The organism is Streptomyces sp. NBC_01294 (assembly GCF_035917235.1).
GTDB lineage: Bacteria > Actinomycetota > Actinomycetes > Streptomycetales > Streptomycetaceae > Streptomyces > Streptomyces caledonius.
This window is the reverse complement of sequence record NZ_CP108423.1, coordinates 1-225,522: the sequence shown is the minus strand read 5'-3', so window position 1 is coordinate 225,522 and position 225,522 is coordinate 1. Positions and strand designations below refer to the sequence as shown.

Here is a 225,522-nt window from a genome sequence, read left to right as displayed (position 1 = left end):
CGCCCTGCGTCCGCTGCGACGGCCGTGGGCGGCGGGGCGCAGACAGCAGCTGGACATCGGGGAGACGGTGTCCGGTTATGCCCGAAGCGGTGAACTTCTCCCCGCGTTCCGCCCGGCACCGGAGCGCTGGTTCGACCTGACCGTCGTCCTCGACCGGTCCCCGACCATGGCCGTGTGGGGGGATACCGTCGAGGAGTTGCTGAAGGTCCTCGCCACGACGGGAGCCTTCCGTACGCTCCGGGTTCGGGAGGTGAACGCCTGGGAGGCGGAGCCCCGCGCTGGGGGCGTCGGGTCCAGGACGGCGCAGCAGCGGCGGCTGGTGCTCGTCTTCTCGGACTACGTATCGGGGGCCGGAGGCGAGGACGGGCTGTGGGACCGGATTCACGGCTGGGCCGGCGCCACCCCCACCGTGCTCGTGAACCCGCTGCCGCCGAAGATCTGGCGACACACGGGGCTCGATCTGCCGGCGGTAAAGGTCACGACTCCCGGGGCGCCCGGTGTGCCCAACGCCCGCCTGCACTTCCTGGCGCCGCCACTGATGGAGGAGGTGTTCGACCTGCCGGGCGACCGCCGGACCACCTGGCTGCCGCTGCCGGTCGTCGGACTGACACCGCGCTCCCTCGCGCGCTGGGCCCGCACGCTCATGCGCGGGGATCCCGAGGGATGTGAGGCGGTCCTGGTCCCGGCGCCGGGCGCGGTGAGCCGGACGCCGACACCCCCGAACACGCCTCTGGATGCCGACCAGTTGGTTGACGCCTTCCTGCACCGGGCGTCGGCGCCCGCCGTCCGGCTGGCCGTGCTCTGCTCCACGTACCCGCAGACGAGTGCGGGGATGCTGCATCTGGTGCGGCAGGAACTGGTCCCGGAGGCGAGCCCGGCCGACATGGCCGAGGTGATCGTCGGCGGCCTGGTTTCGGTCGACGAAGGCGGGCTGGTGGCCGGCGGCCCGGTCCTGACCTTCCGGGACGGTGTCCGCGAACGGCTGGCTCCCCGCCTCGGCGCGCGCGACGCACTGCGCACGCGGGACACCGTGAGCCGGTTCATCGCGGAGCACGCCGACGCCGCGTCGCGCCTTCCGGCACTTGTCCCCGATCCGGACGGGGATGCGGAGGTCCCGTCCGGCGGCGCACCGTTCGCGGAGGTGTCCCCGCGGACCCTGCGGGCGCTGGATCCGGTGGCCAACCCGGTGGCGGATCACGGTGACGAGCGACCGTACTTCTTCCTCAGCTACGCGCACACCCCGCGCTTCAGCGAAACCGGCGCGGACCCGGACATGTGGGTCCAGATGCTCTTCCGCGACCTGTCCTCCCACGTCATGGCTCTGACGGACCTGCCGTCCGGATACCCGGTGGGGTTCATGGACCGGCAACTCCGCTCTGGGGAGGGCTGGTCGGACCGCCTCGGAGAGGTGCTGGCGACCTGCCGGACGTTCGTACCCCTCTTTTCCCCGCGCTACTTCGCCAGTGAGACGTGCGGCAAGGAGTGGTTCGCCTTCGCCCAGAGAACCGCCTACCACCAGGCACGGAGCGCCTCGGCGGTGAAGGCGATCGTTCCCGCCTCGTGGGTTCCCGTGCCACCGCACCACCTCCCGTATGTTGCCAGGCGGTTGGACTTCGACCACAGCGTGTTCGGCGAGCGGTACGCGACCGACGGACTCTACGGTCTGATCAAACTGCGCGGGTACGCAGAGCAGTACGAGCGTGCGGTGTACGAACTGGCCAGGCGGATCGTCCGCGTAGCGGACACCGCGAACATCGCCGTCGGCCGCCGCGTCGACTACCGGACGGCTCCGAGTGCCTTCGAAACGCTGACCTCGTCCCCGGATCAGAGCAACCTGCGGATCGCCGTGGTGGCACCCACCGTGCGCGACCTTCCTGAGGGTCGTGACGCCCACTACTATGGCGACAGCCCCGACGACTGGAATCCGTACTACTCCGATTCCAGGAGGCCACTGGCGCACATGGCCACCGAGCTGGCGTTCCACCTGAACAACCAGGTGAACATGTCCACATTCGACGAGGAGCTCTCCAGGGCCGACAACCGTATACCTCCGCGCGGGCCGTTGATCCTGCTCGTGGACCGGTGGGCACTATTGGTGCCGGCCTTGCGGGACGGACTGGCGGCACTGGAGGCGGTGAACCCGGCGGGAATGAGCCTGGTCATCGCCTGGAGCCGGTACGACCGGCAGAGTCACGCCTCGGATGTCGAGCTGGCCTCCAGGCTGAACCGCACGCTTCCGAATCTGATGAGCCGGACCTTGGGGAACTCCTCGGCCGCAGCACGGGGCGTGCTCGGCATGGAGGACTTCGGCGCGGTCATGCCGCAAGTCGTAGCCGCGACCTACCAGGACTACCTCAGGCACGCCGAGGCGTACCCACCCACCAAGGCCTACCCGCCCGAGGCGCCCAGGCCCCGGCTGCGCGGGCCCATGCGAGCCATGCCGCCCTCTCCCGAACCCCTTTTCCCGGACGAGCCCGAAGAAACCTGACCCACGGCAGTATGACCTCCGGGCGCGGACCGAGCCCACCGAGGCCAGGATCCGTAGCGTCTTTCCGCCTGATCACGCTTCAGCCAGGATTCGAACCCCACATGCCGCAGCATCGTGGCCGTCCAGTACAGCCCCGGAAAGTTCCCCTGCCCCGGTACGACGGGAACTCCCGCACCGAAGCGAACGGGAGGGCGGCGCACCCGTCGATGGTGGCCCTCGCACACAGCAGCGCCCCGCGCTCGATGCGTTCGCCCGGCTTTCTCCTACTCGGATAGATGATCACGAGCGCCGCCCAGAACGCCACGCCGTGATCTTCTGGGAACGCTGCTTCCCGAGTCCGAAACAGCCGACCCGTGGCCGGGTGCGCACACGGGAGACCCCTCACCGGCCGCCGGAGTACGGCGTTCGGGTCGCCGTCGTCTGGGTACTGCCGGTACTCACCGCCTGCGGCAGCGGCCGGCAGGAAGACCCGCCTCGTGCCGTCCCCCGTACACCCGCCGCCCCCTCGGCGCCGAGCGCACGGGACACCCGCCTTGCCGGCACGCTTCCCCTGGTGGCCGGAGAGTGGGGGGAGCAGGGCGGCTCGCACGCTCCGCCCACACGGCTCACATGGCAGCGTGATCGGCGCGCGGCCCGTGACGAGCCGCTGAGCGTCGAGGTCGCCGGGCCGGGTCGGCCCTGGTACGCCTCCTTCATGGTCCACAAGGCCCTGAACCAGGCCGGCGTCCCGAAGGAGGACACAGCGAACCAGAGGGTCCTGGCCTGCGGTACCGGCATCACCGAGCCCGGCTGCCGCATCACGCGTGGCGCAGGCGACGACTGGCACATCGAGACGTCGGCTCCCGCCCCGGAGAGCCACCCGTACCGTGTCCTGTACGTGCAGTGGCCGTCCGACGGACCGGGGCGGCCGCAGAAGTGGGCGTCATGGCAGCTCCCCACCCCCTGACCGGGATCACCCCGGACCCCCGTGCGGCGGCCCGCTGGGCCCTGGGCCGGATGGCCTCGGCCGCCGCCGAGGACACCCGCTTCGCCGCGGTGGCCGAAGCCATCCAGCACCGGGTCCCGCACGAGGTCTCCGGACGCTACGGAGCAACCGGCGCAGCCCGATTCGAGAGCGCTGAGCCGGAACCCGACGCGCGCGAAACCTTTGACGATGCCTCGACCGCGGACCTGCGCCGGGACGTCTCGGTCGGTACGGATCCGTGTCTCGCGCTCACCGATCCGGCCAGGCTCGTCGGCGCGGTGGCCACCGCCTCCGACGGACGGCTCACTTGGCACGAAGGCCGGCCCGCGGTCGACCTCGTCCTCACCCCCGACCCCGAATCGGCCGATCCGACCGACCCCTGGCTCCCGCCCGGGGCCTCCCGCCTGGCCGTCGCAGTCGACGTCCGTTCGGGCCTGCTACTGCGCGCCAAGGCCTTCGACACCCACGGCTGCCTCCGCAGTGGCACACTCCGTCTCGCCCGCACCTCCGCGGACACGGACACGGCAGCCCCCGCCCCGGACGGCACGGGGGCTGGCCCCGTACTCGCCCGGATGGCCACCAGCCTCCTCGACCCCGTACGGCTGCGCGCCGAGATCCACGCCGAACCCGGCCTCGACCCGCCACTGTCGGCGGCCGCGCTGCCCTCCTCGCGCCGATGGACCGTCACCGTGCACAGCCCCAGTGGCACGCTGACCGCCGAGATCAGCGGCGCCTACCGCGGCGACCTGGCGGCCCCTGCCGCCGCCAGGCTCGCCGAACTCCTCACGCCGGCCCGCATCGTGTCCCACCTCGCCGACGCCACCCCGACCGGCCCCCACTCCTCCGTGCCACCGTCCGCCCCCTGCGCAGCTTTCCCCTCAGCGCCTGGGCTCCCGAGGAAGACCTCGTCTGCGACTTCACGGTGGACCCGGCCACCGGCATCCTCCTCCACGCCCGGACCACCGACACCGCCTCCCGCCTCCTCTTCCGCTGCGAAGTCCGAACGTTCCACCCCGAGTGAGGGGACACCCTGGAGAGATCACTTTGACGACAGACCTAGGTGCCGCTGCATCCGGGTGCTGGGCTCGGACCATCCCGGCACCTTGGCCACCTGCAAAGTCCTCGCCCCTCGACAGAGCGAGGTGGGAAAGAAGGCGATCCCGATGTCAGGTGATGAGCGATACCGATCGCCATTGGCCGCATCCCCGCGTCCCCGCATCCCCCATCCCTCAGCCGCCAGGCGAGGTGGTGCCGGGTGGTGGGGGTTGTCGGGATGGTCGGGGCGGCCCTGTCGGCGCGGTCAACGCTCCGTAGTCACCACCAAACCAGCACGGGAGTCAGCACGGTGAGTGCTGGTTGTGAACGGCAGATCCCCGTACGCCACTGCACCGGAGGCGACGTTTCCACGACGGACGGTCGTGACGCGGAGTCATGCCCTGTATCGCCAGTAGCGCCCCCCAGCTGCAGATGGAGTCTGAGCCCCGCTCACTCCGGACGGGCGCACCTTGGCCGGCGGCAACAACGACGGCACGGTTCGGCTGTGGGACGTCGCCGATCCGGCACACCCCGCATCTCTCGGAGCGCCGTTGGGCGGGCAGGCGGGCTCGATGATCCGCCTTGCCATCAGCCGCGGCCGCGGCGGAGAACGGCACCCTCCACCTGTGGGACATCTCGAAACCTGAGCACCCCCGTGCCCTGGGCGGACCACTGCGCGCCAGTGGTGTGCCGGACGACCGGGAACCTGCTGACCCCCGAGCTCTGGCACCGATACATTCCGCAACGTCGTTTCGACCCACCGTGCCCCGAACGGCGCTGACCCCACGGCGGGCCATGCCTCACCTCCGCATCCAAGGCGCGGTCGTCCCTCGACCTCCGGCCCCGGGTCGGCATCTGCCGTCACGGCGCCATCGACACCACCTCCGGCCTGCCGGTTTCACCCCTGTGGAGGCACACGGCAGCAGCGGCTAGTGTGAGGTGGGAAGGCTGTGGGCGAGCCAGGAGCCGTTATGCGCGGACACCGTCCCGAGCCGTCCGAAAGTGTGCAGGATCTTCTGGTCGCCCTCGGGCAGCTCGTCGATCAGGCCCTGGAACGGGTCGAGTACCAGCGGGCCAGGGTCGAGCTGGCCGTCGCCCTGCAACGCCATATGCTCCCACCCGGGCTGCCGGAGTTGCCCGGCCTGCACCTGGCCGCCAGGTACGCGCCGTCACGAGGCGGTCTGGAAGTAGGCGGTGACTGGTACGACGCCTTCGTCATGTACGACGGGTCACTGGGGCTCACGGTCGGCGACGTACAGGGCCACGACGTGGAGGCCATCGCCTTCATGGGGCAGGTGCGGACCAGCCTGCGCGCCCTCGCACAGGCGACGAGCGACACCCGAGAGGTACTGGCCCGCGCCAACGATCTGCTGATCGCCATGGGGTGTGGTCTCTTCGCCACGTGCTGCTTCCTTCGCTTCGACCCGGTCAGCCGCGATCTGACGGCCTCCAGGGCCGGCCATGTCCCGATGGTCTGGGCGACAGCCGGAGGCCGTCATGGCATAGCACTCGACCGCGGCGGGCCGCCGCTCGGCATCGTGTCGGGTCAGCGGTATCCGGTGACCCACCGGCGACTGACCGAGGCAGGGGTGCTCGTGCTGCTCACCGACGGAGTGGTCGAGGGCCCGAACTTCCCGATGGAGTCCGGTCTGGCCGAGGTGGCCAAGCTGGTGCGCGCGGGGTTCGACGCCGATCCCGACGTGCTCGCCTCCGCCGTCGTGAAAGTGGCCGACCTGACGGGACACCGCGACGATGCCGCAGTCCTCGTCGTCCGCTACGACGGCCCGCAGGAGCCGGCCTGACCGAGGAGTGTTCGCTGGGGTCGCCGGTGGCGGGATCTGGGCGCACACTGCTGTCGTGCGCAGCGCAGCGATGGGTCCTCTCGGGTCCACCTCTCTGCGCATCCTCGCCGTCGCCGCCGTCTACTACGGGGCCGCACAGGTCGGCCTTCTCCATCAGCTGGTGCGCGACCAGGTCACCCCCCTGTGGCCGCCGACCGGCGTCGCGCTGGCCGCGCTGCTCATGATGGGGCTGCGCGTCTGGCCGGGCATCGCACTGGGCGCGTTCCTGGTCAATGTCGTCCTCGGGCCGTCGTTGATCGCCGTACTGGCCATCACCGCGGGCAACACCCTCGCCCCGGTCTGCGCCTGTCTGATGCTGCGCAGAGCCGGGTTCAGAAACGAACTGGACCGCCTGCGGGACGTACTGGCGCTGGTCTTCCTCGGCGCGCTCGCCGGGATGTTGATCAGTTCGACCATAGGCAGCGGCGTACTGGTCCTGTCCGGAGCACTGGATGCGGGCGACTTCTGGCCGACATGGTCGGTGTGGTGGACCGGCGACGCGATGGGAATCCTTGTCGTCACACCCTTCCTGCTCGTGCTGCGCAAGGCCCGGTGGCCGTTGCGCGCCGGGCCCGGCCGCTGGTTGGAGGCGGTGGCGCTGGCGCTCGGTACGGTCTTCGTCACGCTCTTGGCGACGCGCACACCCAACTCGAACCTGCTCTTCCTGGTCTCGCCGGTCCTGATCTGGGCGGCCTTCCGCTTCCGGCTGGCCGGAGCGGCGCCGTGCGCGCTCGTGGTGTCGTGGCTCGCGATCCTGGCTGCCGACGGCGGCAGAGGCCCGTTCGTCGGCGAGGGCGTCTTCGCCAACATGGTCACGCTCCAGGCCTTCAACGGCACGACCGCGCTGACGGCTCTCCTTCTCGCGGCAGTCATCACAGAACGCGACAGAACGCATGAGGAGATCCAACGGGTCTGCGCTCGGCTTGCGGAGATGGTGGCCCGGATGGAGCCGCGGCCCGAGTCGCGCGAGTACCCGCCCGAGAAACGTCCGCCGCCATAATTCCCCAGTGGGTGGATTTAACCTCTGCGAGCGCCCTTTCGAGCCTGTCGACAATCTGCCGGGTGCCACGTCGGCAACAACCGCCTCAAGGGATTCGATCCTGGAACGACCGGGGGCGATGTACTGAGCAGAAGCCAGAACGCGGCTCGTCTGCTCGCTTGCCGAGCACGAAGGAGAGTGTCCTGGCCACTGGCTGCGACACCGGCGACGCGGTCACCTCACCCGCCGAGGGCCACAGACCCGACCGCCATGTACCGCGCCGCCCCGCGGCCTCCAAGCTCCGCCCCCCGTACCACGCCGACCCGGCGTGCCCTGACGGAAGGAAGCCCCACATGTCCTCGCTCGCCCTGGCCGTCCTGCTGCTCCTGGTCCTCGTGACGCTGCTCCTGGCGGGCGGCGTCGGGTACGTCGCGCACCGCCACCCGGCGCTCGCCGCGCCGCTGGCGGCGGCCGGGACGGCCGTGGCCCTGGTCGTCGCCTGCGTGGGCACCATCGGTGCCCGCTGACCCGCCCAGCCGCCCAGCCGCCCCGCCGCGGAGCGCGACAGGCAGCGGGAGGCGACGCCGCAGCCCCTGCGCGCCGCGCCCGGCGGGGTCGGATCCGCATCCCCTTGCATGGGTCGGTGCCCTGCGCCGTCACCGACCCGGCAGCAGCGTCGGACCCCTGAACCGGACGCCGCCGCTTCGCCACGAGACATCACCGCGCCCCTCAAGGTTCGGCGGGTCTCGGCAGTAGCAGGCATGCAGGCGGCTGCGCCAGCACAGCGTCATCGAAGATCACCCCGGTGAAATCGAGGTCGCAGCCCTCCCAGGAGGCCGCAGACCCACTGATTCGGGGGCACAGATGATCGCGGACCACGCGGATCACCGTGTGGCGGACCTCGCGGGTGGCCTGCCAGGCCAACCGCTCCTCCAGCGGCGCGGACTCGGCCGGCTCGGCCGGCTCGGCCGGGTAGGGCATGCGCAGGTAGGCGCACAGCACGTCGATGCACGTCTGTCGGCGTTCGCTTCGGCCCAGTCATCGGCCAGGCCGGCCATTGCGTGGATGCCCGCCAGGCGGCAAGCGGGCTCCTCGTGCCCAAGCAACTCGGCAGCCGTGGCGAAGCGCTCGTTGAGCAGCCGCGCCTGCTCGTGCCTCAGTCCCTCCTGGGCACTTCGGCGCAGCCGTCTGGCCGAGAACCAGGCCGCGAACCACGCAATCACGCCACCCGATGAGGGTGGCTGCCGGAACGGCCCACCAGGGGGCACCCGAAGCCTCACCCTGCCCTTGATCCTGGGAATACGGGCTCGCGGAAAGCAGCCGTATCCGGACACTGCCTACCGCCCCGGTCAGCGTCGCCATGGCCGTCACCCTAGATCGAGCCACCTCTCAGCCCGGCAGGACAGACCCGTCCGGTGCTGTGTGAAGGGAGTGCCACCGGGTCGAGTCCGTCCCGGACAGCGGGACGCGGTGTGCGCACCACGACCCCCTCCCGGATGGTTCCGGGAGGGGGTCGTGGTGAATCCGCCGGGCGCGGCAGCCGCTACCGACCGCCGCCGTCGGCGAGCTGCTGCTCCAGCTTGCGGACTCGCTTGACCACACCTGGCTTGACCCGGCGGCTCTCCAGGGTCCGGGCAAGATCGCCCACCAGCTGAGTGGCGTCCCGGCCCTCGCCCTGTTGGTCGAGCGACCGGGCCATGTGCTCGATGTTGCGGGTCAGACGGATGTGGCCGAACGTCTCGGCGGCGGCGTTCAAGTCGCCGTACGCCTGCTCGGCGCGCTGCCAACCCGACTCGGTGTCGGACGTCGTGAGCTCCAGGCGCGGACCCGTACCGTCGCCACCACCCTGCATGATCTTGCCCGGGACGGTATCCGCCAGCGCCAGGCAGGCGGCGGCGTGTTTGGCGACGCCCTCGTCGGGAATCCGGTCCACGACCTCGCGCAGTACGTCGTTGGCTCCGTGCAGCACCCGGCTTCCGCCCAGCGCCAGCACGCGTCCCACGGAGTCCGTGCAGACGTCGTCCGCCAGCCGCTCCTGCTCACGGCTGGCCGGGCGCTCCACCCGGAGCATGAGCGGCGCGGCCATGACCTGCCCGGCGGAGGCACCGGCGCCGGAGGCCGCTGTACCGTCGGCGACCGTACGCAGCGCGGCGTACACACGGTACGTACCGGGCTCGGCGATCTGCCAGCCGCCCAGTCCGGAGCTGAGCACGACCTGCCCGTAGAGTGCCTCGCCGGGCTGCAGCACCACGGGTTCGGGGCGCATGCAGTACCGCAGGTAGGGCCGGTGCATCCGGGCCTCGGTCTCTCCCTCACGCTGGATGACGATGCCGAGGTCGTCGCCCTTCAGCTTGTTGCGGTCGACCATCACCGGGTCGGTGGAGGTGTTGGCCAGCTTCAGCTCACCGATCACCGGCTCGAGCATGCCGTAGCGGTACGCGCCCTCGTGGTCGGGGTTGCGGCTGACGCGGAGCGAGAGCGTCAGCGTGCCGGGGGCGGAGTACTGGCGGACCTGCTCGAAGGCGTGGTGGTCGAACCACGGGATGTTGCCCATCTGCACGAACCGCTCGGGTGCGTGCCGCAGGAACCGCAGCTCGTTCTCCGAGAAGAAGTACCCGAAGTCGGAGAAGAACGCGTGAGGCCCGCCGGGGTGGGGCTTCCGGAACGGGTAGTTCATGAAGCTCCGGGCAGTCGGCTCGTCGGCGAGCGGCATCCACGGAGTCTCCAGCGACTTCTGCCAGGAGTGCGCGAGGTTGAAACAGTGCCCGAGCTCGTGCACGGCCGTCCAGAAGCGCATCCGGCGGGCGAACGCCTCAGGCGCGGGGTCGTTCGGCGGCCGCTCGGAGATGAACGAGTCGGAGAAGATCGCGCAGCCCTGCCGCTGGCGGTGCCGATGTCGTCGAACATGATGCCGCCGAGGCTGAGGCCGTCGTCGTGCAGACCTGCGAACAGGGTCCACACCTGCCACTGGGCGACGCCCTGTCCGCCGGGCCCGGGCTTCCACTCGGACCAGTGCTGCTGCATCGCGTCGTGCATCTCGATGTCGGACCACTTGTCGTTGACGGAGGCCGAGCGTGGGATCATGTTGCTGCCGCGGGTGCGGGTGACCTTGATTCCCTGCCGGGTGAAGGCATCCTCCACCGTGAGGGTGATGTCGGGGAGGCCGGCGGGCCGCACCGGGTGGTCGTGCAGCGCGTACGCATCCGTCTGCTCGGCCCCCTCGACGCGGTCGAACTCGATCCCGACCTCACGGAATGCCGACCGCGCGAAGGCGTAGCCGAGGACCAGGTCGGCCGCGCCCGGGCGGCTGAAGGTCACCCGCGCGGAGAGCGGCTGCAGCGGCGGGCGGCCGGTGAGCTGCACGCGGATCGAGGTGGCGGGGCGCAGGGAGGTGTTGCCGTCGCGGTAGCTGATCGGGCCGGCGTACGAGCCGTCCGGCTGCTTGGTCACCTTGGCGATCCAGGTGAGACCGCCGGTGATGAGCCGCCAGATGCGGCCCGAGACGGTCATCGTGGGGGCGGGCCCGTCCACGTCCACGCGGAGTTCCTCGAACAGGCCGAGGGCGGCGCCGGGCTGGATCGTCTCGGCCGGCGGCTGACCGTTCTGGGGCTGCTCGGCCGCGATCGCGGTCCCGTCGGGAAGGGCGCCCGCCGCCATCGCCGCACCGGTCGGCCGCACCTCGGGCGCGACCATGCCGGGCATCGTCGTGATGTTCTCCACGACCTGCGCGCCGTCGTGGTCGGGGGCGGGGACGATGGGCAGGTCGGTGCGGACGTACACGCCGCTGCGCTGGACCAGGAGGGCCGCGGCCGACGCTGTCGGCTGAGCGCCGGCCGCCGTGTCCCAGCGGTCCTGGACGCCCTCGGCGTAGGGATCCGAGCCGTAGCCGGCTCGGGCCCGGCCGTCACCGGCAAGGCGGGAGATCTCTTCGACGACAGAGCGGACGAGCTCGTCCAGCCCACTCGGCGGGCGGTGCTTCTGCGTGGTCATGCCGGCCTCTCCTCAGCCCGGGCTCCGTCGCCCGGGCGTGGTGGTGCAGCGGAAGGGGTGGGTGTCCGGCCGCTTCGGGGCGCGTGGCGCGCGGGTGTGTGGCCCGCGGGTGTGTGGCCCGCGCGGGTGTGTATCCCGCGGGTGTCTGGCCTGTCGACATGCCCTGCCACATCCGCGGAGGGAGTTGCGACGGTTGGGATGCCTGAGCGCGATGCGGACGCCTGCCGAACAGGCCGGGAGTGTGCGCTCCGTCCGGTTGTGCCACCGAGCGCACACCCCCGCCCTTGGAAGGCCGGTCCCTTCAAGTGGAAGTGCAACCAACCTGGGTCGCAATCCGGCCGCGTCCGATCGAGCCCGTCCGCGGAGCGGCTCGCCCGGCAGACGTGCCGGTCACACGTAACGGGGGAGGTCTCCGCTCGCGCGGACGGTGAGGCCGCCGTCAGCGTCGAGATCGACCAGCACCGCCTTGGTGACGGTCGTGTCGATCTCCACACTCCGGTGCGGCCCTCCCTGGACCGAGACCTCCACCGTGACCCCGCCGTCCCGTACCGGAACCTCGAGGGAACGGGCCAGGCCGATCTGCCGTCTGGTGTGCACCGAGGGGTCGTCCAGGATGACGGTTCCGTCCACCGTGACCACGACGTGCTCGCCCTGGAAGTCCTCCTGCAGCGCGATCTGAAGCACGCTCATGGCTCCCGCCTCACTTCGTCGGCCTCGCGACAGGCTTCTGACGCCCCGACGATACGACGGCCGGCCCCCGACGGCCTTCCGACGCCGACCCGCCCGGCCCCTGTCGGAGTCGGCCGCGGCGCGACGGGCGCGGGCTGCGCCCGCCGCTGTCGTTGCGGCTTCCCGGACGTCGAACCCACGGGCGTCAGGTGAGCGCGGAGGTGTGGATCTTGCGAGCCCGTACCACTCCCGAAGACCTGCTCGCGCAGCATCCTGACGGTGCCGGCGTCCAGCCGACGTGAGCCCGATCGGGGCGCCCGCACCGTAGATCCTGAGTGCCCAGTCCGGCATCTTCCGCCGGTCGACCGGCGACGGACCGGTCGCGATTCCCTCGCCTTCGAACGCCGCTTGTCGCTTGCCGTTGCCCGGACGCGACCGGCTGCGCGCCGGAGAGTCCACCGGGGGAGTGCGGCTACGGCCGCCGCTACGCGTTGAACCGGGGCGATCGAGTGAAGGGGGCATTTAGACGTCGTTTCTTATGGCGTGATCGTTCGTTGAACCGTGCATGACGGATCTGGTTGAGCGGCTGGTGCCGGACGAGTTGTGGGTGCTGTTTCGGCGGGTGGTACCGCCGACGGAGGTCATACGTCCACAGGGTGGCGGCCGGCGTCGAGCGGGTGACCGCGAGGCATTGGCCGCAATCATCTTCGTGGCGACGTCGGGCTGCACCTGGCGGCAGCTGCCGCCGGTGTTCGGCCCGAGCTGGCAGACCGTCTACCGACGATTTGCCCAGTGGAGCCGGGCCCGGGTCTGGGCCCGGCTCCACCGCGTCATCCTCGACGAACTCGGGGCCCGCGGGGAACTGGACTGGTCGCGCTGCGCGATCGATTCGGTCAGCATGCGGGCTGCAAAAGGGGGCCTCTGACGGGACCGAATCCGACCGACCGTGGCAAGCCGGGATCGAAAATCCACCTGATCACCGACCGGAACGGGCTGCCGCTCTCGCTGGGCGTCTCCGGCGCGAACATGCACGACAGTCTCGGTCTTGAACCACTCGTGCGGGGCATCCCGCCGATCCGGTCCCGGCGAGGACCTCGTCGACGGCGCCCCGGCAAGCTCCACGCGGACAAGGGCTACGACTACGACCACCTGCGCCGATGGCTCCGCAAACGCGGCATCCGCCATCGCATCGCCCGCCGTGGTATCGAGTCCTCACAACGGCTCGGCCGCCACAGGTGGGTCGTCGAAAGAACCGTGTCCTGGCTCGCCGGCTGCCGTCGGCTCCACCGCCGATACGAGCGCAAGGCCGAACACTTCCTCGCCTTCGTCGGCATAGCTGCAGCACTCATCTGTCACCGCCGCCTCACCAAATGAAACGACCTCTTAGAGGGTCAGGCTGACGATCCAGTAGTCGTACTCCTCCGCGGTGATGCCGCAGATGTGGTCGCCGGAGGAGGACCGGGCGATGAATTCGATCCGTCCTTGGTCATCGATGAGGCGGGCGACGTCGGCACTGTCCGTGAGACGCACGCGGACCCAGCCGACCCCGGAACTCCCCGTCACGACCGCCGTGAGGAGGAACGTCCCGTCAACACCGATGACATCGGCTCGGCGGGCATGTTCGAGCCACATCTGGTGGACTCCTCCGAGGTCTCCCTTCAAGGGGAAGGAGGCACTGGGCTCCACGCCGAATCCCGCCATGGCACGCCAGGCCGTTTCGACCGAGGGTCCAGGTTCGTTGCCCTGGACCCTGTCCACTTCGAGGCCGCTGCCCCGGATGAGTTCGACGAGGTTGTCCTCGCTGGTGCGCATGTTGGCTTCTCCTCGTAGAAGAAGTGGCTGGTCTCCGCCGGGCTTGTCGATGGCTCCGGTAGCGTTCCATGGTCTTGTAGCCACTGGATGCCGCCGGCCTGGATGCCGCCGGCCTGGAGGTCGACGGACAGCGTCATCAGCTCGGCCGCGTTCCTGGCCAGACGCTTGAGCTCCTGCACTGTGAGGATGACGGGTGTCTCCGGGGCGGCTTCCTTGAACTGGTGGGCTGGCGAGAGCGCCTTCTCCAGTTCGGGCCGCAGCTTGATGCGGGTGCTGATCTGCGCCTTGAAGACCTTGTGGCATTCCGCACGGTGGCAGCGCTCGAGCCGGCCTCCGCCGGCTCTTGGCGGGCCGAGCCGAGGCGCGGGCGCACCCGATCCGGAGCGGCCGCTCGGTGCGGGGCGCGGGCACGACAGCGAGCGCCGGGCCCTGCTTCCACGCCGGGCCGGGGAGCCGGTCGGCGGGTACGGGGATCTCCAGTTCCTCGCGGAGCGCGGAGCGCGGGGACGAGGACGAAGCGGAGGGTGTGGTACTTCGCGGCGGTCTTTCCGCCCCGGGTGCGGCAGGCGCTGCCAGCGGGTGCTTCACAGTTCGGGCAGTCGTGACGTTCTACCGCCAATGCAGCACAACATGCAGGTTTTGAGAAGCTTTTCGCGAGTGGCGACCTTGCGGAAACGTGATCACTTCCGGGCTCTCGCGGAACTCTCACAGATGGTCATCTGTGAGGGTTCGCCAGTGACCCTGAATTCAGGATTGCGTGTACTGTCGTGGGGTGCTGACTCTCCGCCCGTGACATCGAGGTTCTGGCCCGGCCCGGCCCCGCGCGCTCGCCGATCCGATCCGCTGCCGCATCCTGCTCGCCCTGCGCGACGCCCCGCCTGGCTCCTGCCGACCTCGCCGACGCCCTCGGCATTTCCCGCACCCGGCTGCCGAACCATCTGGCGTGCCTGCGCGCACCAGCGGCCTGGTCGTCGCCATGCCCGACGGCCGGGCGGACCCGCTACGAGCTGGCCGACGAACGACTTGGCCACGCGCTGGACGACCTGCGTACGGCCGTGGTGGCCGTCGAGACCGACCGAACGTGCGTCGAAGCCGAGTCGAAGGGCTGCTGCTGATGGCCGCGATATCCGTCGGCCCCGCGCCTCGGCCCCGGCAGGAACGTGCTGGCTTGGGAGGCGAGGCCGCCGCGCAGCCCTCGCCGCCGCCGCCGTCCCGGACCGGGCAGACCGATGGCATGCAGCTGCCGCCCGGGATGCGCTGCTGCACCCCGTCAGAAGGAACCGGAAATGAATGCCTGGGCATGGACCGCACTGCTGCTCTACCTCGGCTGGACGGCCTTCGCCTTCGGCGTTCGCGCCGCCCAGCAACGCCACCGCACCGGTGACACGGGTTTTAGGGGCATCTCCGGCCGCCCCGGCCAGCCCTCATGGTGGGCCGGAGTGCTCTTCGTCGCCGCCCTGCTCGGCGGCGCTGCCGCTCCGGCAGCCGCCCTCGCCGGACTGGGCCCGCTGCCCGGCACCGCCGGCCCCGCCCTGCGCTGGACGGGCCTGGCGATCGCACTGGCCGGACTGGCGGCCACCGCCGCGGCCCAGACGAACATGGGCACCTTCCTGGCGCGTGGGCGTGGACACCGGTGAGCGCACCGCACTGGTCACCGACGGACTGTTCGCCCACGTACGCAACCCGGTCTTCACCGCCATGGTCACCGCGTCGCTCGGCCTGTCCCTGATCGTCCCCAACTGGGTCTCCCTCGTGGCGCTGGCCGCACTGGTCACCGCGATCCAGCTCCAGGTCCGCGTCGTGGAAGAGCCCTACCTCACGACAGCCCACGGCCCGGCCTACGCCCGCTACACCCACCGCACCCGGACGCTTCTTCCCGGCATCGCCGCAGCGCGCCCTCGCCGTGATTGCGACGCCGCACCTGGAGCCGGGGCACAGGTGGCTCACTCCTCCCGGTCGTCCTCGTCATCGAGGTCGGCGGCGCCCGGGTCGCGCAGCGGGCGCAGGCCGCCGCCGACCGGAACGGTGACGCAGAAGCTGTAGCGGCCCAGCACGTTGAGGTTCGCGTGCCGTAGGGGAGAGCCAGGCGACGTCCTCGCCCAGGACGTCGTGCTCCCGCTGATCCAAGAGCAATCTCGGCGCCAACCACGGTTCCATTGGTCCCCGGGGCCGGAGCAGCTTCTTCCGCCTGGACGCGCAGGCGCTCGCCCTGGCCGGTGCGAAGCTGGCCTTCGGACGAGGCCGGCTGGGACGGGCGGTGCAGTGGGGCTGCGCGCGGATGCTCGGGGTGTTCCCGACCGAGGACGTGTCCGTCCGTGCGGCCGCGGTGCGTGCGCTCCGCGAAGCCGAGCAGCTCGGGGATCGTCGGGCCGGACGAGTTCGCCGCGTACGGGGCGCGGCGACAGAACCGGCATGAGTACGCGCAGGGGAACCCACGGGATGTCGCACACCCACACAGTCGACGTCAGCGAACCGCTGACAGCCGCGGCAAGGAGGGTGCGCCCCCGAAATCGGGTCGCCGACCTACCTCGAACCCGGCGACCGGGCGGGCCCCGCCCCCGAAAATCGGCGCGCGCCGAGGTGAAGTCTGCGGCCAGCCTCGACCTCGGCTTTCACCCCGATTTTCGCTCCAGAACTCCTGAAAAACCGCGAGGCTGCGCCGGTGGCTGCGTTTTCGCCGCCACCGGCGGTCGCGCAATCGACACACCACCCGACCTCGCGCAATCGACACTCTCCTGACCGCGCCGGTTCGCCACCCCAAAGGCCATCATCCTGTTCGCGAGTGGACTTCTTCGAACGTACCCGCTCAGATCCAGTCAACGGACGCGCCCGATAGCGCAGGTGAAGCACCCGGTTGCCCTGAATCACCACGTCAGGATCCTCCAACAGGTGCTGCGCGTGGACCGACCCGGAAGTAGCGCCTTGCCGACCCGAGCGCGACGGGTACGACGTCCATGCGCACCTCGTCGACGCAGGCCCGCGTGCAAGCCACCCTGGCCACCGACGTCGCCAGCCGCGACCTCGACCATGCGGTCACCCTGCCAGTTCCTGCGCCTTGGCCACGGCCGCCTCGACGCCGTCGACGAAGTGAAACGGCGCCTCGAAGGGTCCCAGCCCCTCGGGCATCGGCCGGTGCGACACGACGACCACGTGGTCGATCCCGCCCGGAAGGCTTCCTCGTCCCAGCTGGCCGTCCGTCAGGTCCGAGGCAGCGGCGGCCGACGATCGTGACTCCGGATCTCGTCCCAGGTGACGGCCAGGGTGTAGTCGTAGGACGTCACCGTTGACACCTTCAGCTCCGGCCGCCTCTCGTCCAACGGGACGCCGCCTCGCTGGATACCCAGTCGAACAGCGGGTCCAGGCCGGTCATTCTCGTCCGCGACGAAGCCGTCCACCGACACCGAGCTGTACATGACCACCTTGCCCACGGGGCTCTCCTCTGCTTTGGGGTGCCCCAAATTAGCGTGTCGCGAGCTGTCCGCTCTTGCACCAGACCGAGGTGGCGGCAGCGGCCAGCCGTCCAGCGCGTGGCCGGGATGTCTCGCGCAGGAACCGCCGCCGGACTTTCGGCGTGTACCGGGTCGGCGTGGAGCCCGGTGAACGCCCGGAACTCGCGGCCGAAGGCGGGCTCTGGTCGAAGTAGCCTGCGCCACAGGCGAGGTCGCCCCCAGCCGGCGGAGCCAGGGGCATTCAAAAGACTGGCGGCGGCCGCCGCCACACAGGCAGCCTTCAGGTGCAGCCTCTCATCAATGCCGATAGCGTGAATGTGGAGGAATACCTGGAAAGGCTGGAATGACTTCAATGTCGCCATGATGGGATCGGCGGGGGCGCTCGCCGGTCTTGTGATCGTGGCGGCAAGCGTCAACATCGCCGAGGTCGTCAAAGCGCCGTCGCTCACATCGCGACTGGCTGGCGGCATCGCCGGCCTCGTACTGGCGCTCTCCGGCCTCTGCAGTGGGGCCGGTCCCCGAGGTCTCGCCGGTAGTCGTACGGGCTGGCTCAACGGTCGCACTCGCAGTCGGCGCAGGTCTTCTGCAGGTGCAGGCGGCCAAGACGGATCTACGAGAACCGCCACCCCGACAATCACCGTAGATGAAGTTCGGTAAGTCTGCCATCGGCTTTGCGGCGCCATTCGCATACCTCGTCGGTGCCGCGCTCCTTGCTCGCCGGCTCACCACAGGGCATCGTGCTATGGCCTCGCCGCCGGTTCGATCGCCTGCAACCATCACGGCGCTCGTCATCTTCCTGGATCGCGCTGGTCGAAGTCCTGCGCTGAGGAAAGGCGCACGCGTGCCGCACGCATGGGGTCCAGCCTTCGCGGCGGGGTCGACGGCATCATCCGGCCAGCCGCTCGAAGGACTGGTCGTAGCCCCCGCATGAAGTCCCAGCAGCGGTCCGGCTGTTTGCGGACCAGCGAGGCGGAAGATTGCGGGCGCAGGTGCGCCAGGTCGTGCGGGGCGTGCGCGGCAGCGGGAGCAGGGGAGAACGAAAGGCCGCCCGCAGGCAAAGAGTTGACCGAGGCGGCAGGGCCGGCCGCCGCTGAAGCGCGACGACGATGCCCAGGCGCGTTCTCTGCCCCAACGAAGCTGATCCTCTGCCCGAGATTGCCGGTACACCCCGACGAAGGCGAGCCTGCCGCGTAACGGTCACCTCTACGAGGACCCCGCGCCAGTGGTGCCCCGGCATCTGCCCGAAGTCCGGTGAAATGGTCGTGACCGGCAAAGAGCTGACGAACAGCTACGAGTGCGCCTGCGGCACCTGGGCCCGTATCACCCACAAGGACACTCTCGCCCAGCACCCCATGCCAGATTGGGAGCGCTGCCCGCTGTCCGGAGAGCCGAACAGGACGCCGGCCGCTCCCCGGCCTCGTCGTGGACGGGCTGCTGCGCATGGGTCCCACCCGCCCCGCCCGGCCGCAAGGGGACGTTGGCGGGCGGAGCCGGTGCCCAGCAGCGGCGGCTCCAGCGTGTACGCGATCCCGGCCGGCCCTGCCCGGGCCACGGGCGACGGCCACGCTGATCGGGCCGAGCGTTCGACGGCTATTGAGCTTCGGCGCCCGAGGGCGGGGGATCCTCGCCGCATGGGACGTCCAGCGCGGTGGGGGGCCGTCGTCGTGGCGACGCCCGGGCGGGCCGCCGCTCGCCGCCCTCGACGCGTCGGCCCCGGAGAGGTGATCAGGGTGCTGACGTGGGACTTCGTGGTCAGCACCGAACCAGCACGGGAGCCGTGCGCGGTGGCTCTCGAAGCGGGTCGAAATGCGTGTTTCCGGCAGGGAGTCCGTTGTGGGCCTCCGGAGGCCTTGTCGTGCCTGTGTCCGCTTGGTGTGGTGGGCGGGCACACGAGATCGGTTACTCGAATGTGAGGGACCGCCGGCGGTACGGCTGGCCGCCCCGCGAGCTTCACCACGGCGGTGCGGCGACACGGAACGTCCTACGGACCCCCGGAAGTGGTGCACATGGTCTCCCCGGCAACGGCTACGCCGGCCCCGTCCAGGCATCCGGAGAATCGTCGCCGCGAGCCTGATCGGCACCACCATCGAGTGGTACGACTTCTTCCTCTACGGCTCGGCCGCCGCACTGGTCTTCAACGAGCTGTTCTTCCCCGGCAGCGAACCCCTCGTCGGCACCCTCCTCGCCTTCCTCGACCTACGCGATCGGCTTCGCCGCCTGCCCGCTGGGCGGCCTGGTCTTCGTGCACTACGGAGGACAAGATCGGCCGCAGGCGGGCTGCTCGTCCTCGGCTCCGCTCCGCATGGGCGGCGCGGGCCTTCGCCATGGGCCTGCTCCCCACCCACGCGAGCATCGGCGCCGGAGCGCCCGTCCTCCTCACCCTGCTGCGCCTGATCCAGGGCTTCGCGCTCGGCGGCGAGTGGGGCGGCGCGGTCCTGCTCGTCTCCGAGCACGGGGACGACAAGAACCGAGGCTTCTGGGCCTCCTGGCCGCAGGCGGGTGCGCCCGGGGGCAACCTGCTGGCCACCGGCGTACTCGCGCTCCTGGCCGCCGTCCAGTCCGACGAGGCCTTCCTCGCCTGGGGCTGGCGGATCCCCTTCCTGCTCTCCGGCGTGCTGGTGATGACCGGCCTGTGGATCCGGGTGTCCGTCTCCGAGTCCCCGGTGTTCCTGGAGGCGCAGGCCAAGGCCGCGGAGCAGGCGGCCGCCGGGGCCCGGGCCGAAGCACCCATCGCCGAGGTGTTCCGCACGAACTGGCGCGGCGTCCTGACCGCGATCGGCACCCGCCTCGGCGAGAACATCTCGTACTACATCATCACCGCCTTCCTCCTCGTCTACGTCACCAGCCACCTCGGGCTGCCCAAGAGCGACGGCCTGAACGCCGTCCTCATCGGCTCCGCCGTCCACTTCGTGACCATCCCGGCCTGGGGAGCGCTGTCCGACCGCATCGGCCGCCGCAGCGTCACCCTCATCGGCTCCGTGGGCATGATCGGCTGGGCGTTCGTGTTCTTCGCGCTGCTGGACTTCCAAGTCCTTCCTCGTGATCGCCGCGGCCGGGCTACCAAGCCGGGCTGCTCCTGCACGGCGCGATAGCACGGACCGCAGGCGGCCCTTCATCTCCGAGATGTTCGACACCAAGGTCCGCCGGCCTCGGTGCCTCGATGGGATCCCAACTCGCCTCCATCATCGGCGGCGCGCTCGCCCCGATCATCGCCGTGGCCCTGCTCGACGGCTACGGCTCCTCCGTGCCCATCTCTCGATCTATCTCCGCCCGCGGCGGCGGCGGCCGCGACGCTGACCGTCCTGGTGGCCAAGGAGACCCGCGGGCGTAGCCTGGCCGGGAGCAGGTCAGGCCCGGCCGGCGCCGCGGTTCCCGCCCGCCGTCAGGCCGGGAAGGACCAGGTGCCGCCGAGCTGGCTGACCTCCGGCCGGGGCGGTCCGCACTGTCCCACCGCCGTCCGTCGCGTGCGCGGCGCGGCGGGCGGCGGGCCGCCTCGACCGGCGTTCCTCGACCCGTCCGCGTCCCCTCACGCACGGAGAGCGCCCGATGCCCACCACCCGGAAGAACGTGAGCACCGGCGCCAGTACGGGCAGCAGCGTGAGCACCGCCAGCAACACCAGCAACACCAGCACCGCCAGTACCCCCAGTACCGCCACTGATGTGTCCCTCGACCGCGCTGCCGAGTACCTGCGCGAACTCTCCTGGACCTGCTCGACCGGGGCGCGCCGCCCGAGCAGTTCGACGGCTTTGCCGGCCGGCCGCGGCCCAGGGCGGCGACCTCTCCGACGCCGACGCGGCGGCGGTCGCGGAAGCCACCCGGGTCGCGCTGCGCATCCGCCGCACCCTCAGCCAGCACCGCCGCCGCGAAGCCGAACTCGCCGCCCTCTTCGACACCGCCGGCGACCTCGCCTCGGCTCAGGGACCCGGACGCCGTGCTGAAGGCGATCGTCCACCGCGCCAAACTGCTCCTGGGCACGGACGTGACGTACCTGTCCCTCAACGACGACGAAGCGGGCGACACGTGCGTGCGTGGTGACCGACGGGCTCGGTCGTCCGCCGCGTTCCAACAGGTGCGCCCGGGCATGGGGGGAGGGCCTGGGCGGACCGGTCGCGGAGACGGCCTGCCGTCACTTCCACCAAGGCGACTACGCGTCATGGCGACCAGCGCTTCCGGCATGACCACGACCATCGACAGCGCCGTCACGGAGGAGGGGCCTCCGGCCATCCTCGGCGTACCGCTGCGCCTGGGCACCAGGGTGATCGGCGTCCTCTACGCCGCGGGCCGCACCGCTCAGCGCACCTTCACACCGGACGAAGTCGCCCTGCTGTCCTCCCTCGGCCGACCACGCCGCCATCGCCATCGACGGCGCCCGCCTGCTGGACGAGACGCGTACCGCGCTTCGTCGATCTCAACGCGGCCTCGCGGACCATCGAAGCGCACAGCGACGCTGCATGCGCGCTGGAGCCGAGGACGCCCACGACCGGCTGGCCGGCACCCTGGTCCTGCGCGGTGGCGACATCACCGACGTCGCCACCGCCATCGGCGCCGTCCTGCAGGGCGGCACCCTCATCCACGACGCGGAAGGCGCCGAACTCGCCGAGCTGAGCACCGACTTCCCGCCCGCCGTCCGCCCGGGCCGTCGCCGCCTCCACGGGCGGCAGGCGCGCCGTGTCCGTCCACGGAACCTGGGTGTGCGCCGTCCTCGCGGGGCACGAACTGCTCGGCAGCATCGCGCTGACCGGCCGCGCCGACCTCGACGACGCCGACCGCCGCCTCTTCGAACGGGCCAGCGTCGTCACCGCCCTGCTCCTGCTGCTGCGCCGCTCGGTCGCCGAGACCGAGGACCGGGTACGGGGCGAACTGCTGGGAGACCTCCTCACCGGGGCGGCGGACCCGGCCGGCCTGCCGGCCCGCGCCCGCCGACTGGGCGTGAACCTGGACGATCCGCACGCGGTGTTCGTCCTCCACGCCGGCACCGACACCGCGCCCCGGCCACGACTGCTGGCCGCCGCGGCCCGTATCGCCTGGTGCGGGCAGCGCAGGGCCTGGGCCGGGGTGCACCACGACGACGTGGTCCTCGTGTTCCCCGCCGAGGCTCCCGGCCCCGGCGCCGCGAGCCTCGCGAGCGAACTGGGCCAGATCCTCGCCGGTCCCGTCACCGTCGGAGCCGCGGGGGCCGGTCGCGCAGTCCCGCGGAATTCGCCGACGCCCACGCCGAGAAGCCCGCCGCTGCCGGACCGCACTGCGCGCGCTGGGCCGGGAAGGCACCGGGGCGGCCCTGCGCGACCTGGGCTTCCTCGGCGTGCTGCTCGGCGACCAGACGGACCTGGGCGGCTATGTGCGGCGAGACGCTGGGCTCCCGTGCTCGCGTACGACGCCAAGCGGCGGCACCGACCTTCACGCACACGCTCCGGGTGTACTTCGACGACGCGGGCGCGAGCCAGGCCTTGCAGGGCCGCCGAAGCCCTGCACGTCCACGTCAGCACCGTGGTGCAGCGCCTGGATCGCATAGGCCGGCGGCTCGGCCGGGACCGGCAGCGGCCGGAGCCGGGCACCGGAGCTTCAGCTCGCCCTGCGCATCGACCAGGTGGAGCCGCCACGACGATGCCGGGTCGGCCGACCACCTAGCCCCGGAAGCCGTCCCGTGTGGCCGTACGCGTCCCGGTCGTACGGCTACTGCCGCCGGACGCCTGGCGCTCCTCCAGCACGTCCTGGGAGTAAGGCGAGGAGCGATTTCGCGGCGCAACCTCCGGGAACGGCGATCAAGGTGGCGGGGTGGACGGTAGGTGCGGCCGTTACGCTTCCACCCGCAGTCCCGAGGACCTGTCCGGTCTCTTCCAGGCCACGCCCCCGGATGCCGGCGCGCGGACTGCATCCGAGCTGGAACGTCGCCCCACCGGTGCGGTGTGGGCGGTGCTGGAGCGCGCCGACCGGGAGAGAGCGGCGTACTGGAGCGGCGACCGCGTCCCCTGCGGTGGGGAGCGTGGTGCCGCTTCGCGGCTCGAAGAGCGCGTCCAGTGGCGCGAAGATGATCCAACGCGCGGGTGGAGACGGTGCACGAGAAGCCCGCGTACCGGCGGGCCCTTCGCCAAGCGCCGGTGTCTGCAAGCCGGCCGGGCGGGTTCTCACGAATGATGGGAGGCCGTTCCCGCCTTCCGACGACCGCGAAGGCAGTACAGGCGGCCAGTGCCACATCCGCCCCGAGGACGGCGAGGTGATGGCGATGGCGGGGCCGTACGGAGGTTCTGGCGCGACCCCGCCGCTCGCCGGACGACTGCCGATCCGGCGGCGTGGCGGGCGACCTGCACCATCATCACCACCGAGGCCACCGACGCGGCCCGCCCGCGTCCACCCCTCGCACGCCGCTCGCCCTGGCCCCGGCCGACTACGAGGTCCTGGCTCGACCCGTCCCACCAGGACCCGCACGAGCTGCGCGCCCTGCTTCGCGGCTCCCTGCGGGCGGCCGGCTGGACGTCCGCGCGGTGTCGACCGCGGTCAACAGCGTGCGCAACAGCGGGCCCGGAGCTCCCCGGACGAGGTTCCTCGCCCCGGGCCGCTGACACGCCCCCCGCCTCCGCACCCCCTCTCCTTCCCGTAGTGCGCTCGGCGCGCCGCCGTGCGCACCACCCTCCACCGTCTGCACACCCCGCCCCTTCGCGCGCACCGACCTCGGCCGAGCGGCGGCAAAGACATTGACACCATGTCCTGCTTGCTTGACACTGCGGGCGTCGGGTTTCCTTTGCATGCGGGAGTGGCGGTGGCGGTCGAGGAGGAGAAACGCGCGTGGATCATGATCGTGGTCACGGTCGCCGCCGTACGCGGCGTACCTGATCGTCGTACCAGGGCGGTCCCGGGACGGGCCCCTCGGCCCAGGGAGCCGTACGTGTCCGCGCTGCTGGACGGTCGGCGCGGCGATCGTCGCCTCGATCGCGCTGCACATCACGGTGGCCCTCCTCTCGCCCGAGGAGGAGAAGACCAGGACCAGCGCGACCGGGAGATCCACCACTTCGGTGAGTACATCGGCCAGTCGTTCGTCGTGATCGGCGGCGTGGCCGGGCTCGTCCTGGCGATGGCCGAGGTGGACCAGTTCTGGATCGCCAACGCCATCTACCTGGCGTTCGTCCTGTCCGCGCTGCTCGGGTCCGCAGCGAAGATCGTCGCCTACCGGCTGGGCTTTCCAGCCGTGGTGAGGCCCGCGCGTCACCAGTCCTCGATCCGCCCCGCGCTTCAGCCAACGGCGAGATGACGCGAGGCCGAACTCGCCCGCCGCATCGGAGTGACCCGTCAGACCGTCATCGCCATCGAACAGGGCCGGTATTCGCCCTCCCTGGAGAAGGCGTTCCAGATCGCCCGTGTGTTCGCGGTACCGCTCGACGCAGTGTTCCAGTACTCCGTGACCGAGGCAGAGGGAGACGACGCATGATGAAGGCCATCGTCCAGGACACCTACGGACCGCCCGCGGTCCTGCGGCTCGAGGAGCCGGACCGGCCCGTGCCGGGCCGCGGAGGTGCTCGTTGCGGGTCCACGCGGGCCGGCAAGGCCGACCAGGGCGTCTGGCACCTGATGGCGGGCATGCCGTACGCACTGCGCGCCATGGGGTTCGGGCTGCGGGCGCCCAAGGTGCGCGTGCGCGGCATGGACGTCGCGGGGCAGGTGGAGGCCGTCGGCCCGGACGTCACGCGCTTCCAGCCGGGCGACGAGGTGTACGGCAGCTGCGACGGCTCGTTCGCCGAGTACGCGTGTGCCAAGGAGGACGCGCTCGCGCCGAAGCCGCGCAACATCGGCTTCGCGGAAGCCGCGGCCGTGCCCGTTTCCGCGTGCACCGCCCTGAAGGCCCTGCGCGACAGCGGACGGGTCGAGGCCAGCGCGTCCTCGGCCAGGGGCGCGGCCAGGTGTGGGCACCTTCGCCCTGCAGCTGGCCAAGGCGCTGCGGGGCGCGTCACCCGGGGTCTGCAGCGGCGCCAAGGCGGACCTGGTCCGCTCCATCGGTGCCGACGAGGTCCTCGACTACGCGCACACGGACCCCACCGACGGCAGCCGTCGCTACGACCTCATCCTCGACATCGCGGGCAACCGACCCGTCTCGCGGCTCCGCCGCGCGTGACCGCCCGCGGGACCCTCGTCATCGTCGGCGGGGAAGGCGGCGGCCGGTGGATCGGCGGCAACGAGCGGCAGTTGGGCGTGCTCCTGATGTCGCCGTTCGTCGGCCACCGCCTTCGCGCACTCGCCGCCATGGAGCACCACCACAGCGAGCTCCAGGTCCTCACGGAACTCATCGAGGCCGGCTCGGTGACCCCCGTCGTCGACCGGACCTACCCGCTGGCCGAGGTACCCGATGCCATCCGCTACCTGAGAGAGGGCCACGTACGCGGGAAGATCGTGATCCGGCTATGACGCGCCGAGCGTGATGCGGGCGGCGATCGGCAGGTGATCGCTGCCGGTGGCGGGCAGGGTCCAGACCTCGGCGGCGGTGGCCGAGCGGGTCAGGATCTGGTCGATCCGGACACCGGGACCGCCGCCGCCAGCTGAAGGCGAGTCCCCGCCGGGGCGCCTGCAGCTGCGAGGTGACCGGGGCGAGGCCCCGGTCGTCCACCGTGCTGTTGAGATCGCCCAGCAGCACCACCCGTTCCAGCTCCTCCGCGGCGATGGCCGCGCCCAGCAGCCGTGCGCTCTCGTCGCGCAGGCCGGAAGCGAAGCCGCTCGCCCGGATGCGGACCGAGGGCAGGTGGGCGACGTACACGGCGATCTCGCCCCGTGGCGTGCGCACGCCGGTCCGCAGGCCGCGGCTCCAGCCCTCCCCGATCCCCGCCGGTTTGATGTCCAGGCGCCGGACGCCCGTCAGCGGGTACTTCGACCAGAGCCCGACCGTGCCCTCGACCGCGTGATGGGGGTACTCCGCTGCCAGGGCCGCCCGGTAGGCCGGCAGGGCCGCGGGCGTCAGCTCCTCCAGGGCGATCAGATCCGGTGCGGACGCGATCAGGGCGTTCGCGGTGCCGCGGGATCGGGGTTCTCGTCGCCGACGTTGTGCTGGAGCGCCGTGATGTCGTGTGCGCCGCGGTCCGCGGGGAGGAGGAGCCCGCCGAAGAGGTGGGCCCACGCGGCCGCGGGCAGCAGCAGGGCCACCAGCGCGGTGGCCGAGCGGTGTACGAGTGCCCAGACGAGCAGGACCGGAACCGCCAGGCCGAGCCAGGGCAGGAAGGCCTCCAGCAGACTGCCCAGCCGGCCCACGGCATTGGGCACGGCGGAGTGGAACGCCAGCAGGCCGGCGGTCAGGGCGGCGAGCGACGCGGGAACGCGCCCGCGCGCCCAGCGAGACCGGCTTCGTGCGTCCCCGCCTCGTGCGTTCCTGCTTCGCGCGTCCCTGCCCCGTTGCGACAGGCCGGTGCGACGCCCGCCGCTGCTCGCCCGCTCCGCCAATGCCCCGCCCGTCCGCCGTCCGCCGTCCGCCGTCCGCCTCGGACCGGTTTCCCGTCCCGCAGCCATGAGCACGACGTTGCCCGGTACGACGCATGATCCGGTGCTCGGGGTTCCCACCCGCCGGAGGCCCGTCACCGCAGGCCATCACCGCATGCCGTCAGCGCAGTCCGCCACCGCGGGCACCACCGCGGGGCGCCGCGCGGGGCGTGTGGAAGAGTGCGCCGGGGGTCCGGCCGCACGGAGCGGCCCTGGACGTGACGACGACGGGAGAGTCGGATGGGTGCGGCAAGGATCGCGGTCGTGACGAGCGACACCGGTGCCGACGAGGACGCGGACCTCCCGCTGATCCTCGGGGCTGCGCGCGGCGGGCCTGTCCGCGGAGGCGGTGGCCTGGGGCGCGGGCCCGCAGGCGTGCGAGCGGTTCGATCTGGCGGTCATCCGGTCGACCTGGGACTACGCGGGACGCCTGGGCGAGTTCCTGGCATGGGCCGACGCGACGGCCCGGGTCACGCGGCTGTGGAACCCGGCCCCGCTCGTGCGCTGGAACAGCGACAAGCGCTATCTGCTGGAACTCGCCGAACGCGGAGTCCCCGTCGTGCCGACGCGGTTCGTCGAACCGGGCGGACACTGCGACGAAGAGGACTTCGACGCGGCGCACGGAGTGGTGGTCAAGCCCGCGGTCTCCTCGGGCGCGCGTGACACCGCTCGCTACGAGCCCGGCCACGGGGCGGACGCCCTGCGCCATGCCCGGATGCTGCTGGACCAGGGCCGCACCGCGATGGTCCAGCCGTATCTGCCCCTCGTGGAAGAGGGGGAGCGCGCCCTGGTGTTCTTCGCCGGGGAGTTCAGCCACGCGATCCGCAAGCAGCCCCTGCTGACCGAGGCGGGGCTGATCGACAACTTCCGGGTGCCGCACCCCGGGGCAGCCCCCTACGAGCCCTCCGAGGCGGAACTCCGTACGGCGCGGGCGGCGCTGGCCGCGGTTCCGCCCCCGGGCGACCTGTTGTTCGCCCGGGTGGACCTGGCACTGGACGGGGCCAGGGAACCGGTGGTCATGGAACTGGAGCTCATCGAGCCGAACCTGTTCCTGCGGATCAACCCGCAGGGGCTGAAGCACTTCGTCGAGGCCGTGACGGCCGCGGGCCGGGACGCCACGGCGTAGCCGTCGGCCCCGGCCGCCCCATCGACCGTTACACCTGCCTTCTGCCTTCTGCCTTCTGCTTCCTGCTACCCGAGCCGTCCGAGGCGCGTCCGGCGGCGGCGCAACAGGAGCCCGACGGCTGCTCCGGCCAGGGCCGTCACCGCCACACCCGCCGTGGTCCACCAGACGGCCTGCCCCTCGGTCTCGGCGGCCGGTCCCTGCTTCGGCGACGAAGCCGTGGCGGACGCGGCGGAAGCCGAGGCGGAAGACGACGGCGGCGTGGCGGACGGCGCGACGGGAGCCGGGGCGGAAGCGGCCGGGGTGCCGGTACCGGTGCCCGGGGCCGGGTCCACCACGGGTACGCCGACTTCGAGTTCGCCGTGTCCCAGGGCCGGGAACCCGACGTCGACGCTGACCTTCCAGGTACCCGGCGGCAGGGCCTCGGCCGTGGTCCAGCCGGCCGGGGCCGCAGCGGGGTCGCGGATCAGGCGCCAGGGCCCCAGGGTGCGGGTGCCGTCCACGCTGACCGCGTTCACAGTGGCGGCGACGGTCTCGTCGATGGCGTCCCCGTCGTTCTCCCAGGTGATGTCGGCGGTGACACGGCCCTCCCGCTGCCCGGTCACCACCACCTTCAAGGTGTCGCCGTGGGCGTGGGCCGTGGCGGGGGTCAGGAACATGAGGCCGAGTGCGGTCAAGGCGGCCGAGAGAGCGATTCGTATGCGCATCGTCGGGGTGCTCCGGTCGAGATGAGGGGACCGGCGGACGGCCGCGTGGGGCGGCCGTCCGCCGGGGCGGGGCGGGTTCACGGCGTCACGACGCCGGGGCGTCAGCGAGTTGGTGAGCCGGTGATTCAGCGGAGTCGCGGCTGTGCTCAGCCGGTCTTCTGGAGGGACCAGGCCTGCGCCGCGCGGCCGTCCGCACGCTGGAGGTCGAGCAGCCAGTTCCCGTAGTAGGGGCGGTTGCTCACGGTGAGGGCGAAGCCGCCGCCCGGGTCCGTGACCGTCACCGTGCCACCGCGGGACGTCAGCCGCCAGGCCTGCGCCCCGTTGCCGTTGTTGCAGGGCTGCTGGGCGACCCACATGCCCGCGGCGGGCGTGCCGCCGGGCTGCAGGCACTTGCCGGAGACCGCGGACCGGATGCGGACCTGGCCGTTGCCGGCGTCGTCGAAGTACCACTGCTGCTGCGCGTACCCGTTGGTGCGGCCCCCGACGAGGACCGTGCCGTCGGCGGTGCGGCCGCCCCACAGCTCGGCGGCCATGCCGGTGCTGCCGTTGCCGAGCACGTACCGGGCGCCCGGCGTGGTCGCGCCGCCGCCCGCCCCCGTCGTACGGAAGGACGCGGCCTTGCCGGGTCCGCTGTCACGGCCGGAGCCGTCGCGGACGGAGACGGTGACCGTGTACGAGGTGTTGGGCTGGAGGTTGTAAATGCGCAGCACCTGGGACTGGACCCACGTCAGGTGCTTGCCGTTCAGCATGACCTGGTACCAGGCGGCGCCCTCGACCTTGGGCCAGCTCACCACGACGGAGTCCGGCCGGATGTCGCCGGCCGTCGCGGCCGGGCCGCCGGTGGGCTTCTTCGTCGGGGTCGGCGTGGGCTTCTTGGTCGGCGTGGGCGTCGGGTTGGGGTTCGGACCCGGGTCGGTTCCGCCACCGCCCTTCGTACGCATCAGGAACTGGTTGTCCGCGATGTTCCAGTGCGTGGCCAGGTAGCTTCCGGCCTTGGGACTGGTGTGGAAGTAGTCGTCGTGGTTGCAGTCCAGGATGTTCTCGGACGCCTGGTTGGTGCAGATGTTGCGCATCTGCGGGTAGTAGGGCGTGTCCGAGTAGCACATGACGTCCCACTCGTCCGTGCAGTGGGCGCCGCGGCTGGTGTTCGGGGCGCTGTTGTTGACCGCGCCCAGGTTGTGGCCGAGCTCGTGCGCGGCGGTGTGGCCGCCCCAGCAGCCGGAGTCCGTACGGCCGTAGGACGGGCCGAAGTTGCTCTGGTTGGCCTGGCCGGGACGCTCGTCGCCCGCGAAGGTGCCGATGCCGCAGTAGACCTGGGAGTCGGCGAAGATCATGTACTTGCGGTCGCGACGGTCGAGGCCCTTGGCGGCGAGCGCGTTGTTGGTCGCGCTGAACTCGCCCAGTGCCGAGGCCGGGAGCTCGATGTTGAGCACGGTGGGGGTGCAGTCGGCGGCCGTCACGTAGCGGATGTGGCGTACTCCGCCGGTCTCCTGGGCGCTCGCCGAGTAGATGAGGTCGGCGTCGGCCGCCCACTTGCGGAACGAGGCGACGTACTCGGAGTAGCGGTCCTTGCCGGGGGCGTGGACGTACACGACCTGCACGCGATTGCCGGTGCTGCCGTCGCCTTCGCACTGGACGGTCTGGCCCGCAGGACCCGCGGCGACGCTCTGGCCGGCGGACGAGGCCGCCGGCTCGGGTGCGGTGGCCTTGGTGGCGGCGGCGTCCGCGGCGGGCGCGTCCTGAGGACGCCCGCCGCCTTCCTTGGTGGCCGGGTCCTCGGCCGCGGGGCGGGCCGGATCGGCCGCCGGAGCCGTCTCCTTGACGGCGGGCGCGACCTCCTTCGTGATGTCCACGCCCTTGGGCGGGGCGTCGGGTCCGTGGGTGCACAGGCCGGTGTCGGTGCGGTACACGCCGACGCACCGGTCGCCCTTCGGTGCGGCTTCGAGACCGTCGTAAACCATGCCGCGCGCGCCCTCGTTGGCGGGTGCGGCCGCGATCGGTTCCGGCTCATGGTCCCGGGCGGGTGCGGAGGCCGGTGCGGCGGCCTCCGCGGCCTGGACGGGCGCCACCGCCTGGGCGCCGTCGCCGAGCCCGGAGTAGGCGATGCCTGCGGCGATCACCGCCGCCGTTGCCGTGGCGGCGGTGATGAGTATCAACCGCCGGGGTTTGCGGCGGTGGTCGGCGGCGGTAGGCCGTCTACGACGTCCTGTCATGGGCACCTCAAATCGTTGTCGGATGACTGGGTGCGCGGAAGCCTGCCAGACGAATGCCGCGGAGAATTCGGACAAAGGGGAGCGTGCTGCGAGAAATCATTCCGTTACCTGTCGGTCTGATTTGACGAACACTCAACTCTCAATAAATAAAGGCGAGTTACGCGCGTCGCGCCCCAATGGTCCAGGCCTTTCCGGGTGGGTTGTTATCAAATCGAGATATGGAGGGCGGGCTTATTGACGGGAATTCAGTCAGGAATTCACCTAATTACTACCTGCCGAATTCCCTCCGTCACGACCGGTGAGGGAACCCCTCGTGCGCACGGCCTCGCACCGCCGCGGATCCTCGCGGGGCGCACAGGAGTTCCTGCCGGACGGGCGGGTCCGGCCGTGGTGGTACGGGGGTTGAGGTCTGCTCATCCTCCGAGTGCGAACGACGCCCGTACGTGCCACTTGGAGCCGTCGTGCACCAGGAGCTCGACCGACGCCACGTGAGACGTGAGCGGGAGCTGGTTGATCAGTTCGGCCTCGATGTCCTGCAGGGCGGCGTCTTCCTGACCTTGAGCGATGGTCAGGTGCGGCACGACCTCGGTGAACCGGCCGCCGTACGGCGGAGCCTCGGGCCAACGAGCCGCGATCGCCTCGGTGAGCCGCCGCAAGGGCGTGTCCGGCTCGGGGGCGAGGTACAGCACTTCCGGGAATCGCCCGCACGTCTCGAACCGCAGGTCGAAGGCCTGGTGGCTGCTCAGTACGTCCGCGAGGGCTGCGTGGACGAGCGCATCTATTCGGCTCTCGTCGAGGAACGGGAAGAGCACGGTGACATGTGCCGGAATGCCGGCTCGGGCTGAGGGGGCGAGCCGTTCGCGCCACGCGCGGACGGCCGGTTCTGCTTCCGGGATCCGGACGATGAGTCCCGTCTGGCCCGCCAGGAAGGTGCTGGTGCTGTCATGCGTCATGACGCCGCATGGTGTCACCCTGCCGCAGGCGGCACGGCACCTTTTCCTGCACGGTCACGACCGTCGCCGCAGAGTCGATGTCCCGGTGCCGGTCCGGCCCTTCGGGGGGCGGGATCGCGACTCGCGCGCTCGGCGGTTGGTCGGCCCTACCGTGTGACGGGCCGCTGGACCCCGCTCGGGATTCGGTACACGACGTTCGCGCGCAGTGGTCCGTCGGGCACGCTGAGGTCGTCGAAGTCTGCGGCCGGGTCGTGCGTCATGCCGATGCGGCGCATCACCGCCTGCGAGCGGACGTTGGTGGCCGTCGTCACCGCAAGGATCTCCGGCAGGGCGAGGGTCTCGAACCCGAAGGCCACAGCGGCCAGGGCGGCTTCGGTGGCGAAGCCGTGCCCCCAGGCCGAGCGGGCCAGGCGCCAGCCGGCCTCCACTCCCGTGAACGGCATGTCCTCATCCACCGGGTCCAGCCCGGCGAACCCGATGAACTCACCGGTGGCCGCCACCTCGACTGCCCACCAACCCCAGCCCCGCTGGTCGATGTCGGCCTGGAAGCGAGCCGCGGACGCCTCGCTCTGCTCCCGCGTGAGCACGCCGGGAAAGTACTCGCGGACCTCGGGGTCGGCGTTCAGCGCGGCCCAGGGTTCGAGATCGGACTCGCGCCATCCGCGGAGCACAAGACGTTCGGTTCGCAACTCAGACATCGGGCCAATCTAGCAAGATCATCGGCGCGGAGCGATCGAGTAGGTCGAGGCGCGGGCGCGGTGGGCATGCCGGCCGCGGTCGCCGCGTTTGTCGCCCGGTCAGATGTCGACGGCGGGGTAGGCCTCGGTGTAGCCGGCGCCGTCGGCTCCGTAGTAGGAGCAGGTCCGTGCGTTCAGGTCGACGTCGTACCAGACGACACCGGCCTCCCAGCAGCCCTGGACGAACTCCGGGAACGTGGTCTCCCCGGCCTGGTCGCGCCGCAGCGCGGCCACGAGGGCTTCGCGGTCGAAGGGGGCGACGTTGACCATGCCGGTGCACAGCGGTTCGCCCTGGACGGCGACCGGCCCCGCGCCGGTGAGGTAGAGCATGGCGTTGGAGGGCACGGCCATCCGGCAGTGGCTGACGCCGGCCCGGCGCAGCGTCTCGGCGAGGCAGGGAGCCACCGACCTTCAGCCGGACGGCGGACGCCCGCTCCAGAGCGTCGCGGAGGAGCCGCTGACCGTCGCGCGGGCCGCCCGCCGCCTCGGGATCGCCCGTCAGGGGGACCAGCGCGTCGCCAACGACCTCGTCCGCGAGGCCTTGGCCGACTTCCAGCCCAACCCGGACCACCGCGGGTCACCGCTCCTGGCCCTCACGCCGCTGGGCCGTGCCACGCTCCAGCGGATCACGACCCGCGCCGACGCGATCCACCGAACGGTGACCGCGGACATCCCCGAGGCCGACATCGCCGCCGCACGCGGCCTGTTGCACCGCCTGATCGACCAGGTGCACCGCCACGAGGACGACGACGCGAGCGGGCCCGGCCGGCCGGGCGGTGCGAAAGCCTGGACGGAAGAACCACAGGTTCAGTCGTCGAGCACCATGCCCAGTTCGAGGTACGCGAGGCGCTCCGGGTCCGTGAGGATGTCGAGCGCGGTGATCCTGCCCTCCCGGACCGTGAACGCCATGACCGACAGCGCCCGGCCCTCCGCCATCGAGACCGCTCCCGGCGTCCCGTTGACCAGCACCGGACGCGCGGCCTCGGCGAACCGGGCGAAGGTGATCGCCTGGGAGGCGACATCCGCCGCGCCGCGGCGCACGAGGGTGGGGCGCAGCGTCCCGCCGTCGGAGCGGGCCACGACCTCGGGGTCGAGGACGGCGACGAGGGCGTCGAAGTCCCCGCCGCGCGAGGCGGCGAGGAAGGCGTCGACGACCTCGCGCAGGCGGGCCCGGTCGGGCTCCGGCGCGGAGCCGCACCCTGGACGCGGCGACGGGCGCGGCTGGCGAGCTCGCCGGGTCGTGGCGGCGGTGCGCCCGAGGACGGGGGCGATCTCGTCGAAAGGCACGGCGAACAGGTCGTGGAGTACGAAGGCCAGGCGCTCGGCGGGGGCGAGGGTCTCCAGGACGACCATCAGGGCGATGCCGACCGAGTCGGCCAGGAGCATTTCCTGTTCGGGGTCGAGCCCCTCCGCGCGGCTGACGATCGGATCGGGAACCCGGACCTGCCCGTCCTGGTCGTGCAGCGGATCCTCGCGCCGCGTGGTGCGCGAGCGCAGCATGTCCAGACACACCCGGCCGACCACGGTGGTCAGCCAGCCGCCCAGGTTCTCCACCGCGGACGCGTCGGAGCGGCTCAGCTTGAGCCAGGCCTCCTGTACGGCGTCCTCCGCCTCGCTTCAGGCGAGCCCAGCATCCAGCAGGCCGCACGCCCGCAGGTGGGGACGGTGCTCCTCGAAGTGCTGCGCCAGAACGCCTTTCCCGCTCACCCGTCACATCCCCGTGTTCTGATCCGTCGGTTCAGAGACGGACGATAACCGACCAGTGCAACGAGCCTGGAATCCAACGAGTTGGAGGATCGAATGGACATCGCCACTTCCCGCAGGCACCGCCTGGGCCTGGACCCGCTTCCTCTGAGGTGCCGGTAGAAGGCGGTTGCGGTCGGTGATGGGGCGCGCTCGGTTGCCCATCGGGACCCGCCACGCTGTTGACCTCCATGGTGGGCGTTCCCTCGACGGGCGCGCGGGTCAGCGCCTCCTCGGGAGGACCTCGACGAAGTCCCGGTGGGGTCGGCGGGCCCGATACGCACCGGGATTTTTCACCCCGGGCACGGCGGACGGTATTCAATGGTGGCCGCGCCGAACCGGCCCTTGTCGCACCATCGTTGAGCAGTCGACTGAACAGCGCTCCCCTTCGCCGACGTGTCACGGGTGGCGGCCCTGAGTACGACCGGCCCCGCCCGCGACGGAAACGAGGAGAACGATGTCCACCACGTGCACCACGCCCGTCCCGTCCGCCCTGTCCGTCCCGCCCGTCCCGCCCGTCCGTCCGTCCCGTCCACCCGTCCGTTCGTCCGCCCCACCCGCAACGACATGACGGCGGGCGAAACGATCCGGCTGCTGGCGGCGCTCGCCGTGATCTGCGCCGCCGCCCACGGATGCGGCTTCCTCTTCGGCGCCGTGCGCCAACCACCGGTCATCGGCGAGGTGGTCGGCGGCATCCTGCTGGGCCCCTCGCTCCTCGGTCTCGTCGCCCCCGAGGCCAGGGCGGCCCTGTTCCCCGCCTCCGGCGCGGTGACCAGCGCCCTGGACGCGATCTATCAACTGGGCCAGCTGCTGCTGATGTTCCTGGCCGGAGCGGAGCTGCGCATCCGGGCGGGCGGCCGGGAACGCCGTACCGGGGCGATCGTGGCCGCGGCGGGACTCGTGGTGCCCTTCGCGGCCGCGCGGGCATCGCGGTACTGGTCCCCGGCGCGTTCTCCGGTCCGGCGGGCTCCACGGTGACGACGGCCCTCGTCGTGGGACTCGCGATGGCGGTCGCGGCCATTCCGGTCATCTCCCGGATCATGATGGACCTGAAGATCATGGACACCGCCTTCGGCCGGATCGTCCTGATGGTCGCCGTGATCGAGGACGTCATCCTCTACGTCGTCCTCGCCGTGGTCGTCGGCCTCGCCCGCACCGGCACCAGCAGCCCGGCCGGCCTCTTGTGGACGTGATCGCGCACCCACCGCGGTCAGTCGCCGACGGCCGCCCACTTCACCGTCGTCAGCCTGCTGTTGCTTGCGCCGCGAGCCTGACCTGGGGCGCCCGGCTCTTCCACCGGCTGGCCGGCCACCGGGCCAACATCGTCGCCCGCCAGAGCCCGGTGGCCTTCCGGCTGATCTTCTTGTGCGCCATGGTGCTGCTGTGCCTGGGCCTCGGCATCAACGCGGTGTTCGGCGCGCTGATGGCGGGCGTCTGCGCCGCCCGCGGCGATCAGGCGGCCGAGAACGAGGCGTCCCGCGAGGCCGGACGGGAACCGGCGGTCTGGTCCGCCATCCGCCAGTTCTCGATGGCGTTCTTCATCCCCGTCTTCTTCGTCCTGGTCGGCATGCGCCTGGATCTGGTGCGCGCTTCGACCCGCTGTTCTTCCTGTGGTTCCTGGCGCTCGCCTGCGGCGTCAAGATGGTCAGCATCTGGGCGGCGGCCCGCCTGGCCGGGGAGGACCGGGTGTTCTCCTCGTCCCTCGCGGTCGCGCTCAACGCCCGGGGCACGATCGGCATCGTCCTGGCCGGCGTCACCCGTCAGGCAGAGCTGATCAACGACCAGTTCTTCGTGGTCCTGGTGCTCGTCTCCTCGCGACCTCACAGATCGCGGGGTTCCGGCTGTCGAAGGTGGCGGACCGACTCATGACGCCGACCGCGACCGGCCCGCCACGGCAGCGGCAGAGATCGGGGCAGGTCTGACCATCGAGGCCGCCCAGGCCTATCAGGCTTCCTCCGTGAGGAAGCCGCGCAGGTCGATGATCTCGTAGCCGTCGGCCTGCGCCGCGTCGATGATCAGCGGGAGGGCGTCGGCGTCGAGGACGACGCCGTCGCCGGAACTGCCGACGTGCATCTGGATGATCGCGCCGGGGGTGAAGGCGTCGACGGCCCGCTTGACCGCCTTCTCCACGCTCATGCCGCCCCGGGGGCCGAGGTAGCCGTTGGTGTCGGCGGTGAACTCGATCGCCGCGTAGCCCAGGTCGTTGACGTCGGCGACGGACTGCCGGGTGGTGGAGCTGTAGGGGAAACGGAAGAACGGCAGGGGCTCGGCCCCGGACGCCTTCCGGATCGCCGCGTCGGCGCGGCGCACTTCGTCCGCGCGCTCCGCGGTGCTGAGTTCGCCGCGAAGTGGGGATGGCTGTAGGAGTGGTTGCCGAGGCCGTGCGCCGCGCCGATGGCGCGCACCGCCGCCGGGTGGGCGTCGGCGAAGTCGCCGGTCGGGAAGAAGGTGGCGGGCAGCCTGCGCCGCCGCAGTTCGGTCAGCACGGTGTCGATCCCGGCCTCGTCCCAGGCGGCGTTGAAGGTGAGCGCCACGACCCTGCGGGACGTCGGCAGCCGGCGGATCTCGTTGCCGAGCAGCGAGGCCGGCGGGCGAGGCCCCGCGTGAGCGCCGCTGCCGGCGGACGCCCGTGCCGTGCGCCGCGGGGCGGCGGCCGCGCCGGAGCAGGGTACGAGCCCCGCGGCCAGCAGCGCCGCCAAGGCGGTACGTCGTCCCACCACCACAACCACCACTCCCTCCGCCGGCGCCGCCGTCGCGGGCCCGTCTCGACTATGCGATGACGGCGCCCCGGGCACCCGCAGCCCGTGCCGGGCACCTGGGTGATCCCGGCCGATGAGGACGCGTACGACGACCACCGCGGCCGGGGGAGCGCAGCCGAGGAGGGAAGCCACCGGGGCGGACGGGCGACGACGGTTCAGGGACGCAGACGCAGGTGCGTCGTGAGGTGGTGCTGCAGGGGCTGCCCCACCGCGGCCATGTCGTGAACGACCGTCATCTCCCGTCCCGGACGGTGTAGCGACGCCGCGTGCCGGTGACCTCCTTGGCCAGCGGGGTCAGCGCCACGTCCTTGGTCTCGATCTCGATCTCCGCACCGGACGCGTGACCGACGTACGTCTCGACGATGCCGGTGGGGTGGGCCAGCACGACCTCCAGGGAGGCCTCGGGCGTCACCCGCCACCACCCGGCCTCGCGCCCCGCCGGCCGCACCGGGGTCCCGGAGTCGTCGATCAGCCACGCGCGCGCCTCGTACCGCAGGAAGGGGCGCCCGTCGTGGCTGAAGGTGATCTCCTGCTCGTACCGGAAGTCCTTCTCCAACGTCGGGTACTCGCCTTGCCCCCGCCCGTGCCAGCGCCCCAGCAGCGGCAGCACGGGCCCCAGCAGGGGGTGCGGTTCGGGGCCCTCACCGAGGACGTGGCTGTCAGGGTAGGGATTCTCCTGCACCGACTCGAACATGTTCACCTTGCCTGTCTGCGGATACCCCGGGATCCGCAGCCTAGCGCGACCGGCTGCGGACCAGCGGCGGGGCGGGCCCGCCCCGCCCCCGAAGTCGGGGACGGGGCAGGCCCGGTACGGCGCGGCGCGCGCCGCGGGGTCACCGGGCCGGCAGGGCACCCGCGACCGAGGCCGGTACCGGCGCCAGACCGGCCGGCCGGGTGGTGAACGTGCCCCGGCCCTGGGTCCGGCCGCGCAGCCGGGACGCGTAGCCGAACAGCTCGGCCAGCGGCACGACCGCCGTGATCACCGCGGTCCCGCCCTCGGACGTGGACCCGGAGACCCGGCCGCGACGGGCCGCGAGATCACCCAGGACGCCCCCGACGCCGTCCTCCGGGACGGTCACGGTGACCTCCACGACCGGCTCCAGGAGCTCGACGGCGCACTTGGCGCAGGGCCTCGCGCAGCGCGAACCGGCCCGCCGCCCGGAACGCCATCTCCGAGGAGTCCTTGGAGTGGGTCGCCCCGTCGGTGAGCGTGACCCGCAGCCCCGTCACCGGGAACCCGCCGAGCGGTCCCTCGGCGAGGGCGTCCCGGCAGCCGGCCTCGACGGCGCGCGCGTACTCCTGCGGCACGCGGCCGCCGACGACCGTCGAGCGGAACGCGAAGGACGCCTCCTCCACCGGTTCGACGTCGAGGACGACGTGCGCGAACTGGCCCGCGCCACCGTCCTGTTTGACGTGCCGGTAGACCAGGCCGCTCACCCCGCGCACGACGGTCTCCCGGTAGGAGACCTGCGGCCGGCCGACGACGACCTCCACCCCGTGGCCGCTGCGGATCTTCTCCACCGCGACCTCCAGATGCAGTTCGCCCATCCCCGACAGCACGGTCTGGCCGGTTTCCGCGTCGGACCGCACCACCAGCGAGGGGTCCTCCTCCGCGAGCCGCGCCAGCGCCGACGAGAGCCGGCCGGTGTCGACGCTGCGACGGGCCTCGACCGACCGACACCACCGGTTCGGCCACCGAGGGCGGTTCGAGGACCAGCGGCGCCCCGGCGCGCACAGGGTCGTGCCCGCCCGGCCGCCTTCAGCCCGACCACGGCGACGATGTCACCGGCCACCGCCTCCTCCCGTTCTCGTGCCGGTCGGCCTGGACCCGGGATCCGGCCGACCCGCTCGCGGCCCGTGGCCGCGTCCAGTACCCGTCGCGCCCTGCGCGGGGTGCCCGCGTAGACCCGCAGGTAGGTGAGCCGCCCGGTCGCCGTCGCCGTCACCTTGAAGGCGAGGGCCGCGAACAGCCCCGCCGGATCGGGAGCGCGCTCCTGCTCCGCGCCGTCGGCCATGCCCTGCAGGGCGGCATGTCGGCGGCGACGGTAGCTCGCCGAGACCGCGTCCGGCAACGGCTCGATCCCGCGCGTTGCGGTACGCCGAGCCGCAGAGCACCACGACGCCGTCCCCGCGCAGGGTCAGCTCCCGCAGGGCGCGGGTCAGGCTCTCCTCGGCCAGCGCCGACGTCGCGCAGAACTCCTCCAGGGCGTCGGCGTGCAGCTCCGCCACCGTCTCCTCCAGGAGCCGGCGCCGACGCTGCGCCTCTTCGCGCAGCGGTTCGGGGACCGGCCCCTCCTCGTAGGTGCCGGTGTCGGCGTGCCAGTGCAGCGCGCGCATGCCCAGCAGGTCGACGACGCCGGTGAACGAGTCCTCCGCCCCGATGGGCAGCTGAACCACCGAGGACGGCGCCCAGCTGCTCGCGGATCGACGCGACCGCCGTGTCGAGGTCGGCGCCCGCCCGGTCCAGCTTGTTGACGAACGCGATCCGCGGCACACCGTGCCGGTCGGCCTGCCGCCACACCGTCTCGCTCTGCGGTTCGACGCCGGCGACGGCGTCGAACACCGCGACCGCCCCGTCCAGCACCCGCAGGGAGCGCTCGACCTCGTCGGAGAAGTCGACGTGACCCGGGGTGTCGATCAGATTGACGCGGTGACCGCCCCAGTGCAGCTCGGCCGCGGCGAGGAGGTGATGCCGCGGTCGCGTTCCTGGGCGTCGAAGTCGGTGACGGTCGTGCCGTTGTGCACCTCGCCCCGCTTGTGGATGGCGCCGGTCGCGAACAGGATGCGCTCGGTGATCGTGGTCTTGCCGGCGTCGACGTGGGCGAGGATGCCCAGATTGCGGACGGCGGAGGGGAAGTGGTCGTGAAGGGTCGCCGGTTGGCGCGCATGGCCCAGGCCTTTCGAGTGAGGAGAGAAAGGGCAGCGCGATTCCAGGACGGCAGCTTCGGTCCCGCGGCAGCCGCGGCGACATCGCCGCCCTGCCCGGAAGAGGTCCGGGCAGGGGCTACGGGGAGCAGCGGGAAGCGGACGGAACCTAAAGGTGCGTCGCGGCGCATCGGAGACGGCCGCGCAGCCGGCACCGCGCGCTGCGAGACACCGGGATCACGTCGTACCGGGACGGGGGAGCGAAGGCGGCGGTGCGGTACGTGCACATGGCGCGGCTCCCCTTCTCTTCACTCGGCATGAGGTGCGCGGTGCCCTGTCGGCAGCGCGCACGGCGAGTCCCTAGAGAAGCAGGTTGGCCGCCGTCACCGGATTTTCCGGGGCCGAGCCACGGGGCCGAGCCACGGGCTCGCGCCACCGCGAACCGTCGGCCGCCGCTCCCGTCACCGTCTGCGTCCAGCGTTCGCCCACGAACCCACCCCGACATGTACCCTGAGTGACGAACTGCTACGCAAAGTGATCGCCCTCGACGTTCGCGGGAGCCGCCATGTCCATGTTGCTGATCAGAGGGTCGTTCCGGGTGAACGGCGGTGCCAAGCCGGACGGCGACACCATCCCGTTCATCCCCGACGACGTGGAGGACTGGAAGCTCGTGCCGGGGCGCAGCCAGATCGTGCCCAAGGCGGACGGTCGTGCGAGCGTGCGCCTGGAGGGCATCGACGCGCTGGAGACCCACTACAGCAACGGCAGTTACGGACCGGTGCGGCACCAACCGCTGAAGTTCGCGCACAGGGCCGCCGACGCGATGCTGACCTGGCTCGGTTTCACCAGCATCGACCGGCACCCGGACGAGTGCGTCACCACCATGCCCGACAGCGTTCCCGGCTTCCTCCTCACCCGTGGCGCCGACGCCTACGGCCGCTGCGTGGCCCTGGTCGGCCGCCGCACCCCGCCCGCATACGGCGGCTACGAGATCGACGTCGACGAGGAGATGCTGAAGCGGACCGTCAACCACCACCTGGTCTCGATCGGGCTGGCCTACCCGGCCTTCTACACGGGTCTGCCCGCCCACCTGCGCGAAGTCCTCAAGGCCGCTGCCCTGGCGGCGCGGGGGGCCACACCTCCCAAGGGGCTGTGGTCCGACGACGTGACCGTCAAGGGTGCGAAGATCGAGGACATCTCCTCGATCACGGACGCGGACGGTGTGGTGATCCTACCCAAGCTGTTCCGCCGGCTGAAGGACTATCTGGACTCCGCCCCCGCGAACGCGTCACTGGACTGCTTCCCCGCCTTCCTGGCAGGGGCCGCGGACACGTTCCGCATCCTGCCGGACGGCGAGCTCATCACCGGCCTGCACAAGGTGGTCGAGATCACCAACAGCCGGACCCTGCGGATGACCCACCCAGCCGAGGACATCCTCTTCGACGAGAAGTGAAGATCGCCGCGGGGCCGAGCCGGCGCACGGCATGATGCCTGCCGATCACCATTCATCTGAAGTACGAGATCGACCCCGACAGGCTCGAGGACTTCGAGGAGTACGGTCGGCTCTGGGTCAAGCTCGTCAACGGCTTCGGCGGGACCCATCACGGCTACTTCCTGCCGAGCGAGGGCGACAGCGACATCGCCTACGCCCTCTTCTCCTTCCCCAGCTTCGCCGCCTACGAGCAGTACCGCACGGACAGCATGTCCGATCCGGAATGCCAGGCCGCGTTCGAACTCGCCCGCCGCACCCGCTGCATCAAGCGATACGAGCGCCGCTTCCTCCGGCCGCTCGACACCAACCCCTAGGCAGGGCCGCCCCACCGCGGTCAGGGCCGATGCGTCGTCGGCAGTCGGAGCACCAGCCGGGCGCCCCGCGCGGAGTCCTCGGCCGTCAGCGTGCCGCCGTGGTGGGCGCTCAGGTCACGCGCGATGGCGAGGCCCAGCCCGGCTCCGCCGTGGTCACGGCTGCGCGAGTCGTCGAGGCGGGTGAAGCGCTCGAAGATCCGCTCCCGGTCGGCCGCGGGGACGCCGGGACCGTCGTCGACGACCTCCAGCACGGCGACCTGCGCCCGTGGACCGCTACCGCTACCGCTCCTGGTGCGCAGCGTGACGTCCACGCGCCGATCGGCGTAGCGCTGGGCGTTGTCGACGAGGTTGGTGACGACGCGGCCGAGCCACAGCGCGTTCGCGGTCACCTCCACACCCGGTTCGAGCCTCACCTCCACGGGGACCCGGTCGCCGAGGCGGCTGTCCACCACTTCGCGCACCAGGACGGTCAGGTCCAGCGGCTCGGCCCTCGCCGGCTGGGCCGCGTCGATGCGGGCGAGCAGCAGCAGGTCGGCGGCGAGGTGCTGAAGCCGTTCGATGTCCTCGAGGGCCCCGCCGATCAGCTCGGGCCACAGTTCGGGGTCCCGGACGGCCAGGGCGACCTCCAGCTGCGTGCGCAGGACGGTGATGGGGCTGCGCAGCTCGTGGGAGGCGTCGGCGATGAACTGCCGCTGGCGGATGCCGGACGCCTCCAGCCGGTCCAGGGTGGCGTTCATGGTCTCGGCCAGGCGGGCGACCTCGTCGTGGGTGGCCGGCACCGGCACCCGGCGGTGCAGGTCGCGGTCGGAGATCGCGGCGACCTCGGCGCGGATCGCCTCCACCGGCCGCAGCGCGTGGCCGGTGACCCGCCAGGTCACCAGCGCGACGGTGGCCAGCAGCAGCGGCATGCCGATGACGAGGGCGGCGGTGGTGGTGTCGTCGGCCGCGTCCACCTCCCGCAGCGAGGCACCGGCATAGACGGTGGCCAGGCCGTCCGGGGTGTCCGTGATGACCTGGACGACCCGCTGACGGTGCTCGCCGTCGAGCGGGCGGACGTTCCAGGTGTGGAAGCGGGTCCCCGGCCCGCCGGGGCCGGCCGGCGGAAGGGCCGGCACTCCGGGCAGGTTCGGGCTGGCGAACAGGATGCGCCCGTCGGCGCTCACCACCTGGACGAACTCGACCCCGCGGGCCGGCAGACGGGCGCGTCCCAGCTTCCCGGTGGCGGCGAGCTGGGCCACGGTCTCGGCCTGCCGCCGGGCGTCGTTCTCCGCGTTGCGGAGCAGATTGGCCTCCAGCAGCCCGAGCAGGGCGAACGAGGCGACGGCGAGGGCCGCGGCCACCACCACGCTGGCGCCCACGGTGGCCCGCGCCCGCACGGTGGTGGGCCACATCCGGCGCAGCGCCGGCCACCGGTTCAGGGCCGCGCCGCCGAGCACGCCCAGGGCGGCGCCGACGCGGCGGTGGAGGCGGGTGCGCTCAGCCACCGTCGGCCGCCAGCCGGTACCCGGCGCCGCGTACGGTCTCCAGCGCGGCGCGGCCGAACGGTGCGTCGATCTTGCGGCGCACGGCGCTGACGTGGACCTCGACGACGTTGGGATCGCCGTCGAAGGCGCTGTCCCACACCTGCTCCAGGATGTCCCGCTTGGGCACCACCTCGCCGGAGCGCCGGGCCAGATACTCCAGGACCGCGAACTCCCGTGCCGTCAGCCGGATCTCCGTACCGCCCCGGGAGCAGGAGTGCCGGGCGGGGTCGAGCAGCAGGTCACCGAACTGCATCACCTGGGGGCGCCGACGGCCCGTACGCCGTCCGAGCGCGCGCAGCCGGGCGACCAGGACGAGGTAGGAGAACGGCTTGGACAGGAAGTCGTCGGCGCCGGTGTCCAGGGCCTCCGCCTCGTCGTACTCGCCGTCCTTCGCCGTGAGCATCAGGATCCCCGACTCGTTGCCGGCCGCGCGCAGCTTCGCGCAGACCCGGTAGCCGTTCAGGCCGGGCAGCATGATGTCGAGCACGATCAGGTCGTAGTCGTGCTCGGTGGCCATCCACAGGCCCTGGGGCCCGTCGAGGGCCACGTCCACCGAGAAGCCCTCCGACTGCAGCCCTCGCTGCAGGGCCACGGCCAGCCGCCGTTCGTCCTCCACCACCAGTACGCGCATGTCGAACAGGATCTCAGGACCGCTCCGCGGTCGGCTGAAGAGGTCTTCAGGTGGCTTCAGCGGGGCTTCAGGTTCCGGTCAGCATGCTCTGCAACGAGCCGGGTACAACGCCCGGTTGTCCTGAGGAGTGCCTGTATGTCTGATTCTGTCCCGGCCGGCCGAGCAGCCCGAGTACGCCCCCGAGGCCGGAGCCCGCAAGCGCGCGGTCCTGGGCCGCCTGGTACCCCGCGGCAAGCGCGCCCGCTGGGTGGCGGCCGGCGCGGCCGTGGTGGTCGTGGGCGGCGGAGCGGTGGTGGTGGCCGTGGCGGACCATCACCACGACCACCACCAGCGTGCGGACCGGGGCCCGCACATCGTCTGGTCCGAGCCCGGCGGCAAGGGCGGGCTCAAGCGCGGTCCGCAGGCTGCCGAGCCGCCCCACGACCGCGAGGTGGAAGGCCGTCCCGGTCAGGTGGGCCCCAAGCTGCGCGAAAAGCTCGGCGGGCCTGCCGGACCCGCCGGGCCCGGCGGCCTCGGGGAACTGCGCAAGGCGGCGCCCGCGCCCCTTCCGGTCCCTGGCCATCGGCGACGCCGCCGACAAGGCCGCCGCGGCGGTGACGGGCGGGAAGGTGGAGAGCCTGCGCGTGGTCGGGCAGGAAGGCGGCGGCAGCGCCTGGCTGGCCGTGGTCCTCGGACCGGACGGCGTCCGGCACGCGGTCACCGTGTCCGGCACGGACGGCACGGTCACCAGCAACACCACCGTCGACCGGTAGCCGCGCCGCACCGCGAGGTGGCGCGCGCGCCAGGGCCGGGCCTACGGAGTCATGGCACGGCCCCCGATGCCCGGCGCCCCGGCGAGCTGCCCCCGCCACCACGCCTCCATCTCGCTGCCGTTCATGCCCGCCCAGGCCGGAGTCCGCTCGACCTGGGCGCGGCCCAGCCGGCGGGCCAGCGCGACCAGTTCCCGTCCGGCGGCGCCGCGGGTCTCCTCGTAGCCGCGCAGCAGCTCCTCGAAGGACTCGGCGCGGCGCCACCCGTCGGCGAGGGCGGTGGCGTCCTGGAGGGCCTTCGCGGCGCCGCTCGTGTTGTGCGGGCGTACGACACTGGCCGCGTCTCCCGCCAGCAGCAGCCGGCCGGCGGCGGTGCGCGCGGCCTCCAGGTCGTAGATGGGCTGGACGAAGGTGTCCGCCGGGTCCGTCAGCGCGAGCGCCCGGCCCCAGTACGGCGGGAACTCCCGGTCGAGCAACGCGGCGAGGTGCCGCGCCAGCTCGGGCGTCAGACCGCCCGGCGGGAAGCTCGTGGGGTCGTCGAAGCGCAGCTGCCCGTCACGCGGCGGCGGGGCGTAGAGCACCCAGTTCACCCGGGGCCCGGTCGGCCCGGGGATCCGGTAGACGACGCAGGTGCCGCCCGGGAAGCAGACCGTGGTCACCGCCTCGGGCACCGAGTCCGCCGGGCCGCCGAGTTCCGCGAGGCGCGCCGCGTCGAGGTTCCCGCGCCAGCACACGTACCCCGCGTAGTGCGGCCGGGACTCCGGGCAGACCGCCGCGCGCACCACCGACCGGTACCCGTCGGCGCCGACGACCAGGTCGTACCGCTCGACGGAGCCGCCCGCGAGCCGCACCTCGGCGCCCGCGGTCCCGGTCCCTTCGACGCCGGTGACGGTCTCCCCCTGCCGGTAGACCACCGAGTCGGGCACGGACGCCCGGAGCCCGCGCCACAGCAGGCCCCAGTGGTAGGAGTGGAACGGGAACGGCTGCTCCCAGATCACCCGCCCGCCCGCGCTGCCGCCGGCACCACCGTTACCACCGGCTCCGCCGGCCCCGTCGGTGTCGTCCCGGACCACCCAGCGGCGCCGCCGGAGCGGGTGCGCGCGATCCCTCGGGCAGGCGCCCGCTCGCGCCGAGCTCCACGGCCCGTTCGTCGTGGATGCACAAGCCGACGCCCCGGTCCTCCAGCCGCCCGCGCGTGCGCTCCAGCACCACGACCTCACCGGCGCCCGCCCGCGCCGCCGCCGTGGCGATGGCGCAGCCCGCGATGCTCCCGCCGACCACCGCGACCGTTCCGCCCCGCATTGACCGCCTCCTGTCGAAACACCCTGCACGTGACCGACGTTCTGCGGCGGACAATGCTACTCATTCCGCCCCGGCGCCGGATCCGGACCCGGGGAAGCCGCCGGACCCGGCCGGGCCGGCGGGGTGGGCTGCGCGGAGCCCTGGAGGGCCAGCGCGGTGAGCACGACCAGCGAGTTCGTCCAGCCCAAGGGCGCCACCGCGGACGGATGACCGGCCCCGTTCACGGTTTCGGGGAGCTCGCCCAGGCCGTTGCGCTTGGACAGCACCCAGTCGAGCACCCTGCCCGCCTTCGCCTGCTCGCCCGTACCCGACCAGGCGAGGGCGAAGAAGGAGGTGCTGGCCGTCCAGGCGTACGACCCCCAGCTGAAATCGGGGTCGTTGCCGGGCGAGACGCCGCCGTTGGGCAGCAGCAGCGCCCGGTAGGTGGAGTCCAGCGCCTCGCCGAGACCGGGCGGCGCGGCGTTGAACGGAGGTGCCATGAACGCCACCGCGCTGTCCCGGCCGTGCTTGCCGTCGACGGTCCGCTGGTACCCCAGCGGCGCGAAGGCGGCGGCGATCCCGGCGGACAGCCGCCGCGCCGCGTCGGCCCAGCGCTCCGCGTCCCCGTCCATGCCCAGCCGGGCGGCCAGGTCGGCCGAGGCGTTGAGCCCGGCCAGCAGGGGAGCGGCGGTACCGATGTTCGTGGTCGTCGTGTCCAGCTCCCAGTAGTCCGGTGACGCCGGAGGCAGCCCGTCCGGCCCCAGGGAGCGCGCGGCGTGGTCGGCCGCCTTCCGCACCATCGGGTAGAGCTCGCGCAGCCGTTCGTCCCGCCCGTCGGGCGCTGCCGCCTGGTACCACTGCCAAGTGGCCCAGGGAACCCAGCCGTTGCCGTCCAGCTGCCACTTCCGCGCGTCGGGCGGTCCGCTGCCGTCCAGCTTCGTACGGGCCTCCCAGGTCCCGTCCGACCGCTGGGTACGGGCGTCGAAGCCCAGGATCCGGTACGCCTCCTCGTCGTGCCCGGTGGCGGCGAACGCGGCCGCGGCGAACGCGCCGTCCCGGGGCCAGGAGTACTCCCACGGCGGCGACCACCCCGCGGCGAACGCCCCGTTGGGCTTCAGCAGCGCACGCATCGACAGCAGGGAACGCTGCGCCGCGGCCCGCTGCGCGGCGGTGGCGCCCGGCACCCGGCCCGCGGCCAGCCAGGCGCGGCTCTCCTCGGCCTGCGCCAGGGCGCCCGGGTCGTCCGCCGCGACCACGACCGACGCCGAGGCCCCGTCGGGCAGGTACCGCCACCTGCCGGAGGGCAGGCGCAGCACGTTGCTCCCGTCGACGTAGGAGGCGCCCACGGCGAAGGAGGGCAGCACCGCCTCGGTACCGCCCACCCGGTTGGCCAGCAGGCCCGACGTACGGGCCGCGAGCGCGGAGGAGGGTACGTAGCAGGGTTCGGTCTCCCCGCAGCGCTCACTGCCGGTGGGATCGACGTGGAAGGCCAGCCGGGAGGCATCGGCGTGCCAGCCGCCCCAGTACGCCCGGTCGTAGTTCCAACTGGTCTGCGAACCGGGCACGGACCGGCGCGTGCCGTACCAGGCGACCGGCTTGTTCTCCGCGGTGGTCGCCTGGACGAACAGGTAGTACGTGGCGCCCGCGGTGACGGAGGCGCTGACCGGGAACTCGACCCAGCCGGCCCCGGCGCCGCCCAGGGCGGCGAGGTCCACGGTCTTCGAGGCGATCACCGAACCCGCGTCCGCGCGCACCCGGCGGATCTGGGCGGTCACGGTGCCCGTCGCCGCCCCGCTGCCCAGCCAGACGCTCACCCGGGAGAGCCGGGTGCCGTCCACCGTGAACGCCTGGGCCGCCGCGTTGTTGGTGGACTTCACGCTGAACAGCGCGGTCTCGTGGAGGACCTGACCCTCGTACAGCGCGGCGGCCGCGGCGTCCGGGAGCGCGGCGGGAACAGCGGCCAGAGTCAGGGAGATCAGGGCGGGCAGCAGGGTCCTCGCGAACGCCATTCGGATACAGGCCCTTCCATGAGACGGGCGCGCGGGGCGGGAGGTGCCGGGGCGCCGAAGCTGGACCCACCATGCAGGCATCCGGTCCTGAGGGCGGGGGAGTCGGGCCGTGTCCCACCGGATGGGGCCGCATCGACATCCGATCGTGTGAAAGAAGCAGCGGCGCCGACCGGGGGCGGGCGGGGGCGGCCGGGGGCGTGCGCGGGCGGACTGGGGCGCGCAGCGAAGCGGATGCGCTTGCTTTCGAAGATTTTCGGAGACCGGCCTGCACGATCGGGTTCGTTTTCCGATGGGGTGGTGATTGGGAGCGCCTGGAGCTCCGCGGCTGCTGGTCCGGGGGCAGGCATGCCGGTTACACCTAGTCCACTTGGAAGGTTTCGCGACGACGTGAATGTTGCCGAGATGGTCCCCCTCGCGCTGTTAGTCGCCACCGCGGTCCGTTTTCTCGAAATCCGTGTCCGTGACGTCCCCGCCGCCGCACCGGTGAGCGGCGGCGAACAGCTGTGGGGGAGCGTATGAGCGAGGGCGAATTCGATCCATCGGGGGACCAGGCGGTCTCCAGCGAGCTGGCCGGTGTGCTGCCGGTGGAGTTCACCGCTTTCCACTCCCAGCAGCACCGCGCCTACCTGCGCTATGCCCACCTGCAGCTCGGCAACCCCAAGGACGCCGAAGAGGTCGTCGACGACGTCTTCACCTTCCTGCTGAAGGTGTGGCGCCAGGCGCTCAAGGAGGCGAGCCTCCACGGCTTCGCGTGGGCGGTGCTGCGCGAGCACGTCGAGAGACGGCTGGCGGTCCTGGGCCGGCAGGTCGCGATGGTGGAGACCGCGTGGTTCGCCGCGCTGCGCCGTTCCTCCCGGGAACGGCTGGAGTTGCTGGAGTCGAAGCTCGGGCTGTACGCGGCCATCGCCGGCCTGACCGAGCGGCAGTACGACGTGGTGCTGCTCGCCTTCCTCCTGGGCAACGACTCCGACACGGTCGCCCGGATGATGGGGATCTCCCCCGCGACGGTCCGCTCGCACATCCGCGGCGCACGCCGAACCCTGTCCCGCAAGCTCGGGGTGGCCTGGATCCCCGGAGAGGAGAAGGACCAGTGAGCGACATGCCCTGCAACCGCGACATGCCGCTGTGTGAACTGGACGCGGCCCTGGAGGACGCGACGGTGCTCGCGGAGGAGTACGCCGGATACGACGAGGGCGCCGCCCGGCGCCGGATCGCCCGCCGGATCGTCGCCGACCGTGCCCGCTCGGCGCGGGGAACCACCTGCGGCCCAGGCGTACCGGCGCGGAGGCAGCCGGGCTGGTCCGCCGCCACCGCCACCGACGACCTGGTCCTGGACGCCGCCTGCCACGTACGGGCCGCCCGCGGCCTGGACGACCTCACCTGGTCCCTCGTGGAGAGCCGGTCCTTCGCCGAACTCGCCCTGGACGTCGACTCCTGGCCCCACGGCGTGGACTCGGCGCTGCTGTTCGGCTGCCTGCTCCACCTGGCCGACCGGATGGAGGGGGCGCAGTTCTGGTTCCAGTACGCGGCCGGCGCGGGCTCGCAGACCGCCGCGCGCTGCCTCTACCTCCAGCACCTCTCCCGTGCGGAGGTCGCGACCGCCCGCTACTGGATGCGCCAGGCCCAGACCCTGCCCCCCGACGATCACCTGCCGCCCCTGCCGCCGATCCCGGAACGCCTCGAAGAGGCCCTCGGGGCCTCGGTCATCTGGACGTCCCCGCCCATCACGACCCAGGACCTCACCGCCCTCACGGGCGGCCCGGGCGGGGCCGGGCGCCCACCGTTCCGACTCCCGACGCGACTGCGCCAAGCCCTGATGGCGCGGCCCCGCAAGGAACACCCCGACCTGGGGGAGGTCTTCACCCCCGGGCCGCAGGTCGCGGTCGCCGTCGCACAGAACGCACGGCTCAATCCCCTGCACCTGACGGACGAGGCGAAAGCGTGGGCCTTCGAAGCACTCAAGCAGCCCCACCTGACGCACGCCGCCCGCAAGTCCCCCGAAGGACGCCCGGCACCCGCCGCGCTGGAATCCGTCCACCAGGCACTGCGTGTCCTGGAGGTCATCAACCGCTACTCGGGCGGTGTGAACCTGACGCAGATCGCCCGCGAGACGGGGCTGCCGCAACTGGTCCTCGCCCGGGCCATGGAGCAGCTGATCCGTGCGAGCCTCGCCACCCCGATCGGACCGGACGCGTACGTCGCCGGCAACGCGCTCCTGCTGGCCGATTCGGCGAGCGGAGAGGGCCGCGGGCACCTGCGCGAGACCCTCGCCTGGGTGAGGGACGCGGTCGGCGCCGCCGTCTACGTCGCCCGCTACACCGACGGCGAGGTCTCCATCACCCAGTACGCCGATGGACCGGCCACGCCCGTCGTCGACGAATGGGTCGACTTCCGGGCCGCCGCCCACGCCTCCGCGGTGGGCAAGGCCCTGCTGACCCAGCTCGACTACGACGACCGGGAGGACCATCTGGCCCGCCACCGGCTCACCCGCTTCACCACCCACACCCTGACCAGCCAGCAGGCCCTCTTCCACCAGCTCGACACCCGCCCGCCCAACGCACCGCTGCTGGACCTGCAGGAGTACGCGCTCGGGACGGTGTGCGCGGCCGTGCCGATCACCGCGGGCCCGAACCCGGAGTGCGTGGCCCTGTCCATCCCGGTCCCCGACCCCGGCCGGCCGAAGCAGGCCGCCCGGATCCTGCAGAGCGAGGCGGCCGCGGTCTTACTCGCTCTGATCGTCGCCGGCAGCACCCGGCCCACGGCACGCACGCCGGAGAACACCATCCTGTCCACCACCGCCTAGACCGGCCGGCAGCCACTCGGCTGGTGCGGGCTCGGGGAATGTCGGTGAGGGGCGGCCGGATGTCACGGGACATCCGGCCCCTTCTCCGTGCTCTCACAGCTCCGGCAGCACGTCTTCGTCACCCGGATAACGGCCGTGCTCCAGCCGGAAGATGTACGCCCGCAGGTCGTCCGCCAACTCACCGGCCAGGTATGCCTCGTAGTCCCGCAAGCCCTCGGCCGCCTCGCGCTCGTCCTCCTGCTCGCTCCCCTCCCACTCCACGAGCATGGTCGCGATGTACTCCTCGACCTCTCTTCTGGCGTGCCACCACTCCCGCACGGCAGCGGGCGTCCATTGCAGGTCGCCGTCACAGGCCCACGCGGCCGGCAGGTCCTCGGCTGCGGCCAGCGCGCGAGCGCGTACCTCATCGGGGTCTTCGGCTGCCGGTACACGAACTCGCCGTATCCCTCGAGCCGGTCGCCGTAGAGCACGTGCCGGGGTGCGTACCCGCGCCCGGTCCAGCCGCTGTCCGCGCCGGCCGTGTAGAACGGCCCGGGCACGTTCAGCCGCGAACGGTACTGCCACTGCCCGTGGAAACTCCGCTCGGGCTCACCGTCCGGGAGCGCCGCCACTGGCTCCCATTCTTGCGTCCCAGTCATTTGGTCGTTGGAGGGGTGGCGCTCTGCCGAATCCATCTCCCGCCCTTCTCTGCTCCGTACACGCGGTTCCGCACCCTGCCGTGCGCAGTGGCCCGGCATCACCTGCGTCCGGCCCAGGGTAATCGCGCACCGCTGAGGGCAGGCGCTCGACCAGCTGGAGCTGGTCGCCGAGACCCTGCGGGCGCCCGTCCGCGTCCGCTGCGTTCCGGCGGGCCTGGTCGTTCGCGCGCCTGCTCGGGAGGGGGACGCGCAGGTGCGTGCCTCCGCCCGCCGTGGGATAACGGCCCCATGGGAGAGTCCCCCGCGGCCGAGGCCGCAGAGATCAAGATCAGCTTCGCGGGTGCGGAGGCCGGGGCGGCATTCGAGGCGCTGGCGCTCGACCGTGACGAGGCGCGCCATCGCGTCATCCACTTCTGGGACCGGCCGGAGAGGTCGGCCGGCGACGGCGTCGCACTGCCCCTGCTGGACCGGGGAATCATCCTGCGCCTGCGCCGGGACAACGAGGAGCTCGAAACCAAGCGTGATGCGGACATGACCGTGAAGCTGCGGCCGTGTCCCGCGCTGCCGACCCCTTGGCGGGAGAGCCGCGAGGGAGAGGACTGGGAGTTCAGGATCGAGGAGGACCGGACCGGCCCCGCGTTCGAGGCCATGCTGTCGGCCTCGCTGGAGGCGGAGGGGAAGTTCGGGTCGGCGCTGGAAGCCGAGGCCGGCTCACCCGACCGGATGCTCATCGAGCCGCAGCTGGAACTACTGGGCCTGCTGGAGCAACTGGAGCTGCTGGACCTGTCGGACGCCGGCGGGCCGGGCGAGGACCGCTTCGACGGCCTGACGGCGCTCGGTCCCGTGCACGCGGCCAAATGGAAGGAGGAGTGGGACGGGCTGCCCGGCACCGTGGCGATCGAGGAATGGACCACCGGCCAGGGCCTGCGTTTCCTGGAGGTCTCGGTGCGCACGGCCATCGCCGAGGCGGCCGAGGTCCAGGAGCGGCTCGGCCGTGCTCTCCGTGAGCGAGACATCAGCCCGCCGGCCTTCGGTGAGACCAAGACCCGGGCCGTGATGACCGCGCTCGCCCGCACCGTACGGCTCTGACGACCGGGGGCGGCGGAACGGCCTCCGCCCCTGGGTGATCCGTGTCGGGGGTACCTCCACGGCCGTCACCCTGACGGCCGTGGACGAGTGCACTGCCCGGGCGCCCCCAGGCGTCCCAGGCCTCGGGGATCAGGGGGCGATCGGCAGCTGTCGCTTGTGCTCGGTGAGCCGGTAGCGGCGGACGATGGCCGCGAGGGCGGCCTCTCGACCGGCTTCCCCTCCAGGAAGTCGTCGATGTCGTCGTAGGCGACGCCGAGCGCGTCCTCGTCGGGCAGGCCCGGCTTCAGGGTCTCCAGATCCGCGGTCGGGGTCTTGAGGACCAGCGTGGACGGCGCACCCAGAGCCTGCGACAAGGCCCGTACGCGCCGCTTGGTGAGGCCCGTGAGCGGCACCACGTCGGCCGCGCCGTCGCCGAACTTGGTGAAGAAGCCGGAGACCGCCTCGGCGGCGTGGTCGGTGCCCACCACCAGACCCTCGTGCGCGCCCGCCACCGCGTACTGGGCGATCATGCGCTGCCGGGCCTTGATGTTGCCGTGCACGAAGTCCTGGTGGTGCGCGTCGCGGAAGACCGTTCCGCCGGCCAGCGCCGCGTCCAGCGCGGCGTCACTCGCGGACTTCACGTCGACGGTCAGGATCCGGTCGGGCCGGATGAACTCCAGCGCCAGCTGCGCAGTCCTTCTCGTCGGCCTGGGCGCCGTACGGGAGCCGCATCGCGAAGAACGTCGCGTCCTGCCCGGCGGCCCGCACCCGCTCGACCGCGAGCTGGCACAGCCGCCCCGCCGTGGTGGAGTCCACGCCACCGCTGATGCCCAGGACCAGCGAGCGCAGGCCCGTGGAGGTCAGCTGGGCGGTGAGGAAGGCCACCCGGCGCTCGATCTCCTGCTCCACGTCGAAGGACGCGCTCACCTGGAGATCCCGGGCGATCTCCTGCTGCAGGGATATGGACGCCAGGTCGGTCACGGTTGCTCCTCGGTCGGCGCGGTGGGATCGGCACGTGCCGCGGGGCCGGGGCCACGGGCGCGTACGGGGACGGAAGCACTCTAGAGGAAGCCTCCGAAGCCCTGCTCAGGGCGTGTGCGCGAAGCGGTTCCCGCCGGCCCGCCAGCCCGTCCGTCCGCCTGCCCGCCCGACCTCCCTGGTGATCGGGCGGGGGAGCGGCTGGCCCGTGCCGTCCTGCCCGCTGTCACCCTCCGGCGATGAGACCGGGCAGGTCACGCATGTCCTGGAAGACGATGGTGTCGGCGCCTTCGAGCCGCTCGCCCGGGGTCAGCCCGCCCGCATAGCCGAACGCCCGCATGCCGGCGGCGCGGGCGGCCTGGACGCCCGGCCGGCTGTCCTCGACCACCACGCACGCCGCGGGGTCGACACCCATCTGCCGTGCGGCGTGCAGGAAGAGGTCCGGGGCCGGCTTGCCGTGGGTTACCTCGGAGGCGCTGTAGATGCGGCCCGCGAAGTGTGCGTAGAGACCGGTGCGGCCGAGCGTGTGCCGCATCTTCTCGTGGGAGCCGCTGGAGGCGACGCAGGTCGGCAGGGTGATCGCGTCGAGCGCCTCGGGCAGTCCGTCGACGGCGGACAACCCGGTGTCCACGGCCTCACGGTGGTGCTGCTCGAGCCGCTCCCACCAGAGGTCGGCCGTCCCCTCGCCGAGCCGGGCGGCGATCTGCTCGCGTATGGAGGATCTGGAGCGCCCGATGAACCGTTCGACGATCTCGTCCTCGGTGAGCGGCCACCCCAACTCCGCTCCCAGGGCGACCTGGATGCGGAGCGCGATGCGTTCGCTGTCGACCAGCACACCGTCGCAGTCGAATATCACGAGTTCAATAGGCTTGATCATTCCGGCAGCATAGACACCGGTCCGGGTCCCGGTCCCGGTCCCGGTCCGTCCCGGTCTTCCACCTCGCCCGGGCGGGGTCCTGCGGCATCATGGCCCGGTGGCGAAATGGAACACGGAGTCGACTCCCGCGTCGGTCAGCAGCACGACAGGGTTGTCCCCGTATCAGGAAGAGTTGCGGGACCGGCTGCTCGCCGCCCCCGTGGTCCCGGCCCCTGCTGCCTGGCGACCGGTGTTCGATCCCTGTGTCCCTGTCGGGGGCCTTCTCGGCATCGGTTTCGCCTCGCACGCCGACACCGGCCACGACCTGGTGATGGTCGTCTCGCGTGACGGCCACGGCCTCTTCGACACGGTCACGGGGGAGAAGATCGTGCGCGACCGGGACCCCGACCCCGAGTACAGCACCCCGGACGCGACGCCCGGCCTCGTCTGCCCCGGTCTGGGTCCGGTATCGGGCAGTTGGGTGCACATTGCGGGGCTCTACGGTGGCGGCCTGCACCATACGACCGCCGACGGCTGGACGTTGGAAGTCGTCAGCCCTGCCTGGCCGAATGACCGCGTACTGCTCTCCACCGATGGCGGACTGCCTCACTCCGGCCCGCACGGCGAGCGGTGGTGGCACATCTTCCACTCCTCCTACTGGAACTGCGGGCAGTCGGCTTCTCCCCGTCGGGGCGGACGCTCGCGGTCGCCACGAGCAGTGACCTCACCCTGTGGACGCGCACCGGCTGAAACATCGCGCGTGTTCTCGTCGGAGGCCGGCTCGGTCGCCGCACCCGTCACTCGGCGAAGGCGGCCAGACGACGCCGGAGTTCCTCGTTCGAGACGTCCTCCATGTGGGTCAGGAAGACCCAGATGTGGCCCGAAGGGTCCTTGAGGATGACGGTGCGGTCGCCGTGGAACATGTCCGTCGGCGGCTGGAGGATCTCGGCGCCGGCGGCCTCCGCGCGCTTCGCCAGGCCGTCGACGTCCGGCACGAAGACGTGCAGCGTCACCGACGTGCCGCCGAGGGCAGCCGGCGCGGCGAAGGAGGCGGCCTCCGCCTCGTCCACGCCGGCGTCTCCCAGCATCAGGGCCGACCGTCCGATGCTGATCTCGGCGTGCAGGACGCCGCCTCCCGGGGCGTCGAGCTGAACTCCTCACGGGCGCCGAAGGCCTGCTGGTAGAAGTCGATCGCCGCGGCTGCGTCGTCGACCATGATGTGAGGGACCACGGCGTAGCGGTAGCGGTCGGGGATCTCGACGGGGACGGTGTGCTCGGTCATGGCGAACCTCTTCGTAAAGTGCCGCCGGTGGGCTCCTGCGGCTCTGCAACGAAGCTAGGACCTCAGGTTTGGTTGAGGTCAAGGTGCAGACGTGGCCCGGCCGGTGCCGCGCCGGGGCCGATGTGCCGAGAAGCGGCGCGCGGTAGCTGTCGCGCCGCAGTTCGCAGAAGCGTGAGACCCCACACCCCTCTACTTATCGGTAATTTGAGGTGGATCCAGAAGGGCAGAGGGAAGGAGCAGGGCGCATGGCAGACCACGACTTGACCGGCTTCACGAAGAGCACGTTCACCCACGACGGAGCCACCCGCCGGCTACTGCGCCGGGGCACCGGCCCCGCAGTGATCATCATGGCGGAGATCCCCGGCATCACCCCCAAGGTCCTCGGATTCGCCGAACGCGTGGCGGCGTCCGGCTGCACGGCCGTGCTGCCCGTGCTCTTCGGCGAGCCCGGCCGTGACACGGATCCCGCCGCCGTCGGCTGGCCGAGCGTCGGCCGCTCCCTGGCCTCGTCGCTGTGGCAGGTCTGCGTGAGCAGGGAGTTCACGCTGCTGGCCACGGGACGGAGCTCACGCGTCGTACGGTGGCTGCGCGCCCTGGCCGCCGCCGAACACGAGCGCTGCGGCGGCCCCGGAGTCGGCGCCGTGGGCATGTGCCTGACCGGCGGATTCGCCCTGGCCATGGCCACGGACGAACGCCTCGTCGCCCCCGTGCTGTCCCAGCCGTCGCTTCCGCTGGCCTGTACCCGAAGCCGCGCGGGAGCCATCGACATCAGCCCCGGGGAACTCGCGGTCGTCCGCCGGCGCTGCGAGCGCGACGGGCTCCAGGTCCTGGGGCTGCGCTTCCGGGGCGACCGGCTCGTACCCGGCGACCGGTTCGCGTACCTGCGGCGCGAACTCGGCGATGCGTTCGTCGCTGTCGAGCTGGACGCCGAGGCCGCGAACCCGGCGAGCGCCCTCGCTCCGCACTCCGTCCTGACGGAGCACCTACTCATCGACGAACCCGGACAGCCCACGCGGCAGCCGACCTCGACCACGGTCCTCGACCTGTTCCGCATCCGGCTCCTCGAGGGAGCAGCCGTCCCGGACCGCGTGACGCGACCAGCGGCGCGGCAGCCCTCGGGCGATCCGGCAAGCGGACCGGTCCGGTCCGAAATCCGGATCCGAGCGGCTCCGCCAACGGCCCGATCTGGTCCCACCCCGCATCAGGGATCCCCGACCGGGCGGCTGGAGCCGGCAGGCCGTCCGGTCGTCCGGTCGTCCGGTCGTCATGGAGGGTTGCGTTGCGCCTGTTGCGTAGCGAAGTCGTCAGCTGCGTGCCACAACGGCAGCCACAGCCGCGAAGGTCAGGCGCTTCAAACGGACGACATCGGCGTGTGAAAGGCTGATCCGCATGACCAGCGAAGCCGATGAACCACGTCGAAACCTGTTCCTCCGAGACGGCCTGGAGGCAGCAGACGTGGTACGTGTTCACCGTGAGGCGGACGTCCGTGTCGCGAGCATCGAGACGGCTTACGTCGATGCCTACAGTGATATCGCCTGGCCACGGGAAGTGGCGCCCGCGTACGAGCAGGTGTTGTCAATGGCCTCCAACGAGGTGGCCGAGGGCGTCCGCTCTGCGAAAGGTGACCCTGGCATGGGGATCGACATCGATGTCCGCGACGACACGCAATTCGACGTGCTTCTGGCCATGGCTCCCTACACGATTCATGCCGAGGCGTGGCGACAGGGTCGAGAGATCTTCAGCGCCAGCGACACGGGCACAGCCCTGTGGATCGCTGTCACATCAGAGCAAGAGGTTCAGCTCATGTCACGGCTCGATGCGCTGGGTGTCCCGCAAGCGGCGTTCACGACTCAACCTCGCAGGCGGCGACGTCTGTTCGCTCTGTGGTCACGGCACCGGGTCGCGTAGCCGCGAGATGAGCGAACTCAGATGCAGTCCAGCCTGGTAGCGGGTGGCGAGCTTGTCGAACCGTGTGGCGACGGCCCGGAACTGTTTGAGGCGGTTTCGAAGCAGCGTTCCACGACGTTTCGGTGCTCGGCCCGTGTGCAACCGGCTTCCCAGGGGGCGGAGCGTTCGTAGGCGGTCTGCCACGGTCCGTACCGCTTGGGCGCAGTGAGGATCCTGCTGCTGCGGAGCACCGGTCCGCAGCCGCCACAGCACCCTGTTGATCAATCATCAGACACGGCCTAGCCGGTCGCGCTGGGCCGGGGACAGGCGGAGCTGCGCCGCGGCGAGGTTCTCTTCGAGGTGTTCCAGCCGCGCCGTGCCCGGGATCGGGAGGATGACCGGCGAGTGGTCGAGCAGCCACGCGAGCGAGACCTGCGCCGGGGTGGCGGACAGCTCGGCCGCCACGGCGGCGATCTCGGCCGTCGCGCCGGACACCGCTCCGGCGACGGGCCGCCACGGCAGGAACGCGATCCCCGCCGCCTCGCAGGCCTTGAGCACCGGCTCGTGTGCGCGGTCGACCAGGCTGTACCGGTTCTGCACGCTCGCCACCTCGATGATCTCGCGTGCCTGGCCGAGCTCGGCGACGGTCACCTCCGACAGGCCGATCCGGCCGACCTTGCCCTGGACCTGGAGCTCCCGCAACGCGCCGAGCTGGTCGGCGAGCGGTACCTCGGGATCGATGCGGTGCAGCTGGAGCAACTCGATCCGCTCCACGCGCAGCCGGCGGAGGCCCTGCTCGACCTGATCGCGCAGTTCGTCCGGCCGGCCGTCGAGATGCCCCTCGCCGGAGGCGGCCGATCGCGCGACGCCGACCTTGGTGGTGATGAGCAGCCCCTCCGCGTAGGGGTGCAGGGCCTCGGCGAGAAGCTCCTCGTTGGCTCCCCAGCCGTACAGGTGGGCCGTGTCGATCAGCGTGATGCCCAGCTCGACGACCCTCCGCGCCAGCGCGAGGGAGGCCTCACGGGCAGGGCCGGGCCCGGTCGGCAGGCGCATCGCTCCGAACCCGAGCCTGCCCACCTCCAGGTCCCCGCCGATCCGAAACGTGCTCCATGACATGTGACATCTCCCCTCGATCAAGAGGCAACGCCAACAGTGTGGTTGGCTGCCACCTCGGTGATTCCTCCTCCGGATCCGCGGCGCGGACGCGGCCCCTCAGCCCCCTCAGCCCCCTTCGGCTCCTCAGCGAATCAGCTCCGTTCCCGAGTGATCACCGCGTCGATCTCCACCTCGACGAGCCAGTCGGGGTCGATGAAACGGGAGACCTCCACGAACGTGCACGCGGGCCGGATGGAGCTGAACCGCTCGCCGTGCGCGCGTGCGGCCTCCTTCCACTGCGTCACGTCCGTGAGCATGATGCGGGTCCGTACGACGTCCTCGATCGATGCCCCGGCGTCCTGCAGTGCCTTCTCGGCGATGTCCAGGCACCGCACCGTCTGGGCGTGGACGTCGCCGGGGCCGACGGTCGAGCCGTCGTCCCCGATGGGAGCCGTCCCCGCAACGGCGACGTGGTCTCCTGCCCGCACCGCGCGTGAGAAGCCGATCTGCGGCTCCAGCGGTGACCCGGAACCGACGGTCTGACGCATGCTCTTCTTCATCTCTTCATAGTGTCAGAACGGCAACTGACGGTGAGTCGCGCCTTTGAGCCGCCGGCTCGCGCAGCACCGCGCCTGCCGGACCCCGGCCGGCGGGCGCGTTGCGTTGGCCCGCGGCGCACCGAGTGGCAATCTGGGACATATCGCCACACTCCACACATCCGCCGACTCTCTGCTGGGCCGTCCGGGTGAGTCGGCGGTCGGCCCGGCCCTGCACGAGAGCAAGGAAGCGCATGCCGCACACGGATCTCTCCGCAGTCGAAGCGGACGTCAGGACCTGGTTCGACCAGTACGTGGCCACCTTCATCGGCCTGGCTGCCGCCGGGCGTACCGACCCGGCGCCGCTGCTCGACTACTTCGATGCGCCGATCACCATGACCACGGACGCCGCCCATGTCCCGTGCTCGCCTCCGATGCCGCGCTCGCCGCGGGACTCGCCCACGAGCTGCAGACCCTGCGGGACGCCGGCTACGGAGGCAGCACGGCGCTCGATCCCGAAGTGCGCGCCCTGAACGAGCGGTCCGCGCTCATCGAGGTGACCTGGGCGCGACATGACAAGCGGCGGCAGCGAGTTCCAGCGCGTACGCGTGCTGTACCTCGCGGCCAGAACGGTCGCCGGGTGGCGGACCACCGCCTCGGCGATCCTCTCCCCCTGAGTGGGGGCCCGGGTGCGCCCCCTCGCGTATGTGGGTCCGCGCCGCAGCGGTGCCCTGCGGGCGCATCGTTGCGCACCCGAGGGGACCCCCGCCTGCGCAGTGTCACTCAGGTGGCCAGGGCGATGGCCGGTCTGGCGACGTATGGTGGAGACCTGAAGATCCTTCCCGGCTGCAGCCCGCACCTGCCTGCAGCCGGAGATTCGCCTTGCGACGGAGATGGAGTGCCCATGGCCACAAGGAAGAACCTCACCGCGAACCGGGAGTCCCTCGTCCACAAGGTCCGCTACGCCGCGAGCCGCCCGCACCGCATCGCCCCGTACCTGAAGCGGGCCGCCCGTGACCGGTGGACTGGCCGCCCGGCACCCCGACCACACGTGGAGCGGCCGGCCGGGCCGTGATGGCCTTCGGACACGCGCCGCAACCCCGAGGCGGCCGTCGGCAGCCAGACCCACGAGCGCTGGCTCGCGCTGGGGCGGATGCAGTTCGACTACCTCCTCGCGCACGGCCTGACGCCCGAGGCGCGCATGCTGGACATCGGCTGCGGAAACCTGCGCGCCGGCTGGCGCTTCATCGACTACCTCGAAGCCGGCCACTACTACGGCATCGACATCTCGCCCGACATCCTCATCGCCGCGAAGCAGACCCTGACCGACCGGGGGCTGCAGGCCAAGGTCCCGCACCTCACCATCACCAAAAACCTGAAGCTGGACTTCCTCCCCGACGACTACTTCGACGTCGTCCACGCGCACAGCGTGTTCTCGCACTCGCCGATCGACGTCATCGACGAGTGCTTCGCCCACGTGGGCCGCGTGCTGGCGCCCGGGGGCTACTTCGACTTCACCTTCGACCGCACCACCGGCGCCGAACACCAGGTGCTGCGCGAGGACTTCTACTACCGCACCCAGACCCTCGCTCGATCCTCGCCAGCGAAGCGTCGGGCTGGCCGCCCGCTTCATGGACGACTGGGAGGAACTCGGCGCACGGCCAGTCCAAGATCCGCGTCGGCGCCGGCGTGGAACACGCGCCCGACCGCCCCGGGCAGCGGGACCGCGCACCGGACCCGGCCCCGCGACGGCTGCGCGCGGTCCCGAGCAGTCGCGGGGTTCAGGCGACGACCGGCCGCAGTCGGAGCTCCTGCGGCGCCACAGGCGCATCGGCCAGGGCCGTGCACGCGAGCAGCGCGAGGCACGGGAGCGCGGTGTCCTCGCCCGCCGCCCCCGGCGAAGTAGCCGGTGACGAGGAACGGTGTGGCGGCCAGGGCGAATTGGCCTGCGGTGCGGACACCGGACAGGGCGGGCCGCCCCGCCAGGACCAGTGCGGCGGCCACCGCCACGGTGAAGCGCCACAGCACGATCATGCCGAGCCCGCCCGCATCGAGCAGGGCGAGGATCACCACGACAGCGGAGCCCAGAGCAGGAGCGCCACGAGACCCGCGGCGCTCCTGATCCGGCTCGGTGGGCGCAGGTCCGAGGGCAGACCAGCGGGATGGCGGCGACCAGCAGCGGCGGCGCGAGGTAGGCCGCGTGTTCCAGCGGCATGTCGAGGGCGCCCGGCAGCACCGCGACGAGCAGGCAGGCCGCGGTTCCGGCCGCTCCGGCGAAGGCGCACCGTGCGCCGACGGCGAAGCGTCCGCTCAGTGCCACGACCGCGCCGATGAGGGTGAGCAGGAAGCTCCCGTTGATCGCGTAGCCGAGGGGATCCGCGAAGTCGGGTTGTCCGCTCACGTACGCGAGGTTGACGGTCGAAGCGAGCCGGAAGGCGGCGTGCGCGCCCGTCGCGGCCAGCGCGAAGGGCGCCGCGGCCGCGAAGAGGCGTCCGCCGCGGTGCGCGGACCCCACCCCCAGGCGAAGGCGCAGCGCGTGCGCCACGATGTCTCCGGCTTCCCGCAGGCGGGTGACCGGGCCGGCATCCTCGGTCGCCTCCCGGTAGGCCTCGGCTATCTCGTCGCCGAAGGCGCGGCGGAAACCGGCGGGGTACAGGCGCAGCAGACGAGGGTTCACGCCGTGGCCGTCTTTCCGGAGACGCCCAGGCGGCGAGCGGCCTCGCGTGCGGTGGCGGCGATCCTCTCCGCCTCTGCGGCCAGGCTCTGGCGGCCGGTGGTGGTGAGGCTGTAGGTGCGCCGCAGCCGGCTGTCCACGATCTGCTCCTCGTGGACTTCGATCAGTCCCTGACCCAGGAGGCGTTCCAGGGCTCCGTACAGGGTGCCCGTACGCATCTTGACGCGTCCGCCCGAGATCAGTTCCACCTCGCGTGCGATCGCGTACCCGTGGCGGGGCTCGTCCGCCAAGGCGGTCAGGAGGAGGAGGGTCGGTTCCTGCATCGCACGATCACTCATGCCTGGATGGTAAGTCACTCACCGGCATATGTCGTCGCCGGTCCGTAGATCCCCGCCGGCCGGTTCTGTTACGCGGCCATGACATTCCCATCCTTTTGAACACGCTCAACAGTCGGTAGATTCTTGAACATGATCAAAACTGGGTACGAGGCGTGGGTGGGCGAGTTCGAGGCCGAGCGGGAGCGCCGGGCGGCTCTGGGCGACCCCGACTGGGGGAAGGGTGCGCAGCTGCCGGCCGAGATCGTCCGCAGCATCCAGAAGTTCCAGGTCGGCGAGGACGGCGACGGCTCCGCGCTCTCCGGCAAGGCCGACCTCGCGGGCGATCCGGTCTACTCCGAGGCCGTCCGGCTCTTCATCGCCGATGAGCAGAACCACGCGCGCATGCTGAAGCTGCTGTTGGCGGCCGGCGGAGCCGGCACCCTCGACGGGCACTGGAGCGACGCGGTATTCGTCCGCGTGCGGCGGCTGCTCGGACTGCGGGTGGAGCTGCTGGTGCTGATGATCGCCGAGGTGGTGGCTCTGGGGTACTACCGGGCCCTGCGCGACGGCGCCGCCGACCCGCTGACCTCCGAGGTCGCGGGCCGGATCCTGGCGGACGAGGGGCGGCACGTCCTGTTCCACTGCCTGCGCTTGCGGGAGGGCCTCGCCGGGCTGCCCCCGCCTGCCCGCCGGGCGGTGACGGCCGGGTGGCGCGGACTGCTGGGGCGCCGCCGCCCTGGTCGCGGTGGACCACGGCCCGGCCCTGCGGACCCTCGGGGTGGGCCGCGGCGCCTTCGTCGTGCAGACCCTGCGCTCCTCCGGGTGGATGGCCCGCGCGATGTCGGGCGGCCCGGTTGCCGTACTGGCGGGGGTGGGGGCGAGCGCGGGGACGGGTGCGAGTGCGGGCGCGGGCTCGGACTCGGGCGTGTGACCTCGGGTCGGCGTGCCGGGCCGCGTTGGTCACTCGGAGCCTGCCCGCGGCCCCGGCTGACCGGCAACACCTCACCCCGTGGAGCCCGGTGACCACCCGCCGCGACAGCCGACCCGCAGTCCGTCCGCCACCGGTCCGTCCGCCACCGGTCCGTCCGCCACCGGTCCGTCCACCACCGGTCCGTCCACCACCGGTCCGTCCACCACCGGTCCGTCCACCACCGGTCCGGTCGGCCGGATCAGGCCGCCGAAAGAACTCACGACCCGTCACGAAAGTCCCGCGAACTCCAGACCCCCGGGGTGCAGCCACGGGGTACAGCCACAGCGCACCTCGGGGCTTGTCCCGGGTGCATCGTGTACCCCATCGGTCTAACGTGGGATGTAGGTGGCACGGGGTGGTCACTGCAACGAGCTGCCCAAGGGCGGGCACTTCGCCGCCTGGGAGCAGCCGGAACCCCTCGTGGATGAGTTGCGCACGGTCTTCCGTTCCCTCCGGTAGGCCCGTGCCTGACCGACCGATCACACATGCCCTCTTGTGTGGCGGGGCCTCGATACCAAGCCGCTCGGCCGCCCAGAGCTGCGTGGCCACGTCCTCATGGATTTCTGGGCAATCGGGCGCAGGGAAAACGATTATGAGCACTCAAGAGCAGAGCGGTGCACAGGGCGGCGTCAAAGAGGCGACCGTGGACATGAAGCTCGAGGTCCACCTCATCCCGGTCGCCGACGTCGATCGTGCCCTGAGCTTCTACCAGGGCATGGGATGGCGGCTCGATGCGGACTTCGAGGCCGGCCCGGAATTCCGGATTGCCCAGCTGACGCCGCCCGGGTCGGAATGCTCGATCATCTTCGGCCGCGGGGTCGTCTCCGCGCCCCCTGGATCGGCCGATGGCTACCTCGTGGTCTACGACCTCGACAAAGCCCGCGCCGACCTCGTCAGTCACGGTGTCGAGGTAAGCGAAATCTTCCACAAGGTCTACGACACCGGCGCTGAAGTGCAGGTCGACGGCCGCGATCCGGACGGCCGAAGCTACGCCTCCTACGCCTCGTTCAGCGACCCGGACGGAAACGGGTGGTTGATGCAAGAGGTGCAGGAGCGACTGCCTGGACGATGACAAGTCAGGAGGCCATAGCCGTGGACGTAGCCGCGTTGGCAACACTTCTGCACGAAACCTCGGAGCGCCATGGCCCGTACGAGGCATCGGCCCCAGAGCACCACTGGTGGGACTGGTATGCCGCGTATATGGTCGCCTGTGAGAACAGCCGGACTCCCGATGAGGCGTCCGCCGACGCCGCGCACCACATGGAATCACTGCTGAAATAGCGGCCGACCACGAGGGCGCGAGGGTGTCTCTCAGCAAGGGCATCGGCCCGCGCATGGGCCTGGCGGTCACGACGTTTGGGACGTGAGGCTTTCATGAGCCACGCCGCGGGATCTGTTGATCGTCGCCATGGACATTGCGGGCAGCCGCCCCATCGGACCGGGTGACCTTTCGCTCGCGCTCGCCGGAGCCGAGCTGATCGACCTGCTGGAGAGCCCGACCATCCGATTGGACGGCGGCCGCATCGTGCCGGGCCACCTGCCGCTCCCGGCGGATCGCCTCCTGGTGGAGGCCGCCGCCTCGCTCATGATGGAAGAGCCGTACGAGTCGGTCGGCGATTGGCTGTGGCGCAGGGGTGACTCCCTGGCCGGGACCTATATGGCCGCCCTCGAGGCGGAAGGGGTGGTCGCGCGGCAAGGGGGTCGTACCTTCCGAGACGGGCAGAGAGTCCTCGTCGCCTCGCCCTCCCGCCATCAGGCAGTGGAGCGCTGGGAATCCGCCGAGCCGGTCCTTGTCGGCCTGGCGGAAGGCCTGGGGATCCGTGGCGGGACCGGAGAGCCACCAGAGGTTGCGGACTATGCGGTGGCGACGGTGCTTGCCGCCGTGAACGACGCACTGCTGGAACTGGAGGCCGAACGACAGAAGCGGGGCATCGAGCAGGCTGCCTTCGACAACATCTGGCGCGGCCTCTGACAACCCGTGCGCCGTCCGAGGGCCCGGGTCAGCGCACGGGTCGGGTCGGCGTCTGCTGTGTATCAGCCCTCCCTGCCTTGACGGTCGAGATGGGCCGATTTGCATAGAATGCGCAATGTGTGGAGGTCGAGGAGGTGTGGCGCTCATGTCAGTGCCTACTGGCATCGGCGTCAGCCATGACAGGGAATGGGTCATCCAGAACGCGAAGGGGAGAAAGCTCGTCTGTGACTCGGCGGCGGAGGCGTTCGAAGAGCTGCCTGAGTACGGCGAAGGAGCGGTCGTGCTCACCCGGCGCGTGGTACGGGGGATGTTCGTGACGAAGGTCGTCGAGGACTGGAAGCAGGTCACACCCCCCACCAGCTGATGCTGCCCCCCCGCCAGATCGTGCGGGTCATCTCCGGGACGGCTTCTCACCAAGCCGTACGGCACGGAAACTCGCCCCATGACCACTGACTTCACCGTGCGCCCGGCCCGACCCGCCGATGCGCGCCGCCTGGCAGAACTGCGCTGGACGTTCAAGCAAGAGGACCACGAAGGGCGGCCGCCGGCTCCGGCGCGGCCCCTCGAAGAGGCAGAACACTGGATCCGCGACCGGCTCAGGGATGGCCACTGGTTGGCCTGGGTCGCGGAGACCGAAGGCGAAGTCTGCGGTCACGCCTTCCTCTGCCTGGTGGAGCGGATGCCGGAGCCCTACCTGGACAACAACCCGTACGGCTACGTCACGAACTTCTTCGTCCTGCCGTCGCAACGGAACAAGGGAGCCGGCTCGGCGCTCCTCGAGGCGCTGAAGCAGCATGCGTGCAGCGCCGGCCTCGAGGGCTTGATCGTCTGGCCGTCAGAGCGCAGCACTCCGCTCTATCAGGGCTTCGGTTTCCAGCCCCCAGAGGGGCTGTTGGAACTTCCACTCGACACCTGATGAGATCCATTTCCGGCGCGGGACCCCGTTGGCGGCGCCAGGCCGGCGCGGGTGCCGTCACTTCCGCGACCGGTTCTCCTCATCCAGCGACCACCTGCGTGACGAGCGCCCGCCGTGCATGCCCGTGCGGCGGACCGGCGCCGGCGAGGTTGCTCCGTCCGCCGCGCCTGCCTGGGCCGACGGAAGGAGACGCGCCGGCAGCGGCCGTGGTCCGCGGCGTGGCGTGGGACATCCCCGGAGATGCCCCGCTCGCCGAAGGAGGAGACCCCGTGCCCCCATGCGCACATCACCGCCCACCAGGTCCCGAAGGAGATGGCGCGGGCGACTCGCCGTGGCCGGGGTCCTGGCCGTTGCCGCGCTCCTGTCCGCGACGCTCCCCGCGGCCGCCAACAACGGCACGATCTGGACCACGCTGCCGTCGATGCCCGCGGCGCGTTCGGACGTGGCCTCGGCCGCCGCGACCTGCCCGCCCGGTCAGGGCGGCACCTGCGTCTACGCACTCGGTGGCCTGGCGGCAGTCGGAACGTCGGGCCACGTCTACTCGTACAACCCTGCCTCCAACATCTGGACGGCCCTGCCCTCGATGCCCACGCCCCGGGCCGGCTTCGGCGCCGCGAGCATGCGCTGCCCGCCCGGGATCGACGGCACCTGCGTCTATGCCTCCGGCGGATACGCAGACACCGGCGTTTCAGCCACGCTCGAAGCCCTCGACCCTCCGATCCCCTCCCAGGGTTGACACGCGAGCGCCGCCGGAGTCCCCGTACGGCGGGCCCCGGCGGCGCAGTGGTGGACGGGCCGGCCCTTGCCGACCGCCGTCAGGAGTGCCGGATCACTTCTCCGTGCGGCTCATGGAGGTGACGGTCAACGGCCCCAGCGGGGTTTCGTGCAGCGTGGTGAAGCCGAAGTGGCGGTAGAGGGGGACGTTCGCCGGGTCCGCCGTGGTCAGGTAGAGGCCGTGCGGGGCGGGTGTGGTCGCCAGGACGTGGTTCAGGAGGAGGCGGCCGGCGCCGCGTCCGGTCAGGTCGGGACGGACGCCGACGAACTCCAGGGTCCAGGCCCCCGGGGGTGCGCCCCCGTCGGTGGCGTTCAGGTAGCGCAGGGTCCGGCCGAGGGCGCGCGGCCCGCAGCGCAGCCCGGTGCGGGCCGCCCAGAGGACGCGCGCGCCCGCGGCCGGGATCGCGCCCGGCGGGGTGAGGACCGCCGCCGCGAGGAGCCGGCCGTCCGCGCCCACGAGCGCGGTACGGCGGGCCCCGTCGAGGCGGGCGTGGGTGCGCAGGGTGGCCCGGAACCAGTGGGTCCGTGCGCGGGCCGAGCCGCCGCAGATCCAGGAGACGGCGGGCTCCCGGGCGAACGCGGCGGCCAGCAGGTCGGCGCAGGCGACCGGGTCGGGGTCGGTGTCGATCCGCCAGGAACGCTCCGCCCCGGCCTCAGACATCCCGCCTCCGCTCCAGCGGCGCCTCGGGCACGAGGTGGCAGACGAGCAGCTTGAGGAAGAACAGCGGCGCGAACCAGGCGAGCGCGGCGGGCACCGGCAGCCAGAACAGGTTGACCAGGACGGCCGGCCATCAACAGGGCCATCGCCACCGGCCGTTTGAGGTGCACGGGCGCGAATTCCACGACCACCGCCCCGCCGAGCAGCAGCGCGGCGTTGGCCAGCGTCCACTTGAGGTCACCGGACAGGACGACGAGCCCCATCGCGGCGAGGTGGATCAGGTGTGCGGAGACGAACAGCAGCCGGGCGCGCCTGGCCGCGGGGTCGGCCCGGTGGTACCAACGCTTCGCGGCATTGGTGGCGTTGGTCAACACCCCGCCGATGAGGTCGAGCCCGGCCAGGGCGACCACGACGAGTTGCGCGGTGGACAGGTCGCGCGCGACCCCCGAGGTCCACAGGCCGGCGGCCAGGAGCAGGGCGCAGCCGAGGAGGCCCAGGGTCTCCACCACGGACTCGGAACGGGACTTGCCGGGGCCCATGAACCGCTCCAGGCGTCCCGCGAGGCCGGGCGGGGTGGCCGGTATCTCCCAGGAGATCTGCACGTCACCGCGCATCGGTCCGGTCCTCTCCGGCAGTTGTGGCGGCCGCGGTGACTGCCCCGCCCCACAGGCCGTACAACAGGCACCACAGCTGTGCCGGGGCCTCGCCGTCCTCCGGGAAGTCCGCGGCTTCGGGGAGGACGCGCTCGGTCGTCATGCGGGCCAAGGCCCAGGCGTCGGCGGCCCGGATGACGGCCGCGGTCGCCGACACCAGCAGCCCGTGGTCCACATCGGTCCGGATCATCCCGAGCCGCTGTCCGTCCGGCTGACCAGGTCTCCGAACCATGCGAGGCCACGGGCCGGCGTGGGTGCGCCCGATGGCGGCGTCGGCGAGGGCCGGGTCCTCGGGGTGGTCCCGCAGGTGGGCGGCGAGGGCGGCGGAGCCGCCGGCGAACCAGGCCCGGAAGTCGGCCTCGTCGCGGGCCGGGACCCAGGGGCCGAGGGCGTCGAGCAGTCGCTCGAACACCCCGTCGAGGACCGCGGTGAGCAGGTCCTCGCGGCCGTCGAAATAGTGGTAGGCGGCGGTCTTGGAGACCCCCGCGGCTTCGATGATCTTGTTGTAGGAGGCGCCTTCGGTGCCGTGCTCGGCGAAGTGCCGGCGCGCCACGCCCAGGATGAGCTCCCGGCGCTCTGCGGGCAGGCGATCGAAACGGGGAAGAGGCATGACCGCACCGTACCACCGGGGTGTACTGGTGGTACACCCCGGTGGTCCACCCGACTGTGCCCAGTAGTGCCCTGCCGATTCCGGCCGTCCGGCGGGGCCGTGCGGCGGGGCCCTGCGGCTGGTTGTGGTGGGACACAGTCGCCGAGGGCTTGGCGGCAGCACGAGCGGTAGATTTCGTCCGGGAGTGCCACGGACGGCGGCCCGGCGGTAGGTCGACGTGGAGGGGCGTCATGGACTTCTTGCGCGAGGACGGCCACCGGCTGCTGCTCGGTGGTGTCGGGCTCCTCGCCCTATCGGTCTCCTTCGCACTCGCGGTGCGGACCTGCAGTCGATGGCTGTTCATCCGCAAGATGTTCAACGAAGGGCTATTTGCCGAGGGCAGAGTGCTGGATGCCTACGTGCTCCCGGGAGACCAGGGCCGGGCGGGTCTGCAGCACGCCATCGTGGGCTTCCGCGCGGTCGACGGGCGCGAGTACCGGCTCGACCTCGACACCGAACGGCGGCGGCCCCTGGGTGCGCCGATGCGACTGTGCTATCTCCCGTCGAGCCCGGAGCGAGCGGTCCTCGTCGAAGCGGGCCGGGGCGCCGTGCGCACGGTGCTGACCCTCCTGATTCTGGCGGGTCTCGGGCTGTTCGGCGTCCTCCTCGCGGTGCTGAGCCTGCTCTGAATCGAGGCCGGCGTTTCCGGCCATTTCCGAGATCCTGCTCGCCATGAAACTGGGTACTGTGTACTCTATTGAGAGTACGGTGTACTCAGTTTTCGTCCAGAAGGAACAGGGTGATCGCATGACGACGACGGACAGCTGGGGCAGCGGCGACATTTCACGCAGCCTGGAACTGCTGTGGGGTGCCGGACAGCGGCCCAGCCGCGGCCCCAAACCCGGCCTGACACTGGAGAAGATCATCGACAAGGCGGTCGCGACCGCCGACACCGAAGGCCTCGAAGCGGTCTCGATGCGCCGCCTGTCGACCGAACTCGGCGTCGGCACCATGTCGCTGTACCGCTACCTGCCCGGCAAGGCCGAACTCCTGGACCTGATGCTCGACCGCGTGCAGAAGGAAGCGCACGCCGCCCTCGAAGGGGCCCGCGGCTGGCGCGCGGCGCTGGAGGCCACGGCGCGCGCGGCACTGGCCCTCTACCACCGCCACCCGTGGCTGCTCCACGTCAACCAGGCACGCCCGGTGCTCGGGCCCAACGCCGTACGCCATCTGGAGCGGACTCTGGCGCGCATCAACACCATGAACGGCCTGACCGACCAGGAACTCATCTCCGTCATCGTCACCCTGGACGGATACGTCGCCGGAGTGGCCCGCACGCACGTCAACGCCGTCGAGGCCGAGCGGCACAGCGGAATCAGCGAAGAGCAGTTCTGGCAGGCCCAGACGCCCGTGCTCTCCCGAGCCATGGCCACAGGGGAGTTCCCCCTGATGGCGGCGCTCGACGACAACGCCTTCTCGGGCGACTTCGACCACTTCGCCTTCGGCCTGGAGCGGCTCCTCGACGGCTTCGAGTCGCTGGTGGCCGCCAGGACGGCAACGCGGCCGTCCTGAAGTCCGCCTGGACCGACAACCGTTCCAGAGGAATGCCGCGGAGCCCGGACGGCCCGACCCGCTCGGCTCAGCTCAGGAGATGGCGTACCACTGGCTGGCCCAGCCCGTGTTGATGGTGCTCTGGGACTGCTCGGTCAGGTTCACGTTGGCCGGCAGTGAGGTCTGGCCGGTCAGGAGGGTGCTGTACCTGAGCTGCGGCGGCGTCAGGCCGGCGTTGACCGAGATGCCGGCGCCCGTGGACTTGAGGGTGAGAAGGTTCGTGGTCCAGTTCCCGTTGAGCAGGAGGGCGATGAAGTAGGTGCCGGGGGCGGCGGTGAACGGCTTGTCGAGAGCCAGCGGCTTGGCGATCGCGTCGGTCATCAGCTGGGGCGAGATGTCCGGGGTGGTCGCGACCAGCTTGCCCTTGGCGTCGTACACGCCGAGGTAGCAGTTGGCGAGTTGGGCGTTCGGGTCGATGCCGGCCAGGCCCAGCCAGATGTTCGACCAGGTGATCTGCTCGCGCAGGACGATCCGTACCAAGGTGACCCGCCCGCCGACCCCGGCGGCCGACTGCGCGGTGACGTGCCCCGCGTCATTGGGGTCGCCGGTCCACGCCAACAGGTTCTGGTCCTGCGGCCGGGGTCCTTCGAGGCCGGACCCACCGCTCTGCGCGGGCGCGGCGGCGGGGCCGGAGGCGGAAGCGGCAGCGCCGGAGGTCGCCGCCCCGGACCGGCTCTCGCCCGCGGTGCTGCAACCCGTCAGGACGAGCAGCGCTGCGAGCCCGACGGCGAGGCGGGTCGTGGCGGTGGTGGTGCGGGTGCGCATGGTCCCCCCATGAGGTGCGGATGTGCCGACGTCATGATCACACGGGCTGCCGGTGCGCACCCGACCCGGTCCGACCCGGCCCGACCGCCCTCCCGATTCACGTTGGGGTGATTGTCCCGGCTCGTCCCTGTGACGACCCTGCGGGCTTCCTTAAGGGACCTTGAAGAACGCCTCCAAAGCGATCTTTTCGCTGGTCACCGCCCTAGGCTCGGTCGGACCCCCTCGTTCCCTTCTCTGTGAGGTGCTACAGGCATGAGTCGCAGCCGAACTCCCGCAATGCCGTCCCGCGTCGAGGCGCGAAGGAAGAAGGCGGTGCGCACGCGCATCGTCCTGTCGCTCACCGCGGCCGCCGCTGCGGTGGCGGTCGGCGTGGCCGTGGCCGACTCCGACGGTGGTGCGCGCGTGGACCAGCGGGCCGACGGCGGCACCGGCCCGAAGTCCGGTACCGCGGCCTCCGGCGACGGGGCGGCGACGGCAACCCCCACCGAGGCCGTCCCCACGCTCACCGGCTGACGCGGCCGCCGCGCCGGGCGCGATGCCGCCCGGAACGCCCACCGGCGGCGCCACCGGATCCGCCACCCCGCACGAAAGCCCGCGGCAGAGGAGAGCACCCCGGCCAAGCCGGCGTCGACCCAGCCGGCCAAGCCCGCACGGACGACTGCCGCGACCACCACCGGCGGCGGCTCCGGAGGCTCCTCCGGCGGTGGCTCCACGGACGCCGAGTCCGCGGTCCTCGCCCTGGTCAACAAGGAGCGTGCCGCGGCCGGGTGCGGTCCCTTGACCGCGAACGCCAAGCTGAACACCGCGGCGCGGGCGTACAGCGACACCATGGCCCGCAGTGGCGTCATGTCCCACACCGGACCCGACGGGTCCACCATGACCAGCCGGGTGGAGGCCGCCGGATACGCGTGGTCGCGCCTGGGTGAGAACATCGCCCGGGGCCAGTCGGACGCCGACGCGGTCATGAAGGCCTGGATGAACAGCTCCGGCCACCGGGCCAACATCCTCAACTGCGCCTTCCGGGAGATCGGCATCGGCGTCCACAAGGGCGACGGCGGCCCGTGGTGGACGCAGAACTTCGGCGCGTCGAAGTAGGAAACCTCCCGACCGGCAACTCCATACGATCCTGGGGAACGTGCGTCCTCGATTTCGCCGGGATCGTCCGCCGGGAACCCCGCGCCGGCATCGGCCGCCCGGAAGCGGGCCGCCGAGCGGCGCGCGATCCTCCGACCCGTACGCGGGCCAGGAGGACGTCGGCGTTCGGGGCCCGCCGCCAACCGCGTCGACCGTGCCGGGGATCCGCGCCCCCTACCGCGCCGACCGCGCCCGCCGATGGTCTGCCGCCCCGCTGGTCCTGACGCCCCCGCCCCGGCGCCGCCCGGCGCCGCCCGGCGCCGCCCGGCGCCGCCGCGCCCGCGCTGCCCTCCGTACCCGTCCCTGGACCGGTACGCGCGGCTGCGGAGGCGAGTTCCGGGGGAGGCGGTGACGGACGGCTTGACCCGTCGGCCACTATGGGGCGGTGCCTCGAATTCCGCGCTACCTGTTCATATGGCTGTCGTGCACGGCCACCAGCGTGACCGCCGTGCTCGCCACGGTCCAGTTCGTGGTCGGCTCGACCCGGCATACGCCTCCCGTCGCGCGGTCCGCCCCGATGGTCTTCGATTCGCCCCCTGCGTGGCTGGCGGGCCAGGGCGGGTCGCCGAGCCCGCCGTCCCCCTCCGCGTCCGCCGGCGGCTCGCCCACGCCCACGGATCGGCCGTCGCCCTCGGCTTCGACGCCCACGCCCTCGAAGGCCTCGTCGGGAAGCACGCGGACCCCCTCGCCGAAACCCTCCGTCGACTGTCAGGAAGGCGGCCCGGGCCTGCACACCGTCCCCTCGCAGGGCGGCAAGGTCACGGTGCGGTACGGCAGCCGCGGCGTCTGCCTGATCTCCGCGATCCCCAGCCGCGGCTTCAAGGCCACCACGTCACAGACCGCGGACGACACCCTCACGGTCACCTTCGCCGGCGAGGACCACCGCTCCGTCATCACCGCGACGATCGTCCCGTCGGCGAAGGCCAGCGTCCGCGAGACCTCGTTCTGAGGGACCGGCAGATTCGGCCGGTCCGCACCACTCGGCCCTCCTGATCCCTTTTGTGGGATTCGCCTCCTTGCGTGCCCTCATCGCCCGAGTTCCGGTGAAGCGGAAGGTGAGCTCTTCCTTAGGGGAACCTCAAGATCACGCCCACACGGTCCGGGCGGCCCTGAGCGGTCCTATGCTCTGGCGTCAGCCGAGCGGCCCTCGGCGCCCGGGCCCGGCGGCCCCGGCGGGCTGTCGGGCCGTCGGCCCACCGGGCCCGGGCCGAGGCGTTTCGCCCTTCCCGTCGTCCTCACCGTGCCTTGGGGTGTCTTCACCATGACTTCTCGCATACTCCGACCCGTCCGCGCCGACCGCCGTGCGCAGCCCGCTCCGCCGCGCCCTCGGGGCGCGGCTGCCGCTGGTCGCCGCGGTCGTGGTCGCGGCCGGGCTGACGACCGCGTGCGGACCGTCCTCCCAGCCCGTCGGGTCCGCCGCGCAGTCCACAGCCGGACAGTCGTCGTCGGCCCTCCCCTCCGCGACGGCGTCCGCCTCCGCGTCCACGTCCGCCGAGGCGTCCCCGAGCGCGTCGGCCTCGCCGTCGGCGTCCGCCAGCGCCACCCCGTCCTCCTCGCCCACGCCCTCGCGCGCCAAGACCGGTTCGGCCGCCCCCAAGCTCGTCCCGTACGTCCGCCGCGCCCGCGCCGGCACGGATACCCGGGCCCGGCTACGACAGTTCGGCCGACGCGCAGAAGCAGATCGACGCGGCGCTGGCGGCGGCCAAGGCCGACGGCAGGATGGTGCTGCTCGACTTCGGAGCCAACTGGTGCGGCAACTGCAAGGCGGCCGACAAGGTGTTCGCCCAGCCGCAGACGGCGGCGATCCTCGGAGCCTCGTACCACCTGGTCAAGATCGACATTGGCGGCAACAGCTCCGCCAACTCCGCGCTCCTGCGCAAGTACAGCCCCTCGGGCGGAAGCTACAAGATGCCCGTCCTGATCGTCGTCACGCCGTCCGGCAGTCCGCACCGACACCCACGCCACGGGCAACCCCTCCCTGACCTCGGAGGGGATCAACTCCTTCCTGCGCCAGTGGGCGTCATGAGACGACCGGGCCAGGGAGGCCAGGGAGGCCCGGGTGGCCAGGCAGACCCGGGAGACGGGGGACACCCGGGACACCCGGCGGCGGAATCCGCCGGGCCCCGCCCCCTGCCCGCGGGATGGCGCCGGATGCGGGTGCGCACCGCGGTCCTGGCCGGCCTCGCGGCCGCGGCCGGCTGCGTCCTCGCCGCCGTCTGCACCGGCGCCGACGGCGGCAGTGGTGCCGAAGCCGGCAACAGTGCCGGGGCGCCGGCCGGGCAGGCGGGTGCGATCAGGGCCGCGGCGGCCGCCACGGTCGTGGACTCCGGCGCCAGGCCGGCCGCGCCCGCCCTGGCGGGCGACGACCTCGACGGGAAGCCGGTCAGCCTCGCCGAGTTCCGGGGCCACGTCGTCGTACTCAACGTCTGGGGATCCTGGTGCGCCCCCGCCGGGCGGAGGCCGACGACCTGGAGCGGCTCAGCCTGCAGACCCGGGCCGACGGGGTCCGGTTCCTCGGGATCAACACCCGCGACCGGGACCGGGCGGCGGCGCAGTCCTTCGTACGCGCCCACGGCCTGGGCTTCCCCAGCCTGCACGATCCGAACGGGGAACTCCTGCTCCGCTTCCCGCCCGCGCTCCTGAACCCGCAGGCCATCCCCTCGACCCTCGTGATCGACCGGCGCGGACGCATCGCCGTCAGCATCGGGGGAGCCGTCACCGACGAAGAGCTGAGGCCCTTGCTCGCACGCGTGGTGGAGGAGGAGTCATGACGACGGTCACGGGCTGGACGCTCGCCGCCGCCGACGCCCCCTCCCTCCTCCAGGGGACGCTGGCCGTCGCCGCTCCCGTGGCGTTCGTCGCGGGACTCGTCTCGTTCCTCTCGCCGTGCGTACTGCCGCTCGTACCGGGCTACCTCAGCTACGTGACCAGCCTGTCGGTCTCCGACCTGGCGGACGCCCGCGGAGGGCGCCGCAGCCTCATGGCGGCCGGCGCGGCGCTGTTCGTCCTGGGCTTCACGGCCGTCCTCGTCTCCGGGGGCGCCCTGTTCGGGTACTTCGGCCGGTCCCTGCTGGCCCACCAGGAGGTGGTCACCCAGGTGCTCGGCGTCTTCACCGTGCTGATGGGGCTGTCCTTCATGGGCCTCCTGCCGGGCTTCACACAGCGGGAGTTCCGCAGCCACCGGCGCCCCGCGCTCGGACTGGCCGGCGCCCCCTTGCTGGGGGCGGTGTTCGCGGTCGGCTGGACCCCCTGCATCGGCCCGACACTGGCCGCCGTACAGGCGCTGGCCTGGGCGAGGCCAGTGCGGCCCGCGGAGCCCTGCTGATGGCGGCCTACTGCCTCGGGCTGGGCCTGCCGTTCATCCTGGCCGCGCTGGCCTTCCGCCGGGCCCTGGGCGCCTTCGGCCTGGTCAAACGCCACTACCAGTGGGTTCTGCGGATCGGCGGCGGCCTGCTCGGTGCTCGTCGGCGTGCTGCTGGCCACGGGCGTCGTGAACGACTTGGTGTACCGGCTGCAGTTGTGGAGCGCGGACTTCACCACCGCCTTCTAGCTTCCAGGGCCGCTGTTCGCCCTGAAGACCAAGAACAGACCTGCTCGCTCCCCTGACACAGAGACACAGAGACACAGAGACACAGATGAACGTGAACGCTTCCCTGCCCACACCGCGCATGGCGTCCCTCGGGCATTCCCGGAAGGCCCGCGTCGCGGCCGCCCTCCTCTCCTTCGCCGCGCTCACCGCATGCGGCGAGCAGCAGCAGCCCGCCAAGAGCGCCGCCGCGGACACCGCGGACACCGCGCCCACGACGCGCTTCAGCGAGAACGGGGTCACCGTCACGCTCTCGGTGTCCGACTGGCAGGCCTCGAAGGGCACCCTGACCGCGGTCTTCACCCCTGAGGAGAAGGGTTTCCACCTCTACAGCACCGATCTGCCGCCCACCGGAATCGAGGGCGTGGGCAGACCGACCACCGTGGACGTCACCGGAATCCTCAAGGCGGACGGGAAACTGACGGCCGCCGCAGGCGTACGGACGATCAGCGTGCCCGGCGTCGACGCCCCGGTCCCCGTCTATCCGGACGGCCCGGTCACCGCCACCCTGCCCATACACGCCGACGGCAACGGGGACGCGACGGTGCTGCTCGGCTACGCGAGCTGCAGCACGGAGCAGGGCTGCACGATTCCGGTCACGGACCGCCCCGTACACCTGCGCGTCACCGACGACGGCCCGACCTTCGGCGCCTCCTAGCATCGGCCGCCCCCGCGTCGGCCCCCGCGCCCGCCCCCCGCCCCCGTCCCTCGCGAGCCGGTCCTCCGTCACCTGTCCACGACCTCCCCGGACCGAGCCCCTAAGGTGTCCCCATGCCGAGCGTCCTGGTCGTGGAAGACGACCCAGCATCCGCCAGTCACTCATCGAGGTCCTGGCGGAGCACGGGGTATGCCGTACGCAGCGTGGGCGACGGGTTCGGCGCCCTGCGCGAGGTCACCCAGATGCCCGTCGACGCGGTGGTCCTCGACCTGGGGCTGCCCGATCTGGACGGAGGCGACGCACTGCGCATGATCCGGGGCATCTCCTCCGTTCCCGTCCTGGTGGCCACCGCCCGCGACGACGAGACGGAAATCATCAAGCTCCTCAACGCCGGCGCCGACGACTACCTGGTCAAGCCCTTCTCCGGGGGACAGCTCATCGCACGTCTCTCCGCCGTCCTGCGGCGCACCAGCCACGCGCCCGCCGCCCACACCGCGCATGGCGCCCACACCGGGCAGGGCTCGGGGCGGCGCCGGCGGCCGAGCCGCTGCGCCCCGCCACCGTGGGCGAGCTGGCGGTGGACCCGGGTGCGCGCACCGCGCACCTGGCCGGCCGTGAGCTCCACCTCACCCGCCGGGAGTTCGACCTCCTGGCCTTCCTCGCCCACCACACCGGCCAGGTCGTCTCCAAACGCCGGCTGCTGACCGAGGTCTGGCGCGAGCCGTACGTGGACGACCAGACCGTCGACGTCCACCTGTCGTCCCTGCGCCGCAAGCTCGGCGAACGCGCGGCGGCCCCGCGCTACCTGCTGACCGTCCGCGGTGTCGGCATCAAACTGGTGGCGCCGCGTTGAGACGTTCACTGGCCGGAGTGGCGCTCGCCGTCACGTCCATGGTCGCCCTCTCCTTCCTCATACCCCTGGCCGCGCTGGTGATGTCGCTGGTCAAGGAGCAGAGCGTCACCGCGGCCGAGCAGCGCGCCGCAGCCCTGGCGCCCGTCCTCACGCTGACCACGGACCCGTCCGCCCTCCGGGAATCCGCCGCCAGCCTGGACGCGACCGAGCACCTGGTCGTCCACCTGCCGGACGCCCAGCCCCTCGGCAACTCCCAGGCCCCCAAGGCGCTGCTCGAACGGGCACAGCAGGGGCGCGAGTCCATCTCCCGGCAGATTCCCAGCGGCTGGATCTGCCTGCAGCCGGTGGTGCTCCCCGGAGACCGGGTCGCCGTCATCGAGAACTTCGTCCCCGAGGAGGAGCTGACCCGCGGGGTCAAGGCCTCCTGGGCGGTCATGGTCCTCCTCGCCGTGGGTCTGATCGGCGGCTCGGTGCTGGTGGCCGACCGCCTCGGCTCGAAGGTCGTCAGGTCCTCGCAGCGGCTCGCGCAGGCTTCGCGCACGCTGGGGGAGGGCAACCTGGACACCCGAGTGGACCCCATGGGCCCCAAGGAACTGCGCGACGCGGGCGTCGCCTTCAACGCCATGGCCCACCGCATGACCGAGCTGCTCGCCATCGAACGCGAACTGGTCGCCGACCTGTCCCACCGGCTGCGCACCCCGCTGACCGCCCTGCACCTGGCGTCGGAGCGGATGGCCGGCACACCGGAGTCGGCCAGGGTCGAGGCGGCGGTGCACGCGCTGGAGACGGAACTCCAGGCCATCATCACCGCGGCACGGACCCCGCTCGCGGTCAGCCCCATGGGCCACGGCATGCGCAGCGGGGACACGACGACCACGGTCCAGCCCGCGCCCGGCGCGGGAGCCGTCCGGCCCCGCTGCGAGGCCGCGGAGGTCGTCCGGCGCCGGACCTCCTTCTGGGCGGTCCTGGCCGAGCAGCAGGACCGGCCCTGTTCCCTGGACGTCACCCAGGAGCCCGCGGCCGTCAGCCTCTCCGACGACGACATCGCCGCCGTCGTGGACGCGCTCATCGGCAACGTCTTCCGCCACACCGCGCCCGGAACCCCGTTCGGCGTCCGTGTCGTCCGCACCGCCCATGCCGTGGAGCTGATCGTGGAGGACGCGGGGCCGGGCATCCCCGAACCGGAGCGGGCCCTCTCCCGCGGGAGCAGCACCGGTTCCTCGGGGCTCGGCCTCGACATCGCCCGACGGGCCGCGGCCGTCACGGGCGGCTCGATGCATATCGCACAGGCCCCCCGGGGAGGCGCCCACATCACCGTGGCCTTCGCGCTCGCCCCATCGCCGCTGTCCGAGCGCAGACCACGCATGTCCCGACGGCGGCCCACGTGGCCGCGTCGGCGGTCGTGACGGCGGTCGTGACGGGGCTCCCTCCGCGGGCTCCTTCCCGCTGCCGGCCGCCGGCGTTCATCCGGACGGCCGAGCAACGCAAGCCACCGGCGCCCCGCCGGGTCAGGCTGTGGGCAAGGATCGTCACCACCGCACAGACGAGGACCGCGCCATGCCCCACAGCCGACGCATCCGACGCATCAGCATCATCGCGGGGGCCGCAGCAGTGCTGCTGAGCGCCACCGCCTGCTCGGGCCTGGGCCGGACCACCGTCGGCATGCTCAGCTTCCGCGGCCACGACTCGCCGATCGAGCTGAGCTACTCCAACACCCTGGTCAAGGGATGCCACAAGATCGCCATCCCGAAGGGAGCCACCCACGTCGAGAACAACACCCTCGTCGACATCGTCCTGTACCGGACGGAGAACTGCCGCGAGACCGAGCAGGCCGACAGCATCTACGTGGCCACGACCCTCTCGGACGTAACGGCCCCCGCCAGCCGGCCCTGGCGCAGTTTCACCGTCGTCCACTGACTCCAGGCCGACCGTCCCGTGACGAAGGGCGCGCGGCCCTTGTACCGCTCAGGGTGAAGCGGCGGCGTCGAGTCCCGGGCCCGGGTGGCCCTCACCGGGGGCGGACCCCTCACGGGGAGCCTTGGCACGCCCCGCCCCCTTCGATTTTCCTCCCGGCGGGCTCAGGGCGCGCGCTGGTCGAGAGGCCCCGTCGGACGCCGAGGCGTGCGACCCCCGTCCGGCCGGGTGACGGGGAGATGATGTCGGCATGACAGATGAATCCAAGCGTCCTCTCAGCGAGCTCCACCCGGGCGAACCCGTCCGAGCGACCATCACGAGCCACCAGCCATGGGGCATCACGGCGGAACTCCGAGACTACGAGCCGGTCGGCGCATCACTCGACACCATCCGCCGCAGCGGCGAGCCGGGCGTCAGACGACTGGCGCAGGACCTCCCGCCGGTGGGAACCACCGTCGAACTGGTCGTCGGCAGAGTGAGCTCCTGGGACTACGCACCGTGGATATGGGTGGACCTCACGAGCAACTGACAGCCCTGAGCGGGCCGTTGTCGTCTCCCGCTCGCCGCGGGCCGGAACCCCCGCGTCCGGGGTGCGGGTCAGGGCTTGGTCGACGTGAGGACACCGATCTTGTCGAGGCGGTGTTCGGGATTGTTCTGCGCGTCCCGCCAGAAGTTGCCCGCCGCGTCGTCCTCGGGCGTCAGGCACGTGGTCACGGTGATCATCGCGCGGGTCGGGGTCGCGCCGGGCGAGCCGGGGACCGCCGCGCGCTGCGCGTCGATGGAGGCCTGAGACCGGAAGGACGTCGTCCGGGTCGTGGTGATCACGTACTGGTACGTCACGCCGCCGGCCGTCACGAACACGGACGCACCCGTCGGCAGCGACGGCAGGTTGCCCAGCGGCCCACCGGCCGAGATGCGGTGCCCGGTCACGATGTAGTTGCCCACGTCACCGGGTCCGACGCCGCCGCCGGGCCCGTACGGGCTGGCGGCAACGCCCCGGTCCTGGATACGGGTGCCCGGTGCGTCGTCGGGACTGCCCGGGTACGGGATCACGGGCAGCCCCGACACGCCGATTGCGGGAATCGACAACGTCGCCTGCTGGATGCCGGCGGCTGCCTGGACGCGGGCCGCGGGCGCGGCGGACGTAGCCGCGGGCGCGCCGGGAGCGGTCAGCAGGACGGCGAGCGCGGCGCAGGCGAGCGCCATCGGCGCGGTACGGGAGGCGGTGCGCGGGTGCTGGGTCATGGCGGAGTCCGTGGGTCGGCCGGGGCCGCGCGGGGTCAGGCCGGCCCTGTTGCCTCTTCCAGCGTCGCACAGGGGAGCGCATGCGGCAGGGGCACGCAGTCGGTGGCAGCCGAGGGTTCAGGGCAGGGCCAGGATCAGGGTCAGGGCTGCGCCAGGTACCCGAAGAGGGTGTCGCGGCTGTGCCGGAGGGTGCTGATGCGCTCGTCCATGGCCGTCAACTCCCGGTCGAGGAGGGACCGGAGCTCCGCGCACCAGTGGAACCGCGGCTCCTCGCCCCGGATGCAGGGCAGCACCGAACGGATCACCTCGGTGGTCAGCCCCGCGTCCAGCAGCGCCCGCACCTGCCGCACGGTGACCACCGAGTCCTCGGCGTAGTCGCGGTACCCGTTCGGGCCGCGCCTCGCGTCGAGCAGTCCCTGCGCCTCGTAGTACCGCAGCAGCCGGGAGCTGACCCCGGTGCGCCGGGACAATTCGCCGATCAGCATGTGACCTGCTCCCATCCGGACTTGACCTTCACATTGATGTGAAGCCCTAACGTCGCCGCGTGAGCAGGCATTCCGCGGCCGGGTCCGTCCACGCCGTCGCTCGCTCTGCCTCGCACCCCTACTCGATTTCGCGATGCTGGAGTGACATGTCTTCCTCTGATGTTCAGGACCACGGCTCGGCGGCGACTCCCCGTTCGTTCCTGTTCGTTCTCGGCAGTTCCCGCCCGGACGGCAACACCGAGATGCTCGCGCGGGCGGCCGCCGAACAGTTGCCCACCGGCGTCCCGCAGCGCTGGGTGGACCTGACCCGCCTGCCGCTGCCCGATTTCCAGGACGGGCGGCACGAGACCGAGACCTGGCCGGTCGGGGAGAACGAGGAACTGCTCCGGCAGGCCACCCTGGAGGCGACCGACGTCGTCATCGTCTCGCCCTTGTACTGGTACACCCTGTCCGCGCACGCCAAGCGCTACCTCGACTACTGGTCGGGCTGGCTGACGGTGCCCGGTTCGGACTTCAAGGAGCGGATGGCGGGCCGGACCCTGTGGGGCGTGACCGTCATGTCGGACCACGACGAGGTCGTCGCCGACGGGCTGGTGACCAGCCTCAACCACTCGGCGGCCTACCTGCGGATGCGCTTCGGCGGGGTGCTGTTCGGCAACGGCTCGCGGCCCGGCCAGGTGCGGGGCGACGAGCGGGCGGCCGTCCGCGCCAAGACCTTCTTCCAGCGGGAGGCCCCGCTCGCTCGGTTCCCCTACGAGGAGACGGACCGGCCGTAGCCGACCGCACGGGCCGCACCGGAAGCGACGCCGCCCGGGCGCGGGGGGACCGGGCGGCGTCGCTTCCCTACATGCCCCTCTTCAGGGCCGAGACGGTCACGTGGTCGATCCGCATCGGATGGCCCGGTTCGGTGGCGGGGCCCGCGGTCGCGCCGTCGGCGAGCGGCAGCTTCCCGCCGACGGCCACGTTGAGGATCAGGAACAGCCCGTGGTCCACCGCCCGGTTCCACGTCCCGGCGTCCATCCGGGCGGCCGCGACCCGGTGGTACACGCGGCCGTCCAGGTACCAGCGCACCTCCTCCGCACCCGGTGCGAGGTCGACCTCGACGGCGTACGAGTGGAAGGCCGTACGGCAGCCGGGGCACGGCTGCGGACCTGAGGTCAGGCCCACGGGCTCCTGGCACGGACCGCCTTCGAGGACCCCGCAGTGCAGGGAGCCGAAGACGGTGTCCCGCCCGTTCACGGACTCCATGACGTCGATCTCCCCGATGCCCGGCCATCCCGTGTACCCGTCGCGCAACGGGGTCCCCAGGGTCCAGAACGCCGGCCAGTAGCCCGCCGCCTTCGCCCCGGTCACGTCGGGCAGGGCGATCGAGGCCTCGATCCGCAGGATGCCCCCGGGCGGCGGCGCGAAGTCGGAGCGCCGTGTCTCGATCCTCCCCGAACTCCACGCGCCTTCCTTGCGGGTGGGGACGATCTCCAGCGCGCCGTTCCCGTCGAGGCGGACGTTGTCGGTCGAGTCCGTCATGGTCTCGATCTCGCCGGTGCCCCACTGCGGCGCGGGGCAGCCCGGGTGCACGTACCGAGGTCGTGGAGCAGTTCGCGGCGGACGGCGGGCTGCCCGCCGGGCCGTCGAAGTCGTCGCGCAGCAGCTGAGTCCACCCGCCCGTACCGGGCACCGCAGCGGCTGCGGCCGGAGCGGGGCAGCGCCCCGGCCTCCGTGAGCAGCCGCTCCAGCCGGTTGGTCAGCACGACGGCCGCCACGTTGGTCAGGTGGGCGTCGTCCCGGTAGAGCAGGATCCGGTCGAGCACGGCCGGGCAGGTCGGTCGTCGCCGGGCACAGCACCGGGTTCACGCCGACGCTCCGTACGCCGGGCAGCTCGCCGGACGCGATCCGCCGTGCCAGCGCATCGGGCGGCAGGGCGTCCTCGCGGCCGAACGCGCAGTCGGCGGGGGAGTCCGGGCTGCCGGAGACGCACGCGGGGACGTCCGTACCGGGTACGGGGGTGTCCTCGACATAGACGATCGGCACGCCCAGTGCCCGCAGCTGCCGCAGCGTCTTCTCCCAGCCCTCGGCCAGGAGCGCCGCGTCGGCGGTGTAGCGGTTGAGCGAGGCGATGACGATGAGACGGGGCTTCGGCTGCTGCCTCAGCCGCTCCAGGGTGTTCGCCCGCCAGGCGTCGCACTCCCGGTAGGCGCGGCCCAGCTGGGGGCTGTTCACCGTCAGCTCCGGCAGCGGGCAGCCCTGCTTCACGAACTCCTGCAACGCCCAGCCCCGTCCGGCGGCCAGCGCCAGCATCGGGGAGAACCACTGCCCGGCGTGCGAGTCGCCGAGCAGCACGATCCGGTCCGGGCTGTCCACCGCGCCGAACAGGCAGTCCGGGCTGTGCGTCTCGGCCGGGGCGACCTCGCATGCCCCGTCCGGCGGGAAGTCCCCGCGGGCCTGGGCGGGGGTCGGCACCACCGGGCCGTCCACGAGCGGCGTGCCGGGGGTCCGGGCGAGCAGGGTGGGGCCGGAGGCGGCGCCCGGGGGCAGTCCCTTCGGGTCGACCGGGGCGGCCGGGCCCAGCAGGTTCAGGGTCGTCGTGCCCACCACCAGGGCGAGGACGACCGGGAGCACGACGGCCGTCACGCCCACGGACAGTCCGCGGCGGGGGAGTTCGGATACCGTGCGGCTGCGCCGCAGCGGTCGCTCGACCCAGCGCAGGGTGGCGAGGGCGGGCAGCACGGCCGCCAGCGTCAGCGCGGTCTTCGCGGGCCAGCCGAGCGCGCCGAGGCGGGCCTCGGCGAGGACGAGCACCGGCCAGTGCCACAGGTACAGGTTGTAGGAGAGCCGTCCGACCGCCCGGGGTGCCCGACCCGCGAGCAGCCGCCCGACTTCCCAGGCCCCCGGGGCGTTCCGCTCGCCCCGGCCGGGTATCCCGGCGAGGATCACGGCGGCGGCGGCCAGCGTCGGCACGAGCGCCGCGCAGCCGGGGTACGGGGTCGCGGCGTCGTACGCCACCACGCACCAGCCGATCGCCGCGGCCCCGGCCCAGCCGCACAGCAGCCGCAGCGGTCGCGGCCCGCGCATCAGGTGCCAGGGCAGCAGGGCGAGCAGCGCGCCGACGCCGAACTGCCAGACGCGCGAGGGTGTCCCGAGGTACGCGAGCGATGCGGAGTGCCGCGTCCAGTACAGGGCCAGGCCGAACGAGGCGAGCGTCAGCGGCGCGGCGACCAGCACCACGACGCAGCGCACGGCGCGGCCCCGGCGGACCGCCCGGGCCGCGCAGAGCGCGAGCACCGCCAGCAGCGGCGCCCAGAACAGGTAGAACTGCTCCTCGACGGCGAGGGACCAGAAGTGCAGCAGCGGGCTCTGGTCGTGCCCGGCGGCGAGGTAGTCGGTCCGCTGCGCCACGAACCGCCAGTTGGCGAGGACAGGGCTGCCGCGACGACGTCGTACTCCACGTCGGTGCGGCGCAGCGGTACGGTCAGCCAGGCCCCGGCCACCGCCACCGCGCCGAGCACCACGGCGGCCGAGGGCAGCAGCCGCCGGGCACGCCGGGAGAAGAAGTCCCCGAGCCGGATCCGACCGGTGGTGATCGCCTCCCGGACCAGCAGACCGGTGATCAGGTAGCCCGAGATGACGAAGAAGACATCCACGCCGACGAAACCGCCGACCGTCCCGGGAATCCCGGCGTGGAAGGCGAGGACCGCGAGGACGGCGACCGCGCGCAGCCCCTCGATGTCGGGCCGGAAGGCGGACCGGTGCGGGCTGGGCCCGGACTCGCTGCCGGAGCGGGACCCGGACGGCAGCCGTCCGGCGGACTGCGGGGCGGCGCGCCCACGAAGGCGGCGCCGGCCGGGTGTCACGAGGAAGGACATGGTGGCGGGGCCTTTCAACTCAGCCAGGGAAGCATCGGGTCGACCCACCCCGATGCCAGCAGGCCGGTGAGCAGGAGGACCGCGGAGGCGGCGACCGGTCTCGGGCCAGCGGCGGGGCAGCATCCCGGTACGGGAGCGCAGGGAGGCCCGTACGCGGGCAGGCAGCGACCGGCGCTCCGCCCGCCCGGACACCGTCCGCGGCCGGAGCTCGGCCATCAGGTCCCGGATCAGCGGGCCGTTGATCTGGCACTGCACCAGGAGGTAGAGGAGCAGGCCCCAGTTAGGCTCCCAGCCGTTGCGGGCCACGGCCAGGGCGAGGCCCGCCGCGGCCGCGCCGTTGGAGACGACGAGCCAGACGAGCGAGACGGCCACCACCCGGCGGGACATCCCGCCCGCTGCCCCCGCGCCGCGCGCGCCGGTGGGCACCCAGGCGGCGCTGCGCCCCCGCAGGGTGTGCAGGAACGCGGTCGCGGCGGCCACGCTCGTCAGCACGTTCGCCCGGATCACCTCGACCCGCCAGCGGGTCCGGCTCGATCCGCGGCAGCAGCACGTGCCAGAGCCACAGTGGGGCGAGCAGCGGCAGCACGTGCCAGGGCCGGATGTGGTCCGGGTACCAGAACATCATCACCAGCGGGGGCAGCGGCGCGGCGAAGGTGTTCACGGCCGTGGTCAGGTACCCGACGACGCCCTCGTAGAAGCACAGCCGCATCCGCCAGGGCGCACGCATCCGTCCCAGCACGGGGGCGCCGAGAAGGTGCAGGTTGCCCATCGCCCACCGGTACTGCTGGTTGACGAAGGAGGTGAGCCGGTCGGGCGAGGTGCCCTTGGCGACCAGTACCGGGACGTACTGGGTGCGGAAGCCCTGCTCGTGGAGGGCGAGGCCGGTGTACAGGTCCTCGCTGTGGTCGAGCCGGGCGAAGCCGCCGGCCAGGTCGATCGCGCTGCGCCGGTAGACGGCGTTGCTGCCGCAGCAGATGGCGGCGTCGCTCGCGTCCCGGGACGGCTGGATCCACCGGAAGAACCACTCCTGGGCGGAGCCGGCGGCCCGCTGGATCCAGTCCATGGTCGCGTCGGTGTCGAAGCACTGCGGGCTCTGCACGATGCCGACGGCGGGGTCGGCCAGGTACGGCACGAGGTGGTGCAGGAAGTCCGGCCGGGGCGCGAAGTCCGCGTCGAGGATCGCGATGAACTCCGCGCTGCTGAGGGTGAGCGCGTGGTTGAGGTTCCCGGCCTTCTTCAGGTGTCCCCGGTCGGGGCGTACGACGTACGCGTAGCCGTACGAGGCGCCCAGCGCGGCGACTTCGGGCCGGTCGGCGTCGTCCAGGATCCAGACGGTCAGCGCACCGGGCCAGTCGACGGCCGCGACCGCGCGGTAGGCGTTGGCCAGGACGGGGAGCGGTTCGCCGCAGGTCGGCAGGTATAAGTCGACGCCCGGCGGTGCGGCCGGCTGCCAGGCGTGGACGAGTATCTCGTGCGACCGCCGGGTGAGCCGGCGCGGGCGCAGGCTGTTGACGGAGGAGAGCGCGAGGGCCACGACGTTGAGCCCGAGGACGGCGAGGAAGGCCCACAGGGCCGGTGTCCGCAGGGCGAAGGTGAACATGGTCGCCGCCGTGAACACGAAGGCGAGCGAGCTGGTGACCAGGACCCAGCGGCGCTGGGGTCCGAAGTACCAGTAGAGCTCTTCGTCGGAAGGTGGTTGCGGAAGATGATGAAAGGTCATAAAGCCCCCCACGGCTGTGCATGTACCTGTTTCAGGTGACCCAGCCTAGTGTTAAAGGTATAGACCACTGTCACGCGGGGATGAACAGTCCTGAAACTCAAGGAGCTTGGCCGACATGCGCCGTCGTCCCCGGTGCGCGGACCGGAGACGACGGCGCATCACGGGTGACGGATCGCGCGACCGCCGAGGCCGTTTCCTTCGGATCGCCTCGCTGACCAGATGAAGATGGCGGCGATGTGGAGTCCGGTCCGGTAGCAGCGGCTCGATACGGGCCCACTGGGCGTCAGTCAACGACACGCGTCAACCCACGATCGGATGATCCGGAAGAGACGGCCCAGCCTCCGTACGGGCGACCTCGGTCACCGGCTTCCGGTAGTTGGGGCGGTACTGCGCCCAGTCCTGTTCCCCGTGGTCGTCCAGTCCCTCCCGGCCTCCGTGTGGGCCGGGCGGAAAGCTCAGAAGTCCTCAGAGCCACGCCGTTCACCGGTTGAGCGGTCCGGCGCGGGTCTAGCGTGCACGGTGACCACTCGCCCATGATGGCGAGCCTTCTCAGGGGGTTCCTTTGCATCGACTGATCAACGCGGCCGCTCGTGTGACCACGGTCGCGGGCATTCTGGCCACCACCGTTCTGACGGGGACGAACGCGCAGGCGGCCAGCGGGGGCGGCTGCGCCGGGTACTCCTCCGGGGTGATCCGGGAGAGGTTCATCGAGATGAGGGTGTGCATCAGCGCCCCGAGCCACGGCGTCGGGCGCCCCGACGGATTCCTCACCCTGCGCTCCGGCCACCCGGCGTGCAAGGTCTTCATCCGCGCTGTCCGCACCGGCGGGTCGAGGGTGGTCTCGAACAAGGTCCACACGTGCCCCTCCGGTGCCTTCCGGACGAAGCGGTTCGCGGCGCCCGACTTCAACGACAGCCACCACGAGGAAGGCGAGGGGTACGCCACGTACATGCAGGTGCAGTGGAGTGACGGGTCGTGGGCGCCTCCGTACCCCTACCGCAGCCCCTGGCTGAAGCTTCCCTAGTCCGGCATCTGGGGATTGCGGCTCCGCGAGGCGGAGCCACAATCCCCTGGCCCGGGCAGGACCAAGCAGCCTGCCGCAAGTAGGCAGGTCGGGGAGACCTGGGTGCGAGGTGGGGAGATTCAAGGCTCTGACCGTGCTTCTGTGACGACTACGCCAGAGGACATGGATTGTCTCCCCCCATGAGAGGGAGACGCCTTCCACGCTCGGGGGATCCGCGGGCCCACCGCGTGCGGTTGTCTGAGGGCATGAAGAACACGACAGGACGCCTGCTCACTCTGTTCCTGATGACCGTGCTGACGGCCACCGGGCTGTCCGTACCGGCTCTGGCGCAGCCGCCGGACGGCGACATCCGGGCCCGGATCGAGGCCATCCCCGGAATGCGCGTGCTCGGCGAACGGCCTGCCACCCCAGGCCAGGTCGTCCTCGACCTCACCTACCGGCAGCCCACCGACCATCGGCACGCCGACCAAGGTTCCTTCGACCAGAGGCTGACTCTGGTACACAAGTCGACCCAGCGCCCCATGGTGCTCTACTCCAGCGGCTACGACCTCGGATCGTCGCCGAACCGGATGACCGAGCCGGCCCAGTTGCTGGACGCCAACCAGATCACCACGGAGCAACGCTTCTTCGGGACGTCCCGGCCTGAAGACCCGGACTGGTCCAAGCTCACCATCTGGCAGGCAGCAAGTGACCATCATCGCCTCATCACCGCACTCAAGACGATGTATCACGGCGCGTGGATCTCCACCGGCGGCAGCAAAGGCGGGATGACGGCCGTCTATCACCGCCGCTTCTATCCGGATGACGTGGCCGGTACGGTCGCCTACTCCGCCCCCAACAACACGGACGACCGGGACGACACCGCGTACGACGCCCGCCTCGAACAGGTCGGCACCACCGAGTGCCGCGCCGCAATCAAGTCCGCTCAGCGTGATGCGCTGATACGGCGCGAGGCGATGACGGAACGCTACGCCCGGTGGGCCGAAGGCGAGAAGAAGACCTTCGGGACCATCGGCAGCGTGGACCGTGCCTTCGAACTCGCCGTGGTGCGCCTGCCGATGATGTTCTGGATGCATCAGTCCACGGACGGTTGCGCATCCATACCCACCTCCACAGCGACCGATGATGCCCTCTACCTATGGGTCGCCAAGGTGACCCAGCTCCCCGTCTACACCGACCAGACCGTCGAATCCTTCACGCCGTACTTCTACCAACTGGGCACCCAGCTCGGTTACCCGCAGTTCGCCACCCCCTACCTGGACGGACTGCTGCGCTACCCGGGCATCCAGGAGATCCGTACTTATGTGCCACGGGACATCCCCCTGCGTTTCCAGCCCGCTGCAATGGCGGACATCGACCGCTGGGTACGCCGCCACGGCAGCTCACTCATGTTCGTCAACGGCGAGAACGACATCGCAGTCGCAGAACACTTCCGCCCAGGCAACGGCACCTACGACTCCTACCTCTTCAACGTGCCCGACGCCAACCACCACATCTCCATCACCGGCCTGCGTCCGAACGACGCCGAACAAGCCACCGCGGCACTGCGCCGGTGGGCCGGCCAGACGGAGACAGCGGCCCGTTGAAGTTGTGCGCCACCAGTTCCGATCGTGGCCGCGGCGAACTCCGTCCGGGCGGGGCCCATCCCCTGTCCGCGCGCGTCAACCGGGGCCCGCCGGCGCCCTCTTGTCCGGCGTGGGAGCCTGCGCGGTGGGATGGCTGCTTCTGGCTGCCCTGGCCGTGTGTTCAGGCGCCCAGGTGTGCCCCGTCACCGGTGCCGAGGAGGGGGACGGCGAGACGGCGTGCGACGGCGTTGGGCAGCGACCACAGCTCGGTACGCTGCTTCCGGTCCCGCGCACCCTGGCGGTCGGCGCGGCGGATCCCGGGCACGGCGAGGGCCAGAGCGGTCAGGGACGAGGCCAACCCGGCGCCGAGGAGTACTCCGGCGAGTACGGCCCCGCCCGCCAGGGCGAACGGAAGCGCGAACCCGAGGCAGAGCGTGCCGAGGCCGCCGAGGACGGCCAGCATCCACCACAGCGGGGTGAGCGGGTGCTCGTCGCTCAGGTGGTCGACCAGCTGCCGGTCGGTGGGCCGCCGCCGGCGGTGTTCGCCGGCGGCGGCGAACAGCTCGGCACGTCCGCGCAGCACCCAGACGGCGCGCACTCCCACCCATGCGACGGGGAGCACGAACAGCGTCACCAGCACCAGGCCCGCCTGGACGCCCCGTGGCACCGGCACCCAGCCGGAGGCGTCGGCCACCACGGATGCCACGGCGGCTCCCGCGAGTACGGCACCCGCCGTGCTCGCGGCCACGAACCATCGCCGGGCCCGGCGCACCCGAGCGCTGAGAGGGAACTCGACCGCGTCCAATGTTTTCTCCGTCCGATGACCGCAGGTACTCTACGCAGCCTGCCGATGCGGCCGCGGTCGTACTCCAGGACCGCCCGGTCGTCCCCATGACCAGCTGGCTCTCCGAGGCGCTGCGGGCCACGGGGACCGGGCGATGACGCGGCGTAACGGAGCGCCCTGCGCCGCGTGGCCGAGATTGCCATCGCCGAAGGTCGAAGCGGACAGGGCCTGGGCGGGCTCTTCCCGCCCGACCTCGCCGGCTATCACGACGGGGCAGAGGTCTCCCTTCCGGTCGCTCTGGAGCTGGTCCGGGCCATGCTCCGCGACCAAGGTGCCTGGTGTCGCCTGGAGGCGGGGGACGTGTTCACCGTGCACGTCGGGTGGGACCAGTACGTGTACGTGGGCAGCGACCGGCTCTGCGCGGACGCCGTGGCCCGTACACGGGAACTCGGCCTCTTCCCGGAACCGATGACGACCTCCCCCTACGCGGCGGAGCTGGAGGAACCGGACGTGACGGAAGCCGCCGACGAGGGCTTCTGGGCGCGCGTGCGCACGGCGCTGGCCTCATGGCAGACAGTGCTCCTGGAGGAGGGCTTCGTCCGTAACACTGCACGCTTCCACCGCCCCACGCCGGAGAACCTCGACGTGGTGCGTACCGGTCTCAGCCCGCGCGCCCTGCTGGCCGTCTGGCCCGGCCTGAACCCCGATGTCGACGCGGTCCTCGCCGCGCTGCCAGAGGAGGGATCCGCGGAGTTCGTCTGGGAGGCACAGGACGGGACGATCAGACACGCGATCGTCGACGACACCGAGTACCAAGAGCTCGCCGCCCTGGTGGCAGGCGCCCGGGCGGCCTGCGCCCCTGCCCTGTACCTCGACGAACGCCACCCGCTTCTACGCGCCGCCCTGCCCGGCAGCGACGGCGTGCTGCGCGCCCAGTGGTGACGCGGCTCGCGCCGGGTGGCGCCGGCTCGTGCCGTGCAGCAGGGGCGGACGCAGCCCGAGGACGTCTTCCACACTCGCGACGGTGCCGCCAACCAGGTCTACAGCAACTACAGCGGGCCCGACCTCGTGCGCTGCAGCAACATTCCGAAGGCCGTCCTCGTCCCGATGCTCGGTGGCCCGCCCCCGTCGCTCTGGCCCCCTGAGGCTGAGGTTCCGCTCGGCATGTTCGGTGATCTGGTCGGGCGAGGGCGAGGGCGTGGGCCGCCGCGGCCGCTGCGAGGCTCGGCAGCTTTGACCGGCGCGCGAACGCCCCGTGACCTCGACGGACCGATGTCACAGGGCGTCCTCGGACCGGCTGTCCGGACGGGTTGCGGCTACCGGCTGAGAGACCTGAGCGCCGTCGCGTCGTACGGCTTCAGCTCGTCGAAGCGGTTGCCGAGGACTTTCGCCGCCCACTGCGGGTCCTGGAGCAGCGCCCGGCCGACGGCGACCATGTCGAACTCGTCGCGTTCCATGCGGTCCAAGAGGTTGTCGATGTCGCCGAGCGCCGCACCCTCGCCGACGAAGGCGCGGATGAAGTCGCCGTCGAGGCCGACCGAGCCGACGGTGATGGCCGGCCGGCCGGTGAGCTTCTTGGTCCAGCCCGCCAGGTTCAGGTCCGAACCCTCGAACTCCGGGAGCCAGTAGCGCCGGGTGGAGGCGTGGAACGCGTCGACGCCCGCCGCCGCCAGCGGGGCCAGGATCGCCTCCAGCTCCTCCGGGGTCTGCGCGAGCCGTGCGTCGTAGGCCTCCTGCTTCCACTGCGAGTAGCGGAAGATCACCGGGAAGTCGGCCGGGACGCGCTCGCGGACCGCGGCCACGATCTCCGCGACGAACTTCGTACGGGCCACCGCGCTGCCGCCGTAGGTGTCGGTGCGGCGGTTGGTCCGCTCCCACAGGAACTGGTCGAGCAGGTAGCCGTGAGCGCCGTGCAGTTCGACGCCGTCGAAGCCGATCCGCTCGGCCTCCGCGGCGGCGTCGGCGAACGCACCGATGACGTCGTCGAGGTCGGTGCGGGTCATCGCCTTGCCGGTCCCCTCGGTGCCGTCGACGCGGATGCCGGAGGGGCCGACGGCGGGGGCGTCGGCGTACGGCGCCTCGCCCTGCTTGCGCACCATGCCTATGTGCCACAGCTGCGGCACGATCGTGCCGCCCGCCTCGTGCACGGCCGCGGCGACCTTCGCCCACCCCGCCAGCTGGTCCTCGCCGTGGAACCGCGGCACCCGGTCGCTCTGCCCGGCGGAGTCGTGGCCGACGTAGGTGCCCTCGGTGACGATCAGGCCCACACCCGCGGCGGCACGGCTGGCGTAGTACGCCTGCACGTCCTCGCCGGGCACGCCGCCGGGGGAGAACATCCGCGTCATCGGCGCCATCGCGATGCGGTTGGGGACGGTCAGGCCGTTCAGCTTGACGGGCCGGGACAAGATCTCGGCCGCGCGGGAGGCGGTGGACGTGGTGACGGTCATGCGGGTCCTCCGGGTTGAGGCTGTGGCTCGTCGGGGTGGCAACGAGGAGTGCATACTACACATGTTATGTATCATGCATATTGCCGTCGGTCCGTCGGTCAGCGCCGCCCGACGGACCGAGTCGTGAAGGGGGCCGTGGAGGGGGCCGCCGGTCCCCGGGTTCACAGGTCCGCGATAATGGAGCGCCGGAAGGAGCGGGAGGCGTAGTGCTGGAGAAACTGGAGCGGGAGCTGATGCTGCTCTCGCGGCACCAGGTGCTGGCCCGGCGCGAGCGCGACCCCGAACGCCTGGAGCGGTCGGCGTATCTGCTGCTCAGCCGGATCGAAACACAAGGGCCCATGTCCATCGGACAGTTGGCGGAGGCCTTCGGGCTCGACACCTCGACCGTGAACCGCCAGACGGCCGCACTGCTGCGCTGCGGACTGGCCGAGCGCGTCGCGGACCCGGACGGTGGCATGGCCCGCAAGCTGTGCATCACCGTTGAAGGCGGGCGCCGGCTCGCCGAAGACCGTGAGGTCAACCGGTCCTGCCTGGCCCGGGTGGTCGCCGACTGGTCCCCTGAGGAAGTACGGGAGCTGGAGGACGCCCTGGTCCGGCTCAACCGCAGCGCCGAGGCCCTCGAAGGACGGTACTGGCCGCGCACGGAGGAAGACGACACCCGCGCCGCCTGCCACCCTCCGGTTCCGCACGAAACCCCGACTCCTGCTCCGCGGGCACCCGCGACTCCGCCTAGGACCGCCGGCGGCCCCCCGTGGGAACGCCGGTGCATCGGACGGCGCCCAGACCCGGCGAGCGGCCGGGGCCCGGTCGGCAGGGGCGGGTCGGGGTGGGATGGACGGTGGCGCATCCGGTGGCTGGGCCTTCGGGACATGGCGCGAGCCGACTTCCGCCTCGACCGCCACGGGGCCCTCCACCTCCTGGAGGTCAACGGCCTGCCCGGCCTTCCCCGCGACGGCGCCACCCACCAAGCGACCGTCCTGGCGGGCCTCGACCCGCACGACGGCATGGCCGCCGCCATCATCACCTCCGCCCTCAACCGCTCCACACCACTCGCCTGGCCGCATGCTCCAGTGCGTGCTGTGCGTACCGGCCAGCTTGTCGAGCACGGCCCCCGCCGCACCCGCAGCTGCACCGGACAGCGGTCCCAGAGGCCCCGGCAGTTCCGTTCGCGTATCCGTCAAAGTGACCGTTCAGCGAACGCCTTCGTCTTGCCCAGACGGCTACCTCGGAACGCTGACCTGCGGGTTCCGGGATGAGACATAGGTACTCAGGCTTGGGGTCCCCGCCTGATGCGGGGACCCCAGCGCTGCCTTCGTTACTCGGCGCCATCTTCATCTGGTCAGCACGATGAGCCGCAGGAAAACGGCCTAGCGGCGCGCGTCCACCACCGCGAGGAGCTTGCCGCTCGTCGGGCTGCGGTCCAGCGACGCGCCGTCGACCGCCTCGACCACCAGGTCCAGCAGCCCCTCCTCCGTCACCGCCGAGCGCAGCTCCGGATAGCCGGCGAGGAACACCTCCCGCAGCCGCTCCGGATCCGTCGCCGCGGCCCGCTCCACCCGTACGGTCAGCCGCTCACGCGCGTCCGTCCCGTCGAGCCGGACCTGCAACTCGCCGCGATGACCGCCCCGTTCCCCGGCCAGCTCCAGGAAGCGGCGGTGGTTGAGGAAGTACGTCGCCACCCGCATCACGTCGCCGGTGCGCCCCCGCAGCTCGAACCGGGGCGCGTGCGTGCAGGGACAGCGGCCCGGATCTCCCGGCCGAGGTCGCCTATCACGTACCGGCCCAGCTGCTGGCCGCGCCGGGCGTGGGTGGTGAACACCAGCCGGCCCGTCTCGCCCGGGGCCACCGGCCGGTCCTCGGCCGGGTCCAGGATCTCCATCGTGTGGAGGTCGGCGTGCAAGTGGTGGACACCGCCGGAGCTCTCGGTGCACTGGTAGCCCAGCGGACCCAGATCGGTGCTGCCGTAGGTGATCGAGCGGACGACCTCGATGCCGAAGTCGTCCCTCAGGGTGCGCTGCTGATCCTCGGTGAAGTGCTCGCCGCCGTAGAAGACCTTGACCAGGCCCCGTACGCCCCGCAGCGCGTCCGCCTCCGCGTGCAGCAGCTGCCACAGGTACGAGGGCATGCCGAAGAAAGTGTCGGCCCCGAGGTCGATGACCGCCTGCGCCGTGGCGCGGTGGTCCGGCCCCGCGGACAGCGGCAGCTGCACCCCGCCGAGCCGTTCCAGCACGGAGAAGAAGCTGATGAAACTGCCGTACATGCCGCCGCAGTAGAAGAGGTTGGCGGTGCGGTCCCCGACCGGGTCGTAACCGGCGGCGAGCAGGCCGCGCGCGGCGGCGTGCATCTGCGTGTCGTAGTCGTCGTAGCTGAAGACCGACAGCGCGGGCGCGCCGGTGCTGCCGCCGCTGCGGAAGTACAGCTCGGCATCGGCCCGCGCCAGCTGCCGGCCCGGCTCCTGCACGTCCTCCTTGCCCAGCAGCGGGCCCGTCGGCCGCGGCAGGACCACGGGCCGGGCCAGGTCGTCCAGGCAGGCGGTGGTCGCGAAGCGGGCCGGATCGGCCTGGACCGCGACGCGGCGGCTGTAGCTGCAGGGCGTAGACGCCGTCGTGCGGCTCACCCGCGTAGCTCTCCAGCATGGCGCCGACCGGAGTGACACGGGTGACGCCCGCGGCCAGGGCGGTGCGGGACAGCTCGGCGATGTCGGTCGGGCTGCCCGCGAGACCCGCCGTCTGCAGGTAGCGGCGCATCGGGCGCAGGGTGGCGATCAGCCGCTTGCGGGGCAGCGGCTTGCACACGCTGCGGTGCAGCGGCGAGGCGGTCAGCGGCGACCGGGTGTCGGCCATGACCCGCCACGAGCCGTCCGGCGCGGTGAACACCCGGGTCAGGCCCAGGTGTTCCTCCAGCCGGGCCATCAGTTCGGTCGTCGTGAGCTCCGCGTCCTGCGCCGGATCCGGCGCGCCCGCCGCAGCGGCGGCCACGGCCGGCGGCCGGGTCGCGAGGACCGCGGCGAACCGCTCCGCGAAGGCGAACACCTCGTCCTCGTCCTCGGTGTCGAGGTAGACCACCTGGGGACTGGAACACGCCTGCTGCTCGTACAGACACACGTCGCCCGCCAGGGCGTCGAGCGTGCCGGCGTCCGACCAGGCGTCGACCGTCAGGTACGCGAAGGAGATCCGGTGCCCCCACTCCACCAGCCGACAGCCGGCCGGCACATGGGCCGCCACTCCTTCGACGGCGCCTTCCCCGCCCCAGACGGCGACCGCGTCCGCGGGCGCGCACATCAGCCGCAGCCACTCCTGCCGGGAGGACGGGAAGCGCAGGACGACGATCCGCGCGGCCAGGGCGCCGCTGGGGTCCAGGGCCGCGAGCTCGGCCATCAGGTGCTGGGTCAGCAGCGTGTCGGCGCTGCTGGTCTTGAGGACGTTGACGTTTCCGGCGAGCAGGCCCTCGATGATGCTCAGCGGCGCGACCGTCGCGGCGTTGCCCGGCGCGATGTGGGCGACCAGGCCGACGGGCGCCCACGCTTCGTAGACCGTCTCGCGCGGATCGGCCCGGTTCAGCCGCCCGGGCGTCGCGCTGCCGAGTTCCCGGCGCAGCTTGCGGGTCAGCTCCCGACGGCCGAGGAGGCCGCCGAGCTCGACCAGGACGGCCGAGGTCCTCGCCCTCGGGCAGGTGCGCGGCGAGCCTGGCGTGCACCGGGTGGGCCGGGTCGTGCAGGGCGGTGGCGAGGGCGTCGCAGGCGGCCAGGACGGTCTCGGTCTCCAGCACCGCGGCCAGCGCGTCCTCGACGGCGGCCGGCAGGTCGGCGAGGCGGCGCCCGGCCTCCTCGTCGCCGATGAACTCGCCCTGCCAGTAGTGGTGGTGCACGGTCATGGTCGCGCCATTCCTTCATCAGTTCCGCTGCAGGCCACCGCTGCAGCTGCGGTTGCAGCGGCTCACCCCGGCAGCGGCCGTGGACGGTGAACCAGGGTCTGCAGCTCCGCACCCGCAGGCGTCGCCCGGCTGGAGGGAGGCGAGGTCGCCCATGACCACGCTCTGCGCCGGCACCGAGGTGATGTACGGCGACACGAGGCGCGGGCGGCCCCGCTCCCCGTACGGCGGGGTTTCGAGCGTGCGCGTCGAGCGGATGCGCCACCCGCGACCAGACGGGAGCGTGCAGCCGGTGGTGGTCGCACTCGATGTACGGGATGCAGTGCTCGACCGACCCGAAGGTGTCCCGGATCCGCTCACCCGGGATGCCGAGCTGCTCGGTGACGCGCGCGTACAGCTCCTCCTTGCCGATGCGCCGGTCGGCGTGCCCCTTCCAGCCGCCGCCGAGGACATGAGGGCCACCTCCGGGCGAGCGCAGCGGCAGGCCCATGGCCCGCATCCGCTCCAGGGTGAAGAAGAGGAAGGCGGGGAAGCCCAGGATGCGGACCGGCGCGTCCTCCTGCTCGAAGCGGCGCAGCGCGGCGATGCAGCCGAAGGGGTCGAACTCGTGCTCGCCACCGGTGTTGCGCAGCGCGTACGCGACGCTGCGCCGGGGCGAGGAGATCGCGCGGTAGTTGTCGGTGGAGAACGGTGCCGAGGTTCAGGAAGGGGCGGCTCGCTTGGCGCCCAGAAGTGGTTGACCTCCTGGTCGGGGGTGATCCAGCCGTTGCGCTCGAAGATCCGGGCGACCATGCGCTGGGCGGACCGGATGGTCCAGTGGTCGAAGAACATCTGCGACTTCTGGCCGGTGGTGCCGGAGGAGGTCAGGTGCAGCTCGACGTCCTCGCGGGGGATGGAGAGGACCTCGTGCCGCGAGCAGTTCGCGGTGGACACGAGCGGCGTGCGGTACGGCTCGGCCGGGGGAGTGGCCTCGTACAGGGAGCGGAAGAACGGGGAGCGCTCGGTGTGCCAGGCGTTGGTCTCCGCCATGGCCGCGGCGAACAGTTCGTCCTGCTCGGGCCCGGAGGCGTACGGGTCGGTCAGGTCGCACAGCTGTTGTACGTGCGGCAGCAGGGCCGGGTCGGGTACGGCGACCGGCGCGAGATGGGGGTTGACGGGGCTCATGAGGCAACCTCGGAAGATGTGGGCAGGTGTGCCGACGCCCAGGCCGACACGTAGCAGTCCAGATAGGGCTGGAGGGGCGGTTCGACGGCGACGCCGCGGAAGTCGATCCGCTCGCTGGAGCGGGACAGGACGGCGTAGTCGTGGAAGCCGTCGCGGTCATCGCCGGGTAGAGGGCTGGCTGCCGGCCACGAAACCCTGGGCGAGGAAGGCCGAAAGGGCCTCCTGGTGGGCGAGCGGCACCAGGGCCTCGACGTAGCCGGCGCCCGCGCGGGCCAGGGCCCGGGTGACGGGTTCGAGGTGGGTGGCCGCGGCGGCCGGGTCGGGGTGGGCGGTCAGCAGGGAGCCGTACCCGCCCGCCCGGTTGAGGTAGGCGTAGACCTCGAAGCGGCCGTCCTCCGGGGTGAGCAGCACGTTCGGGGTGTGGAGCGGGTAGAACCAGCCCTCGGCGCCGGGGAACCGCTCGCGGAAGCGGCGGCGTACGAAGGCCGGCGCCTCGATCATCTCCAGCCGTTCGACGGCCCCGTGCGGAGGGGCCAGGCGGGAGCAGGCGCCAGGCCGGCGGCGCGGACCCCGGGGTAGCCGATGCCGAGCGCGGACTCGGCCGTGCGCAGCAACGGCAGCAGCGGGGCGGGCACTTCGGTGACGGGGATCCGGCGGTCGAGCACACCGGTGGAGTGACGCGCGTAGAGCGCGAGGCTTTCGCGGGTGCTGAGATCCACCGCGTTGGGCAGGATGCCCAGCGGGCGGAAGCCGTTGCGGGCGACGACGCGCTGCGGACCGGCGCTGACGGTGCGCACGGTCGCGTACACCGAGTCCAGCCGTCCCGTGTCCAGCATCCCGGCGCACAGGGCCTCGGTCAGGGCGGCGGCCAGGCCCGCCGAGCGGTGCCCGGGGTGTGCAACGTGCCCTCCAGGCGTCCGATGCGGCTGCCCGCCTCGCCGTGGATGGCGGCGGACGCGGTCAGGGCCCCGGTGCCGGCGCAGCGGGCGACAGTAGCCTGAAGTGCAGGTCCCTCGATAAGGGCAGGCCATCTCGGCGGGGTCGGTGCCGAAGGGCCACGGGGTGAACAGGGCCGTAGACGGCGTAGTAGAGCTGGCGCAGTTCGGCGATGTCGGCGCAGGTGGCCGGGGTGATGACGGGGTTCACCGGTCGCCTCCGGCGTTCCGCGCGCACTCGGCGGTAGGCCGGTTTCCGTTTCCGTTTCCGGATCCCGCGGCGGGCGGTGCCGGAGCAGGACCAGCAGGCCCAGTGCGCAGGCGGCGGGGAGCAGGCCGACGCCCTGCACCAGGCACAGCGTCTGGGGCGACAGGAAGTCGCCGGCGGAGCCGAACACCAGGGACGCCACCGGCAGCACGGGCACCCAGGACGGCCTGCATCACGGCGAAGAAGCCGGGCTTGTCCGCCGGCACCAGCCGCTGGAAGAGCGCCACGAAGCGGACGCTGACGGCCCCGGCGCACCAGCCGGCCACGGCCAGGCAGCCCGCGACGGCCGGACGGTGCGCGACCAGTCCGGGCAGCGCCAGGGCGAGGGCCATCACACCGAGGCAGTAGGCACCGGCGACCGTGGGGCGCCCCGGCAGACGGGTGCCGGTGAAGGCCCCGATGAGCGCGCCGAGGCCCAGGAGGCGCTGGCGCGGTGCCACGGTGCCGCCACCGCCCCGGAGGACCGAGCGCGTGTAGAGGGGGATGACGACGAACACGGCGGTCGTGAAGAGGTTCGCCGCGGTGAAACAGATCAGGATCCGCCGTACGTAGGGCAGTTCGGCGAGGATGCGGCGGAGCGGGCGCCGCTGGGGCGTGGCCGTGGCCGGGTCGGACGCAGCGGTCCCGGTCGTCGCGGTCGTCGTGGTCGCCGTGGTTGCGGCGGTTCCGGGAGCTCCCGCGGTGCCGACGTGCGCTCGCGACGAGGAGGGCGGCCCCGAGGTGACGGCGCGCAGCCGGCGGCCAGCCCGGCCACCCCCGCCCGGTCGACGGTCAGGGCGCCGAGCAGCGCTCCTCCGAGGCCGGCCAGGGACTGGGTGGACAGCTCGAAGCCGGTGGCCGCCTCGATGTCGGCGTCGTCGACGAGTTCGGGAACCGACGTGGTCAGGCAGGGGTCGAAGAACGCCTGGCAGGTGGCCAGGGCGAGGGCGGCGGCGTACACGGCGGTGAGCGGCAGGCCGCCGCCGTGGGCCCACAGCGCGAGCGCCCCCGATGCGGTCCCGGCCAGGCCGGCGGCGGTCCGCAGTACGGAACGGTGGGCGAACCGGGCGATGGCCCCGGCCACGACGGGCGCGAGCGCCACGGCGGGCAGCGTGCAGACCGCCATGAACAGCCCGGAGGCCAGACCGGGGGCCTCGCGCACGGCGTGGGCGACGATCCACCAGGACACGCCGACCTGGAACATGCGGACGGCGCCCTGGGTCAGAACCTGGCCGAGCCATACGGCGGCGAAGGCGCGGTTGCCGCGCAGGATCAGCGGAGCGCGCGCGCCGTCGGTCCCGCCGGCGGTTTCCGGCAGCGGCCTCGGCAGCAGTCCCGGCAGCAGCCCCGGCGTCGAGCGTTCCCACGCGTGGCCACGGGTGAGGGCGCGGGCGAGGGTGCGGGTGAGGAGTGCCGGTGCAGGCGGTCATGCGGTCGGCCTCCTCGTCGAGGACCCGGACGAGCTTGCCCGAGCGCGGGTTGACGGCGAGGACGCGATGGCGTGCCCGCTCTCCACGGACAGCGGGTGCACGAACCCGGCGCGCACGCTGTCCGGATGCAGCTGGCCGCACGGCCTCCAGCTCCACGCGCGACGACGGCTGCAGCCAGGCGCCTCCAGAACCCCTCGCGACCTCCACCGGACGCGTCGTCGCCGGGGGCGGTCGTCCAGCCGCAGGACGAGGCCCGTCGCGGCCGTCCCAGCGGCGGACGACGAGCTGCATGCCGACCACGTGACCTGCGGTGTCCGCCGCGGCCACGGCGTCCTGGGCGTCCTGCGTGTAGAGGGAGACGGGACCCACCCGTACGCCCTCCTCGGCGCGGCCGAGGATCCGGAAGTGTCCGGGCCCGGTGCCGGTCCATTCGGCCCGGTCGCCGGCGGGGTAGCGGATGATCGGCATGAGGCGGCGGAAGAGGCTGGTGACGACGACCCGGCCCGGCCGCCCCGGTTCGGTGATGGGCTCGTCGAGCGGAGTCGTCGAGGATCTCGACGACCGAGTACGGGGTGGAAGCGCCCGGATGCGCCCGGGCGGCCGGAGCCGGGCACGGGGCGGCCGAGCAGGCCGGCGTCGACGCTGGCGTGCCTGACCGGAACGGGCCTCGGCGCGTGGGGGCGGCGGCCAGCGTTGCCGCCGGTGGTCGTCGAAGAGGGCCTCGCCGCCGAAGAGCAGCAGCTCCACCGAGTCGAGCCGGGCACCGATCGAGACGACGTGTTCGGCGAGCCGGCACAGGGTGGTGGGCGTGCCGGCCAGTACCTGGGCGGCGAGATCGCGCAGCGTGGGGATCGTCGATTCCAGCGGCGCGCCGCCGCCGATGGGCAGGCGGACGCTGTCCGCGGGGTGCGTGGGCGAGCGAGGTCGAGAGGACGAAGAGGAAGCTGGCGTACAGCTCCCCGGCGTAGTCGGCGACGCGGTGTCCCGGGCGCAGGCCGCACGTCCGCGACCCCTGGCCGAAGGAGGTGACGAACGTGCTCCTCGTCGCGGGTGTAGACGGAGAACTTGGCTGAACCGGTGGTTCCGCCGGTCTTGTAGACCGTGGCCTCGCTGAGCGGGCCGGTCAGCACGCGGTTGTCGTGCAGGGTGTTGGCCGCCCAGAACTCCTGCTGGTCGACCACCGGGAGGTCGGTGAGGCGGTCGGCGTGCGGCGGCAAGGACGCGTAAAGGTCCCGGTAGAAGGGTGAGTTGTGACGGGCGAAACGTATGAGGTCCGAGAGCTGCTGGGCGGACATGGGCCTTTGCCTAGGTGACGGGAACGGGACGGAGCCCGGCAGGCGCGGCGGCGAGGGCGCTGCTGCGGGATCGAAGAGCGCGGTGTGCACGGGGAGCCCGGCGCCCCCGCCTCCTCGACGCACGCCAAGAGCTGACGTACGGTGTGATGATGAAACATCGGTGTACTTATCACCAAATTGGCCATGGATTTCCAGCCAATGCGGCCATATTCCCTGGTATTTCCTCCGTACGTCCCGCCGGGTAGCGGTCGGCGCCCCGTACGCTGATCGACCGGGTGCCGCAGGAGCCTCACACGCTGCCCGTTAAGCGCTCCGGCCGCTCACCCGGTGCCGGGATGCGGCCTGGGGCCGTCTGCTCCTCGGCGGGCACCCGCCGTTGGAGGAGGAAGGCCTCGAGGCACCACGTAGCGTCACGATGGGCCATACCGGGAGGGCTTATGTCCGGACTATTCGCAAAAATCAAGCAGTTCAGCCGCAGCCCGCAGGGGCAGAGGGCGATCGCATCGGTGCGGCGTGCAGCTTCCGACCCGCGCAAGCGGGAACAGGCCGGCGGAATGCTCAGGCGCCTTCGAGGCAGGCGCGCAGCTTCGGCGCCGCGGGCCTCGGCCCTCGCCACGACTGGGCTGACAACGCCAACGTACCGAACGCGCTCGAAGCCCTCGTTGAGTCGAGGCCGGAAGGTGCCCTGTGCATGACTGGGCCGTCGAAGAGGAGGTCGAGAGTGCCGGCGACGCGCCAATGACACTGCGCGCCCGCGAAAGGCCCCGCCCTCGAGCGGGGCCTCCGCGTCGCCTGGCTCAGCTCGGCTGGCGCCGTCACTGCCGTCGCGCGGCCATTTCTCAATCAAGGCCGTGGCCAACCCGTTACCGCCGCGCCAGGGCGCGGTCCGGCCCGAAAGGCGGACTGTCCCGGAGATTGTCGGTCAGGCGGTGCAGCGGACGGATCATGATCCAGCGGCCGGTTCGTGGCGTAGTCCGCCCAGAATTCCTCGCCGAACTTCTCCACGCCGGCATCCGAGACGTCCAGCGGAACCCACTCGATCCCAGTGAATCCGGCCGCCGTCAGTGTCCTCTCGTACGTCTCCTTCGACGGCGTGGTGGCCTCGAACGAGACGGGAGGATCCAGCAGGGCCGTGATCCGCGTCCCCCGGCCGATCGCGTTGTCCTTGCCCGTCGCCTCGCACAGGAACCCGTACTTGGCCAGCGAGGGGCCGTCGAAGTCGAAGCCCGGGTTCTGCGCGAACAGGAAGTATGCACCGCCGGCAACGAGGCTGCGCCGGATGTTGCGCATCATCTGCTCGATCTCGGCGACGTCGGTCGCATAGTTGAATGCCTGCACGGCCACGGCGACGTCGAAGGGCTGATCGAAGGCCCGCAAGGTGGCCGTGTCCCCGACTTCGTATGCGATGCCGAGGGGTTCGGACTGCTCGCGGGCTTCGGCGGCGTCGATCATCGCGCTGGAGATGTCGAACCCGAACACACGGGAGGCACCACGGCGCTTGAGCTCGCGGCTGTAGAATCCCGTACCGCAGGCGATGTCGAGAACAGACTTGCCGGTGACGTCGCCGACCAGGGCGAGGAAGCCTGGTACCTCGGTGTAACGAATGATGGGCGAGGGTCTTGAAGCCTTCGAATGCTTCGCCGATGCCGTCGTACAACTGACCACTCATCGTGGTGGTTCCCCCTCGATTTGTGGCGTCGGCTCTCAGGATGAGCCGCGGCCCTCGGCGGGAAGTCTCCCTGCCCATCCACGGGAGTTCGTACTGGTGGAAGGTACAAACATGCGGGGGGAACCGCTGCGGTGAGTCCAAAAGCAGGGTCCATGAGCAGAGGAAGGCGCTGCGGACCCGGGCTGGAGGATCGGGGCATTGCGGCGCCGTCGATGTGGCGATCTGGCCCTCAAGGGTTTCTCCACGCTCTTCAACTCCGAAGGTGTGCCTGACAGCCGGCTTGCGCAGGTGTCATGCGTCGGCTCCCCCTTCGGCGGCGCGGGACCAGCGCCTCCGGCCGCCGCGCAGCTCCAGCCGTTCCCCCGGGAACCGCTCGCGGAAGCCGCGGTCGTGCGAGACCGCGACCACCGCTCCCGGGTACGCCGCGAGCGCGGCCTCCAGGTCCTCGACCAGGTCGAGCGCGATGTGGTTCGTCGGCTCGTCGAGTACGAGGAGGTCCGCGGGCCGGGTCACCAGGCTCGCGATCTGCAGCCGTCGCTGCTGTCCTGCGACAGCGCCGCGACCGGCACGGGCAGGTCCTCCTCACGGAACAGGCCCAGCTCCAGCAGCTGTTCGGCGTACTCCTCCGGCAGCCCGGCCCGTCCGGCCGCGAAGGCCGCGAGCAGCGGGAGTCGCGTGGAGCGCGCGGGCAGCTCCTGCGCCAGGTACCCGATGCGGGCAGGGCGGCGCACCGCCCCCGCATCCGGCTCCAAGTCGCCCGCCAGGACACGCAGCAGCGTCGTCTTGCCGGCCCCGTTCTCGCCCGTGACCAGCAGCCGTTGCCCCGGAGCGACCGTCAGCAGCCCGTCCAGCCACAGCCGTTCGCCGACCGCCACGCCGTCGAGCTCGGCGAGCGGACGGTCGACGGGATGCCCGCCGCCTGCCGCCGACAGCGCCGCCGTGAACCGCAGCGGTTCCGGCGGCGCCGCCACCCTGTTGCGCTGCAGGTGGGCCAGCCGCTCCCGGACCGCCCGCACCTGGCCGCCGAGCTTCGCCTCGTGCGAGCGGCGGTGCTTGCCGAAACCCTGCCGCGGGTCCTTGCCGGTGGTCGCCAGCCGCTTCCCGGCGGCATCGAGCAGCTCCTCGGTACGGGCCACCTCCTCCAGCCAGTCCGCGTGCTCCCGCTCCGCGCGACGGCGGGCGGCGGCCCTCGCGGCTCGGTAGCCGAGCCACCCGTCGCCGTACCGGCGCACCGTGCGCGCATCCGCGTCGACCTCGAGGATCGTGGTGGCGATGCGCTCAGGCGGGTCGTGCGGTCAGCCGGCGAGACCGTGCCGCGGTGCGCGCGCAGGTGCTCCTCGAGCGCGCACGGCCACGGCGTCGAGGTGGTTCGTCAGCTCGTCGAGGGCTGCAGTTCGGGGAGGCGGCCAGCACGCAGGCGAGCGCGAGCCGCGACTGCTCGCCGCCGGAGAGCGAGCCGAGCAGGCGGTCGCGGGTGATCCCGGCGAAGTCCGGGTCCAGGTCCGAGTCCGAGCTGTGCCCGGCGGCGTCGACGCGGGCGTCCGCGTCGTGCTGCGCGCTGCTCGTACGCGATCAGCAGCTCGCCGTACGCGGCGAGTTCGTCCTCCGATGCCCCGCCGAGGTGCTCCTCAGCCGTGCGCAGTCGGCGTTCCATGTCGCGCAGTTCGGTGAGGGCGAGGTCGATCGCGTCCTGCACGGTGCAGTCCGGGTCGAGGTCGAGGGTCTGGGCGAGGTGGCCCGTCCCGCCGGGAAAGTGAACGGTGATCTCCCCGGAGTCCGGCACCTCGGCCGCGGCGAGCAGCCGCAGCAGGGTGGACTTGCCGGCCCCGTTCTCGCCGATGACGGCGGCCTTCTCACCCGGGCGGACGGTGAAGGAGACCTGGTCGAGGACGGTTCGGGTGCCGTACGACTTGGTGACGTCCTTGACGGACAGCTGCGGCACGGCAGCGGGCGCAGAGGTGTGGGCGCGTTCGCGCATGGGGCTTTCCCTGGGATGAGAAGTGTCTACGGGCAGCAGAGACGGCGGCGTCGGCCGTGCCCGGACTCAGAGAAAGCAGAAGAAGGCCATGCACTCACCATAACAAGACGATGCGTCTCGTCTCAACCTATTAAATCGACGGAACCACCACACCAGTGGCACACGAGCCTCCGCCACCCCGATCCCGCAGTGCGCGGGGAGGGTGGCGGAGGTCGCGAACGAACCACGTCGGAGCCGGGAGGGAGCTCGCGCTGGAGCGGCGCCGAGGGGCGGCGGCCGCGTGGAACTCCCGGCGGAGCTCCTAGGCTGACGGAGGCCCGACAGGCGGTCACCGCGGTCCCGTTGGTCACGCCGCCGCTGGTCAGGCCGGACACGCACTCCTCGTGGTTGCCGCTGTAGCCAACGCTGCACGCTGTCCGGACGGAGGCCGGGGCCTCGCCACCCTGGAGCTCTCGCTCGACCTGGTTGATGCAGGCCGAGACGTCCGCGTGGGCGGCCGGGGCAGTGAAGGCCACGCCACCGAGTGCGAGGGTCAGGCCGGTGAGGACACCTGCGATACGGGTCGACGTGCGCATGGGACGCACCTGCTCTTTCCGGGATCGTCGCACGGCCCGGACCTGGGGGTGCCGGATCCGTGTGTGGAACGGCGCCGAGCGCACGCGGCCGGCGTACAGCCGCCGGGTCCGGGCCCCCGCATCGGACCGGCTCGGCAGGGCCTCCCCTCCCTCCTTCGACGCTAGAGCAGCCCCCTGCCGCACGCACCCGCTGGGGCTTCGAGCGCCCGAGAGCCGGCCGGCCATCCGCTGCTCGGCGCACACCTCACCGCAGGCCACCGGCCGTCGGCGGGCCCTGTCCCTCCGGCCGGAAGCCGCTCCGGCCCACCGCTCGACCCGACCGCTGCCCAGCGCGCCGCAGGCTCCTGCCAGACGTCCAGGGCATGCGATTGTTCAAGCGAAGCGCCGAGCCGGAAGCCGTTGCCTCGACGGAGACCGATCAGTCGGACCTGGGGACGCTTCTCCTCCAGGGTGAAGACGTGATCGAACAGCTTGCCTTCGCGCACACCTCGTGGGGGCTCGGCTCGGCGGACCGTTGGGGACTCGACCAGCGCAGCGGAGTCATCACCTGGAGTCGGCCAGCCGTCCCGGTCTCACGCCGCGCGTCCACGAGGCGCCTGCGGGCCGCCCGGGGGAATTCGCAGGCCGCAGGGTGCTGGACTGCATACGATTCCCCCATGCCGAGCTCAGAGATACAGCGGATCAACGCCTTCCTTTCCGCCTTCGCCCGCCGTCAGGCCGCGCGCACCGTCGACGTCCCCGGCGGGTTCGCCGCGTACGACGAGGCACTCGCGCACTCCCACGCGAACAACCACCTCGTCATCGACACCGCCGTCGACCCCGAAGCCCTGCCGGCCATCGCGGAGGAAGCGCTGAAGCACCTTTCGCACCGCCTGATCTCCGTCCTCGACGACGAAATCGGAGCGGCGTGCGCGGAGCCGCTGATCCGGGCCGGATACAGCCATTCCACCTATCTGATCATGCTGCACACGGGCGTGGTGCGGGCCGGTGGGCCGGCGGAAGAGGTGGACCTGGAAGCACTGCGCATCCCGCTGACCCGGCGCTGGCAGGGCTTCCTTCCGGACGCCGGCGAAGAGGTCCTGCGGCAGCTCGTCGACCGGCGCGAGGCTCGCCGGCGCGGAGCCGACGTCGTGTACTTCATCGGTGCCCGCGCGGCGCAGGTGACGTCGCCTCCAGGCCGACCTCTCCACCTCGACCCGGCGACCGGTATCGCCCAGATCGAGGACCTGATCACCTCGGAGGCCCACCTCAAGCATGGTTACGGGGACGCCGTTCTGAGCACCGCACTGGGCAGGGCCGTCGACCAGGGCTGCGACACCCGGTTCCTGATCGCCGACGCGAACGACTGGCCGCGCCACTGGTACGAGCGCCGCGGCTTCTCCGTCATCGGCCAGACGCACGGCTTCGAACGCAGCTGAAGCCGGGACCGCCGGGCACCATCGGGCCCTGTCCGTCAGGCGTCAGCCGTCAGTGTCCGTCAGCCGTCAGTACACCCAGGTGACGTATCTCGGGACCGGGTCCGGCGCTGTGTCCGTGTACAGGAGTCGGATCATGGGTGAAGCGCCGGACATCGGGGTGCTCCGGCCAGGTCTCCGGACTGCTGAGGGTCACCGTCACCGGGTAGGGCCGGAAGCGGCCCGCCGCGCAGTAGGGGTTGCAGTCGTTCACCATGTCGATGCCCGTGGCCGTCGCGGTCCGCGGCCCCCAGGTGTCCCAGCGGAGCTCGACGAGGCGGTTGTTGCCGTCGCCACAGGCCAGCAGGTACTCCTCGGGGCGCACCTGGGCCTTGGAGAAGCAGTCGACGACCACGACCGGCTCGGGCACCGGAGCCGGTGCGGCCCGGGTGTGAGCGGAGGCCGGGACGGTGGCCGCCACCAGGGCTGCCGCCGCGCACAGCAGAGTGGCTGTCCGCATTCTGGACCGGGGTGCACGAACGTGCCGTCCGTCGCCTGATGCGTCCACGACGCCCTCCTCGCCTGTCGGTCCCACCGTCGGCGCTGAGACCATGCCCAGCTTCCCCCATCCGGCCGAGACTCGCACCCGCAGGGGCGGTCGGCCGTCCGCGAAGAGGGCCTTGGCCTGCGCGAACAGCCACCGCGGAGCTGATGGCGCGGGCCCGGGCGCCGCCGCGACCCGCCATGCCGGCCGGGCATTGTCAGACCCATGGGAGAGGATCGATTCTCATGACGATCACCTCCGCCGATGAGGCACTGTCCGGCCTGCCCACCCTGTCCAGCCGTGCCGAATACGGCGCCGCGCTCCAGCAGTTGCGCGAGGCGTCGCAGGCGTACTACGGCGGCGAGAACAGCACGCTGGACGACGCCGGTTACGACCGGCTGCGGCTGTCCGTGCTTCGCCTGGGAGGCGGCGCACCCCGACGAGGCCGCCCAGGACTCCCCGACCGGCCTGGTCGGGGACGGCGCCGCCCCGGTCGGCGACACCAGCGCACACCACCCGCCTGCTCAGCCTCGACAACGTCTTCGACCCGGCCGGCCTCACCGCATGGGGAGCCTCCCTCGAGCGCCGCCTGGGCCACGTGCCCACGGGCGGCTTCACCGTCGAGCCGAAGATGGACGGAGCGGCCGTCGCCGCCCGCTACCGGGCCGGCCGGCTGGAGCAGATCATCACCCGCGGCAACGGCACCCACGGCGAGGACGTCAGCCACGTCATCGGCACCATCGAGGGCCTGCCCGAGCAGCTGCCCGTGCCGGCCACGTTCGAGGTGCGCGGCGAGGTCCTGTTCACGCAAGCGCAGTTCGAGACCGCGAACGAGGTCCGCACCGCACACGGCGCGCAGGTCTTCGCGAACCCGCGCAACGGCACGGCCGCACCTGCGCGCGAAGGACCGTCCGTACCGGCTCGCGATGACGTTCTGGGCGTACGGAGCGGTCGAGCTCGACGGCGTCGCCTTCGCGCCCTCCGGGGCCACGCACGCCGAGGCCCTGGCCGCCGTGGCCGGGGCCGGGGTGCAGACCACGGCCGACACACCCGCGGGTCTGCACGTGGCCGCGACCCTCGCCGAGGCGCAGCAGAAGGTCGACGAGATCGCGGCGCTGCGCCCCGCCCTGCCGTTCGGCATCGACGGGGTCGTGATCAAGGCGAACGACGCGGCCGAGCAGGCGGCGGCCGGCTTCGGCAGCAGGTTCCCGTACTGGGCGATCGCGCTTCAAGCTCCCGGCGGTCGAGCGGCAGACCGTGCTGAAGGATGTCGTCTGGGACGTGGGCCGTACCGGCGTCCTGGCCCCGACGGCCATCCTCGAGCCGGTCGACATCGACGGATCCACGGTCACCCGGGCCACCCTGCACAACCCCGCGGACATCCGCCGCCGCGACCTCCACCTCGGGGACACCGTGACGGTCTACAAGGCCGGCGACATCATCCCCCGCGTTCAGGCGGCCGTCGTGGAACGCCGCCCGGACGGCGCACCGGAGGTGCCGCTGCCCACGGCATGCCCCAACTGCGGTGGAGAGATCAACAAGGACCAGGAGCGCTGGCGCTGTGCGAAGGGGACGGCGTGCGCGCTGCCCGCGCTGATCGAGTACGCCGCCGGGCGCGACATGCTCGACATCGACGGGCTGGGCAAGACGTACGTCAAGGCGCTGATCGAGTCCGCGACGTCGCCGACGTCGCCGACCTGTTCACCCTCACCGAGGACCAGCTCACGACCGCCTCCGGCAGCGCGAAGCGCGGGGCGAAGCTGGCCGAGCAGATAGCGGCCGCCAAGTCCCGCCCGCTCAACCGCGTCTTCTGCGCCCTGGGCGTGCTCGGCACCGGGCGCAGCATGTCCCGCCGCATCGCCGCGCACTTCGGCACGATGGACGCGATCCGGCAGGCCGACGCCTCCGACATGCAGGAAGTCGACGGCTATCGGCGGGGAGAAGGCTCCTGTCATCGTCGAACAGGTCGCCGCCCTGGCCCAGCGTCATCGACAAGCTGGTCGCGGCCGGGGTCAACATGAAGGAGCCGCAGCAGCCTCAGGCGGCGGTCGAAGGCCCGCTGGCGGGCAACACCGTCGTCGTCACCGGCAAGATGAGCGGTCCGCTGGAGAACATGGGGCGCTCGGAGATGAACGCGCTGATCGAGAAGGCCGGCGGCCGGGCCGGCAGCAGCGTCAACTCCAAGACCACCTACTTGGTCTGCGCGCCGTCCGCGAGCGGGAAGCCGAGCTCCAAGGCCGTCAAGGCCACGGAACTGGGCGTCACGGTCCTCACCCCGGAGGCCTTCGCCGAACTCGTCACCGACTACCTGGGCTGACCTTTGTCCCGGCCGTCGTCCTGGCCGAGCCGCCGAGCCGCCGAGCCGCTACGGCGCGGCGGTCAGGCCGGCTGTGGTGAAGATCCGGTCGAGGTGGTGGTGGAGCACCGCGACGGCCGACTCCGGCCCCCGCTGGCCCACGAGGATGCTGGTGCCCATGGTCGCCGTCATGGCGAGCAGGCTGATCGCCTCGGTGCGCGCGTCGGCGTCGGGGTCGGCGAGTCCGGCCTCCTGCGCCTGCTCGATGAGGCCGGCCACGGCGTTCTCCGCGGCGTCCGGGTTGTCGATGAAGGGCTGCGCGGCCAGGGCCTCGTCGGTCACGGACAGGATGGAGTAGGAGCTGTAGAGGAGGTGGAAGGTCCGGCTCTCCTCGTCGGTGGGGAGAGAGGCCAGCAGCACGCTCGATGGTCGCGCGCGCGGCCGGGTCGGCCTGCGGCGCGGAGGCGGGCGCCCACACGTGCGGTGAAGCGGTCGGTCAGGTGCTGGAGCCCGTAGAAGAGAAGTCTTTCCTTGGTCTGGAAGTAGTACTGCACGAGCCGGAGTGACACTCCGGCCTCGGCTGCCACGTCACGCATGCCGACCGCGTGCAGTCCGCGCCGTCCGGCGACCCGGATGAGCGCCTCGGCGATCTGCGTTCGCCGCTCCTCGTGGTCCACGCGCTTTGGCATGTGTCGTGTCTCCGCCCGTCGGTGGTGCGTTCGCGGTCCGGTCTCGCCGGACTCTTTCATGATACCGCCGTACCATTTTTATGGTACGTTCGTATTACGAAGAACGGATCTTCCCGGAGGTGCCCCGTGCCCGAGAACACGACCCGAACCCGCGCGCGCCGCGACATCGGCCGCTACGTGAACGACACCTTGCGCGACCGGTACTTCGCCGCCTGCGACGCGCTCTACGCGTTGGGCGCGCCCGCCCGCTCCGAGACGGACGTCGAGACGAGCTTCGGCACCACGCACGTCTACCGGTACGGCCCCGCCGACCCGGCAGCCGAGTCACGCACGCCCGTGGTCCTGATACACGGTTCGGGAGGCTGCTCCGCCCAGTGGTACCCCAACACCCTTGCCCTCAGCGCCGAGCGCCCCGTCTACGCCCTCGACACCCCCCGGCGACCCCGGGCCGCAGCGTCCAGCGCGAACCGATGTGGCAGCCCGAGCGCGCGGCCCAGTGGATGGACGAGGCCCTCGACGCGCTGGGCCTCGACAATGTCCACCTCGTCGGCTCCTCGTACGGCGGCTGGCTGGTCATCAACCAGGCCCACCTTCGACCCGGGCGGCTCGCCTCGGTCACCGCCCTCGACCCGGGCGGTCTGGAGAAGGTCGGCCTGCGCTTCTTCGTATGGATCTTCGCCAGCCTCTTCGCCACCTACGCCCCCAAGGCGTGGCGCCCCCGCCTCGCCAAGTGGCTGGAGCAGCCGGTGATCGTCGTCCCCGAGCTCCGCGCGATGATCCAGGCCAGCGTGAAGGCCTTCCGGATCCGCCGCCCCGCCCCGCTGCCGCTCTCGGACGCGGAACTGGGCTCCATCCGAACGCCGTTCTACCTGATCATGGGCAAGCGCAGCCTGCTCGTCCACCCGCAGCGGCAGCTGGAACGCGTACCGCGCCTGATCCCGGGCGCCCGCGCCGAGATCGTCGCCGCGACCGGGCACGGACCGCAGATCGACCACCCCGACCTGGTCAACGCCCGGATGCTGAGCTTCATGGAGGACATCGACTCCCTCGACCCGGCCGCAGCCCGCGGGCCCGTCGACGCGTAATCCCCACGGCCCGCGGGAGGGCGGGTGCCTCTCGTGCTCCTGGCCGTCCTGGACCGACAGTTGCTCGCGGACTTCCGGGGTGTCCAGGTACATGCGCCACTGGACGACCGTGCCGATCCGGACGTGGGCGGTCCGGAGCGCAGGACCGGCGAGGCGTGGCTCCGCAGCTTCTGGTGCCGCCGCCGCAAGTGCTACAGAGTGGTCGTTCGCACCCCGTTCGTACCCCTGCGCATCCGGCAGCACCACTGGACCCATGGAGTTCCGCTGTGGCCACGACCTCTGAAACGCCCGGGACGACGCCCGTCGATCCGCCTGCCGTGCGGATCGAAGGAGACGGCCCCGTCCGTACGGTGATCCTGGAGCCGCCCCGGGGTCCGCAACGCGGTCGATGGCCCGACGGCGGCCCAACTCGCCGATTCTTTCCGTGCGTTCGAGGAGGACGAGAGTGCGGCCGTCGCCGCGCTGTGGGGCGAGGGCGGTACGTTCTGCGCGGGCGCGGACCTCAAGGCCGTCGGTACCGACCGCGGCAACCAGGTGCTCGCCCAGGGCGACGGGCCGATGGGCCCCACGCGGATGAGCCTGACCAAACCGGTGATCGCCGCGGTCAGCGGCCACGCCGTGGCGGGCGGACTCGAACTGGCCCTGTGGTGCGACCTGAGGGTGGCCGAGGAGGACGCGACCTTCGGCGTGTTCTGCCGCCGCTGGGGCGTGCCGCTGATCGACGGCGGTACGGTGCGGCTGCCGCGCCTGATCGGCGAGAGCCGCGCGGATGGACCTGATCCTCACCGGCCGCCCGGTGGCCGCAACCGAGGCGTACGAGATCGGCCTCAGTCAACCGCCTCGTGCCGCCCGGGGAAGCCCGCGGCGCGGCGGAGCGACTGGCCCACGAGATCGCCGGGTTCCCGCAGGTGTGCCTGCGGCACGACCGGCTCTCCGTACGGGAGCAGCACGGCCTGACCGAGCAGGAGGCCCTGGCCGTCGAGTACCGCCACGGCCTCGTTCCGCTCACGGCGGGGGAGACCCAGGCGGGCGCCGACCGATTCGCCGCCGGAGCCGGCCGCCACGGCTCCTTCAGCGGCTGATCAGCACAGCACCGCGGTCGCAGCTGACGCCTGCCCGGCGCTCGTGGCCTGTCACACGCCTGTGACAGTCGGCGGACACGCTCGCGAAGTCGCCCGGCCAAGCTCTTCATACAGGAACAAACCAGGGCATTAAGCCCTCTGCTTCCGAAGCCGTGAGCAGCGATGACCGAGCCGATCCGGCGGAGGAAATCCCATGAGCCTCACCCTCACGATGCCGCAGACCCAGACCCAGACGCAGGCCCCCGCAGTGGCACTGGCCCCGCGCGAGCAGGAGGCCCTGGGATACATCGCCGCAGGTCACACCTACCTGCAGACGGCCCGCCAGATGGGACTCTCCAAGCACACCGTCGACGCCTACCTCCGCCGCATCCGCGCCAAGCTGAACGTCCACACCACCGCCGAGCTCACCTCGCCTGGCCATGAGCCTCGGCCTGTGACACCCAGCCGCCAGGCAGCTGACCAGCAGTTTTGGTGAAAACTCCTGGACCGGGACGCCCTAAACCCGGATCATGAACGGGTGACCCCCACCGAATCAGCGGCAAGCGCCCTGCAGGACCATGCCTCCCTCTGGCGCGTGGGCGAAGGCTGTGCGACCGATGTCGTCAGCGCCGCCTGCGATGCGCTCGTCGCCGGACTCGACAGCCCCGCTCTTCGCATCCTGGCCGCCTGCACGCGCGCCGAGGCGGACTATGACGTGCACGATCGGCTTCCCCCGCGCTCGACGAGCTCGGCCTCACCCTCCTTCCGGCCGGCAGCGAAGCCGCCGAGGAAGCCGCCGTGCGAGCGCTCGCACGCCGCATGCTGGCCGGCGAGCTGGAGCCCTGGGACCTCACGCACCGTATCCACCACCGGCAATGGACACGACCTGGCTCTGACCGCACGGCTCGTCGAACTCGACGACGAGTACGGCATGCTCGAAGCCGAATACGGCGACGGGAGCCGTGGATGAGGTCAGTGCTGCGGTCACTGCCGAAGCCCGCCGCCTCGCGGGCCACCCTCACGTCGCGGCCGACTCCAGGACGTAACCGGCGTGGTGCCCGGTCGGGGGAGGGAGGTCACAGGGCGGGACCCTTATGGACCTCTTGCTCCGTATGTCACTCTGGGCCGTGGTGAATCGGGTCACCCGCCTGCCACGCGACCCGGACGACCGACCGACACGGAAAACGCCCATGTCATTGCCGCTCCCGTCCCGTGCCCTGCCCGCCGTACTGGCCGGCGCCGTGACCGCCCTGCTGGTGGCGTGCGCGCCCTCGGCCGCCGCCGGTGCCGCGGCACGATCGCAGACGGCGGCGGTACCCGCCTCGTCTCCGGCCGCCCCGCCCGCGGCCTCCGCGGCGTCCACGCCTGCCCGGGCGCCCGCCTCCGCTCCCAGCACCACTCCCTCCGCCCCGGCGGCCGCGGACCCGGGCGTCGACCTCCGGACCCAGGCCTCGGTGCTGTCCATACCCTCTGCGGGCATCTCCGGACTGAGCGTGGAGCCGTACGAGGGCACCACCGACGACGTCGCGGGAACCCGCATCCAGGACCGCGGCGTGGCGGCGAGCCCGTACGGGAAGCGGGGCGGAGCCGGACCCGGTCAGGTGGGCAACTTCCTGGTCACCGCGCACCGCCTGTCGGCGGGCGGTCCGCTGCGCGACCTGCCCGCGGTGGACAAGGGCGACACGGTCCGCGTGACCGTGGGTGCGGTGGAGTACACCTACGAGATCGTCGCGACCCGCAAGACGTCCTTCCGGTCGGAGCGCTCGCTGAGCGAACAGCGCGCGGCAGTGCCCGGGAAGCCCGGGGTGGCCCCCACCCAGGCCATGATCACGATCTCGACCTGCGCCACACCGGAGGACCACGCCGAGGGCAACTTCTGGAGCGACGCCCAGGGCAACCCCGAGCACCGCATCGACAAGATAGGCGTCCTGCGCAAGACCTCCCCGGCCCCGGCCCCGGCCGCCGGCTGAGCGCGGCAAGAGGCGGATCGCGCCATTGCCCCGCTCCGCGAGGGAAGCCGACTCCTGGCTGGTCGGCTCCCCGCGCGGACTCGTACCGACCGGTAATTCCAGCCAATTCTCGGCACGCAGCTGACATGCTCCTGACACTTAGAGGTGGCTGTGGGACCCTCCCGGCACGCACTCCCGCACCCTCTGAGAGGCCCAGCGCCTCGCCCACCCCCACCAGTACGTGGCATGGAGGAGCGAATCATGAAGCACATCGTGCACAGGAGCAGCAGGACCACCACCAGCCGCCGGACCCATGGCACCCGCGTCTCGCGCATCGCCGGCATCGCGACGCTGCTCGTCGCGGCGGCCTTCACCGGTACCGGCACCGCCCTCGCGCACAGCCCCGGCGCCGCGGCCGCCGACCAGAAGGTCGACGGCGTGATCGTGGTCGCCGGCAACAGCTGCAGCTGGACCAACGCGAGCACCAGCGTCGCCGCCCTGCCTCCCCTTACCGTCGACCGCACCACGATCAACGCTCCGGGAGGCAACCTGCGCTCAGCGGCGGCGGCATCGCCGCCTCCTCAACAACAACCCCGCCTTCACCTTCGACGACGCGGCCGGCACGGCGCGGACCGACCTGATCGACATCACCGGCCGGCAGAGCTTCATCTCCTGTCGCTACAAGGCGACGAACATCGTGTGGGACCGCGACGGAGTGAGCCGGAAGTACGTCAACCGGGCCTTCACCGCCGCCAAGACCTCGGGCAGTTTCCTGTGCCCGGGCTCCGTCGCCACCCCGGCCGGGGACGCGTCCATGCTGTTCCGCTGAGCCTGCGGCACAGCGCAGGGCGGGGCGGGCTGGAGTTTCAGGGCCCGCCCCGGACCCTGCGAGGTCGTCCCCGGCCACCCCGGCTCACGGCCTCGGCCCCGGCACAGCCGCCCGGCCGGCGTGCAGGGGCATCATGGCCATGTGAACGCGTTCCCGACCGCCGGTGGCGGAGCCGGCGTCCCAGGGTTCCTCGAGGTGGCTCCCACACCTCGGACCGCCGTCGTGTGGCTGCCTCCGGCCGGACTGTGGCCCCCCATCCAGGACATCCGCGCCGAGCACGACCCCCAGATCCGGACGCTGGCCTCCGCACGTGAACCTGATCTTCGGCTTCGTCCCGGAGGCCGACTTCGACGGGGCGGCCCCACTGCTGGCCGCCGCTGCCACCGACATCGAGCCCTTCTCCATCCGCCTCAGCGGAGTGCGCGTTCCGGCACCGCAGCTACGCCACCGTGTGGCTGGACCCCGCCGCGGCCGGCCTGGCCCCGTGGACAGCCCTCCAGGGCGCCCTGGCGGAGCCCTTCCCCCGATGCCGCGGCCGGTTCCCGTCGTTCACGCCGCACTTGTCGCTGGGGCGCACCCACGATCCGCGTCGCCTGGCCACGGAGTGCGCCGCCCGCCTGGGCAGCCTGTCGGCGCAGGTGCAGGAGATCGTGGTGGTCTCACGCCGTGACGACGAGCCCATGCAACCCCGTCTCACGATCCGCCTGGGCACGGGCGAACTGCACTGGCACCACGACTCCGACACCTCACCCCCCGGGCCCGGCGACGGCCGCCGTACGGAGTGAGAGCAGCGGGACCGATGCGGCGCCGCCTCCGGGACAGGTGCCGCCGGCCGGTGGGATAGTCGAACCATGGTGTGGTCACCGGATCCCGACGCGTTGCGTGGACACGTTGCCGTCGTGGCGGGAGCGACCCGGGGTGCGGGGCGTGGCTTCGCCACCGCGCTGGGGGAGTCGGGGGCGACGGTGATCTGCACCGGGCGGAGCAGCGTGAGCGGCAGGACGGCGTCGGACTACGACCGTGCGGAGACGATCGAGGAGACCGCGGACCTGGTCACGCGGCTCGGCGGAACGGGGATCGCCGTCCAGGTCGACCATCTCGACCCCGAACAGGTCCGCCGTCTGGCTGCACGGATCCGCGACGAGCACGGCCGCATCGACGTCCTGGTCAACGACATCTGGGGGGCCGAACTCCTCAAGGGCGGCCCCGCACAGTGGAACACGCCGCTGTGGGAGCACGATCTCGACGACGGCCTGCGGATCCTGCGACTCGCCGTCGACACGCACCTGATCACCTCCCATCACCTGCTGCCCCTGCTGATCGAGGAGCCCGGCGGCCTGCTCGTCGAGGTGACGGACGGGACGACCGAGATCAACGCGTCGTGGTACCGGATCTCGGTCTTCTACGACCTGGCCAAAGCCGCCGTGAACCGGCTGGCCTTCTCCCAGGGGCACGAGCTGCACCCGCACGCGGAAGCCACCGCGGTCGCGATCACCCCGGGATGGCTCCGCTCGGAGATGATGCTCGACAACTTCGGCGTCACGGAGGCCAACTGGCGCGACGCGCTGTGCCCCGACAGGAGCGACGGCCACCCGACCGCACCGGAAGGCTTCGCGCAGTCGGAGTCACCGCGGTACGTGGGCCGCGCCGTCGCGGCCCTGGCCGCGGACCCGCATCGCGCCCGGTGGAACCAGCGGTCGGTCACCGTCGCGGAACTCGCGAGGGAATACGGGTTCACCGACATCGACGGGACCCGGCCGGACAGCTGGGGGGCACTCTGAGCTCGTTCTTTGACTTCTGGCGCTTCTGAAGGGGTGCGGGCATGGTGGGCGGTATGACAGACAGCTCCGACTCTGTTCCCGCGAACGTACGTGACCGCCAGGCGACAGAACACACCTGGGCATGATGGTGCCGGTCAGTCGACTTCGACCGTTGTACGTCGGCGGCAGGCGGCAGGCGGCAGGCGGCAGGCGGCTTGGCTGGCGGCAGCGTCCCGAGCCCTCGATGTCACGCGTATCACTCTCCGGGTGCCTTGGGTCGGGCATGCGCGATCATGACCGGAATGGACACTCGTTTCCTTGGCATCCCTGATCTGGTCGAAGTCCCGTCCGTGGCGGTCGTAGTCGACGTCATGCGTGCTTTCACCGTGGCTGCCTGGGCCTTTGCCCAGGGGGCGGAAAAGATCGTTCTCGCTGAGTCGCTGGACGAAGCCCTGGCGCTCAAGGCCCGCCACCCGGATTGGGTGGCGCTCAAGGACGGTCCGCCCGCGCCCGGGTTCGACACCGTCAACTCCCCGGGTCTGCTGCGGTCCATTGACCTTGGCGGACGGACCGTCGTGCAGAAAACCACGGCGGGGACGGTGGGCGCCCTTGCGGTGAAGGAGGCGTCGCTGGTGCTGTGCGCGAGTTTCGTGGTGGCGGGGGCAACGGCTGGGCTCTTGCGGACGCGCGAGAGTGACAGTGTCACGTTCGTGGTGACCGGCGAAAATGGGCAGGCCGATGAAGATCTGGCGTGTGCTCAGTACATCGCTCGGAGAGCGACCGAGGCCGGGACGGATGCTGCCGAGTACCTCCGCCGCGCTGCTGAGTCGCGCGCCGCCGCCGAACTGGCGGAGGGGGTGCGCCAAGGAGTCCATGCTGATGACGTTGCGCTCTGTCTTGAGGTCGACCGGTTCCCCTTCGCCATGGTGGCGACGTCGGAAGGCTCGCTCATGGTCCTGCGTCCACGCTCGATGCCTTCGCTGACTGACGAGGAACCGGTCTGATCGCTGGTGGGGCCTCACTTCATCATCGAGAGCGAGCACCCTGTCGGGGATGCAGTGTCAACTGCATCACCGATGGCGGTGGTCATGCGGATGCGTTCGCTGAACTCCCCGGCCAGGGGAAGGCCCCCCGCGAGCACGGAGCTGGGCAATCCGACTGAGCGCCACATCGCGTGAGACCCTCGTGCCGATGTGAGACGGGGACAGCTCGGCGAGTGCGTTCAGTCGACGACGGCACCGCCGGTGATATTGACCTCTGTGGCGGTCATGGTCGGCGCGCGGTCGGAGGTCAGGAAGGCTGCGGCGTAGGCGACGTCTTCGAGACGGGGCCGGCGATGGAGCAGAGTCGTGGTCGCCTCAGGGTCATCCTCGGGCGGGTTGGACGGATCGGGCGAGCCGGGAGGTCGGCCCGTCAGAAGGAGACGGCGTCGCGGACGAGCGTGAGCGGGCACGTCATGCAGTGTCCGCCACCGCGCCGCGCCCAAGAACTGCGCCGCGGGCATGGGCATGGCGTGCCGCGGCTGGTTAGCCGTGGCACGCCGTCCTCGGTGGCCGGCGGCTCACTGCCCCTGGGGGAGTGGCCGCCGGTCAGGATCAGCCGCGGTGCTGGTGTCCGCGGCGGTTCCAGGATTCGGTGTCGATGACCTTGCCGCGGTTGTCGCGGAGGGTGGCGCTGTCGCGCTCGTCCCACACCTGCTGGCGGCGGTCCTGGTAGACGTCGTGGCGGGAGTCGCGGCCCTTGCCGGTGTGGACCCTGACGCTGGAACGGCCGTCCAGGCGGAAGTCGTTGAAGCGGTAGCGGTTGCCGTCACGGTCGGTGAGGGTGAAGCCGCGCAGGTTGACGGAGTGGCGGCCGGTGTTCTTCACCTCGACCCACTCCCCGTTCAGGGCGCGGTTGGAGCGGTCGTTGCTGCGGCCGGGGCCGTCGGACTGGACGCCGCCGATGACGATCGAGGAGTGAGGGCTGCGGTGGTCGCGCCGGTGGTCGTCGGCGGCGGCCGGCAGAGCGGCCGCGCCGATCAGGGTGCCGGCGGCCAGGAGTGCGGCGAAAGCACGGCGGGTGGCGAGAGAAGCAGACATGAACATGACCCCTTCAACTTCAACAGACGGCCCGGCCCGGCCTCGTGCAAGCCGGCGGGCTCGGAACGATTCCCGGCATCCTGCCGAGGAGCCATACTTTGGCGCCCAATCGCCCCTGAATGTTGCCTATTCGTCCCGTGTTGCGCAATCCGGATATGTCCGTAACTCTCCCTTGTATCGGACAACCGTCAAAGCCGCGTTGACGCCTCAGGGGCAGTAGTTCGACGCGAGCCCGTGGGGCGCCTGCGAGCAGGGGCATCCGGCACCGGAAGCCCGGCCTCGACCGCCCGATTCGTCCCTGCGCCGAACGAGTGCAGGAATCTGTAACAGCCGGCCTCGCCGTTCCTTCGCATGCGCTTGCGGAAACGATTCCGGCGTGCGAATACTTCTCCGCCATCGACGACTTCGGTGCGTCACTCGCCCGCTTCGCGCACCCGGATGAGGACGCCCCGGCTGTCGCGCTCGTATGCGCGCGCCTGATTCTTGTTGATCTTCTGCTCGACCTCGGCGGCCAGGTCGATGCCATTCATCTCGGCGAGGGCGGCGACGTAGAGCACGACATCGGCGAGTTCTTCGCCGAAGTCCGGCAGGCGCTTGCGCCAGGCGGTGAAGGCCTCGCCCACTTCGGCGGTCAGCAGGCCGAACTCCAGGGGCACGTCGGTGGTGTTGAAACCCTTCTCGAGCTTGTTGGCCCAGGCGAGCTTCTGCGCTTCTCGGATCTCCACGGCTTCCTCCGGCACGGGGTGCAGATGATGCCGGAGGAGCCTAGCGAGGGGCGGGGCCCTGCCGTGATGCGGAGGGTTCCGGTTCAGCCGGTCAGGGCTTCCGCTCCGGTCCGGTGGTCAGCCGACTGGTAGGGGCTGTGCATGGTGAGGAAGTGAATGGCGAAGTCGGTCTTCAGGTAGTCCATGCGCCGCTCCCAGAAGGCTCGCATGTGGGGGAGGGCAAGGTGGGCGTCGAGATCGGCCTGGGAGCGCCAGGCCTCGTAGAAGACGAACACGCCGGGCTCATTGCGGTCTTCGTGGAAGTGGTACGCGAGGCAGCCGGCCTCCTGTCGGGTCGGTTCGACGAACGAGAGCAGAAGCCGCTTCAGCTCCTCGGCGCGTTCGGGCTTGGGGTGAGCGGTGCCGACGAGTGCGAATGGCTGAGACATGCAGGGTTCCCTCCCCAGTAGGTACGACCAATTTCGTACCTACTGGACGGTACCCGAACGCGCAGGTACGATGCAATCCGTACCTGAAGGAAGGTGTCCCGCATGCCCGATGGTGAAGGCCACCCGAGCGTCGAGGAGATCGAGCTCGGCCCCGTACTCTCCGCGCTGGCCGATCCGCTGCGCCGCCGAGTGGTGCGCGAACTGGCAGCCGAACCCGACGGCGCCGCGCGGACCTGCAGCTCCTTCGGGCTGCCCGTCTCCAAGGCGACCGTCACGCACCACTTCCGCGCCCTGCGCGAGGCCGGGCTGATCCGGCAGGTCGACCGGGGCAACAGCCGGATGGCGAGCCTGCGCCGGGCCGACATCGAGGAGAGGCGGCCCTCGGACTGCTGGGCATCGTGGCAGCCGAGTCGCAGGAGTGAGCCCGGCGCGGTCAGGCGGGGACAGGGCCGGTGAATCGGCCAATCCCCGGGTTCGCTCAACCCTCCGCTGATCATTTGAACGGTCTCGTCGTGCGGAAAGCGGCCCTACTCGGCTCCACGGGAGCCGCACGAGTACGCCCGCCGCCGGCCAGGAGCACCAAGAACCGCAAGGAGCTGGACAGGATGGCGCTGCGGAAGACCGCACGGGTCGGCGCGGTGGCTCCGCGGCGGCCGCGATGGCGGCGACCGCCTTCGCGGTACCCGCCCAGGCCTCCACGGGACACCGCCCTCGACGCCCCCCTCGACGGCAGGGCACGAGGCGACCCGGCGCGCGATGGACGCGGAGGTGAAAGCCGGCATCCCCGGCATCACGGCCCAGGTGCGCGACGCCAACGGCGTCTGGAAGGCGACGTCGGGTGTCGGCAACCTGACGACCGGCGCGCCGCGCGGCACGAACGACCGGTTCCGCGTCGGCAGCATCACCAAGACGTTCGTGGCGACCGTCCTGCTCCAGATGGAGTCGGAGAAGAAGCTCAGCCTCGACGACACCGTGGAGCGCCATCTCCCCGGCCTGGTACGGGGCAACGGCAACGACGGCCGCAGGATCACCGTACGTCAGCTCCTCAACCACACCACCGGTCTCTTCGACTACCTGGCCGACGAGGAGTACCTCGACACGCTACATGCTGGGTGAGGGCTACCTCAAGCACCGCTACGACACCCTGCCGCCCAGGAAACACGTGAAGGTGGCTCTCTCCCACGCGCCGTTGTTCGAGCCCGGTGCCCGGTTCTCGTACTCCAACACCAACTACATCCTGGCCGGGCTGATCGTCGAGAAGGCGGGCGGGCGGACGTACGAGGCCGAGGTCCGCGACCGCATCATCAAGCCGCTGGGCCTGAGGTCCACCTCCAACCCCGGCAACAGCATCCACATGCCCCGGCCCAGCAGCCGCAGCTACTCCAAGCTGTTCGAGGAGACACCCGACCGGATCGACGACGTCACCGAGATGAACGGCTCGCAGTGGCTCGGGCGGACGGCGACATCATCTCCACCACCGGCGACCTGAACCGGTTCTACAGCGCCTCAATGCGCGGCGAACTGCTCTCTCCGAAACAGCTCAAGGCCATGAAAACGACCGTCCCGCACCCCGAGCGCTCCGACATGTCCTACGGACTCGGCCTCACACAGCTCCGGACGAGCTGCGGCACAACGCTCTGGGGCCACGGCGGAGGCATGGTGGGGTCGACCTCCCTGGCCGTCACCACCGAGGACGGCCGCCACCAGCTCGCCTACAACCGCAACGGGGACTGGAGCGCGGAGCCCCGACCAGCATCATGGAGGCCGAGTACTGCCCCACGCCGCCCCCTCGGGCTGAGCCGTACGCATGCGTCCACGGCCTCGCCACCGGGCTGCGGCCGGCCGCCGCTCCACAATGGGACGAGGGCATGCATGCGGCCATCGGGGGTGTCCCGGCGGCGTCGGCTGAGAGGAACGCCCCTCAGTGCGCCGGGTCTCGGCGGCCGCGCGGAGGACGGGGGCCTTCGTCGCGGTCGCCGTCGCCCTGTTCTGCATCCAGCTCGACTTCTTCGCCCTCAACCTCGCCCTTCCCGGTATCGCGGCGGAGCTCGGCGTCACGGTCTCGGCCGCGCAGTGGACCCTGTCCGCGTACATGCTCGCCATCGGCTGCTTCTTCATCGTCGGCGGCCGGGTGGGGGACGTCTTCGGACGGCGGGGCACCCTGCTGGCCGGGACCGCCCTGTTCGCGGCCGGATAGGTGTGCTGCGCGCTGGCTCCCGGCCTCGGTCTGCTGGTCGTGGCCCGGATCGCACAAGGGGTGGGCGCGGCGTTCGTCTTCCCGGTGTCCGTGGCCGTGATCACCAATACCTTTCCCGAGGAGACCCGTGCCAGGGCTCTGGGCGCCGTGTTCGGCGTCGCCAACATCGGGACCGCGCTCGGGCCCTTCGTGGGCGGAGGGTTCACCGAGGGGCCCGGCTGGCGCTGGATCTTCTGGCTGATGGTGCCGCTGAGCCTGGTCTCGCTGCTCGCCGCCCTGGTGTACGTACCGGACTCGCGCGATACGTCGGCGCCGCGCGAGCTCGACCTCGCGGGGTGCTTCCTGATCGTGTGCTCGCTGGCCGCCCTCACCCTGGCCGTGGAGCGCGGGACGCCTGGCTGGACGAGCGCCCGTATCGCCTTCTTCGCGGTGGCGGTGGGCCGGCGGGCTGTTCCTGGTGCGGAGCGGATGGCCCGGCACCCGCTGGTCGACCTGCGGCTGTTCCGCAACGTCCCGTACGTCCTGGTGACCGGGATGGGCTCGCTCTCGAACATGGGCTACGGCGTCACCGTCTTCCTCGCCACCCTCTACCTCCAGGGCGTACGCGGCCTCTCACCGCTCCTGGCGGGCACGGTGTTCCTGGCCCCGGCCCTGCTGGTCGCGGTCAGCGGGCCGCTGGGGGCGCGGCTGGCCCGGCACCTGCGGCCGACCGCGGTGATGGCCCTCGCCGGGGCCGTCGCGGGCACGGGGATGTACGCGCTGACCCAGGTCAGCGCCTGGTGGCTGTACGTGCCGGTGTTCGCGTGGTGCGGCCTGGGCCTGGGGCTGGGCTGGACCTTCTCCAGCGTGGCGACCCAGCAGGTCGTCGCACCGGCCAGGGCGGGGGAGGCGTCGGGCGTGCTGCTGACGTTCCTGGTCACGCTGGGCGCGATCGCCCTGGCCGGGACGGCGGCGGCGATCTCGGCGATGACGCCGGAGCGGCCGCCGGAGGAGGCCTACGATGCGATCCTGCGCCTGGGCGGGGTGGTCATCCTCGCGACGGCGGTGGTCGTCATGGCCGTACGCCACCGGCTCGTGGTGCTCGGCAGGATCCCGCCGCTGTCGATGCGTACGGGCGATGACGCCGGGCGGAAGCCGGGCCCCCGGCCCTGACGGACCGTCCGGCGCATCATGCTTCGGGGTCGGGGTCGGGGTCGGGGGTCTGGAGGTCGTAGAGGTAGGACCGGTCGCCCTTGAAGCTGCGCCAGACGGTGGCCGGGGGTGCGGGTTCGTCGGCGTGGCTGGTGAGGGGATGGGCCGTGACGAGGCCGCCGGCGATCTCGCAGTGCCAGCCGTCGGCCGGCGACCAGACACACCAGACGTTTCCGTCCGCTCGGCGGTAGGCGGGGCGGCCATGGCGCTCCCCGTCGCGTTCGAAGTGGTGGCGGAGCCCGTCGACGTGGCGCACGAAGGTGAAAGACGCTGCGCCGTCGGATGCGGCCGTGGGCCTGCACAGCGTGCGCCGGTAACGGACTTCGATACGGGCACTCCGTCGTAGTCGCCGGCCTGGACAGCGCCGTCGGCGACATAGCCGGCGCGCTCGAGAGCGATGCCGTCACGTTGGCGGTGAGGACCCACAAGAGCAGCAGGTCGAGGCCATGGGCATGAGCGCGGGCGTGCACGGCTTCGAGGAGCGTGCGGCCGATTCCGGACCCGATGAGTGAGGGCTGAACGTACAGGGCGTAGAGCTCACCCGTGGTCGTACTCGTTCCGGTGTCGTGCGCGGGCCCGAGGCAGGCCCAACTCCGCGACGTGCCCATGGGCGTCGACCGCTACCAGGTTGGTCGTGGTCGTGCCCTCCTTCGACCTCGCGAAGTGCTGCCGGCGGCTGCTGAGCATCTGCCTCGACCGTCATGGCATCGAGGAAGGTCTGGGGCACGATCCCGGCATACGCGGCCTGCCAGCCGGTCACGCGTACCGCTGATACAGCCGGGACATCGGCTTCCGTCATGACGCGTACAGTCAACATCCCGGCACCGTACGAGACCGTCGCCACGACCGCCTGGGAATTACGCGCGCCGCTCGGCCCGGAATCGGTAGACCGCCCAGCCGGCACCGAGCGCGGCGCCCGTCCAGACGATGACCTCGGCCAGGATGATGCCCGGGGTCAGGGTCATGTGGGGCCGGGGCGGCATCAAGAGCATCTGCGCGGCAGCGCCCACCGGCACCGTCAGCGCGGCGAGCAGACCGGCTGTCCCCGGGCGCCTGATGGCTGCGCCCACCGCGCCCAGGGCCGTGCCGAACAGCACGCTCGCCGCCCACCACAAGGTCAGTTCCGACTCGTACCAGGCCAGCGGTTCGCCTCGGATCGAGGAGTCCATCACGTAGTACGCCGCCGTGGCCGCTATCAGCGCCAGGGCGCCGGTCAGCGCGCCCCTTGCCCATGTCCTGGCCAGCCAGCCCGTCGCCACCGCGAGCGCGGCCCACGCCCAGCCGGAGTCCATCAACAGGCTGAGCACCTTGGCGGCGCCGGCCAAGACGGTGCCCGTGATGGACGCTCCGAGCGGCAAGTACGGAGAGGAGAGCGTGTTGACGAGCGAGGTCGCCACCCCGAAGAGTGCCCCGATCGCGACGCCGATGATGATCTTCATACCGGGAGAATATCCATCACCCCGGGAGCAGCGAGAGCGGTGGGGCTGTCGCCGCCCGGAGCGGGCGGTTGCGGACGGAGCCGACCGGATTTGAACCGGCGTCCTCGCGGATTTGGAGTCCGCGCGCGTCGACCTCTGCGCTACGGCTCCGCCCACCCCGGCATCTTAAGTCGATCCGTTGCCCTTCCCACCACTCGTTTTCATTCCACCCCGAGGCCGGCGCGGTGCTCAGGGCGAGGTGTCCGGTGTCAGGGGAGGCGGGGATCGCGTCGCGCGTCTCGTCGACCTCGATGCCGGCGGTGCGGCGGTCGAGCGCGCCTGGGGGTGCCTTCGTCCGCACAGACGGTGCCCTCGTGCGGGCAGCGCCAGGGTGGCGAGGGTAGGCCGTGGCCAGGGCGCTGACGCACGCGCTCCGGTTGTAGGCGGTGTGTCCTTCGGCGTCGAAGGTCAGCAGCCGCCCGTTGTCCAGCGTCCCGGCGAGGGCCACGGCGTCCTGGTACGGGGTGTCCGGGTCCCCGGTCGTGCCGAGGATCAGGATCGGGGCGGAACCCGCCGCCCGGTAGGAGCCCTCGTACCGGCTCGGCCGCTCGGCAGTCCACTGGGCGCAGGTGGGCGCGTGGTTGTGGTCGTAGGTGGGCGGGCCGAGGCCGATGGCCGGTCCCAGCAGCGGCGCCGCGGCGACGTGGGCGCTGACCAGCGTGCCCAGGAGCAGGCGGCCGGCCGGGTAGGCGCGGTCGGCGCACTCGACGGCCATGTTGACGTTGAGGAAGTCGAAGGACGCGGGTGAGGGCGGTGACAACAGGAACGAACCCTGGCGGTTCTGGGCCGCCCGCAGGGCTTCGCCCAGATAGGGCCAGATCTCCTTGCCCGCGTTGATGTTGAACATCAGGCGGTAGGCGAGGGTGTAGCCGGTGGCCGGGCGTCCGCTCGCGGTGATGACCGGTTCGGCGTCCAGCGCCCGCTTGAGCTGTTCGAAGGCCTGCCGCGGCCGGCCTTCACCGAATCCGCAGGTGGTGGCGTTCTGCGCGCACCAGTCCAGGAACCGGCCGACCGCCGCGTCCAGGGCGACGAACTGCGGGCCGTCGTAGGCGTACGGCACGTCCGCGTAGCGCCGCGGATCATAGGCCCCGTCCAGGACCATGGCACGCACCCGCCGCGGGAACTGCGCGGCGTAGACGGTGCCGACGTGGCTGCCGAAGGAACGGCCGTAGAAGGACAGCGTCTCCTCGCCGAGGGCCTGGCGCAGCAGGTCGATGTCCTTGGCGTTCGGAGCCGGTGCCGACGAACGGCACGAGGTCCCCGGACCGTTGCCGGCAGGCGGTGGCGAAGTCGGCGCCCTGCCGGATGGCGCCGTGCAGGGCGCCCGGGCCGGGCACGCCGCGTGCGGCGTCGACGGCGGCGGAGTACTCCTTGTCGTCCCAGCACTCCACCTGTCCGCTCCGCGCCACGCCGCGCATGTCGTACCCGACGACATCGAAGGCGTCACGGAGGGAGGCGGGGAGCGCGGCGTAGCTGTTGCGGGCGAAGTCCACGCCGGAGTTGCCGGGTCCGCCGGGGTGCAGCAGCAGGACGCCGGTGCGGTGGGCCGGGTCGGCGGCGAGCCGCCGGGTGACCGCGAGGGGGATCGTCCGCCCGGTGGGTTGGCGGTAGTCCAGCGGTACTCGGGCGGTCGCGCACTCGAAGCCGTCCCCGGGGGCGTCGGCGTTCGTGCCGCAGGGGCCCCAGGACAGGACGGGAACGGGTGGGGCGGCGACGGCGACGGGCGTCGCCGTGGCAACCCCGGGCGCGGCCCCGAGGAGCACGGTGACCGCGATCAGGACGAGGGTTAACCCCCACACCAGTCGTTTGCGGGGGTCATCAGCCAAGCGGGTCTGCATCCGGCGATCCTCCGTCATGAGTTGCGGAACGGCCGCCGACAACGTAGCCGCCGACCGCCGAGCGTGTCGTCCCACCGGGAGCTGATTTCCCCGCTACCCCAGGAGGTGACCCCTCGTCCCACCCAGGGAAGCGTCCGGCCAGGACCCGGGTGGTACGTTCCCGGATCGCCGGGGCCGGGCTTGACCTGCGGCAGGCCGCTCACGCGTAGCTGAGGATCACCATGAGCGCCGTGCACTCCGCGAGGAGCTGGGCCGCCAGTGCGGCCTGCCGTACACGCAGCGCGGGCGCGGCCAAGGCGACGACGAACGCCACGACGGCGATGCCCGCGCTCCAGCCGAACAGCCAACCGGGCAGCCCCTGGGCGCACTGCTCCCCGTACGTGACGCAGCGCGCTGCCCGCTCGGACGACAGGGTCAGCACGCCCGCCGCCAAGGCGGCCGGGACGAAGAGCACGGCGGACAGGACGGCCAGGAAGCGGGAGCGGTCCCTTCCCGCGGCCTGCGCCTGGGCCGGGGGAGTCACAGAGGGGGAGGTTTCGTTCATGCCCCGATCCAACACGGTCTGCAGAGCCGGCGAAGCCGCTCGGCTACTCACCTCCGGGTGCGCTCCGTACTCAGACGGCGCAAGGCCAGGGTCAGCAGCGGCGGGCCTTCCACGCCAAATGCCGGGAATGCACGTGGGTCCACAGGACGCTGCGCTCGGCGGCTGAGGTGTCGTCGAGGGTGAGGCCGAACAGGTCGGTGAGTGCTCCGAACCAGTCGCCGGCGGTGTCCAGTTCCCGTTGGCTGCGGCCCGTCGCGTCCGTCCGGCCGAGGACGCAGCCCTCGAGTGCGTCCACGCCGTGGGGATCCCTGCGGATCGCGGAGAAGATGCGTACGAAGCCCGACTCCGGTGACGTGGACAGTTTCCGGTGCCATTCGGTGAAGTCGTCCGGACCTGCGGGGGCCAAGGAGAAGTCCATGCCGACGAACGTGCCGCGCGGGTCGTGGTCGAACCGCCAGCCGCCCGGCTCGACGCCCGAGCGGCTCAGCCGGTAGGTGAAAGGCCCTCGCCGGTACGTCGCCGCGCGCAGGGGAAGCGGTTCGTGCAGCGCATCACCGAGCCCGACGTCGACGAACCACGACCGGCCTTCGCACGCCACGACGAGCGTGAGATGGTCGCCGGTCACTCCCGGCGCAGGGCTCTCCGGCGCGCCGTGGATCCGCCGCGATGCCAGGTGACCGTGTAACCGAGTGCGTGCAGCAGGGTGGCGAAGGCGCCGTTGAGGTGGAAGCAGTACCCGCCGCGCCCGCGCAGGATCCGGGCGACGGATTCCCGCGGATCGGTGGTTGTCGGCCGTCCCAGATGGATCTCCAACGTCTCGAAAGGCACTCGTTCCACGTGCGCCGCATGGAGCGCATGGAGGCCCGCCACCGAGGGCGGGACCGGATCCGGGATCCCCAGGCGTTGCAGGTAGCTCTGCACATCGGCTTTCCGCATGGCTGCGACGCTAGCCAATGGCAGGGAACCCGAGCCTCGGCTGCGCGTCGGGTATCCCCGTACTCCGTTGGTCGTAGGACCTGTGCCGGGATGCGGCAGTAACTCGGTTGCGGTGCTCTCGAGCCCCTGGACGAAGATGCATGCATGAGCAGAGGGAACGACGAGGCCGACGAGGTTGATGCGGCCGATGAGGTCGACGAAGCGATCGCAGGTGAGTTGCGTCTGATGGACCCCGGCGTGCGCTCGTCGCGGACGTCGGCCCGGGAACTCCTTGACCCGCACTTCGTGGAAGTCGGTGCCTCGGGGCGGCGGTGGACGTACGAGGAAATCCTCGCCGCGCTGCCCGAGATGGACGGTGCGGCGGACGACGGCCCGCGCTACGAACCCTCGGAGATGACCGGCGTCGTGCTGGCGCCCGGGCTGGTGCACCTCACCTACGAGACCACGATCGGCGGAGACCGGGCACGACGCAGTTCGCTCTGGCGCAAGGGGAGCGCGGGCGCCACGTGGCAGATGTACTACCACCAGGCCACACCCGTTCCGCCCGAGGGCATGTGACGTGGCGATGCCCGGTCCGCTCCGCAACGGCGAATCGCTGTTCGTCGCGCCTGCGGGCGACACCGGAAGCGGGCTCGGTCAGGGCCGATCGGGGTGGCCACCGCCCGATCGGCCCCCGGGTTCGCCGATCGCTACACCTCGTCGCCCTCGACGTCGCCTTCGCGCAGCCGGTCCTCTTCACGGCGACGCCTGGCCTCGTCGTCCGGATGGCGGGAGACCTTCTCCGGCTGCTGGGGGCGCGTCGGGTTCTTGCCGGTGGGGTGCTTGGGGCCCGTCCCGATCTCGTCGGGTCCCTTGCCCGACTGTCCCGACTGTCCCGACGGGCCTGGCTGCCGTTTGTCCTGCGTACCGCCCATGACGGTGGCTCCTCGCGATAGGGAGGTCTCGGAAGTTCGACCAGTCACACGTTGACACGGGCAGTGACATTGCGCATGGCTTCGGTCACTCACTGCCGCAACGGCGGCTCCGAGCCCCGTCGCGGCTCCGTCCGGCAGGCGCCGCTCCGCAGACAGCGTGGCGTGCGCGTGCGGCCGGTGGCGGGGGACGATGAGATGGCCGGGAGCGCAGACGCCGGTACGTGATCACCGCCCGGCATAGGGCCGCAGCCTTCGGCGGCCGGAAGGAGAGCCCGGAGATGGGTGCAATCGAGCCCTCGCGGGACGGTCCCGAGGGGGCGGGGGCCGCCACGTCCGCGGGGGCCGCTACGTCCACCCCGGGGGCCGCTACGTCCACCCCGGGGGCTGCCACGTCCACCCCGGGGGCTGCCACGTCCGGGCCGGGCGGCCTGCTCGATGTGCTGAGCGTGGCCGCCATTCTCCTCGATGCCGAGGGCAAGATCGATCTGTGGAGCCCGCAGGCCGAGGACCTGTTCGGCTACACCGCCGAAGAGGCACTCGGAGCGTTCGCGGGCCACCTGCTGGTCCATGAAGACGACCTGCCGGACGTGCTGGGCATGTTCTCCCAGGTCATGGAGGGAGGGGGCAGCTGGGTCGGAGTCTTCCCCGTCCGGCACAAGGACGGAAGCACGCGCATGGTCGAGTTCCGCAACATGCGGCTGCTCGACTCCCAGCAGGAGTACTACGCCCTGGGCCTTGCCGCGGACCAGGCGACCGTACGGCAGGTGGAACGGGACCTGGCACTGTCCGCCCGGCTGGTGGCCCAGTCGCCGGTCGGACTGGGCGTGCTGGACACCGACCTGAGGTACGTCTCGGTCAATCCGGCGGAGGAACGCCTCAACGGCGTGCCGGCCGCCGAGCACATCGGCCGGCACGTCCACGAGGTGCTGCCGGCCGTGGGCGCGTCCTTCGAAGCGTCGATGCGCGAGGTCCTGGCCACCGGCATCCCCATCGTGGACCAGTACACCGTTGGCCGTACGCCGGCCGACCCGGATCACGATCATGCATGGTCGATCTCGTTTCTACCGGCTCGAAGCCCCCAACGGGACCGTGCTGGGCGTGGCCACCTCCAGCGTGGACGTCACCGAACGGCACCGGGCCGTCGAGGAACAACGCCACACCGCCCTCACCCTCCAGCGCAGCCTGCTGCCCCACACGCCACCGCGGCGGCCGGGCCTGGAGGTCGCCACCCGCTACCGCCCCGCCCAGGCCACGATGGAGATCGGCGGCGACTGGTTCGACGTGATCCCCCTGAGCGGCGACAAGACCGCACTCGTCGTCGGCGACGTCATGGGCAGCGGAGTCGCAGCCGCGGCCACCATGGGCCAGCTGCGCACCGCCACCCGGACGCTGGCCGATCTCGATCTCGACCCCGCCCAGGTCCTGCACCACCTCGATCACGTCACCGAGGGTCTCGACACGATCGCGACCTGCGTCTATGCCGTCTACGACCCCCACACGGCCCGGTGCCACCTCGCCCTCGCCGGGCACCTGCCGCCCGTCCTCCTCCACCAGGACGGGAAACGCGAGCTGCTCGACCTGCCCACCGGCGCGCCGCTGGGCGGCTGCGGTGTCGCCTTCCACACCGTCGGCCTCGCCCTTGAGGTGGGCGACCAACTCGTCCTCTACACCGACGGCCTGGTCGAGACCCGCGATGAGCCGATCGACACGCGTCTCGAAGTCCTCCTCGACGTCCTGGACGACCCGAGCCGCCTCGCTGGACGAGACCTGCGACCTGCTCCTGCACACCATGCGGCACCCGGGAGACCACGACGACGTGGCCCTGCTCATCGCCCGGGCCACGCCGACGACCGGGCAGGCCGACTGAACGCGCCCGCGCCGATCGTCGGGTCCGCTGCTCACGGCAGCCGGGGCACGGCGCATACCGGCGCGCGGGACGCTTTTTTGTCCGTGGGACAGAAGCCTTCCCCAGAGCTGCGCCGTGCGGGGTAGCCTCCGAAAGGGGCCGCACTCCGGAAAAACTATTCCGAAAGCGCGTGTCCGGCGCGCGTTGCGTTCGGAATCGACCGGTACTCGCGGACCCGCGGACACGATGTACCTGTACCTGTACCTGTACCTGTACCTGTACCTCGCACCTGCCGTCGTCTGCGCACCGCGCACTCCCTGGAAGGACACACGTGAAGGACTCGAAGGACAGGCTGGAAGCACTGCGGGCCGAGATCGAGCGCCGCAACCCCGCGCAGCCCGAGTTCCACCAGGCGGTACGGGAGGTCCTCGAGACCCTGGCCCCCGTCTTCACCGCCCGCCCCTGAGTACGCCGACCCGGCCGTGGCCCTGGTGGAGCGGCTCACCGAGCCCGAGCGGCAGATCCTCTTCCGCGTGCCGTGGCAGGACGACCGGGGCCGGGTCCACGTCAACCGCGGCTACCGCGTCGAGTTCAACAGCGCGCCTCGGCCCGCACAAGGGCGGCCTGCGCTTCCACCCGTCGGTGGACATCGGTGTGGTGAAGTTCCTCGGCTTCGAGCAGATCTTCAAGAACGCCCTGACCGGACTCGGGATCGGCGGCGGCAAGGGGGGCAGCGACTTCGACCCGCACGGCCGGTCGGACACCGAGGTCATGCGGTTCTGCCAGTCCTTCATGACCGAGCTGCACCGGCACATCGGAGAGCACACCGACGTGCCCGCCGGGGACATCGGTGTCGGCGGCCGCGAGATCGGCTACCTCTTCGGCCAGTACCGGCGCATCACCAACCGCTGGGAGGCCGGCGTCCTGACCGGCAAGGGGCAGGGCTGGGGCGGCTCCGCGATCCGGCCGCAGGCGACCGGCTACGGCAGTGTGCTGTTCGCCGCCGAGATGCTGAAGGTCCGGGGCGGGTCGCTGGACGGGCTGACCGCGGTGGTCTCCGGCTCCGGCAACGTCGCGCTGTACACGATCGAGAAGCTCCAGCAGCTCGGTGCGAACCCGCTGACCTGCTCGGACTCCCAGGGCTACGTCGTCGACGACAAGGGCATCGACCTCGCACTGCTCAAGCAGGTGAAGGAGGTCGAGCGCGGGCGCGTGAGCGAGTACGCGGCGCGGCGGGCGGATCCTCGGCGCGGTTCGTGCCGGGCGGTCGGGTCTGGGAGGTGTCGGCGGACATCGCGTTCCCCTCCGCCACGCAGAACGAACTGGACGCGCGCGGGACGCCCGTACGCTCGTCGAGGGCGGGTCAAGGCGGTCGCCGAGGGCGCCAACATGCCGACCACTCCCGAGGCCGTACGGATCCTGCAGGATGCGGGGGTCGCGTTCGGGCCCGGCAAGGCCGCCAACGCGGGCGGGGTCGCGGTCAGCGCCCTCGAGATGAGCCAGAACGCCGGCCGGGTGGCCTGGAGCGCGCAGCGGGTGGAGGACGAGCTCGCCGGCATCATGCGCTCGATCCACGCCGTCGCGCACGAGACCGCCGAGCGGTACGGAGCCCCGGGCGACTACGTCACCGGCGCGAACATCGCCGGCTTCGAGCGGGTCGCGGACGCGATGCTGGCGCAGGGCGTCATCTGATCCGACGACCACGCCTGACCCAGGTAGGCCACCTGGGTCAGCAGCCGCCGGGGGGGGGGGGGGCGGGCCGGGCCGGGGCGGGCCAGGGCGGCGCGGCCGCCGCCGCCGGTCTCCTCGGCGGCGGCCCCGGCTGGTCGCGCGGTGACCCGAGGGCGAGGCAGCCGTGCGGCGCGGCCCCCGAGTACGGGACGCACCTCGCCCTGGCGGCGCCACCGGCGCTGCGCCAACCCGGCAACGTGTCGCAGACGTGCACCCGTGGACACCAGTGGAAGGGCCGAGTCCGCATACGGTCGAGCAACCGGCCGAGCCTTGCCGCAGCACCGCACACCTCTGGTGGGGGCCGGCCCTCCTCGACGCCATGACCGGAACGGGAGCAGCCGATGCTTCTCTACGCCCAGACCCCAGCACGGCGCACCTGCCAGATCCTCGCGGACCTGATCGCCGTGGTCCTGATCGCCGCCGCGGTGAAGTTCGCCCTGGCCGTCCACGACGCGATCATGCTGCTGGCCGAGCCGGGGCGCAGGGTGGAGAGCTCCGGCGAAAGCCTCGCCACCGCCCTCGACGACGCCGGCGACACAGTCTCGGACGTGCCGCTTGTCGGCGACCTCCTGAAGAAGCCGTTCCGGTCCGCAGCCGACGCCGGCACCGGGCTCGCCGACGCAGGACAGTCGTTGCAGGACACCATCAGCCAGTTGGCCACCCTGGCCGCGGTCGCCCTGATCGTCGTCCCCGTGGGCGTCGTACTCCTGCTGTGGCTCCCCCTGCGCCTGCGCTGGATCCGGCGCAGCGCCACCATCCGACGCCTTCTCGACGCACCCGGAGGCGCCGACCTGCTCGCCCTGCGCGCCCTCACCGGACCGCCGGGCGACCTCTTCACGATCTCCGTCCCGCCGGCCGGCCTCGCAGACGCCTGGCGCCGCGGCGACCAGCAAGTCGTCGCCGCCCTGTCCGAGATCGCGCTCAGGCGAGCGGGCTTGCGGCCCTGACGGGCGGAGCGGGGAAACCGGATGGATTGCCTGCCAGCCCTTCGGCATGATCAGGTCATGGCCGGAATGAGGATCGTGGTGTGCCTGCCGGGTTCGGCAGCGGGGCGGGTGGACGAGGCGGTCGCGGAGGCGGTGGCTCCATTCGAACGGGAGAAGGGCCTCGGCGCGGAGTTCGACATCTGGGACCACTACCGAATCTGCGGCGGTGCCTCCGGTGCCGGCTTCGCCGTCCAGGCCGGCTTCGAGTCGGATCCACGGCTCGTGCACGACCGGCCGCGATACGACGGCACGAGCGAGCCCAGTCTGCCCGGCATGTGCGCGGGCGGCCCCCGCGGTCTGCTCGACCTCAGTGCGAACCACGCCGAGTCCGTCACCCTGGCCGGCCGAGCATGGGACCTGTGGGCGGACCCGTCCGGCCGCCATCCCGCTCCTCAGCCGTACGAGCCTTTCCTGGAACGCAGCAAGGCGGAGATGGAGTATCGCCCTTCGCCCTGTCCCAAGTGGAGGGCGAGCCCGACCCCTGGACACCGGCTTACGAGCGCTACCAGGCTCAGCCCCTCATCGGCGCCTACCTGTCAGCGCTGGACGAGCTCAGGAGCGCTGCCCGCACCCACCGTTACGGCAGTGGTTTCCTCGACATCCGGGATCCCCTCAAGAACGTCGGCGGTCTCTCCCGCGAGGACTTCATCCGCGGCCGCTCGCAGTACGACGGGGCCAGGTTCCCCAATGTGCTCACCCTGGACGGCTGGTGGTACGGGGACGGCGAGGAAGGGATCCACAGGGCCTGCGGCGGCCGTGCCGTGTGCCCGCACGTACCGGACATCGCATCGGGAGCGCAGCAGGACGTACAACGCCATCTGGACGGCGTGCCGGACGACGCTCTCCTGGTCTTCCTGCACCTTCATGTCTGAGCGGGAACGGCCGGGCAGGCGCAAGCCCACCGGGGCGTGGCAGGGTCCGGCCGGCTCGCCGGAGGACAACTCGGTGCGGGTCCCCCAGACTCGTTTGTAAGGGAAGCCGCCCTACCTGCCGTCCCGCGGGGGCCCGCCGTGCACGATGTGCCCTACTGGCTGTGAATCGTCTTCGCCGCGACGGTCCTGCTGTCGCTGGCGATCGACCTGCTTGCCCACCGGGAGGCACACGTCATCGGCTTCAAGGAGGCAGCCGCCTGGAGCGGCGTGTGGGTCGAGCCTGGCCTTGGTCTTCGGCGCGTGTCGTCTTCACTCGTCCTCGAGCACCACGGCCGGGGTCGAGTACATGACGGCCTGGCTGCTGGAGAAGAGCCTGTCGGTCGACAACCTGTTCGTCTTCGCCCTGATCTTCGCCTACTTCAAGGTGCCCCGCGCCTACCAGCACCGCGTGCTGTTCTTCGGCGTCATCGGCGCCCTCGTCTTCCGCGGGATCTTCCTCTCCCTGGGCGTCGCGGTCGTCAGCCGCTTCACCGCCGTGCTGTACGCCTTCGCGGCCATCCTCTTCTACAGCACGTACAAGACTCCTCAAGGACGAGGACGACAGTTTCGACCCCGGGCGGAGCATCGCCGTCCGGCTGCTGCGCAAGATCATGCCCGTCCGGGACGAGTACGCCGGCACCAAGTTCTTCGTCAAGGAGGCGGGGAAGCGGGTCGCGACGCCGCTGCTCGCCGTGGTGGCCGCGATCGAGGCCGCCGACCTGGTCTTCGCCGTGGACAGCGTGCCCGGCCGTGCTCGCGGTGAGCAGCGACGCCTTCATCGTCTACAGCAGCAACGCGTTCGCCATCCTCGGGCTCCGGGCCCTGTACTTCATGCTGGCCGGCATGCTGGAACGCTTCCATTACCTCGGCAAGGGGCTGGCGCTGATCCTCGCTTTCATCGGCGTGAAGCTGGTCCTGCAGGCCTCCCACAAGCTGATCAACCCGGCGATCCCGGAGATCCCCTCGCCGGTGAGCCTCGCCGTGATCGTCGTCGTACTCACCGTGTCCGTGGCGCTGAGCCTGCCGGCCACCGCCGGCCGACAGCGGCGAGCCCGCACAGGACAAATGACCGCCTACCCAAAAGAGCCCTTCAAATCCGGGCAAACTGGGATTAAAGTCGGTACATGTACGGAGAAAAGCACCATGCGGCGACCCGCCCCGGGCAACTGTGCCCGTCCTGCAAGCAGCCACTGCCGACCACGGTCCAGCGGTACAAGACGATGGGCGTCTACGTCCCGCTGTACGCCGAGGCCCCCTGCACGAATCCCTCCTGCACCGGAGCCGCGCAAGCGACCCGCCGGCCACCGCAAACCGACCGGCTCGGGGGAGCCGAGGACCAAGCCCCCTCCTGACCCATCGACGGCTCCCCGCTCTCCGTGTCGTCGAACACGGTTGCGGGAGCTGGGTGCGATCCTGCATGCATGAACCATCTCGGCGACGTGCACCTGCGCACCTGGACGCTGCGCTTCATGGCCCTCCTGGCAGCCGAGACCCAGGGTCAGCTTGTCTGGCTGGGCGAGCGTGAGCTGGAGACGAAGGACGTCGTCGAAGAGGTGGAGCTCCTCTGCCGTGTCTCCGAAGGATCCTCGCGGAGCGCGGAGTCTTCGAGCCCGAGGATCTGCGCACTCTTCGGGCCATCGGCCGCCGCCTCGGCGAGATCGATGCAACCTGCCGCGTCGGCCTCTGGGACAACGCCCTGACCGCCGATCCGGCGTGGGACGACATACGTTCTCTCGCCCGCCGGTTTCTCCTCACGAGCCTGGGCGACTGGCGTCAGCCACTGCCACGTCCCGCGCGCCCGCACACGGGCGCCCACTGAGCCCTCCAGGCCGCTCGTCCGACTCTGACACAGTCGGCGCCGCACACTGAATCGCGGGAACGTCGCGACTGCGTTCGGCCGCTCTCCCCGCGAGGGCTGGGGACTCGCCGCCGGCCGCGACAGCGGCGAAGCGGTCATCGACCACTACCCCGGCGCCGTTCCCCGGGTGTTCACCGGCGCGGCCCTTCACCGCGTCGCCGTCGACCAAGGGGTGCTCGGTGGTGGTGACGGGTGTCATGTGGCGGGAGGGCAGGGCGGGTTGAAGTCGACCGCCGTGAAGTGTTGCGCCCACTGGGCTCGGCTGATCCGGGGTACGCGCTGTCGCAGATGCGGGCGGCGACCCTGTCCAGGCTGGTGTCCCACAGCCGGATCGTGAAGTCGTTGCCGCCGGTGGCCAGGGTATGGCCGTCCGGGCTGAATGCCACGGCTGGGACGGGGTTCGAATGGCCGGTGAGGACAGTGGGAGCGGCAGCCCCACCACTCAGGTCCCACAGCAAGGCCTTGCTGTCCCCGGCGCCCGCTGCCAGTCGGCGGCCGTCCGCGTCGAAGATCAGCTGTAGAGCCAGCCGCCGGACGCCGGTAGCCGCGTCGCCTTCGCCGCACGGCCGATGTCGCTGACGTCGATCAGCCAGACCGTCTTGTCCGTTCGGTGGAAGGCCGCCAGCTCTCCGGTTGTCGGGGCTGAACACGCCGCCGGTCAGAGGGTCGGATCGGAGCGGGGACGGCAGTTCTCGGGGCTGCGCGGATCGCTGATGTCCCAGAACCGCAGCGAACCGGACTCGCCGGTGCTCGTCACCAGCGTGCGGCCGTCCGGCCGGAAAGAGGCCATCGTGACGACCGGGCCGTCCTCGGCGATCCGGCTCAGCGGCCGGGGTTGCCGGGATCGGTCAGGTCCCACAGTTCGGCCGTCTCTTGTGCCCGGACGGCCAGCAGGTGCCCGTCTGGGCCGAAGCCGGCCCCGCCGACCTCGCCGGCCCCGGGGGTGAGGACCGATGTCAGCCGCGGTCTCCGCGGATCGGTCACGTCCCAGACGCGGACGGTGCCGTCCTCGCTGGCGGTGACGAGGATGCGCCCGTCCGGGCTGAAAGCCACGGACCGGACGAACCTGGTGTGCCCGTGCAGGACCGACAGCGGCCACAGGGCCCGGCCGCCGCCGGTGACCTGCCACAGCCGTGCGGTGCCGTCCCAGCTGGCGCTGGCGAGCAGGCGGCCCCCGGGGTCGAACGCCAGGGACGTGACCACGTCGTCGTGGGTCGCGAGCGACAGATCCCGCAGGTCCAGGAGCCGGTCGGAGTTGGCGAGCGTACGGCCGTCCGGGCTGAACGCGGCCTGGTAGAACCCGCCCTGAACCGTTCCGGCCCGCTTCGGGTTCGCCGGGGCTGCGAGATCCCAGAACAGGGTGGACCCGCCCACCGAGACGAGCGTGCTGCCGTCCGGGCTGAAGGCCACCGACCAGACGATCGCGGGATGGCCGAGCAGGACGGCCGGAGGGGAGGACCGCTGCTTTCGCGGGCCGCGGCTGCCGGCGATGTCCCAGACCCGCGCGGTGCGGTCCCAGCTCCCGGTCGCCACGGTCCGGCCGTCGGGGCTGAAAGCGGCCGAGGTCACGGTGTCGGTGTGTCCGCGCAGGACGTCGAGGAGGAGCGGATCCGCAGGGTCGGTGACATCCCACAGTCGGGTGGTGGTGTCGCCGGTGGTCGCCAGCGTGCGCCCGTCCGGGCTGAACGTCACCGACGTGACCGTACCGGTGTGGCCCGCCAAGGTGGTGGCCAACAGCCGCGGGTGGCGGGGATCGTTCACGTTCCACAGCCGCGCCGCGCCGTCGGTGTGGCCGGTGGCGATGACGCCGCCGGGCCGGTACGCCACCCACGTCGGCGCGGACCGCTGATCCGGCAGCGTGGTCAGCTCGGCGGGTACACGCGGGTTCGCCACGTCCCACAGCCGCACCGAGCGTTCGCTCGCCGTGGCCAGGACACGGCCGCCCTCACCGAACGCCACCGCCATCAGCCGCTCCGGCTGGTTCACGACGGCCAGCTGTACGGGGTGGTGGGCGTCCCCGATGTCCCACAGCCGGACCGTGCGGTCCCAGCTCGCGGTGGCCAGGACCGTGCCCTTCGGGGCGACGGAGATCGAGACCACGTCGGAGGTGTGGCCGGTGAGCCGGCTCGTGTACGGCACCGCGAACGCGCTCATGAGCTGGTCGCGGACGTCGCCGGTGGCGGCCAGCCGGTACGCGGCCAGGTTCAGCTGCGCGGCGAGCGACGGGTTCTGCTGCCGCACCTCGGCCGCGTCCGCGGCGGCCTTCCGCGCAATGGCCACGTTGCGCTGCCGGATGGCCGAGTCGCGGGAGTCGACGGCCAGCCCGCCCGCGGTCGCCGCGATGACCACCAGCACGGTGAGCAGCGTGACCAGCTGCCGCAGGCGGACCGTCCGTCGCCTGACCGCCACCATCTCGCCGGCCTCCGCTTCCCGGCTCGCGTCGAGGAAGCGCCTTTCCTTGGAGGTGAGCCGGCTGCCCTCCGCGGCGGCCAATTCCAGCGCCGCGGCCAGGCGGGCACCCCGGTACAAGGCGTGCGGGTCGCGCCCCTGCCGCTCCCAGCCGGAGGTCGCGTCGGTGAGCTGCCGGTGCAGGAGCAGTCGGTCCCGGTCCTCGGTCAGCCAGCCGCGCAACCTCGGCCAGCACCGGATGACCGCCTCGTGCGTGATCTCGACGCACCCCTCGTCCAGCGTCACCAGCCGTTGCCGGGCAAGGGACTCGAGCACACAGGCGGTGTCGGGGTTCGGGTCCAGCTCGTCCCTGGTGATCCGGCGCCTGGTGTCCTCGGTACCGTCGCCCAGCGCGGTCAGCCGGAGGAACAGCGATCGGGCGAGGTCCTGCTGCACCGGCGACAGCGCCCGGTAGGCGGCCTCCGCGGTGTGGGCGAGCGCGTGCTGGATCCCACCGGCCGCCAGATACCCGTCCAGGGTCAGGCGGTTGCCGCTTGCGCCGACGCCAGGTCTCGACCATCGCGTGCGAGACCAGGGGCAACGCACCCGGCTGACCGGTCGCATCCGCGACCACGGCCGCCAGCAGCGGGCCGGTCACCGTGCAGTCGGCGAGCATGGCCGGCCGGGTGATGGCCTCGCGCAGCTCCTGGATGCTCATCGGTCCGACCGCGATCTGCGCGTCGCGCATCGCCTCGACCAGCCGGGGGTCCTGGACGCAGTGGCCGTAGAAGTCGGCGCGCACACCGAGTACCACCCGGGTCCGGCTGGTCGCCGCCGTGGTGGCCGCGATCAGCATGCCGATGAGCGCGTCCCGTTCGTCCCCGTCCCCGTTTCCGTTCCCGGTCCCGTTCGCGTGCCCCGCAGAGGGTGAAGGGCCTCCTCGAACTGGTCGACCACGATCAGCGTGTCGACGTCCGGCGTACGGTCGATCATGGCCTGCCGGATCCGCAGGTGCAGCGCCGCGGGATCGTCCAGCAGCTCGGCCACCAGAGCGCCGGGAGCTTCTCCCGTCACCGAGGCCAGGTGGATGGCGCACTCCTCCAGGGGATGCGGGCCCGGCGTGAACAGCATCACCGGCCACCCCGATGCCTGCGCGTGGGCGACGAGCCCCGCCCGCAGCAGCGAGGATTTCCCCGATCCGGACGGCCCGAAGACCACCAGGAACCGGTGCTCACGCACCTTCGCGAGCACCTCGCCGGTCAGCCGCTCGCGCCCGAAGAAGCGGTCGGCGTCTTCCGGCTGGAACGCCGACAGCCCCGCGTACGGTGCGCTCCGCCGGCTGGTTTCTGTTTCCCCGGGCTCAGCAGCGTGTGCGCTCGCGGCCATCTCGGCGGCGACCGCATGCCATCGGGTTTCCCATGCGCGGCGGTCACCCTGGCACGCCTCGACGTACGCGAGCGTGACGGCAAGGCTCGGAAACGTGTTCCCGCCCGCGGCGTCCGACAGTGTCGTGGACGAATAGTGCGCCCGTTTGGCCAGTGCCCGATAGGGCGGCCGTCCCGCCGCCTCGCGCAGCTTCCGCAGGTCGGCCGCGAACCGTGTCAGGGGACCGGTGTCCGGGTCGAGCGGGCGTTCGGGGCGTGGCATGGCTTCCTTCCCGCGTCTTTCCGCAGCCGTGATGGGTGGTGTTTGTCCAGCTTTTGATGTCCGGAACCCACGTTCCGGCGCCGGACAACAACCGGCGGCTAGACATGGCCCAGCGCAACCGCGCCAAGGCGACACGAAGGAGAAACCATGAGGTACGTGCGACGACTGATGCTGCTGGCGGCGGCCACCGGACTGCTGGCCGGCGCCACCTTGACCGGCGCGCCCGGCGTTCGCCGCGGCGCCGCTCCTCAAGTCCAACCTGAACGGAAGGTGCGCCGACATCTTCATGTTCCATCAGGAGAACGGCGCCTCCACCGTGACGTGGGACTGCCACGGCGGCACCAACCAGCAGTGGCGCTGGGACGGTGAGCAGATCCGCTCCAGCATGAACGGCAAGTGCCTGGAGATCTACGCTCCCCACCTGGGTGACCAGGGCTCGGTGGCCATGTGGGACTGCAACGGCGGTCTCCACCAGAAGTGGTTCCGGAACGGCAGCGAAATCCGCAACCGGATCAACGGAAAGTGCCTGGACATCCTGGCTGGCCGGCCCGAGAACGGCCAGCTCCTGGTGAGCTGGGCCTGCAACGGCGCGCGGAGCCAGAGCTGGGACTTCTGAACGCAGGCCCGGCCCGGCACATCGCGTGCCGGGCCGGGCGGGCGCCCCGGTCGTTCATGCAGCAGCGGCCCAACACGTTTCACCGGTCTCATGGATGATGACCTCGTGGACACACCTTCCGACAGATGTACGGGCCGCTCTCCGGCTCTTCGCGTTCTACCTGGGTAACGGCACGTTGGACGTCGACCTGCTGGAAGGGATTGACTATCGCGCCCACTTGCTCGAATTCGGTTCGGACCTCGAGATGGTTTTCGCGATTTTCGCCAACGTTCTCGAAGTCGATGATCACGGACAGACGCTCAACGACGGCGACGCCCAGTACCGTGCCGGCCCAGTGGATCCGTGAACGCTGCGACCCCGGATACCAGGTGGAGCCTCCCTTCGAGGCGTGGGAGACCGAGCTCCACGGCCCATGACCGCCGCGCGACGGCGCGGACCCCGCGGCCGAGGACTTCGACAACCTCCACGTCCGGGCCGGACAAGAGCCACGGGACCATCGGCTACAGAGAGGTGTTCATGACGAAGCGTCACGCGGTGGTGGCCGGGGCAGGGATCGGAGGCCTCACGGCCGCCATCGCACTGCACCGACGCGGCTGGCACGTCACCGTCTGCGAACGTGCCCCCGAACCCCCCACCACCGGCGCCGGCATCGGCCTCGCCCCCAACGCCCTGCGCGCACTCGACGCCATCGGCGTTGACGCCGCCCGCGCCGCCGGCAGCGCCGTCCCCACGACGATGGGCCTGCGCCGCGCCCAGGGCCGGTGGCTCACCCGGGCCGGCACCGCGGACATGGCGGCCCGGTACGGGATGGCCCCCATCGCCGTGCCGCGCCCGGCCTTCACCGCAGCCCTGGCCGCCACCCTGCCGCCGGAGGCCATTCGCTACGGCACCGCTGTGACCGGCGTGGACGACGCGGCGGGCCGCCCCATCGTCCGTACGGGAGCCGGCCCGGACCTTCCCGCCGATCTCGTCGTCGCCGCCGACGGCATTCACAGCCCTCTGCGGCGCGCGTACTTCCCCACCCACCCCGGCCTGCACTACATCGGCGAGACCGCCTGGCGAACGATCGTGGACGCACCGGACCTCCGGATACCGGCCATGAGCGAGACGTGGGGGAGGGGCGAGAGGTTCGGCGTTACCCCGCTCTCCGACGGCAGGTTCTACCTCTACGCCACCGCCGTCGTGCCGGCCGGCACCCGGTCGGCCGACCCCCGTGCCGAACTCCGGCAGCGCTTCGGCTCGTGGCACGACCCGATTCCGGCCCTGCTGGACCGCATCAGCCGCCTCGACCCGGCCGACGTCCTCCAGAACGACCTCTACGACCTGGCCGCACCGCTGCCCGGACTGCACCACGGCCGGATCGCCTGGCTCGGCGACGCCGCCCACGCCATGGCCCCGAACCTCGGCCAAGGCGGCTGCCAGGCCATCGAGGACGCGGTGGTCCTCGCCCACCTGCTGCCCGCCGGAGACAGCAGTGACAGCAGTGACAGCGCGGACAGCTGGATGAGTAGAGGCAGGGGCGATGGCGCAGACGGCACCGACTCCGTCCCGGCCGCCCTCGCCGCGTACACCGCCGCACGCCGCGACCGCACCGACGCCGTGCGCGTCCGCGCCCGCCGGATCGGCCGCCTGGGCGCCCTCCGCAACCCGCTCGTGGTGGCCGCCCGAGACCTCGCGGTCCGTGCCACCCCCACCTGCCTGGCGCTGCGCGGCATGGACGACCTCTTCAACGGCTTCCGCCTGCCCAGGTGAGCAGGGACCCGCCGGTGTCGCCGGCCGCGGCGCCCGGCGCCCGTACGAGCGAACGCGCACGGCAAGCCCGGTGGTCAGCAGCGTCGGGTCTGGTACGGCACGGGAACCGGTCCCGGTCCGGACGGTGTCGGGCACCGTCTCACGGCGACGAGGAAGGTCAGCGCGATTCCGCCCGCCACGACGAAGAGCGCGGTACGGATCCCGTCGGCGGTGGCGATGCGAAGCTGTTCACCGGAGAGGCCGTCGAGGCCGGCAGTCGCGACGAGGACGAGGACGGCCAGGCCGACAGCCGCGCCCGCGCCCGAGCCGGTGGAGGCAATACCCGAGGCAATGCCTTGCTGTCGGTCGGGGACTCCCGTCGCGGCGGCGATGAACATGGCGGTGAACACCACCCCGTCGCCGATGCTGAGCACGACGAGGCCGGGGACGAGCTCGATGTACGTGCCGTCCGGCGAGATCGCGGCCGATTGCGACCCGCGCCGAGCGCACCGGACGGCGAGGGCCGCGGCCAGCGTCCGCCGGAGACCGAACCGCGTCACGAGCTGGCCCGCGACCGTCGAACCGGCCACCACCACCGCCGTGGGGACGAGGAAGGCGGCGCCGGTCTGCAACGCGTCGTACCCCAGCACCTCCTGGAAGTAGAGGGACAGGAAGTAGAGGACGGAGCCGAAGGTCGCCATGAACATGAAGGCGATGGCGACGCCGGTGATCAGGTTGGGGTTGGCGAGCAGCCCGGGCGGCATGAGCGGGTCCGAGCTGCGCCGCTCGATGACGACGAAGGCTCCGATCAGCAGGAGGCCCGCCGCTGCGCTCACCAGGATGCCCGGTGAGAGCCAGCCCATGCCGGGGCCCTGCACGAGGGCGAACACGACGAGCGTGACACCGAGGGAGACGCTGAGCGCACCGGGCAGGTCGAACGTGCGGCCCTTCTCGCGTTCACCGTCCCGGGGGATCACCACGAAGGCGAGCACCAGCGCGGGGCCGGCCAGGGCGACGTTGACGAAGAAGACCGCTTCCCAGCCGAACGCCTGCGTCAGGATGCCGCCGAGCAGCACGCCGATGACGAGTCCTGCGGCGCCCGCCCCTCCCCAGATTCCCAAGGCACGGTTGCGGGCGCGGCCTTCTCCGAAGGTGGTGTTGATGAGTGCCAGGTGGTGGGGAAGACGGGGGCTCCGCCGAGACCTTGGACGGCGCGGGCGACGAGGAGCATTCCGGGGCTGGTCGCGAGTCCTCCCGCGAAGGCCGCCCCGGAATAGAGTGCGAGGCCGGCGGCCAGGATCCGGCGGCGTCCGAGGAGGTCGGCGGCACGCCCGCCGAACAGGAGGAAGCCCGCCGAGGCCACCGCGTAGGCGCTGATGAGCCGCCTGGAGCGTCTGCGCGGAATAGCCGAGGTCGCGCGCGATGTCGGGAAGCGCCACGACCACGATGTACTGGTCGAGCGAAACGATCAGCATGGCGAACGACAGGAGCGCCAGCGTCGCCGTCTCGCGGTTCCACCCGAGGCCGCCGGGCTGAGGCGAAGTCTCAACAGGTCCCACGGCAGCACTCCTGATGATCGGGGCAGGGCAGGGCAGCCAGGCAGACACAGGCGGCAAAGGACGTTGCCAAGACCCTATACAGCGCGCCCTCACCGTTCCCGTCAGCGACCCACGCGGAGGGCCGCGCTCATGCGCCCTTGTACTCGGTGCGGCCACGCGGCCCGCCGGTATCCGGGCCGCCCGCCCAAGGGGGTGGAGTATGTCCCGATGATCCGCAACTGCACTCGCGGTGCGGCCGTTGATGAAACGATCAAGCTTGCCTTTCGTGCAAGTGATCTGGAAGCCTCCGTTTGACTCACCTGTCACATGAGCAACGGAGGCAACCCCCACATGCCGGCCTAGGCGAATACGTCGCGCTTGGCTCGTGGCAGCTGCCGCGGCCACGCTCGCGCTCACCGGCCTCGCGGCGCCGGCCCAGGCGGAGGACCTTCCGCCGGATGCGCCGGAGTCCTGGACCCAGGAGCCCCGCGCGACCGCGGGCACCCCCTCGCCCCACGGCACGCGCGCCTGGACCGCTCCCGGTGGCGCCGCCTCGCCCGGTGACTTCACGCTGTCGCCCGGCGAGTTGAACGCCGAGACCACCAAGCGGGTCGCCCGCCTCGATTCGGTGCTGCCCAAGTCGGGCGTGCAGAACCTGCTGGCCGGTGCGAACCGCACCGTCCAGCCGTGGTGCTCCCGCGACTCGTTCGGCACCGCCCCGGACCCCGACGTCAAGTACTGCCTGCAGAACGACGACTCCGTCTCGCAGGAATGGGTCCCCCAGGGCTTCACCGGCGTCTCCGACGCCAAGGACAACGAGCTGTGGGGCGACGCCGGCAACATCCAGCTGTTCGCCTCCTACGACGGCTGGGACCCGGGCCGGGAGAACGACCCGCTCCCGACGGCCGGCGACTGCACTCCTGCCGAGCTGGAGGACAACGACGCCTGCAACCAGAAGGGCGTCCGGATCACCTTCGTGCAGAGCCGGACCAACCCGGCCACCGGCAGTCCGGAGGTCAAGTACCGGCACGTCCTGCTGGGCTGGACCTACGTGAACTCCGCCGACCACGTTTCCTTCGACGGGCTGCACGCCGCCGAGTACCCGATCCAGAAGGGCGTCCACGCCGGCGGAATCGTCTGGTACGGCAACTACCTCTACGTCGCGGACACCCGCAACGGCATGCGCGTCTTCGACATGCGCTACATCATGGACCTGGACCCCGACGGCGACCCCGGCACGCACGACGAGATGGGGACCGACACCGACGGGGTGAAGACCACCTCCAACGTCGAGGTCAAGACGAAGGTCGGCCGGCACGACAACGTCTGGTACAGCTTCGGCTACCGCTACGTGATGCCGCAGGTCGCCGCGTGGAAGTTCAAGGCGACGCAGAGCAACCCCAGGGGTTCCTACGCCTGTGTCTCCACCGGCGCGCCGAAGGCCTCCTACATCTCGCTGGACCGCAGCACCGTCCCGGACCGCCTGATCATGGGCGAGTACTCGCCGTCCGGAGAGCGGCTACCCCTCCACCGGACGCATCGCCTCGTACCCGGTCTCGGCCCTGGAGGGGCGCTCCGCCGACGTCACCGCGGAAGGCTGGGCCAACTACCTGCCGATGGCCAACGGAGGCGCCCAGGGCGCGGCCGCGTACAACGGCACGCTGTACGTGAACGAGTCCAAGGGCACGGACGAGCCGGGCAACCTGTGGCGCTTCCAGTGGAGCAACGGCCAACTGGTCCAGAACGGCCAGGCCGTCAAGACCGCCCGGGGCGCCGAGGACCTCTACGTCGAGCGCGGCACGGGGCGGTTGTGGTCCGTCTCCGAACACCGCCCGGGGGCGGCGTCCGACTGCACGGCGAACCGGGACCCTGCCGATCCGGCGGGGACGGACTACTGCCAGCGAGTGCTCTACGCCCACAAGCTGAGCTGGCTCGACAGCCGTCCGTAGCCCCACGGTTCCTCACATCGCCCTCCTCCCGCCACGCCCGCCGGGAGCCGGGAGGAGGGCGTCACGTCCCGGCCATCGGAGGACCAGACGGCAGTGCGCCTTGTCCAGCACATCGCCAGGGGGCAGCCGGTGATCGGGGGTACCGGCCGGGTGGACGCTCAACCCCGGGTCGGCGCCACCACGCACGTCGCGGTCCCAGGTCCGGACCGTGGCCGCCAGCCGCGCCGCGAGCCGCGCTCCCCGATCGCCGAAGGCGTCCACGCGCCACTCCCACTCCTGCTCGGCCGGGCTGTCTCCGTTCCGGGTCTGCACATGGACGAGGCAGGCCAGCGAACCGTCTCCGAGGATCGCCGGCGCGTCACTGCCCTTCGCGATCCGGGTGGCGCCGGTGCCCTTCTCCACGTGCGCGGCCAGCCGGCAGAAGCCGGGAAGGGTCGTGGCCGCGTACAACTGGAGCGAGCCGAAGGAGAAGCCGCCGCCCATGGTCACCCCGGTGGCGACCTCATGGCGCGGCCCGCGCAGAGCTTCCTCCAGCCTCGACGGCGCGGGGATCCCCGTCGTCGAAGCGGACCTGCAACTCACCGCCGAGCAGGTCGACGACCGGGGTGGTACGGGCGTGCTCGCCCTGCGCCGGGACGAACCCGCAGTGCGTGAACTTCCGCGCGTGCAGCACGTCACCGCGCCGCTCGAACGCGACGGCCCGGGTGTAGCCGCCGATCTCCAGCGGCAGGACCAGACGCCCGCCCTCGGCGAGCTGCTCCCGCCAGGCCGGGGCGATGTCCCAGACGTTGTAGGTGATCACGCTCCCGTCGAACCCGCCCCGGGGCGTGCTGCACCAGGGCCCCCGAGGCAGCGTCCCCCTGGAAGGCGACCACGCGCCCGCTGCCGGCCTCCGTGGTCAGCCGGCGGGTGCGGCGCACGACGTACAGGTCGATGTCGCAGGTGACCACCCGGCCGGCCGGGCCGACGACGTGGGCGATCAGCTCGGCGTTGTAGCCGCCGGATCCCGCCTCGTACACGATCGCGCCCGGACCGAGGCAGAGGCTTTCGAGCATGTCGGCCTGGAGCCATGCCGCGGATACCGAGCTGGTCGCCCGCCCGGTCTCGTCGCGACGGGTGACGATGGCCAGGTCCGCGTCGTACGAGGTCCTCAGGTCCTTCTCCGGCGCGTACCGGTGCCGGGGTACCGTGCGCAGCGCATCCCGCACCGGCGGGGAGGAAGCCCAGCCGCCGCTGACGACCGCCTCGGCCATCTGCCGGCGGAACCGGACGGCTTCGGACGGTTCGCCGGGCACGGGCGGCGGCTCGACGGCGAGCGGGTGGGCGTGGACGGGCGGTAGGCCCGGGACGACCCCGGGCCAGATGGCGTCCAAGGCCTGCGCGGCCGGGGTGAACACCGGGCCGACGCACGCCAGGGCGTGCAGATCGTGGAAATCCCACCGCTCGAACAGCTTCTGCTCGCGGTTGGTGAGGGCGCCGGACCAGGCGACGACGCGGACGACCGCGGTGAGCCGGGGCACGCCGTGGCTGTCGTCGACGAGCACCGTCACCACGTACGCGTCGTCAGGCGCGGCCGTCAGGCCGGTCTCCTCCGCGAGCTCCCGCACCGCCGCCGCAGCGAAGTCCTCGGATCCGGACGTCTTGCCGCCGGCAGCTCCCACATGCCCCGGGTGGACCGGCCGAGCAGGACCCGACCGGTGGGGTCGGTCACGACGGCGAGGGCTCCCGTCAAGGCGTGGCCGGTGGGCGGGCGTTTCTCGACCGCCGTGGTGTCGGAGTGACAGGGGCCGCGCAGGACCAGGACGGCGAGCCCGGCCGCGTCCAGCCGCTCGGCCTGTTCCCAGCAGGCGGTGAGCAGCCGGATCTCGTCCTCGTCGAGAGCGATGTCGCGCTGTTGCTCCGGGGTCTGCTCGGCGGTCGGCGTGATGATCACGAGCGCGCCGCCGGGCCGCAGCCGTTCGCCGAGCGAGTGCAGGACGCGGCTGCGGTCGCGCAGGAACGGGTACATCAGACGCAGGGTGATCACGTCGTAGCCGTCCCCGTTCAGTTCCACGGGGTCGTCGCGTTCGATGTCCAGCCGCAGCCAGCGCACATCCTCGGTGCCAGGGCGCTCCTTCCGGGCTCGGTCGATCGCGCTGTCGGCGAAGTCGCAGGCGTCCACGGCGTAGCCGAGCGACGCGAGGTAGGCGGCCAGTTCCCCGGTACCACACCCCACGTCCAGCGCTCCGCCCGCCGCAGTCCGGCGCGGGGACGTGCTCGGCGAGCAGCGACCGCTCGACATCCCCCAGTTGCCGGAAACCCCTTCCGTCGGCGTAACACCGCTGCCACCTCTCGCGGACGACATGTCCCACGCCGTTGCTCCTCGACTGGTCTTCCGGGCCGGTGGACGATGCGGTGTCCCGGCCGACGGGCTGTTCGGCGCACTCCCGCGGTCGGTACGTCAACTCCGCCCGCCCCGGGACGGACCGGGCAGGAGACGGGTGCGGTCGGGGGCGCCCGCGGTGTGGTGGATCCGGTCGCCGGGCTGCTGGAAGTGCACGGCGGCGGGCAGCCCGGCGCGGTAGGCGTCCAGGCCGGACCGGCAGTACGCCACCATCGGGTCCGGCAGCGCGTGCGGCGGGTACCAGCCCATGGCGTCGCATCGGTCCGGCTCCCTCACGTGGGGCTCGCCCGACCACCGCCGCACCTCGAAGAAGACGCCGATGCGCGAACCGGTGCCCACGGGAGGGCGGTGGTGGACGGTGACGGCCACGGTCACGTCCTCGCTGTCGATGAGGGCGCCGGTCTCCTCGCGGGCCTCCCGGATCACCGCCTCGACCATGTCCTCGCCCGCGTCGAGGTGCCCGGACGGCAGGTGCCACAGCCCGGACGCGTACACCGGCCCGGCACGGCGGGACAGCAGCACCTCGGGGCCGGACTCGCCGTCGCGGCGCAGGATGAGGTGGACGTCGACCGGCACGGAATGCCGGGCGCCGCCGCTCACCGCGCGGTCCCGGGACGGCGCGTGGGTTCGGCCACCCCGGCCGGAGTCGTGGCCGGGAACCCGACCACCTCGTCGGGCGGCCCGGGTCGGTGGCGGGTGTCGGAGACCTGGGCCGGCCAGGGGACGGCGCTGTCGCGGTGGCTCTGGTTGACGGGGACCAGGTCGGGCGGGTTCCCCAGCCCGGAGAGCGTGATCGCGACGCGGGTCGCCCCGTCGTCTAGGGCGCAGGTGTGCGGGTAGTCCGGTGGTCCGGTGACCGTGAAACGGATCGCGCCGCACAGGCAGCCTCCGGTGCGTGGTGCGGAGGCGGGGAGCGTGGTCATGTGGTCTTCTCCTGGGTCGCGTGATGGTCCGGGTCCGGGTCCGCGTCCGGGTCCGGGTACGGGTGCGGGTGCGGGTGCGAGTACGGGCTGTCGGCTTGTCGAGCCGGTACCGGATCGGGGGTGATCGTCAGGGGCCAGGACAGCTCCGCCGGTCCCGTCCCGGCGCTGACCCACTGGTCTTCGTCGGGTTCGAGGTGCAGACGGTAGGAGGCCGGGGATCCGGCGGCCTGCCAGCGGGCGGCGGTTTCCTGGATCTCCGTCCAGATCTCCCGCGGCCCGTGGGCGGTGACGGTCCACCCTCCGGCGCCGTCGGGGCCGGCGGTGACCCAGGACCCGCACGCGGGCGCACCGATGACCAGGCGGTCGGCACTCCAGTCCCGCACCAGCCCGGGATGGAGGTGGTCCAGCGCCAGCCACATCCCACGCGCCCCGCTCGGGGGCGGGCCCGTGCGGGTCGTGTGCGTGCTCTCGCCGTCGACGGCACCGGCGTCGATCCGCTTCCGGAAGCGGGCGTTCAGGAAGATCTGCTTCCCGCCGTGTGCCGGACGGTGTCCGAGTTCCACCGCTTCCACGCGTGCCTCCAGCCGTCCGGCCCCGGTCCTGGCGATGACCGCGAGGCCCGGCCAGGACGGGGAGGAGGTCGACAGGGTGGCCAGGGCGAGCCCGCCCGGTGCCAACTGCTCCGGCCAGGCCAGGGGCACGCGGGTGACGGCGTAGGAGACGAAGGTCCGGTCGTAGGCGCGTTGCGCGGGCCATCCGTGCTGACCATCGCCCGTCGCGGCCGTCGGCCGGTAGCCGAGGGCGGCCAGCCGCTCGCGGGCGGCAGCGGTGACGTGCGGGTTCCGGTCCACGGTCACCACCCCGGCATCTCCGGCGACCGCGCACGCCACGGCCGCGGACACCCCGGCGCCGGTGCCGATGTCCAGGACGCGCTGCCCCGGCCTCAGGTCCAGCCGCTGGAGCAGCCCGGCGGTCATCCCCACCGTGCTGGACATCGCGGTCATCGATCCGCCCGAGCGCGGGCCCGGCACCCGGCCCAGGATCGGCTCGCCCTCGTGCTGGACCGACACGCTCTGCCCGCCGTACAGCAGCCCTAGCAGCTCCTCCCGGTCCGCCGCCACCGCCCAGTCGAGGAGGTCCCAGCGCAGCGGAGTCTCGTCCGGCTTGCTGCGCCGTACGTACGCCTGCGGCATCAACACCTCGCGGCGCAGCCCGAGTAAGGCGTCGCGGACAGGGCCGGGCCCCAGGGCCCCGTCGGCCTCCAGTCGGGCGACCAGCTCCGCGCGGGCCACGGCGGGGCCGTCCTCGGGTGTGGTTCTGGCGCGGGCGGGCGGCGGCGGCACGGTGGGATCGGCCACGTACGACTCCTTTTAGTGGAGATGGGGAGAGGGGAGATGGGGAGAGGGGGCGGGTGCCAGGGTCAGGTCCAGCCGAGTTCGGTGTACAGGCGGCCGGCCCGGATGCCCTCGACGGCGGCCCGGGTGTAGGGGACGACGGGGTGGGGGAGGGCGTCGGCGGGCCACCAGCCCCAGGACACGCAGCGGTCGGGCTCGCGTACCTCGGGCGTGCCCTGCCACCGCCGGGCGCGGAAGACCAGCCCCACCCGCGGCTGTCCGCCCGGCTCGTCCACGAGGTGGACGAGGTGGGCCAGTTCCACGTCGTCCGGGTCGATGATCAGGCCCGCCTCTTCCTCCGCTTCCCTCACCAGGCAGCTCACGGCCGATTCCTGCTCGCAGTGCCCGGCGAGGAAGTGGTGCGTGGAACCCGCGAACGCGGAGTCGGGGTGCCGCAGTCCGAGCAGCACCCGGCCGTCGCGCTCCAGGTAGAGGTGGACGCCGACGACGTGGGGAACGCTTCCGCTGCCGGCCTGTCGCCCGGGGCGCTGTTCCGGCACGGCCGTTGGTGACCGCCGCACCACCTCCCCGGCACGGGAAGCGGGCTTGGGCGGCGCAGCTGCCGCGTGCCGCCGCACCAGATCCAGGGTGGAGGGGCTCAGCCGCAGGCGGGGCATCGTCGCCGGGTGGAACCAGGCCAGCATGACGCCTTCGGTGAGCGGGAGTTCGGCCGGGTCGCCGTTCCACCGGCCCGCCAAGATCTGGACCGGTACGGCCATGCCGTCGGTGCCGGTGGCCAACTCCACGGCGAAGGGCTCCAGTACGGGCAGCGCGAGTCCGGCTTCCTCCCGCAGTTCCCGCCGCACCGTCGCCTCCAGCGAGGCGTCCTCCGGCTCGCGGCCACCGCCCAGCAGGGCCCAGGCCCCCGGCTCCCAGATCCCGGGCACGTCGTCCCGCAGATGGAGCAGGTAGCGGCCCTGATCGTCGTGGATCAACGCCGACGCGTTCACCGGTTCGACCCGGCCGTCGAGAGCGGATGCGAGGAGCTTGGCCCGCAGGGACGGCGACGCCACCTCCTCGAAGGGACGCCACTCCGCTCCCGACACCTCGTCGGGCTGCGGGGAGACCTCGGCGTCGGTGTCGGCGAGGCAGAACACGAACCGGAAGTCGTAGTGCTGGTGACCGGATTCGTCCTTGACGGGGTTGGCGTCGATGTCATGGACGTCGATGTCGAAGGGCGCCCTCCCGTACGCGACGGTGGTGCACAGGGCGCCGGGCGGGATACCGGCCTCCTCGTGGACCTCGCGCAGCGCCGCTTCCAGCAGCGTGCGGTCGCCCTCCTCGACGTGCCCTCCGGGCGCGAGGGACTTGCCGGTGGCCTTGTGATGGATGTGCAGGACGCGGCAGTCCCGGTCGATGACGACGGAGCTGCAGGTGACGTGGCCCGGCAGGGTGGAGCGGCTCGTGGGATCGGCGCCGCCGTCCTCCAGCGCGTGCAACAGCGGTGCCAGAGACTCTACTTCGGCGGGGTGGCGACCCAGGTAGGCGGTGACGAGGTCGCGGATGTGGGAGCGGGTGGGTGGCAAGGTTGCCTCGCAGTTCAGGGCGGAAGCGGATGACGGCAGGATGTTCGGAACGTTCGGGGCGGTGGGGGTGTCACGGGCCGGGCTTTCCAGGCCTGTCGGCGGGCGACCGGTTTCCCCTACGACGCCACCGACGCCACCGACGTCACCGACGGCCGGGGCGGCGACGGGCATGGCGGCCATGCGCCGCACGGGCGAGCGCCACAGCACGGCCACCGGTACCAGGAGCAGCAGCGTCCCGGCGAGCAGGGCCGCGTGGACTCCGCACGCGGTGGCCAGCCCGCCGTCCGGTCAGGGCGGCGAAGGGCTTGCTCCCGGATACCAGCCAGGTGGAGGTCTGCTGCGCCCGCGACTGCAGCTCCGGCGGGCAGATCTCGCTGGCGCAGCGACCTCCTGGGTCGTACCGCGCCACGGCGGCGGCCGCCAACTCGGCAGGCGCCGGCCAGGGCGAGAACGGCCAGCCAGCCGGCACCGGGGCGGGCGAGCAGCAGCGGCACACCCGTCACCGCGCACGTGGTGAACCCCGCGACCAGGGTCCGGCGGCAGGGAACAGCGCGGCAAGGCGGCGGGCAACAGCACCGCGTCGGCAGGGTCATGCGCGGTCCTCGGCGGGCAGCGCGTCGTGGTCGCCGCCGGGCTGCGCCGGGAGCGGGGCGTCGAACGCGGCGGCCTGGACGAGGTAGGCGTCGCGGAAGTCCCCGGTGCCGGTCTTCTCGTCCATCAGCTCGGTGAAGGTCCCCGACTCCGCGACCCGGCCCTCCTTCAGGACGTGGATCAGGTCGGCGTGGCGTACGGAGTGCAGGCGGTGGGTGATCAGGACGATGGTCTGCCCGGTGCTCGCGGCCAGGGCCCGGATCTGGTCGAAGACCCGCTGCTCGGCGACGGCGTCCAGCGCGCTCGTGGGCTCGTCCACGATCAGGATCTCGGCCTTGCGGTACTTCGCGCGGGCGATCCCGACGCGCTGCCACTGGCCGCCGGAGATCTGGTGCCCGCCCCGGTAGCCGCGCGCCAAGAGCGTGCCGAGCCCGCGCGGCAGGCCGGCCAGGACCTCGTCGGCCCCGGAGTAGTCGGCCGCCTCCTCCACCGCGCGGTCGTCGATCGGCCGGTCGGCCTCGCCGATGGCCACGTTGACGCGGAAGGTGAACGGCCAGTGGAAGAAGTTCTGCGACATCAGCGCGACCCGGGAGAACACCTGCCTGCGGTCCGCCGTTCGGGCATCGACGTCGTCCCACCGGATCGTCCCGCCGCCCTCGTCCGGCAGGTACAGCCCGGCCAGCAGCTTGACCAGGGTGGACTTGCCCGAGCCGTTCTCACCGACCAGCGCGATGATCTTTCCCATGGGGAAGGACAGGCTGACCTCCCGCAGCGTCGGCTCCGGCTGCTCGCCGTCGCTGCCGGGGTAGGTGAAGGTGACCTTCTCGAAGTGGACCTCCCGCAGCCGCTCGGGCAGCGGCTCCCAGCCGGACGGAACGGCGCGCGCCTCGGCCTCCCGGCACAGCCGCTCGTAGTCGGCGACGAAGAGGCTCTCCTGGTGCAGGTCGGTGATGTGCAGCACCAGGAGTCCAGGCTGGAGGCGCCCGTACGGATCGCCAGCACGGCCGTGCCCGCCACGGCCAGCTCGCCTGGCCCCGCCCCACAGCAGCAGCCCGAGCGCACCGTAGGTGGCGAGGGTGGCGACGCCTGCCGGCGCCGTCGGCGACCAGCCCGATCCGCGCGGCCCGCCGGGCCAGCCGGGTCTGCTCGCGCTCGCTGGTCTCGGCCATGTTCCCGGAAGTGCCCGAGGAGGAACGGGCCGACGTCGTGGACGCGGACCTCCGCCGCGGCCTCCTGCTGGGTCAGCAGCTGCCCCAGCAGATGCCCGGCCCGCGCGTGCTGGACGAAGGTGTGGAACGAGATGTACCGCTGCTTGGAGATGGTCAGCGAACTCCACGCGCTCGGCAGGGTCATCAGCACCAGCAGCGGCAGCAGGACCGGGTGCAGGATGGTGAGGACACCGGCCGCGGCGATCAGGGAGATCGCGGAGTTCAGCGTGCTCGTGCAGTAGCGGATCATGCGCCGGGCGGAGTCGGCCCCGTAGCGGGCGGCGTCCAGCAGCCGGTGGAACTCGTCGTCCTCGACGGCCGCGAGCTCGACCCGGTGCACCAGCCCCAGGTAGCGCTCGGTCGCCACCCGCTGCACCTTGGGCTCCAGCGTGCCGGTGGCCGCCGTGGACGCGGACCGCAGGAGCGATCCGAGCAGCGCCGTCAGGGCCACGACGACGAGCGCGGGCACCGCCCCGGCCAGCCGCTCCTTGGTGGTGCCGTCCGTGAGGAGGTGCCCGAGTACGCCGTTGACCGCGACCAGGCCGACTGCCTGGGTGATCCCGCGGCTGATCTCGGAGCCGAGGACGACCCGCAGGGCGTGGGCGTCCGCGAGGTGCGCGAGCCGCACGCCCGTGCCGACGAGGCGGGGGAGACCCTTCGCCATCGTCCACAGGCCGAGCTTGAGCCAGGCGCCCTCGTGCCGGTCCCAGCCGATGTCGTACGCGAGCTCGCCGCCGAACAGGAGCCGCTCCGACTCCGATAACCGGGCGCCGCCGGAACCGGACGTGCTCTTCTCGCTCACGCCGCCCACCTCGTATCCGGTCGTGACCCACGGCGGCCGGCAGGCGCGTCAACGCGGCGCCGCGGTGCCGGCCGGGGGCAAGGGGAGAGTGGGCCGTGTTCGAAAAGCGAGGGGGTCACGCGGTGGGCGGGCACGGGATTCACGACATCCTCCGGATGGACGCAGGGTTGGTACTGGTGCTCTAAGAACGGCCCTGAATCGAGCCCGTCACGGCCCGTCCGGGGGCAATGTGGGAACGCATGTTCTGGCCCAGGCCAGGGGCCTTGGCGGGTCTGGGGCGACGGCGCTGAAACTCGCTCGAACAGGTCTGCTCACCCGTGCGGGGGATTGTCTGCAGTGGCCCGCTCCCCGGGCTGTTGCCGGTCCCGGGCTGCCCCGGACCTACGCGTTACGCCTTGTACCCGGCCGTCTAGCGGGGCCGCCGTTGTCCGTCAAGCCACGTGATGGAGGGACGTGACCCGAGGTGAGCGCCGGGGCGTAATGGAACGGGAAACGCCTTCCCCCTCTTTCAAGCCAAAGGAGAACGGTCTTGATCCGCATCTTTCGAACGCGACGTCTCGTCTTGCTTGCCGCCTCGACCGCGATCGCCGCGGGAGGCGTGCTGGTGCCCACGACGGCCTTCGCCGCTGCTCCGGCGTCGGCGCTCACGGTCGTGGCGGAGATGACCACCACGGGTCCGGTAAGGATCGTTCCGGCAAGTGCGGCAAGGACAAGCACGATAAGTGGGGTGAGGTAAGCACGGCAAGCGGGAAGGACCGTCCCGGCAAGGGCGACTCCCGCACCGCCGGAATGGCAGTGCGTCCGCGCCCCGTGGTCCCCCCAGTGGCACGCACACGGGCGAGTGACCGCGCCCGGCGCGCACACGGGCGCCACACGGGCGAGTGACCGCGCTCCGGGCACGTGCGCGCCACGGCCTTCGGCGTGACCGCCCGTGCGCTCACACGCCAGGAGGCCACGATACCGGACCTGCTCGACCCTGCTCAGGGCCTCCAGCGTTTGCCGTCGACGGTCAGCAGGACGGTCGTCTCGAACGAACTGAGCGCGCCGCCTCCACTGATCGCCAGTGCGACCGCGGCCATGGACACGTTGTCCGGGGCTTCCCACAGGTTGTAGCCGTCGTGCGTGCCGAAGGCGTACCAGAATCCGTGGAGCTTTCCACCGACGGACTCGATGTACGACCGGGCGGCCTTCGCGCGGTCCTCGGGGTGGCCGATCAGCCTCGCCCACGTCTCCGGTGTGTAGCTGAACCTCGACAGGTAGAGCGGCATCGTGTCTCCCTTTCGTTTCGTGAAGGGATGCCCGCTCCGGGTGGCAGAAGCGCCGGGGCGGCCCGCAGGTCCCCCGAACAGCCGGGGTGATGGCCGCCGCGGGGTGCTTGACGGACACGCGGTGGGGAGCGAGCCTTGCCCGGAGTTACCGACAGGTACGCGGAAGGGGTGGCCATGGACAGCGACGGCGCACGGGGCGGGGAACGCGACCGGGAGGACGCGGAGTTGATATTCCAGGGCGTCGAGCGGCAGGCCGAGCTGGTGCGCACCGGGAAGATCACCTCCCGCGCCCTCGTCGAGGCCGCGCTGCGCCGCATCACCCGGCTCGATCCCGCCCTCGGAGCCTTCCGCGTCGTCCTCGCCAGCGGCCCTCGCCGAGGCCGACGCCCGGGACGAGGAAGGCGGACGGCCCCCTCCACGGCGTGCCCATCGCCGTCAAGGACGAGCTGGACGTCGCCGGGCAGGTGACCGGCTTCCGGCGGCGCAGCCAACCACACCCCCGTGACCGCAGATTCCGAGGCCGTACGCCGCCTGCGCGCCGCCGGAGCCGTCATCATCGGCAAGACGACGATGCCCGAGTTCGGCCAGTGGCCCTACACCGAATCCGAAGCCCACGGCCACACCCGCAACCCCTGGGACACCACCCGCACCCCCGGCGGCTCCAGCGGCGGCAGCGCCGCCGCCGTCGCGGCCGGACTCGTCGGGGCGGCGCTCGGCGGCGACGGCGGCGGGTCCATCCGCATCCCGGCCGCCTGCTGCGGGCTGTTCGGCCTCAAGCCCCAGCGCGGCCGGGTCTCCACCGCCCCCAACCCCCACCTCTGGTACGCCCTCGGCACCGTGCGGCCACTGACCCACCGTGCGCGATGCCGCCCTGCTCTATGACGTCCTCGCCGGCACCACCGCCACCGACCGCTGGAGCGCCCGCCCCACGACCGAGGGCTGGGTACGAGCCCTGGAAACCCCGCCCGGCCGGCTGCGCATCGGCTACTCCGCCAAGTCCGCCGTGCCCGGGGTGCGCCCGCATCCCGAACACGTCGGGGCCCTGCTGGAGACCGTACGGGCGCTGCGCGAACTGGGCCACGACGTACGGGAGGTCAACCCGCGCTACCCGGACGCGACGGTCCCGTTCGCCGCGCAGTTCTGCGGCGGAGTACAGGCGGAGGCCGACGCGTCGGAGCGCCCCGACCGGCTGGAACGGCGCACCCAGCAGCACCTCCCGCGCTCGCCCGGCTGGTCCCCGATCCGCCGTGGAGCGCGGGATCCGGGCGGGGAGCGGCTGGCGGAGCGCGTCGACCGGATGTTCACCACCATGGACCTCCTGCTCACCCCCGTCATCGCCGCGCGCCACGCGCGGTGGGAGCGTTGGACGGCGCCGGACTGCTGACGGCGCTGGCGCGCTCGCGCCCGATGGTCGCCTACACCGCGCTGTGGAACGTCACCGGCCACCCGGCCGCCTCCGTCCCGGCCGGTCACGGCGCGGACGGGCTGCCGCTCGCCGTGCAGCTGGTGGGCCGCAGCGACGACGAGGTGACGGTGCTCCGGGTGGCAGCGCAACTGGAGGCGGCCCGGCCGTGGGCGGAGCGGCGCCCGCAGCTGTCGGCTTCCTGACCGGTTCTGTCCGCATGGGCGGCGCGGTCGGGCCCGTCCGCGCCCTCCGCATGCGGCCGCTTGCGCAGGTCGCTGTCAGTGGTGGTCCATACAGTTGGTTATCGGTCACCGGTGAGCAGACGGGCGAGTGCGGGGCGGGAATGAGGCATGTCGAGGGGGAGTCCGAGACTCGTTCGGACCGGCGGGCGGGCGGACCTCCGGTGTCCTGTGGCGTGGACGGCGAACGGTGGCGCATCATGCACCGGGCCGTGCTCGATCACCTGCTCGGTCTCGTCGTCGGGTCCCCGTTGGGCGACGACCTCGTGCTGCGGGGGAGCATGGTGATGCCGGCGTGGGTGGGCGCCGACGCGCGGGAGCCGGCGGACCTCGACTGGATCGTTCCCCGGCTCCTGCTGGTCCCGGTCGATCCCGAGCACCCGTATCCGTACGTGGAGGAACCGTCGGACGTACAGCAGTGGCCGGAGGCGGCCGACGGCGCCGACCGGTACGAGATCTGGAAGTTCGAGGAGTTCGACACCAGGGGCCTTCGACCCGTGGTACCGCCCGAGGGGCTCCACTGGGTCGTCGAAACGGAGCCCGACCACTGCCCGCCGCACGAAGCGCTGCTCGACCTGGTGCGTGAGCGGCCGGTGGCCGCGCCGGGGGTGGTGCTCGAGGCGGACGCCGCCCGGGACGACGGCACCTGGACCTACTCGGAGTACGACACGCCGGGCATACGCCTGACCATCCCCTGGAAGGCGGAAGGCCTCCCGCCCGGCGAGGTACGGCTGGACTTCGCCCGCGACGAGTGGCTCCCGGAGTCCCCCGTCCTGACGGCGATACCCCGTGGTGACGGTACGGGTCCGACCGTCGTGCGTACCGCAGGCCGTGAACTGTCGCTCGCCTGGAAGCTGCTGTGGCTCCACGCCGATTGCGCCACGGAGGGCCGGGCGCGGGCCAAGGACCTCTACGACGCCGTACTCCTCGCGGAGGCGGACGCCACGAAGCTGTCCCCACAGCTGCTGCGCAAGGTGTTCCGCCACGCGCCGGGCGGCGACGGGCGGGGCGACACGGCGGCCGCAGACGCCTTGCGCCTCGACGAGTGGCGCTGTGGTCCGTGGACTGGGAGGACTTCCGCGCGAACCACCCACAGGTACGGGGCACGGCCGAGGAATGGCTGGAGCGTCTGAGCCGGGCGCTGGAACCGGTGTTGGGGCGGTAGGACCGCGCGACCGCGCAGCGTCATCCGCGCGAGCCACCGCGGCACGGCCCGGGGCCCTCCGGACGTTGTCGTGGGGGGCGCCGGGTACTCAGGACCGCAACGGGGGCCACTGGGCCACAGGGCGCGCGCGCCCTGCCGCCGATGTGCTGAACCGTGCCCCCGTGAGGCGTCGGGAAGACGCGGAGCGGGCACGCAGCACGGGTGACCTCGACCGACCTGCTCCCGGCGCCGCCGCCTCGCGCCGCCGCTCGCCGGGCCCTGCTGGCCGGTTCGGCCGGCAATCTCGTCGAGTGGTACGAGTTCGGCGTCTACGGCTGCTTCGCCACCGTCATCGCGGCCAACTTCTTCACCCCGCACGCGGGTACAGGAGCTGGGGCCGTGAGTGGTGCCGGGGCACTGGTCGCCACCTACGCCTCGTTCGCGCTCGCCTTCTTCTTCCGGCCCGTCGGCGCCCTGGTCTTCGGGCGTCTCGGTGACCGCCTCGGCCGCCGTCCCACCCTCGTCGTCACCATCGGCCTCATGACGCTCGCCACCACGCTGATCGGGCTCCTCCCCACCCAGGCCGCCATCGGCCCGGCGGCCCCCTGGCTCCTCACGTTCCTGCGCGTCTTGCAAGGACTCTCCGCGGGCGGGGAGTTCGGCGGCGCGGTGTCCGTGATCACGGAGAACGCGCCGCCGGGCCGCCGGGGCCTCTACGGCGCGTGGCAGTCCTTCACCGTCGCGCTCGGCCTGCTGGCCGGCGCCGGCACGGCCGCCGCCCTCGCGACGGTCCTGCCCGAGCCGGCGCTGTACGCGTGGGGGTGGCGGGTCCCGTTCCTGCTGGCCCTGCCGCTCGGAATGGTCGCGCTGTGGCTGCGTACGGCGCTGGAGGAGCCACCCGCGGCGCCCCCGAAGGCCAAGGCCGCAAGCGAGGCCGCGCCGGGGTCCGGGGCCCACGGTTCCGGCGGGCCGCCCAACAGAGGCGAACAGGTCCGTGCCGTCTTCCTCGGCATCGGGCGGATCATGGGCTGGTCGGCCGCCGGGTACACCTTCCTCGTCGTTCTGCCCTCCTACCTCCAGTCCACGCTGGGCGCCTCCTTCCGCAACGCCCTGCTGGCCACCACGTTCGCCAACCTGGGCTTCGCCGCCTCGATCCTGCCCGCAGGGCTGCTCAGCGACCGGTTCGGGCGGCGCCCGGTCATGCTCGGCGGCGCGCTCGGCGTCGTCGTATGCGCCTTCCCCTCCTGCACGTGCTCCAGTCCGCCGACGCGTCCCCGCCGACCCGGGCAGCGGCCGTGCTGGCCGCGGGCGCGCTCGTCGGCCTGCTGGCCGGACCGGGGCCGGCCATGCTGGCCGAGATGTTCCCGCGGCGCGTCCGCTGCACCGGGCTCGGGCTGGCCTACGCCCTGGCCAACGCGGTGTTCTCGGGCTGCGCGGGACTCGTCATCACCGCATTGACCGCCCGGACAGGAGACACCGCCATCGCCGCCTACTACGCCGCCGGCGCCTGTGCCCTCAGCTCACTGGCGCTGCTGACCCTGCGCGGGAACGACCACCGGGAGCCCCTGCGATGAGGGTCGTCGGCCTGATGTCGGGCACCTCGTACGACGCCGTCGACGCCGCGGCCTGCGACCTCGAGTACCGGGCCGGGGACGGCGCGCTCCACCTCACCCCGCTGGGCATGGTGAGCGAGCCGTACCCGGACGGCCTGCGGGCCGCGCTCGCCGCGGCCCTGCCCCCCTCGGCCACCACGCTCGCCGGCGTCTGCCGACTCGACACCCGCATCGGGCAGGCGTTCGGGCGGCTCGCCGTCCGGGCCGACCGTGAACTGTGCGGGGGACGGGCTGAGTTGATCGCGTCGCACGGGCAGACCGTGTACCACTGGGCGGCGGACGGGCGGGTCCACGGCACCCTCCAGCTTGGCGAACCGGCCTGGATCGCCGAGGCCACCGGCTGCCCGGTCGTCTCCGGCTTCCGGCCGAGGGACGTCGCGGCCGGCGGGCAGGGAGCGCCGCTGGTGAGCCTGATCGACCTGATGCTGCTGCGCGGCCGGCCCGGTGTGCCGGCAGCCCTGAACATCGGGGGGATCTCCAACGTCACCGTGGTGCCGAGGACCGGCGACCCCATGGCGTTCGACACGGGCCCGGGCAACGCGCTGATCGACGCGCGGTGCGCGAGCTGACCGGCGGCGGCTCGCGTACGACGCGGACGGCGCGCTCGGGGCCGCCGGACGGGTACACGATGCTCTGCTGGAGTGCCTGCTCGCTGAGCCGTACTACCGGTTGCCCGCGCCGCGGACCACGGGCAAGGAGCTGTTCCACGAGGAATACCTGCGCGCCCGGCTGACGGGGTTCGGACAGCTCCCGCCGCAGGACGTGGTCGCCACGCTCACGCGCCTCACCGCCCGGACCGTCGCCGACGCGCTGCGGCCGCTGGGAGCCACGGAGGTCTTCGCGTCGGGAGGCGGTGTGCGCAACCCGACGCTGACGGGGATGCTCCGCGCCGAATTGGGCGGCGCGGAGGGCTGCATCGTCGGAGGCGCTCGGGCTGCCCGCCGCCGCGGCAAGGAGGGCTACGCGTTCGCCGTGCTGGGCTACCTCACCCTGCACGGCCTCCCGGGCAACGCTCCCGGGTGCACCGGAGCCGCGGGCCCGCGCGTCCTGGGCTCGATCACCCCGGGCAGCCGCCCGCTCCAACTTCCCGCGAAGCCGACCCGTGCCCCGAGCTCCCTGACCGTGGGGGCCCCGGTGCGGCGCTGACCCGCTGGCCCCGGGGAGGAGCCTGACTCGCTGACGTCGGAAGGAGAGCGCGGCAGCGGCCGTCGGCGGAGTGGGTAGGCCGGGTGCGGACGGAGAGGACGAGCCGTGTTCACCGACCCGCTCGCCCTTGGTCCCCACAGCGGCATCGGCTCCGCCGAACGGGCGCTGCTCCGGTAGCGTGGTCGGATGATCTCCGGTGACGCCCTCGTGCAGCGACTTCGGGTGCTGGCCGCCCGGGTCCCGTTCGACCCCGCGGCACAACCCGGCGCGACAGCTGCCGACTTCGACAAGCTGGCCCGTCCCGGTGCGGCCGAGGCTCGTGAACTGCTGGGCCGGCTCGGCGGCTTCGCGGTGCCGCCGGTGGAGTTCGTACTGACCGGCCACCCCCGTCAGGGTGGCGACCACGGCCTCCCGCACCCCCACTGGCTGGCTGGCACGGACGACGGCGGTGGCGGCGTCACCTGGGTCGACATCGAAGCCGACGGCCGGTGGGGCCAGGTGCTGATGCAGTACCGCGAGGGGCGGACTGTACGTGGAAGCCGACTCGCTGCCGAAGTGGCTCGACCGGCTGATCGGGACAGCGGAGGAACTGGTCGACGAGACGGGCTTCGAGGACGGCGTCCAGCCGTACGCCGACGATTTCTGGGACCTCCTGCAGCTGGACGGCCCCGACCTGCCGCTGCACCCAGCGGCCGACCTCCGCGGCCGTCCCGGCACGGACCCGGTGGTCGCCGGGCTCGCCGCGCGGGTGCCGGACGAGGCGCTGATCGCCGACTTCCGCGGAGCCCTGCCGGGCAGCCGGGCCCGCTTCGATCGGACGCTCAGGCGATACCGTCTGGAGCGGGCCGTCGGTGGCCCGGTGTTCGCCGCCGTTCCCCGGGACCCGGAACCGCACCGTCCGAGGTGAGTACGCGCTGAGAGAGGCTGTGCACCGGCAGCAGCCCGAGGAAGGAAGACCTTGCCCACCAAGACTCTGCAGATTCCCACCACGGACGGCCGGGCCGACGCCTTCGCCGCCTTCCCGGACGGTGGCGAGAGGCATCCGGGGGTGCTGCTGTACACGGACGCGTTCGGCGTGCGGCCCGTGCTGAGGGAGATGGCCCGCGAACTGGCCGGGCACGGGTACTACGTCCTCGTCCCCCACCTCTACTACCGGCACGGCCCGGCACCGGTGATCGAACTCCCCGAGCACATCGGAAACGAGAGCCGGCCCGCGGTCTTCGCCCGGCTGATGCCGTTGATCGAGGCGCACACCACGGAACGTGCCCTCAGCGACGCCGACGCGTACCTCAGGTTCCTCACCACCCAGCCCGAGGTCAGCTCCGGTCCGGTCGCGGTGATCGGCTACTGCATGGGCGCCGTGCTGGCGATGCGCACCGCAGCGGCCCACCCCGACCAGGTGGCCGCCGTCGCCGGATTCCACCCCAGCCCCCTGGTCACCGACGCACCCGACAGCCCGCACCGCCTCGTCTCCGCGCTCACCGCCCAGGTCCACCTCGGCCTCGCCGAGAACGACATGTCGCCCGAGACCATCGGTGAGCTCGACCCAGGCCCTGGATGCCGCAGGTGTCGGCTACACGTGCGAGGTCTACCCCGGCACCGTCCACGGCTTCACCATGTCCGACACCGACGCCTTCAACCCCTCCGCGCTGCAGCGCCACTGGGAGCGCCTGCTGCCCCTCCTCGACCGCTCCTTGACCGGCAGCTGAGGCTCACGGCGTGACGACCACGATCACCCGGCCCCATGAGTCCCGGAACGAGTCCCGGGCCGCTCGCCTGATCACCGATGGGCTCGATCCCAAGACCTGGATCATCGCCGACACCCTCCTCATCGGCTGGCACGACAGCCGCCTCGCCCGACATCGGATGGGGTCTGCTCGGCTGCCTGTTCGCCGCGGTCATCCCTCTGGCCTTCATCACGTACGGCATCCGCCGCGGCCGCTGGGCCGACCGGCACGTCGGCCAGGGGCAGCAGCGCATCATCGTGATGGCCTTCGTCGTCGCCTCGGTCGCCACCGGCATCCTGTTGCTGTGGGCCTTCGGTGCCCCCCGAACGATGATCGCGCTGATCGTGGCCATGCTGGTCACCCTGGCCGCCCTCCTCGCCGTGACCCCTGCCTGGAAGATCAGCGTGCACGCGGCCGTGTCCTGCGGAAGCGTGGCCATGCTCGCCATGACCTACGGGCCCTGGGTGCTCCTCGCCTCCCTCCTGGTCGCCGTCGTCAGCTGGTCCCGGGTGGAGCTGAGGGACCACACCCTCGCCCAAGTCCTGGTCGGCGCCGCGGTGGGCGGAGCCGTCGCCGCCGGGACCTTCGCTCTGGCCCGATAGCCGAGCAGAGCCGACACGCGAGGCGGCACCGAGCCGAGGGGAAACATCGGAACCGTGACACTCGGCGTTTCCGGGATGACTTTCCCAGGGCACTCGGCAAGAAAATCGTTCAATCCCAGGAGATGCTCCCTTGTGTCGGCAGGTGGTCGGGCAGGACGGGGGTGAAATCGCGGGGCCGCCGTCGGTGCCACCTGAGAACATCGCTCGTGGTCGGACGACCGACCACAACGGGGGGACAGGGCATGGACGACGAGAACGAGAAGAACGAGAACGAGAACACGTACGCGTGGCCGCGCGGGGCGACACCTCTTCGGCCATGGCACAGCTCGAGGAGTGGCTCGCCGAGCGCGGCTGGGAGGTCGACCCGACCGTCTACATGGCCGGCACGGCGGGCGCCGCCGTCCAGGTGCGGCGCGTCGGGGCGGCCTGGGCCGACGGCGAGGCCGGTCTGCTGATCCTGCCCGCGGAAACCGTGGTGTGGGACGGGACCCGCATGCGGATTGCACCCCGGGCCGCTGGTACCCGCGCGGTGCCCGGCCTCGTAGACCGCGCCCGGGCCGGCGTGGGAGGTGCGGGAGGTGCGAGGCCCGTCGCGGTCTCCGTGCCACGGGTCGCCTCGCGGCGTACCGGAACGCATGATGGAACAGGTGATGACCGTTTTGGTGGTCGGCGTGCCCGACGGCGAGCAGCTGGAGCTGCTCCGCTCGGGCATCCAGCGCAACCCGCACTTCCGGGTCGTCTCGCATGCCCACGACGCCGCCGTCGCCTTGGCGCACGCCCGCGTCCTGCTGCCCGACATCACCGTCCTGTCCCTGCCCGCCAGGATCGACCGTCTCGACGCGGACCCGGACGTCCTGCGCGTGTTCCACGGGGTGCGCGCCCTGGACCCCCCGAGCGGGGTGGTGCTGCGGACGTCCGCAGCCCACGTGCCCCGCGCGGTGTCGGTCCTCGCGGCCGAGGAGCCGTCCACGTCGTGCGCGAGGGAGACTCCGAAGCCCTGATGCGGGCCCTGCGCACGATCGGGCTGCGCAGGGCCAGCTGCGACCCCGACGAGATGCCCTGACCCCGTCGGGGGCGAGCGGGCCTCGGACTCGAACGCCTCGAACCCCTCGAAGGCCTCGCCGATCCGATCGACGGCAGGGTCCGAAAGACACGCCTAGCCGGCGCTGATGGCCGCCAGGTGCGTGGTGCCGTCGTGCAGGGCGGTGATGCGGACCTGCCCCGCGGGGAAGGGGTCCTTCCCGTTCGGGCCGGGTATCCGGGCGAACGGCGTCCACGAGCCGTCCGGCTTCCTGACGTTGTGCCAGAGCCGTCCGTCGAGCCCGACCGCCACGACCTGGGCGGAGCCGTCGGGCGTCCCCGTGATGCCGATGGCGCTGGCCCCCATGGTGGCGGTGGTGACGCCCCGCGGGGGCCGGAAGCCGGTCCAGGAACCGTCCGGCCGCCGCAGCTGGTGGTACACCAGCCCGTCGAGCCCGATCGCGAGGACCTGGGAGGAACCGTCGGGCATCCCGGTGATCGCCAGGGCAGGACCCGAGAACGTCGGGGCCCCGTTGTAGCCGGCCAGGCGTCCCCAGGGCGTCCACGCACCGTCCCGCCCGCGAGCACAGTGGTACATGGCACCGTCCGTGCCGTAACTGAGCAGTTGGGCGGACCCGTCGGGCATGGCGGTGATCGACACCTTCGTCGCACCCCAGCGGCTCTTCGAGGTGAAGCCGGACAGGGGTCGGAACCCCTGCAGCCCGCCGTCCGCGCGGCGCTGCTGGTGGAAGGCGGTGCCGTCCATGGCCGTCACCACGATCTGGCAGGTGCCGTCGGGAAAGGCCGCGACGTCCGCCTCCCGGACGGTGAAGCCGGCCGAGCCGTCCGGTCCCGCGACCCGCTGCCAGGGCTGGAGCGTGACCGCACCCCGTACGGTGGTCAGCCACAGGCCGTTGTCGGGCGCGATGCCCAGCACCACGACGGAGCCGTCCGGCATGCCCGCCACGGCGCTCTGGATCCCCGTGAACGAAGCGGCGCCGGCGGTGGCGCCCGGCAGCGGGCGCATGCTGCTCCACGACCCGTCGCGGCGGCGCTCGGTGTGGAAGAGCGCGCGCCGTTCGACGTCGTACGGGGGCAGTTGCGCGGAGTAGAACCACACCGGGTTGGTGAGGGCCACCAGTTGGTCCAGCGTGGTGGAGGCGGGCTTGGGCCGGCGCACCTCGGCCCGGGCGAACAGGGAGGCCTTGCCCCAGCCGCGCCAGCGCAGCTGCCCGCTGCCGCTGCCGTCGATGCAGGTGGCGGCCATGATGCCCCACTCGGTGTACAGGGTGGCGATGCTGTCCGGGGCGCCCGTCACGTTCAGGGTCACGTCGACGGCGTCGAAGAACGACAGCGGCAGTTCCTCGCCGGGCCCCGCGACCGCTCCGCCGGCGCGCGCGGTGAAGTCCACGGTCACGGCCGCGGATTCGACGGCGTACGACCGGCCCAGACGCAGTGCGTCCAGCACGGCGGGCGTCGACAGGCCGGAGGCGTACACCACGTTGTGCGGCCGGCCGACGGCGTCCCCGTGGCTGTGGGCGTCGCTGTTGCCGACGGCGGCGACCCGCTTGCCGAGGCAGAGCATGACGTGCCAGGCGGCGATGTTGGCGGCGTCGTCCAGGGTCCACGGTCCGTTCCACACCTCCAGCGCGTCCACGCGGTCGAGGCCGAACTCCCAGAAGGATCCCGGTGCCGGCGTGAGCGGATGGGCGGCGATCGTCAGTCCGCCCAGACTGTGCACGCGCCGGGCGTGGCCCTCGAAGGCCCCCTGGTTCGCGGGGCCGTAGCGCCAGTCGACCCATTCGCCCTGCGGCAGGCCGACGGCCAGCCAGTGGCCGTGGCGGGTGGTGACCTCCTCGGCGTTGATGACCAGCAGGTCGGTCGGGACGTTGCCGCGCCACGTCACGCCGGTGGAGCTGGTGTTGTGGTCGGACGTGGCGATGAAGTGCAGCCCCTCCTGGCGGGCGGCCGCCACGATCTCGTCCACCGTGCGCTTCCCGTCGGAGTGCACGCTGTGCAGGTGCAGGTCGCCCCGGTACCAGCCGGGCCCCCGCCCCGCCACCGAGGTCGGCAGGACGTCGTACGGGGCCTGGGGCAGCGGGTCTCCGTGGTGCAGGGTGACGTCGACCTGCCAGGCCATTCCGGCGGCGCTGCCGACCATCGGCCCGAGGATGACGGACCACTTTCCGGGCTCGACGGGCCCGGGCACGTAGCCGGGGGTGGCTTCCGCCGCGGAGAGGGCGAACCCGGACCGTTCGCCGCCCGACCAGCCGCGGAAGCCGGACGGGCCGAAGATGCCGAGATCCAGGATGCCGGCGGAGGCGTCGTGGGAGGTGGAGACGGAGATCCGTTGCACTCCGGCGGGGACGTCGAAGGCGACGTACGCCCACTGGTCGTTGCCGTAGGGGGAGTGGCCGCGGTAGGTGGTGGTCACCGCGTCGGTCCCCTGGCCCCGCGTCGTGGCGTGCGCGATCGGTGCGGGAACCAGCGCGGCGGCTCCGCCCGCGGCCAGCAGGGCCCCTAATCGGAGCAGGGACCTGCGCTCGACATGCGGGTTGGGGTCGGGCGCGTCCTTGGGGAGGTGTTCACTCGGCACAGCCGTGCTCTCCGTTCACGTGAGGTGGCAGGGAAGGCGTGCGGGGTGCGGGTGCGAAGGCGCGTGGGTGCGGAGGCGTGCGGGCGCGGGCGGATCCGTACGAGGGTGGGGGAGTCGGGGCGAGCGGTGCTCCTGCCCGGCGGTCGCCCGGCGGTGGCCCGGCGGCGGGAGCACCGGCGCTCGCCCCGCCTAACGGCTCGATCGCTGGGCGTCGACGATCTGCCGCACGGAGCCGTCGACGTCCGCCCGGGCCTGGACCCGCTCGGCGAACCCGGGGAACTGCCCGGCGATCGCGCTCAGCAGCCGCAGCTCCAGTGGCGCGACATTGACCTCGCACCTGTCGCGGCGGACGGCTCGTACGACGCCGGCGGCGACCTGGTCGGGCGTGACGGTCCTGATGCCGTTCGGCGTGGCGGCACCGGTAGCGGCGAACATCCCGCGCGTCGCGGACGAAGCCGGGCTGGACCAGGGACACTCCCACCCCCTTGCCCCTGAGCTCCTGGCGCAGGGCGAGGGCGAATCCGCGCAGCCCGAACTTCGTCGCGTTGTACAGGGAGGTCGACTTGGTCGCCGCCTTGCCGGAAATGGAGCCGACCAGCACGATGTGGCCGTGCGGCCGCGGGCCGCCATGTGCGCCGCGAGCAGCCGGGTGAGCAGGATGGGCGCGCGAAGGTTGACGTCGAGGGCGCGGTCGAGCTGCTCCTCGGTGTAGTCCAGAAGGTCGCCGCTGGCGGGCAGCGCGGCGTTCGCGACGAGGACGTCCGCCTCGGCGCAGGTCTCGGCGAGGCGGACGACATCGGCGCGGACGGCCAGATCGGCGACCACGGTGCGGGCGCCGCAGGCGTCCGCGGTGGCCTTGAGGGCCTCCTCCCCGCCGTCCGGTGACGGTGAGGCGGGCCCCCTGCAAGGTCAGGTGCGCGGCAAGTGCGGAGCCGATGCCTCCGGTTGCCCCGGTGAGGAGAACGTTCGATCCAGATATGTCCATGACAACTCCCGGTGCGGCCTTCGGCTGTTCGTTCGAACGAACAGTAGGGATGACTCCGCCCCTTGTCCACACCGCGTCCGCCGCCAACGCCCCAGCCCTGCCAGGGCAGTCGTACCCGCCGATGGGGCAGAATGACGCCATGCCCCATGCTTCCGACACCCGCCAGAGCATCATCGACGCCGTACTGCGGATCATCGGGCAGGACGGCATCGCCGCCGTCACCAACCGGCGGATCGCGAAGGAGGCCGGAGTCTCCCTCGGTTCCGTCACCTACCACTTCGCCACCCAGCACGAGCTGCTGCGCGAGAGCCTGCTGCACTTCGTGGCCGAGGAGACCCGGCACTTCACGCAGCTCGCCGACGCATGCTCCGACGAGCGCTTCGACATCGGACAGGCGGCCGAGGTGGTGGCGCAGGTCGCGGGCGGCAACGGCTTCGACAGCCGCCACATCGCGCCCTTCGAGCTGTACGTCCAAGCCGGCCGCGACGAACGGCTGCGTGCCGCCGCAGCCGAGTGCTTCGCCGCCTACGACCTGCTGGCCACCCGGATCCTGACCCAACTCGGCGTGCCGGACCCCGAACGCCTGGCCGCCGCGGCCGTCGCCCTCGTCTTCGGACAGCAACTGCGCCGCCTGGCCACCGGCGCCCCCGCCGAGGACCTCGTCGACACCCTGCTGATCCTCACGAAACTCACCCCGGCGCAGACCCCGCAGACGCCGCCTGCTCGCCTGCTCGCCTGCTCGCCTGCTCGCCTGCTCGCCCGCTCGCCTGCTTGGCGGGACCAGAGGGCGCCGGACGGTCCCGGATCCCGCTGCGGCGCCGTGGTCGTCGTTGGCTCATCGGATCTCGCACCGCTTGATCAGGATCTACTGGCCCGCGGCCAGTGGCCCGCCGAGGGGCAGATCGTCCACGTGGTCCCGACCGCGGGTGACCCACCGTCATCGCCTCGTCGTACTGCTCAGGTCGGAGTGCCGACGGCCGGAAATCATCATCAGGGCGCACCAGTAGCGCGAGGACGCAGCCATGATGGCCGTCATGGCACAAGAACTTGGAACCCTCGCCCAGCAGACCGCGGACCGGCTGGCCGAGCAGCGCGTCGGCGCCGTAGTGGCCGTCGTGGCGGAAGACGCCGTGGAGATCCGGGGTGCCGGCAGCACCGGCGCGGACCACGGCCGTGCCCCCGGCCCCGACACCCTGTTCGAGATCGGCTCGGTGACCAAGTCGTTCACCGCCCTGGCCCTGGCGCGCCTGGCATCCGCCGGCACGGTGGGCCTGGACGAGCCGCTCGGCGATCTGCTGCCCGACGGGACGGCCGTACCGTCACGGGACGGCCGTCAGATCACCCTGCAGCATCTGGCCACCCACACCTCCGGCCTGCCGCGACTGCCTCGAGGCATGCTCCTCCAGGCTCTGCTGCGCCCGTCGAAGCCGGATCCGTACGCCGACTGCACGGCCGACGTCCTGCTGTCGGGGCTGGCCAGGACGCGCCTGGGGACCACGCCGGGGAAACGGTTCCGCTACTCCAACCTCGGCGCCGGGCTGCTGGGGCTGGCCCTCGCCCGCCGGGCCGGCACGGAGTACGAAGCCCTCATCACCCGCGAGATCTGCGCCCCGTTGGGCATGACCGACACCGTCGTGACGGTGGACGGCACCCGCTCGGAACGCTCCGCGCAGGGTCACGGCCGCCGCGGGCGCCCCGCCGCACCGTGGCACCTCGCCGACCTGGTGGGAGCGGGCGGCCTGCGGTCGACCGCGACCGACCTGGTGGCCTTCGTACGGGCCCAGCTGGACGGCGGTCCCGCAGAGCTCGCCGAGGCGATCCGCCTGAGCCGTTCGGTCGAGCACCGTACGAGCCCCTTCGCCTGGGTGCACCTCGGCTGGATGGCTCACCGCCTCCACCCCCGGCAGGGCTCCCACCTCCAGGTCTGGCACAACGGAGGGACCGGGGGCTTCTCCTCCTTCGTCGGCTTCGACCCGGAGAAGCGGCTTGCCGTCATCGCCCTCGGCAACACCCAGCGCCCGGTGGACGGCCCTGCCTTCGACCTCCTGCGCACCCTTCAGTCGGAGCATGCGGCCATGCCGCACTGACACGGCTCGGCGTCCGGCGGGGGCGGTGACCTCGTAGACTCGGTTCAAGATCCAAATGCACCGAGGCGGGGGACCCGATGAACACACGCGAGATCCGAACGGCGACGAGACTCATCGGCCGGCGCAACACCTTGCGGTACCTGGCGGTCGGGGTCGGCGCCACACCGCTGGCCGCCTGCACCGGCAAGGACAAACCGGCCGCCCCACCGTCCTCGTCGCCTGCCCCGTCCGGTTCCCCTTCCCCTTCGCTCTCGCACTCCCCGGCTGCCCCACGTCCGCCACGTCCCCCACGTCCTCCGCGTCCGCTGCGAGCGGTGTCGTGGGGCGCGCCTTCGCGGAATTCGTGAAGGGCACTTGGGCGATCCGGTCGACCCTCCCCGGTGGCCAGGGCGGACGCAAGAGCGACGGCAAGGCGGTCGTCGGCGCCGACGGCACCTGGAGCATCGTCTGGTCGGGTCCCGCCGGCACCTGGAACGGCCGGTGGAGCCACCAGCGAGGCCGCCTCGACATCCAGGTGCTCACCGGCCCCAAGGGGGAGGGCGAGGGCACTCGACGTGTCCTTCGCCGAGCGCGTCCCCGACACCGTGGACGACCGGGTCGCGCTCTCCCTGCCCTGGTACCCGCTGGGCGCCAACGACATGTTCGGCAAGCTGGAAGCCGCCTACAACGGAAGCGAACTGCGCATCCGCCACATGGATCTCTCCGGATCCATGTCGATCCACGTGTGCACGCGCACCTGACGGCCCTTGCCCTGCCGCGGGCCCCCGGACCGGCGGACCGGCGGACCGGCGGACCGGCGGACCGGCGGACCGGCACCCCATACTCCCCGTACCGGGTACCCGGTACCCGGATCCCTTCTCCACTCGATGCGACTTCGGTCCTCGCGGGCACCAGCCGGTCCCGGCCCGGGTACTGCTCCCGGTCCCGGTGAAGGTCGTTGCTCATTGCTCCCCTTCGTGAGGGTTGCGGCGGCCGGGTGTTCCCCGCGCCGGTCGCATGGCTCCGGAGGGCTGAGGTCGCCGGGAATCTGGTCTGCGGGGATTTGGCCGAGTGGGTCCCTTTCCCCGGAGTCCCTGGAACACCCCTCCACCAAACCCGCTGTTCGGATGCGCATGCCGGAAGGTAAAGTCCCCTCCGGCGGAGGATCGACCCCACGGGCCCGACCGTAGCCGCCCTCTCCCACGCCACCTTCACCTCCTCACGGAGCAGCCCCGGCATGTCGCCGGGGTCCTGGAAAGGCCCTTCGTCTGCGACTCGCGTACCCGGCTGAGCGCGCTGGCCACGACAGCCCTCCTCACCACGGTCGGCAGCGTCCTCGTCGCCACCCCGGCGACCGCCGCCACCCCGCCCGTCACGCTCTCCGCGGACGACGTCACCGACAGCCCGGATACCGCCGGCAACACCCCCGGTTCCGTCGCACCCTCCACGATCTCCGCCACACCGCGTGGCGCCCGCCCGCCCGCCGGGCGCCTGTTCGACCGGTGGGTGGAGGCGGTCCCGGCGACGCCCGCCGGCCTGTCCGCCACGTACGACGCGATGACGGGCCAGGCCACCCTGCGCTGGACCGCGAGCAAGGAAACGGACCTCGCGGGCTACCGCGTGTACCGTCGGCTCGCCACCACGAGCTGGTCCAAGGCCAGCGGCTCCGCCCTGCTCACCGCCCCCTCCTTCACCGACGCGCTGCCGGCCACCGGCCAGACCTTCTTCTACGAGGTCCGCACCGTCGACAAGGGCGGCCGCGAGTCCCGCGGCAGCCTCGACGTGTCGGCGACCTCCCTGGACCGGACCGGCCCGGCAGCCCCGGCCGGCCTGACGGCCACAGGCGACAGGTTCACCACCTTGCTGCGCTGGCAGCCCGTGGCCGATGCCGCCCGGTACGAGGTGTACGGGGCCGCGCAGTCGGCCGGCCCGTACACGCTGCTCGGCACGACCACCCAGCCGTCGTACGACGACCACCTCACGCCCGCCAACGCCCCCCGCCACTACCGCGTCCGAGCCCTCGACGCGAAGGGCAACCCGTCGGCGTTCTCCGCGACCGTGATCGGCGACGGCGTCGACCGGACGCCCCCGCAGGCCCCGACGGACCTGACCACCTACGTCCAGGCGTCCGAGACCCGGGTCTCCTGGAAGATGCCGGACTCCTTCGACAACGACCGGGTGAACGGCGGCCACTTCCGCCTGTACCGCTCTCCGGGCACCACCCTCGACCCCGCCACGCTAACCCGCGTGTCCTGCGTGAACACCGATTCCGCGTACGACCGCATGTGCGCCGACCAGGGCATGACCCCCGGCGCCCACTACACGTACGCCGTCACCGCGGTGGACGCGGCCGGAAACGAGTCGGCGCTGTCCGCCCCCGTCACCGTCCGCAGCGGCGACCGCGTGGCCCCCGGCCCGGTCACCGGCCTGCGCGCCACACCACGCAACGACGGCATGCTGCTGAGCTGGGACGCTCCGGCAGAGGACGACATCGCCTCGTACTTCGCCTGGCGCGGAGTACGTCAGCCCGACGGCACGGTCCGCTGGCTCGAAAGCTGTTCGGAAGGCACGTCCGACCCGCAGGCGATGCTCTGCCCGTCCATCCCCGACGGCGAGACCTACGTCTACGCCGTGATAGCCAAGGACCGCTGGGACAACCGGCTGCGGCTCGACGATCCGACGGTCGCCACGGTCACGGCCACCGAGCTGGACCTCGTCCGTCCGTGACCGTCGTCACCACCGGGCTCCTCAACGGCGGGTCCTACGCCACGATGATCACCGGACCGAGCAGGCTCGTCGTTTCGTGGGGATGCCACGACACCTCGCTGTGCGACCCGATCGTCGGCTATCGGGTCAGCAGGTGGAACCCGTCCACCGAGGCGTACGAACCGCTGCACGCCGGGCTGTTGCCGACCGAGACCAGGAACTACACGGACGACACGGCAGCGCAGGGGAACACGTACTTCTACACGTTCGAGGCGCTGCGGGCGGACGGCAGCACGGCCATGTCCCACGCATGGGCGACGACCATCGCGGATCTCGTCTGACCCGGCCCGGAACGAGCGGCGGATACGAGCGGCCTGCTCGGCAGGGTCTTCCGCCTGGGCGTTCTCCTGTGCGCCGGGCCGTTCGCGGCGGCGGCCGGCGGTGCGTCTCAGCCGGTGGCGACCTGATCGTCGTCCTTGATGCTGGTCAGGAAGAACTCCCGGACATCCTCGGCGAGTAGTTCCGGCACCTCCATCGCGGCGAAGTGCCCGCCGCGGTCGAACTCGGACCAGTGCCTGATGTCGTACAACCGCTCGGCCAGCGGTCTCACCGACTGGGTGATGTCGTGCGCGAACACCGCCACGCCCACCGGCACCGGGCGCGGCTCGGTCCGCCGCGGCGTCTCGCGGTGCAGCCGCGCCGAGGATGCGGCGGTGGCGGTCAGCCAGTACAGCGAGACGTCGGTGAGCATCCGGTCGTCGCTGATCGTCGAGCGGGGGTCGGTCCACTGCGCGAAGCGCTCGGCGATCCAGGCCAGTTGGCCGACGGGAGAGTCGGTCAGCGCGTAGCCGATGGTCTGCGGGGTGGTGGCCTGCAGGGCCTGGTACGGCGGGCGGTTCGCCATCAGCTGCCTGACCTTGTCCAGCCGGGCTTCATCCGTTGCGGACAGTTCGACGTCGGCGTCCGGGTCCGGCCGCGTCGGCAGGTAGTTGAGGTGCACCCCGACCACCTGCTCGGGTGCCACCGCGCCGAGCGCCGTCGAGATGCCCGCGCCGAAGTCGCCGCCCTGCGCACCGTAGCGCTCGTACCCGAGACGGCGCATCAGCTCGGCCCAGGCCCGCGCGACGTGGACGCTGTCCCAGCCGCGCTGGTGGGTCGGCCCCGAGAAGCCGTAACCCGGGATGGACGGAATCACCAGGTGGAAGTCGCGCGACAGCGGCTCGATCACGTCCAGGAACTCCAGGAACGAACCGGGCCAGCCGTGGGTGAGGATCAGCGCGAGCGCGTCCGGCTTCGCCGACCGGACGTGGACGAAGTGGATTTTCTGGCCGTCGATTTCGGTGGTGAAGTGCGGCAGCCCGTTGAGCTCGGCCTCGTGCGCACGCCAGTCGTAGCCGGTGCGCCAGTACGCGGCCAGCTCCTTCAGCCGCGCCAGCGGGAAGCCGTAGTCCCACCCGGCGTCGGCGACCTCGTTGGGCCAACGGGTGCGGGAGAGACGGTCGGCCAGGTCGTCGAGGTCGGTCTGGGGGATGTCGATGCGGAACGGCTTGATCACGGTTCTTCCCTCCAGGAAGATTCATTCGCAGCCCAAACGTTCGTGCCACTAACGCGGCTAGATCGTTGGTAGCACTAACGCAAGGGGGGAGGGGGAGGCCGCCATAAACCCGACCCCGCCTCCCGCCTCCCGAACGCGCCCCCCACCGGCCCGGCTGCACGCCGGTGTCTGTGGCCGTCGCTGACCGCCTCGTCGGCGAGTGTCTGGCCGCCGAGGGCGCGCACAAGGGACACTTCGCCGCACTGGTCGCCCTCGCCGAGGCCGGCGCGGCCGGCCAGGCCGGACTCGGCCGCCGCACCGGCATCTACCGCAGTGACACGCGGTCGCCGTCCGCCACGAGCTCGCCGAATCCGAAGGCATCCGCCGCGACCCCGCCCCCGACGGACCCGCCCCACGACGTCAAGGTGCTGATTCACGAAGTGAGGAGGGCCGGCGTGCGCAATGGACCGCGGAGAGAGCAAGCCCTCGTCTTCCTGCGTGCCGAGCACGACAGTTCGACATCAACGATGACGACGGCGAGCACGACCATGACGTGCAGGTCCACTGCGAACTCCGCGATCTGGCTCCACGGGAGAGCCCGGGACGGGAGCTCGGCCCCGCAGCTGAGGTTGGAGAGGAGTCCGGGGCCGTCACGGACGTGACACCCGCAGGGTGCCCCCGGAGGGCGCCGCCCATCCACTCGGCGAACGCTCGGCCCAGGTCCGGTCGCCGGCTGATTGTGTATCGACCGCCGGCCCCCGATCGGAACCCGGCGCGCCGGGTCAGGAGCTGCGGTCGTCCTCGATGCTCACGTCGGCGGGCCAGGTTGCGTGGGTGATGAAGTGCGCGACGGCACGGCACGCAAGGTCGAAGGTGACGGTGTCACGGTCGGCGTATGTGTCGATCTGCCCGTTGGACAGTGGATAGCGCCCAGAGCTGCTGTCGGCGTGCGGATCGACGAGGTGCTCCCAGGGGCTGCCATCGGTATCCGTCAGGACCACCATCGCGCGTTCGCCGTTCGTGACCACGGCCAGCTGCCTGCCCCTCGCCACGAAAATGTCCTCCGACCAGGAGCCCGGCCACGCGGAGCCCGGCGAGCAGGCGCAGGTCGGACTCGTATGTGATGAGTCACAAGTCTCACACCCGAAATCGAACCGCGGCTCCACCGCCGTTGTGCTTCCCCCCGGTTGCTCGGCCCAGCGGCAGCGCCCGGCCCCCGATGAGGGAGCTCCTAGCTGTTGCCCGACCTGAACAGGAAGTCCTCGACCGCGCGGAGATCGGTGTTCCAGTACGTGACCCGGGGCGTGGGGCCGACGGTGAGGGACTCGACCTCGTCCGACAGCCTGATGTCGAGCGGTGCCACATCCGTGTTGCTGTTGGGGGCGCGGTCCTGGTAGCCGAGGGAGAACGATGTGACGTTCGTCGTCTTCTGGCCGGCCCGGAAGACGAACAGGCCCGCATACGCCTTCTCCTTCGGCCCGATCGTGGCGATGGCCCGCGGCTCGGACTCCATCGGACTGACCGGAGCTCCGATGTCGGTGCCGAAGCGGACGTACGGGTAGTGGTAGAGGGTGCAGGCCCTGTCGGTGAAGTTGGTGGCCGTGATGAGGAGGTGCTGGCCCGAATCCTGTCGCCACCCCGACGTGTCGATCGAGAGGTCGTTGTCATTGCAGGCCGCGATGGTGGTGTCACCGCCGCCGGGGCCGGCCGAGCCGCCACCCGGGCTCTGCGAGGGGCCGGTCGTACCGCCGCCACCGGGCTGGGCGGTGCCGGCCGTGCTCGGCGTACCGGAGGGCGTGGGGACGCCGGTCGCACTCGGGCTGCCGGAGGCGGTGGGGCTCTTGCCGTCGTCCGCGCCGCCGGACTGGCAGGCCGTGGACGAGAGGAGCGCGGCGATGGCCGGGACCCCAAGGGCGTAGGTCTTCCAGCTCTTGCGGGCAGTGCGCATGGTAGCCCCCGTGTGCCTTCACCTGGCTCGAAACGTGTGGTCGACCATTCGGTTGTGCCCGGCGGAATCGCTGGAATCCCCTTCCCGTGGGACCGTTACGGACCCAGGACGTGAAGTCACCATTCCGTCCAAGTGGTCGTGGTCCCTCCACTGCCCGCCGGATCGTCCACCAGGTGATCCCGCCCTGCCCCCCTCGACCCCGACCCCATGGATCACCTGGCCCCGACGGGACCGCCGACCGCTACGCGCCTCCAAGGGGCCGCCATGGCCGACTCGGGGGACGCCTTCGCTCACGAGGTGCCGCGGCCCCCGGCGCACAACGCGTTGTCGATCAGGGTGCCGGCCGCGCCCTCCTGGGCCAGTATGTGCTCCGGGGTGTCGCCGCGTGCCTCGGACATGGAGACGACGGCGCTTCGCTTGCCGTCGTCGGTGACGCCGTTGTGGGTGATGTAGCCGCCGTCGCCGCCCTCGTGGCTCCAGTAGGTTCCCCCGCAGGTCAGGGGGCGTTCAACCAGGCCGAGCCCGTATCGGCCGCCGGGCCACAGCTGTTGGACCTCCGCGCTCACGGGGACGGTCTGCTTCATCTTGGCCAGTTGACCCTTCGGCAGCAGGCGGCCCCCGAGCAGGGCGCGGAAGAAGTCGTTCTCGTCCGGTGTGGTCGTGACCCACGAAAGGTTCTGGTGGTCCACCGGTATCTGTTCGGTGACGTCCACCACGGAACCGGGGCCGAAGAGCTGGTACGCCCGGGCGTGCGGACGGGGCAGGGTGGGCGAGGTGCCCATCCACCGGGTCTGGTCGAGGCCGAGCGGGCGCAGGATGCGGTCTTCGATCTCCCGGTGGGCTGGTTGACCGGTGGCCATCCGGATGATCATGTCCAGCAGGACGTAGCCGGTGTTGGAGTACTCCCAGCCCTCACCGGGCGGGAAGTTCGGCGCGTGGGCCATGGCTCGGGCAACCAGCTGCTCGGGGCTGTGGACGTCGTGGCGCTGCTGCCGGTATTCCTCCGGTGTGGTGTATCCGGGCAGGTCGTCGTGGATGCCGCTGGTGTGCTGGAGCAGTTGGCGGAGGGTGATCCGGCTGCCGTCGTTGCCGTTCCCCCGCACCACTCCTGGCAGTCGGCGGTCGACGGTGTCGTCCAGGGAGAGCCTGCCCTCCGCCTCCAGTTGGAGGACCACGGTGGCGACCATCGTCTTGGACGTGCTGGCCATGCGGAAGTACCCGTTGGACGAGACCGGGCGGCCGGTGCGCAGGTCGGCCGTGCCGCTCGTGGCGACCGACTGCCGACCGCCTGGTGCGACCGTGCGGGCCTGCACGCCGCTGACACCGAGGGCGTGGATCGCCTCGGTGTCCCGGCGTAACTGGTCTGCGGCGGAGGAACCCGGGGGTCGGGCCACGGCGCTCGCCGCCGTGGCGGCGAGCAGCAGGCGGTGGCCGTGGCCAGTACCACGGAGAGGCGCGAGCGTGAAGTCGAAGTCATGGCGGAACGCTAGGTCCGCCCGACGGGCGGAGACCATCCGATGCACCCCAGGATCGGAAGGGGGGATATCCCCCGGCACCCGTCGGGGAAGGGCCCACCCGCCTACGACCGGTGTTCCGACGACGACATGAGGTGACTCAGGCCGGATGCAGCACCGCCACGGCGATCTCACGCACACGGTCCTGCGTGATCCCGGTGCGCTGTTCGACGGCGAGCGGGTGCTCGTTGGGCTCCAGCTCGATGGAAGGGCGCTTGCCCACCGGTCGCGTGTGGGCGTTGGTCTTGAGGTTGGTGGTGCTCTCGGAGTAGAGCGCGAGCTCGGTGCTGAGCCAGCCGAAGTACGGCTTCTCGGCTTCACGGCCCTCCGTGTTCCACACCTCGAGAGCACGGGCGAAATTGTCCCTGCTCAGAGAGACCCAGACGCCCCACGAGAAGACGTCCTGGCTGCCGATCACCGGTATCTCGATCATCCCTCTGACGAAGAAGTGCTGGCCCTTGATCACACACTGGTCGGACGACAACATGCTGTCCGGATCACTTTCGAAGCTGGGGTCCCAGTCGTCAGGAGCCATGGCAGAGTAGGCCATGGGAAGGTCTGCGTGCTGTTCGCCGCAGGAGGAGCATGTGAAACCGAGATCGATAGACATGGCGCGAGCCTAGGGCCTGTCCGGCGGATCATGCCGGGCGGCCCACCGGCGCTGAATCGCTGTAGCGACCCGCCGGACAAGGAGCTAGGTGGAACAGGTTGGGCCCGTCGAAAAATACTTCGACATCGGTCGCGTGATCGGGGACGCTTCGCGCGATGACCAGAATCGACGACACGCCGCCCGCGTGGGACGAGCGCACCCAGCTCACCACGTTTCTCGACTACGCACGTGACACCGCCCGCGCCAAGTGCGATGGCGTCTCGGTGGAGAACGCCCGCAAGGCGCTCCTGCCGGGCTCACCGCTGATGACCATGAGCGGATTGATCAACCATCTCCGCTGGGTCGAGTACTACTGGTTCCAGGTGGTCTTCCTCGGCGAGGAAGACCAGGGCCCCTGGACCGATGAGGACCCCGACCGCGAGATGCGTATCGCCGTCGACTTCCCGCTCACGCAGTTGCTCGACGAATACGCCGAACAGAGCGCCCGTTACCGCGAACTGGTCGCCGGGAACAGCCTGGACACCCAGGCCAAGGGAGCCGTCCGCGACGGTCTCCATGTCGACCTGCGCTGGATCCTCCTCCACCTCACCGAGGAGACAGCCCGCCACAACGGCCACCTGGACATCCTGCGCGAGATGCTCGACGGCCAGACCGGCGACTAGATCCGGCAGAGATCACGGGCGAAGCCAGAGTCGGATCGAGGCGACGGTGACGGTGCTTTGGAAGACGTAGCCGCGCTTGTCGAACCTCGTCGCCACGGCCCGGAAGTTCTTCAACGCGTTGATCGTCCGCTCGACTTCGTTCCTGCGCTTGTAGATCGTCTTGTCGAAGCCTGCGGGCCGGCCGCCCTTGCTGCCCCTTCGTTGGCGGTTGGCCCGCTGGTTCTTCGGTTCGGGAATGGTGTGCTTGATCTGGCGTCGTCGCAGGTAGCGGCGGTTGCGGCGGGAGGAGTGCGCCTTGTCGCCGCCGAGATGGTCGGGCCGCGTGCGCGGGTGTCCGCCGCCGAGGCGGGCGACATGGATGCGGTCCATGACCGGGATGAGCTGCGGAGCGTCGCCCCACTGGCCCGGAGTGATCAGCAGGGCCAGGGGGCGGCGTCCACCCTCACCGGCGAGGTGGATCTTGCAGGTCAGACCGCCCCGGGAGCGTCCGAGTCCCTCGTCGGGGCGGTGCTGTCGGGGCGTGCGTCTTTTCCCGGCACTCGTGGCGGTTTCCTACGAGCCCCGGCGGCGTGCTGATGGGCCCGGCAGGAGGTCGAATCGACGCTTACCATCGACCAGTCGATCCGGCCTTCCGCGTCGGCGTCGGCCAGGACGGCCGCGAAGATCCTGTCCCAAGTGCCGTCCGCCGACCAGCGTCTGTGCCGTTCGTACACCGTCTTCCAAGGGCCGAAACGCGCAGCTAGATCCCGCCACGGCACCCCCGTGCGCAGTCGGTACAGGATCCCGTTGATGACCCTGCGGTGGCCGGCCCACCGGCCGCCGCGCTGCCCGGACTTCGGCAGATGCGGCTTCAGCCGGGCCCACTCCTCATGCGCTAAATCTCCCCGCCCCATGCTCATGCCAACGACCCGATGCCACGACGGTCACAAGATCCGCCGGACAGGCCCTAGTAGTGCTTTGTTAGCTGGTGTCGTGGGGCTGCCATGGGGTGGGTTGTCGGCAGGTGGGGCAGGTGCCGGTCCAGGTGGCGAGTAGGTGTTGGAGGAGGTCCAGGGCCTGGTAGAGGGTCAGGCCCTGGCAGGGGCTTTGGGGCTCCTCCGCTGTTCGGTCAGGAACAGGTGGGCGGCGGTGACGAGGGTGACGTGGCGGTGCCAGCCGGTGAACGAGCGGCCCTCGAAGTGGTCCAGGCCCAGGACGGTCTTCAGCTCGCGGTAGTCGTGCTCGATCCGCCACCGGGCCTTCGCCAGGCGGACCAGGTCCTTGGCAGGGATGTTCGCGGGCAGGTTCGAGATCCAGTACTTCACCGGCTCCGCCTCGTCCTCGGGCCACTGCGCGATCAGCCAGACGAGGGGATCGTCCCGTCGGCTGCCGGTTTCGGGCGGCGGCCGGCGAGGCGGACCCGAAGGTGCACGAAGTGCGAGCTCATCGCGGCCCTGGAGCCTTTGCGCCAGGTCAGCGTCCGGCCACGGCTCCGCCCGGCAGCCAGCACATGGTCGCGTAAGGAACGTGGCCGGGTGCGGTATCGAGGCAGAGGGCGGGGCCCGAGCCCGCTGCAGGCGGGCTGATGCGGCTCGGCCTCCTCACCATGGGCGGTCATCCCGCCCTTGACCTGCAGGACGTAGGCCAGACCCCGGTCCTGAAGGCCGTGACGGAAGTCGGCGTTCGCGCCGTAGCCGGCGTCGGCGACCAGCGCGGCGGGCCGCAGACCGATCGCGGACAGCTCGTCGAGCATGTCCAGCGCGAGCTGCCACTTGGGGCGGTGGTGTTCGGTGGCGGGGATCCGGCAGGCCTTGTGGCGGACGGCCGCCTCGGGCCCGTCCCAGCCAGCCGGCAGGAACAGCCGCCAGGACAGCGGACAGGAGGCCGTGTCGGAAGCGGCGTGGACGCTGACGCCGATCTGGCAGTTGCCGACCTTGCCCAGCGTGCCCGAGTACTGGCGGGCCACGCCCGGCGAGGCGGTTCCGTCCTTGGGGAAGCCGGTGTCGTCCACGACCCAGACCTCGGGCCGCACCGCGGCCACGGCCCGCCATGCGAGCCGGGCCTGGACGTCCTCGACCGGCCAGGTCGAGGACGTCATGAACTGCTGCAGCTGCTGGTGATCGATTCCGAGGCGTTCGGCCATCGGCTGCATCGACCTTGCGTCGGCCGTCCAGCAACAGGCCCCGCAGATACAACTGGCCCTTCTCCAGCCAGTCCCGCCGCACCAGCGGCGCGAACACCTCCGAAGCGAACTCCTCCAACCGGACCCGCACCGCCCCAAGCTCCCCAGCCCTCATACAACCAGCGAACTACCGAACACCCGACGTGACAAGACCGGGTAACAAAGCACTACCAGCGACCGCCTGAACAAGCGTCACCGGAGGCCACCACCCGACAGCCGCTGCCGACGCCCCCCGTGTCGACGGCGACGAGGCAGAGTCCCGCAGAACCGGGCCAGTTGAGCGAGAGGCAGCCTCGCGGGGGCGGCGCAACTGTCAGTGCTGACCCGTACGTTGCTCGACGCCGCCGAGGCCGACCCGCTCCAGGCCGCCCTGGATGCGGTGTTCGCAGCCGTGGTTGCCTACGGTGAGAACCCGTGTCGGGTGAAGGCGGAGCTCGTGGGCGTGTGGCACTCGCTGAGATGCCCTAGCCTGCCCCGATGACCGACCTCACCGCCGCGCTACCGGACTTCGCCCCCTACGCCCGCTCCGCCACCCTCCTCCGGCCGACGGCCGGCACGCCCGGTGTGCGGGAGAGTTCCATCGGGGGACCGCTGTTGTGGCCGGTCGAGGAGGCGTGGCCCGTGTGCCGCGAGCCGCGACTCGTCGAGGTGCGCGAGGCGCTGACCGACGAGGAGCGGGAGCTCTGGGCGGGGATCGACCGTCGGAGGCGGGAGCGCCGGAGACGGCGGGTGTCGGTGGTCGGCGCGGAGGATTCCGAGCTGATGGACCGCATCATGGACGGCGGGTCCCTTGACCTGGCGTCCTGGGAGCGTGTGCGGTGCGAGCCGGCCGGGGTCGGTGACGGGGTGCCCATGGTGCCCGTGGTGCAGGTGTTCGCGCGGGATGTGCCGGGGTGGGAGTGGCCCGGAGGCGCGGATGTGGTGCAGGTGTTGTGGTGTCCGCAGGATCACGCGGAGCCGGCAGGCCGGCGGTTCTACTGGGGGCCGACGGTGACGGTGAGGTTCCGGTCGTCGTCGGACGTGGGGGCCGTGGCGGAGGCCCCTCGGTCGGCGGGGGCGCAGGGGATCTATGTGGCTCGGCCGTGTGTGCTGGATCCGGCGGAGGTGGTGGACCTGCCGGCGGGCGACGAGATACCGGAGGAGCTGTTCGAGCGGGGTGAGGCGTGGGCGCGGGCCCGGGGGACGGAGTACCACCGGACGCTGGCCTGCAGGCCCGGGTGGAAGGTCGGAGGGTGGCCGAGCTGGCACCTGACCAATCGGATGCGGGTGGACTGCGGTGTGTGCGGGGCGGGGATGCGGTTGTTCCTGACGGTGGACAGCGGCGGTGATCCGGGTCTGACCGTGGGGCGCTTCGGGGAGTTGCGGGTGTTCGTGTGTCCGGCGGACGGCGCGCATCCGGTGGGGTTGAACATCCAGTAGAGGAGACGTCCGGGAGGGGCCCTGAGGCTCGGGTCGGTCGGTCCCCTTCGCATCGGTAGCGGCTTGCCCGACGCCGTTCGGCCCGGGCATGCCGACGGCTCGCCGAGCTGAGGCCGGCACCACCGGGAGCAGCGGCCGGTCTACACCTGGCCGAGGTCCGAACTCACCCACCGTGCCGGACGCATGTGGATGACGACCTGCTCGCCGTGGTTCTTCCACGCGTCGTCGACGTAGCCGTCCACCTTCTCAGGGGGCAGGTACCGCGAGGAGATCCACACCAGCTGCTCGCGCACCGCCGGTACGGTCGAGACGACCGGGCCCTCGACCGACACGTACCGGATCGTCGGCTCCACGCGGTCGACCATCAGGCTGAACCGGCCCGCGGACTTGATCAGTTCGGCCTTGCGGGAGTCGCGGCCGGTCATGATCCAGATGTCGCCGCCGCGGGTGTAGTGGTACCAGATCGGTACCGTCAGCGGCGCACGGTCATCGCCCGCGCTCACGGCGAGGGCAGCGATGTGGGGTTCGGCGAGGAACTGCTCACGCTCGGTCCGGGACAGTGCCACGGCATCCTCCTTCAGGACGGAAGGCCTACTCTGTGAAAACCTCTCCCCGCTCCTGCCCATTCCCCGTACGTCACCCGCATGGCCGCGCAGCGAACCAGCGCCCGGTGGCGTGGGCCACGCGGAGGAGAGGGGACGACGTGGCCTGATCGGTTCGCCGGGGAGGGGTTTGAGGGAGTGGCCAGTGGTCATGCGCGCTTCAGGGCCCTACCGGGCGGGGACCCCGTAGCCGGATACCCGGCGTTCTGCTCAGGACTCGCCGTCGACCCCTGTGACCGCCGGAGGTCCCAGGGGCGCGTCCTTCTCCGAGAACCCCAGCTCTTCCAGGGCGTCGGCTGCCAGGCGGACGGCGTCGGCCTCGGCCGTGGCCCGGTTCGAGGCCTCGACTTCGAGCCGGACGGAGAAGGTACCGTCCTCGTGGACCGTGAGCAGTTCCACGTCTTCGGCCTCGCTCAAGTCGGTGTGGTGCGAGGCCAGCCTCCTGGCCAGCGCGGAGCGTGCTGCATCGTCGACGTCCTTCAGGAACGTGCCGGGCACGGTGATGACGTAGGTGGTCACTGCTGCCTCCTGTCGGCTGGCAAAGGCGCTGGCAAACGCGGGGCCTCGTTGTGGGATGCCCCGGTGTCGCGCTTCAAACCCCTCAAGCTCCAGACCAGAATGCCGGGTGCTGCCTGCAAGCCCGCAGCCCCGCCGCGGCGTGTCTGGGTTACTGGGCCAGGTCAGTGGTGGTCAGTGCTGCGACCGTTCATCGTGCACGCTGTCTCGTCATGGGCATGGGCATGGGCAGGGGCATGGGCATGCGAAGTACGCAACCTCCCGCCCGTAGGCAAGCATGAAGCCGGTCCCGGCTGCGGCCACCTGGATCCCTCCGTGCGGCAGGTGGGTGCGCGAGACGTCCCTACCGCTCTTGGCATCCCAGACGATCGCGGTCCCGTGATTGCTGGCGGTGATGGCGAGGGGTCCCTTCGGGCCGTTCACCACCGCGACGGCCCGTACGTCTCCGTTGTGGCCGCTGAGCGTGTGGCGCCGGGCGCCGCTGACCACGTCCCAGACGATCGCCGTCCTGTCGTCGCCGGCGGTGATCGCGAGAGGCCCGTCCGGGCCTTCCACCACCGCAACCGCCCGCACTACGTCTGTATGGCCGGTGAGCGTGTGCCGCCGGGCGGCGTGGGTCTGACGCGTCGCCCACGCCGGAGTCGGAGGAACGGGCCGCCCGGCGAGCGGGGCGTGGGTGATGGTGCGCGCGAGGCCGGACTGCTGCCAAGCCGCGGCGTCGAGGGCGAGCAGGGCGCGGCGGGCCTCGGCGTGGTGGCGGCGCGGGTCGTGGGTGACGGTGGTGCGGTAGATATCGGCGTGGAGGAGGCCCTGCTCGGTACGTGCGTGGTGGAGGTGAGGGGCGAGGGTGTCGGGGTCGGCGTGGAGGAGGTAGCAGGGGTCGGTGAGGAGTTGATCGAGAGCGTCGCCGCCGGCTGCGGCGGCGTGGGCGGCCGCGTGGCGTAGGAGGTAGGGGTGGGCGTCGGCCCAGTCGGGGGTGCCGTCCTCGGTGGTGGGGATGCCGGGCGACGAGGGCGCGGTGGACGGTGGCGGGGTCGGCGTGGGGCCTGGCGTGGTCGGTCAGGGCCTGGTGGAAGTAGCGGTAGAGGAGGCGGTGGTCGGTATCGGGGGTGGTCCGGAGGTAGAAGGCGGTCTTGGCGAGGGCACGGCGGGTGTCGGCGAGTGGGGGAGTGGTCCGGCCTGGGCCGGCAGGTTGCTGGGCAAGGGCGGCCGCGTGGATGAGGTCGAGGGGCATGCCCTGGCCGCGGGCCTGGCCGAGGACGTTGAGAACGGCCCGGATCCACGGATCGTCCGAGGCCAGGCTCTGGACGTGAAGGTCGAAGACTTCCGTGATGGTGCAGGGCGGCCCTGAGCCGATCGGCTGGCCGCTGTGGAGCAGGTGGTCGGCGTACAGGGCGGCGACGAGGAAGGCGCCGTGGTCGCTGTACTGGGCGAGCCGGTCGGCGATGCGGCGGACTTCGTCTCGCGGATAGCGGCGGCGGGGGAGGAGCCCGCGCAAGTAGGTCTCGAGGTCGCAGGCGAGGACACGACGGTCATGGTCAGTGGCGGGATCGAGGTCGAGTTCCGCATCGGGGTACTCGGTCAGATAGTGGCGCAGCGCAGGCAGGGTGTCCCACCACTTCCGGGTGCCGATCACGACGCGGCAACCGGAGGGCTCCGTACCGGTGTCGGCGGCGGCGAGGGGCAGGAGGAGCCTGTTGACCACGGCGGCGGGATCGTCGGCCTCGTCCAGAGCGTCAAGGATCACGAGTACGTCGCCGCAAGCGCGCAGTGTGGCCACGAGCTCAGCCGTGTCTGCCTGTTCAGCGCCGGCCGGGCCGTCTGACCGCGGTGATGGCCCGCCTGATCCGGTGCGGGTCGGGCCGGTGCCATGCTGCTTCTGGTGGTGGAGTTGGTGGCGCAGGGAGTCGGTGATCTGCCGGAGGGTGAGCTGGCGGGCGTGGACGGCGAGCACGGTGTCCGGTTGCCGGGGGTCGAAGTGCTCTACCGCCCGGGCGACACGGTTGCCGAGGGGGTCCAGTTCGGGGTGGAGCAGGCAGGCGGTGACGCCGAGGAGCGCGGACTTTCCGCTGCCCGGTCCGCCGGTGACCACCAGGAGCCGTTCCTGACCGGCACGCGGGGCGTTCTGTCCATGCCTGGATGCGGTCCAGTGGGGAACGGCGGCCTGAGAAGAGGATGTCGTTCGCGGTGGGGTTGCCGGCCGCGCGGGTCGCGAAGTGCAGCGGGTCCAGGCCGGGTGCACAGCCGAGGGCGAATTCGCGCAGCCTCGGGTCCATGCCGGCCAAGAGGTCTCCCCGGGGGTCGGCGGTGTGTGCGGGGTTGCGGAAGAACGGTTGCGGCTCGGGGTCCGCACGCACCTGCGGGGTGAGCAGCAGGGTCTGCCGGGGGCGTCCGGCGGCGCGGTCGGTGCGGGCGAGATGACGGTCGACGGCGACGGCGAAGTCCGCGAGGGGCACGTACTCCACCGTGGGGGTGATGTCGAGGTCGCCGTCGGCCAGCTGGTGCAGGATCGTGGCTGTGGCGGTGCTGAAGCGGGCTCCGTAGGTGACAGCGCCGCTGGTACAGGCCCCGATGATCCACACGTTCCGTGGTGCGTCCTGCCGCCGGCGGGCCGCGAGGTCGGCGAGCTGTTGCTGGACGACGGCCTGACCTGCCTCGCACACGTCCAGCAGGAACAGCACCGGCCGCCCGCAGTTCTCGGCTCCTTCCAGAAGCCGTCCGAAGCTGACACAGGTGTCGGCGAGCAAGTCCTCGCGTGCCTCGCCGCCCGATGCGGCCAGGTACAGGCCGCCACTGCCGGCCTGAATGCCGTGGCCGGCGAAATGTACGACGAGAGGCTCGCCGTGACCGGGGTGCCGGCGCAGCTCTCGCCAGCGCCGCATGAACTCGCCCTCGTCACACTCCAGCAGCGGGTCCCCGCCCATCATGGCACCGGCTCGCTCCAGGGCAGAGGCCAGCTCCCGTACCGCCTCAGCGACGGCCGGCAGCGGTGTGAAGGCTGGGACGCCGTCGGCCTCGTCGTCCTCGCTGACATACGGCTCGGGAAAACACCCGACCCCCCGCCACCAATGCCCGCACCACAAGACCCCCCTGTCCACCTGACGGCGGCGACCCCTCGACCGCGCGCCTCTTCCCGTCCGTCCCCACCTCTGCCCCGGCCCGGTTCAGCCCGGCCCGGCAGGTCACGCCACGACGCCGGGGCGGCTGAAGTCCTGTCAGGAAACGTACGGAGCGATGGCGGCCGCCAGGAACCCGTTCGCCAGATACCCGCCGAACCCGTGGAACCCCAGCCCGTTGTCTCACACCTCGTCCTGATCGACCGGGAACACCTCCTCCAGCTTGGGCGGCACCGCCACCACATCGCCGACATCCGCAAAGTTCACCCACTGCTTCACACCGGCGGGCCGTGCCCCGCGGCCCGCACGCAGCGCCGGATCCAGCCGGCGCGCCAGCGCCGGGACCCGCAGCGGCGAGCCCACCGTCACCAGCAGCTCCACCTCCAGCTCCGGGAAGGCGTGCAGCGTCTCGTAAGTGATGTACGACCCCAGCGAATGCGCGATCACCACCGACGGCGCCTCACGCCGGATCACACCCGCCACCCGCTCACGCACCAGCCGCCGCCGATCCGGCCAAGAGGTATAGGCCTCCACCTCACGCAGGTTCGTGACGACGGTCCGCTCCAGGCGGCCGATCAGCTGTTCCCGCGCCGCCGCCCCCAAGCGGCCGGCGCGTTCGGCGACCAGCCAGCCCAGCATCTGCCGCAGCGGCGTCAGGCCCATATCCTGCGGATCCTCCGGTACCGGGGCCCCCGCCGCGATCAGCCACTCCGCCGCCTCCGCCCGTTGCCCGCCGCCGAGATCCTCGAAGTCCGCCTCGATCCGGGCCGACTGCGCCTGCTCGGGCAGCTCCCGCCGCAGCAGATCCGCGTAGTAGGCCATCACCAGCTCCGGCACCTCCACCGACAGCCGTGCGAGGCCCTCCGCCAGCTTCGGCCGGCAATCCGCCGCCCGCCGCAGCGCCGCAGCCTCGGGCGTCGCCCCACGGACATGGTTGAAGATCCCGTGCACCAGCACGATCGGCGCCATCGAACATCCCCCGGTCCCGGCCGGCACCCCCGGCCACAGAACCGCCCCTGCCCACCCTGAGCCCCACGCCACACCGCACCACCGTCCGCCGCCACGCGGCGGCCTGGGCGGGTCCATGCCCCCTGCCCCACCCGACACCGGACACCGGACACCGTCTCCGGAGCCGCGCGAAGAGGATCGTCGGGCGACCGCTGTGAGGTGGATCCGGAGGACCGCGATCGTCCGGGACGTGATCAGCGGCGCATCGTTGCCAGTGGTGACGGGGAGAGGACCGCCCCGTCCTCACCAGGCCGCGGATCGAAGCCTCCGCGGCCGACCACCGCCACACCTCGAGGCCGTCGGGGGACAGCCGGTCGCCCGCGTCACGGGGTTCCCGGAGGTGTCCAGCCCGGGTCGCGCCCGCTCAGACCCACTGCCCGGTCCAGCAGCGGGGCCGTGTCGGGTACGGGCACGACGGCTCCGAAGATGCCCCCGCCGCGGTCCTCGTCCTCGGCGGCCGCCAGGAGGAACGCATGCGAGGCGCGCAGCGCGTCCAGATCGGGTGCGTACTCCTGGCCGGTGGCCCGGGCCAGGTCCCAGCCGTGGATCACCAGTTCGTCGTTGGCCACCGCACCGGCGATTTCGCCGGGCAGGTCCACACCGCCCGCGCGGGTCATACCGGTCCAGGCGGCCGGATCCTTCCAGGACTCGGCCAGTTCGCCGAGGACCCGGGGCAGTTCCTCGCGCCAGCCGGCGCGCAGGGAGAATGCGGCCGGGTCGGGGACCGTGTCCGTCATGGGGCCCATGTCCTTGCGGGCGGCGTCGCGGAACGCGACGGCGAGGCCCGTGAGGTGGCCCAGAATGGCGCTGACCGCGTACTCGGGGCAGGGCGTCGGGTCGGAGAGCCGGGCGTCCGGGACGCCCGCCGCGAGACGGGCCACGATCCGGGCTTGTGGTCCGAGGTCGAGAGTCGTCGTATCGGTCATCTGCCGCTCCTCCGGGGCGATGGGACTGCAGAGTAGACCGGCAGAGGAGCCCGTACTCATCGCAACGGGCCGGATGTCACCCAGGCGGCCCGGCCCGGACGGCATCAGGCTCCCGCCCGTGGAAGAAGACAGCGGCGATACTCGACCCGTCCCTCGGGCCCCTTTGGGCTCCCTTCCCTATGCGCCGGCACCCGTCACCCCCTCCGCTTCCCGTTCCTCCGCCCGCGACGCGGCGGCGGCCTCCCACGGGGGCGGCGTACGCGACTCCGTCCACGCGGCCAGGCCTTCGCCGTCGACGCAGACGATGGCGCAGGCGGCGGCGTACTCCGCGGCCGGCGCGGTGAAGGCGCTGGTGGTCACGACGACGGCCACATCGGCCTCATGCACGGCGAAACAGGTACCGCCGAAGCGCTGGAGGTCCTGCGAACCGACCCGGTTGCCCTCGCCGTACTGCTTGCACTGGATCACCACGCGCAGCCCCTCCTCCGTCACGGCGATCACGTCGGCGCCCAAGTCACCCGCCCCGCCCACCACCTCCACCCGGGGGCAGCCGTCACGGGCGCACAACGCGGCAACCGTGTGCTCGAAGCCGTCGGCGTCCACCGCCGTGTGGTCCAGGGCGCCGACCCCCACCTCGGGCAGGCCGACCGCCTCCGGCTCCGCCCCCGCCTCCGCCCCCGCCTCCGCCTCCGGCTCAGCCTCCGCCCCCGCCGACGGAGCGTACGGTGACGGCGCGTCCGGCCTTACGGGCCTGCGCGAGCCCGGCCCGAGCGCGGGGGAGCGGTGTCGGCCGGCAGCTACGCTCCACCGTGCCAGCGCCACGCCGGCGGCCAGGACGATCAGCACGACGATCGGCATCACCGGTTCGTCGCCGCCCGCCGTCGCGGCCGTTCTGACGAAGAGGGCCGACCCGCCCAGGCAGATCCCCACCAGCCCCACCGCCAACACGACGTCACGACCCACCGATGCCGCGCCGTCGCCCCTGCCGCGCCGGCCCCCTCCCGATGTCGTCATATACGGGCCCCTCCCTCACTCGTCACGAGCTTCGCCCCCTCGGCGCGGCCCCTCTCGCCACCCGACACCGCCGACCACCGCCCGGGGGATGGCGGACCCGGTACGTCTCTCCCCGTCTGAACGGGATCGCCGGATCCAAACGGACCACCCGGCACACCGGGATCCCCAGACAGAGGCCGCGCCGGGCGCATCATCGGGTCCGCCGGGGCAACAAGACCCCAAATGATGCGAGAAAGAGGCCCGGCCCGGCGTGCGAGGGCATGGCCGTTGTTGTTGCTCCTGCCGGTCCAGGCGGCGCTGATGGCGGGCCTGGGGGCACTGGTCACCGGAGCGTCGGCGGACCAGGGGATGTTGTCGTGGGAGGACCGGGCCAACCGGTACCTCGCCGAGGAACGCGTCCCACCGCTCACGGCCGTCACGCGGTGGCTCTCCGTGCTGGCCGACACGGAGAGCGTCATCGCCGTGACCCTGGTCTGCGTCGTGGCGATGCTCGTGCTGCCGCGCGTCGCGTGGCGGGCCGAGGCCCTGTTCCTCGCCGCGTCGGTCGCCGCGCAGTCCGCCGTGTTCCTGGTGGTGGCGGCGCTCGTACGACGACCGCGCCCCGACGTCCCCCGCCTGGACGGTGCGCCACCGACCTCCAGTTTCCCGTCCGGGCACGTCGGGGCGTCCGTCGCGCTCTACGCGGGCCTGGCCGTCATCGTGCTGCTGAGGACACGCGGCCGAGGACGGTGGCGGTACGCCGCGGTGGCGGCTGCGCTGCTCGTTCCGGCAGCCGTCGCGCTGTCCCGCGTGTACCGAGGCATGCACCACCCCACCGACGTGGCGGGCGGCCTGCTCAACGGCGCTGCGACGCTGCTGATCGTCGGGTCCGTCGTGCTGTTCGGCCGGGCCGCGCGGGCGCCGGAGCCGGCGAGCACCGGTCCGCCCCGCCGAACACAGCGCGCCACCATCCGGGCCCTGCCGGCACGCTACTCCGGCCCCGACGCGACCTTCGGCGCGAGGCTGCTCCTGACCGCCGCCGCCACGGCCGCGGCATCAGTGCCCTTCGCCCTCGCCCTGGTCCTGGTGGAGTCCCGGTGGCCGCCGCTGTACCGGCTCGACCAGGCCGTGGCCGAGCGGCTGCACGAGGCCGCCCTCGGCCGCCCCGGCTGGGTGCGCGTCCTCGACGTGCTCACCGGCTTCGTGTGGGACCCCGTGACGATGCGTCTGCTGGTGGCCCTGCTCGTGCTCTGGCTCCTGACCCGCCGCGCCTGGCGGCTCGCGGCCTGGGCATCCGTGACCGCGACGGCCGGCGCCCTGACCGGGGTGCTGGTCAAGGGCGTGGTGGAGCGCGCACGACCCCATCTGCCCGAACCGGTCGCTCACGCGCCCGGGTTCTCCTTCCCGTCCGGCCACGCGATGACGGCCACCACCTCCTGCGCCGTCCTCCTGCTGGTCCTGTTGCCCCTGGTGCCCCGCGCCTGGCGGCCGCTTCCCTGGGCGCTCGCGGCGGTCTCCGTGCTGGGCGTCGGCTACACGCGCGTCGCGCTCGGCGTGCACTGGGTGAGCGACGTGGTGGGGGGATGGCTGCTCGGCCTCGCCGTGGTCACCGCGACGACGCTGGTCTTCGAAGCCTGGCGAGCGGACACCGGGCGGCGCCGGACGGCCGCGATGCAGGAGGGCCTGGAGCCGGAACTCTCGGCCACCGCTCCCGAACCGCCCCTGAACGTACGAGCCTCGGGGCCCTCCCCCACACCCACGCCCTCACCCTCGCCTCCGTCCCCGCCGTCGTCCCGCAGGAGATGACAGGAGCCCACCCCTCTGTGTGCCACGGCCCGTCGGCCCAGAGTGCGCAGGAGCGCAGGAGCGCAGGAGCGCAGGAGCGCAGGAGCGCAGAAGCTCAGGTCTGGCATTGCTTCGTGGCTGCGGGAGACCAGCCGCTCCAGGCAGCGCCGTCGGCCCGAGCATGTACGCGGATCTCGACCTTTACGGGGCCGCATACCCGGGTCGTGCTTCCCACTTCGACAGGTCCGATGGCCTCGCCGGCCCGGACGTAGGCGCGACCGCTGCCCACTTTCACCCAGTGACCACCGTCGACCACACGGAAGAACGCCTCGTACGAGACATTCACCGCCTTGGTGCCGGTGTTGCGCGCCTTGATGTGTGCCGTGATCTCTCGGGTGGGGAATCTGCCGGCGGATCCCCGCTCGGCACTGATGCAGCCGTTGATGGCGACACGGCCGGTCGACACACCTCCGCCACAAGCGACGGCTGCAGCGTGAGCGTTGGCCGGGAGGGTCAGCACGGCCAGCGCGGCTCCGCCCAGGATCGTTCCGGTGCGCCTCAAATTCAACGTTCCGTACCCTTCGTCGAGCCTGTCTTCTCTGGACAGACCATGGCTCGCGTTCGGCTCGATGGGCAGGGTCTGATCGAGTTTTCGCCCAAATGGGTGCAGATGGGGGCAGGGGGCCCGTGCGCCCGACCTCTTATGCTGCCCGGTCAGGGGTGAGGGTGTGCGCCGAGTGGTGGAGGACCGGCTTGCTGGGGTGCGGGCCCTGGTGAAGCATCAGATTAAGTGATGTGTCGCCTATCTATCGTGATGTCACGATTCGCGGCGCGTCGTCCTCTGCCTGCCTGCTCGACCTCATGAGGAGTGGCCATGGAAGACAGCCCGCTGAGCCGTCGACGGCTGTTGTGGGGTGCTGCCGGCGCGGCGGGCACGGCTCTGGCCGCTGTCGGGCTGCCCCAGCTGATGAGGCCCGAGGAGAAGGCGAAAGCTGCGCTGCCGAGACCCGTGCGCAAGGCCAAGGCTCCCGTCGCCGCCGCCGGACCGCCTGCGCCCCTGCGAACGGACCCCTCGGTGGACTACGCCCCCGCCGTCTGGGTCGAAGCCTCCGAGTCCAACTACTCGCCCTCCGACCGTCCCGAGGCGTACCCCATCGAATACGTCGTCATTCACCTGACGACGGACATCTTGCCGATCATGTTCGCCAAGTTCAACGACCCCGCCGAGAGGGTGTCCGCGCACTACATGATCAGCGCGACCGGCAGGCGGATCGCCCAGTGCGTGCGCGAGCGCGACGTGGCCTGGCACTCCGGCAGCGTTTGGTACAACTACCGGAGCATCGGCATCGAGCACGAAGGCTGGACCGATCAGCCCGTCTACACCGACGAGATGTACGAGGCATCCGCCGTGCTCACGGCCACGATCTGCGCGAAGTACGACGTGCCGGTCGACCGGGACCACATTCTGGGCCACGTCGAGGTCCCGCTGTCCACTCACGACGACCCCGGGACCGCGTGGGACTGGGACAAGTACATGAAGCTCGTCGAGACCGCCCGCCGGCGCATCAGGACCTGACACCGCGTCGACCCCATCACGCGGGCTTGCCGTCGCCGTAGAGCCACGAGTCCCAGATCGAGTCGAGGTCCCGGCCGGCCTCGGCCTCCACGTACGCGGTGAAGTCTGCCGTGGAGGCGTGGCCGTGGCGGTGGCGCAGGGTCCAGCCCCGCACCAGGGTACGGAAGTCCTCGTCGCCCACGGCCTGGCGGATCTTGTGGATCACCATCGCGCCGCGCACGTACACCGGCTGGCCGGAGATGTCCGAGGCGCTCGGCGGCTCGGCGGGCGGGAAGTCCCACTCGTCGTCGTCCGCGGCCTTGGCGTGGTTGCGGTCGAAGTGATCCTGGGCGCTGGCCCCACCGTGGTCCTCGGTCCACAGCCACTCCGCATAGGTCGCGAAGCCCTCGTTGAGCCACATGTCCCGCCAGGTCCGCGGGGTGACGGAGTTGCCGAACCACTGGTGGGACAGTTCGTGCACCACGTTGGTGGTGTGGAAGATGCCGGCCGGAATGGTCGGCCTGGTCTGGGTCTCCAGGGCGTAGGGCACATCGGCCGCCTGATCGACGATCACCCCGGCGGCGGAGAAGGGGTAGGGACCGAACCTCCCCTCGGCCCATTCCATGATCTCGGGGAACCGGCCGAGTACCGCTCCGTCCTCGTCCACGCTCGCGGTCGTGTCCAACGCCGACACGACCGGGACGCCCGATCGGGTCCGGGAGGTCCTGATGTCGTAGCTGCCGATGGCCACGGTCGCCACATGGCTGGCCATGGGCTCGGCCTGGTGCCAGTGGAAGGTGGCGCGGTCGCCGCTGGTGCGCCGGGCGCGCAGCAGCCCGTTGGAGATCGCCTGCACCCCCTTGGGGACCGTGACGGTGATGTCGTACGAGGCCTTGTCCGAGGGGTGATGGTTGCCCGGGAACCAGGACATCGAGCCCGTCGGCTCACCGAACGCGACCGCTCCGTTGTCCGTCCTCAACCAGCCTTCGCGCCACCCGTGGTCATGGGTGATCGACTCCGGCGTGCCCGCGTACCGCACGACGGTGCGGAAGGCGGCGCCCTTCCTGAGGTGATCGCGCGGCTGCAGGGTCAGCTCCTGCCCGTCGTGCCGAACCCGCGCCTTGTGGCCGTCGACGGTGGCGCTCTGCACCTCCATGCCGAGGAGGTCGAGATTGAAGGCGCTGAGGTCCGCGGTCGCCTTCGCGGTGATCTCCGCAGTGCCCTCGAGGCGGCCGCTGCCGGGGTCGTAGGCCAGAGTCAGGGCGTAGTGGGTGACGTCGTAGCCGCCGTTGCCGAGCTCCGGGAAGTACGGGTCACCGGCGCCTGCGGCAGCGGGGCGGCCGCCCCGGAACACCGCTCCGGCAGCCCCCGCCCGAGCGGTGTCCACGCCGGTACGAGCCCCCGTCCCGCCGCCACGGCCGTCGGACTCCGAGCACGCGGGGAGTGCGGCGAGCAGGCCCGCGACCGTGAGGGCGGCCAGACGTCCGGAAGTCTTCACGCAGCCGATCATGACCCAGCGCCCAAGCGCCCCGACCTCGCCACGCCGTGGGCATGGCCCCTCCGGCGGGCACGGCCCCGGATGCCGCCGGCCAGGCTGCGCCGACGGAGCGCCATGGACGGAGTGCCATGCGCGGAACGGCACGATCGGGGCGCGGCGATACGCGGGTCAGGCGTGGGGGCCTACGGTGACCTTGCCCAGGGTGAGCTCCGGAGTTCCCTCGAGCATCGCGCCCGTACGCTCCACCTGTTCGTCCAGCGTGCGGCGGTGGGCCGCGCTCAGCCGTCCCACCGGCTCCACGGTGAACGCGATGCGCCGGCCTGTACGGCGCTGGTGCCAGACGCCGGCGACCGTGCCGTCGACCAGCAGGACCGGGTAGTTGCCGGCCTGGCCGCCGGCCAGGGCGCGGGTGGCCGCAGCGCCGGGGAAGAGCAGTTCGCGGGGGCGGCCGGCGACGACGTACGCGTCGAAGTACGGCAGCAGGCGCAGGCCGCGCGCGGGTTCGTCCGGGAAGACCGTGTCGCCGGCGGCGAGCCATGCCCGGCCGGACGCGAAGGCCACCTCCTCGATGCTCCCCTTCTGCGCGAGGGAGGCGAAGAGCTCGGCGGCCCAGGCCTTGGGGGCGGCGAGCCAGGTGGCGAAGTCGTCGGCGGTGGCGGGCCCGTAGGCGCGCAGATAGCGGTTCACCAGCTCGTGCAGCGACCGCGTGGGGGAGGCGGGGGTGCAGCGGGGGTTGGTGTACGTGACCTTGCGCCCCCGGTCTCGGCCGAACGCCAGCACTCCGTGATGGGCGGCGGCGTGCGTGGCCTGCCGCCAGCGCGGCCACATGGTCTGGAAGGCGGGCATGACCGGGTCGGCGGCCCAGGGTCCGGTCCGCTCCACGATCGCCTCGGTGAGCTCGTCCACCGTCAGTTCGGCGTCGGTCAGCGCGTCGCCGATCGCGGCGATCACCTCGTCCGTCTGGGCGGCCGTCATCCGGGCCTCCGGGCGGAAGGGGCTGGGGAGCGTGGGGAGGGCGGAGAGGGCCCCGGTCCACCAGGGCAGATCCTGTGCGGGCAGCAGATGGATGGTGCCGCGCGGCCCGAAGGTCTTGACCAGCGTGCCCGGTTCCGGTTCCGGTCGCGGTGCCTGGCCCCTGCCTCGTGCGGGTTCCTGTCCGCCGGTCAGGGCGTCGCGTACGTCCGTGCGCGTCGCGCCGTCCAACCGGAGCGCGATGGAGAGCTCCGCCGCCGACGCCACCTGCGCGTGCGCCCCGAGCATCCGCCCGGCGATGTCGGCGGGCGGGGTCTCGGCGGTGGTGGCAGGGGTGAGGAGCCCTTGCCGCTCCATCCGGCGGGCGCTCGCGGAGGTCCAGGACACCGGGATCGTCTTCATGGGGCCACGCTACGACCCGCCGCCTGCCTGCCTGCATCCATGCCTGACGGGGTAACAGCTTTCGGCCTTGGGGCTCAGTTCTCGGTTCTCAGCTCCAGTGGAACTTGTCGCGGTGTGCGGCCAGCCACGTGGAGAAGTCCTGGAGGGCCGGGTTGAGGGCGCGCACGGCGTCGAGGTCGCGGGCGCCCGTGAAGCGGGCCTCGCAGTCGGCGTAGAACTGGAACATGTTGCCCGCCTCGTCGGCGCCCGGGAAGCCGAGCGCGCGGAACGCGTCCGGTGTCAGGGGCCGGTAGCGCACGGGCTGTCCGAGCTCCTTGGAGAGCGCTGCGGCCATGTCCGCGAGGGGCAGGTGTTGGCCCGCGATGCTGACGGTGGCGGGGATGAAGTCGGTGCCGCGCTTGAGGATGGCGAGCGCGGTCCTGCCGACGTCGTCGACGCCGATTCCGGAGAGCCTCTTGTCGCCCATGGGGAAGTTCAGCTCGAACGTCCCGTCCTCGGCGCGCTGCGGGGCGAACGCGCCGAACAGGTTTTCCCAGAAGAAGGTGGTGCGCAGGAAGGTGGTCGGCACGCCGTCGTCCGTGAAGTACTGGTCGGCCTCGGCCTTGCCGTCGAAGTGCGGGACCTTGTACGAGCCCTGGAGCGTGGGCATCCGGTCGTCGTCCAGCGGAATGCACTCGCGGGTGTCCTCCAGGGTGGACCAGATGGCGTGCTGCACACCCGCGTGCGACGCCGCCCGGGACAGGGCCGCCGCCTGCGCCTTCTCGTGCGCGGCGTCCATGTCCTCCCAGAAGTTGGTCACCAGGAACGCCCCGTACGCGCCTTCGAACGCCGCGACCAGGCTGTCCTCGTCGTCGAGATCGGCCCGGACCACCTCGGCCCCGAGCCGTTCCAGCTCCTTGGCCGCGTCCGAGTCCGGCCGACGGGTCACCGCGCGCACCGCGAAGCCGCTGTCCCGGTCCGCGAGGGCGGCCCGTACGAACGAGCCTCCCTGATGTCCCGTCGCGCCGAATACGGTGACGGTCCGCTGCTCGGTCATCGCCGGTACCCCCTTCCTGTGTCCCTGTCCCTCAGCACGTTCCGTACCCGGCCGGGCACTTCCCGCTGCGAAACCTACGGCCACGGGGCGGACCGGGACCGGCGCCACACGCCGGTCCCGCCCCGGATGGGCGCACCCGTCCGCCGGCGGGGTCCTCAGGTTCAGGTGCCGAACGGGCTCGTCAGGTGCCGGGTTCCGCTGCCGCGATCGCGGCGAGGGCCGACCCCGGGTCCTGTTCGACCGCGAGGTCGCCCAGGGTGACGACGCCGACGAGCTCGCCGTCCTCGGTTTCCACGGGCAGGCGCCGCAGCGCGTTCCGGCGCATGAGGGTGACGGCGTGGATGACGTCGTCGCTGGGACGGACAGTGACCGGCTCACTGCTGCAGATGGCCTGCACGGTCGTCTCGGCGGGATCCCTGTTCTCGGCCATGGCACGGACGACCAGGTCCCGGTCGGTGAGGATGCCGCGCAGGCGGCCTTCGTCGACGACGAGGACGTCCCCGATGTCGGCATCGCGCATCACCCGCGCCGCTTCCGCCAGCGACGTGAGCTTGTCGACCGTCACCGGATTCTCGGTCATCACCTCGTGCACACGTCGGGTCATGGAAGGCTCCTCGCGCTGCTGGAAGCGGCCCCTGGCGGGCGGCTACCCACCCCGGTGGGGGGTAGGCGTGATCAGTCTGGCGCCTTCGCCGCGTTCACACGGGGGGTTGGAACCCCCGGGCGCGGCGGCTCCCCGGCCGGCCTGCGACGTCGATGACGAATCCGCTGCGGGGCCGGGTCGGGATCCGGCTCAGGGGGATGGACAGGTCCTGCCGGGGCACGGCGAAGTCGAGATCCGCCAGGGCGGGCGAGAGCGCGGCGAGCAGGGAAAGGGTGAGGTCCTCGCCCGGGCAGCGGTGACCGGTGCGTGCGTCGCCTCCGCCCTGCGGGATCAGTGCGTCACGGCCCGGCTCGTGTCCGAGGAAGCGTCCGGCGTCGAAGTGGTACGGCCGTTCCCAGAGCTCCGGGTCGTGGTGGTGCCCGTACACGTCGAGAAGCAGGAGGGTCCCGCCCGCGATCTGGTGACCGGAGAGGCTGAGATCGTGCACGGCGGCGCCTCCGATGAAGGGCACGAACGGGTAGAACCGGCGGACCTCGTGCGCGAACGCACGGGCGTGGGCCGGGCCACCGTCCCGGAGCTGGTCAAGCCCGCCCGGCTGCCGGTGGAGGGCGTGGGCGGCGAAGACGGCGAACCAGGCGATGGCGACGGTGGGACGGATGATGTTCAGCAGTTCGACGGCCGCCGTGTGCGGGTCCAGCAGAGTGCCGTCCTGCTCGCGATGCAGTGCGACGGCCTCCAGAGGGCTCCCGGGCACCGACGTGCGCTGGGAGGGGGAGAAGACACCGTCCGGGTGCGGTCCGCTCCTGCGGAGGTCGGCGATGGCGGCCGCGAGGGCCCGCTCCTGACGGTGCCGGGCGTGTCGGGCCCGCAGCCGCCCGGGTCCGGCGGCGGCGAAGCCGTCGACCATGGAGACGCAGTCCTCACCGATCTCCCGGGCCGCGTCGTCCGTGACGGGCAGCCCCACCCAGTCGCAGACCGCCCGTGTGAGCAGTGTGGCCACCTCGTCGAAGAGGACCACCCGGCGGCCTTCCCAGGCCGTCACGGCATCGCGCCAGCCGCCCTCGAAGCTCTCGGTCAGGGCACTGATGGCGCCCGGGGACATGAGCAGGGAGGTGAACAGTTCCTTGCGTACCCGGTGCCGTGGCCCGTCCAGGCTGTGCACCGCGCCCTTGCCGAAGAGGGTGTCGAGCACCGGCGCCGGGAGGGCATCGTGCCGCTGGACGCGACTCTCGTCGTAGAAGAGGTCGACGGCCTCGGGCCCGTGCAGAAGTGCCGCAGGACGGCCGAACAGGTGGGTGGGCACCACGGGTGCTCCGTCATGGGCCCGGCGCAGGTCGGGGGCCCATGCGTAGCCGTGGAGCAACAGGGACAGGGTGCTGTCGGTCAATAGAGCGGACATGGTCTGCACCTACCCGATCGGGGGACCGCAAACAGGGGCGGTCGCCGATCCCGTCCGTCAGACCGCCTGGGAGGCGAGCTCGTCGTAGGCCAGGGCGGACAGGGTCGTGGCCCGGACGTCGACCTGGATGCCGTCGAGGGCATCCCGCAGGACGCGGTGGGTGGAGGCGTAGGCGAGCTTGTGCGCGGGCAGCGCCCCGTCGGGGATCCAGAAGATCATCACGAGATCCCTCCTGCGGGCCCCGTCCGCCGCGGCGAAATGCAGGTCGTACAGGACGAATCTGGGCTCGTTCGCGGGTAGCGACTCCAGCATCTCCTCGTGCGTGAGGTTGGACTTGCTTTCGACGACCACCGTCGCCAGGGGCTCGTCCAGCCGGTAGACGACCGTGTTGATCTCCCGTCTGCTCTTCAGCTCCTGCAAGGCGTCCAGGCAGCTGTCGTCCACGGTGGTGCCCGAGCTGCTCACGGCGATCTCCGATCGTTCAGGTGGCAGTGCAGTGCGGTGCAGTGCGGTTCGGTTCGGTGCAGCGCAGTGTCGAGCCCCCGTCGTGGCGGCTGCCCGCCTTCCGGCCCGGCGAAACCCCCGCCGCCGCGTGTCAGGGGGCCGGCGGGGCAGCGGCGCGGGCCGGCACCGGCGCCGGAGGCAGGGACCACCGGACCAGCCAGACCGCCGCGCGGGCCGCGGGGCCGACCCACCACCGCTCCAGCGGCAGCCGCCGGTGCAGCCCCAGCTCGACGCGGGCCCAGTCCGGCAGCAGTACGACCGCACCCGCGGCCAGGGCGGCGTACGGCAGGCGCAGCGCCCACGGCAGGGGCGGGCGGCGGAGGATGAAGTGGGCGGCTTCCCGGGCCTCGGGGGTGCCGCGCAGCTGTGGCCGGTAGGCCTCGATGCGGGCGGCGAGCCCCGCGGCGGTGCGTGGCGGGTCGGTGACGCCGAGTGCCGCGCCGACCCGCGCCATGCCCGCCACGTACGCGTCCTGGTCCGGGGGGCTCAGCGGGTGGGCACCGTAGTGCTGCTGGGAGCGGAGGAAGCAGGTCAGCTCGGCGTCGTGCACCCATTCCAGGAGGGCCGGGTCGGTGGCCGTGTACGGCTCCCCTCCGGGTGCCCGCCCGCTGATCGTCCTGTGCACCGCGATGACCCGGTCGACCGCCCCTTGCGCGTCGTCCGCCGTACCGAAGGTGGTGAAGGCGAGGAAGGTGCTGATGCTCTGGAGCCTGCCCCAGGGATCTTCCCGGTACGCGGAGTGCTGGGCCACGGCGGCCATGGCCAGCGGATGCAGGGACTGCAGAAGCAGGGCGCTGATCCCGCCGACGAAGAGGGCGGCGTCGCCGTGGACCCGCCGCACCGGGTGGTCCGGCCCGAACCAGCGTGGACCGGGCGTGAGGTGGATCCGGTTCCGGTTGGCCGGGCCCGATGGCCCCGCCACACGCAGGAAGAGCGCCTCGCCCAGCCGGGCACGGGCACCGGTGACGACTGCCGTCCACTGGCCCATGCAAGCAGTATGCCCACCGGCCCGTGCTCCGGGCGGACCGATCGGGGGCGGGTCGGGGCGGGGCGGGTGTCGATCTCCTCCCACGTCGCGACTGCGGTCCGGCGTGGAGAACTGCGACGTCTCGTGTCGGCTTGGGGCGGTTCAGCGGTGGGCCGTGGTCTGGTTGATGGCGTTGAGGGCGGTGTGCCAGGGGTAGTGGGGAACGGTGTCCGAGCCGGGCCGGTGGGGGGCGAAGCCGTTTTCGCCGTAGAGGAGTTCGACGCCGGCGGTGCGCAGGGTGGCGAGGGAGGTTTCGAGTTGGGGGTGCGCGGCGAGGGCGGTGTCGAGGCAGGGCATGGCGATGGTGGGGATGCTTTTGCCGGCGGCTTCGGCGGCGAGGCCGATGGCGTAGTTGTGGGTGAGGCCGAGAGCCCAGGCGTTGATGGTGTTGAACGTGGCGGGGGCGAAGAGGAGTGCGTCGGCCTCGGGCCAGACGTCCGGTTCGCCGGGGAGTTTGTACTGCCAGCACACGGGGTGCCCGGTGAGTGCGGCGAGTCCGTCGAGGCTGCCCGTGAGCCAGTGGGCGGCGGTGGGGGTGAGGCCCAGGCATACGTCCCAGCCGCGGGCCTGGGCGTCTTCGATGACGTGGGCGACGTCGAAGACAGGTGGGGCGGCGGAGCAGAGCAGGTAGAGAGTCCTCGTGGTCATGCCACCATATGATCATATCGCTTGACCTCGACCAAGGTTGAGCGACCAGGGCCGGATCCAGGGACGCTGAACGGGGGCGTCACGGGGGCGGCACGGGGACCGTCCGGCGAGGCGACGGCCGATTTCATGCGGACGGGCGCCGGCTGCTGACGGCCTGCCAGAACACCCGGGCGAGGGCGCCCCGGTGAGGACGCCCCTGGCTGAGGCGCCCCCGCGCACACGCGCGCCACGGGCGGGGTTGCGGAGGTGGGTCAGGCGTTGAGGGGCGGCTGGGCCGGGTTGCTTCCGGGCGCCAGCATGCGGGTCAGGCGCACGGCGAAGTACACGGCCGCGCCCGCCGCGACGATGTTCAGGGCGTCGGCCACCATGCCCAGGGTCACCGCGTCGACGAAGGCCCCGAGGTCCTCGGCCCGCCGATAGCGCAGGCTCGCGTACTGGCCCAGCAGGACCGAGCCGGCGAACGACGCCCACCAGAGGTTCACCGGCCAGAAGGCCCCCTTGGCGCCCCGCAGGCCGGCCGTCCAGGCCTGGACGGCGATCCGGTACGGCAGCCAGAAACAGGCCACCGGAACGAACCAGGCCCCGACAGCCCAGCCCGGCCCGCTCCTGAACCCGGCGGGCTCCAGCGCTCCGGCGCGCCGCCGGACCTGGTGGAACCAGGTGATGAAGACGGCCGCGCAGGCCACGAAGGCCAGCACCTGCACCTGGTTCACCCTGAAGAAGAGCATCTCCAGAGCCGCCCACCGGTCCTCGGAGACGAAGGCGAACTCCCCGTCCCCCTCCACCGCGGAGTGCGCCCGAACACCGGCGTACAGGGAGAAGAGATCGCCTGCCGCGGCTGCCGACAGCAGGGCGCACACCCCCGTGAGCAGGCCGCGGCCGGGGCCGGAGGCCGGGGCGGCCAGGGGCGGGCGGGGACGGAGAACGCCGGAACGGGACGAGGACATGATGGTGTGGACCCCCCACGGGCACGGAATGAAGGCGCCCGGGGATGAGCGCGCAGAGGGAAACTACGGCAGAGCGGACCCACCCGTCCACAAAGAAACCGCAGGTCCCGGGCCCCGTGGGCGTGAGCGTCGGGTCAGAACGGGTCCGGGAGAGAGAGATATCAACATCGTGGCCGCCGGCGGACCGGCGGACCGACGGACCGACGAGCCGGCGTCCGGAGTCGAGCAGCATGCGGAGCACGTGCCTGCCGCAGCCGGAATGACGAAGGGTGCCCTCCGGGTCCGTACGGACCCGGAGGGCACCCCATGCCGACCAGCGGCCGGTTCAGCAGTCGGGACGGGATCCGTCGAGGATCGCGTTCACGGACACGAAGTACTCCTTGTCCGCGGAGTACAAGACGCTGAGGAGCGTCGGTTTCCCGTCCACTTCCTTGTGGAAGCACATGTCCTTGGGCAGGGAGCCGGGAGTGATTTTCGGGCGTGACCCGGTGGCCTTCCAGCCCGCGGCAGGAGCGGCGGCCCAGTAGTGGTCGATCACCTTGTTGGGATCGCCGTCGTAGGTGTAGTACGTGTTGGCGACCAGCCAGACCTCGGTGCCGCTGTCGTCCATGCACTCGGCGCCGCTCGCGCCCGGGACGGGGGCCGCCCCGGCCGGCGCCGGCGGAACGGCGATGGCCGAGACCTGTGCCAGGCGCTTCACGCCCCTGGGCTCGTCACACTGCCCGTCGGCGCCGATCAACAGCGTGGCGGCCCCGTACAGCAGACCGCCGACCAGGGCGAATGCCACGGCGCATGCCGCGCCGACGAGTACCGTCGTCCGACCGCGCATGGCGGAATCCGTACGGTTCACGGAGCAACGACCTCACTCATTTCGCCAGCCCGTCTCTGTTGTAGTAGTACCGCCCAACGTAGAACAGGTTGAGGAACCACGTTCCACGGACGTGGTCGCGGGCGACCGGCGCCTGGGAGACGTCCAGCGGGAGCCGGAGAACGACCGAGCCCTGAATGTTCGTCAGTTGCAGGAGGTTCGCCTTTGCCACTAACGGAGCGCTCTCTCACATGGCGTGGCCTCAGCGATGCGGACGGAATGGACCAGGCCCCGTGAGAGGGGGAGCAAGAAAGGGCCTTGTGAGCGGGGACAGCCGAACGGGCGAGGGGCGGCTGTCGGGTGTGCGCCGGGCTGCTGCCGTCGGGGTCCGTTGCCCGGGGGCGGCGGTCTGAGCGCCGGCGCCGGGGGATTGCCGGGCGGCTCCGCATTCCGGCCGGGGAGGGGTGGCCGGGGTGTGGGGCCGCCCGGGTGCCGTACGGATCCAGGCGGCAGCCCGTCGTGCGGGCGGGCCTGCCGCATGACGCCGGGGGAGAGGTCGTCATGCGGCCGGGACCCGCTCCGGAGGCGCCCACCCGCGTGGTGTTCGCTTCCGGTATCCACGCGTCTACTGACCTTGTAGTCGTGGTGTCGTCAGGGTGAGTCCGGTGCCGGTGAGACATCCGTCGATGATGTCGCTGCGGTATTGGATCTGGCGTAGGCCGTGTCGTAGCCGGCGCATGAGGTGGTCGGGGTCGGTGAAGACGGTGTTCGCCTGGCTGGTCCTGCGGAGGATGGACCATATGCCTTCGACAGGGTTGAGGTCGGGTGCGTAGGGCGGCAGATGGTAGGCGGTGATCCAGTCGTGCTCCTCGATGAAGGCCCGCATGCGGCGGTCTTTGTGGACGTTGAGGTTGTCCCATACGAGGACGATCGGTCCGCCGAGCTGCTGGTGGGCGGCGATGAGAAGGTCGCGGTACTCGGTCCAGGCAAAGCTCTTGCGGCCTCCGCTCTTGTGATCGGTATGCCGTTTGGGCCGGTAGACGAGGCGGGAGCGTTCGCCGGGTTTGTAGCAGCACAGGGCTGCGATGGAGAAGCGACGCTGGGATCGTCCACGGACCCGGATGACCGGTGTGGTTCCGCGTCGGGCCCAGGTGCGGGAGGTCGGCGGCGTCATCGAGAATCCGGCTTCGTCTTCGAAGACGATCCAGGCCCCGAGCGCCGCCGCGGTGGTTCCACGTGCGACCACACGTCCTTCACCCAGCCGGCCACCGCCGGCTCGTCACGCTCGACGGCCCGACGAGCCGGAACCTGATGGCTCCAGCCGTGCCTCCGCAGCATCTGCGAGATACCCGAAAGCGTCATGGACTTGTGGAACCGCCAGCCGATCAACGTCTTGATTCTGGCCAGCGTCCATCTCTGATCAGACCAGCCATGCGCGACCGGACCCTTCGCCAGCTCCTCCTCGAGCACGGCGAACAACGCGTCACTCAGCTTCGGCCGGGACGCCGGGCCTTGAGAACGGACCCCGCTCTGGCCGGCCTCGAGCCAAGCACGACGCCACCGCTGAACCGATCGCACGCTGACCCGTAACTCCTTCGCGACCTCCGTACTGCCCCGCCCATCGGCGAACATCGCGACCGCTTCCATCCGGACCCGCTCACGGAACGCTTGCCTCTCCGCGGTCAGACCCCCACCCTGCGGATACCTCATACACCCGGCATACCGCGACAATCAGCAACCGTCAGCCCCTACGACAAGACGACTTCAAGGTCAGTAACCCGGACTCCGTTCGGTAAACCCCCTCACCGCCAAGTCCTGAGGAGACGTCAGGCGGGGCTGCACCGTGGGAGTCCGGCACCCGCTCGAACTCGTGGGCCCGCCGTACGCGTTGCCGGGATGAAGCTCGGATCTTTGTGGTTTCTGCCAGTACGAGGGTCTGCCGGGACCCGTAGAGACTGCCAGTCAGAAGCCGCCACGTGCCCCAGGGGTGGGGCCGTGGCCAAGGACATACCGAAAACGGGGAGGACATCACCATGAGCGCACAGCAGCAGTACGACGAGATCGGTGAGGCGTACGAGGGGTTCAAGGCGCTGCCGCTGGAGCAGTACGCAGTGGTACCCAGCTTCCTGGCCCTGGTCGGGGACGTGAGCGGCAAGTCGGTTCTCGACCTGGCCTCCGGCACCGGCTTCTACAGCAGGGAGTTCAAGCGGCGCGGCGCCGCGGAGGTGCTCGGTATCGACATCTCCGGTGAAATGGTCGCCGTGGCACAGCAGTTGGAAGAACACAGTCCGCTGGGTGTGCACTACGAGGTCGGTGACGTGGCCGAGCTGCGGCCCCTCGACCGGCGCTTCGACGTCGGGGTGGCGGTCCAACTGCTCAACTACGCCGAGGACATCGCCACCACGGAGCGGATGTGCCGCAACGCGCACCAGAGCCTGCAGCCCGGCGGCGAGTTCTTCCTGCTCAACCAGTCACCCGACTTCCGCTTCGACGGACCGACCCCGGAGAGGTACGGCTTCCGCAGCGAGCTCACCGGCGAGGAGGTCGAGACCGGACCGCAGGTCCGGACCACGGCGCTGCTCGACCCGCCGGTCTCGTTCGTTGCCAACCGCCCGCGCCGCGAGGTCTACGAGAAGTGCCTGCGGGCAGCCGGATTCCGCGAGCTTTCCTGGGTCCCGCTGACGGTGTCGGAGGCCGGCGGGCGCGAGTTCGGTGCGGACTTCTGGGCGGACTTCCACGCCAACCCCCCGCTGGAGATGCTGCGCTGCCGCGCCTGACGTCCCACGGGACCTCCCGGCGGCCCGGCCTCTGAAATCCGCCCGAACGGGGGGCCTGGACGCCGGCCGCAAAGCGTCCCCAGGCCTGCGCTGTCGCCTGTGGCGGAGGCGATGGCCTCACGGTCGTGCGTGAGGCGGGGCGCGTCAGGTCCAGCCGCGGCCGTCTGAGCCGCGGCTGTGTCCGGGACGGTCCTGCCCGTGTCCCACAAGTGCGTAGGACACCGGGCAGAGCCCCGGACGCAGCCGCTGCTCCGCAGAGTGGCCAGGGAGCAACGTCCGCCACGATGGTGGGTGTTGGCGGCATCCCGCGGCCTCAGGGTGTGCCGCCTGTCATGGTGCAAAGATTCGCTCAAGGGGCGGGCTGAATCCGGCGGAATGTTGAACGGGTGATGCCACGATCAGGCGTTGGTGTTCTGAGCACACCGTGAACCGTGCGCCGTTTGTTGGAATGAGGAGACAAGCCGTTGTGACTGCCAGCCCGCCGCCGTACCCGTCCCCGTCCCCGTCTTCGACCTCGTCCCCGTCGGCTCCCCGAGCGTCCTGGTCTGCCGGTGTCCTGATGATGCTCTCGACGGTCCTGGTGGGTTTGATGGCCGGACTGTTCTTTGCTTTCGACGTCTCGGTGATGCCGGGGCTGGCGGCCGGTGATGAGCGGGTGTACGTCGCCGCGATGCGTGCCTTCAACGCGGCCATCGACGGCAACCCGCTCTTCGGCATGGTCTTCGTGCTGGCCCTGCTGGCGGCCGCCGGGTCGGTGGTTGTCGAGTATCGCGGAGGCCGGCGGGCCACCGCCCTGTGGGTGGGTGCCGCCACCGTGGCCTACCTCGCGGTCCTTGTGATCACCTTCACCGTGAACATCCCGCTCAACAACGAGCTCGCCGGCGTGGACCCCGACGCCGTCGGGGCGGACGGTTTGGCGATCGTGGAGCGGTTCAAGACCACCTGGGTCACCACGAACATCATCCGCACCGTGCTGTGCACGGCGGCCCTGGCCGCCCTCGCCCGCGCCCTGATGCTCCACGGCCGCACCACCCGCTGACCTTCCCTGCGGTCCGGCCCCGGCCATCCCGCACGGTGGGCTCGCAGAAGCCGTCGGAAACAAGGTCAGTCGGCTGGCGAGCAAGGGGTTCGGTTGTTTCAGCGCCAGCCCCCGTGGCGAGGCTCCGAGAACTCGCCGAACGGTGGGTCATACGCCTGCCCGTCCTCGGAGGTCACCACGTAATCGGGCTCGGTCCGTGAGGCGGCGTCCTGCAGTCGGACGACGAGGTCGGCTATGGGCACGACACGAAGTGACAGGGCTGAAGCCACGCGGGCTCGTTCCTCGGTAATCTCCGGGTTGTGCCGGGCCAGAGACCGTTCGAGGTGCTGGGCAGAGACCTGCATGACCTCCACGTCACCCCCGCCGGAGAACCCGAGACAGTCCTGCCATGCCATCCCGATAATGATCTCCAGTCCGCCGGCCAGGTCGTCGGCGATCAGTCCGCCTTCCCCTTCGGAACTCGCGAACACCAGCGGTCGGCGGCCGTCCTGCTCGGCGCACAGGAAGTACGCGCCACCGGCGGACTCCCCGGCGATTGGCTCCAGCGGCGCACCCGAGGCAAGCCTCAACTCATCGCCGTGATACTTCCGCCCGATGTCGAAACTGAACGATGTCCGCAGCAGCAGATCGATCTCCGGGGTGTTCCGGATCAGGTCAAGCAGATGATCACTTGAGGTCATGGTGGGGACGATAGCGAGTGCCACTGACACGCAAGGGTTGCAGGGCGAACAAGGGAAGCGCCACACGTTGCGAGAGGCTGCGCGCTGTCATGGAGGCTACCTCGGGTCGCGGTTGAAGTGGGCCGTCGACCAGCGATAGCCGAGCGCGGACAGGCTCACGCACCAGGCGATGGCGATCCATCCGTTGTGGCCGATCTCGGTGCCGAGGAGCAGGCCGCGCAGGGTTTCGATGGCGGGGGTGAAGGGCTGGTACTCGGCGATCGGCTGGAACCAGCCCGGCATCGTGTCGGCCGGGATGAAGGCGCTGGAGATGAGCGGGAGGAGGATCAGCGGCATGGCCATGTTGCCGGCCGCCTCCGGGTGCGGGCTGGCCATGCCCATGCCGACCGCGATCCAGGTGAGGGCCAGGGCGAAGAGTGCGAGCAGCCCGAATGCCGCCAGCCATTCCAGGGCCGTGGCGTTGGTGGAGCGGAAGCCGATGGCGACGGCGACCGTGCCGACGAGGACCACGCTGGCGATCGACTGCAGCACGCTGCCGATGACGTGCCCGATGAGCACCGAGCCGCGGTGGATCGCCATCGTGCGGAAGCGGGCGATGAGGCCCTCGGTCATATCCATCGAGACGTACACCGCCGCCCCGATCACGGTGCTGCCGATGGTCATCAGCAGGATGCCCGGCACGATGTAGGCGATGTACTCGGAGCGGTCGGCCCTGCCGCCACCGATGCCCGCGCTCATCACGTCGCCGAAGATGTAGACGAAGAGCAGCAGCATCATGATCGGCGTGAGCAGGAGGTTCAGGGTCCCTGACGGGTAGCGCCGCGCGTGCAGCAGGTTGCGGCGCAGCATCGTGTTCGAGTCACGGACGGCAAGGGAGAGGGCGCTCATCGGACTGTCTCCTTGGGGTGGCCGGGGGCGTGCGTTCCGCCGGTGAGGGCGAAGAACACGTCGTCGAGGTCGGGGGTGTGGACGGTCAGTTCGTCGGCCTCGATGCCGACGGAGTCGAGCCGGTCGAGGAGGGCGCGCAGTTCGCGCTGGCTGCCGTCGCTGGGGATCTGCAGGGCCAGGGCCTCGTCGTCCCGGGTGGCCTGGGGCAGGGCGGTGCCGGCGGACCGGTAGGCGGCCGGGTCGGAGAAGCGGAGTCGGACGTGGCCGCCGGGGATGAGCCGCTTGAGTTCCTCGGCGGTGCCGTGGGCGGCGATCTTGCCGTCGTTGAGTACGGCGATGCGGTCGGCGAGCTGGTCGGCTTCTTCCAGGTACTGGGTGGTGAGGAAGACGGTGACGCCGTCGGCGACGAGTTCGCGGATGATCTGCCACATGTTGTGGCGGGAGCGGGGGTCGAGGCCGGTGGTGGGCTCGTCGAGGAAGATGATCCGCGGGTCGCCGACGAGGGTCATGGCGATGTCGAGGCGGCGCTTCATGCCGCCGGAGTAGGTGGAGGCGGGCTTCTTGGCGGCCTCGACCAGGTCGAAGCGCTCCAGCAGTTCGGCGGCGACACGGCGTCCTTCGCGCTTGGACAGGTGGTGCAGGTCCGCCATGAGGAGCATGTTCTCCTCGCCGGTGATCAGGCCGTCGACGGCGGAGAACTGTCCGGTGACACCGATCGCGGCGCGGACCGCCTGCGGGTCGGTGGCGAGGTCGTGGCCGCCGATGCGGATCTCGCCGGAGGCGGGGTCGGGGGAGATGAGGGTGGAGAGGATCTTGACGGCCGTGGTCTTGCCGGCGCCGTTCGGGCCGAGCAGGGAGAAGATCGTGCCTGCGGGGACGGCCAGGTCGACGCCGTCGAGCACGACCTTGTCGCCGTAGGACTTGCGCAGCCCGACGGCGGAGACGGCGGCCGACGACAGGTGACCGTCGCCCTGCCTGGATGTGGGCATGACAGATGAAGGCATGGAGCCCTCCCGTTCGAAGACTGAAGTGGCTGGGGGAGTGGGGTGAGGACGTTCTTCGCGGGTCGGCCCCGGGCGCGACGGATGTCGAGGTCGCCGTGAGGGCTCGGGCCTGGGTGCGGATCTCGAAGGTGTCCTCGATCTCCTCTGGGGGCCTCGGATATGGGGAGCGTGCTGCGCACCCGCCCGGGGCCCGAGTTGACGTCGTGCCATGTGGCGGTGCCCGCAGTGCCCGCGGTGATGCCGGCCTCCGGATCACCGCAAGGGATCCCGAGCGCGACTGAACCACGGGCCACCTGGCCGAGGTGAATGCTGCCGTGGGGCGTCGAAGTCCGGATCGGGCAACTGGCTGCCCGTGGCGTGGAGGGGCTGCAGGCCGCATCGATGGCGACTGCGGATGCGCCGCCACCTGCCGCGACGGGGTGAACGCCCACGGCGGCCGGCTGGTTGGCCGGCTGGCCGGCCGGTTGGCAGCCGGGCGTCCGGCGCCATGGCGGCGTCACTCGCAGCAGCTCGTTGTTCGGTTTGTGCGACCACTCAAGGCCCTGCGTGTGGATCGCCGGTCAGCAGGTCGTGCGCGCAGTCATCGCGTCGCCTCTTCCTCGCCTTCCTCGCCTTCCTCGGCGCGCGCGATGGCGTCGGTCAGCTGCTTCCGCGCACGGGTGGGGACGTAACCTCCCTCCGAGTAGTTCTGGACGAACGCCTCGACGAACTCCACCGGGTCCTCCCCGACGATCTCGCGGATCGACGTTCCGTCCGCCGCTGCCTGCTCGAACAGGTCGGCCAGGTCTTCGAACATCGACGCATTGCTGTCGCCGTCGGTCGGCACGAAGTGCATCAGGTACCGCTCGATCGCCTCGACCGCCGTGCGGTAGTTCTCGGGAAGCTGACGCGAGCGCGCCTTGTACGCCCTCCAGCGCTTCTTGGGCCCGATCACCTTCGAGATGAAGCCGCCCTTTTCGACATCGGACATGGTTACTTGCCCCCTTCGCGGAGCTGTTCCAGTCGTTCCGTGAGGAAGCTCCACGTCCTCCAGAACTCTTCGAGGTACTCCCGTCCCTGAGCGTTGAGGGAGTACACCTTGCGCGGCGGTCCCTTCTCGGACGGGACCTTCTCCACGTCGACGAGGCCGCGCTTCTCGATCCTGACGAGCAGCGCGTAGATGGTCCCCTCGGCGATGTCGGAGAAACCCTGCTCCCGCAGTCCCGCCGTGATCTCGTAGCCGTACGCGGGCCGGCCGGACAGGATCGCGAGGACGATGCCCTCCAGCGTGCCCTTGAGCATCTCCGTCAGCAGCTTGGCCATGGAACACCTCCTCCCTGAGCTATCCAGTGTTATTGGGTACCGGTACACCGTAACGCTGACTACCGGTACTTAGCAAGACGGAATAGTGGGCGGCTGGGGCGGTATCGCAAGCGCTCACTGCAGCAGCGTTACCGGCGGCGCCTCGGGCGGGCCGCACTGCTGGTGGAGCTCGACGTGCACCAGTACGTGGGCTGCGGCGAAGCCGGTGACGGCCGGCGGCGGGCCGAGATCGTGGGCGAGCCCCTGGTGGCGCCGTTCGGCCCGTCTGCGGGCTGGGCGTGCCGTCGGGGCGACAGGTGCGCGGTATCAAGGCCGCCATACCGGAGCACGTCGGCCAACTCGCCGGCCGGGTCCGGAGCCGGGAACGGCCCTGCCGTTTCGGCAGGGCCGTCCCAGGGGCGCGGCAACTGAGCGAGAGACGGTTCCCCGGGGCGTGGCGTTCGGATCTGGTCGGTCGGTCGGTCGGTCGGGCCCCGGGCCCCGGGCGTCGCGGGCCGGGGCCGGATCCAGAGGGACGTGCGTCAGCGGCCTTGGCCGTGCAAGACCAGTGCCCAGGCCAGGAGGCCCAGCGCCACCGTGCACAGCACCGCACGCCACACATTGGCGCGTACCCACGGCTGCTCGAAGGCGCGGCGGACGGCGGCCATGTCCTTGATCTGCTCGACGGGCCCGGCCTGTTCCAGGGCGTTGTTCAGCGGGATGTTGATGCGAGCCGTGACCGCCATCGCCAGGATGTAGGCGACGAGCGCGCCGATCAGCGGTGCCAGTGCCTGGCGCCCGCCGTCACCCGTGGCGTGGAGCGCCACCGCCACCCCGGTGAACACCAGTGCCCCCAGGTAGCCGAGCATGAACCAGCCGTTGAGGATCGCCACGTTGATGCGCTGCATCGTCTCGATGACGGTCCGGTCGGCGCTGCGCGCCAGACCCGGCATGACGGACACCGCAAAACCGTAGAACAGGCCGCTCATCAGACCCATGGTGATCGTCGCGGCGATCAGTGACGCGAACCGTGCCGTTTCCACGTGGGGCTCCCCCGGATCGATACTCGTCGAAAACCGTGTCGAGGACGGGTCGAGAACCGGTCATCGAACGGTCAAGTCCCGCCGATCATAAGTGCGCAGCGGTCCGGATCACCCCCGTAGGCTGGCCGTTGCACCCGTACTGCCGCCGAACGGAGCCGCTGCCATGCTGACCGCCCTCACCGGGGCCCACGGGGACCGCGCGGACGCCGTCACCGTCGCCGGCCGCGCCACCTCCTACGAGGAACTGCTCGGCGCGGCCCGCGCGGTGGCCGTCGACCTCGACCGGTCGGGCCTGCCCGCCTTCGCGGTGACCGCCACCGCCTCCCTGGAAACCGTGGCTGCCGTCGTCGGCGGACTCCTCGCCGGGGTGCCCTGCGTACCACTGCCCCCAGACGCCGGGCCCGCCGAGCGCGGACACATCCTGGCCGACTCCCGCGCCCGCCTCATCGAGACGGACTTCGCCCGCCGCGCCCCTGCCGGGCCCGCAGTTACGCACGCGCCCGGTGATCCCGCGCTGATCCTCTACACCTCCGGCACCACGGGCCCGCCCAAGGGCGTGGTCCTCAGCCGTGCAGCGATCACCGCCGACCTCGACGCGCTCGCCGAGGCCTGGCAGTGGAGCGCCGAGGACACCCTGGTCCACGGACTGCCGCTGTTCCACGTCCACGGCCTGGTGCTGGGCGTCCTGGGCGCCCTGCGCACCGGCAGCCGCCTCGTGCACACCGGCCGGCCGACCCCCGAGGCGTACGCCGCGGCCGGTGGCAGCCTCTACTTCGGTGTGCCCACCGTGTGGTCGCGCATCGCGTCCGCCCCGGCGTCCGCCGCCGCCCTGTCCGGGGCCCGGCTGCTGGTGTCGGGCAGCGCGGCCCTGCCCGCGCCGGTCTTCCGCGACCTTGAGCGCCTGACCGGGCAGCGCCCCGTCGAGCGCTACGGGATGACCGAGACCCTGATCACCGTCAGCGGCCGCGCGGGCGGCGAGGTCCGCCCCGGCACGGTCGGCACCCCGCTCACGGGCATCACCACACGCATCGCCGCCGAGCCGGGCGCCGACATCGGCGAACTCCAGCTCACCGGCCCCACCCTGTTCTCCGGCTACCTCGGCCGGCCCGAGGCCACCGCCGCCGCATACACCGAGGACGGCTGGTTCCGTACGGGCGACATCGCGGCCGTCGACGATCGCGACGGGGTCCACCGGATCGTGGGCCGCGCCTCCACCGACCTGATCAAGTCCGGCGGGTACCGGATCGGAGCGGGCGAGATCGAGAACGCTCTGCTGGACCACCCCGCGGTCAGCGAGGCGGCCGTGGTCGGCGTCCCCGACACCGACCTCGGCCAGCGGATCGTCGCCTTCGTCGTCGCCCAGAACGTCACCGGCAGCGAACTCACCGATTTCGTCGCCGCGCACCTGTCGGTCCACAAACGCCCCCGCGAGGTCCGCTTCGTCACCGCCATCCCGCGCAACGCGATGGGCAAGCCGCAGAAGCGACTGCTCCTGGACGACGCACCCCCACACCTCACCTGACCCCATCCCCACCGGCCCTGCTCCAGCGCGAGCCGCCTGCAGAGGCCCACGGCGCCCGCCCCCGGACTCCAGGACGGAGCTGCGGACATAACGGGGTGTCAGGGGTGGCGGGGAGAGGCAGCGGGTTGCGTTCCGCCCCGCCCCGCCCCGCCCTGCCCTGCCCCGGTCCGCCCCACCGCGCCCCGGTCCCGCCGCCCTGCGCACCCTGTGGGCCCCACGTCTTTGGTCAAGCTGGTCGGGTGTGAGTTCGGGACGTCTGGAACGATCCTTGCCGTCGCCAGCCCGCAGAGTGTGAGGATCGCGCGGTCGGCTTCCGCGATGCCGAACGCGTCCTTCGCGTCCGCCTTTTCCAACGTCCACTACGGATACGTCGGCCGGGCAGCCGGCTGCGACGCGGGCACTCTCATCAAGGGCGCCTACCTTGGGAGTAATTGTCAAGATCTGTGGATCACGTGGCGCGTAGACATGCTCTCGGTGTTTGAGGGGCTTCGAGGTGCGGTGCCACACGGGTGAGCCCCGGCAGGTGGCGCCGGGGCTCACTGGGAGTGGTGTGTCAGCGGTCCATCAGGACGAACACGCCCCACCCAAGGTATTCGCGCTGGTACCTGGCGTGCTGGACGGGTGCCGCAGCGAGTTCCGCACGCATTTCGTCGGCGAGCTCGTCGTCGGGGTTGGCATCGAGCCAGCGTCGGATGTTGAGCCACTGTGCCGCGACGTACCGGTCCCAGCTGTCCTGGTCGGCAAGGACCATCTCGACGACATCACAGCCCAGGGCGCTGAACTGTTCGAGCAGTTCTGGCAGCGGGAGCAGGTCGTCCTTGCGGGCCATGTGACAGCCCTCGACGGCGACTTGGTCCTCAGGCTCGCGGCGCCAGTACGGTTCGCCGATCAGCATCATGCCGCCGGGAACGAGACTGCGCCGCAGGAGTTCGACGGTACCCGCCACGCCAGAGCCGATCCAGGTGGCGCCGATGCAGGCGGCGATGCCGACAGGATCGTCGGCGACATGGCCCGAGGCGTCCGCGTGCACGAAGCCGACTTGGTCGGCAACGCCCAGCTCCACGGCCCGCCCGCGGGCAGCGTCGATGAAGACGGTGCTGATGTCCACCCCGGTGCCGGACACACCGTGGTCCCGGGCCCAGGTGCACAGCATCTCGCCCTTGCCGCAGGCGAGGTCGAGCATGCGGGTACCCGGCGACGGGTTGATGGCCTGACCCAGGATGGTCAGTTTCTCGCTGGTGAACGGGTTGCAGATGCGATGGCTGCTCTCGCGGATGGTGAAGCTACGTGGCAGATCCACTACAAGGGTTCCTTCGGTCCGTGGAGGTCAGAACGGCTGGGCAATGCGGCCGACGGGAGTTGGCCGCGAGTACCTGGACCGTCATCAAATGCACCTCTTCGAACGTGTGAAGGCTGGGACCGGTCGAGGGTACGGCCGCTGAGATCACCGTGTCCATCGCATTTCACGTCCTGTCGGCACGCGCCTCATGCGATGCGGGCCCGCCGGGCGTTCGACGAGGTGTCCGCGCTCGAAGCGGGCTCCAGCGCGGACGAGGGGAGGGTGACGAGATGGGGTGCGTTCACGGCCCGCCAGCGGACCTGGGCGGACTCGACGAGCTTGAAGACCATCGCCAGGGCGGCGGCCGCGCTGCCGGCGCCCTGGGTGGCCTTTGTGCGGAGCCGGACCGTGGCGAACGTGGACTCGATGGGGTTCGTGGTGCGCAGGTGGATGCCGTCGGCCCAGACGGAGACGTAGTCGCCGGCGGACAGATCTCGCTGACCGAACGCGGTGTGGTCGGCTTGCCATTGCTGGGTGAAGCGGGTGATCGTCGCTGGAGAACCGCTTGCGCTCGCCCGTCGCCTCGTCACTGCCCCTGTCGTTCACGCGTGGGGCCTTCACCTCTACCACCCCGGCCGCGATGGTGACCTTCCTCGCCTGGTGATGGCCGTTGCGGACCAGCAGGCGACGCCCGCGCTCGTCACGCTGGTCGGCCAGCTCCGCTACAGATGACCAGAAGCCGATCACCCGGGAAGCTACGCCTTTCGCGTCCAACCCGAGGTAGGTCCACAGGTCATGAGCATTGCTCCTCCCTTCGGAGAAACCTTGCTCACCGGGGACGACGACCAAGGCGATCAGATCACGATGCGGGTCGGCGTGACGCACGGACAGTGGGGCTGTGCGGTCGCCCCAGTGGCCGGCCTGGCCACCGGTGTGCTCGGTCGATGTTCCTGGCAGCCGCTTGGCGGGCGTGTGACGTCGGAGTGAACGGTGCGGCCAACGGGCTCGCCCCGGTCTTCTACGGCGACCTGCTCACGATCACGGCGGAGCGGTGTGGTGGGGGATGCTCATCGGTTACGTAGGACGCTGGAACCTCGCGGTCGCCCTCCTGGGCGGCACGGCCGGCGCCCCGGTCATGGTCTGGATCTTTGTGGCTCTCCTCCAGGTTCCCAACGGCTACCGGTGCTGACGAAGCCGGGCCGGACGAGGGCGGTCCGCCTGCCACCACCACCGCGGGGGCGTCGCCCGCACGTTCACCCGGTGTCGTCCTCTGAGGACGGTGCGGGGGAGGGCTGGGCCCGGTAGCGCCCCGGGGTGGTGCCGAACTCGCGGCTGAAGGCGTGCGAGAGGGCGTACGGGCTGCCGTAGCCGACCTGACGCGCGACCGCGGCGAGCGGCTGCGTGGTGTCGCGCAGCAGGGCCGCGGCCAGGCTGAGCCGCCACCAGGTGAGGTACGCCATCGGGGGCCGGCCCACCAGAGCGGTGAAGCGGCGGGCCAGCGTGGGCCGGGACACCCCGCGGCCGCGGCCAGTGTCTGACTGGTCCAGGGGGCGGCCGGATCCGAGTGCACGGCCCGCAGCGCGGCGGCGGCGACCGGATCGCCCAGGACGGCCGGCCATGCACCGCTGCCGTCCTCGGCCACCCAGGAACGGATCATGTAGACGAGGAGCAGGTCGAGCAGGCCCGGCACCGCGATGCCCGAGCCTGGCCGCCGGCCGTCCAGCTCACGGCCCAGCAGGTCGATGGCGGCCCGCAGTTCAGGACGCGCGCCCACGCGGTTCGGCAGGTGGACGACCTCCGGCAGCTCCGCCATCAGCGGGTGCACCCGGCTGCGGTCGAGCCGGTACTTGCCGCACAGCATCTCCACCACCCGGCGCCCACCCCCGACCCCGCTCGCCCCATCCATCCGGTCCGTCTCACCAGCCCCGCCTGCACCGGGCAGGCCGCTCATCCGGTCCGCCCCGTCCACCTCGTATGCCCCGGGCAGCCCGCTCATGGCGCCTGTCCTGCCGGCACCGGTGCATGTTCTGCCTGCGCCCGTCCGGTGTGGCCCGTCCGGGGCATGTACCGCGTCCCACTGACCGAACGGCACCGCCCGTTCCACAGCCCGGGCATCGACCGGACTATCGGCGATCACATGCCCGGTGCCGTACGGCAGCAGCACCGCGTCACCCGGCCCCAGCGACAGGGCAGCGCCTCCGTCGGGCAGCAGCCAGCAGTTCCCCTCCAGGACGACGTGGAAACCGGCGCCGTCGTACGGGGCGAGGCGCGTGCACCAGCTGCCGCTCACCCGTACCCGCTCCGAGGAGGGCCGCCCGATCCGCACGGCCGAGATCGCATCACTCACCACGTCCATCGGGCCACGGTATCCACCGCGTCCATCACCGAGCATCAAGGGTGAGACGTTCGCGTATTCACCTGAGCCGGAAGGACATTGAGCAGCTCACCGGCGCTTCCTAGAGTCGGAGGTATGACGAGTGAGAACAAGCAGGCAATCATGGTGGGGGACGTCGAGGTCATCCGGGTCCTGGAGTGGCAGGGACCGTTCGCCCCCGCCCGCGGTCTCGTGGCGGACTCCGAGGCCCGGGTATGGCAGGACAACGAGCACTGGCTGGCGCCGGACCACTGGCAGGTGCAGGACGACCGGGCGGTGATGGCCCTGCAGACCTGGGTCCTGCGCAGCGGCGGACAGACCGTCCTGGTCGACACCGGCGTCGGCAACGGCCGCGAACGGCCGCACTCGCCGCAGTTCCACCACTGGCAGACAGACTTCCTCGGTGCCCTGGCACGGGCCGGGATCCGCCCGCAGGACGTCGACGTCGTCGTCAACACCCACCTCCACGCCGATCACGTCGGCTGGAACACCCGCGACGCCGGGGGAGTGGGTCCCGACTTTCCCCCGTGCCCGCTACCTCATCCCGGCGGCGGACGATTTCCACTTCGGGCCGGCCAACTCCCATGGCACAGGCCGCAGTCCCGACGACCGGCTGGTCTACCAGGACAGCGTCGCGCCCATCCATCAGGCCGGGCAGGCCGTGCTGTGGCACGGCACCCACCGTATCGACGAACACCTCACCCTGGAGTCCGCGCCCGGCCACACGCCGGGCTCGTCCGTGCTGCGCCTGGCATCCGGCGGCGAACGGGCCGTCTTTGTCGGTGACCTCCTGCACAGCCCGGTGCAGATCGTCAGCCCCTCCTGCAACAGTTGTTTCTGCCTGGACGCGAAAGGTGCGGTGGCCACACGGCGCCGGATCCTTCAACAGGCCGTGGAGAGCCGGGAACTGGTCGTCCCGGCCCACTTCGCGGGCCCCGGCGCCGTGGAGATCCGCCGCGACGCCGACGCCTTCACCCCCACCCGGTGGGCCACCTGGCCTGCCCGGCCCGCCACCCCTCACGGCGCTTCCGCTACCCGCCCCTGACACCCAGCCCGGACACCGGCAACGGCGCAGGGTCCTTCCGCCTCCGCAAGGCGTCCGCGACGCGCCCGCATCACGGAAGCTGAACGACGGTTGACGGGGAAGTTGCCCCGGTCAGTCGCGGCTGGAAAGAGGAGTGCGCAGATCCACACGGAGCGGGATGGACGTGAGGATGGGTAGTCCGAACAAGGCGTGACGCAGTTCCGTCGAACGCGCGGCGACGAGGTCGAGGTCCCGCAGTCGGCGCTTGAGTTCGTCGATGAGCGCCTTGTCCGTGTCGAGAAGGCATCCCTCTTCCCGCTTGGCGAGGTACTCGAGGTGCTGGCCATCCACAGCCCGGCGACTGGCCCAGACCGCGAGCTCGGTGCATCCGAAGAGGTACGCGTACGCGGCATTGAGGCTCGCGGCAGCGGCCGGCTCGTGCGCATCGTCAGGCCCCGCCTGGCCGTCGTTGTGGCAGTGGTCGCCGAGCACGTACTCGGCCAAGCCGCGGTTGACAGCGGTAAACGCCGCCGGATCGCCCAGGGCGCCCTCCCACACCGAGTTCAGGAGCGGACGCAGCCCCAGAGTGAAGGCTGCCTGTTCAGCCTCGGGCAGAGTCTCGTGCCAGCTCATCAGGCGCTCGGCAACACCCGCGGCGAAAACGCCCCGCACACTGGGCGACGTGGCCTCCAGCCGCACTTCCACCAGCGCTACGAGGTCCTGCCAAGTGTTCATCCGAGCCTTCCCGTTGAGCAATCGGTGTGCTCACGTCCGCCTCGGGGATCATCCCACCCACACGTCACTCGATCAGGGTGGCTCTCCTTCTCGTCGTGGAGATTGACCAGCGGATTGACGACGTCAGGAGCGACGGGCTGTGCCGGCAGGCTGATCCGCAGTTGTGCCGACAGCCGGACGAGCACGTTGAGGAGTTAGCTTGATCTTTAACCTCGCCCGTCATCCGACCTGCTGAGGTCTACCGTTTCCGGGAGCGCGCGACGCGGCCGCCCTCCACGCTTCGAGATGTCGAGTAACGAAGTGTCGAGGAACGGCCGCTGAGGATGAGTTTCCCTGTCGATGTTCCCGCCGTCGAGGCGTTGGGTGTCCTGTCCCGCTTTCGTGTTGAGTTCTACGAGTGCCTGTATGCCCGTGCGGATGCGCTCTTCGAGCTCACCGACGCGGTGCTGTGCACGGACGGGCCGGTCAGGTCGCTGGTCGAGCTCACGCTGACGGCCGAGCACCGGCGCGGGCATGGAGCGATGTACGACGCGGTCAACCACGGCTGGCTGGAGCCGCGTCGCCTGCGCAGACTGTTGGCCTCGACGCCGCTGCCGAGGGCGGCCGACGGGCGGATCGTCCTCGCGGTCGACGTGAGCAACTGGCTGCGGCCCGACGCGCCCACCATCCCGGACCTGCTGTTCTGCCACGTATACGGGCGAGGTCGCAGTGCTGACCAGATGATCCCCGGCTGGCCCTATTCCTTCGTCGCCGCCCTGGAAACAGGACGCACCTCGTGGACCGCCGTGCTCGACGCGATCCGCCTGGGCCCGGCCGACGACGCCACCGCGGTAACCGCCGGCCAGCTCCGCGAGGTCGTCGGCCAGCTCCTGCGGGCCGGCCAGTGGAAGCGCGGCGACCCGGACATTCTCATCGTCGTGGACTCCGGCTACGACGTCACCCGCCTCGCCTACGTACTGGCGGACCTGCCCGTCGAGCTGGTCGGCCGACTGCGCTCGGACCGGGTCATGCTCCGCGACGCAGGCCCGCGTCGTTCCACCCCGCGCGGCGGGCAGCCCCGCAAGCACGGCGGCGTGCTCACCTTCTCGAAGCCGGACTCCTGGCACACCCCCGACCAGGCCACGACCTGCGACACCACCCGCTACGGCCGGGCCGAAGCCCTCGCCTGGGACCGCATGCACCCCCGCCTTCAGGCCCGCGGCCCCTGGCTCGACCACTGCGGTGAACTCCCCCTGATCCACGGCACATTGATACGGCTGAAGGTCGAGCGCCTGCCTGGCGACCGCGACCCGAAACCGGTCTGGCTGTGGTCCTCCAAGGCCGGGATGGCCGGCCGGGACGTCGACCTGCGCTGGCAGGCGTTCCTCCGGCGTTTCGATCTCGAGCACACCTTTCGGCTGTTCAAGCAGACCCTCGGCTGGACCGTCCCGAAGGTCCGAGACCCGCACACCGCCGACCTGTGGACCTGGCTGATCATCGCCGCCCACACCCAGCTCCGCCTCGCCCGACCGCTCGCCGAGGACCTCCGCCGCCCCTGGGAACGGCCCGCCGAGCCCCGCCGGCTCACCCCCGCACGCGTCCGCCGGGGGTTCCGCCACCTCCGCGCGAAGACCCCCCGTCCCGCAGGTGTGCCAAGACCCACCCGGCCCGGCCCCGGACGCCCACCCGGCTCCAAAAACCGCAGGCCAGCCCCACGCCACGAGCCCGGAAAGACCGTGAAACGACCCGAAACCCTCACCGAACATGTCCGCTTGAAACAACAGCGAGGTTAAAGATCAAGGTTAGAAGCTGTTGTCGTACCGATCATGGTGGACATCGGTTCGAGTGTGGCGACTCTGTCGGGTGATCTCTCGCTTGTGCGCGCATGAAGGCAGGGCCTCCGGTTCAGCTCATGGTTGTCGAAGCCGGAGCGCACCAGGAGGCCCTGTTGTTGCAGTCTTACGCTCTCGTGCGGGTGGAGTCCAACGGGGCTGCCCCATCGTGTGATTGCCTTGCTCACCGGTTCGGGAACGCGGGTGATCGCCCTGGACGTGCACCGCGCTATCCGTCGGACATGACGGACGCGGAATGGGCCCTCGTGCGCGACTGTCTGCCGGTGCCACTGTGGCTGGAGGGGCGGGGCGGGCAGACGGAGGGGTACTGCCACCGATAGATGTTGGACGCTGTTCGCTATCTGGTGGCGGGCGGCATCACCTGGCGAGCGATGCCGGGCGACTTCCCGGCGTGGGACCGCGTCTACGCCTTCGCGCGGCGGTGGCGTGTGAAGGGCTTGCTCGCGGAACTGCACGACCGGTTGCGCGGCCTGGTCCGCGAGGAGGCCGGCCGCGATCCGGAGCCAACCGCGGCGGTGATCGACGCACAGTCACTGCGGGCGGCGGCCACGGTGCCGGCGGCCACCCGCGGCTACGACGGGGCCAAGAAGGTGCCGGGGCGCAAGCGGCACATCGTGGTCGACTGCCTGGGGCTGCTGCTGGCCGTGATGGTCACCGCGGCGAACGTGACGGACCGGGACGCCGCGATGCCGCTGCTGGAACGTGTCCGGGCCTGCTATCGCCCAGGATCGTCCTGGTGTGGGCCGACGGCGGCTACGCGGGTCGCCTGGTCGGCTGGGCGAAGCAGCAACTGGGGCTCGCTCTTGAGATCGTCAAGCGCAGCGGCGACGCCTCGGGGTTCGTGGTGCTGCCCAGACGCTGGGTGGGGGAACGCACGCTGAGCTGGCTGATGCGCTCGCGGCGCCTGGTGCGCGACTACGAGACGCTGTCCGCCGGTACACTGAGCAGATGGTGCTGTGGTCGATGACGATGCTCATGAGCCGCCGGCTGGCCCGGTGGCGAGCGTGAACCGTCCCGGGGTGGGTTCGGGCCTTCACCCGTGAAGGCCCGAACCCACGATCGAGGGCGTCATACAGCACGATCTGGTTCACGGAACGGTTGAGGATCCGCAGCACGCGATGCCCACGTGGCGTCCCGGCTCCCCCTGGACACATACGCGCCGAATACAGAGGTATCGAGATCCTTGAGGGACTCCAGTACCAGAGTGGCAATCGCAAAGCGAGGATCGCAGCGATCAGCGGCCTCGGGAACGGCGACGACCGTCATCTGGGCTGACACGCCAGCGAGGAGGCCGTTGAGCGAGTCCTCGATCACAATGCATTCGCCGGGTGACGCCCCGAGGGCGGCGGCTGCGCGGAGATAGGCGCCCGGGTGGGGTTTGCCGTGTTCGTCGTCTTCGGCCGAAAACACGGCATCGAAAGATCGGTCAAGGCCGGTGCTCGCGAGCGCATGCCGAATCACCGACTCCGGCGAAGATGACACGACGGCCATCGCCCTCGATGCACGCGCGCACGCCGCGACGGCGTGTTCGGCGCCGGGTTTCAGCGTCACTCCCTCCAACCTACGGCACACGGCGGCCACGATCTGCTGCTCGACGTCGTCGGGGTCGGCTTGAGTGGACGTTAAGTCCGTTTCTGGTAGCGGCCTCGTCCGGGTTGGGTGAGGAAGCCTTGGCGGGTGAGTCGTCCGAGGCGGCTGCGGGTGATGTTGACGGATGCTTCGTCGGTGGGCATGTCGAGGAGTTCGTGCAGGTCGCGGGCCCGGAACGCCTGGTCGGGGTGCTGGTTGAAGGCGTCGACGATGGTCTGGTAGGCGGTGCTCGACTCGGGCGGATCGGGTTCGGTGCCGGTAGGTGCGAGTTCGGTGATGACCTTGCGGGTGGTGGCGAGGTCCGCGAGGCGAGCTTCGGTCTCGGTGAGGGCGGCGGTGAAGTGCGCGATCTGATGGCGGAGTTCGTCTGCCCGGGCCGTGGCCTCGTTCTCCCGGAGGTGAAGGTCCACCAGGAGTTCGGTGATGTTCACGCGGCCAGCCCGATGGTGTCGCGCCAGGTCGGCGTGGGTGTGGTGAGGCGGCGGGCCATGTTGGCGGTGGAGGCCCAGTAGACGCGTGAGGCGGAGGTGTCGGGCCGGTGGTCGTACTCACGGGTCAGGCGCCGGTGGAGCATCAGCGTGCCGTTCGTCTGCTCGACCACCCACCGCTTGGGCTGCGGGACGAACCCTTTGCCCTGGTCAGCGGGGTTGCGGCGGACGACCTCGACGCCGATGTCCAGCAGTGCGCCGTGAACGATGACCGCTTCCTTGAAGCCCTGGTCGACCAGGGCTTTCTCCAGGCGCATTCCGCACCGCTCGGCGGCCTGGTCGAGCAGGGCGATGCCGGCGGCGTTGTCGTGCGCCGAGGCGGCCATGACGACGACGCCGATGATCAGCCCCAGCACGTCGACGGCCAGTCCCCGCTTGCGTCCCGAGACCTTCTTGTTCGCGTCCAGCCCGGTCGTGGTCCGGGGGACACCCGCCGCAGCGCGGACGGACTGGGTGTCGATGATCACGAGGGACGGGTCCTCTAATCGGCGGGCTTTCTCCCTGACCTGGCAGCGAAGGAGTTCCTGAATCCGCTGGTCGAGCCCGTCCTCGCGCCACAACCTGAAGTAGTAGAACACCGCCGACCAGGCCGGCAGGTCATGCGGCAGCATGCGCCACTGACAGCCCGTCCGGTTCTGGTAGAAGATCGCGTTCACGACCTCCCTCAGGTCACAGGACCCGGGATCCCCGGTCGCCGACCGCGCCACCCGGCCCTGTTTCCAGGCCGTGATCATCGGCTCGATCAACGCCCACTGCCCATCCGACAAATCGCTGAGATACGGCTCTCTCATCACGCCCCGCATCTCAACATGGACATGCCCATCGAGCAGCCCGGACCGCGATCAGTACCACGATCGAGCGATCACGAACGAAGAGAAGTCGGACTTAACGACCACTGAATGGTGGCCCGATCGAACCAATAGGCCACCATGTCCCTTTGCCGAAGCCCGCGCGTCGCCGCCTGCATCTCCGTTGTGAGGTGCAGGCCAAGCGGACCGAACACCTCACGCTTTGCCGCGTCCCAGATCGGCTCGGAGTCGATCAAAAGGCCGTCTAGGTCGAATAGGACAATCGGTTGCATCGGTTGCTCTTTCGTTGGCGATCACGCGAGGACGAGCTGCCCCGCCCTGCATGAGCAGATGGTGCTGTGGTCGATGACGATACTCATGAGCCGCCGGCTGGCCCGGTGGCGAGCGTGAACCGTCCAGGGTGGGCTCGTCGGCCCAGCCCCGGTCGGCCAGCCGCTTCATCTTCGACCGAACTCCTTCCACACTTGCCGGAACCGGCTCCAGTCCGAGTAAGGCAGCGATCTCCTGACAGGACATCACTGGCTTCCCGCCGGATGCTTGTTCGGTGAGCGTGGTGAGGATGCGCTGGTAGTGGGGAGCGAGCACGTCCATGGAAAGCGCGGGACGCCACACCGGGACGATCGAGCCCCATCGCGCGGCCCTCGGTAGGGGAACCTCGGCGGGCGCGTTCGTTGCGGGCTCCGACCCGGAAGACTCACCGGCTCCCGGGCCTGCTTCACCTGCCTGTCCGGGCCGTGGCCCGGACAGAACCTCGCCAACGCGCTGCCGGGCGATCAGCCACTCGTGCCAGGCCGTCTCCGCTTCGGCGAGCTCAGCGAGTACCCGGTCCGCCACCTCCCGAAGCTCCTCCACGCGCTCACGCGCGGCCAGCTCCCGCTCCTCCAGGAGACCCACCACCGACGCCATCCCGGCACCTCCACCAACGAGACAACCCAACGGCCCGAGCATGCCTCGCCATGCCGGCATCATGCCTGAACTGCGGAAACCCGCCGATCAAGTTCGGTACGACAACGGCTTCTTAGCTTGACGTTTAACCTCAGTGCGACAGTTCCACGACGGGCGAGTCGGTGTCAAGGTCAAGCCAGAGCACACTCTCGAGCCTGGATCCGGCAAGGTCACGGACCCGCGTTGCCCTCAAAAGCGCCCAGGTTGATCAGGCTTATTCGGTCGTGGGACTGTAAAAGAAACGGTGTAACTCCGATCATGGAGGATTGCACCT

207 protein-coding genes, 1 tRNA gene and 47 pseudogenes (1 of these 255 only partly in view) are annotated in these 225,522 nt (G+C 71.5%); 122 read left to right on the top strand and 133 right to left on the bottom strand.

Annotated elements, in window-relative coordinates; translation table 11 throughout:
• From OG534_RS01215 to OG534_RS01195, 5 genes are all read left to right on the top strand, one after another.
• On the top strand, positions 1-2,488 hold the 3' portion of the coding sequence (locus OG534_RS01215) for a TIR-like protein FxsC (RefSeq protein ID WP_326586184.1). It extends 356 nt beyond the left edge of the window; only the last 2,488 of its 2,844 coding nucleotides appear in the window; its start codon lies off the left edge, out of view; its stop codon occupies positions 2,486-2,488.
• A gap of 553 nt (positions 2,489-3,041) precedes the next feature.
• The gene (locus OG534_RS01210) at positions 3,042-3,434 is read left to right on the top strand and encodes a hypothetical protein (RefSeq protein ID WP_326586183.1); all 393 of its coding nucleotides are present in this window, start codon (positions 3,042-3,044) and stop codon (positions 3,432-3,434) included.
• Positions 3,435-5,458: 2,024 nt separating this feature from the next.
• The gene (locus tag OG534_RS01205; RefSeq protein ID WP_326586182.1) at positions 5,459-6,289 is read left to right on the top strand and encodes a PP2C family protein-serine/threonine phosphatase; all 831 of its coding nucleotides are present in this window, start codon (positions 5,459-5,461) and stop codon (positions 6,287-6,289) included.
• A gap of 70 nt (positions 6,290-6,359) precedes the next feature.
• A complete protein-coding gene (locus OG534_RS01200; protein ID WP_326593414.1) occupies positions 6,360-7,328 on the top strand; it encodes an MASE1 domain-containing protein in 969 nt (322 codons plus the stop codon).
• Between the two features lie 332 nt (positions 7,329-7,660).
• Complete coding sequence (locus OG534_RS01195; protein WP_326586181.1) at positions 7,661-7,834, top strand: hypothetical protein; 174 nt, start codon at positions 7,661-7,663, stop codon at positions 7,832-7,834.
• A 202-nt stretch (positions 7,835-8,036) separates the two neighbouring features.
• On the opposite strand, the gene OG534_RS01190 is transcribed toward OG534_RS01195, so the two are convergent.
• From OG534_RS01190 to OG534_RS01175, 4 genes are all read right to left on the bottom strand, one after another.
• Positions 8,037-8,309: a hypothetical protein gene (locus OG534_RS01190; RefSeq protein ID WP_326586180.1), complete on the bottom strand. Its 273-nt coding sequence runs from the start codon at positions 8,307-8,309 to the stop codon at positions 8,037-8,039.
• A 541-nt stretch (positions 8,310-8,850) separates the two neighbouring features.
• The gene (locus OG534_RS01185; protein WP_326586179.1) at positions 8,851-10,020 is read right to left on the bottom strand and encodes a hypothetical protein; all 1,170 of its coding nucleotides are present in this window, start codon (positions 10,018-10,020) and stop codon (positions 8,851-8,853) included.
• Positions 9,981-11,297 (bottom strand): hypothetical protein, encoded by a 1,317-nt coding sequence (locus tag OG534_RS01180; RefSeq protein WP_326586178.1) that lies wholly within the window; start codon positions 11,295-11,297, stop codon positions 9,981-9,983. The genes OG534_RS01185 and OG534_RS01180 overlap by 40 nt, the downstream gene beginning before the upstream one ends.
• 390 nt (positions 11,298-11,687) lie before the next feature.
• Positions 11,688-11,987 (bottom strand): hypothetical protein, encoded by a 300-nt coding sequence (locus tag OG534_RS01175; protein WP_326586177.1) that lies wholly within the window; start codon positions 11,985-11,987, stop codon positions 11,688-11,690.
• A gap of 544 nt (positions 11,988-12,531) precedes the next feature.
• On the opposite strand from OG534_RS01175, the gene OG534_RS01170 reads away from it, so the two are divergent.
• Positions 12,532-13,340, top strand: a protein-coding gene (locus OG534_RS01170; protein WP_326586176.1) for an IS5 family transposase whose coding sequence is annotated in 2 segments (ribosomal slippage) — positions 12,532-12,879 and positions 12,882-13,340 — 807 coding nt in all. Because the reading frame shifts where the segments join, the coding sequence is not laid out codon by codon here.
• A 9-nt stretch (positions 13,341-13,349) separates the two neighbouring features.
• Here OG534_RS01170 and OG534_RS01165 read toward each other — a convergent pair.
• Positions 13,350-13,778 carry a hypothetical protein gene (locus tag OG534_RS01165; protein ID WP_326586175.1) on the bottom strand — a complete coding sequence of 143 codons (429 nt, stop codon included), beginning with the start codon at positions 13,776-13,778 and terminating at the stop codon, positions 13,350-13,352.
• 136 nt (positions 13,779-13,914) lie between these two features.
• Positions 13,915-14,487, bottom strand: a complete 573-nt coding sequence (locus OG534_RS38620) for a zinc finger domain-containing protein (RefSeq protein WP_442807021.1) — start codon at positions 14,485-14,487, stop codon at positions 13,915-13,917.
• A gap of 85 nt (positions 14,488-14,572) precedes the next feature.
• On the opposite strand from OG534_RS38620, the pseudogene OG534_RS01160 reads away from it, so the two are divergent.
• The 4 genes and pseudogenes from OG534_RS01160 (at position 14,573) to OG534_RS38615 (ending at position 16,194) form a co-directional block, all read left to right on the top strand.
• A pseudogene (locus OG534_RS01160) lies at positions 14,573-14,893 on the top strand (ArsR/SmtB family transcription factor).
• A 171-nt stretch (positions 14,894-15,064) separates the two neighbouring features.
• The gene (locus tag OG534_RS01155; protein ID WP_326586174.1) at positions 15,065-15,415 is read left to right on the top strand and encodes a hypothetical protein; all 351 of its coding nucleotides are present in this window, start codon (positions 15,065-15,067) and stop codon (positions 15,413-15,415) included.
• Complete coding sequence (locus OG534_RS01150; RefSeq protein WP_326586173.1) at positions 15,396-15,821, top strand: methyltransferase family protein; 426 nt, start codon at positions 15,396-15,398, stop codon at positions 15,819-15,821. Before OG534_RS01155 ends, OG534_RS01150 begins: the two co-directional genes overlap by 20 nt.
• Before the next feature lie 112 nt (positions 15,822-15,933).
• Positions 15,934-16,194 carry a DUF4158 domain-containing protein gene (locus OG534_RS38615; protein WP_442807204.1) on the top strand — a complete coding sequence of 87 codons (261 nt, stop codon included), beginning with the start codon at positions 15,934-15,936 and terminating at the stop codon, positions 16,192-16,194.
• 407 nt (positions 16,195-16,601) lie between these two features.
• Here OG534_RS38615 and OG534_RS01145 read toward each other — a convergent pair.
• Positions 16,602-17,206 (bottom strand): annotated as a pseudogene (locus tag OG534_RS01145) (dihydrofolate reductase family protein); the annotation flags it as partial.
• A 2,345-nt stretch (positions 17,207-19,551) separates the two neighbouring features.
• Between OG534_RS01145 and OG534_RS38610 the strand changes: the two are divergent.
• On the top strand, positions 19,552-20,319 hold the full coding sequence (locus OG534_RS38610) for an MFS transporter (RefSeq protein WP_442807020.1): 768 nt from the start codon (positions 19,552-19,554) through the stop codon (positions 20,317-20,319).
• 255 nt (positions 20,320-20,574) lie between these two features.
• Here OG534_RS38610 and OG534_RS01135 read toward each other — a convergent pair whose 3' ends face one another.
• Positions 20,575-20,883, bottom strand: a complete 309-nt coding sequence (locus OG534_RS01135) for a hypothetical protein (RefSeq protein WP_326594037.1) — start codon at positions 20,881-20,883, stop codon at positions 20,575-20,577.
• A gap of 276 nt (positions 20,884-21,159) precedes the next feature.
• On the opposite strand from OG534_RS01135, the pseudogene OG534_RS38605 reads away from it, so the two are divergent.
• Positions 21,160-21,507 (top strand): annotated as a pseudogene (locus tag OG534_RS38605) (hypothetical protein); the annotation flags it as partial.
• Positions 21,508-21,529: 22 nt separating this feature from the next.
• Here OG534_RS38605 and OG534_RS01130 read toward each other — a convergent pair.
• Positions 21,530-22,027, bottom strand: a complete 498-nt coding sequence (locus OG534_RS01130; protein ID WP_326594036.1) for a hypothetical protein — start codon at positions 22,025-22,027, stop codon at positions 21,530-21,532.
• Here OG534_RS01130 and OG534_RS01125 point away from each other — a divergent pair.
• Positions 21,918-22,346: pseudogene (locus OG534_RS01125) on the top strand (diguanylate phosphodiesterase); the annotation flags it as partial. The gene OG534_RS01130 and the pseudogene OG534_RS01125 overlap by 110 nt on opposite strands.
• Positions 22,347-22,383: 37 nt before the next feature.
• Here the strand turns inward: OG534_RS01125 and OG534_RS01120 are convergent.
• On the bottom strand, positions 22,384-22,629 hold the full coding sequence (locus OG534_RS01120; RefSeq protein WP_326594034.1) for a hypothetical protein: 246 nt from the start codon (positions 22,627-22,629) through the stop codon (positions 22,384-22,386).
• Between OG534_RS01120 and OG534_RS01115 the strand changes: the two genes are divergently transcribed.
• The 6 genes and pseudogenes from OG534_RS01115 to OG534_RS01095 all read left to right on the top strand — a co-directional run bounded on the left by OG534_RS01115 (position 22,590) and on the right by OG534_RS01095 (position 25,622).
• Positions 22,590-22,856 (top strand): helix-turn-helix domain-containing protein, encoded by a 267-nt coding sequence (locus OG534_RS01115; protein WP_326593413.1) that lies wholly within the window; start codon positions 22,590-22,592, stop codon positions 22,854-22,856. The genes OG534_RS01120 and OG534_RS01115 overlap by 40 nt on opposite strands.
• Positions 22,857-24,111: 1,255 nt before the next feature.
• Complete coding sequence (locus OG534_RS01110; RefSeq protein ID WP_326586172.1) at positions 24,112-24,474, top strand: hypothetical protein; 363 nt, start codon at positions 24,112-24,114, stop codon at positions 24,472-24,474.
• Between the two features lie 30 nt (positions 24,475-24,504).
• On the top strand, positions 24,505-24,651 hold the full coding sequence (locus OG534_RS01105; protein WP_442807019.1) for a helix-turn-helix transcriptional regulator: 147 nt from the start codon (positions 24,505-24,507) through the stop codon (positions 24,649-24,651).
• Positions 24,648-24,989 (top strand): annotated as a pseudogene (locus OG534_RS38600) (alcohol dehydrogenase catalytic domain-containing protein); the annotation flags it as partial. The gene OG534_RS01105 and the pseudogene OG534_RS38600, both read left to right, overlap by 4 nt.
• Before the next feature lie 133 nt (positions 24,990-25,122).
• Positions 25,123-25,332: a hypothetical protein gene (locus OG534_RS01100; protein WP_326586171.1), complete on the top strand. Its 210-nt coding sequence runs from the start codon at positions 25,123-25,125 to the stop codon at positions 25,330-25,332.
• Positions 25,329-25,622: a zinc-binding dehydrogenase gene (locus OG534_RS01095; protein WP_326586170.1), complete on the top strand. Its 294-nt coding sequence runs from the start codon at positions 25,329-25,331 to the stop codon at positions 25,620-25,622. Before OG534_RS01100 ends, OG534_RS01095 begins: the two co-directional genes overlap by 4 nt.
• Here the strand turns inward: OG534_RS01095 and OG534_RS01090 are convergent.
• A pseudogene (locus OG534_RS01090) lies at positions 25,617-26,711 on the bottom strand (endonuclease/exonuclease/phosphatase family protein). The gene OG534_RS01095 and the pseudogene OG534_RS01090 overlap by 6 nt on opposite strands.
• A gap of 319 nt (positions 26,712-27,030) precedes the next feature.
• Between OG534_RS01090 and OG534_RS01085 the strand changes: the two are divergent.
• On the top strand, positions 27,031-27,807 hold the full coding sequence (locus OG534_RS01085; RefSeq protein WP_326586169.1) for an ATP-grasp domain-containing protein: 777 nt from the start codon (positions 27,031-27,033) through the stop codon (positions 27,805-27,807).
• Between the two features lie 65 nt (positions 27,808-27,872).
• Here the strand turns inward: OG534_RS01085 and OG534_RS01080 are convergent, their stop codons facing one another.
• The 6 genes and pseudogenes from OG534_RS01080 to OG534_RS01055 form a co-directional block, all read right to left on the bottom strand.
• Positions 27,873-28,511 carry a hypothetical protein gene (locus tag OG534_RS01080; protein ID WP_326586168.1) on the bottom strand — a complete coding sequence of 213 codons (639 nt, stop codon included), beginning with the start codon at positions 28,509-28,511 and terminating at the stop codon, positions 27,873-27,875.
• A 146-nt stretch (positions 28,512-28,657) separates the two neighbouring features.
• On the bottom strand, positions 28,658-30,667 hold the full coding sequence (locus tag OG534_RS01075; RefSeq protein ID WP_326586167.1) for an RICIN domain-containing protein: 2,010 nt from the start codon (positions 30,665-30,667) through the stop codon (positions 28,658-28,660).
• A 470-nt stretch (positions 30,668-31,137) separates the two neighbouring features.
• Positions 31,138-31,677, bottom strand: a complete 540-nt coding sequence (locus OG534_RS01070) for a 2'-5' RNA ligase family protein (protein ID WP_326586166.1) — start codon at positions 31,675-31,677, stop codon at positions 31,138-31,140.
• 146 nt (positions 31,678-31,823) lie between these two features.
• Entirely contained in the window at positions 31,824-32,375 is a 552-nt protein-coding gene (locus OG534_RS01065) for a GNAT family N-acetyltransferase (protein ID WP_326586165.1), read from the bottom strand.
• Positions 32,376-32,474: 99 nt separating this feature from the next.
• On the bottom strand, positions 32,475-32,819 hold the full coding sequence (locus tag OG534_RS01060) for a DUF1398 family protein (RefSeq protein ID WP_326586164.1): 345 nt from the start codon (positions 32,817-32,819) through the stop codon (positions 32,475-32,477).
• Positions 32,820-33,221: 402 nt separating this feature from the next.
• Positions 33,222-34,121 (bottom strand): annotated as a pseudogene (locus tag OG534_RS01055) (sigma-70 family RNA polymerase sigma factor).
• 432 nt (positions 34,122-34,553) lie between these two features.
• On the opposite strand from OG534_RS01055, the gene OG534_RS01050 reads away from it, so the two are divergent.
• The 4 genes and pseudogenes from OG534_RS01050 to OG534_RS01040 all read left to right on the top strand — a co-directional run bounded on the left by OG534_RS01050 (position 34,554) and on the right by OG534_RS01040 (position 36,026).
• Positions 34,554-35,135, top strand: coding sequence for a cation:proton antiporter domain-containing protein (locus OG534_RS01050; protein WP_326586163.1), 582 nt, complete (start codon positions 34,554-34,556; stop codon positions 35,133-35,135).
• Positions 35,132-35,350 carry a cation:proton antiporter domain-containing protein gene (locus tag OG534_RS01045; protein ID WP_326586162.1) on the top strand — a complete coding sequence of 73 codons (219 nt, stop codon included), beginning with the start codon at positions 35,132-35,134 and terminating at the stop codon, positions 35,348-35,350. The genes OG534_RS01050 and OG534_RS01045 overlap by 4 nt, the downstream gene beginning before the upstream one ends.
• Positions 35,341-35,679, top strand: a pseudogene (locus tag OG534_RS38595) (hypothetical protein); the annotation flags it as partial. The gene OG534_RS01045 and the pseudogene OG534_RS38595, both read left to right, overlap by 10 nt.
• Before the next feature lie 119 nt (positions 35,680-35,798).
• Positions 35,799-36,026 carry a hypothetical protein gene (locus OG534_RS01040; protein ID WP_326586161.1) on the top strand — a complete coding sequence of 76 codons (228 nt, stop codon included), beginning with the start codon at positions 35,799-35,801 and terminating at the stop codon, positions 36,024-36,026.
• Positions 36,027-36,101: 75 nt separating this feature from the next.
• On the opposite strand, the gene OG534_RS38590 is transcribed toward OG534_RS01040, so the two are convergent.
• Both OG534_RS38590 and OG534_RS38585 read right to left on the bottom strand, forming a co-directional pair.
• On the bottom strand, positions 36,102-36,293 hold the full coding sequence (locus OG534_RS38590) for a hypothetical protein (RefSeq protein WP_442807018.1): 192 nt from the start codon (positions 36,291-36,293) through the stop codon (positions 36,102-36,104).
• The gene (locus OG534_RS38585; protein WP_442807203.1) at positions 36,290-36,652 is read right to left on the bottom strand and encodes a polysaccharide deacetylase family protein; all 363 of its coding nucleotides are present in this window, start codon (positions 36,650-36,652) and stop codon (positions 36,290-36,292) included. Before OG534_RS38585 ends, OG534_RS38590 begins: the two co-directional genes overlap by 4 nt.
• Here OG534_RS38585 and OG534_RS38580 point away from each other — a divergent pair.
• Entirely contained in the window at positions 36,552-36,764 is a 213-nt protein-coding gene (locus tag OG534_RS38580) for a hypothetical protein (protein ID WP_442807270.1), read from the top strand. The two genes, OG534_RS38585 and OG534_RS38580, sit on opposite strands and share 101 nt — an antisense overlap.
• Positions 36,765-37,148: 384 nt before the next feature.
• Here OG534_RS38580 and OG534_RS01025 read toward each other — a convergent pair whose 3' ends face one another.
• Positions 37,149-37,610, bottom strand: coding sequence for an FABP family protein (locus OG534_RS01025; RefSeq protein ID WP_326586159.1), 462 nt, complete (start codon positions 37,608-37,610; stop codon positions 37,149-37,151).
• Positions 37,611-37,749: 139 nt separating this feature from the next.
• Positions 37,750-39,811 (bottom strand): annotated as a pseudogene (fusA, locus tag OG534_RS01020) (elongation factor G).
• 535 nt (positions 39,812-40,346) lie between these two features.
• Between fusA and OG534_RS01015 the strand changes: the two are divergent.
• Both OG534_RS01015 and OG534_RS01010 read left to right on the top strand, forming a co-directional pair.
• Positions 40,347-41,234: a nuclease gene (locus OG534_RS01015; RefSeq protein WP_326586158.1), complete on the top strand. Its 888-nt coding sequence runs from the start codon at positions 40,347-40,349 to the stop codon at positions 41,232-41,234.
• Between the two features lie 44 nt (positions 41,235-41,278).
• On the top strand, positions 41,279-41,587 hold the full coding sequence (locus tag OG534_RS01010; protein ID WP_326593411.1) for an NIPSNAP family protein: 309 nt from the start codon (positions 41,279-41,281) through the stop codon (positions 41,585-41,587).
• 20 nt (positions 41,588-41,607) lie between these two features.
• Here OG534_RS01010 and OG534_RS01005 read toward each other — a convergent pair whose 3' ends face one another.
• From OG534_RS01005 to OG534_RS00995, 3 genes are all read right to left on the bottom strand, one after another.
• The gene (locus tag OG534_RS01005; RefSeq protein ID WP_442807202.1) at positions 41,608-42,987 is read right to left on the bottom strand and encodes a sensor histidine kinase; all 1,380 of its coding nucleotides are present in this window, start codon (positions 42,985-42,987) and stop codon (positions 41,608-41,610) included.
• 76 nt (positions 42,988-43,063) lie between these two features.
• The gene (locus OG534_RS01000; RefSeq protein WP_326586156.1) at positions 43,064-43,741 is read right to left on the bottom strand and encodes a response regulator transcription factor; all 678 of its coding nucleotides are present in this window, start codon (positions 43,739-43,741) and stop codon (positions 43,064-43,066) included.
• A gap of 67 nt (positions 43,742-43,808) precedes the next feature.
• Positions 43,809-44,303, bottom strand: a complete 495-nt coding sequence (locus tag OG534_RS00995) for a hypothetical protein (protein WP_326586155.1) — start codon at positions 44,301-44,303, stop codon at positions 43,809-43,811.
• 31 nt (positions 44,304-44,334) lie between these two features.
• On the opposite strand from OG534_RS00995, the gene OG534_RS00990 reads away from it, so the two are divergent.
• Positions 44,335-44,493 carry a hypothetical protein gene (locus OG534_RS00990; protein WP_326586154.1) on the top strand — a complete coding sequence of 53 codons (159 nt, stop codon included), beginning with the start codon at positions 44,335-44,337 and terminating at the stop codon, positions 44,491-44,493.
• Positions 44,494-44,534: 41 nt separating this feature from the next.
• On the opposite strand, the gene OG534_RS00985 is transcribed toward OG534_RS00990, so the two are convergent.
• The 3 genes from OG534_RS00985 to OG534_RS00975 are packed head-to-tail and all read right to left on the bottom strand — an operon-like array spanning position 44,535 to position 47,780.
• Complete coding sequence (locus OG534_RS00985; RefSeq protein WP_326586153.1) at positions 44,535-45,563, bottom strand: FAD-dependent monooxygenase; 1,029 nt, start codon at positions 45,561-45,563, stop codon at positions 44,535-44,537.
• Positions 45,520-45,792 (bottom strand): hypothetical protein, encoded by a 273-nt coding sequence (locus OG534_RS00980; protein WP_326586152.1) that lies wholly within the window; start codon positions 45,790-45,792, stop codon positions 45,520-45,522. Before OG534_RS00980 ends, OG534_RS00985 begins: the two co-directional genes overlap by 44 nt.
• Before the next feature lie 56 nt (positions 45,793-45,848).
• Positions 45,849-47,780, bottom strand: a complete 1,932-nt coding sequence (locus tag OG534_RS00975; RefSeq protein ID WP_326586151.1) for a hypothetical protein — start codon at positions 47,778-47,780, stop codon at positions 45,849-45,851.
• Between the two features lie 515 nt (positions 47,781-48,295).
• Here OG534_RS00975 and OG534_RS00970 point away from each other — a divergent pair.
• Both OG534_RS00970 and OG534_RS00965 read left to right on the top strand, forming a co-directional pair.
• A complete protein-coding gene (locus tag OG534_RS00970) occupies positions 48,296-48,874 on the top strand; it encodes an RNA polymerase sigma factor (RefSeq protein WP_326586150.1) in 579 nt (192 codons plus the stop codon).
• Positions 48,875-49,752: 878 nt separating this feature from the next.
• The gene (locus OG534_RS00965; RefSeq protein ID WP_442807201.1) at positions 49,753-50,583 is read left to right on the top strand and encodes an IclR family transcriptional regulator domain-containing protein; all 831 of its coding nucleotides are present in this window, start codon (positions 49,753-49,755) and stop codon (positions 50,581-50,583) included.
• 93 nt (positions 50,584-50,676) lie between these two features.
• Here OG534_RS00965 and OG534_RS00960 read toward each other — a convergent pair whose 3' ends face one another.
• Complete coding sequence (locus OG534_RS00960) at positions 50,677-50,901, bottom strand: hypothetical protein (protein WP_326586149.1); 225 nt, start codon at positions 50,899-50,901, stop codon at positions 50,677-50,679.
• Positions 50,902-51,509: 608 nt separating this feature from the next.
• On the opposite strand from OG534_RS00960, the gene OG534_RS00955 reads away from it, so the two are divergent.
• The gene (locus OG534_RS00955; RefSeq protein WP_326586148.1) at positions 51,510-52,310 is read left to right on the top strand and encodes a hypothetical protein; all 801 of its coding nucleotides are present in this window, start codon (positions 51,510-51,512) and stop codon (positions 52,308-52,310) included.
• Between the two features lie 129 nt (positions 52,311-52,439).
• On the opposite strand, the pseudogene nadE reads toward OG534_RS00955, so the two are convergent.
• Positions 52,440-53,270 (bottom strand): annotated as a pseudogene (gene nadE / locus OG534_RS00950) (ammonia-dependent NAD(+) synthetase).
• 223 nt (positions 53,271-53,493) lie between these two features.
• Positions 53,494-54,144 carry an HAD family hydrolase gene (locus tag OG534_RS00945; protein ID WP_326586147.1) on the bottom strand — a complete coding sequence of 217 codons (651 nt, stop codon included), beginning with the start codon at positions 54,142-54,144 and terminating at the stop codon, positions 53,494-53,496.
• A gap of 151 nt (positions 54,145-54,295) precedes the next feature.
• Between OG534_RS00945 and OG534_RS00940 the strand changes: the two are divergent.
• Positions 54,296-54,873 (top strand): annotated as a pseudogene (locus OG534_RS00940) (hypothetical protein).
• A gap of 47 nt (positions 54,874-54,920) precedes the next feature.
• Here OG534_RS00940 and OG534_RS00935 read toward each other — a convergent pair.
• On the bottom strand, positions 54,921-55,211 hold the full coding sequence (locus OG534_RS00935; protein WP_326586146.1) for a VOC family protein: 291 nt from the start codon (positions 55,209-55,211) through the stop codon (positions 54,921-54,923).
• A complete protein-coding gene (locus tag OG534_RS00930; RefSeq protein WP_326586145.1) occupies positions 55,211-55,405 on the bottom strand; it encodes a VOC family protein in 195 nt (64 codons plus the stop codon). The genes OG534_RS00935 and OG534_RS00930 overlap by 1 nt, the downstream gene beginning before the upstream one ends.
• 245 nt (positions 55,406-55,650) lie before the next feature.
• On the opposite strand from OG534_RS00930, the gene OG534_RS00925 reads away from it, so the two are divergent.
• Both OG534_RS00925 and OG534_RS00920 read left to right on the top strand, forming a co-directional pair.
• A complete protein-coding gene (locus tag OG534_RS00925) occupies positions 55,651-56,781 on the top strand; it encodes a dienelactone hydrolase family protein (protein ID WP_326586144.1) in 1,131 nt (376 codons plus the stop codon).
• Positions 56,782-56,794: 13 nt separating this feature from the next.
• Positions 56,795-57,313, top strand: a complete 519-nt coding sequence (locus tag OG534_RS00920) for a hypothetical protein (protein WP_326586143.1) — start codon at positions 56,795-56,797, stop codon at positions 57,311-57,313.
• Here the strand turns inward: OG534_RS00920 and OG534_RS38575 are convergent.
• The 3 genes and pseudogenes from OG534_RS38575 to OG534_RS00910 form a co-directional block, all read right to left on the bottom strand.
• Positions 57,293-57,435, bottom strand: a pseudogene (locus OG534_RS38575) (IS5/IS1182 family transposase); the annotation flags it as partial. The gene OG534_RS00920 and the pseudogene OG534_RS38575 overlap by 21 nt on opposite strands.
• Positions 57,436-57,580: 145 nt before the next feature.
• Positions 57,581-58,408, bottom strand: a complete 828-nt coding sequence (locus tag OG534_RS00915; protein ID WP_326586142.1) for an aldo/keto reductase — start codon at positions 58,406-58,408, stop codon at positions 57,581-57,583.
• Positions 58,409-58,539: 131 nt separating this feature from the next.
• Complete coding sequence (locus OG534_RS00910) at positions 58,540-58,947, bottom strand: RidA family protein (RefSeq protein ID WP_326586141.1); 408 nt, start codon at positions 58,945-58,947, stop codon at positions 58,540-58,542.
• 230 nt (positions 58,948-59,177) lie between these two features.
• Between OG534_RS00910 and OG534_RS00905 the strand changes: the two genes are divergently transcribed.
• The 3 genes and pseudogenes from OG534_RS00905 to OG534_RS00900 form a co-directional block, all read left to right on the top strand.
• Positions 59,178-59,456, top strand: coding sequence for a DUF6841 family protein (locus tag OG534_RS00905; RefSeq protein WP_326586140.1), 279 nt, complete (start codon positions 59,178-59,180; stop codon positions 59,454-59,456).
• Positions 59,411-59,506: pseudogene (locus OG534_RS38570) on the top strand (hypothetical protein); the annotation flags it as partial. The gene OG534_RS00905 and the pseudogene OG534_RS38570, both read left to right, overlap by 46 nt.
• A gap of 321 nt (positions 59,507-59,827) precedes the next feature.
• A pseudogene (locus OG534_RS00900) lies at positions 59,828-60,603 on the top strand (class I SAM-dependent methyltransferase); the annotation flags it as partial.
• A gap of 993 nt (positions 60,604-61,596) precedes the next feature.
• On the opposite strand, the gene OG534_RS00895 reads toward OG534_RS00900, so the two are convergent.
• Positions 61,597-61,935, bottom strand: a complete 339-nt coding sequence (locus OG534_RS00895) for a PadR family transcriptional regulator (protein ID WP_326586139.1) — start codon at positions 61,933-61,935, stop codon at positions 61,597-61,599.
• Positions 61,936-62,064: 129 nt separating this feature from the next.
• Between OG534_RS00895 and OG534_RS00890 the strand changes: the two are divergent.
• A pseudogene (locus OG534_RS00890) lies at positions 62,065-62,845 on the top strand (ferritin-like domain-containing protein).
• A gap of 71 nt (positions 62,846-62,916) precedes the next feature.
• Here the strand turns inward: OG534_RS00890 and OG534_RS00885 are convergent.
• On the bottom strand, positions 62,917-63,105 hold the full coding sequence (locus OG534_RS00885) for a hypothetical protein (RefSeq protein WP_326586138.1): 189 nt from the start codon (positions 63,103-63,105) through the stop codon (positions 62,917-62,919).
• Between the two features lie 371 nt (positions 63,106-63,476).
• Between OG534_RS00885 and OG534_RS00880 the strand changes: the two genes are divergently transcribed.
• The 5 genes from OG534_RS00880 to OG534_RS00860 all read left to right on the top strand — a co-directional run bounded on the left by OG534_RS00880 (position 63,477) and on the right by OG534_RS00860 (position 66,508).
• A complete protein-coding gene (locus tag OG534_RS00880; protein WP_326586137.1) occupies positions 63,477-63,956 on the top strand; it encodes a VOC family protein in 480 nt (159 codons plus the stop codon).
• A 321-nt stretch (positions 63,957-64,277) separates the two neighbouring features.
• A complete protein-coding gene (locus OG534_RS00875) occupies positions 64,278-64,856 on the top strand; it encodes a GOLPH3/VPS74 family protein (RefSeq protein ID WP_326593407.1) in 579 nt (192 codons plus the stop codon).
• 145 nt (positions 64,857-65,001) lie between these two features.
• Entirely contained in the window at positions 65,002-65,220 is a 219-nt protein-coding gene (locus tag OG534_RS00870) for a hypothetical protein (protein WP_326586136.1), read from the top strand.
• A 78-nt stretch (positions 65,221-65,298) separates the two neighbouring features.
• Positions 65,299-65,772, top strand: a complete 474-nt coding sequence (locus OG534_RS00865; protein WP_326586135.1) for a GNAT family N-acetyltransferase — start codon at positions 65,299-65,301, stop codon at positions 65,770-65,772.
• A gap of 277 nt (positions 65,773-66,049) precedes the next feature.
• Positions 66,050-66,508: a kelch repeat-containing protein gene (locus OG534_RS00860; RefSeq protein ID WP_326586134.1), complete on the top strand. Its 459-nt coding sequence runs from the start codon at positions 66,050-66,052 to the stop codon at positions 66,506-66,508.
• Positions 66,509-66,601: 93 nt separating this feature from the next.
• Here OG534_RS00860 and OG534_RS00855 read toward each other — a convergent pair whose 3' ends face one another.
• Positions 66,602-67,207 (bottom strand): GNAT family N-acetyltransferase, encoded by a 606-nt coding sequence (locus OG534_RS00855; RefSeq protein WP_326586133.1) that lies wholly within the window; start codon positions 67,205-67,207, stop codon positions 66,602-66,604.
• A 600-nt stretch (positions 67,208-67,807) separates the two neighbouring features.
• Complete coding sequence (locus OG534_RS00850; RefSeq protein WP_326586132.1) at positions 67,808-68,467, bottom strand: TetR/AcrR family transcriptional regulator; 660 nt, start codon at positions 68,465-68,467, stop codon at positions 67,808-67,810.
• A gap of 230 nt (positions 68,468-68,697) precedes the next feature.
• Between OG534_RS00850 and OG534_RS00845 the strand changes: the two genes are divergently transcribed.
• Both OG534_RS00845 and OG534_RS00840 read left to right on the top strand, forming a co-directional pair.
• Positions 68,698-69,135, top strand: a complete 438-nt coding sequence (locus OG534_RS00845; RefSeq protein ID WP_326586131.1) for a DUF3592 domain-containing protein — start codon at positions 68,698-68,700, stop codon at positions 69,133-69,135.
• A gap of 118 nt (positions 69,136-69,253) precedes the next feature.
• Positions 69,254-70,018, top strand: a complete 765-nt coding sequence (locus OG534_RS00840) for a TetR/AcrR family transcriptional regulator (RefSeq protein ID WP_326586130.1) — start codon at positions 69,254-69,256, stop codon at positions 70,016-70,018.
• Positions 70,019-70,090: 72 nt separating this feature from the next.
• Here the strand turns inward: OG534_RS00840 and OG534_RS00835 are convergent, their stop codons facing one another.
• Complete coding sequence (locus OG534_RS00835; RefSeq protein WP_326586129.1) at positions 70,091-70,822, bottom strand: hypothetical protein; 732 nt, start codon at positions 70,820-70,822, stop codon at positions 70,091-70,093.
• A 312-nt stretch (positions 70,823-71,134) separates the two neighbouring features.
• Between OG534_RS00835 and OG534_RS00830 the strand changes: the two genes are divergently transcribed.
• Entirely contained in the window at positions 71,135-71,335 is a 201-nt protein-coding gene (locus OG534_RS00830) for a hypothetical protein (protein ID WP_326586128.1), read from the top strand.
• A gap of 57 nt (positions 71,336-71,392) precedes the next feature.
• Positions 71,393-71,917 (top strand): CAP domain-containing protein, encoded by a 525-nt coding sequence (locus OG534_RS00825; protein WP_326593406.1) that lies wholly within the window; start codon positions 71,393-71,395, stop codon positions 71,915-71,917.
• Between the two features lie 441 nt (positions 71,918-72,358).
• On the opposite strand, the gene OG534_RS00820 is transcribed toward OG534_RS00825, so the two are convergent.
• Positions 72,359-72,631 (bottom strand): hypothetical protein, encoded by a 273-nt coding sequence (locus tag OG534_RS00820; RefSeq protein WP_326586127.1) that lies wholly within the window; start codon positions 72,629-72,631, stop codon positions 72,359-72,361.
• A gap of 88 nt (positions 72,632-72,719) precedes the next feature.
• Here OG534_RS00820 and OG534_RS00815 point away from each other — a divergent pair, with 88 nt between their 5' ends.
• Complete coding sequence (locus tag OG534_RS00815) at positions 72,720-72,905, top strand: hypothetical protein (RefSeq protein WP_326586126.1); 186 nt, start codon at positions 72,720-72,722, stop codon at positions 72,903-72,905.
• Between the two features lie 183 nt (positions 72,906-73,088).
• Here OG534_RS00815 and OG534_RS00810 read toward each other — a convergent pair whose 3' ends face one another.
• A complete protein-coding gene (locus OG534_RS00810) occupies positions 73,089-73,553 on the bottom strand; it encodes a hypothetical protein (protein WP_326586125.1) in 465 nt (154 codons plus the stop codon).
• A gap of 122 nt (positions 73,554-73,675) precedes the next feature.
• Between OG534_RS00810 and OG534_RS38565 the strand changes: the two are divergent.
• From OG534_RS38565 to OG534_RS00770, 8 genes and pseudogenes are all read left to right on the top strand, one after another.
• A pseudogene (locus tag OG534_RS38565) lies at positions 73,676-73,831 on the top strand (thioredoxin family protein); the annotation flags it as partial.
• A 563-nt stretch (positions 73,832-74,394) separates the two neighbouring features.
• Positions 74,395-74,727, top strand: a complete 333-nt coding sequence (locus tag OG534_RS00800) for a TlpA disulfide reductase family protein (protein ID WP_326586123.1) — start codon at positions 74,395-74,397, stop codon at positions 74,725-74,727.
• Positions 74,724-75,506: pseudogene (locus tag OG534_RS00795) on the top strand (cytochrome c biogenesis CcdA family protein). The gene OG534_RS00800 and the pseudogene OG534_RS00795 overlap by 4 nt, the downstream one beginning before the upstream one ends.
• 91 nt (positions 75,507-75,597) lie before the next feature.
• Positions 75,598-76,200, top strand: a complete 603-nt coding sequence (locus tag OG534_RS00790; protein ID WP_326586122.1) for a hypothetical protein — start codon at positions 75,598-75,600, stop codon at positions 76,198-76,200.
• 113 nt (positions 76,201-76,313) lie between these two features.
• Positions 76,314-77,053, top strand: a pseudogene (locus OG534_RS00785) (response regulator transcription factor).
• Positions 77,050-78,459 carry a HAMP domain-containing sensor histidine kinase gene (locus OG534_RS00780; protein ID WP_326586121.1) on the top strand — a complete coding sequence of 470 codons (1,410 nt, stop codon included), beginning with the start codon at positions 77,050-77,052 and terminating at the stop codon, positions 78,457-78,459. The pseudogene OG534_RS00785 and the gene OG534_RS00780 overlap by 4 nt, the downstream one beginning before the upstream one ends.
• A 151-nt stretch (positions 78,460-78,610) precedes the next feature.
• Positions 78,611-78,970, top strand: coding sequence for a hypothetical protein (locus OG534_RS00775; protein ID WP_326586120.1), 360 nt, complete (start codon positions 78,611-78,613; stop codon positions 78,968-78,970).
• A 247-nt stretch (positions 78,971-79,217) separates the two neighbouring features.
• Positions 79,218-79,496 carry a hypothetical protein gene (locus tag OG534_RS00770; protein WP_326586119.1) on the top strand — a complete coding sequence of 93 codons (279 nt, stop codon included), beginning with the start codon at positions 79,218-79,220 and terminating at the stop codon, positions 79,494-79,496.
• Between the two features lie 68 nt (positions 79,497-79,564).
• On the opposite strand, the gene OG534_RS00765 is transcribed toward OG534_RS00770, so the two are convergent.
• Positions 79,565-80,212, bottom strand: a complete 648-nt coding sequence (locus OG534_RS00765; protein WP_326586118.1) for a sortase domain-containing protein — start codon at positions 80,210-80,212, stop codon at positions 79,565-79,567.
• Between the two features lie 140 nt (positions 80,213-80,352).
• Positions 80,353-80,697, bottom strand: coding sequence for a MerR family transcriptional regulator (locus OG534_RS00760; protein WP_326586117.1), 345 nt, complete (start codon positions 80,695-80,697; stop codon positions 80,353-80,355).
• A 146-nt stretch (positions 80,698-80,843) separates the two neighbouring features.
• On the opposite strand from OG534_RS00760, the gene OG534_RS00755 reads away from it, so the two are divergent.
• A complete protein-coding gene (locus tag OG534_RS00755; RefSeq protein WP_326586116.1) occupies positions 80,844-81,473 on the top strand; it encodes a flavodoxin family protein in 630 nt (209 codons plus the stop codon).
• 67 nt (positions 81,474-81,540) lie between these two features.
• On the opposite strand, the pseudogene OG534_RS00750 reads toward OG534_RS00755, so the two are convergent.
• Positions 81,541-84,557, bottom strand: a pseudogene (locus OG534_RS00750) (acyltransferase family protein).
• Between the two features lie 14 nt (positions 84,558-84,571).
• Positions 84,572-86,277 (bottom strand): annotated as a pseudogene (locus OG534_RS00745) (glycosyltransferase family 2 protein).
• A gap of 562 nt (positions 86,278-86,839) precedes the next feature.
• Between OG534_RS00745 and OG534_RS00740 the strand changes: the two are divergent.
• Both OG534_RS00740 and OG534_RS00735 read left to right on the top strand, forming a co-directional pair.
• Entirely contained in the window at positions 86,840-87,301 is a 462-nt protein-coding gene (locus OG534_RS00740; protein ID WP_326586115.1) for a hypothetical protein, read from the top strand.
• A gap of 245 nt (positions 87,302-87,546) precedes the next feature.
• The gene (locus tag OG534_RS00735) at positions 87,547-88,887 is read left to right on the top strand and encodes a S28 family serine protease (RefSeq protein WP_326586114.1); all 1,341 of its coding nucleotides are present in this window, start codon (positions 87,547-87,549) and stop codon (positions 88,885-88,887) included.
• 160 nt (positions 88,888-89,047) lie between these two features.
• On the opposite strand, the gene OG534_RS00730 is transcribed toward OG534_RS00735, so the two are convergent.
• Complete coding sequence (locus OG534_RS00730; RefSeq protein WP_326586113.1) at positions 89,048-89,572, bottom strand: hypothetical protein; 525 nt, start codon at positions 89,570-89,572, stop codon at positions 89,048-89,050.
• Positions 89,573-89,670: 98 nt separating this feature from the next.
• Here OG534_RS00730 and OG534_RS00725 point away from each other — a divergent pair, with 98 nt between their 5' ends.
• Both OG534_RS00725 and OG534_RS00720 read left to right on the top strand, forming a co-directional pair.
• Positions 89,671-89,808, top strand: a complete 138-nt coding sequence (locus OG534_RS00725) for a DUF6177 family protein (protein WP_326586112.1) — start codon at positions 89,671-89,673, stop codon at positions 89,806-89,808.
• Between the two features lie 28 nt (positions 89,809-89,836).
• The gene (locus tag OG534_RS00720; RefSeq protein ID WP_326586111.1) at positions 89,837-90,592 is read left to right on the top strand and encodes an RNA-binding protein; all 756 of its coding nucleotides are present in this window, start codon (positions 89,837-89,839) and stop codon (positions 90,590-90,592) included.
• A 374-nt stretch (positions 90,593-90,966) separates the two neighbouring features.
• Here OG534_RS00720 and OG534_RS00715 read toward each other — a convergent pair whose 3' ends face one another.
• Positions 90,967-92,097, bottom strand: a complete 1,131-nt coding sequence (locus OG534_RS00715) for an NADH:flavin oxidoreductase (protein WP_326586110.1) — start codon at positions 92,095-92,097, stop codon at positions 90,967-90,969.
• A gap of 233 nt (positions 92,098-92,330) precedes the next feature.
• Between OG534_RS00715 and OG534_RS00710 the strand changes: the two are divergent.
• Positions 92,331-92,738: pseudogene (locus tag OG534_RS00710) on the top strand (MarR family winged helix-turn-helix transcriptional regulator); the annotation flags it as partial.
• Between the two features lie 726 nt (positions 92,739-93,464).
• Here the strand turns inward: OG534_RS00710 and OG534_RS00705 are convergent.
• The 9 genes and pseudogenes from OG534_RS00705 to OG534_RS00665 form a co-directional block, all read right to left on the bottom strand.
• Positions 93,465-93,782: a hypothetical protein gene (locus OG534_RS00705; RefSeq protein ID WP_326586109.1), complete on the bottom strand. Its 318-nt coding sequence runs from the start codon at positions 93,780-93,782 to the stop codon at positions 93,465-93,467.
• Complete coding sequence (locus OG534_RS00700; protein ID WP_326586108.1) at positions 93,782-94,714, bottom strand: phenylacetate--CoA ligase family protein; 933 nt, start codon at positions 94,712-94,714, stop codon at positions 93,782-93,784. The genes OG534_RS00705 and OG534_RS00700 overlap by 1 nt, the downstream gene beginning before the upstream one ends.
• A 28-nt stretch (positions 94,715-94,742) precedes the next feature.
• Positions 94,743-95,693 (bottom strand): annotated as a pseudogene (locus OG534_RS00695) (acyl-CoA reductase); the annotation flags it as partial.
• Positions 95,694-95,988: 295 nt separating this feature from the next.
• Positions 95,989-97,131, bottom strand: a complete 1,143-nt coding sequence (locus OG534_RS00690) for a hypothetical protein (protein ID WP_326586107.1) — start codon at positions 97,129-97,131, stop codon at positions 95,989-95,991.
• A gap of 156 nt (positions 97,132-97,287) precedes the next feature.
• Complete coding sequence (locus OG534_RS00685; RefSeq protein ID WP_326586106.1) at positions 97,288-97,632, bottom strand: hypothetical protein; 345 nt, start codon at positions 97,630-97,632, stop codon at positions 97,288-97,290.
• On the bottom strand, positions 97,629-97,967 hold the full coding sequence (locus tag OG534_RS00680) for a hypothetical protein (protein WP_326586105.1): 339 nt from the start codon (positions 97,965-97,967) through the stop codon (positions 97,629-97,631). Before OG534_RS00680 ends, OG534_RS00685 begins: the two co-directional genes overlap by 4 nt.
• 899 nt (positions 97,968-98,866) lie before the next feature.
• Positions 98,867-99,517 (bottom strand): MFS transporter, encoded by a 651-nt coding sequence (locus tag OG534_RS00675; RefSeq protein ID WP_442807016.1) that lies wholly within the window; start codon positions 99,515-99,517, stop codon positions 98,867-98,869.
• Between the two features lie 2,364 nt (positions 99,518-101,881).
• The gene (locus tag OG534_RS00670) at positions 101,882-102,703 is read right to left on the bottom strand and encodes a class I SAM-dependent methyltransferase (protein ID WP_326586104.1); all 822 of its coding nucleotides are present in this window, start codon (positions 102,701-102,703) and stop codon (positions 101,882-101,884) included.
• 295 nt (positions 102,704-102,998) lie between these two features.
• A pseudogene (locus tag OG534_RS00665) lies at positions 102,999-104,685 on the bottom strand (ABC-F family ATP-binding cassette domain-containing protein).
• 1,231 nt (positions 104,686-105,916) lie between these two features.
• Here OG534_RS00665 and OG534_RS00660 point away from each other — a divergent pair.
• On the top strand, positions 105,917-106,678 hold the full coding sequence (locus tag OG534_RS00660) for a GNAT family N-acetyltransferase (protein WP_326586103.1): 762 nt from the start codon (positions 105,917-105,919) through the stop codon (positions 106,676-106,678).
• 49 nt (positions 106,679-106,727) lie between these two features.
• On the opposite strand, the gene OG534_RS00655 is transcribed toward OG534_RS00660, so the two are convergent.
• Positions 106,728-107,174, bottom strand: a complete 447-nt coding sequence (locus OG534_RS00655; RefSeq protein WP_326586102.1) for a hypothetical protein — start codon at positions 107,172-107,174, stop codon at positions 106,728-106,730.
• Positions 107,175-107,443: 269 nt separating this feature from the next.
• Between OG534_RS00655 and ligA the strand changes: the two are divergent.
• Positions 107,444-109,515: pseudogene (gene ligA, locus OG534_RS00650) on the top strand (NAD-dependent DNA ligase LigA).
• 48 nt (positions 109,516-109,563) lie between these two features.
• Here ligA and OG534_RS00645 read toward each other — a convergent pair.
• Positions 109,564-110,183, bottom strand: a pseudogene (locus OG534_RS00645) (TetR/AcrR family transcriptional regulator).
• Positions 110,184-110,309: 126 nt separating this feature from the next.
• Between OG534_RS00645 and OG534_RS00640 the strand changes: the two are divergent.
• The 9 genes and pseudogenes from OG534_RS00640 (at position 110,310) to OG534_RS00600 (ending at position 117,871) form a co-directional block, all read left to right on the top strand.
• A pseudogene (locus OG534_RS00640) lies at positions 110,310-111,268 on the top strand (alpha/beta fold hydrolase).
• Positions 111,269-111,585: 317 nt separating this feature from the next.
• Positions 111,586-112,350: pseudogene (locus OG534_RS00635) on the top strand (crotonase/enoyl-CoA hydratase family protein).
• A 193-nt stretch (positions 112,351-112,543) separates the two neighbouring features.
• Entirely contained in the window at positions 112,544-112,825 is a 282-nt protein-coding gene (locus tag OG534_RS00630) for a response regulator transcription factor (RefSeq protein WP_326586101.1), read from the top strand.
• Positions 112,826-112,867: 42 nt separating this feature from the next.
• Positions 112,868-113,299, top strand: coding sequence for a hypothetical protein (locus OG534_RS00625; RefSeq protein WP_326586100.1), 432 nt, complete (start codon positions 112,868-112,870; stop codon positions 113,297-113,299).
• A 220-nt stretch (positions 113,300-113,519) separates the two neighbouring features.
• Complete coding sequence (locus OG534_RS00620) at positions 113,520-114,299, top strand: class E sortase (RefSeq protein WP_326586099.1); 780 nt, start codon at positions 113,520-113,522, stop codon at positions 114,297-114,299.
• 676 nt (positions 114,300-114,975) lie between these two features.
• Complete coding sequence (locus OG534_RS00615; RefSeq protein WP_326586098.1) at positions 114,976-115,107, top strand: hypothetical protein; 132 nt, start codon at positions 114,976-114,978, stop codon at positions 115,105-115,107.
• 163 nt (positions 115,108-115,270) lie between these two features.
• Positions 115,271-115,892: pseudogene (locus OG534_RS00610) on the top strand (2'-5' RNA ligase family protein).
• 66 nt (positions 115,893-115,958) lie between these two features.
• Positions 115,959-116,888, top strand: coding sequence for an SDR family oxidoreductase (locus OG534_RS00605; RefSeq protein ID WP_326586097.1), 930 nt, complete (start codon positions 115,959-115,961; stop codon positions 116,886-116,888).
• 281 nt (positions 116,889-117,169) lie between these two features.
• Positions 117,170-117,871 (top strand): 2-phosphosulfolactate phosphatase, encoded by a 702-nt coding sequence (locus tag OG534_RS00600; protein ID WP_326586096.1) that lies wholly within the window; start codon positions 117,170-117,172, stop codon positions 117,869-117,871.
• A gap of 591 nt (positions 117,872-118,462) precedes the next feature.
• Here the strand turns inward: OG534_RS00600 and OG534_RS00595 are convergent.
• From OG534_RS00595 to OG534_RS00585, 3 genes are all read right to left on the bottom strand, one after another.
• Positions 118,463-118,954 carry a lamin tail domain-containing protein gene (locus tag OG534_RS00595; RefSeq protein ID WP_326586095.1) on the bottom strand — a complete coding sequence of 164 codons (492 nt, stop codon included), beginning with the start codon at positions 118,952-118,954 and terminating at the stop codon, positions 118,463-118,465.
• Positions 118,955-119,361: 407 nt separating this feature from the next.
• Positions 119,362-119,688, bottom strand: a complete 327-nt coding sequence (locus OG534_RS00590; RefSeq protein ID WP_326586094.1) for a MazG nucleotide pyrophosphohydrolase domain-containing protein — start codon at positions 119,686-119,688, stop codon at positions 119,362-119,364.
• 68 nt (positions 119,689-119,756) lie between these two features.
• The gene (locus OG534_RS00585; protein ID WP_326586093.1) at positions 119,757-120,101 is read right to left on the bottom strand and encodes a putative quinol monooxygenase; all 345 of its coding nucleotides are present in this window, start codon (positions 120,099-120,101) and stop codon (positions 119,757-119,759) included.
• Between the two features lie 102 nt (positions 120,102-120,203).
• On the opposite strand from OG534_RS00585, the gene OG534_RS00580 reads away from it, so the two are divergent.
• The 3 genes and pseudogenes from OG534_RS00580 to OG534_RS00565 all read left to right on the top strand — a co-directional run bounded on the left by OG534_RS00580 (position 120,204) and on the right by OG534_RS00565 (position 123,450).
• Positions 120,204-120,557: an ArsR/SmtB family transcription factor gene (locus OG534_RS00580; protein ID WP_442807014.1), complete on the top strand. Its 354-nt coding sequence runs from the start codon at positions 120,204-120,206 to the stop codon at positions 120,555-120,557.
• A gap of 202 nt (positions 120,558-120,759) precedes the next feature.
• Positions 120,760-121,876: pseudogene (locus tag OG534_RS38560) on the top strand (serine hydrolase domain-containing protein); the annotation flags it as partial.
• 149 nt (positions 121,877-122,025) lie between these two features.
• Positions 122,026-123,450 (top strand): annotated as a pseudogene (locus OG534_RS00565) (MFS transporter).
• Positions 123,451-123,466: 16 nt separating this feature from the next.
• Here the strand turns inward: OG534_RS00565 and OG534_RS00560 are convergent.
• The 9 genes and pseudogenes from OG534_RS00560 to OG534_RS00520 form a co-directional block, all read right to left on the bottom strand.
• On the bottom strand, positions 123,467-123,745 hold the full coding sequence (locus OG534_RS00560; RefSeq protein ID WP_326586090.1) for a hypothetical protein: 279 nt from the start codon (positions 123,743-123,745) through the stop codon (positions 123,467-123,469).
• Positions 123,746-123,947: 202 nt separating this feature from the next.
• Positions 123,948-124,097: pseudogene (locus tag OG534_RS00555) on the bottom strand (GNAT family N-acetyltransferase); the annotation flags it as partial.
• 249 nt (positions 124,098-124,346) lie between these two features.
• Complete coding sequence (locus OG534_RS00550) at positions 124,347-124,928, bottom strand: hypothetical protein (RefSeq protein ID WP_326586089.1); 582 nt, start codon at positions 124,926-124,928, stop codon at positions 124,347-124,349.
• A gap of 75 nt (positions 124,929-125,003) precedes the next feature.
• A tRNA-Trp gene (locus OG534_RS00545) sits at positions 125,004-125,078 on the bottom strand.
• 286 nt (positions 125,079-125,364) lie between these two features.
• A pseudogene (locus OG534_RS00540) lies at positions 125,365-126,147 on the bottom strand (alpha/beta hydrolase); the annotation flags it as partial.
• Positions 126,047-126,793, bottom strand: a complete 747-nt coding sequence (locus OG534_RS00535) for a hypothetical protein (protein ID WP_326586088.1) — start codon at positions 126,791-126,793, stop codon at positions 126,047-126,049. The gene OG534_RS00535 and the pseudogene OG534_RS00540, both read right to left, overlap by 101 nt.
• Positions 126,794-127,004: 211 nt before the next feature.
• Positions 127,005-127,349: a hypothetical protein gene (locus tag OG534_RS00530; RefSeq protein WP_326586087.1), complete on the bottom strand. Its 345-nt coding sequence runs from the start codon at positions 127,347-127,349 to the stop codon at positions 127,005-127,007.
• Positions 127,350-127,440: 91 nt separating this feature from the next.
• Positions 127,441-127,974 carry an arylamine N-acetyltransferase family protein gene (locus OG534_RS00525; RefSeq protein WP_326586086.1) on the bottom strand — a complete coding sequence of 178 codons (534 nt, stop codon included), beginning with the start codon at positions 127,972-127,974 and terminating at the stop codon, positions 127,441-127,443.
• Positions 127,971-128,285, bottom strand: coding sequence for an arylamine N-acetyltransferase (locus tag OG534_RS00520; protein WP_326586085.1), 315 nt, complete (start codon positions 128,283-128,285; stop codon positions 127,971-127,973). The genes OG534_RS00525 and OG534_RS00520 overlap by 4 nt, the downstream gene beginning before the upstream one ends.
• 144 nt (positions 128,286-128,429) lie before the next feature.
• Between OG534_RS00520 and OG534_RS00515 the strand changes: the two genes are divergently transcribed.
• Positions 128,430-128,843, top strand: coding sequence for a nuclear transport factor 2 family protein (locus OG534_RS00515; RefSeq protein ID WP_326586084.1), 414 nt, complete (start codon positions 128,430-128,432; stop codon positions 128,841-128,843).
• 131 nt (positions 128,844-128,974) lie between these two features.
• Here OG534_RS00515 and OG534_RS00510 read toward each other — a convergent pair whose 3' ends face one another.
• Positions 128,975-129,199 (bottom strand): hypothetical protein, encoded by a 225-nt coding sequence (locus OG534_RS00510; protein ID WP_326586083.1) that lies wholly within the window; start codon positions 129,197-129,199, stop codon positions 128,975-128,977.
• Between the two features lie 278 nt (positions 129,200-129,477).
• On the opposite strand from OG534_RS00510, the pseudogene OG534_RS00505 reads away from it, so the two are divergent.
• From OG534_RS00505 to OG534_RS00470, 9 genes and pseudogenes are all read left to right on the top strand, one after another.
• Positions 129,478-131,066 (top strand): annotated as a pseudogene (locus OG534_RS00505) (SpoIIE family protein phosphatase).
• A 310-nt stretch (positions 131,067-131,376) separates the two neighbouring features.
• A complete protein-coding gene (locus OG534_RS00500; protein WP_326586082.1) occupies positions 131,377-131,511 on the top strand; it encodes a hypothetical protein in 135 nt (44 codons plus the stop codon).
• Positions 131,512-131,527: 16 nt separating this feature from the next.
• A pseudogene (locus OG534_RS38555) lies at positions 131,528-131,614 on the top strand (hypothetical protein); the annotation flags it as partial.
• Between the two features lie 73 nt (positions 131,615-131,687).
• Complete coding sequence (locus tag OG534_RS00495) at positions 131,688-132,737, top strand: Glu/Leu/Phe/Val dehydrogenase dimerization domain-containing protein (protein WP_326586081.1); 1,050 nt, start codon at positions 131,688-131,690, stop codon at positions 132,735-132,737.
• Between the two features lie 380 nt (positions 132,738-133,117).
• Positions 133,118-133,723, top strand: coding sequence for a hypothetical protein (locus OG534_RS00490; protein ID WP_326586080.1), 606 nt, complete (start codon positions 133,118-133,120; stop codon positions 133,721-133,723).
• A gap of 500 nt (positions 133,724-134,223) precedes the next feature.
• The gene (locus tag OG534_RS00485; protein WP_326586079.1) at positions 134,224-134,634 is read left to right on the top strand and encodes a hypothetical protein; all 411 of its coding nucleotides are present in this window, start codon (positions 134,224-134,226) and stop codon (positions 134,632-134,634) included.
• A gap of 165 nt (positions 134,635-134,799) precedes the next feature.
• A pseudogene (locus OG534_RS00480) lies at positions 134,800-135,742 on the top strand (TerC family protein).
• 55 nt (positions 135,743-135,797) lie between these two features.
• Positions 135,798-136,025: a hypothetical protein gene (locus tag OG534_RS00475; RefSeq protein WP_326586078.1), complete on the top strand. Its 228-nt coding sequence runs from the start codon at positions 135,798-135,800 to the stop codon at positions 136,023-136,025.
• A 69-nt stretch (positions 136,026-136,094) separates the two neighbouring features.
• On the top strand, positions 136,095-136,373 hold the full coding sequence (locus tag OG534_RS00470; protein WP_326586077.1) for a hypothetical protein: 279 nt from the start codon (positions 136,095-136,097) through the stop codon (positions 136,371-136,373).
• Between the two features lie 289 nt (positions 136,374-136,662).
• On the opposite strand, the gene OG534_RS38550 is transcribed toward OG534_RS00470, so the two are convergent.
• The 5 genes and pseudogenes from OG534_RS38550 to OG534_RS00455 form a co-directional block, all read right to left on the bottom strand.
• Entirely contained in the window at positions 136,663-136,917 is a 255-nt protein-coding gene (locus OG534_RS38550; protein WP_442807200.1) for a hypothetical protein, read from the bottom strand.
• Positions 136,918-137,189: 272 nt separating this feature from the next.
• Positions 137,190-137,321, bottom strand: a complete 132-nt coding sequence (locus OG534_RS00465) for a hypothetical protein (protein ID WP_326586076.1) — start codon at positions 137,319-137,321, stop codon at positions 137,190-137,192.
• 32 nt (positions 137,322-137,353) lie between these two features.
• A complete protein-coding gene (locus OG534_RS00460; RefSeq protein WP_326586075.1) occupies positions 137,354-139,543 on the bottom strand; it encodes a WD40 repeat domain-containing protein in 2,190 nt (729 codons plus the stop codon).
• Positions 139,536-139,775 (bottom strand): annotated as a pseudogene (locus OG534_RS38545) (nSTAND1 domain-containing NTPase); the annotation flags it as partial. The pseudogene OG534_RS38545 and the gene OG534_RS00460, both read right to left, overlap by 8 nt.
• Positions 139,769-140,566, bottom strand: a complete 798-nt coding sequence (locus OG534_RS00455) for an ATP-binding protein (RefSeq protein ID WP_326586074.1) — start codon at positions 140,564-140,566, stop codon at positions 139,769-139,771. The pseudogene OG534_RS38545 and the gene OG534_RS00455, both read right to left, overlap by 7 nt.
• 259 nt (positions 140,567-140,825) lie before the next feature.
• Here OG534_RS00455 and OG534_RS00450 point away from each other — a divergent pair, with 259 nt between their 5' ends.
• The 3 genes from OG534_RS00450 to OG534_RS00440 all read left to right on the top strand — a co-directional run bounded on the left by OG534_RS00450 (position 140,826) and on the right by OG534_RS00440 (position 142,934).
• Positions 140,826-141,182, top strand: a complete 357-nt coding sequence (locus OG534_RS00450; RefSeq protein WP_326593402.1) for a ricin-type beta-trefoil lectin domain protein — start codon at positions 140,826-140,828, stop codon at positions 141,180-141,182.
• 94 nt (positions 141,183-141,276) lie between these two features.
• Positions 141,277-141,528 (top strand): DUF7677 family protein, encoded by a 252-nt coding sequence (locus OG534_RS00445; protein WP_442807013.1) that lies wholly within the window; start codon positions 141,277-141,279, stop codon positions 141,526-141,528.
• A 170-nt stretch (positions 141,529-141,698) separates the two neighbouring features.
• Positions 141,699-142,934, top strand: a complete 1,236-nt coding sequence (locus OG534_RS00440; protein ID WP_326586072.1) for an FAD-dependent monooxygenase — start codon at positions 141,699-141,701, stop codon at positions 142,932-142,934.
• A 74-nt stretch (positions 142,935-143,008) separates the two neighbouring features.
• On the opposite strand, the gene OG534_RS00435 is transcribed toward OG534_RS00440, so the two are convergent.
• Both OG534_RS00435 and OG534_RS38540 read right to left on the bottom strand, forming a co-directional pair.
• Complete coding sequence (locus OG534_RS00435; RefSeq protein WP_442807199.1) at positions 143,009-144,076, bottom strand: MFS transporter; 1,068 nt, start codon at positions 144,074-144,076, stop codon at positions 143,009-143,011.
• The gene (locus tag OG534_RS38540) at positions 143,968-144,276 is read right to left on the bottom strand and encodes an MFS transporter (protein WP_442807198.1); all 309 of its coding nucleotides are present in this window, start codon (positions 144,274-144,276) and stop codon (positions 143,968-143,970) included. The genes OG534_RS00435 and OG534_RS38540 overlap by 109 nt, the downstream gene beginning before the upstream one ends.
• A 1,791-nt stretch (positions 144,277-146,067) precedes the next feature.
• On the opposite strand from OG534_RS38540, the gene OG534_RS00430 reads away from it, so the two are divergent.
• Complete coding sequence (locus tag OG534_RS00430) at positions 146,068-146,400, top strand: hypothetical protein (protein ID WP_326586070.1); 333 nt, start codon at positions 146,068-146,070, stop codon at positions 146,398-146,400.
• Positions 146,401-146,412: 12 nt separating this feature from the next.
• Here the strand turns inward: OG534_RS00430 and OG534_RS00425 are convergent, their stop codons facing one another.
• The 10 genes and pseudogenes from OG534_RS00425 to OG534_RS00380 all read right to left on the bottom strand — a co-directional run bounded on the left by OG534_RS00425 (position 146,413) and on the right by OG534_RS00380 (position 156,495).
• Positions 146,413-146,889, bottom strand: coding sequence for a hypothetical protein (locus OG534_RS00425; protein ID WP_326586069.1), 477 nt, complete (start codon positions 146,887-146,889; stop codon positions 146,413-146,415).
• 13 nt (positions 146,890-146,902) lie between these two features.
• On the bottom strand, positions 146,903-147,178 hold the full coding sequence (locus tag OG534_RS00420; protein WP_326593401.1) for a hypothetical protein: 276 nt from the start codon (positions 147,176-147,178) through the stop codon (positions 146,903-146,905).
• Positions 147,075-148,061: an NUDIX domain-containing protein gene (locus tag OG534_RS00415; protein ID WP_326586068.1), complete on the bottom strand. Its 987-nt coding sequence runs from the start codon at positions 148,059-148,061 to the stop codon at positions 147,075-147,077. Before OG534_RS00415 ends, OG534_RS00420 begins: the two co-directional genes overlap by 104 nt.
• Entirely contained in the window at positions 147,977-148,615 is a 639-nt protein-coding gene (locus OG534_RS00410) for a class I SAM-dependent methyltransferase (protein ID WP_326586067.1), read from the bottom strand. The genes OG534_RS00415 and OG534_RS00410 overlap by 85 nt, the downstream gene beginning before the upstream one ends.
• Positions 148,616-148,840: 225 nt before the next feature.
• Positions 148,841-149,383, bottom strand: coding sequence for an NUDIX hydrolase (locus OG534_RS00405; RefSeq protein WP_326586066.1), 543 nt, complete (start codon positions 149,381-149,383; stop codon positions 148,841-148,843).
• The gene (locus tag OG534_RS00400; RefSeq protein WP_326586065.1) at positions 149,380-149,706 is read right to left on the bottom strand and encodes a hypothetical protein; all 327 of its coding nucleotides are present in this window, start codon (positions 149,704-149,706) and stop codon (positions 149,380-149,382) included. Before OG534_RS00400 ends, OG534_RS00405 begins: the two co-directional genes overlap by 4 nt.
• Positions 149,703-151,064 carry a methyltransferase gene (locus OG534_RS00395; protein WP_326586064.1) on the bottom strand — a complete coding sequence of 454 codons (1,362 nt, stop codon included), beginning with the start codon at positions 151,062-151,064 and terminating at the stop codon, positions 149,703-149,705. Before OG534_RS00395 ends, OG534_RS00400 begins: the two co-directional genes overlap by 4 nt.
• Positions 151,065-151,126: 62 nt before the next feature.
• On the bottom strand, positions 151,127-152,806 hold the full coding sequence (locus tag OG534_RS00390; protein WP_326586063.1) for an NUDIX domain-containing protein: 1,680 nt from the start codon (positions 152,804-152,806) through the stop codon (positions 151,127-151,129).
• Between the two features lie 409 nt (positions 152,807-153,215).
• Positions 153,216-155,140: pseudogene (locus OG534_RS00385) on the bottom strand (ATP-binding cassette domain-containing protein).
• 1,067 nt (positions 155,141-156,207) lie between these two features.
• On the bottom strand, positions 156,208-156,495 hold the full coding sequence (locus OG534_RS00380; RefSeq protein ID WP_326586062.1) for a GYD domain-containing protein: 288 nt from the start codon (positions 156,493-156,495) through the stop codon (positions 156,208-156,210).
• 174 nt (positions 156,496-156,669) lie between these two features.
• Between OG534_RS00380 and OG534_RS00375 the strand changes: the two genes are divergently transcribed.
• The 11 genes and pseudogenes from OG534_RS00375 (at position 156,670) to OG534_RS00325 (ending at position 165,372) form a co-directional block, all read left to right on the top strand.
• On the top strand, positions 156,670-156,963 hold the full coding sequence (locus OG534_RS00375; protein ID WP_326586061.1) for a hypothetical protein: 294 nt from the start codon (positions 156,670-156,672) through the stop codon (positions 156,961-156,963).
• 33 nt (positions 156,964-156,996) lie between these two features.
• Positions 156,997-157,879, top strand: a pseudogene (locus OG534_RS38535) (amidase family protein).
• Entirely contained in the window at positions 157,858-158,103 is a 246-nt protein-coding gene (locus tag OG534_RS00360) for an amidase family protein (RefSeq protein WP_326586058.1), read from the top strand. The pseudogene OG534_RS38535 and the gene OG534_RS00360 overlap by 22 nt, the downstream one beginning before the upstream one ends.
• A 212-nt stretch (positions 158,104-158,315) precedes the next feature.
• Positions 158,316-159,272 carry a nucleotidyl transferase AbiEii/AbiGii toxin family protein gene (locus OG534_RS00355; RefSeq protein ID WP_326586057.1) on the top strand — a complete coding sequence of 319 codons (957 nt, stop codon included), beginning with the start codon at positions 158,316-158,318 and terminating at the stop codon, positions 159,270-159,272.
• 233 nt (positions 159,273-159,505) lie between these two features.
• Positions 159,506-160,857, top strand: a pseudogene (locus OG534_RS00350) (MFS transporter).
• Entirely contained in the window at positions 160,854-161,465 is a 612-nt protein-coding gene (locus tag OG534_RS38530) for an anhydro-N-acetylmuramic acid kinase (RefSeq protein WP_442807012.1), read from the top strand. Before OG534_RS00350 ends, OG534_RS38530 begins: the two are co-directional and overlap by 4 nt.
• 64 nt (positions 161,466-161,529) lie before the next feature.
• A complete protein-coding gene (locus tag OG534_RS38525) occupies positions 161,530-162,042 on the top strand; it encodes an anhydro-N-acetylmuramic acid kinase (protein WP_442807197.1) in 513 nt (170 codons plus the stop codon).
• A 532-nt stretch (positions 162,043-162,574) separates the two neighbouring features.
• Complete coding sequence (locus tag OG534_RS00340) at positions 162,575-162,949, top strand: hypothetical protein (RefSeq protein WP_326586056.1); 375 nt, start codon at positions 162,575-162,577, stop codon at positions 162,947-162,949.
• A gap of 51 nt (positions 162,950-163,000) precedes the next feature.
• A pseudogene (locus tag OG534_RS00335) lies at positions 163,001-163,751 on the top strand (dienelactone hydrolase family protein).
• Between the two features lie 77 nt (positions 163,752-163,828).
• Positions 163,829-164,371, top strand: a complete 543-nt coding sequence (locus OG534_RS00330) for a hypothetical protein (RefSeq protein ID WP_326586055.1) — start codon at positions 163,829-163,831, stop codon at positions 164,369-164,371.
• Between the two features lie 650 nt (positions 164,372-165,021).
• Positions 165,022-165,372, top strand: a complete 351-nt coding sequence (locus OG534_RS00325; protein ID WP_326586054.1) for a hypothetical protein — start codon at positions 165,022-165,024, stop codon at positions 165,370-165,372.
• Between the two features lie 155 nt (positions 165,373-165,527).
• On the opposite strand, the gene OG534_RS00320 is transcribed toward OG534_RS00325, so the two are convergent.
• Both OG534_RS00320 and OG534_RS00315 read right to left on the bottom strand, forming a co-directional pair.
• Positions 165,528-167,987 (bottom strand): CehA/McbA family metallohydrolase, encoded by a 2,460-nt coding sequence (locus OG534_RS00320; protein ID WP_326586053.1) that lies wholly within the window; start codon positions 167,985-167,987, stop codon positions 165,528-165,530.
• A 189-nt stretch (positions 167,988-168,176) separates the two neighbouring features.
• A pseudogene (locus tag OG534_RS00315) lies at positions 168,177-168,972 on the bottom strand (SDR family NAD(P)-dependent oxidoreductase).
• A 139-nt stretch (positions 168,973-169,111) separates the two neighbouring features.
• Here OG534_RS00315 and OG534_RS00310 point away from each other — a divergent pair.
• The 5 genes and pseudogenes from OG534_RS00310 to OG534_RS00290 form a co-directional block, all read left to right on the top strand.
• Positions 169,112-169,681 (top strand): annotated as a pseudogene (locus OG534_RS00310) (TetR/AcrR family transcriptional regulator); the annotation flags it as partial.
• Between the two features lie 325 nt (positions 169,682-170,006).
• Positions 170,007-171,059, top strand: a complete 1,053-nt coding sequence (locus tag OG534_RS00305) for a serine hydrolase domain-containing protein (protein WP_326586052.1) — start codon at positions 170,007-170,009, stop codon at positions 171,057-171,059.
• 554 nt (positions 171,060-171,613) lie between these two features.
• The gene (locus OG534_RS00300; RefSeq protein ID WP_326586051.1) at positions 171,614-171,799 is read left to right on the top strand and encodes a hypothetical protein; all 186 of its coding nucleotides are present in this window, start codon (positions 171,614-171,616) and stop codon (positions 171,797-171,799) included.
• A gap of 745 nt (positions 171,800-172,544) precedes the next feature.
• Complete coding sequence (locus OG534_RS00295; RefSeq protein WP_326586050.1) at positions 172,545-173,765, top strand: fibronectin type III domain-containing protein; 1,221 nt, start codon at positions 172,545-172,547, stop codon at positions 173,763-173,765.
• Positions 173,762-174,085: a hypothetical protein gene (locus tag OG534_RS00290; RefSeq protein WP_326586049.1), complete on the top strand. Its 324-nt coding sequence runs from the start codon at positions 173,762-173,764 to the stop codon at positions 174,083-174,085. The genes OG534_RS00295 and OG534_RS00290 overlap by 4 nt, the downstream gene beginning before the upstream one ends.
• 107 nt (positions 174,086-174,192) lie before the next feature.
• Here the strand turns inward: OG534_RS00290 and OG534_RS00285 are convergent, their stop codons facing one another.
• From OG534_RS00285 to OG534_RS00265, 5 genes are all read right to left on the bottom strand, one after another.
• Positions 174,193-175,299, bottom strand: coding sequence for an epoxide hydrolase family protein (locus tag OG534_RS00285; protein WP_326586048.1), 1,107 nt, complete (start codon positions 175,297-175,299; stop codon positions 174,193-174,195).
• 761 nt (positions 175,300-176,060) lie between these two features.
• Positions 176,061-176,330, bottom strand: a complete 270-nt coding sequence (locus tag OG534_RS00280; RefSeq protein ID WP_326586047.1) for a hypothetical protein — start codon at positions 176,328-176,330, stop codon at positions 176,061-176,063.
• 179 nt (positions 176,331-176,509) lie between these two features.
• On the bottom strand, positions 176,510-177,226 hold the full coding sequence (locus tag OG534_RS00275) for a DUF4232 domain-containing protein (protein ID WP_326586046.1): 717 nt from the start codon (positions 177,224-177,226) through the stop codon (positions 176,510-176,512).
• A 290-nt stretch (positions 177,227-177,516) separates the two neighbouring features.
• Positions 177,517-178,740 (bottom strand): serine hydrolase domain-containing protein, encoded by a 1,224-nt coding sequence (locus OG534_RS00270; protein WP_326586045.1) that lies wholly within the window; start codon positions 178,738-178,740, stop codon positions 177,517-177,519.
• A 100-nt stretch (positions 178,741-178,840) separates the two neighbouring features.
• Complete coding sequence (locus OG534_RS00265; RefSeq protein WP_326586044.1) at positions 178,841-179,350, bottom strand: DUF2199 domain-containing protein; 510 nt, start codon at positions 179,348-179,350, stop codon at positions 178,841-178,843.
• A 155-nt stretch (positions 179,351-179,505) separates the two neighbouring features.
• Here OG534_RS00265 and OG534_RS00260 point away from each other — a divergent pair, with 155 nt between their 5' ends.
• Positions 179,506-180,012, top strand: a complete 507-nt coding sequence (locus tag OG534_RS00260; RefSeq protein ID WP_326586043.1) for a DinB family protein — start codon at positions 179,506-179,508, stop codon at positions 180,010-180,012.
• Between the two features lie 12 nt (positions 180,013-180,024).
• Here the strand turns inward: OG534_RS00260 and OG534_RS00255 are convergent.
• Both OG534_RS00255 and OG534_RS00250 read right to left on the bottom strand, forming a co-directional pair.
• A protein-coding gene (locus tag OG534_RS00255) for an IS5 family transposase (RefSeq protein ID WP_326593400.1) occupies positions 180,025-180,905 on the bottom strand; the annotation gives its coding sequence in 2 pieces (ribosomal slippage) (positions 180,025-180,542 and positions 180,542-180,905; 882 coding nt in all).
• A gap of 174 nt (positions 180,906-181,079) precedes the next feature.
• Positions 181,080-182,288, bottom strand: a pseudogene (locus OG534_RS00250) (IS701 family transposase).
• 362 nt (positions 182,289-182,650) lie between these two features.
• Between OG534_RS00250 and OG534_RS00245 the strand changes: the two are divergent.
• Positions 182,651-183,592, top strand: a complete 942-nt coding sequence (locus OG534_RS00245) for a hypothetical protein (RefSeq protein WP_326586042.1) — start codon at positions 182,651-182,653, stop codon at positions 183,590-183,592.
• Positions 183,593-183,732: 140 nt separating this feature from the next.
• Here OG534_RS00245 and OG534_RS00240 read toward each other — a convergent pair whose 3' ends face one another.
• The 3 genes from OG534_RS00240 to OG534_RS38520 all read right to left on the bottom strand — a co-directional run bounded on the left by OG534_RS00240 (position 183,733) and on the right by OG534_RS38520 (position 185,391).
• Positions 183,733-184,158 carry a pyridoxamine 5'-phosphate oxidase family protein gene (locus tag OG534_RS00240; RefSeq protein WP_326586041.1) on the bottom strand — a complete coding sequence of 142 codons (426 nt, stop codon included), beginning with the start codon at positions 184,156-184,158 and terminating at the stop codon, positions 183,733-183,735.
• A gap of 246 nt (positions 184,159-184,404) precedes the next feature.
• The gene (locus OG534_RS00235) at positions 184,405-184,713 is read right to left on the bottom strand and encodes a hypothetical protein (RefSeq protein WP_326586040.1); all 309 of its coding nucleotides are present in this window, start codon (positions 184,711-184,713) and stop codon (positions 184,405-184,407) included.
• A 207-nt stretch (positions 184,714-184,920) separates the two neighbouring features.
• Entirely contained in the window at positions 184,921-185,391 is a 471-nt protein-coding gene (locus OG534_RS38520) for a hypothetical protein (RefSeq protein WP_442807196.1), read from the bottom strand.
• Here OG534_RS38520 and OG534_RS00230 point away from each other — a divergent pair.
• From OG534_RS00230 to OG534_RS00220, 3 genes are read left to right on the top strand one after another with little or no spacing between them, the layout of a single operon-like run.
• Entirely contained in the window at positions 185,383-185,655 is a 273-nt protein-coding gene (locus OG534_RS00230; RefSeq protein WP_326586039.1) for a hypothetical protein, read from the top strand. The two genes, OG534_RS38520 and OG534_RS00230, sit on opposite strands and share 9 nt — an antisense overlap.
• A 52-nt stretch (positions 185,656-185,707) precedes the next feature.
• Entirely contained in the window at positions 185,708-186,061 is a 354-nt protein-coding gene (locus OG534_RS00225) for a hypothetical protein (RefSeq protein WP_326586038.1), read from the top strand.
• Between the two features lie 18 nt (positions 186,062-186,079).
• Positions 186,080-186,535: a hypothetical protein gene (locus tag OG534_RS00220; RefSeq protein ID WP_326586037.1), complete on the top strand. Its 456-nt coding sequence runs from the start codon at positions 186,080-186,082 to the stop codon at positions 186,533-186,535.
• Here the strand turns inward: OG534_RS00220 and OG534_RS00215 are convergent.
• The 4 genes from OG534_RS00215 to OG534_RS00200 all read right to left on the bottom strand — a co-directional run bounded on the left by OG534_RS00215 (position 186,513) and on the right by OG534_RS00200 (position 190,774).
• Complete coding sequence (locus OG534_RS00215; RefSeq protein WP_326586036.1) at positions 186,513-187,637, bottom strand: hypothetical protein; 1,125 nt, start codon at positions 187,635-187,637, stop codon at positions 186,513-186,515. The genes OG534_RS00220 and OG534_RS00215 overlap by 23 nt on opposite strands.
• 372 nt (positions 187,638-188,009) lie before the next feature.
• Entirely contained in the window at positions 188,010-188,795 is a 786-nt protein-coding gene (locus OG534_RS00210; RefSeq protein ID WP_326586035.1) for a hypothetical protein, read from the bottom strand.
• A gap of 362 nt (positions 188,796-189,157) precedes the next feature.
• Positions 189,158-189,760 (bottom strand): TIGR03086 family metal-binding protein, encoded by a 603-nt coding sequence (locus OG534_RS00205; protein WP_326586034.1) that lies wholly within the window; start codon positions 189,758-189,760, stop codon positions 189,158-189,160.
• Positions 189,761-189,937: 177 nt separating this feature from the next.
• The gene (locus tag OG534_RS00200; RefSeq protein WP_326586033.1) at positions 189,938-190,774 is read right to left on the bottom strand and encodes a restriction endonuclease; all 837 of its coding nucleotides are present in this window, start codon (positions 190,772-190,774) and stop codon (positions 189,938-189,940) included.
• 222 nt (positions 190,775-190,996) lie between these two features.
• On the opposite strand from OG534_RS00200, the pseudogene OG534_RS00195 reads away from it, so the two are divergent.
• Both OG534_RS00195 and OG534_RS00190 read left to right on the top strand, forming a co-directional pair.
• Positions 190,997-191,626 (top strand): annotated as a pseudogene (locus tag OG534_RS00195) (phosphatase PAP2 family protein); the annotation flags it as partial.
• Between the two features lie 105 nt (positions 191,627-191,731).
• Positions 191,732-192,559, top strand: coding sequence for a phosphatase PAP2 family protein (locus OG534_RS00190; RefSeq protein ID WP_326593399.1), 828 nt, complete (start codon positions 191,732-191,734; stop codon positions 192,557-192,559).
• A 94-nt stretch (positions 192,560-192,653) separates the two neighbouring features.
• Here the strand turns inward: OG534_RS00190 and OG534_RS00185 are convergent, their stop codons facing one another.
• A complete protein-coding gene (locus tag OG534_RS00185) occupies positions 192,654-193,004 on the bottom strand; it encodes a hypothetical protein (RefSeq protein ID WP_326586032.1) in 351 nt (116 codons plus the stop codon).
• 408 nt (positions 193,005-193,412) lie between these two features.
• Here OG534_RS00185 and OG534_RS00180 point away from each other — a divergent pair, with 408 nt between their 5' ends.
• Entirely contained in the window at positions 193,413-194,114 is a 702-nt protein-coding gene (locus tag OG534_RS00180) for an N-acetylmuramoyl-L-alanine amidase (protein ID WP_326586031.1), read from the top strand.
• Between the two features lie 16 nt (positions 194,115-194,130).
• Here the strand turns inward: OG534_RS00180 and OG534_RS00175 are convergent, their stop codons facing one another.
• From OG534_RS00175 to OG534_RS38515, 12 genes are all read right to left on the bottom strand, one after another.
• Entirely contained in the window at positions 194,131-195,603 is a 1,473-nt protein-coding gene (locus OG534_RS00175) for a M1 family metallopeptidase (protein ID WP_442807011.1), read from the bottom strand.
• A gap of 156 nt (positions 195,604-195,759) precedes the next feature.
• Positions 195,760-196,965 carry a winged helix DNA-binding domain-containing protein gene (locus tag OG534_RS00170; protein WP_326586030.1) on the bottom strand — a complete coding sequence of 402 codons (1,206 nt, stop codon included), beginning with the start codon at positions 196,963-196,965 and terminating at the stop codon, positions 195,760-195,762.
• A gap of 88 nt (positions 196,966-197,053) precedes the next feature.
• The gene (locus OG534_RS00165) at positions 197,054-198,001 is read right to left on the bottom strand and encodes an NmrA/HSCARG family protein (RefSeq protein ID WP_326586029.1); all 948 of its coding nucleotides are present in this window, start codon (positions 197,999-198,001) and stop codon (positions 197,054-197,056) included.
• A 181-nt stretch (positions 198,002-198,182) separates the two neighbouring features.
• The gene (locus tag OG534_RS00160) at positions 198,183-198,605 is read right to left on the bottom strand and encodes a CBS domain-containing protein (protein ID WP_326586028.1); all 423 of its coding nucleotides are present in this window, start codon (positions 198,603-198,605) and stop codon (positions 198,183-198,185) included.
• A gap of 94 nt (positions 198,606-198,699) precedes the next feature.
• Positions 198,700-200,004, bottom strand: a complete 1,305-nt coding sequence (locus tag OG534_RS00155) for a cytochrome P450 (RefSeq protein ID WP_326586027.1) — start codon at positions 200,002-200,004, stop codon at positions 198,700-198,702.
• Positions 200,005-200,061: 57 nt separating this feature from the next.
• The gene (locus OG534_RS00150; protein ID WP_326586026.1) at positions 200,062-200,469 is read right to left on the bottom strand and encodes an actin-binding ADF family protein; all 408 of its coding nucleotides are present in this window, start codon (positions 200,467-200,469) and stop codon (positions 200,062-200,064) included.
• A gap of 130 nt (positions 200,470-200,599) precedes the next feature.
• Positions 200,600-201,496 carry an oxygenase MpaB family protein gene (locus OG534_RS00145; protein WP_326586025.1) on the bottom strand — a complete coding sequence of 299 codons (897 nt, stop codon included), beginning with the start codon at positions 201,494-201,496 and terminating at the stop codon, positions 200,600-200,602.
• 141 nt (positions 201,497-201,637) lie between these two features.
• A complete protein-coding gene (locus tag OG534_RS00140) occupies positions 201,638-202,183 on the bottom strand; it encodes a flavoprotein (RefSeq protein ID WP_326586024.1) in 546 nt (181 codons plus the stop codon).
• Between the two features lie 251 nt (positions 202,184-202,434).
• Positions 202,435-203,130, bottom strand: a complete 696-nt coding sequence (locus OG534_RS00135; RefSeq protein WP_326586023.1) for a DUF4328 domain-containing protein — start codon at positions 203,128-203,130, stop codon at positions 202,435-202,437.
• Between the two features lie 325 nt (positions 203,131-203,455).
• Complete coding sequence (locus OG534_RS00130; RefSeq protein WP_326586022.1) at positions 203,456-203,959, bottom strand: hypothetical protein; 504 nt, start codon at positions 203,957-203,959, stop codon at positions 203,456-203,458.
• 37 nt (positions 203,960-203,996) lie between these two features.
• Positions 203,997-204,170: a hypothetical protein gene (locus OG534_RS00125; RefSeq protein WP_326586021.1), complete on the bottom strand. Its 174-nt coding sequence runs from the start codon at positions 204,168-204,170 to the stop codon at positions 203,997-203,999.
• A 393-nt stretch (positions 204,171-204,563) separates the two neighbouring features.
• Positions 204,564-205,648, bottom strand: a protein-coding gene (locus OG534_RS38515) for an IS630 family transposase (protein WP_442807010.1) whose coding sequence is annotated in 2 segments (ribosomal slippage) — positions 204,564-205,123 and positions 205,123-205,648 — 1,086 coding nt in all. Because the reading frame shifts where the segments join, the coding sequence is not laid out codon by codon here.
• A gap of 323 nt (positions 205,649-205,971) precedes the next feature.
• Here OG534_RS38515 and OG534_RS00110 point away from each other — a divergent pair.
• Positions 205,972-206,715 (top strand): class I SAM-dependent methyltransferase, encoded by a 744-nt coding sequence (locus tag OG534_RS00110; RefSeq protein WP_326586019.1) that lies wholly within the window; start codon positions 205,972-205,974, stop codon positions 206,713-206,715.
• Positions 206,716-207,274: 559 nt separating this feature from the next.
• Positions 207,275-207,754, top strand: coding sequence for an anthrone oxygenase family protein (locus OG534_RS00105; protein ID WP_326586018.1), 480 nt, complete (start codon positions 207,275-207,277; stop codon positions 207,752-207,754).
• 98 nt (positions 207,755-207,852) lie between these two features.
• Here OG534_RS00105 and OG534_RS00100 read toward each other — a convergent pair whose 3' ends face one another.
• The 6 genes from OG534_RS00100 to OG534_RS00075 all read right to left on the bottom strand — a co-directional run bounded on the left by OG534_RS00100 (position 207,853) and on the right by OG534_RS00075 (position 212,650).
• The gene (locus OG534_RS00100) at positions 207,853-208,434 is read right to left on the bottom strand and encodes a hypothetical protein (protein WP_326586017.1); all 582 of its coding nucleotides are present in this window, start codon (positions 208,432-208,434) and stop codon (positions 207,853-207,855) included.
• A gap of 96 nt (positions 208,435-208,530) precedes the next feature.
• Positions 208,531-209,322, bottom strand: a complete 792-nt coding sequence (locus OG534_RS00095; RefSeq protein ID WP_326586016.1) for an ABC transporter permease — start codon at positions 209,320-209,322, stop codon at positions 208,531-208,533.
• On the bottom strand, positions 209,319-210,311 hold the full coding sequence (locus OG534_RS00090; RefSeq protein WP_326586015.1) for an ATP-binding cassette domain-containing protein: 993 nt from the start codon (positions 210,309-210,311) through the stop codon (positions 209,319-209,321). The genes OG534_RS00095 and OG534_RS00090 overlap by 4 nt, the downstream gene beginning before the upstream one ends.
• A gap of 595 nt (positions 210,312-210,906) precedes the next feature.
• Positions 210,907-211,296, bottom strand: coding sequence for a DUF1048 domain-containing protein (locus OG534_RS00085; protein ID WP_326586014.1), 390 nt, complete (start codon positions 211,294-211,296; stop codon positions 210,907-210,909).
• 2 nt (positions 211,297-211,298) lie between these two features.
• Positions 211,299-211,628 (bottom strand): PadR family transcriptional regulator, encoded by a 330-nt coding sequence (locus OG534_RS00080; RefSeq protein WP_326586013.1) that lies wholly within the window; start codon positions 211,626-211,628, stop codon positions 211,299-211,301.
• Between the two features lie 521 nt (positions 211,629-212,149).
• Positions 212,150-212,650: an anthrone oxygenase family protein gene (locus OG534_RS00075; RefSeq protein WP_326586012.1), complete on the bottom strand. Its 501-nt coding sequence runs from the start codon at positions 212,648-212,650 to the stop codon at positions 212,150-212,152.
• Positions 212,651-212,813: 163 nt separating this feature from the next.
• Between OG534_RS00075 and OG534_RS00070 the strand changes: the two genes are divergently transcribed.
• Positions 212,814-214,172, top strand: coding sequence for an acyl-CoA synthetase (locus OG534_RS00070; protein WP_326586011.1), 1,359 nt, complete (start codon positions 212,814-212,816; stop codon positions 214,170-214,172).
• 318 nt (positions 214,173-214,490) lie between these two features.
• Positions 214,491-214,685 (top strand): polymorphic toxin type 44 domain-containing protein, encoded by a 195-nt coding sequence (locus OG534_RS00065; RefSeq protein ID WP_326593395.1) that lies wholly within the window; start codon positions 214,491-214,493, stop codon positions 214,683-214,685.
• Between the two features lie 40 nt (positions 214,686-214,725).
• On the opposite strand, the gene OG534_RS00060 is transcribed toward OG534_RS00065, so the two are convergent.
• Positions 214,726-215,472, bottom strand: a complete 747-nt coding sequence (locus OG534_RS00060) for an SAM-dependent methyltransferase (RefSeq protein WP_326586010.1) — start codon at positions 215,470-215,472, stop codon at positions 214,726-214,728.
• A gap of 144 nt (positions 215,473-215,616) precedes the next feature.
• Positions 215,617-215,900: pseudogene (locus tag OG534_RS38510) on the bottom strand (hypothetical protein); the annotation flags it as partial.
• Positions 215,901-216,514: 614 nt separating this feature from the next.
• Between OG534_RS38510 and OG534_RS00050 the strand changes: the two are divergent.
• Positions 216,515-216,640: a hypothetical protein gene (locus OG534_RS00050; RefSeq protein WP_326586009.1), complete on the top strand. Its 126-nt coding sequence runs from the start codon at positions 216,515-216,517 to the stop codon at positions 216,638-216,640.
• Positions 216,641-216,704: 64 nt separating this feature from the next.
• Here OG534_RS00050 and OG534_RS00045 read toward each other — a convergent pair.
• A pseudogene (locus OG534_RS00045) lies at positions 216,705-217,807 on the bottom strand (AraC family transcriptional regulator).
• Between the two features lie 114 nt (positions 217,808-217,921).
• Between OG534_RS00045 and OG534_RS00040 the strand changes: the two are divergent.
• A pseudogene (locus tag OG534_RS00040) lies at positions 217,922-218,870 on the top strand (MBL fold metallo-hydrolase).
• 111 nt (positions 218,871-218,981) lie between these two features.
• Here the strand turns inward: OG534_RS00040 and OG534_RS00035 are convergent.
• Positions 218,982-219,584 (bottom strand): hypothetical protein, encoded by a 603-nt coding sequence (locus OG534_RS00035; RefSeq protein WP_326586008.1) that lies wholly within the window; start codon positions 219,582-219,584, stop codon positions 218,982-218,984.
• A gap of 323 nt (positions 219,585-219,907) precedes the next feature.
• Here OG534_RS00035 and OG534_RS00030 point away from each other — a divergent pair, with 323 nt between their 5' ends.
• Positions 219,908-221,356 carry an NF041680 family putative transposase gene (locus OG534_RS00030; protein ID WP_326586007.1) on the top strand — a complete coding sequence of 483 codons (1,449 nt, stop codon included), beginning with the start codon at positions 219,908-219,910 and terminating at the stop codon, positions 221,354-221,356.
• Positions 221,357-221,736: 380 nt separating this feature from the next.
• On the top strand, positions 221,737-222,297 hold the full coding sequence (locus tag OG534_RS00025; RefSeq protein WP_326586006.1) for a transposase: 561 nt from the start codon (positions 221,737-221,739) through the stop codon (positions 222,295-222,297).
• 187 nt (positions 222,298-222,484) lie between these two features.
• Here the strand turns inward: OG534_RS00025 and OG534_RS00020 are convergent, their stop codons facing one another.
• The 5 genes from OG534_RS00020 to OG534_RS00005 form a co-directional block, all read right to left on the bottom strand.
• On the bottom strand, positions 222,485-223,132 hold the full coding sequence (locus tag OG534_RS00020; protein WP_326593394.1) for an HAD family hydrolase: 648 nt from the start codon (positions 223,130-223,132) through the stop codon (positions 222,485-222,487).
• Positions 223,039-223,437: a hypothetical protein gene (locus OG534_RS00015; RefSeq protein ID WP_326586005.1), complete on the bottom strand. Its 399-nt coding sequence runs from the start codon at positions 223,435-223,437 to the stop codon at positions 223,039-223,041. The genes OG534_RS00020 and OG534_RS00015 overlap by 94 nt, the downstream gene beginning before the upstream one ends.
• Complete coding sequence (locus OG534_RS00010; RefSeq protein ID WP_385229381.1) at positions 223,434-224,288, bottom strand: IS5 family transposase; 855 nt, start codon at positions 224,286-224,288, stop codon at positions 223,434-223,436. The genes OG534_RS00015 and OG534_RS00010 overlap by 4 nt, the downstream gene beginning before the upstream one ends.
• A gap of 68 nt (positions 224,289-224,356) precedes the next feature.
• Complete coding sequence (locus OG534_RS38505) at positions 224,357-224,575, bottom strand: HAD hydrolase-like protein (RefSeq protein WP_442807009.1); 219 nt, start codon at positions 224,573-224,575, stop codon at positions 224,357-224,359.
• A complete protein-coding gene (locus OG534_RS00005) occupies positions 224,499-225,209 on the bottom strand; it encodes a hypothetical protein (RefSeq protein ID WP_326586003.1) in 711 nt (236 codons plus the stop codon). Before OG534_RS00005 ends, OG534_RS38505 begins: the two co-directional genes overlap by 77 nt.
• Positions 225,210-225,522 lie beyond the last annotated feature (313 nt).

Excerpts from the sequence above, each read along its gene's own strand:
- OG534_RS01205 (WP_326586182.1), top strand. The coding sequence starts at position 5,459 with ATGCGCGGACACCGTCCCGAGCCGTCCGAAAGTGTGCAGGATCTTCTG.
- OG534_RS01200 (WP_326593414.1), top strand. The coding sequence starts at position 6,360 with ATGGGTCCTCTCGGGTCCACCTCTCTGCGCATCCTCGCCGTCGCCGCC.
- OG534_RS01195 (WP_326586181.1), top strand. The coding sequence starts at position 7,661 with ATGTCCTCGCTCGCCCTGGCCGTCCTGCTGCTCCTGGTCCTCGTGACG.
- OG534_RS01185 (WP_326586179.1), bottom strand. The coding sequence starts at position 10,020 with ATGCCGCTCGCCGACGAGCCGACTGCCCGGAGCTTCATGAACTACCCG.
- OG534_RS01180 (WP_326586178.1), bottom strand. The coding sequence starts at position 11,297 with ATGACCACGCAGAAGCACCGCCCGCCGAGTGGGCTGGACGAGCTCGTC.
- OG534_RS01175 (WP_326586177.1), bottom strand. The coding sequence starts at position 11,987 with ATGAGCGTGCTTCAGATCGCGCTGCAGGAGGACTTCCAGGGCGAGCAC.
- OG534_RS01165 (WP_326586175.1), bottom strand. The coding sequence starts at position 13,778 with ATGCGCACCAGCGAGGACAACCTCGTCGAACTCATCCGGGGCAGCGGC.
- OG534_RS01155 (WP_326586174.1), top strand. The coding sequence starts at position 15,065 with ATGAATGCCTGGGCATGGACCGCACTGCTGCTCTACCTCGGCTGGACG.
- OG534_RS38610 (WP_442807020.1), top strand. The coding sequence starts at position 19,552 with ATGGGCCTGCTCCCCACCCACGCGAGCATCGGCGCCGGAGCGCCCGTC.
- OG534_RS01080 (WP_326586168.1), bottom strand. The coding sequence starts at position 28,511 with ATGCGCATACGAATCGCTCTCTCGGCCGCCTTGACCGCACTCGGCCTC.
- OG534_RS01070 (WP_326586166.1), bottom strand. The coding sequence starts at position 31,677 with ATGACGCATGACAGCACCAGCACCTTCCTGGCGGGCCAGACGGGACTC.
- OG534_RS01065 (WP_326586165.1), bottom strand. The coding sequence starts at position 32,375 with ATGTCTGAGTTGCGAACCGAACGTCTTGTGCTCCGCGGATGGCGCGAG.
- OG534_RS01040 (WP_326586161.1), top strand. The coding sequence starts at position 35,799 with ATGGTCAGCATCTGGGCGGCGGCCCGCCTGGCCGGGGAGGACCGGGTG.
- OG534_RS38590 (WP_442807018.1), bottom strand. The coding sequence starts at position 36,293 with ATGAGCGTGGAGAAGGCGGTCAAGCGGGCCGTCGACGCCTTCACCCCC.
- OG534_RS38580 (WP_442807270.1), top strand. The coding sequence starts at position 36,552 with ATGGCGCGCACCGCCGCCGGGTGGGCGTCGGCGAAGTCGCCGGTCGGG.
- OG534_RS01025 (WP_326586159.1), bottom strand. The coding sequence starts at position 37,610 with ATGTTCGAGTCGGTGCAGGAGAATCCCTACCCTGACAGCCACGTCCTC.
- OG534_RS01015 (WP_326586158.1), top strand. The coding sequence starts at position 40,347 with ATGTCCATGTTGCTGATCAGAGGGTCGTTCCGGGTGAACGGCGGTGCC.
- OG534_RS01000 (WP_326586156.1), bottom strand. The coding sequence starts at position 43,741 with ATGCGCGTACTGGTGGTGGAGGACGAACGGCGGCTGGCCGTGGCCCTG.
- OG534_RS00995 (WP_326586155.1), bottom strand. The coding sequence starts at position 44,303 with ATGGCCAGGGACCGGAAGGGGCGCGGGCGCCGCCTTGCGCAGTTCCCC.
- OG534_RS00980 (WP_326586152.1), bottom strand. The coding sequence starts at position 45,792 with ATGCGGGGCGGAACGGTCGCGGTGGTCGGCGGGAGCATCGCGGGCTGC.
- OG534_RS00975 (WP_326586151.1), bottom strand. The coding sequence starts at position 47,780 with ATGGCGTTCGCGAGGACCCTGCTGCCCGCCCTGATCTCCCTGACTCTG.
- OG534_RS00970 (WP_326586150.1), top strand. The coding sequence starts at position 48,296 with ATGAGCGAGGGCGAATTCGATCCATCGGGGGACCAGGCGGTCTCCAGC.
- OG534_RS00955 (WP_326586148.1), top strand. The coding sequence starts at position 51,510 with ATGGGAGAGTCCCCCGCGGCCGAGGCCGCAGAGATCAAGATCAGCTTC.
- OG534_RS00945 (WP_326586147.1), bottom strand. The coding sequence starts at position 54,144 with ATGATCAAGCCTATTGAACTCGTGATATTCGACTGCGACGGTGTGCTG.
- OG534_RS00935 (WP_326586146.1), bottom strand. The coding sequence starts at position 55,211 with ATGCTGGGAGACGCCGGCGTGGACGAGGCGGAGGCCGCCTCCTTCGCC.
- OG534_RS00930 (WP_326586145.1), bottom strand. The coding sequence starts at position 55,405 with ATGACCGAGCACACCGTCCCCGTCGAGATCCCCGACCGCTACCGCTAC.
- OG534_RS00925 (WP_326586144.1), top strand. The coding sequence starts at position 55,651 with ATGGCAGACCACGACTTGACCGGCTTCACGAAGAGCACGTTCACCCAC.
- OG534_RS00920 (WP_326586143.1), top strand. The coding sequence starts at position 56,795 with ATGACCAGCGAAGCCGATGAACCACGTCGAAACCTGTTCCTCCGAGAC.
- OG534_RS00915 (WP_326586142.1), bottom strand. The coding sequence starts at position 58,408 with ATGTCATGGAGCACGTTTCGGATCGGCGGGGACCTGGAGGTGGGCAGG.
- OG534_RS00910 (WP_326586141.1), bottom strand. The coding sequence starts at position 58,947 with ATGAAGAAGAGCATGCGTCAGACCGTCGGTTCCGGGTCACCGCTGGAG.
- OG534_RS00905 (WP_326586140.1), top strand. The coding sequence starts at position 59,178 with ATGCCGCACACGGATCTCTCCGCAGTCGAAGCGGACGTCAGGACCTGG.
- OG534_RS00895 (WP_326586139.1), bottom strand. The coding sequence starts at position 61,935 with ATGAGTGATCGTGCGATGCAGGAACCGACCCTCCTCCTCCTGACCGCC.
- OG534_RS00880 (WP_326586137.1), top strand. The coding sequence starts at position 63,477 with ATGAGCACTCAAGAGCAGAGCGGTGCACAGGGCGGCGTCAAAGAGGCG.
- OG534_RS00870 (WP_326586136.1), top strand. The coding sequence starts at position 65,002 with ATGTCAGTGCCTACTGGCATCGGCGTCAGCCATGACAGGGAATGGGTC.
- OG534_RS00865 (WP_326586135.1), top strand. The coding sequence starts at position 65,299 with ATGACCACTGACTTCACCGTGCGCCCGGCCCGACCCGCCGATGCGCGC.
- OG534_RS00860 (WP_326586134.1), top strand. The coding sequence starts at position 66,050 with ATGCGCACATCACCGCCCACCAGGTCCCGAAGGAGATGGCGCGGGCGA.
- OG534_RS00855 (WP_326586133.1), bottom strand. The coding sequence starts at position 67,207 with ATGTCTGAGGCCGGGGCGGAGCGTTCCTGGCGGATCGACACCGACCCC.
- OG534_RS00850 (WP_326586132.1), bottom strand. The coding sequence starts at position 68,467 with ATGCCTCTTCCCCGTTTCGATCGCCTGCCCGCAGAGCGCCGGGAGCTC.
- OG534_RS00845 (WP_326586131.1), top strand. The coding sequence starts at position 68,698 with ATGGACTTCTTGCGCGAGGACGGCCACCGGCTGCTGCTCGGTGGTGTC.
- OG534_RS00840 (WP_326586130.1), top strand. The coding sequence starts at position 69,254 with ATGACGACGACGGACAGCTGGGGCAGCGGCGACATTTCACGCAGCCTG.
- OG534_RS00835 (WP_326586129.1), bottom strand. The coding sequence starts at position 70,822 with ATGCGCACCCGCACCACCACCGCCACGACCCGCCTCGCCGTCGGGCTC.
- OG534_RS00775 (WP_326586120.1), top strand. The coding sequence starts at position 78,611 with ATGCCCCACAGCCGACGCATCCGACGCATCAGCATCATCGCGGGGGCC.
- OG534_RS00770 (WP_326586119.1), top strand. The coding sequence starts at position 79,218 with ATGACAGATGAATCCAAGCGTCCTCTCAGCGAGCTCCACCCGGGCGAA.
- OG534_RS00765 (WP_326586118.1), bottom strand. The coding sequence starts at position 80,212 with ATGACCCAGCACCCGCGCACCGCCTCCCGTACCGCGCCGATGGCGCTC.
- OG534_RS00760 (WP_326586117.1), bottom strand. The coding sequence starts at position 80,697 with ATGCTGATCGGCGAATTGTCCCGGCGCACCGGGGTCAGCTCCCGGCTG.
- OG534_RS00755 (WP_326586116.1), top strand. The coding sequence starts at position 80,844 with ATGTCTTCCTCTGATGTTCAGGACCACGGCTCGGCGGCGACTCCCCGT.
- OG534_RS00735 (WP_326586114.1), top strand. The coding sequence starts at position 87,547 with ATGAAGAACACGACAGGACGCCTGCTCACTCTGTTCCTGATGACCGTG.
- OG534_RS00725 (WP_326586112.1), top strand. The coding sequence starts at position 89,671 with ATGTTTTCTCCGTCCGATGACCGCAGGTACTCTACGCAGCCTGCCGAT.
- OG534_RS00715 (WP_326586110.1), bottom strand. The coding sequence starts at position 92,097 with ATGACCGTCACCACGTCCACCGCCTCCCGCGCGGCCGAGATCTTGTCC.
- OG534_RS00705 (WP_326586109.1), bottom strand. The coding sequence starts at position 93,782 with ATGCGGGTGGCGACGTACTTCCTCAACCACCGCCGCTTCCTGGAGCTG.
- OG534_RS00690 (WP_326586107.1), bottom strand. The coding sequence starts at position 97,131 with ATGAGCCCCGTCAACCCCCATCTCGCGCCGGTCGCCGTACCCGACCCG.
- OG534_RS00685 (WP_326586106.1), bottom strand. The coding sequence starts at position 97,632 with ATGATCGAGGCGCCGGCCTTCGTACGCCGCCGCTTCCGCGAGCGGTTC.
- OG534_RS00680 (WP_326586105.1), bottom strand. The coding sequence starts at position 97,967 with ATGCTGGACACGGGACGGCTGGACTCGGTGTACGCGACCGTGCGCACC.
- OG534_RS00675 (WP_442807016.1), bottom strand. The coding sequence starts at position 99,517 with ATGTTCCAGGTCGGCGTGTCCTGGTGGATCGTCGCCCACGCCGTGCGC.
- OG534_RS00660 (WP_326586103.1), top strand. The coding sequence starts at position 105,917 with ATGCCGAGCTCAGAGATACAGCGGATCAACGCCTTCCTTTCCGCCTTC.
- OG534_RS00655 (WP_326586102.1), bottom strand. The coding sequence starts at position 107,174 with ATGCGGACAGCCACTCTGCTGTGCGCGGCGGCAGCCCTGGTGGCGGCC.
- OG534_RS00630 (WP_326586101.1), top strand. The coding sequence starts at position 112,544 with ATGAGCCTCACCCTCACGATGCCGCAGACCCAGACCCAGACGCAGGCC.
- OG534_RS00620 (WP_326586099.1), top strand. The coding sequence starts at position 113,520 with ATGTCATTGCCGCTCCCGTCCCGTGCCCTGCCCGCCGTACTGGCCGGC.
- OG534_RS00605 (WP_326586097.1), top strand. The coding sequence starts at position 115,959 with ATGGTGTGGTCACCGGATCCCGACGCGTTGCGTGGACACGTTGCCGTC.
- OG534_RS00600 (WP_326586096.1), top strand. The coding sequence starts at position 117,170 with ATGGACACTCGTTTCCTTGGCATCCCTGATCTGGTCGAAGTCCCGTCC.
- OG534_RS00595 (WP_326586095.1), bottom strand. The coding sequence starts at position 118,954 with ATGTTCATGTCTGCTTCTCTCGCCACCCGCCGTGCTTTCGCCGCACTC.
- OG534_RS00585 (WP_326586093.1), bottom strand. The coding sequence starts at position 120,101 with ATGTCTCAGCCATTCGCACTCGTCGGCACCGCTCACCCCAAGCCCGAA.
- OG534_RS00580 (WP_442807014.1), top strand. The coding sequence starts at position 120,204 with ATGCCCGATGGTGAAGGCCACCCGAGCGTCGAGGAGATCGAGCTCGGC.
- OG534_RS00550 (WP_326586089.1), bottom strand. The coding sequence starts at position 124,928 with ATGAAGATCATCATCGGCGTCGCGATCGGGGCACTCTTCGGGGTGGCG.
- OG534_RS00530 (WP_326586087.1), bottom strand. The coding sequence starts at position 127,349 with ATGAACGAAACCTCCCCCTCTGTGACTCCCCCGGCCCAGGCGCAGGCC.
- OG534_RS00520 (WP_326586085.1), bottom strand. The coding sequence starts at position 128,285 with ATGCGGAAAGCCGATGTGCAGAGCTACCTGCAACGCCTGGGGATCCCG.
- OG534_RS00515 (WP_326586084.1), top strand. The coding sequence starts at position 128,430 with ATGAGCAGAGGGAACGACGAGGCCGACGAGGTTGATGCGGCCGATGAG.
- OG534_RS00510 (WP_326586083.1), bottom strand. The coding sequence starts at position 129,199 with ATGGGCGGTACGCAGGACAAACGGCAGCCAGGCCCGTCGGGACAGTCG.
- OG534_RS00490 (WP_326586080.1), top strand. The coding sequence starts at position 133,118 with ATGCTTCTCTACGCCCAGACCCCAGCACGGCGCACCTGCCAGATCCTC.
- OG534_RS00475 (WP_326586078.1), top strand. The coding sequence starts at position 135,798 with ATGTACGGAGAAAAGCACCATGCGGCGACCCGCCCCGGGCAACTGTGC.
- OG534_RS00470 (WP_326586077.1), top strand. The coding sequence starts at position 136,095 with ATGAACCATCTCGGCGACGTGCACCTGCGCACCTGGACGCTGCGCTTC.
- OG534_RS00465 (WP_326586076.1), bottom strand. The coding sequence starts at position 137,321 with ATGGCCTCTTTCCGGCCGGACGGCCGCACGCTGGTGACGAGCACCGGC.
- OG534_RS00460 (WP_326586075.1), bottom strand. The coding sequence starts at position 139,543 with ATGCGACCGGTCAGCCGGGTGCGTTGCCCCTGGTCTCGCACGCGATGG.
- OG534_RS00455 (WP_326586074.1), bottom strand. The coding sequence starts at position 140,566 with ATGCCACGCCCCGAACGCCCGCTCGACCCGGACACCGGTCCCCTGACA.
- OG534_RS00445 (WP_442807013.1), top strand. The coding sequence starts at position 141,277 with ATGATGACCTCGTGGACACACCTTCCGACAGATGTACGGGCCGCTCTC.
- OG534_RS00440 (WP_326586072.1), top strand. The coding sequence starts at position 141,699 with ATGACGAAGCGTCACGCGGTGGTGGCCGGGGCAGGGATCGGAGGCCTC.
- OG534_RS00430 (WP_326586070.1), top strand. The coding sequence starts at position 146,068 with ATGGCCAACGGAGGCGCCCAGGGCGCGGCCGCGTACAACGGCACGCTG.
- OG534_RS00400 (WP_326586065.1), bottom strand. The coding sequence starts at position 149,706 with ATGACCACGCTCCCCGCCTCCGCACCACGCACCGGAGGCTGCCTGTGC.
- OG534_RS00390 (WP_326586063.1), bottom strand. The coding sequence starts at position 152,806 with ATGGCCGCCATGCCCGTCGCCGCCCCGGCCGTCGGTGACGTCGGTGGC.
- OG534_RS00380 (WP_326586062.1), bottom strand. The coding sequence starts at position 156,495 with ATGCCGCTCTACCTGTCGAGGTTCAGCTACACACCGGAGACGTGGGCG.
- OG534_RS00375 (WP_326586061.1), top strand. The coding sequence starts at position 156,670 with ATGGACAGCGACGGCGCACGGGGCGGGGAACGCGACCGGGAGGACGCG.
- OG534_RS38530 (WP_442807012.1), top strand. The coding sequence starts at position 160,854 with ATGAGGGTCGTCGGCCTGATGTCGGGCACCTCGTACGACGCCGTCGAC.
- OG534_RS00330 (WP_326586055.1), top strand. The coding sequence starts at position 163,829 with ATGGGCTCGATCCCAAGACCTGGATCATCGCCGACACCCTCCTCATCG.
- OG534_RS00325 (WP_326586054.1), top strand. The coding sequence starts at position 165,022 with ATGACCGTTTTGGTGGTCGGCGTGCCCGACGGCGAGCAGCTGGAGCTG.
- OG534_RS00305 (WP_326586052.1), top strand. The coding sequence starts at position 170,007 with ATGGCACAAGAACTTGGAACCCTCGCCCAGCAGACCGCGGACCGGCTG.
- OG534_RS00275 (WP_326586046.1), bottom strand. The coding sequence starts at position 177,226 with ATGCGCACTGCCCGCAAGAGCTGGAAGACCTACGCCCTTGGGGTCCCG.
- OG534_RS00270 (WP_326586045.1), bottom strand. The coding sequence starts at position 178,740 with ATGGTCTCCGCCCGTCGGGCGGACCTAGCGTTCCGCCATGACTTCGAC.
- OG534_RS00265 (WP_326586044.1), bottom strand. The coding sequence starts at position 179,350 with ATGTCTATCGATCTCGGTTTCACATGCTCCTCCTGCGGCGAACAGCAC.
- OG534_RS00260 (WP_326586043.1), top strand. The coding sequence starts at position 179,506 with ATGACCAGAATCGACGACACGCCGCCCGCGTGGGACGAGCGCACCCAG.
- OG534_RS00245 (WP_326586042.1), top strand. The coding sequence starts at position 182,651 with ATGACCGACCTCACCGCCGCGCTACCGGACTTCGCCCCCTACGCCCGC.
- OG534_RS00225 (WP_326586038.1), top strand. The coding sequence starts at position 185,708 with ATGCCGGGCGACGAGGGCGCGGTGGACGGTGGCGGGGTCGGCGTGGGG.
- OG534_RS00215 (WP_326586036.1), bottom strand. The coding sequence starts at position 187,637 with ATGATGGGCGGGGACCCGCTGCTGGAGTGTGACGAGGGCGAGTTCATG.
- OG534_RS00210 (WP_326586035.1), bottom strand. The coding sequence starts at position 188,795 with ATGGCGCCGATCGTGCTGGTGCACGGGATCTTCAACCATGTCCGTGGG.
- OG534_RS00205 (WP_326586034.1), bottom strand. The coding sequence starts at position 189,760 with ATGACCGATACGACGACTCTCGACCTCGGACCACAAGCCCGGATCGTG.
- OG534_RS00200 (WP_326586033.1), bottom strand. The coding sequence starts at position 190,774 with ATGACGACATCGGGAGGGGGCCGGCGCGGCAGGGGCGACGGCGCGGCA.
- OG534_RS00180 (WP_326586031.1), top strand. The coding sequence starts at position 193,413 with ATGGAAGACAGCCCGCTGAGCCGTCGACGGCTGTTGTGGGGTGCTGCC.
- OG534_RS00175 (WP_442807011.1), bottom strand. The coding sequence starts at position 195,603 with ATGATCGGCTGCGTGAAGACTTCCGGACGTCTGGCCGCCCTCACGGTC.
- OG534_RS00170 (WP_326586030.1), bottom strand. The coding sequence starts at position 196,965 with ATGAAGACGATCCCGGTGTCCTGGACCTCCGCGAGCGCCCGCCGGATG.
- OG534_RS00165 (WP_326586029.1), bottom strand. The coding sequence starts at position 198,001 with ATGACCGAGCAGCGGACCGTCACCGTATTCGGCGCGACGGGACATCAG.
- OG534_RS00160 (WP_326586028.1), bottom strand. The coding sequence starts at position 198,605 with ATGACCCGACGTGTGCACGAGGTGATGACCGAGAATCCGGTGACGGTC.
- OG534_RS00155 (WP_326586027.1), bottom strand. The coding sequence starts at position 200,004 with ATGTCCGCTCTATTGACCGACAGCACCCTGTCCCTGTTGCTCCACGGC.
- OG534_RS00145 (WP_326586025.1), bottom strand. The coding sequence starts at position 201,496 with ATGGGCCAGTGGACGGCAGTCGTCACCGGTGCCCGTGCCCGGCTGGGC.
- OG534_RS00140 (WP_326586024.1), bottom strand. The coding sequence starts at position 202,183 with ATGACCACGAGGACTCTCTACCTGCTCTGCTCCGCCGCCCCACCTGTC.
- OG534_RS00135 (WP_326586023.1), bottom strand. The coding sequence starts at position 203,130 with ATGTCCTCGTCCCGTTCCGGCGTTCTCCGTCCCCGCCCGCCCCTGGCC.
- OG534_RS00130 (WP_326586022.1), bottom strand. The coding sequence starts at position 203,959 with ATGCGCGGTCGGACGACGGTACTCGTCGGCGCGGCATGCGCCGTGGCA.
- OG534_RS00110 (WP_326586019.1), top strand. The coding sequence starts at position 205,972 with ATGAGCGCACAGCAGCAGTACGACGAGATCGGTGAGGCGTACGAGGGG.
- OG534_RS00105 (WP_326586018.1), top strand. The coding sequence starts at position 207,275 with ATGATGCTCTCGACGGTCCTGGTGGGTTTGATGGCCGGACTGTTCTTT.
- OG534_RS00100 (WP_326586017.1), bottom strand. The coding sequence starts at position 208,434 with ATGACCTCAAGTGATCATCTGCTTGACCTGATCCGGAACACCCCGGAG.
- OG534_RS00095 (WP_326586016.1), bottom strand. The coding sequence starts at position 209,322 with ATGAGCGCCCTCTCCCTTGCCGTCCGTGACTCGAACACGATGCTGCGC.
- OG534_RS00090 (WP_326586015.1), bottom strand. The coding sequence starts at position 210,311 with ATGCCCACATCCAGGCAGGGCGACGGTCACCTGTCGTCGGCCGCCGTC.
- OG534_RS00085 (WP_326586014.1), bottom strand. The coding sequence starts at position 211,296 with ATGTCCGATGTCGAAAAGGGCGGCTTCATCTCGAAGGTGATCGGGCCC.
- OG534_RS00080 (WP_326586013.1), bottom strand. The coding sequence starts at position 211,628 with ATGGCCAAGCTGCTGACGGAGATGCTCAAGGGCACGCTGGAGGGCATC.
- OG534_RS00070 (WP_326586011.1), top strand. The coding sequence starts at position 212,814 with ATGCTGACCGCCCTCACCGGGGCCCACGGGGACCGCGCGGACGCCGTC.
- OG534_RS00065 (WP_326593395.1), top strand. The coding sequence starts at position 214,491 with ATGCCGAACGCGTCCTTCGCGTCCGCCTTTTCCAACGTCCACTACGGA.
- OG534_RS00050 (WP_326586009.1), top strand. The coding sequence starts at position 216,515 with ATGCTCATCGGTTACGTAGGACGCTGGAACCTCGCGGTCGCCCTCCTG.
- OG534_RS00035 (WP_326586008.1), bottom strand. The coding sequence starts at position 219,584 with ATGAACACTTGGCAGGACCTCGTAGCGCTGGTGGAAGTGCGGCTGGAG.
- OG534_RS00030 (WP_326586007.1), top strand. The coding sequence starts at position 219,908 with ATGAGTTTCCCTGTCGATGTTCCCGCCGTCGAGGCGTTGGGTGTCCTG.
- OG534_RS00025 (WP_326586006.1), top strand. The coding sequence starts at position 221,737 with ATGTTGGACGCTGTTCGCTATCTGGTGGCGGGCGGCATCACCTGGCGA.
- OG534_RS38505 (WP_442807009.1), bottom strand. The coding sequence starts at position 224,575 with ATGCAACCGATTGTCCTATTCGACCTAGACGGCCTTTTGATCGACTCC.
- OG534_RS00005 (WP_326586003.1), bottom strand. The coding sequence starts at position 225,209 with ATGGCGTCGGTGGTGGGTCTCCTGGAGGAGCGGGAGCTGGCCGCGCGT.